The sequence below is a fragment of the Streptomyces sp. NPDC051576 genome (assembly GCF_040681835.1).
Classification (GTDB): Bacteria; Actinomycetota; Actinomycetes; order Streptomycetales; family Streptomycetaceae; genus Streptomyces.
In genome coordinates, this window is record NZ_JBFAZO010000010.1 from 172,596 (window position 1) to 401,703 (window position 229,108).

The 229,108-nt window shown below is 70.2% G+C and carries 211 protein-coding genes, 2 pseudogenes and 1 riboswitch (2 of these 214 only partly in view); of the genes and pseudogenes, 123 read left to right on the forward strand and 90 right to left on the reverse strand.

Annotated features, from left to right (window positions below):
• Positions 1-240, forward strand: partial view of a DUF397 domain-containing protein gene (locus AB0M63_RS30360; RefSeq protein WP_355913104.1) — the 3' portion only. The gene continues 15 nt to the left of window position 1, outside the view; 240 of the gene's 255 nt are visible here — the last part of the coding sequence; its start codon lies beyond the left edge, outside the window; it ends in the stop codon at positions 238-240.
• A 242-nt stretch (positions 241-482) separates the two neighbouring features.
• On the opposite strand, the gene AB0M63_RS30365 is transcribed toward AB0M63_RS30360, so the two are convergent.
• Positions 483-1,979 (reverse strand): PLP-dependent aminotransferase family protein, encoded by a 1,497-nt coding sequence (locus tag AB0M63_RS30365; RefSeq protein WP_355913102.1) that lies wholly within the window; start codon positions 1,977-1,979, stop codon positions 483-485.
• A gap of 46 nt (positions 1,980-2,025) precedes the next feature.
• Between AB0M63_RS30365 and AB0M63_RS30370 the strand changes: the two genes are divergently transcribed.
• On the forward strand, positions 2,026-2,508 hold the full coding sequence (locus AB0M63_RS30370; RefSeq protein ID WP_355913099.1) for a carboxymuconolactone decarboxylase family protein: 483 nt from the start codon (positions 2,026-2,028) through the stop codon (positions 2,506-2,508).
• A 34-nt stretch (positions 2,509-2,542) separates the two neighbouring features.
• Here AB0M63_RS30370 and AB0M63_RS30375 read toward each other — a convergent pair whose 3' ends face one another.
• From AB0M63_RS30375 to AB0M63_RS30385, 3 genes are all read right to left on the reverse strand, one after another.
• A complete protein-coding gene (locus tag AB0M63_RS30375; protein WP_366021679.1) occupies positions 2,543-4,030 on the reverse strand; it encodes a glutamate synthase subunit beta in 1,488 nt (495 codons plus the stop codon).
• A gap of 156 nt (positions 4,031-4,186) precedes the next feature.
• Positions 4,187-4,666 (reverse strand): anthrone oxygenase family protein, encoded by a 480-nt coding sequence (locus AB0M63_RS30380; RefSeq protein ID WP_366021680.1) that lies wholly within the window; start codon positions 4,664-4,666, stop codon positions 4,187-4,189.
• 61 nt (positions 4,667-4,727) lie between these two features.
• Positions 4,728-5,492: a DUF2293 domain-containing protein gene (locus tag AB0M63_RS30385; RefSeq protein WP_366021681.1), complete on the reverse strand. Its 765-nt coding sequence runs from the start codon at positions 5,490-5,492 to the stop codon at positions 4,728-4,730.
• Positions 5,493-5,604: 112 nt separating this feature from the next.
• Between AB0M63_RS30385 and AB0M63_RS30390 the strand changes: the two genes are divergently transcribed.
• Both AB0M63_RS30390 and AB0M63_RS30395 read left to right on the forward strand, forming a co-directional pair.
• Complete coding sequence (locus tag AB0M63_RS30390; protein WP_355913087.1) at positions 5,605-6,258, forward strand: uridine kinase; 654 nt, start codon at positions 5,605-5,607, stop codon at positions 6,256-6,258.
• Positions 6,259-6,399: 141 nt separating this feature from the next.
• A complete protein-coding gene (locus AB0M63_RS30395) occupies positions 6,400-6,828 on the forward strand; it encodes a CBS domain-containing protein (protein WP_355913084.1) in 429 nt (142 codons plus the stop codon).
• Positions 6,829-6,837: 9 nt separating this feature from the next.
• On the opposite strand, the gene corA is transcribed toward AB0M63_RS30395, so the two are convergent.
• Complete coding sequence (corA, locus tag AB0M63_RS30400; protein WP_355913081.1) at positions 6,838-7,965, reverse strand: magnesium/cobalt transporter CorA; 1,128 nt, start codon at positions 7,963-7,965, stop codon at positions 6,838-6,840.
• A 212-nt stretch (positions 7,966-8,177) separates the two neighbouring features.
• On the opposite strand from corA, the gene AB0M63_RS30405 reads away from it, so the two are divergent.
• The gene (locus AB0M63_RS30405; RefSeq protein ID WP_355913078.1) at positions 8,178-8,972 is read left to right on the forward strand and encodes a methyltransferase domain-containing protein; all 795 of its coding nucleotides are present in this window, start codon (positions 8,178-8,180) and stop codon (positions 8,970-8,972) included.
• Positions 8,973-9,033: 61 nt separating this feature from the next.
• Here AB0M63_RS30405 and AB0M63_RS30410 read toward each other — a convergent pair whose 3' ends face one another.
• The 6 genes from AB0M63_RS30410 to AB0M63_RS30435 form a co-directional block, all read right to left on the reverse strand.
• On the reverse strand, positions 9,034-9,948 hold the full coding sequence (locus AB0M63_RS30410; protein WP_366021682.1) for a sugar kinase: 915 nt from the start codon (positions 9,946-9,948) through the stop codon (positions 9,034-9,036).
• Positions 9,945-10,853 (reverse strand): pseudouridine-5'-phosphate glycosidase, encoded by a 909-nt coding sequence (locus AB0M63_RS30415; protein ID WP_366021683.1) that lies wholly within the window; start codon positions 10,851-10,853, stop codon positions 9,945-9,947. Before AB0M63_RS30415 ends, AB0M63_RS30410 begins: the two co-directional genes overlap by 4 nt.
• Before the next feature lie 148 nt (positions 10,854-11,001).
• Complete coding sequence (gene fdhA, locus AB0M63_RS30420) at positions 11,002-12,234, reverse strand: formaldehyde dehydrogenase, glutathione-independent (RefSeq protein WP_366021684.1); 1,233 nt, start codon at positions 12,232-12,234, stop codon at positions 11,002-11,004.
• A 66-nt stretch (positions 12,235-12,300) separates the two neighbouring features.
• Positions 12,301-13,611 (reverse strand): MFS transporter, encoded by a 1,311-nt coding sequence (locus AB0M63_RS30425; RefSeq protein WP_366021685.1) that lies wholly within the window; start codon positions 13,609-13,611, stop codon positions 12,301-12,303.
• A 95-nt stretch (positions 13,612-13,706) separates the two neighbouring features.
• Complete coding sequence (locus tag AB0M63_RS30430; RefSeq protein WP_355913063.1) at positions 13,707-14,261, reverse strand: methylated-DNA--[protein]-cysteine S-methyltransferase; 555 nt, start codon at positions 14,259-14,261, stop codon at positions 13,707-13,709.
• Between the two features lie 45 nt (positions 14,262-14,306).
• Positions 14,307-15,182, reverse strand: a complete 876-nt coding sequence (locus AB0M63_RS30435) for a glycerophosphodiester phosphodiesterase family protein (protein WP_366021686.1) — start codon at positions 15,180-15,182, stop codon at positions 14,307-14,309.
• 278 nt (positions 15,183-15,460) lie between these two features.
• On the opposite strand from AB0M63_RS30435, the gene AB0M63_RS30440 reads away from it, so the two are divergent.
• The 7 genes from AB0M63_RS30440 (at position 15,461) to AB0M63_RS30470 (ending at position 24,140) form a co-directional block, all read left to right on the forward strand.
• Positions 15,461-16,324: an MHYT domain-containing protein gene (locus AB0M63_RS30440; protein WP_355913057.1), complete on the forward strand. Its 864-nt coding sequence runs from the start codon at positions 15,461-15,463 to the stop codon at positions 16,322-16,324.
• A gap of 40 nt (positions 16,325-16,364) precedes the next feature.
• Positions 16,365-18,503 (forward strand): excinuclease ABC subunit UvrB, encoded by a 2,139-nt coding sequence (gene uvrB / locus AB0M63_RS30445; RefSeq protein WP_355913054.1) that lies wholly within the window; start codon positions 16,365-16,367, stop codon positions 18,501-18,503.
• A gap of 159 nt (positions 18,504-18,662) precedes the next feature.
• Positions 18,663-19,241, forward strand: coding sequence for a TerD family protein (locus AB0M63_RS30450; protein WP_355913051.1), 579 nt, complete (start codon positions 18,663-18,665; stop codon positions 19,239-19,241).
• Positions 19,242-19,291: 50 nt separating this feature from the next.
• Complete coding sequence (locus AB0M63_RS30455) at positions 19,292-21,295, forward strand: TerD family protein (RefSeq protein WP_366021687.1); 2,004 nt, start codon at positions 19,292-19,294, stop codon at positions 21,293-21,295.
• A 235-nt stretch (positions 21,296-21,530) separates the two neighbouring features.
• The gene (locus AB0M63_RS30460; RefSeq protein WP_355913045.1) at positions 21,531-22,532 is read left to right on the forward strand and encodes a TerC family protein; all 1,002 of its coding nucleotides are present in this window, start codon (positions 21,531-21,533) and stop codon (positions 22,530-22,532) included.
• 128 nt (positions 22,533-22,660) lie between these two features.
• Positions 22,661-22,975 (forward strand): hypothetical protein, encoded by a 315-nt coding sequence (locus tag AB0M63_RS30465; RefSeq protein WP_355913042.1) that lies wholly within the window; start codon positions 22,661-22,663, stop codon positions 22,973-22,975.
• A 61-nt stretch (positions 22,976-23,036) separates the two neighbouring features.
• On the forward strand, positions 23,037-24,140 hold the full coding sequence (locus AB0M63_RS30470; RefSeq protein WP_366021688.1) for an ionic transporter y4hA: 1,104 nt from the start codon (positions 23,037-23,039) through the stop codon (positions 24,138-24,140).
• A 5-nt stretch (positions 24,141-24,145) separates the two neighbouring features.
• Here the strand turns inward: AB0M63_RS30470 and AB0M63_RS30475 are convergent, their stop codons facing one another.
• Positions 24,146-25,417 carry an MFS transporter gene (locus AB0M63_RS30475; RefSeq protein WP_355913036.1) on the reverse strand — a complete coding sequence of 424 codons (1,272 nt, stop codon included), beginning with the start codon at positions 25,415-25,417 and terminating at the stop codon, positions 24,146-24,148.
• Between the two features lie 173 nt (positions 25,418-25,590).
• Here AB0M63_RS30475 and aroQ point away from each other — a divergent pair, with 173 nt between their 5' ends.
• On the forward strand, positions 25,591-26,064 hold the full coding sequence (gene aroQ, locus AB0M63_RS30480) for a type II 3-dehydroquinate dehydratase (RefSeq protein WP_355913033.1): 474 nt from the start codon (positions 25,591-25,593) through the stop codon (positions 26,062-26,064).
• A 39-nt stretch (positions 26,065-26,103) separates the two neighbouring features.
• On the opposite strand, the gene AB0M63_RS30485 is transcribed toward aroQ, so the two are convergent.
• From AB0M63_RS30485 to AB0M63_RS30505, 5 genes are all read right to left on the reverse strand, one after another.
• Complete coding sequence (locus AB0M63_RS30485; protein WP_355913030.1) at positions 26,104-26,874, reverse strand: amino acid ABC transporter ATP-binding protein; 771 nt, start codon at positions 26,872-26,874, stop codon at positions 26,104-26,106.
• Complete coding sequence (locus tag AB0M63_RS30490; protein ID WP_355913027.1) at positions 26,871-27,788, reverse strand: amino acid ABC transporter permease; 918 nt, start codon at positions 27,786-27,788, stop codon at positions 26,871-26,873. Before AB0M63_RS30490 ends, AB0M63_RS30485 begins: the two co-directional genes overlap by 4 nt.
• The gene (locus AB0M63_RS30495) at positions 27,785-28,669 is read right to left on the reverse strand and encodes an ABC transporter substrate-binding protein (RefSeq protein ID WP_355913024.1); all 885 of its coding nucleotides are present in this window, start codon (positions 28,667-28,669) and stop codon (positions 27,785-27,787) included. The genes AB0M63_RS30490 and AB0M63_RS30495 overlap by 4 nt, the downstream gene beginning before the upstream one ends.
• A gap of 324 nt (positions 28,670-28,993) precedes the next feature.
• Complete coding sequence (locus AB0M63_RS30500) at positions 28,994-29,650, reverse strand: MBL fold metallo-hydrolase (RefSeq protein WP_366021689.1); 657 nt, start codon at positions 29,648-29,650, stop codon at positions 28,994-28,996.
• Positions 29,651-29,660: 10 nt separating this feature from the next.
• Positions 29,661-30,347, reverse strand: coding sequence for a maleylpyruvate isomerase family mycothiol-dependent enzyme (locus AB0M63_RS30505; protein WP_366021690.1), 687 nt, complete (start codon positions 30,345-30,347; stop codon positions 29,661-29,663).
• 225 nt (positions 30,348-30,572) lie between these two features.
• On the opposite strand from AB0M63_RS30505, the gene uvrA reads away from it, so the two are divergent.
• Entirely contained in the window at positions 30,573-33,551 is a 2,979-nt protein-coding gene (gene uvrA / locus AB0M63_RS30510; protein WP_366021691.1) for an excinuclease ABC subunit UvrA, read from the forward strand.
• 75 nt (positions 33,552-33,626) lie between these two features.
• Here uvrA and AB0M63_RS30515 read toward each other — a convergent pair whose 3' ends face one another.
• On the reverse strand, positions 33,627-34,538 hold the full coding sequence (locus tag AB0M63_RS30515; protein WP_366021692.1) for a carbohydrate kinase: 912 nt from the start codon (positions 34,536-34,538) through the stop codon (positions 33,627-33,629).
• On the reverse strand, positions 34,519-35,640 hold the full coding sequence (locus AB0M63_RS30520) for a LacI family DNA-binding transcriptional regulator (protein WP_366021693.1): 1,122 nt from the start codon (positions 35,638-35,640) through the stop codon (positions 34,519-34,521). The genes AB0M63_RS30515 and AB0M63_RS30520 overlap by 20 nt, the downstream gene beginning before the upstream one ends.
• 220 nt (positions 35,641-35,860) lie before the next feature.
• Here AB0M63_RS30520 and AB0M63_RS30525 point away from each other — a divergent pair, with 220 nt between their 5' ends.
• The gene (locus tag AB0M63_RS30525; protein ID WP_366021694.1) at positions 35,861-36,283 is read left to right on the forward strand and encodes a Rieske 2Fe-2S domain-containing protein; all 423 of its coding nucleotides are present in this window, start codon (positions 35,861-35,863) and stop codon (positions 36,281-36,283) included.
• A gap of 23 nt (positions 36,284-36,306) precedes the next feature.
• Here the strand turns inward: AB0M63_RS30525 and AB0M63_RS30530 are convergent, their stop codons facing one another.
• Together AB0M63_RS30530 and AB0M63_RS30535 are read right to left on the reverse strand one after the other, a co-directional pair.
• A complete protein-coding gene (locus AB0M63_RS30530) occupies positions 36,307-37,254 on the reverse strand; it encodes a hypothetical protein (RefSeq protein ID WP_366021695.1) in 948 nt (315 codons plus the stop codon).
• A gap of 213 nt (positions 37,255-37,467) precedes the next feature.
• Positions 37,468-37,839 (reverse strand): response regulator, encoded by a 372-nt coding sequence (locus AB0M63_RS30535; RefSeq protein ID WP_355913000.1) that lies wholly within the window; start codon positions 37,837-37,839, stop codon positions 37,468-37,470.
• 173 nt (positions 37,840-38,012) lie between these two features.
• Between AB0M63_RS30535 and AB0M63_RS30540 the strand changes: the two genes are divergently transcribed.
• From AB0M63_RS30540 to pgi, 15 genes are all read left to right on the forward strand, one after another.
• Entirely contained in the window at positions 38,013-39,416 is a 1,404-nt protein-coding gene (locus tag AB0M63_RS30540) for a sugar ABC transporter substrate-binding protein (protein ID WP_366021696.1), read from the forward strand.
• A gap of 276 nt (positions 39,417-39,692) precedes the next feature.
• The gene (locus AB0M63_RS30545; protein WP_366021807.1) at positions 39,693-42,323 is read left to right on the forward strand and encodes a PAS domain S-box protein; all 2,631 of its coding nucleotides are present in this window, start codon (positions 39,693-39,695) and stop codon (positions 42,321-42,323) included.
• 491 nt (positions 42,324-42,814) lie between these two features.
• Positions 42,815-43,486 carry a response regulator transcription factor gene (locus AB0M63_RS30550; protein WP_355912994.1) on the forward strand — a complete coding sequence of 224 codons (672 nt, stop codon included), beginning with the start codon at positions 42,815-42,817 and terminating at the stop codon, positions 43,484-43,486.
• A 74-nt stretch (positions 43,487-43,560) separates the two neighbouring features.
• The gene (gene uvrC, locus AB0M63_RS30555; protein ID WP_366021697.1) at positions 43,561-45,612 is read left to right on the forward strand and encodes an excinuclease ABC subunit UvrC; all 2,052 of its coding nucleotides are present in this window, start codon (positions 43,561-43,563) and stop codon (positions 45,610-45,612) included.
• A complete protein-coding gene (rapZ, locus tag AB0M63_RS30560) occupies positions 45,609-46,616 on the forward strand; it encodes an RNase adapter RapZ (RefSeq protein ID WP_355912988.1) in 1,008 nt (335 codons plus the stop codon). The genes uvrC and rapZ overlap by 4 nt, the downstream gene beginning before the upstream one ends.
• Entirely contained in the window at positions 46,613-47,680 is a 1,068-nt protein-coding gene (gene yvcK / locus AB0M63_RS30565; protein WP_355912985.1) for a uridine diphosphate-N-acetylglucosamine-binding protein YvcK, read from the forward strand. The genes rapZ and yvcK overlap by 4 nt, the downstream gene beginning before the upstream one ends.
• The gene (gene whiA / locus AB0M63_RS30570) at positions 47,671-48,660 is read left to right on the forward strand and encodes a DNA-binding protein WhiA (protein ID WP_329555556.1); all 990 of its coding nucleotides are present in this window, start codon (positions 47,671-47,673) and stop codon (positions 48,658-48,660) included. Before yvcK ends, whiA begins: the two co-directional genes overlap by 10 nt.
• Positions 48,661-48,823: 163 nt before the next feature.
• Positions 48,824-51,781 carry a M14 family zinc carboxypeptidase gene (locus tag AB0M63_RS30575; protein WP_366021698.1) on the forward strand — a complete coding sequence of 986 codons (2,958 nt, stop codon included), beginning with the start codon at positions 48,824-48,826 and terminating at the stop codon, positions 51,779-51,781.
• Positions 51,782-51,994: 213 nt separating this feature from the next.
• On the forward strand, positions 51,995-53,005 hold the full coding sequence (gap, locus tag AB0M63_RS30580; RefSeq protein ID WP_355912978.1) for a type I glyceraldehyde-3-phosphate dehydrogenase: 1,011 nt from the start codon (positions 51,995-51,997) through the stop codon (positions 53,003-53,005).
• A 128-nt stretch (positions 53,006-53,133) separates the two neighbouring features.
• Complete coding sequence (locus tag AB0M63_RS30585; protein WP_355912975.1) at positions 53,134-54,345, forward strand: phosphoglycerate kinase; 1,212 nt, start codon at positions 53,134-53,136, stop codon at positions 54,343-54,345.
• A gap of 5 nt (positions 54,346-54,350) precedes the next feature.
• Positions 54,351-55,127 carry a triose-phosphate isomerase gene (tpiA, locus tag AB0M63_RS30590; protein WP_366021699.1) on the forward strand — a complete coding sequence of 259 codons (777 nt, stop codon included), beginning with the start codon at positions 54,351-54,353 and terminating at the stop codon, positions 55,125-55,127.
• 104 nt (positions 55,128-55,231) lie between these two features.
• The gene (secG, locus tag AB0M63_RS30595; RefSeq protein ID WP_355912969.1) at positions 55,232-55,465 is read left to right on the forward strand and encodes a preprotein translocase subunit SecG; all 234 of its coding nucleotides are present in this window, start codon (positions 55,232-55,234) and stop codon (positions 55,463-55,465) included.
• A gap of 207 nt (positions 55,466-55,672) precedes the next feature.
• Positions 55,673-56,008, forward strand: coding sequence for an RNA polymerase-binding protein RbpA (locus AB0M63_RS30600; protein ID WP_003957010.1), 336 nt, complete (start codon positions 55,673-55,675; stop codon positions 56,006-56,008).
• Positions 56,009-56,140: 132 nt separating this feature from the next.
• Complete coding sequence (locus AB0M63_RS30605) at positions 56,141-57,409, forward strand: MFS transporter (protein WP_366021700.1); 1,269 nt, start codon at positions 56,141-56,143, stop codon at positions 57,407-57,409.
• 53 nt (positions 57,410-57,462) lie between these two features.
• Entirely contained in the window at positions 57,463-59,115 is a 1,653-nt protein-coding gene (gene pgi, locus AB0M63_RS30610; protein WP_366021701.1) for a glucose-6-phosphate isomerase, read from the forward strand.
• Positions 59,116-59,172: 57 nt separating this feature from the next.
• On the opposite strand, the gene pgl is transcribed toward pgi, so the two are convergent.
• The 5 genes from pgl to tkt are packed head-to-tail and all read right to left on the reverse strand — an operon-like array spanning position 59,173 to position 65,820.
• Positions 59,173-59,955 carry a 6-phosphogluconolactonase gene (pgl, locus tag AB0M63_RS30615; protein WP_355912960.1) on the reverse strand — a complete coding sequence of 261 codons (783 nt, stop codon included), beginning with the start codon at positions 59,953-59,955 and terminating at the stop codon, positions 59,173-59,175.
• On the reverse strand, positions 59,952-61,055 hold the full coding sequence (opcA, locus tag AB0M63_RS30620) for a glucose-6-phosphate dehydrogenase assembly protein OpcA (RefSeq protein WP_355912957.1): 1,104 nt from the start codon (positions 61,053-61,055) through the stop codon (positions 59,952-59,954). The genes pgl and opcA overlap by 4 nt, the downstream gene beginning before the upstream one ends.
• Positions 61,052-62,575: a glucose-6-phosphate dehydrogenase gene (gene zwf, locus AB0M63_RS30625; RefSeq protein WP_355912954.1), complete on the reverse strand. Its 1,524-nt coding sequence runs from the start codon at positions 62,573-62,575 to the stop codon at positions 61,052-61,054. Before zwf ends, opcA begins: the two co-directional genes overlap by 4 nt.
• A 4-nt stretch (positions 62,576-62,579) precedes the next feature.
• On the reverse strand, positions 62,580-63,698 hold the full coding sequence (tal, locus tag AB0M63_RS30630) for a transaldolase (RefSeq protein WP_355912951.1): 1,119 nt from the start codon (positions 63,696-63,698) through the stop codon (positions 62,580-62,582).
• A gap of 34 nt (positions 63,699-63,732) precedes the next feature.
• A complete protein-coding gene (gene tkt / locus AB0M63_RS30635) occupies positions 63,733-65,820 on the reverse strand; it encodes a transketolase (RefSeq protein WP_355912948.1) in 2,088 nt (695 codons plus the stop codon).
• A 341-nt stretch (positions 65,821-66,161) separates the two neighbouring features.
• Here tkt and AB0M63_RS30640 point away from each other — a divergent pair, with 341 nt between their 5' ends.
• From AB0M63_RS30640 to AB0M63_RS30655, 4 genes are all read left to right on the forward strand, one after another.
• Complete coding sequence (locus tag AB0M63_RS30640; RefSeq protein ID WP_355912945.1) at positions 66,162-67,130, forward strand: heme o synthase; 969 nt, start codon at positions 66,162-66,164, stop codon at positions 67,128-67,130.
• Between the two features lie 91 nt (positions 67,131-67,221).
• A complete protein-coding gene (locus AB0M63_RS30645; RefSeq protein ID WP_355912942.1) occupies positions 67,222-67,554 on the forward strand; it encodes a hypothetical protein in 333 nt (110 codons plus the stop codon).
• Positions 67,555-67,657: 103 nt separating this feature from the next.
• Positions 67,658-68,764, forward strand: a complete 1,107-nt coding sequence (locus AB0M63_RS30650) for an amidohydrolase family protein (protein ID WP_366021702.1) — start codon at positions 67,658-67,660, stop codon at positions 68,762-68,764.
• A gap of 18 nt (positions 68,765-68,782) precedes the next feature.
• On the forward strand, positions 68,783-69,523 hold the full coding sequence (locus tag AB0M63_RS30655; RefSeq protein WP_355912936.1) for a nucleotidyltransferase domain-containing protein: 741 nt from the start codon (positions 68,783-68,785) through the stop codon (positions 69,521-69,523).
• A gap of 22 nt (positions 69,524-69,545) precedes the next feature.
• Here the strand turns inward: AB0M63_RS30655 and AB0M63_RS30660 are convergent, their stop codons facing one another.
• Both AB0M63_RS30660 and AB0M63_RS30665 read right to left on the reverse strand, forming a co-directional pair.
• A complete protein-coding gene (locus AB0M63_RS30660; protein ID WP_366021703.1) occupies positions 69,546-70,556 on the reverse strand; it encodes a COX15/CtaA family protein in 1,011 nt (336 codons plus the stop codon).
• A 96-nt stretch (positions 70,557-70,652) separates the two neighbouring features.
• Positions 70,653-73,361 (reverse strand): tetratricopeptide repeat protein, encoded by a 2,709-nt coding sequence (locus AB0M63_RS30665; RefSeq protein WP_366021704.1) that lies wholly within the window; start codon positions 73,359-73,361, stop codon positions 70,653-70,655.
• Between the two features lie 257 nt (positions 73,362-73,618).
• On the opposite strand from AB0M63_RS30665, the gene AB0M63_RS30670 reads away from it, so the two are divergent.
• Positions 73,619-74,758 carry a glycosyltransferase family 4 protein gene (locus AB0M63_RS30670; RefSeq protein WP_366021705.1) on the forward strand — a complete coding sequence of 380 codons (1,140 nt, stop codon included), beginning with the start codon at positions 73,619-73,621 and terminating at the stop codon, positions 74,756-74,758.
• Here AB0M63_RS30670 and AB0M63_RS30675 read toward each other — a convergent pair.
• The 5 genes from AB0M63_RS30675 to AB0M63_RS30695 all read right to left on the reverse strand — a co-directional run bounded on the left by AB0M63_RS30675 (position 74,719) and on the right by AB0M63_RS30695 (position 80,222).
• A complete protein-coding gene (locus AB0M63_RS30675) occupies positions 74,719-75,495 on the reverse strand; it encodes a hypothetical protein (RefSeq protein WP_366021706.1) in 777 nt (258 codons plus the stop codon). The two genes, AB0M63_RS30670 and AB0M63_RS30675, sit on opposite strands and share 40 nt — an antisense overlap.
• 4 nt (positions 75,496-75,499) lie before the next feature.
• Entirely contained in the window at positions 75,500-77,617 is a 2,118-nt protein-coding gene (locus AB0M63_RS30680) for a glycogen debranching N-terminal domain-containing protein (protein ID WP_366021707.1), read from the reverse strand.
• Between the two features lie 74 nt (positions 77,618-77,691).
• Positions 77,692-78,408 carry an ABC transporter permease gene (locus AB0M63_RS30685; RefSeq protein WP_366021808.1) on the reverse strand — a complete coding sequence of 239 codons (717 nt, stop codon included), beginning with the start codon at positions 78,406-78,408 and terminating at the stop codon, positions 77,692-77,694.
• 47 nt (positions 78,409-78,455) lie between these two features.
• Positions 78,456-79,379 carry an ABC transporter ATP-binding protein gene (locus AB0M63_RS30690; protein WP_366021708.1) on the reverse strand — a complete coding sequence of 308 codons (924 nt, stop codon included), beginning with the start codon at positions 79,377-79,379 and terminating at the stop codon, positions 78,456-78,458.
• A 30-nt stretch (positions 79,380-79,409) separates the two neighbouring features.
• Positions 79,410-80,222 (reverse strand): AAC(3) family N-acetyltransferase, encoded by an 813-nt coding sequence (locus AB0M63_RS30695; RefSeq protein ID WP_366021709.1) that lies wholly within the window; start codon positions 80,220-80,222, stop codon positions 79,410-79,412.
• Between the two features lie 161 nt (positions 80,223-80,383).
• On the opposite strand from AB0M63_RS30695, the gene AB0M63_RS30700 reads away from it, so the two are divergent.
• From AB0M63_RS30700 to AB0M63_RS30735, 8 genes are read left to right on the forward strand one after another with little or no spacing between them, the layout of a single operon-like run.
• Positions 80,384-81,097: a metalloregulator ArsR/SmtB family transcription factor gene (locus tag AB0M63_RS30700; protein WP_355912924.1), complete on the forward strand. Its 714-nt coding sequence runs from the start codon at positions 80,384-80,386 to the stop codon at positions 81,095-81,097.
• On the forward strand, positions 81,094-82,518 hold the full coding sequence (gene sufB / locus AB0M63_RS30705) for a Fe-S cluster assembly protein SufB (RefSeq protein WP_355912921.1): 1,425 nt from the start codon (positions 81,094-81,096) through the stop codon (positions 82,516-82,518). Before AB0M63_RS30700 ends, sufB begins: the two co-directional genes overlap by 4 nt.
• 58 nt (positions 82,519-82,576) lie before the next feature.
• Positions 82,577-83,758 carry a Fe-S cluster assembly protein SufD gene (sufD, locus tag AB0M63_RS30710; RefSeq protein WP_366021710.1) on the forward strand — a complete coding sequence of 394 codons (1,182 nt, stop codon included), beginning with the start codon at positions 82,577-82,579 and terminating at the stop codon, positions 83,756-83,758.
• Positions 83,758-84,078 (forward strand): non-heme iron oxygenase ferredoxin subunit, encoded by a 321-nt coding sequence (locus AB0M63_RS30715; RefSeq protein WP_033283136.1) that lies wholly within the window; start codon positions 83,758-83,760, stop codon positions 84,076-84,078. Before sufD ends, AB0M63_RS30715 begins: the two co-directional genes overlap by 1 nt.
• Before the next feature lie 7 nt (positions 84,079-84,085).
• On the forward strand, positions 84,086-84,853 hold the full coding sequence (gene sufC, locus AB0M63_RS30720; RefSeq protein ID WP_355912915.1) for a Fe-S cluster assembly ATPase SufC: 768 nt from the start codon (positions 84,086-84,088) through the stop codon (positions 84,851-84,853).
• Entirely contained in the window at positions 84,850-86,106 is a 1,257-nt protein-coding gene (locus AB0M63_RS30725) for a cysteine desulfurase (protein WP_355912912.1), read from the forward strand. The genes sufC and AB0M63_RS30725 overlap by 4 nt, the downstream gene beginning before the upstream one ends.
• 15 nt (positions 86,107-86,121) lie before the next feature.
• Entirely contained in the window at positions 86,122-86,589 is a 468-nt protein-coding gene (gene sufU / locus AB0M63_RS30730; protein WP_366021711.1) for a Fe-S cluster assembly sulfur transfer protein SufU, read from the forward strand.
• Positions 86,586-86,918 (forward strand): metal-sulfur cluster assembly factor, encoded by a 333-nt coding sequence (locus tag AB0M63_RS30735; protein WP_355912906.1) that lies wholly within the window; start codon positions 86,586-86,588, stop codon positions 86,916-86,918. The genes sufU and AB0M63_RS30735 overlap by 4 nt, the downstream gene beginning before the upstream one ends.
• 75 nt (positions 86,919-86,993) lie before the next feature.
• Here the strand turns inward: AB0M63_RS30735 and AB0M63_RS30740 are convergent, their stop codons facing one another.
• Positions 86,994-87,845, reverse strand: a complete 852-nt coding sequence (locus AB0M63_RS30740; RefSeq protein ID WP_366021712.1) for an AbfB domain-containing protein — start codon at positions 87,843-87,845, stop codon at positions 86,994-86,996.
• A 235-nt stretch (positions 87,846-88,080) separates the two neighbouring features.
• Here AB0M63_RS30740 and AB0M63_RS30745 point away from each other — a divergent pair, with 235 nt between their 5' ends.
• The 4 genes from AB0M63_RS30745 (at position 88,081) to dapD (ending at position 91,084) form a co-directional block, all read left to right on the forward strand.
• Complete coding sequence (locus tag AB0M63_RS30745; protein WP_366021713.1) at positions 88,081-89,082, forward strand: sulfotransferase; 1,002 nt, start codon at positions 88,081-88,083, stop codon at positions 89,080-89,082.
• 36 nt (positions 89,083-89,118) lie between these two features.
• Positions 89,119-89,469: a multidrug efflux SMR transporter gene (locus tag AB0M63_RS30750; protein WP_366021714.1), complete on the forward strand. Its 351-nt coding sequence runs from the start codon at positions 89,119-89,121 to the stop codon at positions 89,467-89,469.
• The gene (locus AB0M63_RS30755; protein WP_355912888.1) at positions 89,469-90,005 is read left to right on the forward strand and encodes a TetR family transcriptional regulator; all 537 of its coding nucleotides are present in this window, start codon (positions 89,469-89,471) and stop codon (positions 90,003-90,005) included. The genes AB0M63_RS30750 and AB0M63_RS30755 overlap by 1 nt, the downstream gene beginning before the upstream one ends.
• A gap of 89 nt (positions 90,006-90,094) precedes the next feature.
• Entirely contained in the window at positions 90,095-91,084 is a 990-nt protein-coding gene (gene dapD / locus AB0M63_RS30760; RefSeq protein WP_355912885.1) for a 2,3,4,5-tetrahydropyridine-2,6-dicarboxylate N-succinyltransferase, read from the forward strand.
• 51 nt (positions 91,085-91,135) lie between these two features.
• Here dapD and AB0M63_RS30765 read toward each other — a convergent pair whose 3' ends face one another.
• Positions 91,136-91,642, reverse strand: coding sequence for a hypothetical protein (locus AB0M63_RS30765; protein ID WP_366021715.1), 507 nt, complete (start codon positions 91,640-91,642; stop codon positions 91,136-91,138).
• Positions 91,643-91,785: 143 nt separating this feature from the next.
• Here AB0M63_RS30765 and AB0M63_RS30770 point away from each other — a divergent pair, with 143 nt between their 5' ends.
• Positions 91,786-92,343 (forward strand): SigE family RNA polymerase sigma factor, encoded by a 558-nt coding sequence (locus tag AB0M63_RS30770; protein ID WP_366021716.1) that lies wholly within the window; start codon positions 91,786-91,788, stop codon positions 92,341-92,343.
• A complete protein-coding gene (locus AB0M63_RS30775; protein ID WP_366021717.1) occupies positions 92,340-93,575 on the forward strand; it encodes a WD40 repeat domain-containing protein in 1,236 nt (411 codons plus the stop codon). Before AB0M63_RS30770 ends, AB0M63_RS30775 begins: the two co-directional genes overlap by 4 nt.
• Before the next feature lie 19 nt (positions 93,576-93,594).
• Here AB0M63_RS30775 and dapA read toward each other — a convergent pair whose 3' ends face one another.
• Complete coding sequence (gene dapA / locus AB0M63_RS30780) at positions 93,595-94,500, reverse strand: 4-hydroxy-tetrahydrodipicolinate synthase (protein WP_366021718.1); 906 nt, start codon at positions 94,498-94,500, stop codon at positions 93,595-93,597.
• 75 nt (positions 94,501-94,575) lie between these two features.
• Here dapA and AB0M63_RS30785 point away from each other — a divergent pair, with 75 nt between their 5' ends.
• Positions 94,576-95,178, forward strand: a complete 603-nt coding sequence (locus AB0M63_RS30785) for a hypothetical protein (protein ID WP_366021719.1) — start codon at positions 94,576-94,578, stop codon at positions 95,176-95,178.
• 6 nt (positions 95,179-95,184) lie between these two features.
• Here the strand turns inward: AB0M63_RS30785 and AB0M63_RS30790 are convergent, their stop codons facing one another.
• A complete protein-coding gene (locus tag AB0M63_RS30790; protein ID WP_355912867.1) occupies positions 95,185-95,427 on the reverse strand; it encodes a hypothetical protein in 243 nt (80 codons plus the stop codon).
• Between the two features lie 175 nt (positions 95,428-95,602).
• Here AB0M63_RS30790 and AB0M63_RS30795 point away from each other — a divergent pair, with 175 nt between their 5' ends.
• The 5 genes from AB0M63_RS30795 (at position 95,603) to AB0M63_RS30815 (ending at position 98,626) form a co-directional block, all read left to right on the forward strand.
• Positions 95,603-95,731: a hypothetical protein gene (locus AB0M63_RS30795; RefSeq protein WP_355912864.1), complete on the forward strand. Its 129-nt coding sequence runs from the start codon at positions 95,603-95,605 to the stop codon at positions 95,729-95,731.
• Positions 95,728-96,420, forward strand: coding sequence for a hypothetical protein (locus tag AB0M63_RS30800; protein ID WP_366021720.1), 693 nt, complete (start codon positions 95,728-95,730; stop codon positions 96,418-96,420). Before AB0M63_RS30795 ends, AB0M63_RS30800 begins: the two co-directional genes overlap by 4 nt.
• A 66-nt stretch (positions 96,421-96,486) precedes the next feature.
• A complete protein-coding gene (locus tag AB0M63_RS30805; protein WP_366021721.1) occupies positions 96,487-97,197 on the forward strand; it encodes an antibiotic biosynthesis monooxygenase in 711 nt (236 codons plus the stop codon).
• Positions 97,198-97,275: 78 nt separating this feature from the next.
• Positions 97,276-97,884, forward strand: a complete 609-nt coding sequence (locus AB0M63_RS30810) for a winged helix-turn-helix domain-containing protein (RefSeq protein ID WP_355912856.1) — start codon at positions 97,276-97,278, stop codon at positions 97,882-97,884.
• Positions 97,885-97,900: 16 nt separating this feature from the next.
• Complete coding sequence (locus AB0M63_RS30815) at positions 97,901-98,626, forward strand: SRPBCC domain-containing protein (RefSeq protein WP_366021722.1); 726 nt, start codon at positions 97,901-97,903, stop codon at positions 98,624-98,626.
• Positions 98,627-98,752: 126 nt separating this feature from the next.
• Here the strand turns inward: AB0M63_RS30815 and AB0M63_RS30820 are convergent, their stop codons facing one another.
• Positions 98,753-100,576 carry an endonuclease/exonuclease/phosphatase family protein gene (locus AB0M63_RS30820; protein ID WP_366021723.1) on the reverse strand — a complete coding sequence of 608 codons (1,824 nt, stop codon included), beginning with the start codon at positions 100,574-100,576 and terminating at the stop codon, positions 98,753-98,755.
• Positions 100,577-100,898: 322 nt separating this feature from the next.
• On the opposite strand from AB0M63_RS30820, the gene AB0M63_RS30825 reads away from it, so the two are divergent.
• The 5 genes from AB0M63_RS30825 to AB0M63_RS30845 all read left to right on the forward strand — a co-directional run bounded on the left by AB0M63_RS30825 (position 100,899) and on the right by AB0M63_RS30845 (position 107,656).
• Entirely contained in the window at positions 100,899-102,335 is a 1,437-nt protein-coding gene (locus AB0M63_RS30825) for a hypothetical protein (RefSeq protein ID WP_366021724.1), read from the forward strand.
• 174 nt (positions 102,336-102,509) lie between these two features.
• On the forward strand, positions 102,510-103,967 hold the full coding sequence (locus AB0M63_RS30830; protein ID WP_366021725.1) for an alkaline phosphatase PhoX: 1,458 nt from the start codon (positions 102,510-102,512) through the stop codon (positions 103,965-103,967).
• Between the two features lie 340 nt (positions 103,968-104,307).
• Positions 104,308-105,903, forward strand: a complete 1,596-nt coding sequence (locus AB0M63_RS30835; RefSeq protein ID WP_366021726.1) for a TROVE domain-containing protein — start codon at positions 104,308-104,310, stop codon at positions 105,901-105,903.
• Between the two features lie 58 nt (positions 105,904-105,961).
• Positions 105,962-106,609: a GntR family transcriptional regulator gene (locus tag AB0M63_RS30840; protein WP_355912840.1), complete on the forward strand. Its 648-nt coding sequence runs from the start codon at positions 105,962-105,964 to the stop codon at positions 106,607-106,609.
• A gap of 30 nt (positions 106,610-106,639) precedes the next feature.
• On the forward strand, positions 106,640-107,656 hold the full coding sequence (locus AB0M63_RS30845) for a 1-aminocyclopropane-1-carboxylate deaminase (protein ID WP_366021727.1): 1,017 nt from the start codon (positions 106,640-106,642) through the stop codon (positions 107,654-107,656).
• Here AB0M63_RS30845 and AB0M63_RS30850 read toward each other — a convergent pair.
• Entirely contained in the window at positions 107,653-109,086 is a 1,434-nt protein-coding gene (locus tag AB0M63_RS30850) for an MFS transporter (protein WP_366021728.1), read from the reverse strand. The genes AB0M63_RS30845 and AB0M63_RS30850 overlap by 4 nt on opposite strands.
• Before the next feature lie 137 nt (positions 109,087-109,223).
• On the opposite strand from AB0M63_RS30850, the gene AB0M63_RS30855 reads away from it, so the two are divergent.
• Entirely contained in the window at positions 109,224-109,790 is a 567-nt protein-coding gene (locus AB0M63_RS30855) for a helix-turn-helix domain-containing protein (RefSeq protein WP_355912831.1), read from the forward strand.
• A 70-nt stretch (positions 109,791-109,860) separates the two neighbouring features.
• Here the strand turns inward: AB0M63_RS30855 and AB0M63_RS30860 are convergent, their stop codons facing one another.
• From AB0M63_RS30860 to AB0M63_RS30890, 7 genes are all read right to left on the reverse strand, one after another.
• The gene (locus tag AB0M63_RS30860; protein WP_355913137.1) at positions 109,861-111,030 is read right to left on the reverse strand and encodes a TerD family protein; all 1,170 of its coding nucleotides are present in this window, start codon (positions 111,028-111,030) and stop codon (positions 109,861-109,863) included.
• A gap of 71 nt (positions 111,031-111,101) precedes the next feature.
• Positions 111,102-112,091 (reverse strand): zinc-dependent alcohol dehydrogenase family protein, encoded by a 990-nt coding sequence (locus AB0M63_RS30865; RefSeq protein WP_355912829.1) that lies wholly within the window; start codon positions 112,089-112,091, stop codon positions 111,102-111,104.
• On the reverse strand, positions 112,088-112,936 hold the full coding sequence (locus AB0M63_RS30870) for a carbohydrate ABC transporter permease (RefSeq protein ID WP_355912827.1): 849 nt from the start codon (positions 112,934-112,936) through the stop codon (positions 112,088-112,090). Before AB0M63_RS30870 ends, AB0M63_RS30865 begins: the two co-directional genes overlap by 4 nt.
• On the reverse strand, positions 112,933-113,871 hold the full coding sequence (locus AB0M63_RS30875) for a sugar ABC transporter permease (RefSeq protein WP_355912825.1): 939 nt from the start codon (positions 113,869-113,871) through the stop codon (positions 112,933-112,935). The genes AB0M63_RS30870 and AB0M63_RS30875 overlap by 4 nt, the downstream gene beginning before the upstream one ends.
• Positions 113,868-115,238, reverse strand: coding sequence for a sugar ABC transporter substrate-binding protein (locus tag AB0M63_RS30880; RefSeq protein ID WP_356059012.1), 1,371 nt, complete (start codon positions 115,236-115,238; stop codon positions 113,868-113,870). The genes AB0M63_RS30875 and AB0M63_RS30880 overlap by 4 nt, the downstream gene beginning before the upstream one ends.
• 87 nt (positions 115,239-115,325) lie before the next feature.
• Positions 115,326-116,096, reverse strand: a complete 771-nt coding sequence (locus AB0M63_RS30885) for a DeoR/GlpR family DNA-binding transcription regulator (RefSeq protein WP_355912819.1) — start codon at positions 116,094-116,096, stop codon at positions 115,326-115,328.
• A 268-nt stretch (positions 116,097-116,364) separates the two neighbouring features.
• Positions 116,365-117,186: an NAD(P)-dependent oxidoreductase gene (locus AB0M63_RS30890; RefSeq protein ID WP_366021729.1), complete on the reverse strand. Its 822-nt coding sequence runs from the start codon at positions 117,184-117,186 to the stop codon at positions 116,365-116,367.
• Positions 117,187-117,409: 223 nt separating this feature from the next.
• Between AB0M63_RS30890 and AB0M63_RS30895 the strand changes: the two genes are divergently transcribed.
• Together AB0M63_RS30895 and AB0M63_RS30900 are read left to right on the forward strand one after the other, a co-directional pair.
• Complete coding sequence (locus AB0M63_RS30895) at positions 117,410-118,375, forward strand: 5-dehydro-4-deoxyglucarate dehydratase (protein ID WP_366021730.1); 966 nt, start codon at positions 117,410-117,412, stop codon at positions 118,373-118,375.
• Complete coding sequence (locus AB0M63_RS30900) at positions 118,372-119,535, forward strand: hypothetical protein (protein WP_366021731.1); 1,164 nt, start codon at positions 118,372-118,374, stop codon at positions 119,533-119,535. Before AB0M63_RS30895 ends, AB0M63_RS30900 begins: the two co-directional genes overlap by 4 nt.
• On the opposite strand, the gene AB0M63_RS30905 is transcribed toward AB0M63_RS30900, so the two are convergent.
• On the reverse strand, positions 119,472-120,710 hold the full coding sequence (locus AB0M63_RS30905; protein ID WP_366021732.1) for an MFS transporter: 1,239 nt from the start codon (positions 120,708-120,710) through the stop codon (positions 119,472-119,474). The genes AB0M63_RS30900 and AB0M63_RS30905 overlap by 64 nt on opposite strands.
• Before the next feature lie 154 nt (positions 120,711-120,864).
• Here AB0M63_RS30905 and AB0M63_RS30910 point away from each other — a divergent pair, with 154 nt between their 5' ends.
• Positions 120,865-121,452, forward strand: coding sequence for a TIGR03086 family metal-binding protein (locus AB0M63_RS30910; protein ID WP_355912804.1), 588 nt, complete (start codon positions 120,865-120,867; stop codon positions 121,450-121,452).
• A 22-nt stretch (positions 121,453-121,474) separates the two neighbouring features.
• Here AB0M63_RS30910 and AB0M63_RS30915 read toward each other — a convergent pair whose 3' ends face one another.
• Positions 121,475-122,068: an HD domain-containing protein gene (locus AB0M63_RS30915; protein WP_366021733.1), complete on the reverse strand. Its 594-nt coding sequence runs from the start codon at positions 122,066-122,068 to the stop codon at positions 121,475-121,477.
• A 102-nt stretch (positions 122,069-122,170) separates the two neighbouring features.
• Between AB0M63_RS30915 and AB0M63_RS30920 the strand changes: the two genes are divergently transcribed.
• From AB0M63_RS30920 to AB0M63_RS31000, 17 genes are all read left to right on the forward strand, one after another.
• On the forward strand, positions 122,171-122,920 hold the full coding sequence (locus AB0M63_RS30920; protein WP_366021734.1) for an MBL fold metallo-hydrolase: 750 nt from the start codon (positions 122,171-122,173) through the stop codon (positions 122,918-122,920).
• Positions 122,921-123,081: 161 nt separating this feature from the next.
• The gene (locus tag AB0M63_RS30925; RefSeq protein WP_355912795.1) at positions 123,082-123,750 is read left to right on the forward strand and encodes a GntR family transcriptional regulator; all 669 of its coding nucleotides are present in this window, start codon (positions 123,082-123,084) and stop codon (positions 123,748-123,750) included.
• Positions 123,747-124,655 (forward strand): dihydrodipicolinate synthase family protein, encoded by a 909-nt coding sequence (locus tag AB0M63_RS30930; protein WP_355912792.1) that lies wholly within the window; start codon positions 123,747-123,749, stop codon positions 124,653-124,655. Before AB0M63_RS30925 ends, AB0M63_RS30930 begins: the two co-directional genes overlap by 4 nt.
• Positions 124,643-126,373: an L-arabinonate dehydratase gene (gene araD, locus AB0M63_RS30935; RefSeq protein WP_366021735.1), complete on the forward strand. Its 1,731-nt coding sequence runs from the start codon at positions 124,643-124,645 to the stop codon at positions 126,371-126,373. Before AB0M63_RS30930 ends, araD begins: the two co-directional genes overlap by 13 nt.
• Before the next feature lie 110 nt (positions 126,374-126,483).
• Positions 126,484-127,419, forward strand: coding sequence for a sugar ABC transporter permease (locus tag AB0M63_RS30940; protein WP_355912786.1), 936 nt, complete (start codon positions 126,484-126,486; stop codon positions 127,417-127,419).
• Positions 127,416-128,300: a carbohydrate ABC transporter permease gene (locus AB0M63_RS30945; RefSeq protein ID WP_366021736.1), complete on the forward strand. Its 885-nt coding sequence runs from the start codon at positions 127,416-127,418 to the stop codon at positions 128,298-128,300. The genes AB0M63_RS30940 and AB0M63_RS30945 overlap by 4 nt, the downstream gene beginning before the upstream one ends.
• A gap of 127 nt (positions 128,301-128,427) precedes the next feature.
• Complete coding sequence (locus AB0M63_RS30950; RefSeq protein WP_366021809.1) at positions 128,428-129,576, forward strand: Gfo/Idh/MocA family oxidoreductase; 1,149 nt, start codon at positions 128,428-128,430, stop codon at positions 129,574-129,576.
• Positions 129,576-130,421: a PmoA family protein gene (locus AB0M63_RS30955; RefSeq protein WP_366021737.1), complete on the forward strand. Its 846-nt coding sequence runs from the start codon at positions 129,576-129,578 to the stop codon at positions 130,419-130,421. The genes AB0M63_RS30950 and AB0M63_RS30955 overlap by 1 nt, the downstream gene beginning before the upstream one ends.
• On the forward strand, positions 130,418-131,926 hold the full coding sequence (locus AB0M63_RS30960) for a family 43 glycosylhydrolase (RefSeq protein WP_366021738.1): 1,509 nt from the start codon (positions 130,418-130,420) through the stop codon (positions 131,924-131,926). Before AB0M63_RS30955 ends, AB0M63_RS30960 begins: the two co-directional genes overlap by 4 nt.
• A gap of 114 nt (positions 131,927-132,040) precedes the next feature.
• The gene (locus AB0M63_RS30965; protein WP_366021739.1) at positions 132,041-133,378 is read left to right on the forward strand and encodes a sugar ABC transporter substrate-binding protein; all 1,338 of its coding nucleotides are present in this window, start codon (positions 132,041-132,043) and stop codon (positions 133,376-133,378) included.
• Between the two features lie 85 nt (positions 133,379-133,463).
• Complete coding sequence (locus AB0M63_RS30970) at positions 133,464-134,249, forward strand: rhamnogalacturonan acetylesterase (protein WP_366021740.1); 786 nt, start codon at positions 133,464-133,466, stop codon at positions 134,247-134,249.
• Positions 134,250-134,302: 53 nt separating this feature from the next.
• A complete protein-coding gene (locus tag AB0M63_RS30975; protein ID WP_366021810.1) occupies positions 134,303-135,577 on the forward strand; it encodes a pectate lyase in 1,275 nt (424 codons plus the stop codon).
• 154 nt (positions 135,578-135,731) lie between these two features.
• Complete coding sequence (locus AB0M63_RS30980) at positions 135,732-136,844, forward strand: pectinesterase family protein (RefSeq protein ID WP_366021741.1); 1,113 nt, start codon at positions 135,732-135,734, stop codon at positions 136,842-136,844.
• A 7-nt stretch (positions 136,845-136,851) separates the two neighbouring features.
• Positions 136,852-137,886 (forward strand): pectinesterase family protein, encoded by a 1,035-nt coding sequence (locus tag AB0M63_RS30985; protein WP_366021811.1) that lies wholly within the window; start codon positions 136,852-136,854, stop codon positions 137,884-137,886.
• Positions 137,887-137,980: 94 nt separating this feature from the next.
• Positions 137,981-139,093: a chondroitinase-B domain-containing protein gene (locus AB0M63_RS30990; protein WP_355912765.1), complete on the forward strand. Its 1,113-nt coding sequence runs from the start codon at positions 137,981-137,983 to the stop codon at positions 139,091-139,093.
• 168 nt (positions 139,094-139,261) lie between these two features.
• Positions 139,262-140,053 (forward strand): HAD family acid phosphatase, encoded by a 792-nt coding sequence (locus tag AB0M63_RS30995; RefSeq protein ID WP_355912762.1) that lies wholly within the window; start codon positions 139,262-139,264, stop codon positions 140,051-140,053.
• A gap of 184 nt (positions 140,054-140,237) precedes the next feature.
• Positions 140,238-141,392 (forward strand): right-handed parallel beta-helix repeat-containing protein, encoded by a 1,155-nt coding sequence (locus AB0M63_RS31000; protein WP_355912759.1) that lies wholly within the window; start codon positions 140,238-140,240, stop codon positions 141,390-141,392.
• A 140-nt stretch (positions 141,393-141,532) separates the two neighbouring features.
• On the opposite strand, the gene AB0M63_RS31005 is transcribed toward AB0M63_RS31000, so the two are convergent.
• A complete protein-coding gene (locus tag AB0M63_RS31005; protein ID WP_366021742.1) occupies positions 141,533-141,955 on the reverse strand; it encodes an ATP-binding protein in 423 nt (140 codons plus the stop codon).
• 158 nt (positions 141,956-142,113) lie between these two features.
• Here AB0M63_RS31005 and AB0M63_RS31010 point away from each other — a divergent pair, with 158 nt between their 5' ends.
• Positions 142,114-143,370: a helix-turn-helix transcriptional regulator gene (locus AB0M63_RS31010; protein ID WP_366021743.1), complete on the forward strand. Its 1,257-nt coding sequence runs from the start codon at positions 142,114-142,116 to the stop codon at positions 143,368-143,370.
• Positions 143,370-143,888, forward strand: coding sequence for a GNAT family N-acetyltransferase (locus AB0M63_RS31015; protein WP_366021744.1), 519 nt, complete (start codon positions 143,370-143,372; stop codon positions 143,886-143,888). Before AB0M63_RS31010 ends, AB0M63_RS31015 begins: the two co-directional genes overlap by 1 nt.
• A 98-nt stretch (positions 143,889-143,986) precedes the next feature.
• On the opposite strand, the pseudogene AB0M63_RS31020 reads toward AB0M63_RS31015, so the two are convergent.
• A pseudogene (locus AB0M63_RS31020) lies at positions 143,987-144,261 on the reverse strand (helix-turn-helix domain-containing protein); the annotation flags it as partial.
• A gap of 482 nt (positions 144,262-144,743) precedes the next feature.
• Here AB0M63_RS31020 and AB0M63_RS31025 point away from each other — a divergent pair.
• The 4 genes from AB0M63_RS31025 (at position 144,744) to AB0M63_RS31040 (ending at position 148,551) form a co-directional block, all read left to right on the forward strand.
• Positions 144,744-145,328 carry a DinB family protein gene (locus AB0M63_RS31025; protein WP_366021745.1) on the forward strand — a complete coding sequence of 195 codons (585 nt, stop codon included), beginning with the start codon at positions 144,744-144,746 and terminating at the stop codon, positions 145,326-145,328.
• A gap of 37 nt (positions 145,329-145,365) precedes the next feature.
• Positions 145,366-146,192 (forward strand): IS5 family transposase gene (locus AB0M63_RS31030; RefSeq protein ID WP_366021812.1). Its coding sequence is split into 2 segments (ribosomal slippage): positions 145,366-145,722 and positions 145,725-146,192, totalling 825 coding nucleotides; the frame shifts between segments, so codons are not numbered across the junction.
• Positions 146,193-146,576: 384 nt separating this feature from the next.
• Positions 146,577-147,506: a hypothetical protein gene (locus AB0M63_RS31035; RefSeq protein WP_366021746.1), complete on the forward strand. Its 930-nt coding sequence runs from the start codon at positions 146,577-146,579 to the stop codon at positions 147,504-147,506.
• Positions 147,507-147,768: 262 nt separating this feature from the next.
• Positions 147,769-148,551, forward strand: a complete 783-nt coding sequence (locus AB0M63_RS31040) for an NUDIX hydrolase (protein WP_366021747.1) — start codon at positions 147,769-147,771, stop codon at positions 148,549-148,551.
• 2,898 nt (positions 148,552-151,449) lie between these two features.
• Here the strand turns inward: AB0M63_RS31040 and AB0M63_RS31045 are convergent.
• From AB0M63_RS31045 to AB0M63_RS31055, 3 genes are all read right to left on the reverse strand, one after another.
• Complete coding sequence (locus AB0M63_RS31045) at positions 151,450-153,132, reverse strand: rhamnogalacturonan lyase B N-terminal domain-containing protein (RefSeq protein ID WP_366021748.1); 1,683 nt, start codon at positions 153,130-153,132, stop codon at positions 151,450-151,452.
• A 94-nt stretch (positions 153,133-153,226) separates the two neighbouring features.
• Positions 153,227-154,093: a hypothetical protein gene (locus AB0M63_RS31050; protein WP_366021749.1), complete on the reverse strand. Its 867-nt coding sequence runs from the start codon at positions 154,091-154,093 to the stop codon at positions 153,227-153,229.
• A complete protein-coding gene (locus AB0M63_RS31055; protein WP_355912744.1) occupies positions 154,090-154,656 on the reverse strand; it encodes a SigE family RNA polymerase sigma factor in 567 nt (188 codons plus the stop codon). The genes AB0M63_RS31050 and AB0M63_RS31055 overlap by 4 nt, the downstream gene beginning before the upstream one ends.
• Before the next feature lie 244 nt (positions 154,657-154,900).
• On the opposite strand from AB0M63_RS31055, the gene AB0M63_RS31060 reads away from it, so the two are divergent.
• A complete protein-coding gene (locus AB0M63_RS31060; protein WP_355912741.1) occupies positions 154,901-156,352 on the forward strand; it encodes an NCS2 family permease in 1,452 nt (483 codons plus the stop codon).
• A 10-nt stretch (positions 156,353-156,362) separates the two neighbouring features.
• Here the strand turns inward: AB0M63_RS31060 and AB0M63_RS31065 are convergent, their stop codons facing one another.
• From AB0M63_RS31065 to AB0M63_RS31075, 3 genes are all read right to left on the reverse strand, one after another.
• The gene (locus AB0M63_RS31065; RefSeq protein ID WP_355912738.1) at positions 156,363-157,823 is read right to left on the reverse strand and encodes a penicillin-binding transpeptidase domain-containing protein; all 1,461 of its coding nucleotides are present in this window, start codon (positions 157,821-157,823) and stop codon (positions 156,363-156,365) included.
• 114 nt (positions 157,824-157,937) lie between these two features.
• Entirely contained in the window at positions 157,938-158,429 is a 492-nt protein-coding gene (locus AB0M63_RS31070; protein ID WP_355912735.1) for a GNAT family N-acetyltransferase, read from the reverse strand.
• 3 nt (positions 158,430-158,432) lie between these two features.
• Positions 158,433-159,206 (reverse strand): IclR family transcriptional regulator, encoded by a 774-nt coding sequence (locus tag AB0M63_RS31075; RefSeq protein WP_019067473.1) that lies wholly within the window; start codon positions 159,204-159,206, stop codon positions 158,433-158,435.
• Positions 159,207-159,346: 140 nt separating this feature from the next.
• Between AB0M63_RS31075 and AB0M63_RS31080 the strand changes: the two genes are divergently transcribed.
• Together AB0M63_RS31080 and AB0M63_RS31085 are read left to right on the forward strand one after the other, a co-directional pair.
• On the forward strand, positions 159,347-160,876 hold the full coding sequence (locus AB0M63_RS31080) for an aldehyde dehydrogenase (NADP(+)) (RefSeq protein WP_366021750.1): 1,530 nt from the start codon (positions 159,347-159,349) through the stop codon (positions 160,874-160,876).
• 34 nt (positions 160,877-160,910) lie between these two features.
• The gene (locus tag AB0M63_RS31085) at positions 160,911-161,519 is read left to right on the forward strand and encodes a DUF1349 domain-containing protein (protein WP_355912728.1); all 609 of its coding nucleotides are present in this window, start codon (positions 160,911-160,913) and stop codon (positions 161,517-161,519) included.
• On the opposite strand, the gene AB0M63_RS31090 is transcribed toward AB0M63_RS31085, so the two are convergent.
• Complete coding sequence (locus tag AB0M63_RS31090) at positions 161,479-162,849, reverse strand: MFS transporter (protein ID WP_366021751.1); 1,371 nt, start codon at positions 162,847-162,849, stop codon at positions 161,479-161,481. The two genes, AB0M63_RS31085 and AB0M63_RS31090, sit on opposite strands and share 41 nt — an antisense overlap.
• Positions 162,850-162,919: 70 nt before the next feature.
• Between AB0M63_RS31090 and AB0M63_RS31095 the strand changes: the two genes are divergently transcribed.
• From AB0M63_RS31095 to AB0M63_RS31120, 6 genes are all read left to right on the forward strand, one after another.
• Complete coding sequence (locus tag AB0M63_RS31095) at positions 162,920-163,906, forward strand: helix-turn-helix domain-containing protein (RefSeq protein WP_366021752.1); 987 nt, start codon at positions 162,920-162,922, stop codon at positions 163,904-163,906.
• Positions 163,903-164,394: a GNAT family N-acetyltransferase gene (locus AB0M63_RS31100; RefSeq protein WP_366021753.1), complete on the forward strand. Its 492-nt coding sequence runs from the start codon at positions 163,903-163,905 to the stop codon at positions 164,392-164,394. The genes AB0M63_RS31095 and AB0M63_RS31100 overlap by 4 nt, the downstream gene beginning before the upstream one ends.
• Positions 164,395-164,471: 77 nt before the next feature.
• Complete coding sequence (locus tag AB0M63_RS31105; RefSeq protein WP_355912716.1) at positions 164,472-165,194, forward strand: DsbA family oxidoreductase; 723 nt, start codon at positions 164,472-164,474, stop codon at positions 165,192-165,194.
• Between the two features lie 97 nt (positions 165,195-165,291).
• Positions 165,292-166,341 (forward strand): aminotransferase class V-fold PLP-dependent enzyme, encoded by a 1,050-nt coding sequence (locus tag AB0M63_RS31110; RefSeq protein ID WP_366021754.1) that lies wholly within the window; start codon positions 165,292-165,294, stop codon positions 166,339-166,341.
• A gap of 23 nt (positions 166,342-166,364) precedes the next feature.
• Positions 166,365-166,985 (forward strand): sigma-70 family RNA polymerase sigma factor, encoded by a 621-nt coding sequence (locus AB0M63_RS31115; protein WP_366021813.1) that lies wholly within the window; start codon positions 166,365-166,367, stop codon positions 166,983-166,985.
• A gap of 25 nt (positions 166,986-167,010) precedes the next feature.
• Positions 167,011-168,012, forward strand: a complete 1,002-nt coding sequence (locus AB0M63_RS31120) for a zf-HC2 domain-containing protein (protein ID WP_366021755.1) — start codon at positions 167,011-167,013, stop codon at positions 168,010-168,012.
• A 21-nt stretch (positions 168,013-168,033) separates the two neighbouring features.
• Here AB0M63_RS31120 and thpD read toward each other — a convergent pair whose 3' ends face one another.
• The 6 genes and pseudogenes from thpD to AB0M63_RS31150 all read right to left on the reverse strand — a co-directional run bounded on the left by thpD (position 168,034) and on the right by AB0M63_RS31150 (position 172,920).
• Positions 168,034-168,921: an ectoine hydroxylase gene (gene thpD, locus AB0M63_RS31125; protein WP_355912707.1), complete on the reverse strand. Its 888-nt coding sequence runs from the start codon at positions 168,919-168,921 to the stop codon at positions 168,034-168,036.
• A 5-nt stretch (positions 168,922-168,926) separates the two neighbouring features.
• Entirely contained in the window at positions 168,927-169,331 is a 405-nt protein-coding gene (locus tag AB0M63_RS31130) for an ectoine synthase (RefSeq protein WP_355912704.1), read from the reverse strand.
• 28 nt (positions 169,332-169,359) lie between these two features.
• Positions 169,360-170,631, reverse strand: a complete 1,272-nt coding sequence (gene ectB, locus AB0M63_RS31135; RefSeq protein WP_358849565.1) for a diaminobutyrate--2-oxoglutarate transaminase — start codon at positions 170,629-170,631, stop codon at positions 169,360-169,362.
• A 46-nt stretch (positions 170,632-170,677) separates the two neighbouring features.
• Positions 170,678-171,184, reverse strand: coding sequence for a diaminobutyrate acetyltransferase (gene ectA, locus AB0M63_RS31140; RefSeq protein ID WP_366021756.1), 507 nt, complete (start codon positions 171,182-171,184; stop codon positions 170,678-170,680).
• A gap of 243 nt (positions 171,185-171,427) precedes the next feature.
• Positions 171,428-171,781 (reverse strand): annotated as a pseudogene (locus AB0M63_RS31145) (DUF664 domain-containing protein).
• A gap of 38 nt (positions 171,782-171,819) precedes the next feature.
• Positions 171,820-172,920: an aminotransferase class V-fold PLP-dependent enzyme gene (locus tag AB0M63_RS31150; RefSeq protein ID WP_366021757.1), complete on the reverse strand. Its 1,101-nt coding sequence runs from the start codon at positions 172,918-172,920 to the stop codon at positions 171,820-171,822.
• A 205-nt stretch (positions 172,921-173,125) separates the two neighbouring features.
• On the opposite strand from AB0M63_RS31150, the gene AB0M63_RS31155 reads away from it, so the two are divergent.
• From AB0M63_RS31155 to AB0M63_RS31175, 5 genes are all read left to right on the forward strand, one after another.
• Positions 173,126-173,977 (forward strand): transporter substrate-binding domain-containing protein, encoded by an 852-nt coding sequence (locus AB0M63_RS31155; protein ID WP_355924936.1) that lies wholly within the window; start codon positions 173,126-173,128, stop codon positions 173,975-173,977.
• Positions 173,974-174,801 carry an amino acid ABC transporter permease gene (locus AB0M63_RS31160; protein ID WP_366021758.1) on the forward strand — a complete coding sequence of 276 codons (828 nt, stop codon included), beginning with the start codon at positions 173,974-173,976 and terminating at the stop codon, positions 174,799-174,801. Before AB0M63_RS31155 ends, AB0M63_RS31160 begins: the two co-directional genes overlap by 4 nt.
• Entirely contained in the window at positions 174,798-175,589 is a 792-nt protein-coding gene (locus tag AB0M63_RS31165; RefSeq protein WP_366021759.1) for an amino acid ABC transporter ATP-binding protein, read from the forward strand. Before AB0M63_RS31160 ends, AB0M63_RS31165 begins: the two co-directional genes overlap by 4 nt.
• 10 nt (positions 175,590-175,599) lie before the next feature.
• Complete coding sequence (locus tag AB0M63_RS31170; protein WP_366021760.1) at positions 175,600-176,697, forward strand: amidohydrolase family protein; 1,098 nt, start codon at positions 175,600-175,602, stop codon at positions 176,695-176,697.
• 131 nt (positions 176,698-176,828) lie between these two features.
• The gene (locus tag AB0M63_RS31175) at positions 176,829-177,728 is read left to right on the forward strand and encodes an SCO1860 family LAETG-anchored protein (RefSeq protein WP_366021761.1); all 900 of its coding nucleotides are present in this window, start codon (positions 176,829-176,831) and stop codon (positions 177,726-177,728) included.
• Between the two features lie 27 nt (positions 177,729-177,755).
• Here the strand turns inward: AB0M63_RS31175 and cobC are convergent, their stop codons facing one another.
• Genes cobC through cobM form a run of 6 tightly spaced genes read right to left on the reverse strand, consistent with a single transcriptional unit; the run spans position 177,756 to position 184,088 of the window.
• The gene (gene cobC / locus AB0M63_RS31180; RefSeq protein WP_366021762.1) at positions 177,756-178,820 is read right to left on the reverse strand and encodes an Rv2231c family pyridoxal phosphate-dependent protein CobC; all 1,065 of its coding nucleotides are present in this window, start codon (positions 178,818-178,820) and stop codon (positions 177,756-177,758) included.
• Positions 178,810-179,742 (reverse strand): sirohydrochlorin chelatase, encoded by a 933-nt coding sequence (locus AB0M63_RS31185; protein ID WP_366021763.1) that lies wholly within the window; start codon positions 179,740-179,742, stop codon positions 178,810-178,812. Before AB0M63_RS31185 ends, cobC begins: the two co-directional genes overlap by 11 nt.
• On the reverse strand, positions 179,739-180,329 hold the full coding sequence (locus AB0M63_RS31190) for a precorrin-8X methylmutase (protein WP_366021814.1): 591 nt from the start codon (positions 180,327-180,329) through the stop codon (positions 179,739-179,741). Before AB0M63_RS31190 ends, AB0M63_RS31185 begins: the two co-directional genes overlap by 4 nt.
• A gap of 5 nt (positions 180,330-180,334) precedes the next feature.
• A complete protein-coding gene (gene cobJ / locus AB0M63_RS31195) occupies positions 180,335-182,026 on the reverse strand; it encodes a precorrin-3B C(17)-methyltransferase (RefSeq protein WP_366021764.1) in 1,692 nt (563 codons plus the stop codon).
• Positions 182,023-183,261: a precorrin-6y C5,15-methyltransferase (decarboxylating) subunit CbiE gene (gene cbiE, locus AB0M63_RS31200; protein ID WP_366021765.1), complete on the reverse strand. Its 1,239-nt coding sequence runs from the start codon at positions 183,259-183,261 to the stop codon at positions 182,023-182,025. Before cbiE ends, cobJ begins: the two co-directional genes overlap by 4 nt.
• Positions 183,258-184,088, reverse strand: coding sequence for a precorrin-4 C(11)-methyltransferase (cobM, locus tag AB0M63_RS31205; RefSeq protein WP_355924917.1), 831 nt, complete (start codon positions 184,086-184,088; stop codon positions 183,258-183,260). Before cobM ends, cbiE begins: the two co-directional genes overlap by 4 nt.
• A gap of 123 nt (positions 184,089-184,211) precedes the next feature.
• On the opposite strand from cobM, the gene AB0M63_RS31210 reads away from it, so the two are divergent.
• Positions 184,212-184,940, forward strand: coding sequence for a ZIP family metal transporter (locus AB0M63_RS31210; protein WP_355924915.1), 729 nt, complete (start codon positions 184,212-184,214; stop codon positions 184,938-184,940).
• A gap of 14 nt (positions 184,941-184,954) precedes the next feature.
• Here the strand turns inward: AB0M63_RS31210 and cobI are convergent, their stop codons facing one another.
• From cobI to AB0M63_RS31260, 10 genes are all read right to left on the reverse strand, one after another.
• The gene (gene cobI / locus AB0M63_RS31215; protein ID WP_355924913.1) at positions 184,955-185,707 is read right to left on the reverse strand and encodes a precorrin-2 C(20)-methyltransferase; all 753 of its coding nucleotides are present in this window, start codon (positions 185,705-185,707) and stop codon (positions 184,955-184,957) included.
• Positions 185,704-187,071 carry a cobyrinate a,c-diamide synthase gene (locus tag AB0M63_RS31220; RefSeq protein ID WP_366021766.1) on the reverse strand — a complete coding sequence of 456 codons (1,368 nt, stop codon included), beginning with the start codon at positions 187,069-187,071 and terminating at the stop codon, positions 185,704-185,706. Before AB0M63_RS31220 ends, cobI begins: the two co-directional genes overlap by 4 nt.
• 7 nt (positions 187,072-187,078) lie before the next feature.
• Entirely contained in the window at positions 187,079-187,678 is a 600-nt protein-coding gene (gene cobO, locus AB0M63_RS31225; RefSeq protein WP_355924909.1) for a cob(I)yrinic acid a,c-diamide adenosyltransferase, read from the reverse strand.
• Positions 187,678-189,681, reverse strand: coding sequence for a putative cobaltochelatase (locus AB0M63_RS31230; RefSeq protein ID WP_366021767.1), 2,004 nt, complete (start codon positions 189,679-189,681; stop codon positions 187,678-187,680). The genes cobO and AB0M63_RS31230 overlap by 1 nt, the downstream gene beginning before the upstream one ends.
• Positions 189,678-193,331 carry a cobaltochelatase subunit CobN gene (cobN, locus tag AB0M63_RS31235; protein ID WP_366021768.1) on the reverse strand — a complete coding sequence of 1,218 codons (3,654 nt, stop codon included), beginning with the start codon at positions 193,329-193,331 and terminating at the stop codon, positions 189,678-189,680. The genes AB0M63_RS31230 and cobN overlap by 4 nt, the downstream gene beginning before the upstream one ends.
• Positions 193,328-194,839, reverse strand: coding sequence for a cobyric acid synthase (locus AB0M63_RS31240; protein ID WP_366021769.1), 1,512 nt, complete (start codon positions 194,837-194,839; stop codon positions 193,328-193,330). The genes cobN and AB0M63_RS31240 overlap by 4 nt, the downstream gene beginning before the upstream one ends.
• A complete protein-coding gene (locus AB0M63_RS31245; protein ID WP_366021770.1) occupies positions 194,836-195,777 on the reverse strand; it encodes a cobalamin biosynthesis protein in 942 nt (313 codons plus the stop codon). The genes AB0M63_RS31240 and AB0M63_RS31245 overlap by 4 nt, the downstream gene beginning before the upstream one ends.
• A 99-nt stretch (positions 195,778-195,876) precedes the next feature.
• Positions 195,877-196,019, reverse strand: a riboswitch (cobalamin riboswitch).
• 134 nt (positions 196,020-196,153) lie between these two features.
• Positions 196,154-196,375: a hypothetical protein gene (locus tag AB0M63_RS31250; protein WP_355922630.1), complete on the reverse strand. Its 222-nt coding sequence runs from the start codon at positions 196,373-196,375 to the stop codon at positions 196,154-196,156.
• Positions 196,376-196,417: 42 nt separating this feature from the next.
• Positions 196,418-197,674 carry an inorganic phosphate transporter gene (locus AB0M63_RS31255; RefSeq protein ID WP_355922627.1) on the reverse strand — a complete coding sequence of 419 codons (1,257 nt, stop codon included), beginning with the start codon at positions 197,672-197,674 and terminating at the stop codon, positions 196,418-196,420.
• 99 nt (positions 197,675-197,773) lie between these two features.
• Positions 197,774-198,529 carry a lysozyme gene (locus AB0M63_RS31260; protein ID WP_366021771.1) on the reverse strand — a complete coding sequence of 252 codons (756 nt, stop codon included), beginning with the start codon at positions 198,527-198,529 and terminating at the stop codon, positions 197,774-197,776.
• A gap of 196 nt (positions 198,530-198,725) precedes the next feature.
• On the opposite strand from AB0M63_RS31260, the gene AB0M63_RS31265 reads away from it, so the two are divergent.
• The 3 genes from AB0M63_RS31265 to AB0M63_RS31275 all read left to right on the forward strand — a co-directional run bounded on the left by AB0M63_RS31265 (position 198,726) and on the right by AB0M63_RS31275 (position 202,688).
• Positions 198,726-199,448, forward strand: a complete 723-nt coding sequence (locus tag AB0M63_RS31265) for a class II aldolase/adducin family protein (protein ID WP_366021772.1) — start codon at positions 198,726-198,728, stop codon at positions 199,446-199,448.
• A gap of 191 nt (positions 199,449-199,639) precedes the next feature.
• Positions 199,640-200,767: an alpha/beta fold hydrolase gene (locus AB0M63_RS31270; protein ID WP_366021773.1), complete on the forward strand. Its 1,128-nt coding sequence runs from the start codon at positions 199,640-199,642 to the stop codon at positions 200,765-200,767.
• 520 nt (positions 200,768-201,287) lie between these two features.
• Entirely contained in the window at positions 201,288-202,688 is a 1,401-nt protein-coding gene (locus AB0M63_RS31275; RefSeq protein ID WP_355922615.1) for a hypothetical protein, read from the forward strand.
• Between the two features lie 8 nt (positions 202,689-202,696).
• Here the strand turns inward: AB0M63_RS31275 and AB0M63_RS31280 are convergent, their stop codons facing one another.
• Together AB0M63_RS31280 and AB0M63_RS31285 are read right to left on the reverse strand one after the other, a co-directional pair.
• A complete protein-coding gene (locus AB0M63_RS31280; RefSeq protein ID WP_366021774.1) occupies positions 202,697-203,128 on the reverse strand; it encodes a VOC family protein in 432 nt (143 codons plus the stop codon).
• A gap of 112 nt (positions 203,129-203,240) precedes the next feature.
• Positions 203,241-204,131 carry a neutral zinc metallopeptidase gene (locus tag AB0M63_RS31285; RefSeq protein ID WP_366021775.1) on the reverse strand — a complete coding sequence of 297 codons (891 nt, stop codon included), beginning with the start codon at positions 204,129-204,131 and terminating at the stop codon, positions 203,241-203,243.
• A gap of 354 nt (positions 204,132-204,485) precedes the next feature.
• Between AB0M63_RS31285 and AB0M63_RS31290 the strand changes: the two genes are divergently transcribed.
• The 3 genes from AB0M63_RS31290 to AB0M63_RS31300 all read left to right on the forward strand — a co-directional run bounded on the left by AB0M63_RS31290 (position 204,486) and on the right by AB0M63_RS31300 (position 207,568).
• Positions 204,486-206,084 (forward strand): ABC-F family ATP-binding cassette domain-containing protein, encoded by a 1,599-nt coding sequence (locus AB0M63_RS31290; RefSeq protein WP_355922606.1) that lies wholly within the window; start codon positions 204,486-204,488, stop codon positions 206,082-206,084.
• Positions 206,085-206,419: 335 nt separating this feature from the next.
• Complete coding sequence (locus AB0M63_RS31295) at positions 206,420-206,638, forward strand: helix-turn-helix domain-containing protein (protein WP_019060653.1); 219 nt, start codon at positions 206,420-206,422, stop codon at positions 206,636-206,638.
• 117 nt (positions 206,639-206,755) lie between these two features.
• Positions 206,756-207,568 carry an enoyl-CoA hydratase/isomerase family protein gene (locus AB0M63_RS31300; RefSeq protein ID WP_355922603.1) on the forward strand — a complete coding sequence of 271 codons (813 nt, stop codon included), beginning with the start codon at positions 206,756-206,758 and terminating at the stop codon, positions 207,566-207,568.
• Between the two features lie 35 nt (positions 207,569-207,603).
• Here the strand turns inward: AB0M63_RS31300 and AB0M63_RS31305 are convergent, their stop codons facing one another.
• Entirely contained in the window at positions 207,604-208,377 is a 774-nt protein-coding gene (locus AB0M63_RS31305; protein ID WP_366021776.1) for a nucleopolyhedrovirus P10 family protein, read from the reverse strand.
• A gap of 87 nt (positions 208,378-208,464) precedes the next feature.
• Between AB0M63_RS31305 and AB0M63_RS31310 the strand changes: the two genes are divergently transcribed.
• Genes AB0M63_RS31310 through amaP form a run of 5 tightly spaced genes read left to right on the forward strand, consistent with a single transcriptional unit; the run spans position 208,465 to position 210,820 of the window.
• Positions 208,465-208,950: an Asp23/Gls24 family envelope stress response protein gene (locus AB0M63_RS31310; RefSeq protein ID WP_355922597.1), complete on the forward strand. Its 486-nt coding sequence runs from the start codon at positions 208,465-208,467 to the stop codon at positions 208,948-208,950.
• Positions 208,951-208,993: 43 nt separating this feature from the next.
• Positions 208,994-209,179 (forward strand): hypothetical protein, encoded by a 186-nt coding sequence (locus tag AB0M63_RS31315; protein WP_019060657.1) that lies wholly within the window; start codon positions 208,994-208,996, stop codon positions 209,177-209,179.
• Positions 209,176-209,568 carry a hypothetical protein gene (locus tag AB0M63_RS31320; protein ID WP_366021777.1) on the forward strand — a complete coding sequence of 131 codons (393 nt, stop codon included), beginning with the start codon at positions 209,176-209,178 and terminating at the stop codon, positions 209,566-209,568. Before AB0M63_RS31315 ends, AB0M63_RS31320 begins: the two co-directional genes overlap by 4 nt.
• Positions 209,565-210,236, forward strand: coding sequence for a DUF6286 domain-containing protein (locus AB0M63_RS31325; RefSeq protein WP_366021778.1), 672 nt, complete (start codon positions 209,565-209,567; stop codon positions 210,234-210,236). The genes AB0M63_RS31320 and AB0M63_RS31325 overlap by 4 nt, the downstream gene beginning before the upstream one ends.
• A gap of 5 nt (positions 210,237-210,241) precedes the next feature.
• Positions 210,242-210,820: an alkaline shock response membrane anchor protein AmaP gene (gene amaP, locus AB0M63_RS31330; RefSeq protein ID WP_366021779.1), complete on the forward strand. Its 579-nt coding sequence runs from the start codon at positions 210,242-210,244 to the stop codon at positions 210,818-210,820.
• A 23-nt stretch (positions 210,821-210,843) separates the two neighbouring features.
• Here amaP and AB0M63_RS31335 read toward each other — a convergent pair whose 3' ends face one another.
• The 5 genes from AB0M63_RS31335 to AB0M63_RS31355 all read right to left on the reverse strand — a co-directional run bounded on the left by AB0M63_RS31335 (position 210,844) and on the right by AB0M63_RS31355 (position 215,617).
• Complete coding sequence (locus tag AB0M63_RS31335) at positions 210,844-211,599, reverse strand: SDR family oxidoreductase (protein WP_366021780.1); 756 nt, start codon at positions 211,597-211,599, stop codon at positions 210,844-210,846.
• A 5-nt stretch (positions 211,600-211,604) separates the two neighbouring features.
• Positions 211,605-213,392, reverse strand: coding sequence for a glycoside hydrolase family 15 protein (locus AB0M63_RS31340; RefSeq protein ID WP_355922581.1), 1,788 nt, complete (start codon positions 213,390-213,392; stop codon positions 211,605-211,607).
• A gap of 67 nt (positions 213,393-213,459) precedes the next feature.
• Complete coding sequence (locus tag AB0M63_RS31345; protein WP_355922578.1) at positions 213,460-214,287, reverse strand: SURF1 family protein; 828 nt, start codon at positions 214,285-214,287, stop codon at positions 213,460-213,462.
• A gap of 27 nt (positions 214,288-214,314) precedes the next feature.
• Positions 214,315-214,548 (reverse strand): hypothetical protein, encoded by a 234-nt coding sequence (locus tag AB0M63_RS31350; RefSeq protein ID WP_078532401.1) that lies wholly within the window; start codon positions 214,546-214,548, stop codon positions 214,315-214,317.
• 79 nt (positions 214,549-214,627) lie between these two features.
• Positions 214,628-215,617 (reverse strand): DEDDh family exonuclease, encoded by a 990-nt coding sequence (locus AB0M63_RS31355; protein WP_366021781.1) that lies wholly within the window; start codon positions 215,615-215,617, stop codon positions 214,628-214,630.
• Positions 215,618-215,801: 184 nt separating this feature from the next.
• Here AB0M63_RS31355 and AB0M63_RS31360 point away from each other — a divergent pair, with 184 nt between their 5' ends.
• From AB0M63_RS31360 to AB0M63_RS31395, 8 genes are all read left to right on the forward strand, one after another.
• Positions 215,802-216,599 (forward strand): acetoacetate decarboxylase family protein, encoded by a 798-nt coding sequence (locus tag AB0M63_RS31360; protein ID WP_366021782.1) that lies wholly within the window; start codon positions 215,802-215,804, stop codon positions 216,597-216,599.
• Complete coding sequence (locus AB0M63_RS31365) at positions 216,599-217,483, forward strand: SDR family NAD(P)-dependent oxidoreductase (RefSeq protein ID WP_366021783.1); 885 nt, start codon at positions 216,599-216,601, stop codon at positions 217,481-217,483. Before AB0M63_RS31360 ends, AB0M63_RS31365 begins: the two co-directional genes overlap by 1 nt.
• A gap of 43 nt (positions 217,484-217,526) precedes the next feature.
• Positions 217,527-218,810, forward strand: a complete 1,284-nt coding sequence (locus AB0M63_RS31370) for an amidohydrolase family protein (protein ID WP_366021784.1) — start codon at positions 217,527-217,529, stop codon at positions 218,808-218,810.
• Entirely contained in the window at positions 218,807-220,054 is a 1,248-nt protein-coding gene (locus tag AB0M63_RS31375; protein WP_366021785.1) for an amidohydrolase family protein, read from the forward strand. The genes AB0M63_RS31370 and AB0M63_RS31375 overlap by 4 nt, the downstream gene beginning before the upstream one ends.
• A 25-nt stretch (positions 220,055-220,079) precedes the next feature.
• Positions 220,080-220,802: a VIT family protein gene (locus AB0M63_RS31380; RefSeq protein WP_355922559.1), complete on the forward strand. Its 723-nt coding sequence runs from the start codon at positions 220,080-220,082 to the stop codon at positions 220,800-220,802.
• A 100-nt stretch (positions 220,803-220,902) separates the two neighbouring features.
• On the forward strand, positions 220,903-221,769 hold the full coding sequence (locus AB0M63_RS31385) for a sterol desaturase family protein (protein WP_366021786.1): 867 nt from the start codon (positions 220,903-220,905) through the stop codon (positions 221,767-221,769).
• Complete coding sequence (locus AB0M63_RS31390; protein WP_366021787.1) at positions 221,766-222,431, forward strand: lysoplasmalogenase; 666 nt, start codon at positions 221,766-221,768, stop codon at positions 222,429-222,431. The genes AB0M63_RS31385 and AB0M63_RS31390 overlap by 4 nt, the downstream gene beginning before the upstream one ends.
• Positions 222,432-222,473: 42 nt before the next feature.
• The gene (locus AB0M63_RS31395) at positions 222,474-223,520 is read left to right on the forward strand and encodes a zinc-dependent alcohol dehydrogenase family protein (RefSeq protein ID WP_366021788.1); all 1,047 of its coding nucleotides are present in this window, start codon (positions 222,474-222,476) and stop codon (positions 223,518-223,520) included.
• Between the two features lie 32 nt (positions 223,521-223,552).
• Here AB0M63_RS31395 and AB0M63_RS31400 read toward each other — a convergent pair whose 3' ends face one another.
• From AB0M63_RS31400 to AB0M63_RS31410, 3 genes are all read right to left on the reverse strand, one after another.
• Positions 223,553-224,563, reverse strand: coding sequence for a CopD family protein (locus AB0M63_RS31400; protein WP_366021789.1), 1,011 nt, complete (start codon positions 224,561-224,563; stop codon positions 223,553-223,555).
• A gap of 100 nt (positions 224,564-224,663) precedes the next feature.
• Positions 224,664-226,070 carry a CoA transferase gene (locus AB0M63_RS31405; protein WP_366021790.1) on the reverse strand — a complete coding sequence of 469 codons (1,407 nt, stop codon included), beginning with the start codon at positions 226,068-226,070 and terminating at the stop codon, positions 224,664-224,666.
• A 100-nt stretch (positions 226,071-226,170) separates the two neighbouring features.
• Positions 226,171-227,703, reverse strand: coding sequence for a S8 family serine peptidase (locus tag AB0M63_RS31410; RefSeq protein ID WP_366021791.1), 1,533 nt, complete (start codon positions 227,701-227,703; stop codon positions 226,171-226,173).
• A gap of 313 nt (positions 227,704-228,016) precedes the next feature.
• Here AB0M63_RS31410 and AB0M63_RS31415 point away from each other — a divergent pair, with 313 nt between their 5' ends.
• The gene (locus AB0M63_RS31415; protein ID WP_355922538.1) at positions 228,017-228,373 is read left to right on the forward strand and encodes a DUF485 domain-containing protein; all 357 of its coding nucleotides are present in this window, start codon (positions 228,017-228,019) and stop codon (positions 228,371-228,373) included.
• Positions 228,370-229,108, forward strand: the 5' end (the start) of a protein-coding gene (locus AB0M63_RS31420) for a cation acetate symporter (RefSeq protein WP_355922535.1). Its footprint extends 881 nt past the window's final position; only the first 739 of its 1,620 coding nucleotides appear in the window; its start codon is at positions 228,370-228,372; the stop codon falls past the right edge of the window. Before AB0M63_RS31415 ends, AB0M63_RS31420 begins: the two co-directional genes overlap by 4 nt.

Consider the following 229,108-nt stretch of genomic DNA (forward strand, 5'->3'; position numbering starts at 1 on the left):
CCGCGTATGAGCGTCTACAACGGTATGCCCGCGCGGGACTTGGGAAGCGAAGGCTGGCACAAGCCGTGGAGCGGCGGCAACGGCGGCAACTGTCTGGAGGCGATGAAGCTCGCCGACGGCAGGATCGCCGTCCGTCAGTCCACCGACCCGGACGGGCCGGCCCTGATCTACACCACCGACGAGATGACGGCCTTCATCCAGGGGGCGAAAGCGGGCGAGGCGGATTTCCTGCTCTCCTGACCTGACCCGTGCTGAATGCTTTCTCCCTCCCCAACCTCCTTATTTTGGTACTCACTTGAACACACATCGCCACATCGCCACCCAATGGATCCTCCGTAGATCAGATCCGGCCCGGTTTCTCCGTACGACTTGCACGTGTCAGTCGTGCACACCGGGTGTCAGAAGCTGAGCACACCGGACGACTCGTACCGGCGCCGTACGCCCCGCCTCCTCCGCAGGAGCGAGCCGGGGCGTACGGCTGCTCATCCGGCAGCGGGGGCACCCGTCGGCCCGTCGGGCGGGAGCACCTCGCACAGCGCCTCCAGCGCGGCCCCGAACGCGGCCTCCGAGGGGGTCGCGTAGCCCACGACGAGACCGTCCTGAGTCGCTGTTGTCGTCATGCCTGTTGTTGTCGCGCTCGTCGGCGCCGCTTCCGGGTGCCGGTACGCGGCGAGCCCGTCCAGTGCGACGCCCTGCCAGGCCGCGGCCTTCAGCGCGGAGCGCTCCGTGCCGGGCGGCAGCCGCAGCACCGCGTGCAGGCCCGCGGCGACCCCGGTGACCTCGACGTGCGGGGCCTGTGCGGCGAGCGCCGCGACCAGGCGGTCACGGCGGTGCCGGTACCGCTGTCGCATCCGCCGCACATGACGGTCGTAGGATCCCGACGAGATGAAGTCGGCGAGGCTCAGTTGGTCGAGGACGCTCACCCAGGCCTCGCGCTCGCCCTTGGCCGCGAGCGCGCCCTCGACGTAGCGCTCCGGCAGCACCATCCATCCCAGGCGCAGCGCGGGCGACAGGCTCTTGCTGACCGAGCCGAGGAAGATCACCCGCTCCGGGTCGAGGCCCTGGACGGCGCCGACGGGCTTGCGGTCGTAGCGGAACTCCCCGTCGTAGTCGTCCTCCAGGACCAGCCCGTCACGCGCGCGTGCCCAGTCGATCACGGTGGCCCGGCGCTCGGCGTGCAGCGGGCCGCCGGTCGGGAACTGGTGCGCGGGCGTGAGCAGTACGGCCCGCTCCTTCGCCAACTCCTCTACGCGCGCGCCGTGTTCGTCGATCGGCAGCGGTACGGTCCGGACGCCGGCCGTCCGCAGCAACTCCCGGTGGAAGCCGAGTCCGTACGCCTCCACGGCGAGCGGCCCGCGCAGCATTCCGCCGCCGCCCTGGCCGAAGAGCAGCCGCAGCCCGTGCGCGAAGCCGGAGCAGATCACGATCCGGTCCGGTGTCGTCCGTACGCCACGCGCGCGTGCCAGGTACTCCGTGAGCGCCTCCCGCAACTCGATCCGGCCGGCCGGATCGCCAGGTCCGAACACCTCGTCGGGCGCCTGCTGGAGCGCCCGCCGGTAGGACGCCAGCCAGGCCGCGCGCGGGAACGAGGACGCGTCGGGCGTGCCCTGCCGCAGGTCGTGCCGGGGCGCACGCGCGCGTGGAGGTGCCGTAACCGGGCCGTGCCCGGCGTGGCGCGCCGGCTGCGCCCGCAGCGGCCGGGCACGCTCGGCGACCAGGGTGCCCGAGCCCTGGCGCGCGGTCAGCCAGCCCTCCGCGACGAGTTCCGCGTACGCGGCCGCGACCGTGTTGCGGGCGACCCCGAGATCCGCGGCGAGCGAGCGGTACGGCGGCAGCCGGGTGCCCGGGGCGAGCCGCCCGTCGCGCACGGCCGCCCGCAGCGCGTCGCTGAGGACGGCCCGCCGACCGCCCGATCCGGACAGCTCCAGATACAGGTCGGCGCCGATCCGCTCCGCCGAATTGACCCATGACCTCGCCATGAGAATGCACCTTACCGTGGGCCTTTTCGGCTCGTAGATTCATCACATGACGACGAACACGACCGACATCACCGGTACGGCGACCCGCATCGACCTCGCGAAGTCCGCCCCGAAGGTCTTCCGCGCCCTCATCGGCTTCGACGCCGCCGCCCGCGAGGGCCTCGACCCCTCGCTGATCGAGCTGATCCAGATCCGCGCCTCGCACCTCAACCACTGCGCGTACTGCCTCCACATGCACACCAACGACGCCCGCAAGGCAGGCGAGAGCGAGGACCGGCTGCACATGGTCGCCGTCTGGCGCGAGGCCCGGCACTTCTTCACGGACCGCGAACAGGCCGCGCTCGCCCTCACGGAGGCGGTGACCCTGGTGGCCGACGGCGGCGTCCCGGACGATGTCTACGCCCAGGCGGCCGCCCAGTTCGACGAACAGGAACTGGCCCACGTCCTCGCCCTGGTCCTGACCATCAACACCTGGAACCGGGTCGCCCTGTCGACGGCGAAACTCGCGGGCACGGACGGCCGCCGCTGAGCCGGCGGTGCCTTCAGTGGAGGCCCGTCCGGCCTCACACCACCATCGGCCGGTCGTACGGCCCGATGGGCGCCGGGAGTTGTGAACTTCCGGTCAGATAGCGGTCGACGGCCGCCGCCACGGCCCGCCCTTCCGCGATCGCCCAGACGATCAGCGACTGGCCGCGCGCGGCGTCGCCCGCGACGAACACTCCTCGCGCGCTCGTCGCGAAGTCCGCGTCCCGGGTGATCGTGCCGCGGGGTGCCATCGCCAGCCCCAGTTGATCGATGAGGCCGTCCTTGCGGTCGGGCCCGGAGAACCCGAGGGCGAGCAGCACCAGATCGGCGGGGAGGCTGCGGTCGGAACCGTCCAACGGGCGGCGCCCCGCGTCCACTTCGACCAGGTGCAGCGACCGCACCCGGCCGTCCGCGTCGCCCTCGAAGTGGAGGGTCGAGGCCGCGAACAGCCGGGCGTCCGCGTGCGCCGCGGGCGCGGTCTCCAGATCGCGCGCCTCCTCGTGCGCGGCCGAGAGCCGGTAGATCTTCGGATACGTCGGCCAGGGCTCCGCGTCCTCGTCGCGCTCGGCGTCCGGCTGGGCGTAGATGTCCAACTGCGTGACGGACGCGGCTCCTTCACGCACCGCCGTACCCAGGCAGTCCGCCCCGGTGTCACCGCCGCCCACGATCACGACATGCTTCCCGGCGGCCGACAGGGGAGAGGCCGACAGGTCTCCCTCGCACACCCGGTTGGCCAACGGCAGGTACTCCATCGCCTGATGGACGCCGGTCAACTCTCGTCCCGGCACAGGGAGTTCACGCCAGGCCGTCGCTCCTGTGGCGATCACCACCGCGTCGTAGCGCGCTCGCAGGTCGGCCGCCCCGACGTCCTGGCCGACCGTCGTCGACGTACGGAACTTCGTGCCCTCGGCCCGCATCTGCTCAAGCCGCCGTTCCAGATGCCGCTTCTCCATCTTGAACTCGGGGATGCCGTACCGCATCAGCCCGCCGAGCCGGTCGTCCCGCTCGTACACGGCGACCGTGTGCCCGGCCCGCGTCAACTGCTGTGCCGCGGCAAGGCCGGTGGGCCCGGAACCGATCACCGCGACGGTCCGCCCCGACAAGCGGTCCGGTGGCCGAGGCGGCGCGAAACCGTCGCTCCAGGCACGGTCGGCGATGGCCACCTCGACGTTCTTGATGGTCACCGCGGGCTGGTTGATGGCGAGCACACACCCCGCCTCGCACGGCGCCGGGCACAACCGCCCGGTGAATTCGGGGAAGTTGTTGGTGGCGTGCAGCCGGTCGGCCGCCGCCCGCCAGTCGTCCCGGCTGACCAGATCGTTCCACTCGGGGATCAGGTTGCCGAGCGGACAGGCCTCGTGGCAGAACGGGACACCGCAGTCCATGCACCGGTCGGCCTGCCGGTTGACGATCGGCAGCAGCGCGCCCGGGACGTACACCTCGTCCCAGTCCCGCACCCGCTCCTCGACGGGCCTGCGGGGCCACTCCTCGCGCGGAGTGGTCATAAAACCCTTGGGATCGGCCATGGCCGTCTTCCTCGCGTCCGCATGCGACAGGCCGTGCGTCATCGGGCGGCACTCTTTCAGCCACGATAAGGCCGTACGGCAGGACATGCAGAGCGGGAAGACCGCCTTGTTGCGGGGCGCCGCCCGGTCCTCACTCAGTTGATCTTGAGGTTTCCCTCAGGTGAGGGCCAGCATGTACACCAGCGCGGCGGCGGCCGAGGCGGCCGCGCGGACGTGATTCCACATCGTCCACTCGCGTATGTACGACGGCCAGTACGCGGCGGCCTCCGGTGTCCCCGGGTCCAGCTTCAGCAGTGCCTCGTTGCGCGGCACGTTGGCCACGAGGGTCAGCCCGAACGACCCGACCAGATACAGCGCGCTGCCCAGCAGCAACTCGGTGGTCCCCCGGTCGGGCAGCAGCACGAACGTCACCACCGCGATCACCGCGCACACCACCGCCGAACCGGCGAACAGCAGCATGAAGACGGGGGTCGTCGCCGCCCTGTTGATCGCGTTCATCGCGGCGACCGCCTGCGCGGGCGGCAACTCGGCCAGCCCCCGCATGACCAGCACGGAGAAGGCGCAGAACACACCGGCCATCACCCCGGTCGTGAGCACCCCCAGAACCGTCAGGGTCACATACGGTTCACCGATCATGCCGACACCAACTCCCGCCCGTAGAGCCGAGATCCTGCCCACCGCCACCCACCAGGACAAGTCAGGGCCGGCCTCGCTCCGGTAACCATGGCCGAGAATCGCCGGACCGCACGCGAACGTCCACTGCTGCCTCCGGCATACGCGCCCGACTCTCCCGCCACCCCCGCAGCACCCCCTCCACCCGCACCGAGATCCGCCGTCGCGCCTCATGCCGGGGCACCCCGCTCATCAGCAACTGGTCGTAGGGCGTGTCCACATGCCGTACGGACGCCACCACCGCCGAGATCACCGCGCCCTCGGACAACGCCCGCCCCGCCGCGCTCCGCCCCACCCGCCCGCTGCCCCGCACCGAGGCATGCGCGGCGATCGTCCGCGCCCGCTCCTGTGGACAGCCGGGGAACAGCCGTCGTATCTCCGCCGCGAACGCCGCCGTGAACCGCACGTCCTCCGCGGCCCGCCGCCCCGCGTCCCGTACCCGGCGCCGCCGTCGCGCCTCCGCGTCCGCCAGACACCGCTCCTCGGCGCGCGCGAGCCCCGCCTCCTCGACGAGGACACCCTGCCGCTCGTACCGGCCCCGACGCCGCTCGAACCGCACCACCACCGCCGACAGCGCACTCTCCTCCCGCGCCCGGCGCGTCAACGCCGTGTCCCCGCGCGGCAGGAACACCAGATGCCCGAGGTCGCCGCAGTCAAGACACCGAGGCACCCCACCCTCGACCACCACCAGCGGCAACGGCCCACACCGGCACTCGGCACAGTGCCGCTTCCTGAGCGGCTGAACGACCATCGGCCCACCACGGGGCGGCGGAGCCGCGAACGATGCCATACGGGATGCATTCCCTTCCGCCATACCCCTCTCCCCTCTTCCCCTTCCCGTACCTGCTCGCCGCCCGCCGAAGCCACCACCCCGACGCGCCCTGACCGGAACCTGCCGCATCATGGGCCCTGTGCGACTGGAAGCGATCACCTGGGACCGGCTCGGCGACCTCCTCGCCGAGCGTCTGCTCGATCTGAAGCCGGCCGACGGCGGCCCCTGGCCGCGTATCGCCTTCGACGGTGCCCCGGCGGCCCGGCCGGGCGATCTCGCCGAGCGGGTCTCGGAGGCGCTGCGCATACGCGGCCGCTCCTCGCTCGTGGTCGGCACCGAGGGCTTTCTGCGCCCCGCCTCGCTGCGTCTGGAGTACGGGCACCAGGACGTCGAGGCGTACTACGACGGCTGGTTCGACACCCGTGCCCTGTGGCGCGAGGTCTTCGGTCCGCTCGAACCGGACGGTGAGGGCCGGGTCCTGCCCGACCTGTGGGACCCGGCCGCCGACCGGGCCACCCGCAGTCCCTACGTCCAACTCCCGCCCGGTGCGGTCCTGTTGCTGCACGGTCCCTTCCTCCTTCGGCACTGGTTCCCCTTCGACCTGACCGTTCACGTCCTCCTCTCACCCGGTGCCCTGCGCCGCCGTACCCCCGAGACCGAGCACTGGACCCTCCCCGCCTTCGAGCGCTACGAGGACGAGACCGACCCGGCCGGGACGGCGGACGTCCTGGTGCGCGCCGACGATCCGCGTCATCCGGCGTGGGGCGGGTGGCCCGAGGACTGAGCCGTATCCGCTCGACGGCAGGCGCGCCGGAAGTCGCGACCGCCCGGGTGCGTTCACCCGGCAGCGCGGCGAGAATGTAGGGCGCCGGGACTAGCGGAACGTTCTGTGCCGCGCCGGCCGTCCGGCACCGGGAGGTACTTCATGACCACCGCCGGAGACATCATGCACCGGGGCGCCCAGTGGATCCCCGCCCATGAAACCCTGGACCGCGCCGCCCAGCTGATGCGGGAACTGGGCGTCGGAGCCCTGCCCATCAGCGACGAGAACGAACGGCTCTGCGGCATCCTCACCGACCGGGACATCGTCGTCGGCTGTGTGGCCATGGGCCACGACCCGGCGAGGATCACCGCGGGCGAGATGGCCCAGGGCACACCCCGCTGGATCGACTCCGGCGCCGATGTCGGCGAGGTGCTCCAGGAGATGCAGGGACACCAGATCCGCCGGCTCCCCGTCATCGAGAACAAGCGCCTCGTCGGCATGATCAGCGAGGCCGACCTCGCCCAGCACCTGACGGAGGACCAGCTCGCCACCTGGGTCGAGAGCGTCTACGCCCGGAGCGCCATGCGCTGAACTCCCCGTTCAGAGCCAGCCGTTGCGCCGGAAGCCCCGGTACAGCACCAGACAGGACACGGATATCACGCCGAGGACCAGGGGATAGCCGAACCGCCAGTGCAGCTCCGGCATGTGGTCGAAGTTCATGCCGTACACACCGCACACCATCGTCGGTACGGCGATCACCGCGGCCCAGGCCGTGATCTTCCGCATGTCCTCGTTCTGCGCGACCGTCACCTGGGCGAGGTGCGCCTGAAGAATCGAGTTGAGCAGTTCGTCGAAGGACGCGATCTGCTCCTTCGCCCGCAGCAGATGGTCGGAGACATCACGGAAGTAGGCCTGTATCTCGGGGCCGACCACCCGCATCGGCCGGGTGGCCAGCTCCTCCAGCGGGCGGCTGAGGGGGACGACCGCCCGCTTCAGCTCCAGGAGTTCACGCTTGAGCTGGTAGATACGGCCCGGGTCCGCCCGCGCGCCGTTCTCCGCGAACACGTCCGTCTCCACCTGGTCGATGTCCGCCTGCACCGAGTCCGTGACGCTCAGATAGTCGTCGACCACATGGTCCGCGATCGCGTGCAGCACCGCGGCCGGACCCTTGGCGAGCTGCCGCGGGTTCGACTCCAACTCCTCGCGCAGCGGTCCCAGTGAGCCGTGCCGCCCGTGCCGCACGGTGATGACGAAGTCGGCGCCGACGAACACCATGATCTCGCCGGTGTCCACGACCTCGCTCGTCGCCGTCAGCTTCTCGTGCTCGACGTAGCAGACCGTCTTGAACACCGCGAACAGCGTCTCGCCGTAGCGCTCCACCTTCGGACGCTGATGCGCCTCGACCGCGTCCTCGACCGCCAGCGGGTGCAGGTCGAAGAGCTCGGCGATGCCCGCGAACTCGTCGTTCGTCGGCTCGTGCAGACCGAGCCAGACGAAGCCGTCCTCCTTCTTGCGCACCCGCTCGACGGTGTCCACCAGATCACCGGCGACCGGAACACGGTCACCGTCCTGATACGTGACGCACTTGACCACCGAGGAGCCCAGCGGTGACCGGGCGTGGTGGCTCAGGTCGACCCGCGGGCGCCGCCGGGCCAGCCGTGCCACCTTACGGAGGCCGCCGACCCTGCCCAGGCCCGTGACCTTCCGAAGATTCCCTGCCATGGACATCCGGATCTCCTCGCGTGGATCCCCTCGCATCGCATTTCTGCGCCTGGCGTGCCAGTTTGCCAGGCCGACGTGAGCGGCGGGTAAGCCTGTGGGAACGGAATCCTCCGCTTTGTTCCCGGCTGTGGATGAACCGGTGCACGGCCGTGGCAAGGGGGTGCGGAACCGGAGCGTCGCCCCCTCCCGACAAGCGGAGCAACTGGGATGATCGCGGCATGACGCGATCCGACGGGTATCTCCTCGACAACCGGCGTTCCGAGGCGGGACAGCGCTTCGACGCCTTCGCCACGCTCTTCGACCCCACGACGTTCCGGCACCTGGAAGGGTTCGGCATCGGACCCGGCTGGCGCGTCTGGGAGGTCGGCGCCGGCGGTACCTCGGTGGTGTCCTGGCTGGCCAAGAAGGTCGGACCGACCGGGAAGGTCGTCGCGACCGACATCGACACCTCGCAGGTCGCCTCGGCCGCCCGTCCGCCGATCGAGGTGCGCGTCCATGACGTGGGCGCCCAGGAACCGCCGGGGGAGGGCTTCGACCTCGTGCACGCCCGACTCGTCCTCGTCCATGTCCCGGACCGGGAACGGGCGTTGCGCTCGATGATCAAGTCCCTGCGCTCCGGCGGCCGCCTCCTGATCGAGGACGCCGACCCCGCCCTCCAGCCCCTGCTCTGCCCCGACGAACACGGCCCCGAGCAGCAACTCGCGAACCGTCTCCGCCACGGCTTCCGCGAACTCCTCGCCGACCGAGGCGCCGACCTCTCCTACGGCCGCAGGCTCCCGCGCCTGCTCCGCGAGGCCGGTCTGCGCCGCGTGGAGGCCGACGCGTACTTCCCGGTCACCTCACCGGCCTGCGCCGCCCTGGAATCCGCCACGGTCCGCCAGATCCGCGACCAGCTCGTCACCGCGGGCCTGGCCACCGACGAGGACATCGAACGCCACCTGGCCAACGTCGCCTCCGGCACGATGGACCTGGCGACGGCGCCGATGATCTCGGCCTGGGGGCGTAAGGCGTAGGCGGGGAGCGGGAGTTGACACCGGGTGGGAGGGTGACAGCCGGTTCAGGATGTCGACAGTTTCAGCCCTCGACCGGCGGTCGCCCTCCCACCCGTTCCACCGCCCGCGCCCCCGCCCGGCACCCCTCCCGCGCGGCCTCCTCCGGCTCGGCGCCCGTCAGCAGGGCCGCGAGGAACGCGCCCGTGAAGGCGTCGCCCGCGCCCGTGGTGTCCAAGGGGGTGGCGGGCTCGGCCGGTACGCGTGCGTGGACCGTGCCGGAGTGGGCCACGAGGGCTCCCTCGGCGCCCTGCTTGGTCACCACCAGGGGGACATGACGGCTCAGCTTGGCCGCCGCGTCCGCCGGATCGGGCAACCCCGTGAGCAGACACGCCTCGTCACGGCTGGGCAGCAGGACGTCCACCCCCTCGACGAGCGCCAGGAAACGGTCCACACCCAGCTCCACCAGGAACCCCGCCGACGCGGGATCCAGACTCACCGGCACCCCACGCGCGCGTGCCGACTTCACCGCTTTGGCCACCAGCGCCCGGCTCGGCTCGGAGAACAGCAGATAGCCCGACAGATGCAGCCGTACGACACCGTCGAGCAGCGCGTCCGACCAGTCGCCGGGGTCGAACCGCAGGGCCGCGCCACTGTCGGTGAGGAACGTCCGCTCGGCCGCCGCCCCAGTGTCGACCAGGCAGATCACCGTCCCGGTAGCCGCCTCCGGATCGACGACGAGACGGGGCCGTACCCCGGCAGCGACCAGCTCCCGCTCGTGCCACGCCGCCGCGTCCGCACCCACCCGACCGAGCAGCCGTACGTCCGCACAGCCCCAATGGGCCGCCCAGCACGCCACGTTGGCGCCCGCGCCACCCGGCACGGTGCGGATCGCGGCGGCGGTGTCGGTGCCCGGGGCGAGCGGCCCCCGGTGCCGGGCGACGACGTCGGTCACGACGTCCCCGACGACCAGGAGCGCGCCGTTCGGCTCCGTCGTCACGCTCCGGCCCAGGCCGCCGCGATCCGGCCCGCCAGCCGCACGTTGCCGCGCACGGCCGCCAGGTTGGCGCTGAGCGAGGCACCGTCGGTGTGGTCCACGAGGTAGCCGAGCAGGAACGGCGTGACGGCCTGCCCGGTGATGCCCTCGGCCTCGCACGCGTGCAGCGCGTCGGCGAGCACACGCGCGTGCAGCTCGGGATCCAACTGCTCGTCCTCAGGAACCGGGTTGGCGACGATCAGGGCCGACTCCGGGGCGTCGAGCGCGTCCTGCGCCCGCATCACGGCCGCGACCTGTGCGGGGGTCTCCAGCGTCCAGTCCACCGGGTGTCCCGAGTCGGAGAGGTAGAAGCCGGGGAAGCGGTCAGTGCCGTATCCGGCGACCGCCACGCCCAGCGTCTCCAGGCGCTGCAAGGTCGCCGGCACGTCCAGGATCGACTTCACGCCCGCGCACACCACCGTGATCCTGGTGGACGCCAGCAGCCCCAGGTCGGCGGACTCGTCCTGCGTCACCGTCCACTCCCGGTGCACCCCGCCGAGCCCGCCGGTCGCGAAGACCCGTACGCCCGCCCGTGCCGCGAGCAGTGCCGTCGCCGACACCGTGGTCGCTCCGCTCGCGCCCGCCGCCACCGCGAGCGGCAGGTCGCGGTGGCCCAGCTTGCGGATCCCCTCCTCGTTGGCGACCCGCTCCAACTGGTCCTTGTCCAGGCCGACATGGGGCCGCCCGTCCAGCACGGCGATCGTCGCCGGTACGGCCCCCTCCTGCCGTACCGCCGTCTCCAGTTCCAGCGCGACCTGCAGATTGCGCGGGCGCGGCAGCCCGTGCGCGATGATCGTCGACTCCAGGGCCACCACGGGTCGACGCGCGTCGATCGCCTCGCGTACTTCCTCGGACACCACCAGCACCACGCGCCTCCTGTCGTTCGGTCTTCCCTCATCCCTGGCGGGACTCGTGCCCCGTCAAACCCTCGCGGGCTGTGGGAGACACCACCAGCCCCAGGCGTGGCGCGAGAAAGGGGGGCCACACCCGCGTGGTCCCCCTTCCGGTCCGGAGGCGTCAGACCGGGCTCACGCCCGCCAGCGTCCCGTGCGGATCGAGCACGTACTTGCGGCTGGCGCCCTGGTCGAACTCGGCGTAGCCGCGCGGTGCCTCCTCCAGCGCGATCGGGGTCGCGTTGACCGCCTTCGCGATGTGCACGCGCCCGTGCAGGATCGCCATCATCAGACTCCGGTGGTACGTCATCACCGGGCACTGACCGGTCGTGAAGTGGTGGCTCTTGGCCCAGCCGAGGCCGAGCCGCACCTTCAGGGTGCCGCTCTTCGCGTCCTCGTCGACCCCACCGGGGTCGGCCGTGACATACAGCCCGGGGATGCCCAGCGCACCGCCCGCGCGCGTGATGCCCATCAGCGAGTTGAGGACGGTCGCCGGCGCCTCCGGGGCGTTCGGGCCGTGCGCCCGTGCCTCGAAGCCGACCGCGTCGACCGCGGCGTCCACCTCGGGCTCGCCGACGATCTCGGCGATCTGCTCGCCGATGTCGCCGCGCGAGACGTCGACGGTCTCGCAGCCGAAACTCCTTGCCTGGCCCAGGCGTTCGGCGTTGAGATCGCCGACGATGACGACCGCGGCGCCCAGGAGCTGGGCGGACGCGGCGGCCGCCAGACCGACCGGACCGGCCCCGGCGACGTACACCGTGGACCCGACCCCGGCGCCCGCGGTGACCGCGCCGTGGAACCCGGTCGGGAAGATGTCCGACAGCATGGTCAGATCGAGCAGCTTCTCGCGTGCCTCGTCCCGGTCCGGGAACTTCAGCAGGTTGAAGTCCGCGTACGGGACCATCGCGTACTCGGCCTGACCGCCGACCCAGCCGCCCATGTCGACATAGCCGTAAGCCGCCCCCGGACGGGCCGGGTTGACGTTCAGGCAGATGCCGGTCTTGCGTTCCTTGCAGTTGCGGCACCGCCCGCAGGCGATGTTGAACGGTACGGAGACGATGTCGCCCACGTCGATGAACTCGACGTCCGGACCCCGTTCGACGACCTCTCCGGTGATCTCGTGTCCGAGGACCAGCCCCTCGGGCGCGGTCGTCCGACCGCGCACCATGTGCTGGTCACTTCCGCAGATGTTGCTGGCGAGCACCTTCAGGATCACACCGTGCCGGCACTTGCGGCCGACGTTCTCGCGTGCGACTCCCGGCCCGTCCTGCAGTTCAAGCGTCGGGTGGTCGATGGTCCTGACCTCCACCGCTCCCGGCTTGAGATACGCGACTGCCCTGTTTCCGCTTCCACTCATCCGTGATCGCCGTCCCTTCGGCTCGGAGCCCTCGGACGCCAGTGGCTGTGCGCATGGCGGAGTCTGCTACCGGCTCGGCCTCCCGGCCACCCTTCGCGGGGCATCGGAAACCGGGCTTTTCCGGGAGCGGGTGATCAACGCCAGCGCGGCCAGGGGTATCAGCAGGCAGGCGGCGGTGAGGTTCAGCCAGCCGTAACTCCCCTCCGCGACCACCAGACCGGCCACCGCTCCGCCGATCCCGGCCGAGGTGTTCATGGTGAGGTCGGACAGGCCCTGCGCGGCGGCGCGCGCGGGCTGCGGCACCGAGTCCGTGAGCAGCGCCGAGCCGGAGACGAGCCCCGCCGACCAGCCCAGGCCCAGCACGAACAGCCCCAGCGCGATCTGCCCGTGGCTTCCGCCCGCCGTACCGGCGAGGAACACGGCGAAGGCCAGCAACCCCACTGCCAGCCCTATCCCTGACAGCCGCCCGACCCGGTCGCACAACCGGCCCATCAGCGGCGAGAACGCGTACATCCCCGCGATGTGCCCGCTGATCACCAGCCCGACCAGATCGATGCTCGCCCCGTGATGGCCCAGCTCGACCGGGGTCATCGCCATCACCGACACCATCGCGGTGTGCACCACGGCCACCGTCACCAGCGCGAGCCGCGCCCGCGGCGAGGCGGCCACCGCGGCGAACCCCGCCCGCAGCGACCGCGCGGCCGGCGATCGGCCCTCGTCCGACGCGAGCGCACGGGCCGTCAACAACGGGTCGGGCCGCAGGAGTACGGCGACCACGACCGCGGCGATCAGGAAGATCCCGCCCGCCCAGAGGAAGGGGCCGGCCGCCGCGGGTATCCCGAGCCCGGCGACGCTACGTCCCGCGGGCGCGGCGATATTGGGTCCGAGGACCGCTCCTATGGTCGTCGCCCACACGACCCGGGAGATGGCCCGCGCCCGCTGCTCCGGCTCGGCCAGATCGGCGGCGGCGAACCGGGACTGCAGATTCGCCGACGAGGCCGACCCGAACGCGGCCATGCCGCACAGCAGCAGCGGAAAGCTCCCGATGCTCGCCGCGAGCACCACGACACCGGCTCCCAGTGCCCCGACCAGATAGCCGAGGACCAGGCCGGGACGCCGGCCGCGTGCCGTCATCAGTGCCGCGAACGGCATCGACAGCAGCGCGGTGCCCGTGACGGTCGCGGTCGGCGCCAGCCCGGACAGCGACTCGGTCCCGCTGACCTGCTTGGCCAGTACGGCGGCCAGCGCGATCCCGGTGGCCACCCCCAGCCCGCCCAGGATCTGGGTCGCGACCAGCACACCGGACACCCGGCGCCGCAGCGCGGGCAGCCGGTCGGCCGTGACGGGCGCCGCGCCCCGCCCCTCGACGGCGGTCACAGCGCGCACCCGCTGCCGCCGTCGCCGCACGCGCACGTGAAACCGGTCCTCGCCAGCACAGCGTCCCCCCGATCGCTTCCTGTCCGCCCGACCCCTCAGAACAACGGCTCGGGCAGCACGCCCTCCAGAGCCAGCAGTTGCCGCTTCGTCTCCAGGCCACCCCCGAACCCGCCTATGCCGCCGTCGCTCTCGACGACCCGGTGGCAGGGCACGACGACCGGCAGCGGATTGGACCCCATCGCCACCCCCACCGCCTGCGCCGCGCGCGGCTGACCGACGCGCCCGGCCAGATCGCCGTAGCCGACGACCGAGCCGTACGGGACGCCGGAGGCCAGCTCGCGCAGCACCTGTCGGTTGAAGCCGGAGATCAGGGACCAGTCGAGCGGCAGCTCGAAGTCGCGCCGCGTGCCGGCGAAGTAGGCCTCGATCTGACGTATCGCCTCGGCCAGCAGGGGGGAGCCGGGCGACTCGACCGGTTCGGTGCCGAGTCGGGACGCCAGCCGGTCGAGCGTCCTGTCACGCACCGCGTCCGTGGCGTGGAACACGACGTTGACCAGGCCGTCCTGTGTCGCGGCCAGCAGCAGCGGACCGATGTCGGTGCCGACGACGGTCCACACGACCCGCTGCTCGTTCTGCCCATGGCTGTCCATGCGCCCACCGTACGACCCGGCACTGACAACGCCCCGCGAGCGGCCTCAGAACCCGTTCAGCGCGGCCCGCACCACGTCCGGTCTGTTGGTGATGAGGCCGTCGACGCCGTACCCGGCGACCTTCCAGGCGGTGGGCGGGTCGTCGACGGTCCAGGCGTACACCTCCATCGGGGTGCCGTGCGGGCCCGTGAACCCGTGCACCGCGGAGACGTAGGCGGCGGAGATCGAGCCGTACGACGGGTTGATCAAGTCGGTGTAGACGGCGTACTCGTGCAGGGCGGACAGGGGAGGCGTGCCGAGGAAACCGGTCCTGATGCCGGGCCTGAGGTCGTGCACGATCCGGATGCTGTCCGCGCTGAAGCTCTGCACGATGAGCCGGCTGTCGAGGTGCGACTGGTCCAGCCAGCCCTCGTTGCCCAGGAGCTTGAGGGTCTGCTGCTCGATGCCGGGGTACAGCTCCGGGTTCTTGATCTCCAGGAGCAGGCTCTGGTGGTTGTGCTCCACCTCGCGCATGTACTGCGTGAGGGTGGGCACGCGTGTGCCCGTGTACGTGGGGCTGAACCAGCTCCCCGCGTCGAGGCGCGCGATCTCGGCGGCGGTGAAGTCCTTCACCTTCCAGGGGGCCCGATGGGGGAACACCTCTTCGACATCGGTGGTGCGTTGGAGGCTGTCGTCGTGGATGACGACGAGTTCGCCGTCCTTGGTGCGCTGGACGTCGTTCTCGACCCACTGGAAGCCGAGCCGGGCCGCCTTGTCGATGGAGGCCAGGGTGTTCTCGGGGGCGTACGCGGACGCACCGCGATGGGCGACGACCACGGGCCACTGGGCGGCGTCACCGGCCCGGGCGGAGGGGGAGGGGAGCAGAAGGGCGGCGGCCCCCAGGAGCGCGGTGGTCGAGGCGGCAACGGCGCGCAGGTGCATGCGTACTCCTCGCATCAGGCGATCACATACAGCTCAAGAGTGACAGCGGAACGTCACTACCTGTGGGGTACAGGATGGACACAGAATGAATGGAGTTGCCGAAGTCCGCTCACCGATGCCGCACATGTGGGGCAGGGCCGTGTTTCTTTGCCGGAAAATCGTTCGACCATTCCGGTGCGGGTCATACTCTCTGCGTCGACCCTGACCGTTCCCGCGGTCCTGGGGCTGGGCGCGTTTCAGGAATTCCGGGACGGAACAGGGCGGAAGGGTAACTGCGCATGCAGGGCACGGTCGACGGATTCAGCTACGGACTCGTCACACCGCTGGTGGCCTACCTCATGGCCTGCCTCGGCGGTGCCCTCGGCCTGCGCTGCACCACCAGATCGATGCTCGTGGCCCAGTCCTGGCGCCCCGGATGGCTCGCCCTGGGATCGGCGGCGATCGGTTCCGGCATATGGACGATGCACTTCATCGCGATGATGGGCTTCTCTGTCCGGCAGACACCGATCCACTACGACAAACCGATGACCTTCGCGAGCCTCGCCGTCGCCATCGTCATGGTGGGCGTCGGGATCTTCATCGTCGGCTACCGGGGAGCCAAGGGGGCGGCGCTGTTCACCGGCGGCACCCTCACCGGCCTGGGCATCGCCTCGATGCACTACCTGGGCATGGCCGGGATGCGCCTCAACGGAAAGCTCGAATACAACACCTTCACCGTCGGCGCCTCCGTCGTCATAGCGGTCGTGGCCGCGATCAGCGCCCTGTGGGCGGCCGGACAGGTCCGCGGCATCCTGTGGAGCGTGGGCGCGAGCCTCGTCATGGGGCTTGCCGTCACCGGCATGCACTACACCGGCATGGCCGCCCTCACCGTCCACGTCCACGGCACGGCCGAGACCACCGACGGCGTGTCCGCCGCCTCACTGCTCGCGCCCATGCTGATCGGCCCGCTCGCCTTCCTCTGCCTGGCCGGCGTCGTCGTGCTCTTCGACCCGATGATGGTCATGGGTAAGCCCGCCGTGCCCCCCGTCGAGCACAAGCCCGGCGTCCCGGCCGGCGCTGTCGTCCCGCACCCCCGGCGCGTCCAGGTCCGCCCCGGCCGCGAGCTGGGACACCGCCGCTCCCGCACCCCGCAGAACCGCTGATCCGACCCCGTTGTCAGTGGCGGGTCGTACGGTTGGTTCCATGCGGCCCGTTTCCCACATCGAACGCACGGTGGCGCCCTTCGAGGTCGTCAGCCCCTACCAGCCCAGCGGCGACCAGCCGGCGGCCATCGCCGAGCTGGCCCGACGCGTCGAGGCAGGTGAGAAGGACGTCGTCCTGCTGGGCGCGACCGGCACCGGCAAGTCCGCGACCACGGCGTGGATGATCGAGAAGCTTCAGCGCCCCACCCTGGTGATGGCGCCGAACAAGACCCTGGCCGCCCAGTTGGCCAACGAGTTCCGCGAGCTCCTGCCGAACAACGCGGTCGAGTACTTCGTCTCGTACTACGACTACTACCAGCCCGAGGCCTACGTCCCGCAGTCGGACACCTACATCGAGAAGGACTCCTCGGTCAACGAGGAGGTCGAGCGCCTGCGCCACTCCGCGACCAACTCGCTGCTCACCCGCCGCGACGTCATCGTGGTCGCCTCGGTCTCCTGCATCTACGGCCTCGGTACTCCCCAGGAGTACGTGGACCGCATGGTCCCCCTCAAGGTCGGCGACGAGATCGACCGCGACCAACTGCTGCGCCGCTTCGTGGACATCCAGTACACGCGCAACGACCTGGCCTTCACCCGCGGCACCTTCCGCGTCCGCGGCGACACCATCGAGATCTTCCCGGTCTACGAGGAACTGGCCGTCCGCATCGAGATGTTCGGCGACGAGATCGAGGCCCTCTCCACCCTCCACCCGCTCACCGGCGAGATCATCAGCGAGGACGAGCACCTCTACGTCTTCCCGGCCTCCCACTACATCGCGGGCCCCGAACGCATGGAGCGGGCGGTCAACGACATCGAGAAGGAACTCGGCGAGCGACTGGCCGAGATGGAGAAGCAGGGCAAGCTCCTGGAGGCCCAGCGCCTGCGGATGCGGACCACGTACGACCTGGAGATGCTCCGCCAGATCGGCTCCTGCTCCGGCGTGGAGAACTACTCGATGCACTTCGACGGCCGCGAGCCCGGCTCCGCGCCGAACACCCTGATCGACTACTTCCCCGAGGACTTCCTGCTCGTCATCGACGAGTCGCACAACACGGTCCCGCAGATCGGCGCGATGTACGAGGGCGACGCCTCCCGCAAGCGCACCCTCGTCGACCACGGCTTCCGGCTGCCCTCCGCCCTGGACAACCGCCCGCTGAAGTGGGAGGAGTTCCAGAAGCGCATCGGACAGACGGTCTACCTGTCGGCGACCCCGGGCAAGTACGAGCTGTCGCGCGCGGACGGCGCCGTCGAGCAGATCATCCGCCCCACCGGCCTCATCGACCCCGAGGTCGTCGTCAAGCCCACCGAGGGCCAGATCGACGACCTGGTGCACGAGATCCGCAAGCGCACCGAGAAGGACGAGCGGGTCCTGGTCACCACGCTCACCAAGAAGATGGCCGAGGACCTCACGGACTACTTCCTGGAACTCGGCATCCAGGTCCGCTATCTGCATAGCGACGTCGACACCCTGCGCCGCATCGAGCTGCTGCGCGAGCTGCGCTCCGGCGAGTTCGACGTCCTGGTCGGCATCAACCTCCTCCGCGAGGGCCTCGACCTGCCCGAGGTGTCCCTGGTCGCCATCCTGGACGCCGACAAGGAGGGGTTCCTGCGCTCCGGCACCTCCCTGATCCAGACCATCGGCCGCGCGGCGCGCAATGTCTCCGGCCAGGTCCACATGTACGCCGACAAGATCACCCCGGCGATGGAGAAGGCCATCGAGGAGACCAACCGCCGTAGGGAGAAGCAGGTCGCGTACAACACGGCGAACGGCATCGACCCCCAGCCCCTCCGCAAGAAGATCAACGACATCGTCGCGCAGATCGCCCGCGAGGACGTCGACACGGAGCAACTGCTCGGCTCCGGCTACCGCAAGGCCAAGGACGGCAAGGGTGCCAAGGCCCCCGTGCCCGCACTCGGCGGCAAGGCCGCGAAGGGCGCCAAGTCCGCCAAGGGGAAGGCCGGCGACGGAGTGCCGACCGACCGCCCCGCGGCCGAACTCGCCGAGCAGATCGAGGAGATGACGGAGCGCATGCGCGCCGCCGCCGCGGACCTGCAGTTCGAGGTCGCGGCCCGGCTGCGCGACGAGGTCCATGAGATGAAGAAGGAACTGCGGCAGATGAAGGAGGCAGGCCTGGCCTGACCGGCCCGGATGGACCGCCGGACCTCGGGGTATGCGCTCTGTGTTGCAAGACCGACACAAAGTCCGATGCGGGGTTCGGCACTGTCAGTGCCGCTGCGTAGGGTTCTGGACATCCGCGGATTCCGCGGCAACAGGGGACAGTCCGAGAGGGGAACAGCCGTGACCGTCAACATGACCAAGGGTCAGGCCATCAGTCTGCAGAAGAACGACGGGGCCAGCCTGACCGCGGTGCGCATGGGTCTCGGTTGGCAGGCGGCTCCCCGGCGCGGACTGTTCGGCTCGCGCACCCGGGAGATCGACCTCGACGCGTCCGCCGTGCTGTTCGCCGACAAGCAGCCGGTCGACGTGGTGTTCTTCCGCCACCTGGTGAGTGACGACGGCTCGGTGCGCCACACCGGCGACAACCTCGTCGGCGGTGTCGGCCAGGGCGGGGACGACGAGGCCATCCTCGTCGACCTCGCGCGCGTGCCGGTCCACATCGACCAGATCGTCTTCACCGTGAACTCCTTCACGGGCCAGACCTTCCAGGAAGTGCAGAACGCGTTCTGCCGCCTGGTCGACGAGACCAACGGCCAGGAGCTGGCCCGTTACACGCTGGCGGGCGGCGGCCAGTACACGGCCCAGATCATGGCGAAGGTGCACCGCTCCGGCCCCGGCTGGACGCTGACGGCCCTCGGTACTCCGACCAACGGCCGCACCTTCCAGGACCTGATGCCGGCGATCCTGCCGCACCTCTAGGGCAGCCCGGCGCACACGACACGACACGGCTGAGCAGGGGGACGAGAGCGATGGCGGCCGAGCTGGTGCGAGGGCAGAACCACCCGCTCTCCCAGGTGCGTCTGGAGATCCGGGTCGCGGCCGGCCGGCCGGTCGTGGCCGCCGCCGCACTCGGCGACGAGCAGGGCAGGATCCACGGCGTCGAGTGGGTGGCCCACCCGGGCACGCCCACCCTGCCCGGCCTGGAGGTCTCCAAGCAGGCCGCCGCCGACCACCGCCTCGCCGTGGACCTGGACGCCATGCCCGAGGCCGTGCACCGCGTCAGCGTGCTGCTCGCCCTGCCCCTCGGCGCCGACGGCCCCGCCCGCTTCGGCGCCGTGGCCGCGCCCTTCGTGGCGGTCACCGGCCTCGACGGCAGCGAGATCGCCAGCTACACGATCACCGGCCTCGACGCCGAATCGGCGGTCGTGGCACTGGAGTTGTACCGCAGGCAGGGCGCCTGGAAAGTGCGCGCCGTGGGCCAGGGCTACGCGGGCGGTCTCGCCGAACTCCTCACCGACCAGGGCCTGCCCCAGGCCCCGCACCTCGCGGGCCGTATCAACGAAGCGGTGGCCCAGGGCCTGGCCCGCTCCGTGGCGGCACCCCCACCGCGCACCCCGGACGGCGACCGCACCCGTCAGACGGCCACACCGGCCCTCGGGCCCGACGCGAGCGGCCCTACGACACAGGGCGCCGCCGGCGCCGTAGCGCCGCAGCCGACATCTCCGTACGGAGCGCAGCCGCAGTCCGGATATCCCGGTTCCGCCGCGCCCGCGGACCCCGCCGCCACCCAGCCCACCGCTCCTGCCACCGCCGGTCCGATCGACTACAGCCACCCCCGCCGGCAGAGCGGGGCGCCTCCGTCGCCGCCGCCGACCGCGCCCCCGGCTCCGCCCGGAGAGCCCGCGCGGCCCGTCGCCGGTGACGCCACCGGGTGGTCGATGGAGGAGCGGCTCTACAACCAGGTGTGGGGCATGTTCGAGGACCTGGCCCGCACCATGGCCGCGTACCGCAGCGCGGTCGACTTCGCCGACTCGCGCATGGAGAAGGAGCTCGACCAGGCGCTGTCCGACCCGCGCAGCCGGATCGGCGGCCAGGGTGACGCGGCCCGCGAGGCGGCCCAGGCCAAGCACGCCCAACTCGTCGACCAGGCACGGGCGGCCCTCGACCGGGACCTCGCCCAGCTCGCCGCCGAGTCCGAGGTGGTGGAGCCCGCGCTCCCACCGGCGTTCGCCGGCTGGGACAACCCCGTCTGGCACGGCTACCGCGTCCCGATGGAGATCCCGATGGCCCTGCGCCTCGGCGACCTCCATCTCCCGGAGAGCCCCGAGCTGCGCATCCCGATGCTGGTCCGGCTGCCGTTGGAGCGCGGCCTGTGGATCGACAGCGGTGGCGGGGAGTCCCTCGACGGCTCGTTCGCCGACTCCCATGAGCTGCGGCGCCTCGCGCTGGACACGGCCGTGGCGCACGCGGCCCGGCTGCTCGCCGTCTATCCGGTGGGTGAGTTCACCGTGCACGTCATCGACCCGGCGGGTTCGGCGGCGCAGGCACTGGTCCCGCTGGTGCACACGGGGGTGCTCGCGGCGCCGCCCGCCATGGGAGCCGCCGGTGTGGCGGATGTGCTGGCCCGGCTCACCCAGCGGGTGGACCTGGTGCAGATGGCGGTGCGCGGCGGAGCCGCCGACTCACTGCCGCCCGGCCTCGACACCGCCGAGCAACTGCTGATCGTCAACGACTTCCCGCACGGGTTCGACGACCGGGCCGTGACCCAGCTCCGCTATCTCGCGGACGAGGGCCCGGCCGTCGGCGTCCATCTGATGATGGTCGCGGACCGTGAGGACGCCGCGGGCTACGGCCCGTTGCTCGACCCGCTGTGGCGTTCGCTGATGCGACTCACCCCGCTGCCCGACGACCACCTCGCCGACCCCTGGGTCGGACACGCCTGGACCTACGAGCCCTCGCTCGTGCCACCCGGCAGCCAGGTGCTGCGGCAGGTGCTGACCGAGGTCGCGACCGCTCGCACCAGGTATCGGTAAAGCCCTCCCCACCTGGGCTTTTGCCTTTCTTTTGCCCATCTCTTTACCTTTCCTTGGTGATTGAGGTAGGCTTTTCCGTACGGAGGGGAGTACTCCCTATCTGCTGCGGCGTACCCGTCAATACGGATCAGGCCAGATCCCGGGGCGTCGGCCCTGGGCGCCCGTCCAAGGTGGAAGAGACCTCCGGTAGCGACGACGCTGACCATTTGCCGTTAATACCGCCGGAGGAGCAGTAGTGGATGTTTCCGTGACCCTGTGGGTCCTGACCATCGTGGGGCTGGCCGCCCTCATCGCCGTCGACTTCTTCATCGGCCGCAAGCCGCATGACGTGTCGATCAAGGAAGCCGGAATCTGGACGATCGTCTGGATCGCCCTGGCCGGACTCTTCGGACTCGGCCTGCTCGTCTTCGGCGGCGGCCAGGCCGGCGGCGAGTTCTTCGCCGGCTTCATCACCGAGAAGTCCCTGAGCGTCGACAACCTCTTCGTCTTCGTCCTGATCATGGCGAAGTTCGCCGTGCCCTCGCAGTACCAACAGCGGGTGCTGCTCGTCGGCGTCCTCATAGCCCTGGTCCTGCGGGCCATCTTCATCGCGGCGGGCGCGGCCGTCCTCGCCAACTTCGCGTGGGTCTTCTACATCTTCGGCGCCTTCCTCATCTGGACCGCCTGGAAGCTCATCCAGGAGGCCCGGGCCGACGAGGAGGACGAGGAGTTCGAGGAGAACAAACTCCTCAAGGCCGCCGAGCGCCGCTTCGGCGTGGCCGACCGGTACCACGGCACCAAGCTGTGGATCCGGGAGAACGGCAAGCGGGTCATGACCCCGATGCTCGTCGTGATGCTCGCCATCGGTACGACGGACGTCCTGTTCGCCCTCGACTCCATCCCCGCGATCTTCGGCCTCACCCAGGATCCGTACATCGTGTTCACGGCCAACGCCTTCGCCCTGATGGGCCTGCGCCAGCTCTACTTCCTCATCGGCGGCCTGCTGAAGAAGCTGGTCCACCTCAGCTACGGCCTCTCGGTCATCCTCGGCTTCATCGGCGTCAAGCTCGTGTTGCACGCACTGCACGAGTCCGGGGTCCATGTCCCGGAGATCTCCATCCCGGTCTCGCTGGGCGTGATCTGCGGGGTCCTGATCGTCACCACGATCACCAGCCTGATGGCCAACAAGAAGCAGGCGGCGGCCGAGGCGGCGCGGACGGGGACCGAAGGCGCTCCGAAGGACAGCATCGACGCCTGACCACGCCGGACGTAGGAACAACGAACACCGGGAGCACCGCACGATGAATTGCCGACCACCGCTCCCGGTGCTTCGTTGGATACCGGGCGCGCCCGGCCGGGGAGCGCCGAGGCCGGCTGGAGGCATCCATGGACGTATCGAAGAAGTTCGTGCAGATCGTCGACTTCGAGACCGATCGCTTCGACGAGATGCGAGCGGTGGCGGACGAGGCGGACAAGCGCATGACCGGCCGGACCGGCGGGCCGACCCACCGGCTCGTCCTGCGGGACCGGAGCAATCCGGGTCATGTCCTCGTCGTGATCGAGTTCGACTCGTACGAGGACGCCATGCGCAACAGCCAGGACCCCGAGACCACCAAAATGGCCGAGCAGATGGCCGCGTTGTGCACCAGGCCGCCGTCCTTCACCGACTGCGACGTACTGGACATGACCGAGTTCAAGTAGCGCGCGACGGGCTCCGCGGCGCCGGAATGCGGGGCCCGTACGCCTCTGCGAGGATCGCTTCATGATCACTCGGCTCAGGTCGCTCACCACCCGGTGGACGACCCTCGTACCGGTGATCGCGGCGATCCTGCTGATCTTCACCTGGGGGCGGAAGGATCTGCCCGGCGTGGTCGTCGCCCTGGTGACCATGGTCCTCGCCGGCGCCGTGCTGGCCGCGGTGCACCACGCGGAGGTGATCGCCCACCGCGTCGGAGAACCCTTCGGCTCCCTGGTCCTCGCCGTCGCCGTCACGATCATCGAGGTCGCCCTGATCGTCACCCTGATGGCCGACGGTGGCGACAAGAGCTCGACGCTCGCCAGGGACACCGTCTTCGCCGCCGTCATGATCACCTGCAACGGCATCGTCGGCCTGTCCCTCCTCGTCGCCTCGCTGCGCCACGGCACAGCGGTCTTCAACCCCGAGGGCACCGGCGCCGCCCTCGCCACTGTGGCGACCCTGGCCACCCTCAGCCTGGTCCTGCCGACCTTCACCACCAGCAAGCCCGGCCCGGAGTTCTCCGGCGCGCAACTCACCTTCGCCGCACTGTCCTCACTCGCCCTGTACGGCCTCTTCGTGGCCACCCAGACCGTGCGGCACCGCGACTACTTCCTGCCGGTCTCCCGGCAGGGCGAGGCGATCACCAAGGACCACCACGCGGACGTGCCGTCCGCCCGCACGGCGCTCATCAGCCTGGGTCTGCTCGGCCTCGCCCTGATCGGCGTGGTCGGGCTGGCCAAGGGGGTGTCGCCGACCATCGAGTCCGGCGTCGAGGCCGCCGGGCTGCACCATGCCGTCGTCGGTGTGATCATCGCGCTGCTCGTCCTGCTCCCCGAGACCATCGCCGCCCTGCGCTCCGCCCGCCGCGACCGGGTGCAGACCAGCCTCAACCTCGCGCTCGGCTCGGCCATGGCCAGCATCGGCCTCACCATCCCCGCGGTCGCCCTGGCGTCCATCTGGCTCTCCGGGCCGCTCGTCCTGGGCCTCGGCTCCACCCACATGGTGCTGCTCGCCCTGACCGTGGTGGTCAGCTCGCTGACGGTGGTGCCGGGACGGGCGACACCGCTCCAGGGCGGGGTCCATCTGGTGCTCTTCGCGGCGTACTTGGAGCTTGCGATCAACCCGTAGCGGAGTCACCCGGCGACCGGCTCGGGGACCGCCACCCGCACCGGCCGCGTCTCGGGCAGCAGCGCGAAGCAGCCCAGGCTGCACAGCGAGACCCCCATCAGATAGACGCCCACACCCCAGGGAACCCGTCCGCCGTGCTCGGCGAGCGCGGTCGCCACGATCGGGGTGAGCGCGCCGCCGAGGACCCCGCCGAGGTTGTAGCCGACGGCGGCGCCCGTGCAGCGCACCCGCGGCGCGTACAGTTCCGGCAGATACGCGCCCACCACGGCGAACATCGTCACGAACGCGAGCAGCGCCCCGAGGAATCCGAGGAACATCAGCAGCGGTTCGCCCGTCGCGAGCAGCGCGACCATCGGGACCATCCACAGCGCGGCGGCCGTGCACCCCAGCATGCACAGTGGCCGCCGCCCGTAGCGGTCGCTCAGCAGCGCCACCACCGGGGTGAGCGAACCCTTCACCACCACGGCCGCCATGATGCAGATCAGCATGTCGGTACGGCCGACGCCGAGCCGCTCGGTTCCGTAGGCGAGGGACCAGGTCGTCACCGCGTAGAAGATGGCGTATCCCGCCGACAGCGCTCCGGCGGTCAGCAGCACCAGCCGCCAGTGCTCGCGGACGACTTCGGCGAGGGGCACACGCGCGTGGTCGTCGATTTCGAGGAACCGGGGGCTCTCGGCGAGCGACGAGCGCAGCCACAGCCCCGCCAGGGCCAGCACCCCGGCGACCCAGAACGGCACCCGCCACCCCCACTGGGCGAACTGCGCGTCGGTCAGGGTCGCCGACAGCGCCAGCATCACACCGTTGGCCAGCAGGAACCCCACCGCGGGCCCGATCTGCGGAAAGCTCGACCACAGTCCGCGTCGCCCGGCGGGCGCGTGCTCGGCGGTCAGGAGCACCGCCCCGCCCCACTCCCCGCCGAGCCCGAGCCCCTGCAGAAAGCGCAGCAGCAGGAGGAGCAGGGGAGCGGCCACACCGATCGAGCCGTACGACGGGACGCAGCCGACCGCGACGGTCGAGGCGCCGGTCAGCAGCAGTGAGGCGACGAGGACCGGCCGCCGCCCGCGCCGGTCCCCGAAGTGCCCGAACAGCACCGAGCCCAACGGCCGCGCCACGAAGCCCACGCCGAAGGTCCCGAAGGCGGCGAGCGTCCCCGCCACCGGCGAGAACGTCGGGAAGAACAGCGGGCCGAGGACCAGGGCCGCCGCCGTGCCGTAGACGAAGAAGTCGTAGAACTCGATCGCTGTCCCGGCGAGCGAGGCGGTCGCGAGGCGGAGCATGGACGGTGTGCTTACGGTGCGTGCATCGTGCATGCCGCGTCAACTACCCACGGTGAGCAACGGTTACGGGGGCGCGCGGTGGTGCGGAGACGGCGTGATAGACCGGAGCCGAGCAGCGGCCGTCGACCGACGGTCCCACCTCGAACGACATGTCCGAACGGACCGGAGGAACCGTGCCCCGCACCCTGGCCAACGCCCCGATCATGATCCTCAACGGCCCCAACCTGAACCTCCTGGGACAGCGCCAGCCGGAGATCTACGGCTCCGACACACTCGCCGACGTCGAGGCCCTGTGCGTCAAGGCCGCGGCCGCGCACGGCGGCACGGTGGACTTCCGGCAGTCCAACCACGAGGGCGAGCTGGTCGACTGGATCCACGAGGCACGCTCGAACCACTGCGGCATCGTGATCAATCCGGCCGCCTACTCGCACACCTCCGTCGCGATCCTGGATGCCCTCAACACTTGTGACGGGCTGCCGGTGGTGGAGGTCCACATCTCCAACATCCATCAGCGCGAGACGTTCCGGCACCACTCGTACGTGTCGCTGCGCGCCGACGGCGTGATCGCGGGGTGCGGTGTGCAGGGGTACGTGTTCGGCGTGGAGCGGGTCGCCGCGCTGGCGGGGGCGGGGAAGGCCGACGCGTAAGCACCGGCCTCCAGGCGTACGCCACTTACAGACGGCCGGTTACAGGCGGCCCGCCTCCACGATCCGTCGCAGGAAGCGTTGCGTGCGCTCCTGCTGCGGGTCGCCGAAGATCTGCCGGGCGGTGCCGCGCTCCAGGACGACCCCGCCGTCCAGGAAACAGACCTGGTCGGCGACGTCCCGGGCGAAGCCCATCTCGTGCGTGGCCAGCACCATGGTCATGCCCTCGTCCTTCAAGTCCCGGACCACGGCGAGTACTTCACCGACCAGCTCGGGGTCGAGCGCGGCGGTGATCTCGTCGAAGAGCAGCAGCCGGGGGCGGACTGCCAGCGCGCGCACGATCGCGACCCGCTGCTGCTGCCCGCCACTCAGCCGGTCCGGATACGCGCCCGCCTTGTCCCCGAGCCCGAGCCGCTCCAGCAGCTCACGCGCGTGTGCCTCGGCCTCCGCGCGGGAGACGCCGTGCACCCGGCGCGGGGCGAGGGTGATGTTCTCCAGGACCGTCATGTGCGGAAACAGGTTGTAGGCCTGGAAGACCACGCCGATACGGCGCCGTATCGCGTCCTGGTCGACGCGCGGGTCGGTGATCTCCTCGCCGTCCAGCCAGATCGCGCCGTCGTCGATGTCCTCCAGGAGGTTGGCGCACCGCAGCAGCGTGGACTTGCCGGAGCCGGAGGCGCCGATCAGCGCCGTCACCGTGTGCTGAGGGACCTCCAGGTCGACGTCCCGCAGGACGACGGACGTACCGAAGGTCTTGCGGACGGACTCCATGCGCAGCACAGGAGAGGTGGCGGGGATGTCGGCGGTGCTCATGTCGTGCCTCCCTGGGCGCGCTGCCGGTCCATCCTGGCCGTCACCCAGTCCGTGAAGCGGGTCATCGGGATGGTCAGCGCCACGAAGACGAGCCCCGCGACGATGTACGGGGTGTAGTTCAGGGCGCGCTGGGCGATGATGTCGGACGCCCGTACGGCGTCGATCGCGCCGCCGATCGAGACAAGGCCGGTGTCCTTCTGGAGGGACACCAGATCGTTCAACAAGGGCGGCACCTGCCGGCGTACGGCCTGAGGGAGCACCACGTGCCGCAGCGCCTGCCGGTTGGTCAGGCCGAGCGAACGGGCCGCCGCGCGCTGCGAGGGGTGCACGGACTCGATGCCGGCGCGGAACACCTCGGCGACGTAGGCCGAGTACGTGAGCGTCAGCGCCGCGCCGCCGAGCAGCACGGGGTCGACGGTCACGCCCTGGAGGCGCAGTGCGGGCACTCCGAAGACCACGATCATCAGGTTGATGATGAGCGGCAGCCCGCGGAAGAAGTCCGTGTACGCCGCCGCCAGCACCCGCAGCGGGAAGAACACCGGTCCGCGCAGGGTGCGCGCGATGGCGATCAGCATGCCGAGCACGAGCACCAGCACGCCGCAGATCAGCAGCAGCCGGACGTTGAGCCACAGCCCTTCGAGGACCTTGGGGAACGCCTCGCGCGCGTACTGCCCGTCGAAGAACGTCTCCTTGGTGCGCTCCCAGCCAGGTGCGCTGACCACGACCAGGTACAGGACGACGGCGGTGACGAGGGTCGACGCAGCGGCGATGGCGGTCGCGCGACGGGCACGCAGGCGCCGGTGACGCTCGCGGTCCAGACGCCGCTGCGAGGGGACGTAGGCGTCGTCCCTGCCGGGCATGTCGCCCTTGTCGTCCGCGCCCTCCCGGCCCGACTCGTCCTTCACCACGGTCACTTGAGGACCGGGGCGTCGACGGCGTCGGACAGCCACTGCTTCTCCAGCGCGGCCAGGGTGCCGTCCTTGCGGAGGGCGTCCACGGCCGAGGTCACGCACGAGGTGAGGTCGCTGCCCTTGTCGAGGACGAGCCCGAACTGCTCGGGCGTGCCGCCCTGGTTCTCGAACTGGCCGACGATCTTGGCGTTGGTCACCTCGGCGGAAGTGACGTAGAAGGCGGTCGGCAGGTCGACGACGATCGCGTCGACCTGGCCGTTCTTGAGCGCGGACACGGCCTGGTCGTTCTTGGAGAACGCGGCCTCGTCCTGCGTCGGCTTCACCACGTCGCTGATGTAGTTGAGGCTCGTGGTGCCCACCTGGGCGCCCAGCTTGAGGCCCTTCAGGTCCGCGATGCTCGTCGCCTTGGCGGCCTTGCTGCCCTTGAGCGCGATGACGGCCTGCCGCACGTCGTAGTAGCCGGACGAGAAGTCGACGGCCTTCTTGCGCTCGGTACTGATCGACACCTGGTTGATGTCGAAGTCGAAGGTCTTCACACCGGGCGCGAAGGCCTTGTTGAAGGGGACGCTCTGCCAGACGACGGCGCTCTTGTCGTAGCCGAGCTGCTTGGCCACGGCGTACGCGACCGCCGACTCGAAGCCCTTGCCGTTGGTGGGCTTGTCGTCCTCGAACCAGGGCTCGTACGCCGGCTGGTCCGTAGCGATCGTCAGCTTGCCGGAGGTCTGGGTGGCCAACTTGCCCTTGGCGCAGGTGGTTCCGGTCGATGTGGAGGCCTGGTCCGAGGCCTTGTCGTCCGGTTGCGGAGCACAGCCGACAGCGGTGGAGAGCAGGGCTATGGTGACGGCGGCTATCGCGCGACGCGGTACGCGAGGGGCAAGGTGCATGGCGGGAGAGTGACAGTCGGACGTCGTGATTGTCCAGGTCACAGCCGTGATTGTCCGCATAGTGGGAACCGGTGTTGCGCTCTTGTGAACAGCGCCTGTGCGGTGGTGATTCCACGGCGTTCGCCGGGGCCGCCGGTCGAGGGCGGGGAAAGTCGGACCGGCGGCCCATCCGCGCAGGAGCCGTCATCCTGTGCGGGGCTGCTTCCAGTTGACCGCGCAACCAGGTGCGCGGGGAGCGCGCGCGGGACACCGGCGTGTGCGAAGCGTTCACACGGGGCGCGCACGACGCGGTTCACGCCGTGCGCGCACTGTTCCGGCGGAATCTCACCACCCGCGCGCGTGCCACTCCGGCAGGTGCGGGCGCTCGGCGCCGAGGGTGGTGTCGTTGCCGTGTCCCGGGTACACCCAGGTCTCGTCCGGGAGGACGTCGAAGATCTTCGTCTCGACGTCGTGGATCAGACTGGCGAACGCCTTCGGGTCCTTCCAGGTGTTGCCCACGCCGCCGGGGAACAGGCAGTCCCCGGTGAACACATGAGGGTGCCCGTGCGGGTCGTCGTAGACGAGGGCGATCGAGCCCGGGGTGTGACCCACGAGGTGACGCGCGGTCAGCTCCACCTGGCCCACCCGGATCGTGTCGCCGTCGTCGACCAGGACGTCGGTCGCCACGGGGATGCCGTCGGCGTCCTCCCGCCCCGCGTACGTACGCGCGCGCGTGGCCGCCACGACGCCGGCGAGCGCCTGCCAGTGGTCGCCGTGCTGATGGGTGGTCACCACGGCCGCGATGCCGTCGTCACCGATCGTGCCGAGCAGGGTCTCCGCGTCGTTCGCCGCGTCGATCAGCAACTGCTCGTCCGTGGCCCGGCAGCGCAGCAGATAGGCGTTGTTGTTCATGGGCCCGACCGCGATCTTGGTGATCATCAGGTCCGGCAGCTCGTGCACGTCCGCCGGACCACCGACAGTCACCGCTCCGCTGTACGTCATGGTGGTCAGCCTATAGCGGGGGAAGCGTCGGCAAGGGGCCCCCGTCGACCGTCAGACCGCCCCCGTCACGGCGTCCGCAGAGCCAGCCGAGGAGGTCGGTGGGGCTTCCGGTGACGGTGAGTTCGGGTTTCTCGGCGGGGCGGCCCGTGGTCCACGCGTGCGTGCCGTCGGTGAGGTGGGTCGACGGTACGTCGGGGTGACCGGTGAAGCGCTCCGCCAGGAAGTCGGTCTCCCGCCGGGTGAACTCCTCCGGCAGGTCCTCCAGCTCGTACCCGATCCCCAGGTCCACGTGATGCAGCTCGACCTCGACCCAGCGCCGGAACGGCACCCGTGACGCGGTGTCGACGACCCCGTTGCGCAGCTCCACCCGGCGCGACCAGTCCGCGGGGGCGGCGCCCGTCGCCTGGAAGCGGGCCGCGCTGTCGCGCACGTCGGCGAGCTGGACGTCGAGGGGACGCGGGGCGTCGCGCTCGATGTCCGCGTCCCGGGTGCCCGCCGAGGCGTACATGGGGCGCCCCTCCAGGACGTTCACAAGGGCGTCCGCGTTGCGGGCGAGGTGGGCGAGGAGATGGTTGCGGCTCCAGCCGGGGAGCCGTGACGGCTCGGCGGCCGAGGCGTTGTCCAGCGCGGCGGCTGCGGTGAGCACCCGCTCGGTCGCTTCATGTACAGAGGCCAGGTCATGAGCGTGATCAATCATGCTGCTGACCCTAGTCCCGCCACACCTTTGGGTGAAGGTGGTGAAGCGGTGCCGTAAATCGAATGCGCGTGCTATATCGTCGGGTGCGGCGTCGGGCATGCTGGAAGGCCGGAGGTTGTTATGCCTCGGCCGGGATTCCGACCGGCGTTGTCAGTGGCTCCCCCTAGTCTGGGAACGACGGGGGCCCCGCCCCTGTCACTTCTCTCAAGAAAGGTGCGGACCGGCGTGGCCGACCGTCTCATCGTCCGTGGCGCGCGCGAGCACAATCTGAAGAATGTCTCGCTCGACCTTCCACGCGACTCGCTCATCGTGTTCACGGGCCTGTCCGGGTCGGGCAAGTCCTCCCTGGCCTTCGACACGATCTTCGCCGAGGGCCAGCGGCGCTACGTGGAATCGCTCTCCTCGTACGCCCGCCAGTTCCTCGGCCAGATGGACAAGCCGGACGTCGACTTCATCGAGGGTCTCTCCCCGGCCGTCTCCATCGACCAGAAGTCGACCTCGCGCAACCCGCGCTCGACGGTCGGCACCATCACCGAGGTCTACGACTATCTGCGCCTGCTCTTCGCGCGCATCGGCAAGCCGCACTGCCCGGAGTGCGGCCGCCCGATCACGCGCCAGTCGCCGCAGGCCGTCGTCGACAAGGTCCTGGCGCTCCCGGAGGGGAGCCGCTTCCAGGTCCTGTCGCCGCTGGTGCGCGAGCGCAAGGGCGAGTTCGTCGACCTCTTCGCGGACCTCCAGACCAAGGGCTACAGCCGCGCGCGTGTGGACGGCGAGACCATCCAGCTCTCCGAGCCGCCCATCCTGAAGAAGCAGGAGAAGCACACCATCGAGGTGGTCATCGACCGCCTCACGGTGAAGGACTCCGCCAAGCGCCGTCTCACCGACTCCGTGGAGACCGCCCTCGGTCTGTCCGGCGGCATGGTCGTGCTCGACTTCGTCGACCTCCCCGAGGACGACCCCGAGCGCGAGCGCATGTTCTCGGAGCACCTGTACTGCCCGTACGACGACCTGTCCTTCGAGGAGCTGGAGCCCCGCTCCTTCTCCTTCAACTCACCCTTCGGCGCCTGCCCCGAGTGCTCCGGCATCGGCACGCGCATGGAGGTCGACGCCGAGCTGATCGTCCCGGACGAGGACAAGTCCCTCGACGAGGGCGCCGTCCACCCGTGGTCGCACGGCCACACCAAGGACTACTTCGGGCGTCTCATCGGCGCTCTCGCGGACGCGCTGGGATTCCGCACCGACATCCCCTTCGCGGGCCTCCCGCAGCGCGCCAAGAAGGCCCTGCTCTACGGCCACAAGACACAGATCGAGGTCCGCTACCGCAACAGGTACGGCCGTGAGCGGGTCTACACGACGCCCTTCGAAGGCGCCGTCTCCTTCGTCAAGCGCCGGCACGGCGAGGCGGAGAGCGACGCCAGCAGGGAGCGCTTCGAGGGCTATATGCGCGAGGTGCCCTGCCCCACCTGTCACGGCACACGCCTGAAGCCCGTCGTCCTCGCGGTCACGATCATGGACAAGTCGATCGCCGAGATCTCGGGCATGTCCATCAGCGACTGCGCGGAGTTCCTGGGCGGGATGAAGCTCGACGCCCGCGACAAGAAGATCGCCGAGCGGGTGCTGAAGGAGTGCAACGAGAGGCTGCGCTTCCTGGTCGACGTCGGCCTCGACTACCTCTCGCTGAACCGCGCGGCCGGCACCCTCTCCGGCGGCGAGGCCCAGCGCATCCGGCTGGCCACCCAGATCGGCTCCGGACTCGTCGGCGTCCTCTACGTCCTCGACGAGCCGTCCATCGGCCTGCACCAGCGCGACAACCACCGGCTGATCGAGACCCTGGTCCGGCTGCGCGACATGGGCAACACGCTCATCGTCGTCGAGCACGACGAGGACACCATCAAGGTCGCCGACTGGATCGTCGACATCGGCCCCGGCGCGGGCGAGCACGGCGGCAAGGTCGTGCACAGCGGCTCCCTGAAGGAGCTGCTGGCCAACGACGAGTCGATGACCGGTCAGTACCTGTCCGGCAAGAAGGCCATCCCGCTGCCCGACATCCGGCGCCCGCGCGACCCCTCCCGGCAGCTCACGGTGCACGGCGCCCGGGAGAACAACCTCCAGGACATCGACGTCTCGTTCCCCCTGGGCGTGTTCACCGCGGTCACCGGTGTCTCCGGCTCCGGCAAATCGACCCTGGTCAACGACATCCTGTACACACACCTGGCCCGCGAGCTGAACGGCGCGAGGAACGTACCGGGACGGCACACGCGCGTGGACGGCGACGATCTCGTCGACAAGGTCGTGCACGTCGACCAGTCGCCCATCGGCCGCACCCCCCGGTCCAACCCGGCGACGTACACCGGAGTCTTCGACCACGTCCGCAAGCTGTTCGCGGAGACGACCGAGGCGAAGGTGCGGGGCTATCTGCCCGGCCGCTTCTCCTTCAACGTCAAGGGCGGCCGCTGCGAGAACTGCGCGGGCGACGGCACCATCAAGATCGAGATGAACTTCCTGCCGGACGTGTACGTCCCGTGCGAGGTGTGCCACGGCGCCCGTTACAACCGGGAGACGCTGGACGTCCACTACAAGGGCAAGTCCATCGCCGACGTCCTGAACATGCCGATCGAGGAGGCCACCTCGTTCTTCGAGGCGGTCCCCGGGATCGCCCGCCACCTCAACACCCTCAAGGACGTCGGCCTCGGCTACGTCCGGCTCGGCCAGTCCGCGACCACCCTGTCCGGCGGTGAGGCCCAGCGCGTCAAGCTCGCCAGCGAGCTGCAGCGCCGCTCCACCGGCCGTACGGTCTACGTCCTGGACGAGCCGACCACCGGCCTGCACTTCGAGGACATCAGCAAGCTCCTCACCGTGCTCGGCGGCCTGGTCGACAAGGGCAACACGGTCATCGTCATCGAGCACAACCTCGACGTGATCAAGGTCGCCGACTGGGTCGTCGACATGGGCCCCGAGGGCGGCGCGGGCGGCGGTCTGGTCATCGCCGAGGGCACACCGGAGCAGGTCGCCGCGGTACCGGCCAGCCACACCGGCAAGTTCCTGCGCGAGATCCTCGACGCAGACCGGATCAGCGACGGGGCTCCGGTGAAGGCCCCGCGCAAGACGGCCGCCAAGAAGACCGCGGCGGTCGCGAAGAAGACCGCCGCACCCGCCAAGAAGGCCGTCCCCGCGAAGAAGACGACGCGAGCCCGCAAGGCCTGACCGGAACAGCGGAGCATACGGATACGGCGCCCCGCGGGAACTCCTCGCGGGGCGCCGTATCCGTATCAACGACCGTTACAGACCGCCCAGTTCGGAGGCGTACGGCGGCTCCGCCCCCGCCCGTGAACAGGTGATCGCCGCCGCCCGCGCCGCGAACCGCAGCAGCTCGACCCAGCCCTCACGGCCCAGGCCGGCCATCCCCTCGGCCGACAACGCGCCCCGCGTGGACAGCCCGTGCAGTAGTGCCGCGTTGACGGTGTCACCGGCGCCGATCGTGTCCACGACGTCGACCTTTTCGCCCGGCACGGGATACACCGTGCCGTCCCGGGTGAACGCGGCGAGCCCGTCGCCGCCCTGGGTGATCACGACCGCCGAGGGACCGGCGTCGAGCAACTCGCGCGGGGTGCCGCCCAGCCACAGGGCGTCCTCCTCCGACAGCTTGAGGAGTGACACGCAGGGCAGCCAGCTCCTGAAGCGCTCCCGGTAGGCGTCCGCGTCCGGGATCAGGCCCGCCCGGATGTTCGGGTCGAGCAGGGTGAACACGCCCCGCGCCGACGCGCTCCGCATCAACTCCTCGTAGGCGCTCGCCCCCGGCTCCAGGACGAGCGAGCAGGTGCCGAAGGACACCGCCTCCGTCTCGGCGGGCAGGGCCGCGGGCATCGAGAAGAGCCGGTCTGCGGTGCCGTCGACGTAGAAGGAGTAGGTGGCCGAGCCGTTCGCGTCGAGGGTGGCGACCGCGAGCGTGGTCGGTTCCGGGCCGCGCTGCACGTCCAGGACGTCCACGTCGGCCTGCCGCAGCCCGGCGAGGAGGGCCTCGCCGAACGCGTCGTAGGAGACCCGGGAGGAGAAGGCGGTGGGGGAGCCGAGGCGACCGAGGGCGATCGCCGTGTTGTAGGGGCCGCCGCCGAGCGCCGGCTTGAGGGCCGCGAGGGCACCCGGGCCCTGCGGTACCAGATCGATCAGGGCCTCACCGGCGACGACGATCACGAGACGTTTCCCTTCCTGGACTGATGGAACTCATGGGATTTATCAGGCTGTTGGGGCTGTTCGGGCTTTCTTGCCGTTCGGGGCAGCCGCAGGACGTGCGGTGGACGAAGGCGCAGGGGAGCCGCAGGAGCTGGGCGGGCCGGTCCGGCGCCGCGAGCCGGTCCAGCAGGAGCCGTAAGGCCTCGGCGCCCATCTCCCTGCTGGGCTGGGCGATCGCGGTGAGCCGGGGCTCGAACAGGTCCGCCCAGGCGAAGTCGTCGAAGCAGCACAGCGCGAGGTCGCCCGGGACGGACAGGCCGCGCCCGCGCAGGGCGCGCAGGGCGCCGATGGTCATCGCGTTGTTGGCGGTGATCAGGGCGGTGGGTGGGGCGGCGAGGGACAGCAGGGTCGCGGTGGCCCGCTCGGCGGCGTCCGACTCGGAGTCGCCGTGCGCCAACAGCCGTTCGTCGTGGGGGAGTCCGGCGGCGGCCAGGCCGTGCCGGTATCCGGCGATCCGCTCGCGGGTGGTGCTGAGCCCGGGCAGCCCCGCCACGAGGCCGATCCGGCGGTGACCCAGTCCGGCGAGGTGCGTGACGAGCCGTGCCGTCGGCTCGATGTTCTCGGCGCACACCTGGTCGAAGGGGAGCGCGTCGCCCGATGCGTCGCCCACAGGCGCGTCCACCACCCGGTCGAGGAACACCGTCGGCACGGAGTGCCGCCCGAGGTAGGCGACGAGGGCGTCCGGATCCGCCGACGGCGCGACGATCATGCCGTCCACCCGGCGCTCGTGCAGGAGTTGGACGACCTTGCGCTCGTGTTCCGGGTCGTCGTGCGGATCGGCGATGAGCAGGCTGTAGCCGTGCTCCAGGGCGCCGGCCTCGACGCCCTGGAGGATCTCCGTGAAGTACGGGTTGCTGATCGCCGACACCGCGAGGCCGATGGAGCGGGTGCGGGACGTCACCAGGGAGCGGGCGAGGGTGTTGGGGGTGTAGCCCAGTTCCTCGATCGCGGTCAGTACGGCCTGGCGGGTGGCGGGCAGCACCGGACGGGTGTCGTTCAGGACGTGCGAGACGGTCGCGACGGACACACCGGCGCTCCGTGCGACGTCTGCCATGGTGGCCATCGCGGGTACCCCTCCCCGAGCCGTGGTGGGCCCTCCGGCCGGGAACGTATCCCATCCGCGGCCCCACGTAAACGCTTGCGCAAGCGTTTACGTACGGTGAGCGCCCCTCCGGTGAACCCACCTCAAAGTGGGTGGAACAGCGCGGGTAAGGTCGCCGTGCACCGACCTTCGAACGGTCGCGCACCGCCGCCTGAACAGCCCGAACAAGCTGGAGACCCCCATGCCCGGCCGCCCCGCCCCGAGCCGTCGTACCGTCCTGCGCGGAGCGGCCCTCACGCCCGTCGCCGGGCTCGGACTCACCGCCTGCTCGGGCGGCGGATCGGAGGCCGCCGCGACCCCGACCGCGCCCGTGGACCTCGGCGCGGAGAGCGAGATCGCCAAGGGGAGCGCCAAGCTCTACCGGGACAGCAATGTGGTGGTCAGCAGGGCGGCGAACGGCACCCTCAAGGCGTACAGCACGATCTGCACGCACGCGCAGTGCCCCATCAACAAGCTGGACGGCACGACTCTCATCTGCCCTTGCCACGGCAGCCAGTTCGACGCCACCACCGGCAAGGTGCTCCAGTCCCCGGCCACCGAGCCGCTCCAGGAGCTGAAGGCGACGGCCGAGAACGACAGGATCGTCGTGGGGCCCGGCGCCTGACGCTCAGGCGTCCCGGAGGCGGCTCACTCCCAGTCCCAGCCGATGCCCACGATCCCCGACCGCATCCGCGGCTCGACGAGGTGCACCGAGTGGTGCCCGCCGGTCAGGCGCAGCTCCTGACGGCCGCTGCGCGGGGCCGCCGCCGAGTGCTGGGTGAAGCGGTGGCAGCGGGCCGGCAGCGCGTTCTCGTCGAAGCGCACCTGGAGCGCGTACTGACCGCCCGCGATACCGAAGTCACGGACGTACTCACGGGAGATACCGGCGGTGCCGTCCTCCACGCCGTAGCGGAAGAGGAACGTATCTCCGGAGTGCAACCTGGTGTCGAAGAGGAGCTCGGCGACCAGCATGCCGGTCTCGTGGTGGCGGCGGACGCGGCCCGTGCGGCAGTTCTCCAGGGCGTGCACGGTCATGTGTTCCGGGGCGCAGTCCGGGTCGCCGTAGTGGACGGCCACGAAGCGGTCGATGCCGTCCCGGTGGGCACGGACGATGTGGTGCGACTCGCGGCTCGCCAGCTCGCGGCGCGGTCCCACCCGCACGCGTTCGTGGTGGCCGAGGGTGTGCAGGCCGCTGTCGAGTGAGCACTCCAGTTCGGCCAGCAGTTGTTCCAGGACGCCCGAGGCCTCGACGAAGGAGCGGTACGAGCGGGCGGCCGGGCGCTGGGCGACGGAGCGTTCCTCGGCCTCGGCGAGCAGCCGGATCAGTGACTCCTCCGGGAGTTGGAGGATCTCCTCCAGTGCCCGTACGGCCCGCAGCGACTCGGGGCGCTGCGGGCGGCGGGCGCCCTGCTGCCAGTAACTCAGGCTGGTGACGCCGACCTTGACCCCGTAGCGCGTCAGATGGTGCTGGACGCGCTGCAGCGGCAGTCCGCGGGCGGCTATGGCGGCGCGCAGCGCGACGTGGAAGGGGCCGCCGCGCAGGGCCGAGTCCAGTTCCGCGGTGGCGACGTCCGCCTGCTGTGTGGCGTGCGGCATGCAGGGGCCCTTTCTGTGAATGTTCACAACGGCTGGTCAGGCCGTTCACGCGGGTTGCTTCGGGGCCCCCGTCGGCACCGGAGAAGGGTCTTCACATCCGTACGCCGTCGTTCACGCCCCGAGTTCCCCCGCATTGAAGCGTGTTGACCAAGTCCCGACAACACCTGCCGCCCAACAGTCATATGTGACCTGGCCGAGTCACGACGGGTGTCCTCACGGCGGTGCGGCCGGCTCGTCGCCTCCCAGCACGTCCCTGATCGCCCGCGCGGACAGGGCCGACTTGTGCAGGAAGCCGTGCGCGGGACTGGCGGCGATGAGTTCCTGGAAGTCCTCCCGGGAGTGCGTCGAGATGAGGATCACCGCCGGTACGCTGCCCACCAGTCGGCCCGCGACGTCGAAACCGTTCTCGCCGTCGAGGTCGAGATCGACCAGGACGACGTCAGGAGCCGTCTCCCGGGCCCGGGAGACGGCGTCCGCGCCCGTCGAGGCCATGCCGACGACTTCCACGCCGCCACGTTCCAGCAGGGCGCGAGCCGCCTCCAGGAACCGGGCGCTGTCATCGACGAGGAGACAGCGCAGCGACATGTCCACAGCTTGCCAACGCGTGGTCGTGCGCGCCTTCCGGCTAGCCGGAAAGTGCTGAAGTCCCGTGCCACATCGGAAGGTTCTCGTGCACGCAGGGCGATGGGGGCGGGACGGGCGGTAGCATGACGGCGCCCTGGGGAGACCATGTCGTCCGGTCGGGTGGGGGTGTGCCGATGAACGGTGTGAGCGCCACGCGCGCGTGGCCTGCGGGCCGTCGGGTCCGTCGGCTCCGGGGAACACTGGTCCCCTGGACGCTGTGCGCGGCCCTGCTGCTGGCCGCGTGCGACAGCGGCGGCGGGAGCGACGCCAAGGGGGCGAGCGCGTCACCGAAGGACACCACCTGCGACGGGAAGATCAACGGCACCGCGCACATCACCGTGTGGTACCACGCGGGTCCCAGCGGCGAGTTCACCACGCTGCGGAACCAGGTCAAGGAGTTCAACAGGCAGCAGAAGCAGGTGCGGGTCGAGCTGGTCACCCTCCCCGAGGACCGCGCCTACACCGCCCTGGTGCTGTCCGCCGCCGCCAGCGGGGACCTGCCCGACCTCCTCGATTTCGACGGGCCCAATCTCTACAGCTACGCCTGGTCGGGCAAGCTCCGGCCGATCGACTCCTGTGTGCCCGCGAGCGTCCGCGCGGACCTGTTGCCGACGATCCGTCAACAGGGCACCTTCGCGGGCAGGTTGTGGGGCGTCGGCACCTTCGATTCGGGCATGGGCCTGTACGTGCGCAAGTCGGTCCTGAAAAAGGCCGGGGTACGCATCCCCTCCGGGCCCAAGGACGCCTGGACGGCCACCGAACTGACCGGCATCCTGCGCAAGCTCCGCAAGCAGGGCTACAAGGCGCCGCTCGACCTGCGGCTCGTCTACTCGCAGCCGGGCCAGGAGTGGAACACGTACGGCTTCGCACCCGCCGTGTGGTCGGCGGGCGGCGACCTCGTCGAGCCCGGCGACCACCGCACCGCCGACGGGTATGTGAACGGCCCCGGTGCGGTCAGGGCGCTCACCGACATGCAGAACTGGGCCAAGGCCGGGCTCATCGACATGGTCAAGGACGACAAGGCGTTCGTCAGCGGCCGCAGCGCGATCTCCTGGTGCGGGCACTGGACCTATCCGGAATTCAACAAGGCCTTCCCAGGGGACGTCGCGATCGTCCCGCTGCCCGACTTCGGCCGGGGGACCGTCACCGGCATGGGCTCCTTCCAGTGGGGCGTCCCTGCGGGCAACGCCGACGGCGACGCCGTGTGGCGCTTCCTGTCCTTCCTGCTCCAGCCCGCCCAGGTGCACCGGATGAGCGTGGCCAACGGGGCGATCCCGGCGACCGAGAGCGCGGTCAAGCTCTCGCCGCAGTACGCGCCCGGCGGCCCCGAGCACCTGTTCATCGAGCAGCTCCGTGACGGAGTGGCCCGCCCCAGGCCGCAGACGCCCGCGTATCCGGCGATCACCGACGCCTTCTCCCGCGCCTTCGCGAAGATCATCTTCGATCGGGCGCCGGTGCAGGCCGCCCTGGACGAGGCCGCGAAGAAGATCGACAAGGACCTCGCGGCGCACGACGGCTATCCGGTGAACACGCCCTGAAAACGGGCTCCACGCGTGCGTGCCCGACGCCGATGTTCCCGGGACCTCGTCAACACCCTGACGATCATGGCCGGTTCGCGGCAGGCTGGGCACGTGAGCCACCACCGTCGCTCCTTCCCGCCCACCGGCCGCTGAGGGCCCGTCGTGCGCCGCCGCCCGTCCCCGGGCCAGCTCCGCAGGGTGCTCGCGGGGCTCCGCCCCCGGCCCGGCCGCTCAGCGCCCGCCACCGCCCTCCGCGTCCCCCTGCTCGCGCGGCTGCGCGTCGGACACAAGCTGATGCTCCTGGTGCTGCTTCCGGTGACCGGCATGATGGCCTTCACCGTGTTCGGCACCGTCTCCCAGTGGCGCGACGCGCAGACGATGCGGGACTTCCGTACGGCGACCGAGCTGTCGTTCCGGACCACCGCGCTGACCGACGCCCTCGCCGGGGAACGGATCGCCGCCGTGAAGGCCCGGCTCCGCCCGGGACCGGCGACCCTGAAGGAACGCTCCGGGGCCCAGCGCGCCACCGACCGCGCCCTGAACGCGGCCCTCCGCGACACGGCCGACTGGACCGGGTCGCCCGACGTGCGGGGCCGGCTCGACGCGCGGAACCGTCAACTGCACGCCCTGCGGCTCCAGACGGGCACCGGCTCGCTCACCGCGCCCCAACTCGCCGACCAGTACGACACGATCGAGAACGACCTCCTGGAGCTGGCCGCTACCCTGGAGTCCGGCCGTCCGACCCGCACCTCGGGGCAGGCGGCCGACGCGCACATCGCGCTCCTGAAAGCCATCGAGGCCGCCGAACGCGAACGCACCGAACTCGCCGTGCTCTTCGACACCCCCGAGGCCCCGCACGCCACCGCCACGGACCGCTGGTCGGCCCTGGAGAAGGCGCTCCTGGACGACTTCGGCCAGACCGCGCCCGCCGGCCTCAAGGGCAGCCTGTACGTCGTCCTCCTCCAGCATCCCGGCCTCGTCGTCCGCCAGACCCGCGAGACCCTCGCCGACCCGCACGCCGACCGGAACGCCTGGCCGTCGTACGGCACTTGGCTGACCGCGTCGACCCGGCGCATCGACGCCCTGCGCGGCATCCAGCACCGGGCCGCCGCCGAACTGGGCCGGGACGCCCTGCGCGACCTCGACACCGCGCGGTCCCGGGAGACGCGCGACCTGACCGTGTCGCTCGCCGTGCTGGCCGCCGTCACCGTCCTCGCGCTGACCCTGCGCCTGTCGATCACCCGGCCGCTCAGCGAGGTGTCCGCGGGCGCCCGGGCGCTGTCCGAGGGCGATCTGTCGTACGACATCCGGTACGCCGGCCGGGACGAACTCGGCGCCGTCGCCGACACGTTCCGCGAACTGACGGTGACCACCGAACGGCTCGCCGCCGAGATCGACACCATGAACACGGCGATCGACGACAACCGGCTCGGCCACCGCGCGGACGTCGCCTCGTTCGAGGGAACCTGGGCGCAATTGCTCGGCGGCATGAACGGCACCATGGCCTCCTTCGCCGCGGCCCACGGGCGGCGCGACCAGGCCGAGCAGGAACTGGCGAGCATCTTCCACCTCTCCCTCGACCTGTTGTGCATCGCCGGACTCGACGGCTACTTCAAGCGCGTGAACCCCGCCTTCGAGCGGACCCTCGGCCACTCCGCCGAGACCCTGCTGGGCAGACCGTGGCTGGAGTTCGTCCACCCGGAGGACCGGGCACGCACGCGTGCCGTCCTCGACAAGCTGGCCGACGGCGCCGAACTGGGCGAGTTCGAGAACCGCTTCCTCCGGGACGACGGCACCGAACGCTGGCTCCAGTGGAGCGCCCGCCCGGTCACCGGGGAGGGCCTCATCTACGGCGCCGCCCGCGATGTCACCGAGAGCCGCCGCACCGCCCGCGAACAGACCGCGCTGCGCCGGGTCGCCACCCTCGTCGCACGCGGGGTGCCACCGCACGAGGTGTTCTCCGAAGTCGCCCACCAGGTGGGCACGGTCCTGAGCAGCGGCCCCGCCGCGGTCCTGCGCTACGGCACCGACGGCGCCACCACCGTCCTCGGTTCTGCCCACGGCCCCGCCGTCGCTGCCGACACGGCCGTGGCCGCGGAGGTGGCGCGAACCGCGCGCCCCGCGCGCGTGGGCGGCTCGGTGGGCGCCCCCATCGTCGTGGACGACCGGCTGTGGGGTGCCGTCGTCGCGAGCGCCGCAGGACCCGAACCGCTGCCCCCGGGCACCGAGTCCCGGCTCGCCGACTTCACCGAGCTTGTCGCCACCGCCCTGGCCAACGCCGACAGCCGGGACCAGCTCACCGCGTCACGCGCGCGCGTGGTCGCCGCCGGGGACGCCTCCAGACGCCGTATCGAACGCGATCTGCATGACGGCGTCCAGCAGCGGATCGTCTCCCTCCAACTCGACCTGAGAATGGCCCAGTCGATGCTGGAGGAGCAGCCGGAGGAACTCGCCGAGCAGCTGGACCACATCGCCAAGGGCCTGGACGACACCTTCGCCGACCTGCTCCAGGTCGCGCGCGGCATCCACCCCGCGATCCTCTCCAAGGGCGGCCTGGGCCCGGCCCTGCGCGCGCTGGCCCGCCGCTCCGCCGTCCCCGTGGAACTCGATCTGCGCCTGCCCGCCGACCGCCTCCCGGAACAGATTGAGGTCGCCGTCTACTACGTGACCTCCGAGTGCCTCACCAACGCGGCCAAGCACGCGCGCGCGAGCTTCGTGCAGGTGTCGGCGTTCGTCGAGGACGACGTCCTGGAGGTGACGATCGCGGACGACGGAGTGGGCGGCGCCGACCTCGGGCACGGTTCCGGGCTCATCGGACTCGTCGACCGCGTCGAGGCGATCGGCGGCAAGCTGCGCGTCGGCAGCCCACCGGGGAAGGGCACGACCCTCACCGTACGACTGCCGCTGCCCCGGACAGGGGTGTGACCGCCCGACGCGTACGCGGTGGGGTCCAGGCCGGGGGAGCCGTGGACTCGGTGACGTCGCGTACGCGTCGGGCGGTCTTCTCGGACGGAGAGGCAGCCGTCCGCTTCAGGGGTGGTGGATTCCACCGTGCCGGGTCAGGGCCGGTCCCGGACGCTTGGCGCGGACCACGTCGGGGTCCCTCGGGTCGAGGGCCTCCCTCAGGGAACGGGTGTCGTCCTCGTACCGGCGGCCACGGACCGACCGCCGTCGTCCGACTGCCCGTGTCCGCCGCATCTCCCGCAGCCCTTCCGACCCGGGGCCCGTCACCTCTCGCCCGAGGCGACCGGTCCGCTCACGTCTGCTCTGCTCTGTTCCGCTACGAGAATCGCCCGGACGCGGCCCCATGTCGTCACGGGCACCCCCCAATTCCCGTACCCGCTAGCCGTACCCGACCAGGTCCGGCAGGCTGTCCGTGGCGCACGGCAGCGGGTCGGGCAAGGGGGGCCGGGACGATGGACGCATCGCAGCAGACCGCGCGGGGACGGGTCGTCCTCGCCGACGACGACGTCCTGCTCAGGGAGGGCCTGGCGAGCCTCTGCGCCCGCCTGGGCTACGAGGTGGCGGGTCAGGCCGGTGACGCGGTGGGGCTCCTGGAACTGGTCGACACCGAGCGGCCCGACCTCGCGATCGTCGACATCAGGATGCCACCCGACCACTCCACCGAGGGCCTGAAGGCGGCCCGCACGATCCGTGAGCGCCACCCCGGCACCGGCATCCTCGTCCTCTCGGCGTACGTCGAGGTCGAGGAGGCCCTGGAGCTGCTGGCCGGCGGCCACAAGGTCGGGTATCTCCTCAAGAGCCGGGTCACCGTCGTCGACGACTTCATCGAGGCCCTCGACCGCATCCACAAGGGCGGCTCGGTCGTCGACCCCTCCCTGGTGCACGAGCTGTTCTCGGCGCGGCGCAGGGACGACCCGCTGTCCGTCCTCAGCAACCGGGAACGCGAGGTCCTGGCGCTGATGGCGGAGGGCCGCTCCAACGCCGGCATCGGCCGCAGGCTGTGGGTCACCGAGGGCACCATCGAGAAGCACGTCCGCAGCATCCTGGGCAAACTCCGCCTTCCGGAGGCCGCCGACGACCATCGCCGTGTGCTGGCGGTTCTCACGTTTCTGGAGTCGCGGTAGGAGTTCCGCGAGGCATGCCCGGCGTTGTCCACAGCCCCGCCGCGCTGTCACCCCGCGCCAGTAGGGTGTGAAACATGGCCGACCCCTCCAGCTACCGCCCCAGGCCGGGAGAGATCCCGGACTCGCCCGGGGTCTACAAGTTCCGCGACGAGCACCGCCGGGTGATCTACGTCGGGAAGGCGAAGAGCCTGCGCCAGCGCCTGGCGAACTACTTCCAGGACCTGGCCGGACTCCACCCGCGCACGCGCACCATGGTCACCACGGCCGCGTCGGTGGAGTGGACGGTGGTGTCCACGGAGGTCGAGGCACTCCAGTTGGAGTACTCCTGGATCAAGGAGTACGACCCCCGGTTCAACGTCAAGTACCGCGACGACAAGAGCTACCCGTATCTCGCGGTGACGATGAACGAGCAGTACCCGCGCGTGCAGGTGATGCGCGGTCACAAGAAGAAGGGCGTCCGCTACTTCGGGCCGTACGGCCACGCGTGGGCGATCCGCGACACCGTGGACCTCCTGCTCCGCGTGTTCCCCGTGCGCACCTGCTCGGCCGGCGTCTTCAAGAACGCCACCCGCACCGGCCGCCCCTGTCTGCTCGGCTACATCGGCAAGTGCTCCGCGCCCTGCGTCGACCGCGTCTCCGAGGATGAACACCGCGAACTGGCCGAGGAGTTCTGCGACTTCATGGCGGGCCGCACCGGCACGTACATCCGCCGGCTGGAGCAGCGGATGACGGACGCGGCCGAGGAGATGGAGTACGAGCGGGCGGCCCGCCTGCGCGACGACATCGAGGCCCTGCGCAAGGCCATGGAGAAGAGCGCGGTCGTCCTCGCCGACGCCACCGACGCCGACCTGATCGCGGTCGCCGAGGACGAGCTGGAGGCGGCCGTCCAGATCTTCCACGTCCGCGGCGGACGCGTGCGCGGCCAGCGCGGCTGGGTCACCGACAAGGTCGAGGACGTCACCACCGGAGCCCTCGTCGAACACGCCCTCCAGCAGCTCTACGGCGAGGAGACCGGGGACTCCGTCCCCAAGGAGGTCCTCGTCCCGGCCCTGCCCGACCCGGTGGAGCCGGTCCAGCAGTGGCTCACGGACCGGCGCGGGGCGAACGTGTCGCTGCGCATCCCGCAGCGCGGCGACAAGAAGTCCCTCATGGAGACCGTCGCGCGCAACGCCCAGCAGTCCCTCGTCCTCCACAAGACCAAGCGCGCCTCCGACCTCACCACCCGCTCGCGCGCCCTGGAGGAGATCTCCGAGGCCCTCGACCTGGAGAGCGCCCCCCTGCGGATCGAGTGCTACGACATCTCGCACCTCCAGGGCGACGACGTCGTGGCGTCGATGGTCGTCTTCGAGGACGGCCTGTCGCGCAAGAGCGAGTACCGCCGCTTCCAGATCAAGGGCTTCGAGGGCCAGGACGACGTCCGCTCCATGCACGAGGTGATCACCCGCCGCTTCCGGCGCTATCTCGCCGAGAAGGAGAAGACGGGGGAGTGGGTGGACGGCGACGAGCCGGCAGACCTCAAGGATGAGGAGGGGCGCCCCAAGCGGTTCGCCTATCCGCCGCAGCTCGTCGTCGTCGACGGCGGGCAGCCGCAGGTCGCCGCCGCCAAGCGGGCCCTCGACGAGCTGGGCATCGACGACATCGCCGTGTGCGGCCTCGCCAAGCGCCTGGAGGAGGTCTGGCTCCCCGGAGAGGACGACCCCGTGGTCCTGCCCCGCACCAGTGAAGGCCTCTACCTCCTCCAGCGCGTCCGCGACGAGGCCCACCGCTTCGCGATCACCTATCAGCGTGCCAAACGCGCCAAGCGCTTCCGGGCGAGCCCCCTGGACGACGTGCCCGGCCTCGGCGAGACACGCAAGCAGGCGCTGATCAAGCACTTCGGGTCGGTGAAGAAGCTGCGGTCCGCGACAATCGACCAGATCTGCGAGGTTCCCGGCATAGGTCGCAAGACCGCCGAGACCATCGCGGTGGCCCTCGCCCAGGCGGCCCCGGCCGCACCCGCCGTGAACACGGCGACTGGAGAGATCATGGAAGACACGGAAGACGGGACACCCGATACGACGGCGGGTGCCCCAGGGGAACCCGTACCCGCGGGCGCCCCGGACGAGCGACGGGGGCAGGAGACATGACGGAACAAGAGAAGCAGCCCACAGCGGACCGAGATCGGACGCACAAGGAACCGGGCGAGGATCAGGCTCCGCAGCCAGCGGTCCAGAACGACGGAGCACAGGTGAGTACGGACAGCGCGACAGCCGGCGGGGTGCCGGAGACGGCCATCCCCGAGCTGGTGATCATCTCCGGCATGTCCGGAGCCGGGCGGTCCACGGCCGCCAAGTGCCTGGAGGACCTCGGCTGGTTCGTCGTCGACAACCTCCCGCCCGCCCTGATCCCCACCATGGTGGAACTGGGCGCCCGCTCCCAGGGCAACGTGGCGCGGATCGCGGTCGTCGTCGACGTACGCGGCCGGCGCTTCTTCGACAACCTCCGCGACTCCCTCGCCGACCTGGCGTCCAAGCACGTCACCCGGCGGATCGTCTTCCTGGAGTCCTCCGACGACGCCCTGGTGCGCCGCTTCGAGTCGGTGCGCCGCCCGCACCCCCTCCAGGGCGACGGCCGCATCGTCGACGGCATCGACGCCGAACGCGAACTGCTGCGCGAACTGCGCGGGGACGCCGACCTCGTCATCGACACCTCCAGCCTCAACGTCCACGAACTGCGCGCCAAGATGGACGCCCAGTTCGCCGGCGAGGAGGAGCCCGAACTGCGCGCCACCGTCATGTCCTTCGGCTTCAAGTACGGCCTCCCGGTCGACGCCGACCTGGTCGCCGACATGCGCTTCCTGCCCAACCCGCACTGGATCCCGGAGCTGCGCCCCTTCAACGGCCTCAACGAGGAGGTCTCGGCGTACGTCTTCAACCAGCCCGGCGCCAAGGAGTTCCTCGACCGGTACGCCGAGCTGCTGCGCCTGATCGCGGCCGGCTACCGGCGTGAGGGCAAGCGGTACGTGACGATCGCGATCGGCTGCACCGGCGGCAAGCACCGCTCGGTCGCAACGGCGGAGAAGCTCGCCGCGCGGCTCGTCGCCGAAGGTGTGGAGACGGTGGTCGTACACCGGGACATGGGACGGGAATGACAGGACGTAGCCCACGGCTGGGCAGGCTGCGCCGAGTGGTGCCCGAGGGACGGACGACCAGGCCGGTGGAGGCCCGCGGCGGCAAGCCGCGCCGACGCGGCACCCAGCCCAAGGTGGTCGCCCTCGGCGGCGGCATGGGCCTGTCCGCCTCGCTCACCGCACTGCGCCGGATCACCGGCGACCTCACCGCCGTCGTCACCGTCGCCGACGACGGCGGCTCCAGCGGACGCCTGCGGGACGAACTGGGCGTGCTGCCCCCGGGCGACCTGCGCAAGGCCCTCGCCGCGCTGTGCGGCGACGACGACTGGGGCCAGACCTGGGCCCGCGTCATCCAGCACCGCTTCCAGTCCAAGGGCGACCTGCACGAGCACGCGGTCGGCAATCTGCTGATCGTCGCCCTGTGGGAGCAGCTCGGGGACCATGTCCAGGCCCTCGACCTGGTCGGCAAGCTGCTCGGCGCGCACGGGCGCGTGCTGCCCATGTCCGCCGTACCGCTGGAGTTGCAGGCCCTGGTCAAGGGGCACGATCCGGCGCGGCCCGACGACATCGACACCGTCCGGGGACAGGCGACCGTGGCGCTCACGCCCGGCGAGGTGCAGTCCGTGCACCTGGTGCCGCACGACCCGCCGGCCGTGCCCGAGGCCGTCGCCGCCGTGCTCGACGCGGACTGGGTGGTGCTCGGTCCCGGCTCCTGGTTCTCGTCGGTCATCCCGCACCTGCTGGTGCCGGAACTGCTCGACGCGCTCACCGAGACGAAGGCGCGCCGGGTACTCTCCCTGAACCTCGCTCCGCAGCCCGGAGAAACCGATGGCTTCTCCCCGCAGCGTCATTTGGAGGTTTTGGGACGACACGCCCCTAAACTCGCCCTGGACGTGGTGCTGGCCGACGAGGCCGCCGTGCCCGACCGAGCGTCGCTCACCGAAGCCGCCAAGCGGCTGGACGCCGCGGTCGAGCTGGCGCCGGTGGCCCGGCCGGACGGAACTCCAAGGCACGACCCGGAGCTGTTGGCCGCCGCGTACGACCGTATTTTTCGGATGCATGGAAGGATCGGCCCATGGCGATGACGGCAGCGGTGAAGGATGAGATCTCCCGGCTCCCCGTCACCCGGACCTGCTGCAGGAAGGCGGAGGTCTCCGCCATTCTGCGGTTCGCCGGAGGCCTCCACCTGGTGAGCGGGCGCATCGTGATCGAGGCGGAGCTGGACACCGCTATGGCGGCGCGCCGGCTCAAGCGGGACATCCTGGAGATCTTCGGCCACAGTTCCGAACTGATCGTGATGGCGCCCGGCGGACTGCGCCGCGGCTCCCGTTACGTCGTCCGGGTGGTCGCGGGCGGCGATCAGCTGGCCCGGCAGACGGGGCTGGTGGACGGCCGCGGGCGCCCGATCCGGGGCCTGCCGCCGCAGGTGGTGTCGGGGGCCACGTGTGACGCGGAGGCGGCCTGGCGCGGCGCGTTCCTGGCCCACGGCTCGCTGACCGAGCCCGGCCGGTCCTCCTCCCTGGAGGTGACCTGCCCGGGTCCCGAGGCCGCGCTCGCGCTGGTCGGCGCCGCCCGCCGGCTGTCGATCGCGGCGAAGGCCCGTGAGGTGCGCGGGGTCGACCGGGTGGTCGTCCGCGACGGCGACGCGATCGGCGCCCTGCTCACCCGGCTCGGCGCGCACGAGTCGGTGCTGGCCTGGGAGGAGCGCCGGATGCGCCGCGAGGTGCGCGCCACGGCGAACCGCCTCGCCAACTTCGACGACGCCAACCTGCGCCGCTCGGCCCGCGCGGCCGTCGCCGCGGGCGCGCGCGTGCAGCGTGCGCTGGAGATCCTCGCCGACGAGGTCCCCGAGCACCTCGCCGCCGCGGGGCGCCTGCGCATGGACCACAAGCAGGCCTCCCTGGAGGAGTTGGGCGCCCTCGCCGACCCGCCCCTCACCAAGGACGCGGTGGCCGGCCGTATCCGCCGCCTGCTGGCGATGGCCGACAAGCGGGCCCAGGACCTCGGCATCCCGGGCACGGAATCCAGCATCACCGAGGAGATGGCCGACAACCTGGTCGGCTGATGATCTCTGTCGGCTGACGGCTCCTCAACACGCCGGTGTGGACGGCCCCTTGGGCAATCCACACCGGCGTTTGTATTTCGTTGAGGCGCCCTTGACTCGATCATGAAGTGTCATGAGCCTGGCAACTGTTCGCTGCTGTGGCGGACAACCGCTAGGGGGGTTCATGAGACACAGAGTGAGATCGATCCTCGCTGTCGGCGCGCTCCTGATCGCTGGAGCGAGCATCGCGCCCATCGCCCAGGCGCAGGGCCAAGTCTCCGCGAAGCCGGACCCGGACGAGGTCAAGGTCTTCCACGCCGACGTCACCCAGAAGCAGATACCCCTGCTCCTGAAGGCCGGCCAGGACGCGCACGAACTCGGCGACAACCAGTTCTCCGCCTCCGGAAAGACCGCCGTCGAGGTCTACCTCACCGACCAGCAGGCCCAGAAGCTGGAGAAGCAGGGCGTCGACCTCACCGAGCACACCCTGTCGGCCAAGGCCGAGACCCGCGTCGAGGACGCGGCGCAGGGCGTGTTCCGGCCGTACAGCGGAAGCGGCGGGCTGGAGGAGGAGATCGTCAGGACGGGGCAGGCCAACCCGGGTCTCGCCAAGGTCGAGTCGATCGGCAAGACGATCGACGGCCAGGACATCCTCGCGCTCAAACTGACCAAGAACGCGAAGACGGCCAAGGACGGTTCCAAGCCCTCGGTGCTGTACGTGTCCAACCAGCACGCGCGCGAGTGGATCACGCCGGAGATGACCCGCCGGCTGATGCACTACTACCTGGACAACTACAAGACCGACCAGCGCGTCAAGAAGATCGTCGACTCCACCGAGTTGTGGTTCGTGCTGTCCGCCAACCCGGACGGCTACGACTACACCTTCCAGAACTCCGACACCCGCCTGTGGCGCAAGAACCTGCGGGACGTCAACGGCGACGGCACCATCTCCACCGGCGACGGCGTCGACCTCAACCGCAACTTCGCCTACAAGTGGGGCTACGACGACGAGGGTTCGTCCCCCAACCCCACCAGCGAGACCTACCGGGGCACGGCCCCCGCCTCCGAGCCCGAGACCCAGGCACTGGACAACTTCGAGAAGCGGATCGGCTTCACCTACGGCATCAACTACCACTCCGCCGCCGAACTCCTCCTCTACGGAGTCGGCTGGCAGGTGGCGACGCCGACCCCGGACGACGTGCTCTACAAGGCGCTCGCCGGCACCCCGGACAACCCGGCGATCCCCGGCTACCGCTCGCAGGTCTCCTCGGAGCTGTACACGACCAACGGCGAGGCGGACGGCCACGCGTCGAACGTCAACGGCATGTCGATGTTCACCCCGGAGATGTCGACCTGCCAGACCGCGTCGAACATCGACCCGAACGACGCCTGGAACGCGGCCGACTGCCAGTCCGTCTTCAACTACCCCGACGACGAGAAGCTGATCCAGGACGAGTTCGCGAAGAACATCCCCTTCGCGCTCTCCGTCGCGGAGACCGCCGCCCACCCCGACCAGCCGAAGTCGTCGGTCGGCCTCAGCGCCGCCGACTTCACCCCGGCCGCCTTCCCGACGTCGTACTCGCGCGGCGCCGACCAGGAGGTCTCCGTCGTCGTACGGAAGTCCGTGCGCGACAAGGAACTCAAGTACCGCGTCAACGGCGGCCGTACGCAGGACATGGCGCTCAAGCCCTGGAAGGGCGGCCAGACCTACGGCGGTGACGACAACCTGTACTTCGACGAGTACCGGGCCAAGGTCAAGGACGGCGATCAGGGCGACAAGGTCGAGGTGTGGTTCACCGGCGAGACGAAGGCCGGGAAGCCCACCTCCAGCGCCCACTTCACCTACACGGTGGCCAAGAGGCCGGTCGCGGACACTCTTGTGGTCGCCGAAGAAGGTGCCGCCGCCACCCAGACGCAGGCCTACGTCGACGCGCTGAAGGCGAACGGCCGTAGAGCGGTCGTCTGGGACGTCGCCACCCAGGGCGCGCCCGACGCGCTCGGCGTGCTCGACCACTTCAGGACCGTCGTCCACTACTCGGGCCCCGGTGGCCCCAAGAACGACACCCAACTCCAACTGCGCGCCTTCCTCAACGAGGGCGGCAAGCTGATCGAGGCCGGTGAACAGGCCGGCGGCAGCGTCGACCTCGGCGACGGCACCCCTTCGAACGACTTCAGCCAGTACTACCTGGGCGCCTACTCCCGTACGTCCCTCCCCGGGGCCACCGGATTCACCGGCTCCGGCAAGCTCGACGGATTCAGCGGCGCGCTCGGCGACGCGCCCGGCAACCCGCTGGACCGGGCCGGGAGTTACAGCGTCACCTCCGACTCGCTGTCCCCGGCCACCTACCCGCAGTTCGCGAGCGCCGGAGCGGGCCAGTTCGCCGGGACCGTCAACCCGTACGGGCCCTACTCGGGCTCCTACATGGCCGCCGCCGTCCACACCGACGACGCCTACAAGCGCCTCACCCGCACCATCGACCTCACCGGCGTGACCGCGGCCGACAAGCCCACGCTCCGCAGCGAACTGCTGTGGGACACCGAGCCCGGCTACGACCACGCCGTGGTCGAGATCCACACCACCGGGGCCGACGACTGGACCACGCTCCCGGAGGCCGGCGGTGCCACCAGTACCGCGCTGCCCTCGGAGTGCGAGGCCGGATTCCTGGTCGCCGAGCACCCCTGGCTCAAGCACTACCTGACCTTCGCCACCAGCGGCTGCACCGCGACCGGCTCCACCGGCTCGTGGAACAGCCTCACCGGCGCCTCCAACGGCTGGCAGCAGGTCAACTTCGACCTGAGCGCCTACGCCGGCAAGTCGGTCGAGGTGTCGCTGAGCTACATCACCGACCCGGGCACCGGCGGTCACGGCGTCCTCGCCGACGACGCCTCGCTCGTCGTCGGCGGCACGGCGACCCAGACCGAGGGCTTCGAGACCTCCCTCGGCGCCTGGAGCGTCACCGGACCGCCCCCGGGCAGCCCGGCGGTCCTGAAGGACTGGACCCGCACCGGAGCCCTGTTCCAGACCTACGGCGCGGTCACCACCGACCGCACCGTGCTGCTGGGCTTCGGCCTGGAACAGGTCACCTCGGCCGCCGACCGGGCGGCCCTGCTCAAGAAGGCGCTGGCGGCTCTCCAGAGCTGACCCGGACCTGATTCCGAGCCGACTCGGTATGACGATGTCATGAACATCAAGGGCGGTCCGTACCCCTACTGGCGGGTACGGACCGCCCTGCCGTGTATGGGGCGTCTCGATGTCACCACGGAGGGCTCAGGGAGGTAGGGTCGTAGCCGGTCGGGGACATCCCATACAGCTCGCCGGATTCGAACCCGGCGTACCAACGAGGAGATCGGTTTCGTGACGATCCGCGTAGGCATCAACGGCTTTGGCCGCATCGGTCGTAACTACTTCCGCGCGCTGCTGGAGCAGGGTGCTGACATCGAGATCGTGGCTGTCAACGACCTGGGTGACACCGCGACCACCGCGCACCTGCTCAAGTACGACACCATCCTGGGCCGCCTCAAGGCCGAGGTGTCGCACACCGCCGACACCATCACCGTCGACGGCCACACCATCAAGGTGCTGTCCGAGCGCAACCCCGCCGACATCCCGTGGGGCGACCTCGGCGTCGACATCGTCATCGAGTCGACCGGCATCTTCACGAAGAAGGCCGACGCCGAGAAGCACATCGCCGGCGGCGCCAAGAAGGTCCTCATCTCGGCTCCGGCCAAGGACGAGGACATCACCATCGTGATGGGCGTCAACCAGGACAAGTACGACGCGGCCAACCACCACGTCATCTCGAACGCCTCCTGCACCACCAACTGCGTGGCGCCGATGGCCAAGGTTCTCGACGAGAACTTCGGCATCGTCAAGGGCCTGATGACGACGGTCCACGCGTACACCAACGACCAGCGCATCCTGGACTTCCCGCACAAGGACCTGCGCCGCGCCCGCGCCGCCGCCGAGAACATCATCCCGACGACGACCGGTGCCGCCAAGGCGACCGCCCTGGTGCTCCCGCAGCTCAAGGGCAAGCTCGACGGCATCGCGATGCGCGTCCCGGTCCCGACCGGCTCGGCCACCGACCTGGTCGTGACGCTGGCCCGCGAGACCACCAAGGACGAGGTCAACGCCGCGTTCAAGAAGGCCGCCGAGGACGGCGACCTCAAGGGCTACCTGGTGTACACCGAGGACGAGATCGTCTCCTCGGACATCGTCAGCGACCCGGCGTCCTGCACCTTCGACTCGTCCCTGACCATGGTCCAGGACGGCAACACGGTGAAGATCCTCGGCTGGTACGACAACGAGTGGGGCTACTCCAACCGCCTCGTCGACCTCACGGTCTTCGTCGGCGGCCAGCTCTAACTCCCAGAGCAGGCAACTCGATGTGAGCCAGGGCTCGGACAGCGCACGCCGCGCTGCCCGAGCCCTGCGCTACGTAGTGATCGATCAGCCCTCTCGGACCTGAAGAGCCCTCTCTAGGAGCCCCATTCATGAAGACGATCGACGAACTTCTCGCCGAAGGCGTGGACGGCAAGCGGGTCTTCGTCCGCGCCGACCTCAACGTCCCGCTGGCCGACGGCCTCATCACAGACGACGGCCGTATCCGCGCCGTACTGCCCACCGTCAAGGCCCTCGCCGAGGCGGGCGCCAAGGTGGTCGTCGCCTCACACCTCGGCCGCCCCAAGGGCGCCCCGGACCCGGCCTTCTCCCTGCTCCAGCCCGCCGAGCGCCTGGCCGAACTCCTCGGCGCGCCGGTCGCGTTCGCCCAGGACACCGTCGGCCCCGCCGCCCACGACGCGGTGAACGGCCTCGAACCCGGCCAGGTCGCGGTCATCGAGAACCTGCGCTTCAACGCGGGAGAGACCTCCAAGGACGACGTCGAGCGCGGCGAGTTCGCCGACCAGCTCGCCGCCCTGGCGGACATCTACGTAGGCGACGGTTTCGGCGCCGTGCACCGCAAGCACGCCTCCGTGTACGACCTCCCGGCCCGCCTGCCGCACTACGCCGGCTACCTCATCGCCACCGAGGTCGGCGTCCTGAAGAAGCTCACCGAGGACGTCCGGCGGCCCTACGTCGTCGCCCTCGGCGGCTCCAAGGTCTCCGACAAGCTCGCCGTCATCGACCAGCTCCTCGGCAAGGCCGACCGCATCCTCATCGGCGGCGGCATGGCCTTCACCTTCCTCAAGGCCAAGGGCTACGAGGTCGGCACCTCCCTCCTTCAGGAGGACCAGATCCCGGCCGTCACCGAGTACATGGAGCGCGCCAACAAGCAGGGCGTCGAGCTGGTGCTCCCGGTCGACGTCGTGGTGTCCCCGGGCTTCCCGGACCTGAAGGCCAAGGCGTCCACCGAGCACACCGTCGTCGACGCGGAGAAGATGCCCGAGGGCCAGCTCGGCCTGGACATCGGCCCGAAGACCGGTGAGCTGTACGCGAGCAAGCTCGCCGACGCCGAGACCGTGTTCTGGAACGGCCCCATGGGCGTCTTCGAACACCCCGACTACGCCGAGGGCACCAAGGCGGTCGCCCAGGCCCTCGTCGAAACGAACGGCTTCACCGTCGTCGGCGGCGGAGACTCCGCCGCTGCCGTGCGCACGCTCGGCTTCGACGAGAAGGCATTCGGCCACATCTCGACCGGCGGCGGCGCCTCCCTCGAATACCTAGAGGGCAAGACGCTCCCCGGCCTCGCCGCACTGGAGGACTGACCCTGATGAGCACGCGCACGCCGATCATGGCGGGCAACTGGAAGATGAACCTCAACCACCTCGAGGCCATCGCCCACGTCCAGAAGCTCGCCTTCGCCCTCGCGGACAAGGACTACGAGGCCGTCGAGGTCGCCGTCCTGCCGCCCTTCACCGACCTGCGCTCCGTGCAGACCCTGGTCGACGGCGACAAGCTCAAGATCAAGTACGGCGCCCAGGACATCTCGGCGCACGACTCCGGCGCCTACACCGGCGAGATCTCCGGTGCGATGCTGGCCAAGCTGAAGTGCACGTACGTGGCCGTCGGCCACTCCGAGCGCCGCCAGTACCACGCGGAGACCGACGACGTCGTCAACGCCAAGGTCAAGGCCGCCTACAAGCACGGCCTCACCCCGATCCTGTGCGTCGGCGAGGAACTGGAGATCCGCGAGGCGGGCAACCACGTCGCCCACACGCTCGCGCAGATCGAGGGCGGCCTCAAGGACGTTCCCGCCGAGCAGGCCGAGTCGGTCGTCATCGCCTACGAGCCCGTCTGGGCCATCGGCACCGGCAAGGTCTGCGGCGCCGAGGACGCCCAGGAGGTCTGCCAGGCCATCCGCGGCAAGCTCGCCGAGCTGTACACCCAGGAGCTGGCCGATCAGGTCCGCATCCAGTACGGCGGCTCCGTGAAGTCCGGCAACGTCGCCGAGATCATGGCCCAGCCCGACGTCGACGGCGCCCTGGTCGGCGGTGCCTCGCTGGACGCCGACGAGTTCGTCAAGATCGTGCGTTTCCGTGACCAGTGAGGCCGTGAGTAGGCCGTAGCGACGATCCGTCGTACCCTTGCGGGGACATGGCTCCACAGCCATGTCCCCGTCGTCCGTCCGAATCCGAGGAAGTTGGTCCAGCCGTGGTTTTGGGGTTCTCGATCGCCCTGATCGTCTTCAGCCTGCTGCTGATGCTGCTGGTGCTGATGCACAAGGGGAAGGGCGGCGGTCTCTCCGACATGTTCGGTGGCGGCATGTCGTCGTCCGTCGGTGGTTCTTCGGTCGCCGAGCGCAACCTCGACCGCATCACCGTGGCGCTCGGTCTGCTGTGGTTCGCCTGCATCGTCGTACTCGGCCTGCTGATGAAGACGAGCTGACCGCACGTTCCTTCGCACATTCCGCACGTAAGGCCCCATGTTCGGTACGCGCAGCTTAGCGCGGCCTATCATGGGGCTTGCGTCTAGGTGTGGGGGCTGTAACTCCAACCACTGGACGCGCGTTGGGCCTTACGTAGACTGAGGCGCTCGCAACGGAGCGACAACGCCGACTCGCTTCGCGGCACCATCACGCAGGGAGTTACGACCGTGGCAAGTGGCAACGCGATCCGAGGAAGCCGGGTCGGGGCGGGGCCGATGGGTGAGGCCGAGCGCGGCGAGTCCGCGCCCCGGCTGCGCATCTCCTTCTGGTGCTCCAACGGGCACGAGACGCAGCCCAGCTTCGCCAGCGACGCGCAGGTCCCCGACACCTGGGACTGCCCGCGCTGCGGCTTTCCCGCCGGACAGGACCGGGACAACCCGCCGGACCCGCCGCGCACCGAGCCCTACAAGACGCACCTCGCGTATGTACGGGAGCGGCGCAGCGACGCGGACGGCGAGGCGATCCTCGCCGAGGCGCTCGCCAAACTGCGGGGAGAAATCTAGGAGTTGAACCGGCCGGACGCCCACAAGGTGTCTGGCCGGAGCTGTTTCGCGCCCCGGCGGCCGACCGCCTCCGGACCGATTGTCAGTGGCGCCCTCTACGGTTTGTGAACAGGCGAATCGTGAGGGGGAGTTGTGACGACGGTCGATGCGACGGGCGGGCATGCGCCCGCGTGGCGCGGGGGATTCGGGCGGCTGTGGGGCGCCGCCGTGATCTCGCGGTTCGGGGATGCGCTGCGTACGGCCGCGCTGCCGCTGCTCGCCGTGCGGCTCACCGACGACCCACTCGTCATCGCCTCCGTCACCGCCTGCGGATACCTCCCCTGGCTGCTCTTCGGACTGCTCGGCGGGGCCGTCGCGGACCGGGTCGACCAGCGGCGCGCGATGTGGGCGGTGGACTCGGTGCGGGGGCTGCTCGTCGCCTGCTTCGGGCTCGCCGTCGGGCTCGGTCACGCCTCGATCGCGCTGCCGCTCGCCCTCGCCTTCTGTCTGACCACGCTCCAGACCCTCTTCGACAACGCGTCCACGGCCCTGCTGCCGTCTCTGGTGGACCGCGAGGCGCTGGGCAGCGCCAACGCACGGCTGATGACCGGGCAGAAGATCGCGGGCGGCCTGATGGGGACGCCCGCGGTGCCGGTGCTGATCGCCGCCGGTGCCGCCATGCCCTTCGTGGCGGACGCCGGGACCTTCCTGGTGGCCGCCGCGCTGGTCGCCTCGCTGCGGACCACGGCGCCCGACCGTGGCCCGAGACCGGCGGGCGGCACGCTGCGCGGAGAGATCGCGGACGGGCTGCGCACTCTGTGGCGCGACCGGCCCCTGCGCGGGCTGTGTGGCGCGACGGCCCTGTGCAACATCGGCATGGGCGCGCTGATCGCCACCCTGGTGATCCTGGTGACCGGCTGGCTGGACGCGGGCACCGCCGGATACGCGGCGGCGACCACCGCATTCACCGTCGGCGGCCTGGCCGGGGGAGTGGTGAACCGGCGGATCGCCGCTCGGCTCGGCGCGCTGCGGAGCGTGCTGCTCGCGGGCCTCGTGCAGATCGGCGCCCTCGTCGTCATGGGCTCCGTGCGCAGCCTGACCGCCGTCGTGGCGGCCCTCGCGGTCTTCGGCGTCATGAGCATGGTGTGGAACGTCAACACCACCACGCTGATGCAGCAGCGCACCCCCGCCGACATGCTGGGCCGGGTCAGCTCGGCCTTCCGCACGCTGGCCGCTGCCGGAGCGCCGCTGGGCGCACTCCTCGGCGGTGCCGCGGCCGGCGCCTGGGGACCGAACACGCCCGCCCTGCTCACCGCCGCCTTCTTCGTCCTGTCGGTCATCGCGCTGATACCCGCGGTCAAGCCGGACGTACCTGTTGTTGCCCCGGAGGACCACGGGACCACCGCCCGCTCCGCGAGTTGATCAATTAGGTTGGGACAGGCCCCAGGTCGGTAGGAAAGAAGGCTGAAGTCGCAATGAACGCAGACGGCCGTACCAGGCTCAACCAGACGCCCGAGTGGACCGCCTTGGCCAAGCACCGTGAGGAGCTCGGTGAGGTCCGGTTGCGGGAGCTGTTCGCCGCCGATCCCGGACGCGGCACCGGCTACACGCTCCGCGTCGGTGACCTCCACCTCGACTACTCGAAGCACCTCGTCACCGACGAGACCCTGCGGCTGCTGCACGCGCTGGCCGCCGCCACGGACGTGTTCGGGTTGCGGGACGCCATGTTCCGCGGCGAGAAGATCAACGTCACCGAGGACCGCGCGGTCCTGCACACCGCGCTGCGCGCCCCCCGGGACGCGGTGGTCGAGGTCGACGGCGAGAACGTCGTGCCGCAGGTGCACGCCGTGCTCGACAAGATGGCCGGCTTCGCGGACCGCGTCCGCTCCGGCGAGTGGACCGGCCACACCGGCAAGCGCATCAAGAACATCGTCAACATCGGCATCGGCGGCTCCGACCTCGGTCCGGCGATGGCGTACGAGGTGCTGCGCAGCTTCACCGACCGCGATCTGACGGTCCGCTTCGTGTCGAACGTGGACGGCGCCGACCTCCACGAGGCGATCCGCGACCTCGACCCGGCCGAGACGCTGTTCATCATCGCGTCGAAGACGTTCACCACGATCGAGACGATCACCAACGCCACCTCGGCCCGTGACTGGCTGCTCACCGAGCTGAAGGCCGGTCAGGATGCGGTAGCCAAGCACTTCGTGGCGCTGTCGACGAACGCCGGGAAGGTGTCGGACTTCGGTATCGACACGGACAACATGTTCGAGTTCTGGGACTGGGTCGGGGGCCGTTACTCCTACGACTCGGCGATCGGCCTCTCCCTCATGATCGCCATCGGCCCGGACCGCTTCCGGGAGATGCTCGACGGTTTCCACACCGTCGACGAGCACTTCCGCACCGCGCCCGCCGAGTCCAACGCGCCGTTGCTCCTTGGCCTGTTGGGTGTCTGGTACGGCAACTTCCACGACGCCCAGTCGCACGCCGTGCTGCCCTACAGTCACTACCTGTCCAAGTTCACCGCGTATCTCCAGCAGTTGGACATGGAGTCGAACGGCAAGTACGTGGGCCGGGACGGCCAGGAGGTCGACTGGCAGACCGGCCCGGTGGTGTGGGGCACGCCCGGGACGAACGGGCAGCACGCCTACTACCAACTCATCCACCAGGGCACGAAGTTGATCCCGGCGGACTTTATCGGCTTCGCCAACCCGGTCGGTGAGCTGAGCGAGGGGCTGAAGGCGCAGCACGATCTACTGATGGCCAACTTCTTCGCGCAGACACAGGCGTTGGCGTTCGGCAAGACGCCCGACGAGGTGCGCGCGGAGGGGGTGGCGGAGGAGCTGGTGCCGCACAAGACGTTCAAGGGCAACCACCCCACCACCACGATCCTGGCCCGCGAGCTGACCCCCTCCGTCCTCGGCCAGCTCATCGCGCTCTACGAGCACAAGGTGTTCGTACAGGGCGCCATCTGGAACATCGACTCCTTCGACCAGTGGGGCGTCGAGCTCGGCAAGGTCCTCGCCAAGCGCGTCGAACCCGCCCTCACCGACGGCGCAGACGTGCCGGGCCTGGACGCGTCGACGACGGCCCTGGTCACCAAGTACCGCGAGCTGCGCGGGCGTTGATACAGCGAAGGGCCCGTACGACCGAAGTCGTACGGGCCCTTCGGCAGCACGCCGGTGTCAGGCTGAGGCCGGCGGATACAGCGAGCGCGGCAGTTGCGAGGCCGCCGCCGCGTCCAGCAGCCACAGGGTGCGGGAGCGGCCCTGGGCACCGGCCGCCGGTGCCTGGATCTCGCCCGCGCCCGACAGCGCGATCGCCGCGGCCTCCGCCTTGTCCTCGCCGGCCGCGAGCAGCCACACCTCACGGGCCGACCGGATCGCCGGCAGGGTCAGGGTGACCCGGATCGGCGGCGGCTTGGGCGCACCGTGCACACCGACCACCGTGCGCTCGGTCTCCCGTACGGCGGGCAACTCCGGGAAGAGCGACGCCACATGGGTGTCCGGGCCGACGCCCAGCATCAGGACGTCGAAGGTGGGGACGGCACCGTGGTTCTCCGGGCCGGCGGACCGGGCGAGTTCCTCGGCGTAGCCCGCCGCCGCCGCTTCCACGTCGGCGCCGTAGAGACCGTCCGACGCGGGCATGGCGTGCACGCGCTTCGGGTCCAGCGGCACCGCGTCGAGGAGCGCCTCGCGGGCCTGGGTGACATTGCGCTCCGGGTCGCCCTCGGGCAGGAACCGCTCGTCGCCCCACCACAGGTCGAGCCGGCTCCAGTCGATGGCGTCCCGGGCGGGCTGAGCCGCCAGGGCGGCCAGCAGACCGTTGCCGTTGCGACCGCCGGTGAGCACGATCGAGGCGTAGCCGCGCGAGGCCTGAGCGTCCACGATCTTCGTGATCAGCCGGGCCGCGGCGGCCTGGGCCATCAGTTCCTTGTCGCGGTGGACGACGAGTTGGGGAGTGCTCACTGCGGATCAGCCTTCTTGACCGGGGGCATCTTCGCCGGGGTGGGCCGGTCGGCGTCGCCCTGGTCCGAAACGGAAGCCAAGGCCGACGCAGGTGTCGCGTCCGGTACCCCGCGGACCGGCAGGGCCGGTACGGGCTGGTCGGCGGCGGCCTCGGCCCGTTCCGCGGCCGACTGGATGCCGCCCAGCCGGTCCACGCCGAACCGCAGCGCGGACGCATAGGTGTCGTCCGGGTCGAGCCTGCGCAGCTCCTCCGCGAGCAGCTCGGACGTCTCACGGCGCTTGAGCGCCACCGCGCGGTCCGGCTGACCGGGCAGGGCCAGCGTGGCCATCGCCCCGTCGGAGCGGTGCAGCGTGATGGGGCCGCCGGTCGTCTCCAGGCGGACCTGGGTCAGACCGGGCCCCGCGGAGACCGCCCGCCGGACATGCACATGGAGGCGGTCGGCGAGCCACATCGCGAGCAGTTCGACGCTCGGGTTGGACTCCTCGCCCGCCACCTCGACGGAGACGATCTCCGAGGAGACCTGGTCGAGCGCGGCGGCCAGCATCGAACGCCACGGGGTGATGCGGGCCCAGGCGAGGTCGGTGTCGCCCGGTTCGTAGCTCTCGGCGCGGGACCGCAGCTCGTCGACGGGCTTCTCCGCCGCGTAGCTGTCGGTGACCCGGCGCTGGCTCAGGGCGCCCAGCGGGTCGTTCGCCGGGTCGCGCGGCGCGTCCACCGACCACCAGACCACCACAGGCGCGTCCGGCAGCAGCAGCGGCAGCACCACGGACTGGGCGTGGTCGGAGACCTCGCCGTACAGCCTCAGGACGACCGTCTCGCCGGTGCCGGCGTCCGCGCCCACCCGTACCTCGGCGTCGAGGCGGGACTGGGTGCGGCCCCGGGGTGAGCGCGAGACGCGCTTGATGACCACGAGCGTGCGCGAGGGGTGCTCGTGCGAGGCGTCGCCCGCGGCCTTCAGGGCGTCGTAGGCGTTCTCCTCGTCCGTGACGACGACGAGGGTGAGCACCATGCCGACGGCCGGGGTGCCGATGGCGCGGCGGCCCTTGACGAGCGCCTTGTTGATCTTGCTGGCAGTGGTGTCGGTGAGGTCTATCTTCATGGCCGGCGCCAGCTCCGTCCCTCTCGTGCGAGCATTTCGTCAGCCTCGACCGGACCCCACGTCCCGGCCTGGTACTGCGCGGGCTTGCCGTGCTTGTCCCAGTACCGCTCGATCGGGTCGAGGATCTTCCAGGACAGCTCGACCTCCTCGGTGCGCGGGAAGAGGTTCGAGTCGCCCAGGAGGACGTCGAGGATGAGGCGCTCGTACGCCTCCGGGCTGGACTCCGTGAACGACTCGCCGTAGGCGAAGTCCATGGACACGTCCCGGATCTCCATCGAGGTGCCGGGCACCTTGGAGCCGAAGCGGACCGTCACGCCCTCGTCGGGCTGGACCCGGAAGACGATCGCGTTCTGGCCCAGCTCCTCCGTCGCCGTGTGGTCGAAGGGGGAGTGCGGAGCGCGCTGGAAGACCACCGCGATCTCGGTGACCCGGCGGCCGAGCCGCTTGCCGGTACGCAGGTAGAAGGGGACGCCCGCCCAGCGGCGGTTGTCGACCTCGACCTTGATGGCCGCGTAGGTGTCGGTCTTCGACTTGGGGTCGATGCCGTCTTCCTGGAGGTAGCCGACGGCCTTCTCGCCGCCCTGCCAGCCCTCTGCGTACTGCCCGCGGACCGCGCTCTTGCCGAGGTCCTTCGGCAGCCGCACCGCGCCGAGCACCTTCTCCTTCTCCGCCGCCAGCGCGTCCGCGGAGAAGGAGGCGGGCTCCTCCATCGCGGTCAGCGCCATCAACTGGAGCAGGTGGTTCTGGATGACGTCACGGGCGGCGCCGATGCCGTCGTAGTAACCGGCCCGGCCGCCGATGCCGATGTCCTCGGCCATGGTGATCTGCACATGGTCCACGAAGGACCGGTTCCAGATCGGCTCGAACATCGTGTTGGCGAAGCGGAGCGCCAGGATGTTCTGGACGGTCTCCTTGCCGAGGTAGTGGTCGATGCGGAAGACCTGGTCCGCGGCGAAGACCTCGTGGACGATCGCGTTGAGTTCCTCGGCCGACTTCAGATCGTGGCCGAAGGGCTTCTCGATGACCGCGCGTCGCCAGGAACCCCTCTCCTGGTCGGCGAGACCGTGCTTCTTCAACTGCTGGATGACGACCGGGAAGGACCGCGGCGGCACCGACAGATAGAAGGCGAAGTTGCCGCCCGTGCCCTGCGCCTTGTCCAGTTCCTCGATCGTGTCGCGCAGCCGCTCGAACGCGTCGTCGTCGTCGAAGGTGCCCTGGACGAAGCGCATCCCCTGGACGAGCTGCTGCCAGACCTCCTCACGGAACGGCGTACGGGCGTGCTCCTTGACGGCGTCGTGGACCTCCTGCGCGAAGTCCTCGTGGGCCCACTCGCGCCGGGCGAAGCCGACGAGCGAGAAACCCGGTGGCAGCAGACCCCGGTTCGCGAGGTCGTACACGGCGGGCATCAGCTTTTTGCGTGACAAATCGCCTGTGACGCCGAAGATGACCAGGCCCGACGGCCCCGCGATACGCGGGAGCCGTCGGTCGGCGGGGTCACGCAGCGGGTTGCTGCTCGACAAGGTTTCAGCCCTCCGAGGGGGCGAGGCGCGAAAGCTCCGCCTCGGTCGACTTGAGCAGGTCGTTCCAGGCCGCCTCGAACTTCTCGACGCCCTCGTCCTCCAGCAGCTGGACCACGTCGTCGTACGAGATACCGAGCGCCTCCACGGCGGCCAGCTCGGCGCGGGACTGCTCGTACGTGCCGGTGATCGTGTCGCCGGTGATCTGCCCGTGGTCCTCGGTGGCCTCAAGGGTGGCCTCCGGCATGGTGTTCACCGTGTTCGGCGCCACCAGGTCGTCGACGTACAGCGTGTCCTTGTAGGCCTTGTCCTTGACGCCGGTCGAGGCCCACAGCGGACGCTGCTTGTTGGCCTGCGCCTTGTCGAGGGCGGCCCAGCGGTCCGAGGAGAAGACCTCCTGGTACGCCTCGTAGGCGAGCCGCGCGTTGGCGAGACCGGCCTTGCCGCGGGCGGCCTTGGCCTCCTCGGTGCCCAGCGCGTCGATCCGCTTGTCGATCTCGGTGTCCACACGGGACACGAAGAAGGACGCCACGGAGTGGATCTTCGAGAGGTCCAGGCCGCGCTCCTTGGCCTTCTCCAGGCCGGTGATGAACGCGTCCATGACCTCGCGGTAGCGCGCCAGCGAGAAGATCAGCGTGACGTTGACGCTGATGCCCAGGCCGATGGTCTCGGCGATCGCCGGGAGACCCGCCTTGGTCGCCGGGATCTTGATCAGGGTGTTGGGACGGTCCACCAGCCAGGCGAGCTGCTTGGCCTCGGCGACGGTAGCCGTCGTGTTGTGGGCCAGCCGCGGGTCGACCTCGATCGACACACGGCCGTCCTGGCCGCCGGTGGCGTCGAAGACCGGGCGCAGGATGTCGGCGGCGTCACGGACGTCGGCCGTCGTGATCATGCGGATGGCTTCCTCGACGGTCACCTTGCGGGCCGCGAGATCGGCGAGCTGCTGGTCGTAGCCGTCGCCCTGCGAGATCGCCTTCTGGAAGATCGACGGGTTGGTGGTGACGCCCACGACGTGCTGCTGGTCGATCAGTTCGGCGAGGTTGCCGGACGTGATCCGCTTGCGCGACAGGTCGTCCAGCCAGATCGCGACGCCTTCCTCGGAGAGGCGCTTGAGTGCGTCTGTCATGGAAAATGCATCTCCTACGTGTCGTATGTCAGCGTCAGCTCTGGGCGGCGGCGATGGATTCCCGGGCCTTGGCGGCCACATTCTCGGCAGTGAAGCCGAACTCCTGGAAGAGGACCTTGCCGTCGGCGGAAGCCCCGAAGTGCTCCAGTGAAACGATGCGACCGGCGTCCCCGACGAACCGGTACCAGGTCAGACCGATCCCGGCCTCGACCGCGACCCGCGCCTTGACCGACGGCGGCAGCACGCTGTCCCGGTACCCCTGGTCCTGCGCGTCGAACCACTCCACACAGGGCATGGACACGACCCGCGTCGGCACCCCGGAGGCCTCAAGCTGCTCGCGGGCCTCGACGGCCACGTGCACCTCGGAACCGGTACCGATGAGGATCACCTCGGGCGTCCCGGTGGACGCCTCGAACAGGATGTAACCGCCCTTGGCGGTGTCCTCGTTGGCCTCGTACGTCGGCACACCCTGGCGGGTCAGCGCGAACCCGTGCGGGGCGCCCTCGCCGTAGACCTTGGTGTAGCGGCGCAGGACCTCGCGCCAGGCGATCGCGGTCTCGTTCGCGTCCGCAGGGCGTACGACGTTCAGGCCCGGGATCGCGCGCAGCGAGGCGAGGTGCTCGACCGGCTGGTGGGTCGGGCCGTCCTCGCCCAGGCCGACGGAGTCGTGCGTCCACACGTACGTCACCGGCAGGTGCATCAGCGCGGAGAGACGGACCGCGTTGCGCATGTAGTCGGAGAAGACGAGGAACGTGCCGCCGTAGGCGCGGGTGTTGCCGTGCAGGGTGATGCCGTTGAGCTCCGCGGCCATGGAGTGCTCGCGGATACCGAAGTGGATGGTGCGGCCGTAGGGGTTCGCCTCCGGGAGCGGGTTGTCCGCCGGGAGGAACGACGACGTCTTGTCGATCGTCGTGTTGTTCGAGCCCGCGAGGTCGGCCGAGCCGCCCCACAGTTCGGGGATGACCGCGCCGAGCGCCTGGAGCACCTTGCCGGACGCGGCACGGGTGGCGACACCCTTGCCCGCCTCGAACACCGGGAGCTTCTCCTCCCAGCCGGCCGGCAGCTCGCCCGCCGCGATGCGGTCGTACTCGGCCGCGCGCTCCGGGTTGTTGTCGCGCCACTGCTGGTAGGACGTGTGCCACTCGGCCTTGGCGTCGCGACCGCGCTCCAGGGCCTGGCGGGTGTGCTTGAGGACGTCGTCGGAGACGTCGAAGGACTTCTCCGGGTCGAAGCCCAGGACGCGCTTGGTGGCGGCGACCTCGTCGGCGCCCAGCGCCGAGCCGTGCGCGGCCTCGGTGTTCTGCGCGTTCGGCGCGGGCCAGGCGATGATCGAGCGCATCGCGATGAACGACGGCCTGTTCGTCACCTGCTTCGCGGCCTCGATGGCGTTGTAGAGGGCGTGCGGGTCCAGGTCGCCGTCCGGCTTCGGGGCGACGCGCTGGACGTGCCAGCCGTAGGCCTCGTAGCGCTTGACGGTGTCCTCGGAGACGGCCGTCTCGGTGTCGCCCTCGATCGAGATGTGGTTGTCGTCCCACAGCAGGATCAGGTTGCCGAGTTCCTGGTGGCCGGCCAGCGAGGACGCCTCCGCGGAGATGCCCTCCTGGAGGCAGCCGTCACCGGCGATGGCGAAGATGAAGTGGTCGAACGGCGACTCACCCTGGGGGGCGTCCGGGTCGAACAGGCCGCGCTCGTAGCGGGCGGCCATCGCCATGCCCACCGCGTTGGCGACACCCTGGCCCAGCGGCCCGGTGGTCGTCTCCACTCCGGTGGTGTGCCCGTACTCGGGGTGGCCCGGGGTCTTGGAGCCCCAGGTGCGGAAGGCCTCCAGGTCGGCCAGCTCCAGGCCGAAACCGGCCAGGTAGAGCTGCGTGTAGAGGGTCAGGGACGAGTGTCCGGCGGACAGCACGAACCGGTCGCGCCCCACCCAGTCCGCGTCCGCGGGGTCGTGCCGCATCACCTTCTGGAAGAGGGTGTAGGCGGCCGGGGCCAGGCTCATCGCCGTTCCCGGATGGCCGTTGCCGACCTTTTGTACGGCGTCGGCGGCCAGGACGCGGGCGGTGTCAACGGCCCGCTGGTCCAACTCGGTCCAGTCGAGGTCTGTGGTGGTCGGCTTGGTGCTCACCCTGGGTCAGGGCTCCTCTCCACATGTCACGCATGTCGAATACCGGTGCACTTTGCGCCCACCGGCCGATGTCGAGCCTACCCCCGTAAGAACGTGCATTTTTTCGAGTCATTCCAGACTGCCGGGACTCTCGGGGATCCGCCTCCCGACCGGTCCGTTCCGCATTCGGCAACTGAATACGGAGGTGCTCGTTCGAGTGCTCAATGGAGTGGCGATCAGCTCTTCCGGAGGGGCTGCCCAACACGACCCCACCCCCGCGAATGTCCGGGTCTGGGCAACGTCTACAGTGGCGTGGTACGCGCGAGCCTTTACGGGGAGTTCACACCCGGAGGCTTGCTGGGATGTCTCTGTCAGGGGTGTGCGTGACGGCCGTTGAATCCCGTCCAGCGGGGATTGTCGGGGCGAGCCAGAGCCCGGGCCGGCGGCCGATCGGGGCCCGGGTCATGGCGTTCGTGGCGCTGACCAAGCCGCGGATCATCGAGCTGCTGCTGATCACCACCGTTCCGGTGATGTTCCTGGCCCAGCAGGGAGTGCCGGACCTCGGGCTGGTGCTCCTCACCTGTGTCGGCGGCTACCTCTCCGCGGGTGGCGCGAACGCGCTCAACATGTACATCGACCGCGACATCGACGCGCTCATGGACCGCACCTCGCAGCGCCCTCTGGTCACCGGCATGGTCAGCCCCCGCGAGTGCCTCGCCTTCGGCATCACCCTCGCCGTCGTCTCGACCCTCCTCTTCGGCCTGACCGTCAACTGGCTGTCCGCCTGGCTCGCGCTCGGAGCGCTCCTCTTCTATGTCGTCGTTTACACGATGATCCTCAAACGCCGTACCTCGCAGAACATCGTGTGGGGCGGTATCGCCGGCTGTCTCCCGGTGCTCATCGGCTGGTCCGCGGTCAAGGACTCCATGTCCTGGGCGCCGGTCATCCTCTTCCTCGTCATGTTCTTCTGGACGCCGCCGCACTACTGGCCGCTGTCCATGAAGGTCAAGGACGACTACGCGCGCGTGGGCGTGCCGATGCTCCCGGTCGTCGCCTCCAACAAGGTCGTCGCCAAGCAGATCGTGATCTACAGCTGGGTCATGGTCGCGGTCTCGCTGCTGCTGACACCCCTCGGTTACACGGGCTGGTTCTACACCCTGGTCGCACTGCTGGCTGGTGGCTTCTGGCTCTGGGAGGCGCACGGTCTGCAGAACCGGGCCAAGGCCGAGGTGACGGGCGGCAAGCTCAAGGAGATGCGGCTGTTCCACTGGTCGATCACCTATGTGTCGCTCCTGTTCGTGGCGATCGCGGTGGACCCCTTCCTGCGATAGCCCCTTGTACGGCCCGACGGGCGGGGTGCGTGGTCAAGGCCACGCACCCCGCCCGTCGCCGTTCGATCTACCCGTCGGTAGCATCCTGGTCATGGCAGACACTCAGCAGGTTGACGCGAAGGCCGAGCGCCAGGTGGCCCGCCTCGTCAAGCAGATCGGCACCTTCTCCAAGGCGCACGGCGGGGCCGAGGGCCAGGTCGCGTACATCGGGGAGCGCGGTGCCCGCATCGTCCTCGTCGGCGAGGACGGCGGCTGGGGCGACCTGGTGGCCACCTCCTACGAGATCGCCCAGCAGGCCGTGGAGAAGTCCGGGATCACCGTCCACGAGGACTTCGACGGCGAGTTCGCGGCCAAGGTGACGACGGGCCCGTACGAGTGGAAGCGCATGGCGGGTATCCAGGTCGGCGGCCCGCGCAACGGCTGACGGGAGGGGCGCTCGCTCACACGGGGTGTGTGCGAGCAACACCTGACACCCGGTTCACCCGTTAGGACCTCAGGAAGGCACGGTCCAGCCACGGGGAGCCCGGATGATCGAAACGCCGTCCCTCGTGGACCAGTACTGCCACGGCGTACTGAGAACGGAGCTGGGCCTCGGCACCTTCGAGGCCCAACTCGCCCGCACCGAGGGCCCGCCCGCACCCGGCACCACCCTGTTCGACACTCAGACCGGATTCGCCGTACGCCGATGGTGCCCGCCCCTGCTAGGTCTGGAGCCGCACTGTCCGCCCGCCCGCTATCTCGCCCGGCGCCGTGAACTCGGCGTACTGGAAGCGGGCCGCCGGCTGCTGCGCGGCAGTGGCATCACGACGTATCTGATCGACACGGGTCTGCCCGGCGACCTCACCGGACCGGCCGAGATGGCGACGGCCGGCCGGGCGGACGCGCGGGAGATCGTCCGTCTCGAACTCCTCGCCGAACAGGTCGCCGACACCTCCGGCACCGTCGAGTCCTTCCTCGCCAACCTCGCCGAGTCGGTGCACGGCGCGGCGGGCAGCGCCGTCGCCTTCACCTCCGTCGCGGGCGTACGGCACGGTCTCGCGCTCGCGCCCGAACCGCCCGGCCCCGGTGAGGTGAGGGGCGCGGCCGGGCGCTGGCTGGCGGGTCGGCGGGTGGGCGGACCGCTCAGCGATCCAGTGCTCCTACGACACCTGCTGTGGATCGCCGTGGCCTCCGGACTGCCCCTCCAACTGCACGCGGGACTCGGCGAACCGGGCCTGCGCATCGACCGCACCGACCCCGTCCTGCTCACCGACTTCGTGCGTGCCACGGCCGGGCTCGGCACGGACCTGGTGCTGCTGCACAGCTACCCGTACCACCGGCACGCGGCCCATCTCGCGGGCGTCTTCCCACACGTCTACGCCGACTCGGGCGCCGCGCTGGTGCGCACCGGCGCCCGCGCCGCGACCGTGCTCGCCGAGATCCTGGAGCTGGCCCCCTTCGGCAAGATCCTCTTCTCCAGCGGGGCCCACGGGCTGCCCGAACTGCACGTCGTGGGCGCCCGGTTGTTCCGCGAGGCGCTCGGGCGGGTGCTCGGCAACTGGGTCGCAGAGGGAGCCTGGTCACTGGCCGACGCACAGCGGGTCGCGGGACTGATCGCGGTCGGCAACGCAAACAGGGTGTACGGGCTGGAGTGAGCTGTACAGACTGGACCAATGCCGACCGACGCCTTGCTCGACCGCTTCCTGAACGAACTGGCCCCCCTTGAGCCCGTTGCCGTGTGGGCCCACGGTTCGCTCGCCGGGGGCGACTATCAGGAGGGGCGCAGCGACCTTGACCTGATAGCCATCCTGGACCATCCCCTCAAGCCGAGCACCGCCCGACGGCTCGTCGCCCTGCACCGCGGGCTGCGCACCGATCCCCTCGCCGTGCGGCTGCACTGCAGCTACCTCGCCCCCGGTACGCAGGACGCCCCGAACCAGAGCCACCTGACCTGGGCGCACGACCACGTCATGCGCCGACCGGTCACCCCCGTCACCCGGCGTGAACTGCACGTCTTCGGGCGGGTGTTGCAGGGCGGCTCCCCGAAGGACCTGCTGCCGGCCGTCACCGACCAGGAGCTGGCCGAGTTCGTCGTACGCGACCAGCGGGAGTTCTGGCGGCCGTGCGTCGACAAGCCGCAGCTGTGGCGTGAGGACGGTTGGGTCGGCGTGGGCCTGACCACGTTCGCCCGGGCGACCGTGACCTTGCGGGACGGCCGACTGATCACCAAGCGCGAGGCACTCGACCTGCTGCCCGCCCTCGGCGCCCCCGTGGAGGTCGTCGAGGACGTCGTACGACGGCGTTACGACGATCCGGTACCGTCCTCCGACGCGGCGTGGCTGGACCGCCGGGGCGAGCTGACCCGGGCCTATCTCGGCCCGGCGATCGACGAGTTGGTCACCCGCTACGGATGAGTGATCCGTCGAGAGTGGTGCTTCACGCGCGCGTGGGCACCGACTGCTCGGCAGAGGGTCCCGGCAGATCCGCGAGGACGTCGGGCCGCTCGCGCAGCGACAGCAGCACCCGCAGCACCCCGATCCACACCAGGCAGGAGCCGAGCATGTGGAGGCCTACCAGGGCCTCGGGGAGGTTCGTGAAGTACTGGACGTAACCGATGACGCCCTGGGAGAGCAGGATCAGGAAGAGATCGCGGGTCCGGGCCAGGGGGCCGGGCGGGGCGTCGACCGCCTTGAGGACGAACCACAGGGCGAACGTCAGCGTGACCACGATCCAGGCGAGCACCGCGTGCAGCTTGGCGACCGTCTCCCAGTCGATCGGGATCCGCTCGACCTCCTTGGAGTCGCCCGCGTGCGGGCCCGCGCCGGTCACCACCGTGCCGACCGCGATCAGCAGCACGGAGGCGGTGACCAGGAACCACACCAGCTGCTGCACGGCCTTGCCGACCAGCGGCTTGGGTTCCGTGTCGCCCTCCCGGCTGCGCTGCCACATCAGCGTGGCGACCGCGATCAGCCCGGTGGAGAGCAGGAAGTGGGCCGCGACCGTGTACGGGTTGAGGCCGACCAGCACCACGATCCCGCCGAGGATCGCGTTGCTCATCACGATCCAGAACTGCGCCCAGCCCAGCCGGGTAAGAGAGCGCCGGTACGGCTTCTCCGAGCGCGCGGCGATGATCGCCCAGCCGACGGCAGCGCACAGCACGTACGTCAGCATGCGGTTGCCGAACTCGATGTAGCTGTGGAAGCCCGTCTCAGCGGTCGCGGTCAGCGACTGGTCGGTGCACTTGGGCCAGGTCGGGCAGCCGAGCCCCGATCCCGTCAGCCGCACGGCACCGCCGGTCACCACGATGACCACCGACATGACGAGCGCGGCGAGAGCCGCCCGCCGGACCGTCCGGGGATCCGGGGTCCAGCGCGCGGCGATGAAGGCGAGGGGGTTGCGCGCGGCGGCTACGACGTCGGCGCGGGTCACGTTTGGCACGGGGACCATCGTAGGGGGGTGCTTGTGCACGAATTCACTTGGGTGGGCGGATGCCGGGTGAGTCGTGCCTCACCGCGTCGGCGGGTGGCGCGACGCGGTGAGCGATCACGAGGGCGTCGGTCGGGGCACCGGGGACACCGCGCCAGGCAGTCGGACCTCGTCCCACAAGGCGGCGCTGATGTGCTGCGCGCGTGAGCGGAAGGAGGCGGCCTGGAGGGGATCGTGAGTGCAGGCGGCGAGCCGTTCGTAGACGGCGACGAGAGACGGGTGGCCTTCGCCGAGGCGGGTTCGGAAGATGCCCTCCGCTTCCCTGAGTACCGTTTCGGCCTGAGGCCTCCTGCCTGCGGTGATCAGGACAGGTCCGAGACGGGACAGCGTCTTGGCTCGGTAGTGGTAGTCGGACCCGTAACGCTGGATGTAAATGGTCTCGGCTTCACGCAGTGTGGTCAGCGCTTCCTGTGTACGGCCTTGAGCGTGCTGCAACGAGCCCAGTTTGTTGAGGCACGCGGCATATTTGTGGGCTTCGTCCCTGCGGCGTTGACGGTGCATCGCAAGCACAGGGTGCAGCAGCTCCTCGGCCGACCTCAGCTTGGCCCGTGCCGCACGGTTCAGCTCTCGCCGAAACATCGGACGCAGGGTCGCGTGGGCGTGGAGAAGTAGTTTCTCCCCCTGGCGGCGGCGTATGTCGGCCAGGAACTTGGCGACCTGCGAGGTCTCGAAGTCCTCTCGGCCGCGGAATGCGCGGAACACTTCGAGCGCTCCGTCCAACTCCCGCTCGGCGGTGGCCAGATCGCCCAGATCCTGGGCGACGATCCCCACGTCGCGCCTCAGCATCGCCCGGAACACCGTCTGATCGGCCGGTTCGTTGCTCCCACAGTCGGGTATACGGGTGGCGGCGCGTGCGTACGCGTCCAGCGCCGCCGACAGTCGTCCGGCGTTGCGATGGATCATCCCCACCTCCTGCTCGGCAACCGCCCACTCCAGACTCGCCCAGGCCGCCCCCTGCAACTCGTAGATCTTCACCGCTTCCATGGCGGTCTCCAGAGCTTCGTCGAAGCGGATGCGCTCGCGCAGGATGCCGCCGAACTGGCGTCGGCACTGGGCTTCGAGCTCCAGGAACACGGGGTCGCCGGCATGTTCCCGGCACGGGCCGAGCGCCTTGCGGCATTCGGACTCCGCCTTGTCCAGATCGGTCAGCAGATAGTGCTGCCGGGCTACGAAGAAAAGTGCGGTGGCGCGTCCGAGGGGGTCCGGGTCGGGAGACAGCTCGCGCAGTTGTGCTTCCCGCTCGAAGAAGGCCAGTGCACGCACCCAGCTACAGCGCTGTTCCTGGTATACGCCCAACCGGTGGAGCAGCCGGACCAGCGCGCCGGGGTCTTTCGCCGCGCCGTACTCGCCATCGCTGTCGACGGCCCAGACGGCCTCCGTGATCACGGTGTCCGCGTGCGGCATCAGCCGCTCGCAGTCGTACCGTGTGACCAGTAGTTCGGGGGAGGAAGGGAAAGCCGCCTCGACCAGGCGGACGGCGGCCTGTGACCATTCGAGCCGGGCTCGCTCGTCCATCCTGCTGCGGATGAATTGACGTACCCGCGGATGGATGCCGTATGTCTCATGCCCCGTGCGGTGGTCACCGCTGCGTGTGAGCAGGGAGTGGTCGACGAGCCTGAGGACCATGCGGTTGAAGAGGCGCTCGTTCTCCATGACCCGCCTCAACCGGGCGGGCAGCATCGGGCGGTGCTCGAAGAGCGTCGGGCGTGGTACGTCCTCGGGTGCGAGGAAGGAGCACAGGCGCAGGAGGTCCTCGGCCTCCGGAGCGGTCTGGGTGATCCGTTCGATCGCCATGAGCAGGGTCTCGAAGCCGCTTTCGGTCCGGTGTTCGGGGAGCAGGCTGAGATACTCCCCCACGGTGATTTCCTCCCGGTCGATATAGGCTCCCGCGGTCTCCAGATCCAGCGGAACCCATCCCAACTGCCTTCCCAACAGCGTCAGTTCCTCACTGTCGCTGTCCGTGGCGTCGATCCGCAGCCGTAGGAACTCCAGTCCGTCGGTGGGACCGAGCCCCTGGAGTTCGATCGGACTCGCGCACAACGGTGTCCAGCCCCCACGGAGTTGAGTGGTGATCAGGATCTCGCCATCGCCGTCGGGCGGAAGGAACGGCATCAGTTCCTGGGTGCCGTCGCCGTGTGCGCCAGGTCGGTCGCTTTCCCGCTGCACGTTGTCGTAGACGAGCAGCCAGCCCGGATTGTCCCGCAGCCAGCCCCACAGCCCGGACAGCACCACATTCTCGCTCTCGTGGCCCGGCACCCGCACAGAGGCCGCGAGTTCCAGCAGCATCACCCGCAGCCGCTCAGGGCTGGATGCGGGCAGCCACCAGGTCAGCGTGTGCGCGGAGAGCTGCTGTCGGGCGTAGGCGACCGCCAGCTGGGTCTTGCCCACTCCGCCCGTGCCGTGGACCACGCAGGAGCGAATCCCCGGCGTATCGTCCGAGGGTGCCAACAGCGTCTCGATCTGCTTCAGTTCTCCCGTCCGTCCTGTGAAGTACCGGGAAAGAGTAGGCAGGTTGGGCGGCGGCACATAGGGAAGGTCGGGTAACTCCGGTGACCGGCCGCGTCGTACGAGGGAGTGCCGGGTGACGAAGGCCGAGGCGCCACCGAGCAGACCGGTCACCGTGACGACTGCCCAGAACACGGGGCCCTGGGTGTGGTCCGCCATGATCGGCAGGACGACGGCGCCCGAACCTGTCGCGGTGTAGAGGGCGGCGAGCAGCTGCCTGCTCCGGATCGTGCGTTGTCGGTTGGTCCTGGATACGGTCATGGTGACGCCCCCGTCCCGCAATTCCCGCCCACCGTGCGACTGTTCGAATAGGTCGCGCACAGTATCGTGGATTCACCCATTGTCGCGGCGACGACCCTGGTCTTCCATATACGTGCACCGGAATGTGTGGCTACTATCCGCGCTTCCTGGATTCAGCATTCGGAGGCGGCGTGGACGGACGAGAATGCGATCGGCCGCCCGATGATCGGTTGCATGTCGGGCTGGTCCACTGGGCGTTTCCGCCCTGTGTGGGCGGTGTGGAGACGCATCTCTGGGACTACTCGCGACTGCTCGCGGCCCGTGGGATCGACGTGACTGTCTTCACCGGGACGCCAGAGGCCGTCGTTCCGCTTCAACCGGGAGTCACCGTCAGATACCACTCGGATCTGGACCTCTCGCCGTACAGTCGGCGCCCCGTCGGCGAGCCGCCGTTGTCGACGTGGTTCAGGAAGTGGCTCCGGGCGGACGTGGCGGCGGGCAGAAGCGGCATCAGGCTGGTGCATGGTCACAATCTGCATCATTTCTCCGACCGTCCGGCGCGCACACTCAACGAACTCCGGGACGAACTCGGCCTGCGGCTTGTGCACACGTATCACAGCGTCTGGCACGGGGAGTCGAGGAATCCGGCTGCCGATGCGTGCCGTGGCTGGGACCGCCACTTCGCGGTCTCCGAGTTCCTGAGTGCCTCCTGCGCCAGTGAGTTGTGTGTGGGCGCGGAACGTAGATATCTGGGCATCAACGTGGCCGCGTACCGGGACGTGCCGGTGTCCGGCGGCGGCCAGCAACCCGGTCTAGTCCTGCTGCCCGCACGGCTCATTCCCGACAAGGGGGCCGAGCTGGCGATCCGGGCCATGCACCAGATCATCGGGCACGAGATGAGCCAGGTACGTCCGCAACTCGTACTTATGGACACACAGAAAACCGTTGACTTCCGCGGCGAAAGGAAAGGGTTCCGCGAAATGTTGGAGGAAGAGATCGACAGGCTGAGGATCCGACCCTACGTGGAATTCGTCGAAGCCGGAGCCCAGCAGATGCGGAACCTTTACGAGGCCGCTTCGGTCGTCATCTATCCCTCGGTCTTCGCCGAACCCATGGGGCTGGCGCCGCTTGAGGCGATGTGCGCCGCCCGGCCCGTCGTGGTGACCCGCATAGGAGGGCTCGAGGAAGGGGTTGTGGACGACGGGGAGATCGGCTATTTGGTCCCGGACCGTAACGTGGACAAACTGGCCGACCGTATCGCACTGCTTCTGGATAGCCCTGAGCTCGCACGCAACGTGGGGCTACGGGCTCGGCGACACTCTCTCGACCACTTCGATCTCGAGCACTACGCGGGTCCGATGATCAATGAATACATGCGTCAGCTCGACGACGGCGACTGCGGAACGTCCCCACTGTAGGCGAGGTTGGTAATTGCGGCCATTCTCTCAGTGAGGCGCAGCCGGAAGATAGACGTCAGAATTCCCAGCCATGCTCCAGTGCATCCAATTGCTGCGAGAACTTCGACGATGACAGAGAATTCGCCGATCCATATCAGATCGACGGTGATGAAGGAGATGGGAAACAGGCATGAGGTCAGGACATTGATCTCTGCCTCGATGTTATCCACGGCGAGGGCGGGTGATTCCACACGCAGTCGGCGTTTGCAGTATTCGAAGGCGAGGAGTCCGCGATTCTCCCGGTGACCACCGCCGTACGGCGCGTCCTCCTCCTGTATTCCGGGAAGGGGGTTCCCGAGGTAGTAGGCGAGTTGTGGATGGCTGCGAAGACAGTTGTCGAGGGATCGTTGTCCGCAGACGATCTCAAGGCGTCTGCGCAGCTCAGGGGCGGCGAGTGGGGCGTACCGAGGGAGCTTCTCCAGCAGCCCGATCAGCCAGAAGGACAGTTCACGGAACATGTAGCCGGCGATGAAGCTGATGGCAAGGAAGTTCAGGCCGAGGACGACCGCTATCGGCGTGGAGAGATCCTTGGTCTCGGCGAGCACGAAACTCCATATGTGCTGTGGGTGTTGCAGATGCAGGAGCGCGATTGTGGCCGCGGTGACGAGGCAGAGTCCGGGAGCGAGCACACTGGCCGCGAGAACGGCCGAATAGAAGCTGAATTTCGATGTCAGGGTAGAGGCGGTTTCCGGTCCCATAGGCTCATACGCCTCCCGAGTCGTGGCTCCAACCAGCGGGCAGCCCACTTGCCGTGACCTCGCCCGAGGCACTCACCTCGACGTTCAGCCGGTGTCCGGCCAGTCGCATTCCGTCCACCCGTAGCGGGCCCAACGGAGCGGGCCGTATCCGCAGGACCTGGTGCCGGGCGTCCGGATAGAGACCGAGAAGGGCCGACAGGACTGCTACGCCCGACGCCGCGGACCAGCCCTGGGGACGGCAGGCGGCCGGATAGGCCAACGGGGCCGGTGAGTCCTCCGTGCGGGCGTCCCCGCCGTAGAGCTCGGGCATGCGGTACGCGAAGTGGGCCGCCGCGTCCAGCAGTCCTTCTGTCAGCACGGACGCCGCTTCGTGGCAGCCCGCGGCGCACAGCCCCTGGATGGCTATGGCCGTGTCGTGGGTCCAGACCGAACCGCCGTGGTAGCTCATCGGGTTGAAGCCGGGCAGGGCAGCGGAACGGCTGCGTAGCCCCCAGCCTGAATTCAGTTCGGGGGAGGCCAGCCAGGCGGCCACATCGCGGCAGCCGTCCAGGTCCAGGATGCCGGTGGAGAGTAACTGGCCCATGTTCGACGCCGGTCCGCTGACCGGCGTGAGACCGCGGCCCACCGCTATCGCCACATAACGTGGCGCCGCGCCATGCGGGGATGGCAGCCAGAACGCGTCCGCGAAGCGCTTGCGCAGCGATGCCGCCCAGGCGTGCAGACGCTCCGCCGGCTCGACGCGCCCACGGGCCGCCAGCAGGGCAGCCAGACCGGCGGCCGCCTGGTAGGCGTAACCCTGGACCTCGCACAAGGCCAGCGGCGGCTCGATCCGGCGCCCCAGCGCGTCGCGTACGGCGTCCTCGCTGTCCTTCCACGACTGATGGCGCAGGCCACCGGGGCGCGGGTAGTAGCGCAGCAGGCCGTCCTCGTCCTCCGTGCTCGTCTCGACGACCCACTCCATGGCCCGCTGCGCATACGGCAGCAGCGCGTCCACGTCCGCGTCCGGCAGACCCCAGTTCCAGGCTTCCACCAGCAGGATCACGAACAGTGGGGTCGCGTCGACCGAACCGTAGTAGTGAGACGGTAGACGCAGGCCGTGGCCGTGCTCGGCGGTGGCCGGGCGCAGCTCGTGCAGGATGCGCCCCGGTGCCTCGTCCCGGAACACGTCGTGTGCCGTGCCCTGGCGGCGGGCCAGCGCCCACAGCGTGCCGCGGGCCAGGTCCGTGCCGAGCGGCAGCATCATCCGCGCCGACCAGATCGAGTCCCGGCCGAAGAGGGTCAGGTACCAGGGGCAGCCGGCCGCGATGAACTGGTCCTCGGGACTCCCCGGACCGATGCGCTCCGGGTCCGCGAGGCGTAGCGCGCGAAGGTCGTCGAGCCCTCTCCGGACCAGCGCGATCAGACGGCGATCGCCGCGCACATCGGGCTCGTCCCAGGGGGCCGCAGAAGTCGGGGCGCCCGGGTGAGCAGGAGGCGAGGGCACCGCACCACCTGCGACGGATACTCGGATGCGTCTGCTCTCGCCGGGACGAAGCAGCATCCGCGGCCAAGTGAACGTACCGCCCTCCGGGCCGTCGGTGACCTCCGGCGCCGAACGGTCACCGACTGCCCGAACCTCGGCCCTGCCTGTGTGGGAACGCCAGTCGAGACCGGCTGGATCGGTCACGGCAGTGCACGGCACGGGGCGCCCGGCGCGGCCTCGTTTGACGTCGGCGATGCCCACCAGGTCGGTCGCCAGGGCGAGTTCGACATGTAATCGACGCAGGACGGTGCCGACATTGCGCAACAGGATGTCCTCGCCTCCGCCCGCCGTGCGCACCCGCTCGACGATCAGGGTGGGGTCGTCGGTGTGGTCCTGGGGATAACGGTGGACGGAGGTGAACCGCACCTGATCGGGACCCAGCGGCTGCACTCCGATCGGCTCGGGTTCGCGCCCGTCGATCAGCAGACAGGCGGTGTGCAGAAGTCTGCGATCGTGGCCGTAGAACCCCTCGGCGCGCAGACCCCGCAGTTGTCCGTCCCGTGGTGATGCGACGAACGCCGGGGCCGCGAGGCAGATCACGACGTCGTGCAGCAGCGGTTGGAGCTCACGCGCACCTGAGGAATCCGTGGACTCGAACACGGAGTCTCTTTGCCCGCTGCGCGTGAACATCACTCACCCGGCACGCCAATACCGGCCGGTGACCAATGAGGCAGTCATTCCCAGCGGAAGAACGTCCCCGCCGCCCCCAGCCCCACGACCGCCCAAGCCCCCAGAATCCCCAGGTCTCCCCACGGCATCCCGGCCCCGTGCTGCAGCACGTCCCGCAGCCCGTCGGAGAGTGCCGAGATCGGTAGCAGGCCCAGCACGTCCTGCACCCCCGACGGGTACTTGTCCATCGGCGCGATCACGCCGCCGCCGACCAGCAGCAGCAGGAACACCAGGTTCGCGGCGGCGAGCGTCGCCTCCGCCTTCAGGGTGCCCGCCATCAGGAGGCCGAGGCCGGAGAAGGCCGCCGTGCCGAGGATCAGGAGGAGCAGGACGGCGAGGGGGTTGCCGTGCGGTGACCAGCCCAGGGCGAAGGCGATCGCCGTCAGCAGGATGACCTGGAGGATCTCCGTCACCAGGACAGACGCGGTCTTCGCCGTCATCAGGCCCCAGCGGGGGAGCGGGGAGGACGCGAGGCGCTTGAGGACGCCGTAGCGGCGCTCGAAGCCGGTCGCGATGGCCTGGCCCGTGAACGCCGTCGACATCACGGCGAGGGCGAGGATGCCGGGGGCGAGGAAGTCGACGGACTTGCCCTTGCCGGTGTCGACGATGTCCACCGAGCTGAACAGGACCAGCAGGAGGGTCGGGATGACCACCGTGAGGAGAAGCTGCTCGCCGTTGCGCAGGAGCATCTTCGTTTCGAGGATCGCCTGCGCCGCGATCATGCGGGGGAGGGGCGCCGCCCCCGGGGCAGGCGTATAGGTCGCCGTGGTCACGAACGCAGCTCCTTGCCGGTCAGCTCCAAGAACACGTCCTCCAGGGTGTGCCGTTCCACCGAGATCTTCTCCGGCATCACCCCGTGCTGCGCACACCACGAGGTGACCGTGGCGAGCAGTTGCGGGTCGACCTTGCCGCCGACGCGGTAGGAGCCCGGGGTCAGTTCGGCGGCCGTGGAGTCGGCCGGGAGGGCCTTCAGCAGGGAGCCGACGTCGAGGCCCGGGCGGCCGGTGAAGCGGAGGGTGTTCTCGGCGCCGCCGCGGCACAGGTCCTCGGGGGAGCCCTGGGCGATGACCTTGCCGGCGTCGATGATGGCGACATCGTCGGCGAGCTGCTCGGCCTCGTCCATGTGGTGGGTGGTGAGGATGACGGAGACACCGTCCGTGCGCAGGTCGCGGACCAGGTCCCAGGTAGCGCGGCGGGCCTGCGGGTCGAGGCCCGCGGTCGGCTCGTCCAGGAAGACCAGCTCCGGGCGGCCCACCACGGCCATCGCGAGCGCGAGGCGCTGCTGCTGGCCGCCGGAGAGACGGCGGTACGTCGTACGGCCGCAACTGCCGAGCCCCAGGCGCTCGATGAGTGCGTCCACGTCCAGCGGGTGCGCGTGCAGCTTGGCGATGTGGCGGAGCATCTCGTCGGCGCGAGCGCCCGAGTAGACGCCGCCGGACTGGAGCATCACGCCGATTCTGGGGCGCAGCGCGGCGGACTGACGGACCGGGTCGAGGCCCAGGACGCGCACCGTGCCGGCATCCGGCCTCCGGTACCCCTCGCAGGTCTCGACCGTGGTCGTCTTGCCCGCCCCGTTGGGGCCGAGCACGGCGGTGACACCCGTCATGGCCACCAGGTCGAGGCCGTTCACCGCGGTCTTCGTGCCGTACCGCTTCACCAGGGCCTGGACCTGGAGCACGGGCTCACTTCGCATGCGCCCGAGTCTAGGTAGCCGTATCCGGTCTCAGACGGGCGGGTGCGGGATCTCCTCCTCGCGGGGGCGGTGCAGCGGCAGCCAGCGTTCCGCGTAGGCCACGGCCTCGGCCACCGGGAACAGGCGTACGTCGGCCGCGCCGACCTTTCCCCGTACGACGGGACGGTCCCGTTCGAAGTCGTGGCCAAGTTCGTCGAAGCGGTCGGAGGAGATCGACACCTCGGTCACCGTCTCCCAGCCGTCCGGGCCGGGGCGTCCGACCCGCACCAGCGGGGACGGGATGCGGTACTCGGCGAGATGGAAGCTCGTGCAGGAGTCGTAGCCCGCGCCGAGCAGCAGCACGCGCGCGTGGAGGGTCTCCAGACGGGCCAGCGGACTGCGCTCCCCGAGCCGGCAGTCGGGGGCATGGCCGTCCAGGATCTCGGCGGCCCGCGGACCGATCGCCGCGAAGGAGGTCTGCGGGTGCGCGGAGCGCCGGGCGCCGGGCCAGGTGCGGACGGTCTCCGGGACGACGCCCACCCCGCGCGAGGGCGTGACGAGGGGGTCGTAGGACGGCATGGAGGCGCGGATGGCGGCCCACCATTCGCGTGGGACCGGCGGGTTTCCCCAGTGGGCCGGGTCCGAGAGGTCGCCGGTCTGGGTGGGGACCACCAGGGTGCCGTCCGGGCCCAGCGCGTCGAGGATTCCCCGCACCACCGCCACGGTGCCTCCGCACACCCAGCCGAGTGAGCTGAGGGAGGTGTGCGCGAGGAGGGTCTCACCGGGGCGCACGCCCACTTCGCGCAGGTCCGCGGCGACTGTGTCCCGGGTGACAAGTGGGCCGGTGGGAGGGGGTGTGGGCATGGGTGTGGAGTGTTCCGGAAGGGAGCTCGCGGCGCCACCCCATTGATCGATCAAAGATCGTTTCCGCAGGTCAGATTAGGTATACCTAAGTGACGCAGCGCACCGCCCACCGGCCGGGACGCGGGTTGCCTGCCTCTGAGGAATTACGCAACAATGGCGTTGTGAAAAACGTTGGCGAGGCTCCGCAGGAGGAACTCGCGACCGGTGAGCGGTCCACCCGCAACCGTGTCGCGCGCTCCATCCTGGACCACGGCCCGTCGACCGTGGCCGACCTCGCCGGCCGGCTGGGGCTGACCCAGGCCGCCGTACGCCGTCATCTCGACGCGCTCGTCGCCGACGACGTCGTGGAAGCACGTGAGCAGCGGGTCTACGGAGCGCGCACGCGCGGCCGGCCCGCCAAGGTGTTCGCCCTGACCGACTGCGGTCGCGACGCCTTCGACCAGTCCTACGACAAGCTCGCCGCGGACGCGCTGCGCTGGATCGCCAAGCACAGTGGCGGGGACGAGGCCGTCGTGGCCTTCGCCCGTGACCGCATGGCCGCCCAGGCCGTCGCGTACCGCAAGGCCGTCGAGGCCGTGGCCCCCGAGGACCGCGCGGAAGCGCTGGCCAAGGCCCTGAGCACGGACGGGTACGCTGCTACGGCGCGTAGCGCACCGGTCGGTGAGCAGCTCTGCCAGCACCACTGCCCGGTCGCCCATGTCGCCGAGCAGTTCCCGCAACTGTGCGAGGCGGAGACCGAGCTCTTCTCCCAACTGCTCGGCACCCATGTCCAGCGACTGGCGACCATCGCCCACGGCGACGGCGTGTGCACCACGTTTATCCCGAAGACCACATCGAACGCATCCGCAAGTACCGCCGGGAGGAACCCAGCATGACGCTCCCCATCGAGGAGACCGCCCACCCCGAGCTTGACGGCCTGGGCAACTACGAATACGGCTGGGCCGACTCCGACGTGGCCGGTGCCTCCGCGAAGCGCGGCATCAACGAGGACGTCGTCCGGGACATCTCCGGCAAGAAGAACGAGCCGGAGTGGATGACCAAGCTCCGCCTCAAGGGCCTGCGCCTGTTCGAGAAGAAGCCCATGCCGAACTGGGGCTCCGACCTCTCCGGCATCGACTTCGACAACATCAAGTACTTCGTGCGCTCCACGGAGAAGCAGGCGGAGTCCTGGGAGGACCTGCCCGAGGACATCAAGAACACCTACGACAAGCTCGGCATCCCCGAGGCGGAGAAGCAGCGCCTCGTCGCCGGTGTCGCGGCCCAGTACGAGTCCGAGGTCGTCTACCACCAGATCCGCGAGGACCTGGAGGAGCAGGGCGTCATCTTCCTCGACACCGACACCGCGCTGAAGGAGCACCCGGAGCTCTTCAAGGAGTACTTCGGCACCGTCATCCCGGTCGGCGACAACAAGTTCGCGTCGCTCAACACGGCCGTGTGGTCCGGCGGTTCCTTCATCTACGTGCCGAAGGGCGTGCACGTCGAGATCCCGCTCCAGGCCTACTTCCGCATCAACACGGAGAACATGGGCCAGTTCGAGCGGACCCTGATCATCGTCGACGAGGGTGCCTATGTGCACTACGTCGAGGGTTGTACGGCGCCGATCTACAAGTCGGACTCGCTGCACAGCGCGGTCGTCGAGATCATCGTCAAGAAGAACGCCCGCTGCCGCTACACGACCATCCAGAACTGGTCGAACAACGTCTACAACCTGGTCACCAAGCGCGCCGTCGCCTACGAGGGCGCGACCATGGAGTGGATCGACGGCAACATCGGCTCCAAGGTGACGATGAAGTACCCGGCCGTCTACCTGATGGGCGAGCACGCCAAGGGCGAGACCCTCTCCATCGCCTTCGCGGGCGAGGGCCAGCACCAGGACGCCGGCTCCAAGATGGTCCACATGGCGCCGAACACCTCCTCCAACATCGTCTCCAAGTCGGTGGCGCGCGGTGGCGGTCGTACGTCCTACCGCGGTCTCGTCGAGATCGGCGAGGGCGCCCACGGCTCCAAGTCGAACGTGCTGTGCGACGCGCTGCTCGTCGACACCATCTCCCGCTCCGACACGTACCCGTACGTCGACGTCCGCGAGGACGACGTGTCCATGGGCCACGAGGCGACCGTCTCCAAGGTCTCCGAGGACCAGCTCTTCTACCTGATGAGCCGCGGTCTGACCGAGTTCGAGGCGATGGCGATGATCGTGCGCGGCTTCGTCGAGCCGATCGCGAAGGAGCTGCCCATGGAGTACGCCCTTGAGCTCAACCGGCTGATCGAGCTCCAGATGGAAGGCGCGGTCGGCTAACCGCCAACCGCTTTGTCCATCAAGCCACTTACGCAGGAAAGAGAGCAGACCGACAGCCATGGCTGAGGCTCAGAACATCCCGGTGGGATCCACCACCGCCGGCGCGGTGGCCGTTGCCGCCGAGTCGACCGTCGCCACGCGCATGAGCGCGCCCCCGTCCTTCGACGTGGCGGACTTCCCGGTCCCCCACGGCCGCGAGGAGGAGTGGCGGTTCACCCCGCTGGAGCGCCTGCGCGGGCTGCACGACGGCACCGCGGTCGCCACCGGCGACGGCGTGAAGGTCGCCATCGGCACCCCGGACGGGGTCACCGTGGAGACCGTCGGCCGTGACGACGCGCGACTCGGCAGGGCCGGCACCCCGGTGGACCGCGTGGCCGCGCAGGCCTACTCGTCCTTCGAGAAGGCCTCGGTGGTGACCGTCCCCAAGGAGACGGTCCTCACCGAGCCGATCCGCATCGTCGTGCACGGCGAGGGCGGGGTCGCCTACGGCCACCAGGTCGTCGAGCTGGGAGCCTTCGCCGAGGCCGTCGTCGTCATCGACCACACCGGTGACGCGGTCCTCGCCGCCAACGTCGACTACATGCTGGGCGACGGCGCCAAGCTGACCGTCGTCTCCGTCCAGGACTGGGACGACAAGGCCGTCCACATCGGCCAGCACAACGCGCTGATCGGCCGGGACGCCACCTTCAAGTCGTTCGTCGTCACCTTCGGCGGCGATGTCGTACGACTGCACCCGCGCGTGGCCTACGCCGGACCCGGCGGCGACGCCGAGCTGTTCGGGCTGTACTTCACGGACGCCGGCCAGCACCAGGAGCACCGTCTCCTGGTCGACCACAACACCCCGCACTGCAAGTCCAACGTCATGTACAAGGGCGCGCTGCAGGGCGAGGGCGCCCACGCGGTGTGGATCGGCGACGTCCTCATCGAGGCCAAGGCCGAGGGCACCGACACGTACGAGATGAACCGCAACCTCGTGCTGACCGACGGTGCCCGGGTCGACTCCGTGCCGAACCTGGAGATCGAGACCGGTGAGATCGTCGGCGCCGGACACGCCTCCGCGACCGGCCGCTTCGACGACGAGCAGCTCTTCTACCTGATGGCCCGCGGCATCCCCGCCGACGACGCCCGACGCCTGGTGGTCCGCGGCTTCTTCGCCGAACTGGTCCAGCAGATCGGTGTCGCCGACATCGAGGAGCGGCTGCTGGAGAAGATCGACGCGGAGCTGGAGGCGTCGGTCTGATGTCGGCCTTCGTCCGCGCCTGCGGCCTCGGTGAGCTGGAGGAGGACACCCCGAAGCGGGTGGAACTCGACGGCACACCGGTCTCGGTCGTGAAGACCGAGGGGGAGGTGTTCGCGATCAACGACATCTGCTCGCACGCGAACGTCTCGCTCTCCGAGGGCGAGGTGGAGGACTGCCAGATCGAGTGCTGGCTGCACGGCTCCGCGTTCGACCTGCGCACCGGCAAGCCGTCCGGCCTCCCCGCCACCCGCCCCGTACCCGTTTACCCCGTAAAGATCGAAGGGGACGACGTGCTCGTCTCCCTCACCCAGGAGTCCTGAGGAACCCATGGCAACGCTTGAAATCCACGACCTGCACGTCACCGTCGAGGCCGACAACGCCACGAAGGAGATCCTCAAGGGCGTCGACCTCACCGTGAAGCAGGGCGAGACCCACGCCATCATGGGCCCGAACGGCTCCGGCAAGTCGACCCTCGCCTACTCGCTCGCGGGCCACCCCAAGTACACGATCACCGGCGGCACCGTCACCCTCGACGGCGAGGACGTCCTGGAGATGTCCGTCGACGAGCGCGCCCGCGCCGGCCTGTTCCTCGCGATGCAGTACCCGGTCGAGGTCCCCGGTGTCTCGGTCTCCAACTTCCTCCGTACGTCCGCCACCGCCGTCCGCGGCGAGGCCCCCAAGCTGCGGACGTGGGTGAAGGAGGTCAAGGAGACCATGGAGCGCCTCTCCATGGACCCCTCCTTCGCCGAGCGCAACGTCAACGAGGGCTTCTCCGGCGGTGAGAAGAAGCGCCACGAGATCCTTCAGCTGGAGCTGCTCAAGCCGAAGATCGCGATCCTCGACGAGACCGACTCCGGCCTCGACGTCGACGCGCTCCGGGTCGTCTCCGAGGGCGTCAACCGCGTCCGCGAGACCGGCGAGGTCGGCACCCTGCTGATCACGCACTACACGCGCATCCTGCGCTACATCAAGCCCGACTTCGTGCACGTCTTCTCCGGCGGCAGGATCGTCGAGTCCGGCGGCGCCGAACTCGCCGACAAGCTGGAGAACGAGGGCTACGAGGCCTACACCACGAAGGGTGGCGTATCCGCGTGACACAGTTGCCGGGCCTCCTCGACACAGAGGCGATCCGCAAGGACTTCCCCATCCTGGACCGCCAGGTCCACGACGGCCGGAAGCTCGTGTACCTGGACAACGCGGCGACCTCGCAGAAGCCGCGCCAGGTGCTCGACGCCCTGAACGAGTACTACGAGCGCTACAACGCCAACGTCCACCGCGGTGTGCATGTGCTCGCCGAGGAGGCCACGGCGCTGTACGAGGGTGCGCGCGACAAGGTCGCCGCGTTCATCAACGCGCCCAGCCGCGACGAGGTGATCTTCACCAAGAACGCCTCCGAGTCGCTGAACCTCGTGGCGAACATGCTGGGTTGGGCCGACGAGCCCTACCGCGTGGACCACGAGACCGAGATCGTCATCACGGAGATGGAGCACCACTCCAACATCGTGCCGTGGCAGCTGCTCTCGCAGCGCACGGGCGCGAAGCTGAAGTGGTTCGGCCTCACGGACGACGGCCGGCTGGACCTGTCGAACATAGACGAGGTCATCACCGAGAAGACGAAGATCGTCTCCTTCGTGCTGGTCTCCAACATCCTCGGCACGGTCAACCCGGTCGAGAAGATCGTGCGCCGTGCGCAGGAGGTCGGGGCCCTGGTCCTGATCGACGCCTCGCAGGCGGCGCCGCACATGCCGCTGGACGTCCAGGCCCTCCAGGCCGACTTCGTGGCCTTCACCGGCCACAAGATGTGCGGCCCGACCGGCATCGGCGTCCTGTGGGGCCGGCAGGAGCTGCTGGAGGACCTCCCGCCGTTCCTCGGCGGTGGCGAGATGATCGAGACCGTGTCGATGCACTCGTCGACGTACGCTCCGGCCCCGCACAAGTTCGAGGCGGGCACCCCGCCGATCGCGCAGGCGGTCGGTCTCGGTGCGGCGATCGACTACCTCTCGGCCATCGGCATGGACAAGATCCTCGCCCATGAGCACGCGCTCACCGAGTACGCGGTGAAGCGGCTCGGCGAGGTCCCCGACCTGCGGATCATCGGCCCCACCACGGCCGAGGACCGGGGCGCGGCGATCTCCTTCACGCTCGGTGACATCCACCCGCACGACGTGGGCCAGGTCCTCGACGAGGAGGGCATCGCGGTGCGTGTCGGTCATCACTGCGCACGCCCTGTCTGCCTCCGCTACGGAATTCCTGCGACCACGCGAGCGTCGTTCTATCTGTACTCCACGCCGGCCGAGATCGACGCACTGGTCGACGGCCTGGAGCACGTACGGAACTTCTTCGGCTGAGGAGCTGGCTGAGACGTGAAGCTGGATTCGATGTACCAGGAAGTCATCCTGGACCACTACAAGCACCCGCACGGCCGGGGCTTGCGGGACGGCGATGCCGAGGTGCACCACGTCAACCCGACGTGCGGCGACGAGATCACCCTGCGCGTGAAGTACGACGGCGAGCAGATCACCGACATCTCCTACGAGGGCCAGGGCTGCTCCATCAGCCAGGCCTCGGCCTCCGTACTGAACGACCTCCTCGTCGGCAAGGAGCTGTCCCAGGCGCAGAAGATCCAGGAGACCTTCCTGGAGCTGATGCAGTCCAAGGGCAGGATCGAGCCCGACGATGCGATGGAGGAGGTGCTGGAGGACGCGGTCGCGTTCGCCGGTGTCTCCAAGTACCCGGCACGGGTGAAGTGCGCCCTCCTGAGCTGGATGGCGTGGAAGGACGCGACGGCCCAGGCCCTGGGCGGAGCCGACGCCGAAAGGAAGACGGCATGAGCGAGACCACAGAGATCAAGCCCGCCTCCGAGGAGGAGGTCCGCGAGGCCCTGCTGGACGTCGTCGACCCCGAACTGGGCATCGACGTCGTCAACCTCGGCCTCATCTACGGCGTGCACATCGACGACGCCAACATCGCCACCATCGACATGACCCTGACCTCGGCGGCCTGCCCGCTGACCGACGTCATCGAGGACCAGGCCAAGTCCGCCACGGACGGCCTCGTCAACGAGCTGCGCATCAACTGGGTCTGGATGCCGCCGTGGGGCCCGGACAAGATCACGGACGATGGGCGGGAGCAGTTGCGGGCGCTCGGCTTCAACGTCTGAGCCGACTCCGTACGAGGCCTGCGGAAGGGGGCGGCACCCGATGGGTGCCGCCCCCTTCTCTTCTTTCTCACGCTGCTACGACAGCCCGTCCACCAGCCGGAACGCCGAATCCGCGCGGTACTGGCCGCTGTTCTGGAACTGGTCCAGCTTGAGCTGGAAGTTCTGGTGGCGCAGGTAGCGGCCCGGGTAGTTGACCGACTCCAGCATCACCGCGCCCGAGTAGGACGACGTGCGGGGGCAGAAGGTGGCGTCCTGCTTGAAGAGGGACGAGCCGTCGTCGCGTTCCGCGCGGAGGATGAAGTTGCGGTGGCGGAGGTAGCTGCCGTCGGCCGTCGTGAAGGAGTAACAGGAGCTGTTGGCAAGGCCCTTGACCAGTTTGAAGGTGGCGGCGCGGCGGGCCGCGGCGGAGCTGATCGGGTTGAGCTTGACGTAGTCGCCGCTCACCTGCCAGTAGCGGTCCGGGTAGTTGACCGAGCGGACCGACCTCCAGGTGGCCGAGGAGCTGGACGAGCCGGATGACCCGGATGAACTCCCTTGGGACGCCGCCGACTTGGACGGCGCGGGTGCCTTTGCGGACGGTGTGGTGCTGTGTTTCGCGGCGGCGGCCGAAGGGGTGGTCGGCGCCGTCGCCGAGGCCGGTGTGTGCTCGTCCGGCGTGGGCGTGCTCTTCTTCGACGGTGAGGCGAAGGAGAGCAGGCCGGGACCGTCCGCGCCGATGGGTGAGGTGGGATCGGCCTGGTTCGCGGGTGCTGCCTCGTCCGACGACTTGTCCATCACGGCGATCGTGGCGACGCAGGTGAGGACGGTGGTCAGGGCGAGCGCCCCGGCCAGCCAGAGCCGCCGTGTTCCGGGGGCTCGGGAGCTGTCGGGGGTCCAGCCGTTCTCCCAGGGGGAGTTGGGGGAGGGTGGGGACGTACTGTCTGGCATGCGCTGTTCCTCCAGCGGCGCCCATGGCGACGGTCGTGACCGTAAGAGCCAGGTGTGTGAACGGTGAAACAGTAGTGGAGCGAGAGGACTCCGAGCAGCCGTTTCAGCGAGCGGTTTCTACGAGATTCCGGCACCGACGTGCGACGTAACGGCCCTCGTGTGACGTATGGGACTTCACATCCGCCTCTCAGTGCCCTCCCATGGTCGGCTCATCGACGGACGGCACCGTGGCGGAGTGGCTACCTCCGCTCTTACCCCCACCCGCCCCGTGTTCGTCCTCGGCTGCCCCCGTTCCGGCACCACGCTGCTGCAGCTGATGCTGCACGCGCACCCGAGAATCGCGCTCCCGCCCGAGACCCGCTTCGTGCTCCCCGCCTACGAGGACCGGCTCCGCTTCGGTGACCTGCGGGAACCGGACAACCGGGCCGGGCTCGCCCGGTGGATCACCGGGCGGAAGGAGACCCGCTTCCATGAACTGGGGCTCGACGCGGGCGCGGTGGCGCGGCAGATCGCGGGCGGCCCGCCCACCCTCGGCTCGGCCCTCGGGATCACGCTCAGGGCGTACGCGGAGAGCCACGGCAAGGCGCGCTGGGGCGACAAGCGTCCCGCGTACGCCCTGCATGTCGAGGAGATCCTGCGGCTCTTCCCGGACGCGCAGTTCGTGCACCTGGTCCGGGACGGCCGCGACTGCGTCGCCTCGCTGCTCGGCATGCCCTGGTGGCACCGCGGTTTCCACGAGGCCGTCGCCACCTGGGCGCAGGTGATGGACGTGACGCGGCGCTACGCGGGCAAGTTGGGGCCGGACAGCTGGCACGAGGTCCGCTTCGAGGACCTGTTGGCCGACCCCGAGCCCCGACTCAGGGAGATCTGCGCCTACTTGGGCGAGGAGTACGCCCCCGAGATGACCGAGCCGCGTCGGCTCGCCCGGCAGGCGGTGCCCGCCCGCAAGACCTGGCACCGGCGCACCCACGGTGCGCTGGACGCATCCCGGGCCGGCAGTTGGCAACTGCGCCTGACGCCCGATCAGATCCGGTTGTGCGACGCCGTGTTGGGCGACCGTCTGGTCCGGCACGGCTACGAACTGAGCGGCGCAGTCCGTCCCGACCCGGCCGAACTCCTGCGCTATCGACGGGTGTCGGCGCTGCGCTGCGCGGCCCACGCCAAGCGGCGACTGCTCGACCGTGTGGCGCGGATGCGCGAACCGGGGCCGGTCGCCGCATCGGAGTCCGGGGTCTGATCCGCGGGCGCCGGCCGGTCACTCTGTGGCCGGACTGTGCCACCCCCGTTATGTACACTCGTACACATGGGATTCCTGATGCTCCTCACGGCGATCGCCGGGGAGGTGGGCGGCACCACCGCCATGAAGTTCAGCCACGGCTTCAGCCGGCTGTGGCCCTCGGTCCTCACGGTCCTCGGATACGTGCTCTCCTTCGCGCTGCTCGCGCAGACGCTGAAGTCCATGTCGGTGGGTACGGCCTACGCGATCTGGGCCGGCCTCGGCACCGCGGCCGTCGTGGGCATCGGGACGGTATTCCTGGGCGAGGGGATGACCTTCGCGAAGGCCGCCGGCACCGCGCTGATCATCATCGGGGTCGTGGTCCTCAACCTGGGCGGCGCGCACTGATGGCCCGGCGCTACGACCCCGAGCGGCGCCGGCGGATCATCGACGCGGCGATCCGGGTCGTCGGGCAGAAGGGCATCGCCGGGCTGAGCCACCGCTCCGCCGCCGCCGAGGCCGACGTACCGCTCGGCTCGACGACGTACCACTTCAAGACCCTCGACGAACTGATGGTCGCCGCACTGCGCCAGGCCAACGAGGGCTTCGCCAAGGTGATCGCGGCGCGCGGCGGCCTGGAGGACCCGGGTACCGACCTGGCCGGGGAGCTGGCCGGCTGGATGGGGGAGTGGCTCGCGGGCGACCGCACGGGTGTGGAGCTGGAGTACGAGCTGTATCTGGCCGCCCTGCGCCGCCCCGCCCTGCGCCCCGTCGCCGACGAATGGGCCCGGGACCTCGCCGAGCGGCTGTCCCGGCGCACCGACCCGGTGACCGCGCGGGCGCTGGTCGCGCTGGTGGACGGGATCTGTCTCCAGGTGCTGCTGACGGACGCGCCGTACGACGAGGCGTACGCGCGGGAGGTGTTGGGACGGGTGATCCCCTGAGCGGGCCCGCGGGGCCCGTGTGTGTCGTTCCCTGAGACGCCCCGTGGACGAGTTGGTCCCCGTCGCCCCCGCCAGGTTAGGTTTCCCTCATGACCGACACGACCGCAGCTCGCACCACCGGCGCCGTTGCCGCCGGCCTCGCCACCGTCGCCGCCGACGGGACCGTCCTCGACACCTGGTTCCCCGCGCCCGGACTGTCCGCCGAACCCGGGCCCGCCGGTACGGAACGGCTCTCCGCCGAGCGTGCCGTGGAACTGCTCGGCGCGGGCGCGGCCAAGGCGATCGGCCCGGACGCCCGCCGGGGCGTCGAAGTGATCGCGGTCCGCACGGTCATCGCCTCCCTCGACGACAAGCCGCTCGACGCGCACGACGTGTACCTGCGCCTGCACCTCCTCTCGCACCGCCTGGTCCAGCCGCACGGCCAGAGCCTGGACGGCATGTTCGGCTTCCTCGCCAACGTCGCCTGGACCTCGCTCGGCCCGGTCGCCGTGGACGACGTGGAGAAGGTCCGGCTGAACGCGCGCGCCGAGGGCCTGCACCTCCAGGTGACGTCCATCGACAAGTTCCCGCGCATGACGGACTACGTCGCCCCCAAGGGCGTCCGCATCGCCGACGCCGACCGGGTCCGGCTCGGCGCGCACCTCGCCGAGGGCACCACCGTGATGCACGAGGGCTTCGTCAACTTCAACGCCGGCACGCTCGGCACGTCGATGGTCGAGGGCCGGATCTCCGCCGGTGTCGTGATCGGCGACGGCTCGGACATCGGCGGCGGCGCGTCCACCATGGGCACGCTGTCCGGCGGCGGCAACGTCCGCATCACCATCGGCGAGCGCTGCCTGGTCGGCGCCGAGGCGGGCGTCGGCATCGCGCTCGGCGACGAGTGCGTCGTCGAGGCCGGTCTCTACGTCACCGCCGGCACCCGCGTCACGATGCCCGACGGCCAGATCGTCAAGGCCCGTGAACTCTCCGGCGCCTCCAACATCCTCTTCCGCCGCAACTCGGTCACCGGCACGGTCGAGGCCCGCCCGAACAACGCGGTCTGGGGCGGCCTGAACGAGATCCTGCACAGCCACAACTAGCGGTGCGGTGACATGACTCGAGCGCCCTTCCGCCGCCGGGAGGGCGCTCACTCATGTCCGTACGGTCGCCGCGAAACCGGCCAGCGCCGTGAAGTCCCCCTCGCGCAGCCCGAGTCGGGGGTTCACGTGGTGCAGCAGCGCCGGGCCGGGATGATGGGCCGTCACGAACTCACCGTCCGGCGCGCTCTGTTCGTCGTCCACCCAGGCGAACGGACGGCCCTCGGCGTACGCCACGATCGCCTCCGTCTTCCAGTGGACCCCGTCGGGCCGCACGGCGAACAGGCTGGTGCCGAAGTCGACGTACGGCAGCTCGGGCAGCCCGACGACCGGACCGATCCAGCGGTTCGCGGTGTCCATCCACGTGGTCGCCCAGCACAGGTCGTAGCCGAGACCCAGGAGCGCCGGGCCGTGCGCCGGGTTCAGCCAGACCCGGAGCGGGCGGCCCGGCCGCACGGCGGCCCTGATCGTCGTATAGCCCTCGGGGCGGCGCTCCGGCTGCGCGGCGTACGGGTTGAGGGGGCCGTCGACGTCGAGGAACAGCAGGGGGCGGCGGCTCATGGGGTCACCGTACGGGAGCGGCCGCAGGGCGTGCGGGACAGCGGAAATTTCTCGCGCCGACAGGCATAGTGGCGCACCTCCGCGAGCGTCTCCAGGGACACGGAGGCGGCGCACGGGCGCCGCCGGGGGAAGAGAAGGTGACGATGGATGCCGAAGGGCTGGAGGGTTTCCGGGACTTCGTGGACAGCAGGTCCTCTGCCCTGCTGAAGACGGCCGTGCTGCTGTGCGGGGGAGACCGGCACGCCGGTGAGGACCTGCTCCAGAACGCCCTCGTCAAGGCGGCCGGGCGGTGGCAGCGGATCGACGAGCCCGAGGCCTACGTACGGCGGATCCTCTACCGGCAGCAGGTCAGCCGTTGGCGGCTGAAGTGGCGCAGACGCGAGGTCAGTGTCGCCGAACCGCCCGAGGCGGGCGCGGGCGTCGACGCCGCGTCGGCGGCCGAACTGCGCCTGGTGATGCGCGAGGCGCTGTCCCGGCTCACCGCCCGCCAGCGCACCGTGCTCGTGCTCCGCTACTTCGAGGACCTCCCCGAGGCCGACGTGGCCCGCCTCCTGGGCTGCTCGGTCGGCACCGTACGCTCCACCACCCACCGTTCCCTGGCCCGACTGCGCGCTCTCGCACCGGAGTTGGCCGCCCTCGGGCCGGCCTCGGCCGAGGACCGGCCGGCCCGTGACTTCTCACCCGTGGAGATGCGTCCATGAACATCGAGGAACTGGTGCGTGACTCCCTGCGCGAACAGGCCTCCCGGCAGACGCCGACGGCGGCGGGGTTCGCCGACCGGGTGCTGTTCGTCCGCCGCCGCCGGATGCGCAGGCTCGCGTCCGTCGCCGCCGCCGCGGCCGCCGTGGTCGCGGTGGCGGTGTCCGTGCCCCTGCTGGACTCCGGGAAGGACGACGTACGGCCCACGGGCGTGGTGGACCGGAACGGGATCACCTCCCACCCCGACCAGGCGCCACCGCGCGACCGGATCGCGGCCGGGCAGTCGGTGCTGGCCGCCTACTACACGGTGCGGACCGTGCCGCAGCAGGACGGCCGGGGGACCGCCACGCGGACGTACTGGCTGCTCGACCCGGACACCGGGAGGTACCAGAAGGACTCCCGGTGGAGTTTCGTCGCCATCGCTCCGGGTGCGCGGACCGCCGCCGTACTGGAGCGGAACCTGCCCGCCCGACGGATCGGCCTGCTCGACCTCGCGACCGGGAAGGTCGAGCGGTGGATCCTGGTCGACCACCGGGTCGGCGGGCTCGCGTTCTCCTACGACGGGAGCAGGCTCGTGGCGACGACGTACGGAGCCGATCCGGACGCGCGCGTCAAGGTGCAGGCCACCGACAGCTCCGACGGCAAGAGGGTGTGGGACTGGGGACCGGCCTTCGGCGAGACCAGCCGCTCCGGCTTCTACGACCTCGACGTGGCCTCTGGCGAGGGCCCCTGGACCCGGGTCGCGGCCGACCGTGACATCAACTCCCGCCAGGACTTCGCCTTCAGCCGCGCCGGCGACCGGGTGTACTCGCAGGTCATCGGCGGCCGGGACGGGATGCAGCAGTTCTACGACCTCAAGGGCGCGAAGGTCGCCGCCCCCGCGAACGAGAAGTACCTGCGGTCGGACGTCGACGCCCGGCTGTCCCCGAACGGCAGGCTCGCCGCCCTCGGCCTGACGAAGGAGGTCGGGGGATCTCCCGGGAAGTCGTACTCCTCGATCAGTGACCCCTACACCGGCAAGGAGATCACCAGGGTCCGCGGGGCCGAACTGCTCGCCTGGGCCGACGACAGGCGGCTCATCGCCTGGGAGCGGACCACGAGCCTGGAGGAGCCGTACCGGGCACGGCTCGTGCTGGTCACGATCGGCAGCGACAGGATCGTGCCGCTGAGCGGCGTCCGCGAGGACGAGTACGACGAGGGGCAGGCGTGGCAGCCCGTCTTCGCCCGCGGTTGACCACGCTTGCCGCGGTTGATCAGGCGGCCGTGAACTCCTCGTAGGCCGCCAGGAGTTCGTCGACCGCCCCGCGGTCGGCGGACCGCAGCGGCGCCCGGACCGGACCCCCGGGCAGGCCCAGCGTGTTGAGAAGGGCCTTCGTGGTGACGGTGCCGGGCAGCCCCGCCGCCATCATCAACTCGATGAGCGGCGTGGCGCGTTGCTGGAGGCGGGCGGACACGGGGGTGTCGCCCGCCTCGAACGCGTCCAGGATCGCCCGGAGTTGGGCGGGCACGACGTTCGCGACCGTGCTCACGTACCCCGTCGCGCCCACCGCGTACAGCGCGAGAATGTGCTCGTCGCACCCCGCGTAGTACGCCAAGTCGGTGCGGGCCAGCACCTTTTGGACGCCGAGGAGATCGTAGGAGCAGTCCTTGACCGCGACGATCCTGGGATGCTCGGCGAGCCGGATCATGGTCTCCGGTTCGATACGGGTGCCGGTGCGGCCCGGGATGTCGTAGAGCATGAGGGGCAGTCCGGAGGCGTCGGCGACCTCGCGGAAGTGTGCTTCCAGGGCGTCCTGCGGGGGCCTGCTGTAGTAGGGCGAGACCACCAACACCCCGTCCGCGCCCGCCTTTTCGGCCGCCAGGGCGAGTTCCACGGTGTGCCGGGTGTCGAAGGTGCCGACGCCCGAGACAAGGGGGACACGGTCGCCGACGGCCTCGCGGACCGCCGTGACGAGTGCCGACTTCTCCGCGTCCGTGGTGGTCGGCGACTCGCCGGTCGTCCCGGACAGCACGAGCCCGTCACAGCCCTCCGACACCAGCCGCTCGGCGAGGAGCTGGGCACCGTCGAGGTCGAGTGTTCCCGTCTCCGTGAAGGGCGTGACCATCGCGCACAGGGCGCGGCCGAAGGGTGGCGGGGCGGAGGGTGCGGTGTTCGTCATGGGAGTAGTCTCGGCGGAGCGACAGTGAAGCTCCACTTAATTCTTCTATAGGGTATCGATAAGGAATGCTGCGACATGGATGACGTGGACACCGGGGACTCCGCGCGCCACCGCGACGACGGCGTCCCGCTGGCCCGGTTCACCGGCCGCGTACTGGTGGTCTGCCCCGGCTGCGGTGGCCGCGCGGTCGTGGCCCCGCGACCCGGTCTGCCCGCGCCCAGGTACGCCATGGAACTCCTGTACCAGCCACGCCGGTTGGTGTGCGCCGGATGCGGTGCCGTCCGCGACTGGACGGCCGACCTGCGGGACAACGGCCTGGTCGGCGCCGAACCCGGCGGCACCGAGGACCCCTTCTTCCGGCGACCCCTCTGGCTCCAGACCCGGTGCGTCGGCCACGTCCTGTGGGCCTACGACGAGACGCATGTCGACGCCCTCTCGGCCTATGTCGGCGCGCGGTTGCGCGAACGCGACGTACTCTCGCCGACCCTGGCGATGTTCGCGCGAATGCCGGCGTGGATGAAGACCTCCGAACACCGCGCCGAGATCCTGACCGGCCTGAAGACCCTCCGAGCCCTGGCCGACCGCACGGCCCCCGCCGACCGCTCCGACGCGGCACACGAACACGGCGACCGGCCTCGCCGTCAGCGCAGCGTGTACTTCCGGGGCGGCCCGTACTGACCGGCATCAGTCCAGCGAGCACCACGACTTCTGGGCCGACGACCCACCGCACCCGTCGGCCGGAATGGCGAGCGCGAGCCGGTAGACCCCGAACGCCAGCGCCCCCAGGATCGCCACGGACACCACGACGTGTGCCGCCCGTGTCCATCGTGCGTTCCAGTAGGTGTGGCCGATGCCGAGGAGCAGCGCGGCGAGCAGCCAGACGAACAGGCCGACGACCACGATGATGACGACCCCGAACGTGTGCACAGGGCCACAATGCCCGTCGGCGCCCCCGGCCATGCGTACACCGCCGCCTGCCGCCCGCCCGCCGTCACAAGGCCCTATGTCCAATTAGCCCCTTCATGGGCCACCATGGCCAGGAAGGCCACAGGCGTAGGAAGTTGATCCACCCTTGGATCCACCCCTGGTCACGGGAGGCGTCATGAAGCTCGGCAAGGCACTGGCCACCGGAGTCGCCGAAGAGCGGCCGCAGGACCACGAAGAGGAACTTCAACCGGCTGAGCAGGCCGAGGAGTTGAAGGTGCCCGAAGAGGTCCCGGCCGCCCGATGAGGCTGCGGCTCCCCGAGGAACGACCGACGGAGCCGCCGACCGGATTCAAGATCGCCCACCCGGTGCTGTCCCAGGACGGCACCCGGGCCGGGTTCACCGGTGTGTCGCTGGGCGGCGCGCTGCCGTACGGAGTCGTGGCCGACGCGTCCTGCGTGTACGGCCGACGGCACCGGGCCCCCGCGCGACGCTGCGACTGCGGCTTCCACTGTGTGCACGAACGGGCGTCCGCGGAAGCCCTGTTGTGCACCGCCGAGCGCCGCGAGGCGGTCCTCCTCGACATCACCGTGCTCGGCGCCTACATCCGCTTCGAACTCGGCTTCCGCTACGCCCGCCAGCGCGTCCGCACCGCCACCGTCGGCCCCTGCGCCTGCGGCGCGCGAGCCGTCGCGCTCGCCGACGCCGGTTGGGGCAGGCCCGGTTGGCGCGCCCTGGCCGCCGCGTGCGCGGGCTGCGTCCGTGGCCGTACGTCCGTCTCGCTCGCCACGTTCGCCCGGCTGGCCGGGGACGGACTGCGGGTGGTGGCGGGGAGCGGCGGCGCGACGGTGACCGTCGACCCCGGGCTGCCCGAGGGGCTCGGTGTGCCCGAACTCGTCGCGGAGGCCGCCCTGTTGCAGGCCAGGCTCGACTGGTTCCAGAGCCGGCTGGCACGCCTGGAAGGGGGCGGGGCGCAGCGACAGGCCGAGCCTTGACCTCAAGGTTGGTCGAGGTTGAAGGCTGGTCGGTGCACACACCCGTACCGATCAGTGGAGGCCCGAATGAGCACGACCCGTCGCACCGACTCCCACCCCGACCTCTCCGACCCCCGCGTCGGCGCCCCCTTCTTCAGCACCTGGCGCGTGGGCACACCACTGCGCCAGCGGCAGACGGCCGAGGCGGTCGCCGGGGCCTGGGAGCGCCGGCCGTGGCCCAGCGACGACCTCCTCGGCTATCACGTCTACACCGGCCACGACGCCTCGACCCTGCTGCACTACTCGCAGTGGACGAGCGAGCAGGCGTACGAGGCCTTCGTCCGGACCCGCCGTCAGGAGCGCGTCGACGAGATCGACACCGCCGTACCCGGCATCGAACGACTGGGCCTCGGCCGCTACCGGCACTACCGCAGCGGTGGCCCGGCGGACCGGGGCGGCCGGGTGCCGGGATGCGTGGTGATCGTCGACATCGAGTTCGAGGGTCCCGACCCCGATCGCCAACGCGCCTGGGTGGACGCCGTGTTCGAGGCGCTGGAGCACGAACCGGCCCCGCACCCCGGTGGCATCTCCGCCCACTTCCACCTCTCCACCGACGGCACCCGCGTCCTCAACTACGCCGAGTGGGACAGCGCCCAGTCCCACATCGAGGCCCTCGCGGCCCCGGGCGACGGCATCGGCTCCGCCACCGCACTGTGGGAACGCGTCCAGACCTGGCCGGGCTTGAAGAGCACCACGGTCAGCCGCTACGACCACGCGCTCGGGCTGGTCCCCGACTGAGCGGAGGGCCCGCAGCCGGCTCTCACCGACAACCTCACTCCTCTGGACAAGAAAAGTTTTCGGTGAGACAGTGGACCCATGCTGGACGTCACCGTGATCGAGGACCCCGAGGCCGCAGCCGTCTCGCTGGACCCCATAAGGGCCCGGCTGCTCGCCGAGCTGGCGGCCGGACCCGCGTCCGCCACCATGCTGGGCGGCAAGGTCGGACTGCCCCGGCAGAAGGTGAACTACCACCTCAAGGCGCTGGAGCGGCACGGCCTGGTCGAGCTGGCGGGGGAGCGGCGCAAGGGCAATGTCACCGAGCGGCTGATGCGCGCGACCGCCGCGTCGTACGTCATCTCACCGCTCGCGCTCGCCGCCGTACAGCCGGACCCGGACCGTTTCCGCGACCAGCTCTCCGCGCGCTGGCTGCTGGCGCTCGGCGCCCGGCTGGTGCGGGACGTCGGCTCGCTGATCACCGGCGCGGCCAAGGCCCACCAGCGACTGGCGACCTACGCGCTGGACGGCGAGGTGCGCTTCGCGTCCGCCGCCGACCGGGCCGCGTTCATCCAGGAACTGACCGCAGGGGTGAGCGCCCTCATCCGCAAGTACGACGCGGGGGAGACGGAGGAGGGCCGCGACCACCGGATCGTGGTCGCCGTCCACCCCACGGTCAAGAAGCCACCCACCCCCGAACTGGACCAGTAGGACTCAGGAGTTGGTCATGTCCAAGGAATTCGAGATCGTCTACGAGTTTGAGGTCGACGCCACCCCCGAGGAGGTGTGGGCGGCGATCACCGACGGCACGGGCGGCTGGCTGTGGCCGATGGAGTTCGACGGCGAGAACCGCGTCGGCCCCTTCGGATCCACCCTCACCAACTTCGACCCGCCGCACCGGCTCACCGCCTTCAGCGAGGACGTCGGCTTCCCGACCCAGAGCCGCAACCAGATCGACGAGACCATCGAACCCCGCGACGACGGCCGCCGCGCCTGGGTGCGGTATGTGCACAGCGGGATCTTCACCGACGACTGGGACAACCAGTACGACGGCGCGAGCAAGCACAACGCCTTCTACCTGCACACCCTGCGGGAGTACGTCACCCACTTCGCGGGCCGGCCCGTCGCCTTCGCCACGCTGAACGGCCCCGGCGCCTCAACCGCCGCCGACGCCCTCGGAGTTGTCGGCCGGGCGCTCGGCCTCGCGGACGACATCGCCGAGGGGGCACGGGTCCAGGCGCGCGGGCCGGAGGGTCAACTCCTGGATGCCGTGGTCGACTTCCGGGACCCGTACTTCATCGGACTGCGCACCGACAGCGCGTTGATCCGCTTCTTCGGGCGCAACCACTGGGGTGCCCCGGTCGGCATCAGCGTCCACGACTTCGCGCCGGACGCCGACGCCAAGGCGAACGAACTCGCCTGGCAGAACTGGCTGGACGGGGCCTTCGCCTGACCTGGTGCGGACCCCGTCCAACCGGCCTTCGACCGCGTGGGTGCTAGGGCCTGTTGTGAAAGTCCCGTCGTCCGCCCGGAGGGCGGGCCGGGCGCCGCCAGGCAGGCGGGACTTTCGCAACATGCCCTACGGCTGGAAGCGCAGCACCTGCGGGTCGTGGTCGCTGATCTGGTCGTTGAACTCCGAGTTGACGTGGACGCTGTCGTACTCGAAGCAGTCCTTGCGGATCGACGGGCTGATCAGGATCTGGTCCAGGACCTGCTCGTTGCCCTGGTAGTCGTACGTGTAACGCTCGTTCTTCGGCAGGGACTTGATCGCCGAGTACAGCTCGCCCTTGCCTTCGAGGATCTTCGCGGTGTCGGAGAACTCGAAGTCGTTCATGTCGCCGAGCGTGATGACGTCCGCGTCCTTCTGTGCGGCGAGGATCTGCTGGACGAAGGCGTTGACCGCTGTCGCCTGCGCGTGCCGCTGGGTCTCCGAGCTGCGGGTGACCGGCTGGTACTGCGCGGTCAGCGGCTGGTCGCCGCCCTTCGAGATCAGGTGGTTGGAGATCACGAAGACCGTCTTGCCCTTGAAGACGAACTCGCCCGCGAGCGGCTTGCGGCTCGCGCTCCAGGCCGCGTTGGCCGGGTCGATCCGGCCCGGGGAGGCCGTCAGCTGGGCCTTGCCGTGCACCTTGGTGACACCGACGGCGGTCGTGGAGTCGCCGCCCGCGCGGTCGGTGAAGGAGACCCGCTGCGGGTTGAACAGGAACACCTGGCGGATGTTGCCGCCGGGCTCGCCGCCGTCCTGGTCGTTGACCGGGTCGATCGAGCGCCAGTCGTACTTCGGGCCGCCCGCCGCGACGATCGCGTCGATCAGCTTGTTCACCGTGACGCTCGCGTCGACCGTGCCGTCGTCCGTCGCGCCGTTGTTGTCCTGGATCTCCTCCAGGGACACGATGTCGGGCGACTGGAGGTTGTTCACGATCGCGGCGGCGTGCGCGGCGAAGGTGGCGTCCGACGGGTCGAGGTTCTCGACGTTGTACGTCGCCACCGCGAGCTGGTTCTTCGACTGCTTCTTCGTCGTCTCGCGCTGGAGGCCGCCGCTCTTCACGGCGCCGATCTCGCTGGCGACGAGGGTGTAGCCGCCGTACGCGTTGAAGTCCATCGGGCCGGCCGTGGTGCCCGTCAGCTTGTCGCCGACGTTGACGACCGGGAAGTCCGCGGTCGCGCCCAGGGACTGGATCTGGAGGCGGCCGGTGTTCTGCGAGGTGTACGAGCCGTAGACCGTGCCGCCGCGGCGACTGGCGTTCTCGTGCGGCTTGACCGTGACCCACAGCTCCGCGTACGGGTCGGTCGCGGTGACCACGCGCGCGTCGGAGACCTGGACGTTCATGCCCTCGAGGGACTCGTAGTAGTCCAGGGCGTACTTCTTCGGCTGGAGGGGCAGCCCGTTGATCGAACCGCTCGCGGCGGTGTCGCCGGCCGGGGTGTACGCGGCCGGCACCGACCTGGCGCTGATCACCACGGGGGCCGGTACGGTGTTGCCGCTGGAGACGACGGTGACCGTCGGCTTGCTGATCTCGGTCAGCGACTGGTTGCCCGTGGCGGCGCCGCCCGGCACGTACTCGGAGACCGTGCCGGAGACGGTGACCGAGTCGCCGACGGCGACCTTCGGGGTCGAGCTGGTGAAGACGAACACGCCCTCACTGGTGGCCGGGTCGGCGTCCGGGGTCGCGTCCTGGAACCAGAAGCCCTTGGACGAGCCGTACGTCCGCACGGCGGTGACGATGCCCGGTACGTCCGTGACCTTCTGGCCGGCGTACGGGGACACCCGGGTGGTGCCCTGGATGTCATGGATGCGGACGCCGTCGGCGTGCGCGGGCGAGGTGAGAGCGATCGTGGACGCCATCGAACAGACGGCGGCGACGGTCAGCGCGGCGAGACGCGCGGAGGACTTGCTCGGCAACGGGATCCCTCCGGGGACATGCATGAGTGCCGGGACGAGGGTGCGTAGAAAGGGTGGCGCGGGTACAGCGGCGGTGGGAGCCGCGACCGGTGGGGCGGTAGCGACGCGCGTAGAAGATACCTGGATCGGGTGTCCATGACATTTCTACGCGCGTCAATCTCATTGCGGGGCCGCCCAGTTGTCAAGGTTTCAGCCATGTACACCGTGTGGCCAGGACGTGAACCGGGCGGCATGGGGTGAAATCCGTCTAGGCTGAGCGGCTGAGTCGTGTGTCGTGAACGGCCGTCGTACGGCCATCGAGGCGCCCTAGGAGAACCCGCCGATGTCAGACAGCTCCCCCCTGCCGCCGGTGCGGCTGCACTCCGAAGCGGAGCTGGCGCGCGACGCGCTGTCCACCCCTCTGCTCGCCCGGGCGGCCCGGCTCGCCCGCTGGGCGGGGCCCGACACCCGGATCGACGCCGGTGGCGGCCTTGTCGACGAGCAGTTGCCCGCCGCGGCCGAGGTGCTCGGGCTGACCGGCGACGACGCCGCGGCCGACGCCAGCGAGGCCTGGCGGGTCGCCGTGGACACCGGGCTCGTCGAGGTCGTCGACGAGGAGGAGGGCACCGTCGCGGCGGGCGAAGAGCTGACCCTGCTCACCGCAGGCTCGCCGCACGACGTGCTCGCGGTCTGGCTCGGCGCCCTCGACACCCTCCTCGCGGACGCGAGCGTGCCCGATCTGGACGGTCTTGTCGACGCCATGGACGAGGGCGGCGAGGTCGATTTCTCGTCACTCGACTGGGACCCCGAGGCGGAGGCCGAGTTCCTCGACGGCGTCCTCGGCAACCTCTATCTGCTCACCGTCAACGAGGACGGCCCCGGCGACGGCCCCGTCCCGCTGCCCGCGCTGGCCGCGTCGATGATCGTGCCCAGCGACATGGGCGAGCCCACCAACGACGTACTGGAACAGGTCTCCGACGCGATGATGCGCCTCGACGACCAGTTCCGGCTGCTCGCACCGGTCGGGATCATCGAGTACCAGCCCGTCGACGAGGCCCTCATGGCCGACCTCGACGATCCGGCCGACGGGTCCTCGGTACCCGTCGACGAGACCGACGTCACCCGCTACGGCATGGTGCGGCTCACCCCGCTCGGCCTCTACGGCCTGCGCGCCCGGCTCCAGGAGGCCGGCTTCGCGGCGCCCGCCGTCGGCGACCTCGCCGACAAGGGCGCCGACGCGCTGCTCGACGGGACGTCGACCTTCCCGCAGGGAGCCGCGCGCGCCGAGACCGAACAGTGGCTGTCCCGCCGCGAACCCCTGGCCGCCGCACGGGAGTTGCTCGCCGCGGCCCGCGGTGGCGACCCCGGCGCACCACTGCGCCGACTCCTCTGCCAGCAGGCACTCTCGCTCGTCGGCCAGGAGGCCGAGCCCGCGCTGCGCGAGGTGCTGGACGACCCCGAACTGGGCGGCCTCGCCCGCGTATGGCTCAGCGAACACGGCGCGAGCGACGTTCCCGCGCCCTCCGAGGAACTCGTGTTCTGGCTGACCGTCGACACGGTCGCCGCGCAACTGGCCGCCGAGGGCAACTCCGAGGAGTTGCAGGCCCTGGTCGAGGGACTGGCCCAGCAGCACAACGGGTTCTTCGCGGCGGCCTGGCGGGTGGACCATCCGGCGACCGCGGACGTCCTGGAGGCGATGGGACGGCTGCACCCCGACAAGCGGATCGCCAAGGAAGCACGGAAGGCGGCCTTCAAGGCCCGCTCCCAGCAAGGGAGTTGAGCCAGTGAGCCACCCGTGACTTTTGAGTCCCATGGGTGAGCGCATACGGATTCATGGAAGAGAGCCCGGCGAAGTCGGCCGGTGTTCAACTCGTGTTCAGACATGGGCGGAAGCGTGGCGCCGACCGAGGTCCGCCACCCTCCACGGCACGCCCACCGTCACAGGAGACACACCATGTCGCTCACCCGCAGGGATTTCGCCGCCAGATCCGCGATCACCGGTGCCGGGGTCGCGCTGGCGGGCAGCGTCGGCGCCCTCGCCACCGCGCCCAACGCCCTCGCCTCCACCGACACCGACATCGACGCCGAGAGCACGGCCGAGAAATCGACGGCCGGACACGTCGGCGTCGGCTACGGCCCGCTGATCGCCGACCCCGACGGCCTCCTCGCCCTCCCTGCCGGCTTCAAGTACCGCGTCATCACCTACAGCGGCAAGACCCAGCTGGAGTCGGGCGAGTTCACCCCCTCCAACCACGACGGCACGTCCACCTTCGACGGCCCGCGCGGCGCCACCCTCCTAGTCAACAACCACGAGCTGGCCGGCCCCCGCGCCAACTGGCCCCACCCCGTCCCGCTCACCGAGGGCCTCGTCTACGACCCCGCCGCGGCCGGCGGCTGCACGGTCGTCGAGGTCCGCCGCGACCACGTCGCCGAATGGGTCGGCATCGCCGGCACCGCCACCAACTGCGCGGGCGGCAACACCCCTTGGGACACCTGGCTCACCTGCGAGGAGACCGAGGACAAGGCCGGCACCAACGGCTTCACCAAGGACCACGGCTACGTCTTCGAGGTCGACCCCGCCGACCGGCGCGCCAACCGAAACCCCAAGCCCATCAAGGCACTTGGCCGCTACGCCCACGAAGCGGTCGTCGTCGACCCCAAGCGCGGCCACCTCTACCTGACCGAGGACGCGGCGAACCCGAACGGCCTCCTCTACCGCTGGACCCCGCCGGAGCACTTCCACCACGGCCGCGGCAGACTGCGCACCCTCGCCGACGACGCGGGTGTCCTCCAGGCCTTCAAGTGCTTCGACTCCGGCGGCAAGTTCGTCGACGACCTCTCCCGCGCCACGAAGATCGGCACGGTCTACGGCGTCGACTGGGTCGACGTCCCCGACCGCGACGCGAAGTCGGTGTCCGTCCGCAAGCAGTTCGCCACCGGTGAGGTCACCCGCGCCCGCAAGCTGGAGGGCATGTGGTGGGGCGACGGCGGCACCTACATCGTCTCCTCGTTCGCCCGCACGGAGAGCCCCGTCCAGCACGACGGCGCCGTCTGGTTCTACGACCCCAAGCGCCGCACCCTGACCCTGAAGGTGCTGCTCGGCGTCAACCCGGACCCGTCCGTGGACGGCGCGTTCGACGGCCCCGACAACATCACCGTCTCTCCCTACGGCGGCCTCGTCATCGCCGAGGACGGCGAGGGCATCCAGCACCTCTTCGGCGCCACGGACAGCGGCCGTACATACCCGATCGCCCGCAACGAACTCAACATCGGCACCGAAGAGGAGCCGGAATACAGCGAGTTCACCGGCGTCACCTTCTCGCCCGACGGCAAGACGCTGTACGCGAACATCCAGACTCCGGGGATCATGCTGGCGATCACCGGGCCCTGGAAGCGGCAGAAGCGCGGCTAGTTAATCGTTCGCCCATCATCAGTTGCGCCTCCTACTCTGAGATCACAACAGCACGCACCTCCCGGTGCGCAGGCGGCGGTTACTTCGTTGAAACCGAATCAGACACCGCGGCCGTTCTTGATCTCGGGAGGCGCAGCTCATGGTGGGTGCCCGGTGCGCAGGCAACGGTTACTTCATTGGATCGGACGGTTGCGGGTTCGAGTCCCGTCATCGACTTCGGGTCGGTGTAGCTCAATTCGGTAGAGCATCTGGCTAAGTCCGTCGCCGCTTTCTGAACTCGGGCACCCACCTCTCGCTGCGCTCTCCCCCCGAAACACCAAGGAATTCGGGGGAATTCACCATGGCGCGATTCAACACCAAGGCGGCGAAGGCGCAGCCCACTCCGGGGCCCACTTCGCGAGTCACCTCCACGGGCCGAGTGCTCCGTACCTATCAGGGCGGCAAGGGCCGTGAGCGCGACGCGCGCTCCGAGCTCTTCCTGCTCTCGGTGGCCAACTTCGTCTCGCAGCAGACCTTCTACGAGACCGGCGCCGACCGCGACGACCGCTTCGCGACCCTCGTGCGCGAGCTCGCCGTCACCGACCCCGCCTGGACGGCCGGCCTCCTCGGCTGGCTGCGCGGCGAGGGCAACCTCCGTACCGCCTCGATCGTGGGCGCCGCCGAGTACGTGAAGGCCCGCCTCGACGTCGGCGCCACCGACGGCCCCTCGAACCGCCAGGTCGTCGACTCCGTCCTCCGGCGCCCGGACGAGCCCGGCGAGCTGCTCGCGTACTGGACCGCGATGTACGGCCGCAACATCCCCAAGCCCGTCAAGCGCGGAGTCGCCGACGCCGTACGACGCCTCTACGGCGGCCGGTCGCTGCTGAAGTACGACACCGCGTCCAAGGGGTACCGCTTCGGCGACATCCTCAACCTGGTGCACGCGGCGCCGGACCCGGACAAGGCCTGGCAGGGCGAGCTGTTCCGGTACGCCCTGGACCGCCGGCACCACCCGGACACCGCCGTACCGCCCGCGTCGAACGGTGTGCTGACCGCGCACCGCGAGCTGATGGCGCTGCCCGTCGCGCAGCGGCGCGCGGTCGTCACGGCGCCCGACGGTGCCGAGCGGCTCGCGGCGGCCGGGATGACCTGGGAGGCGCTGGCCGGCTGGCTCCAGGGCCCGATGGACAAGGCGGCCTGGGAGGCCGTCATCCCCTCCATGGGCTCGATGGCGCTGGTCCGCAACCTGCGGAACTTCGACGAGGCCGGGGTCTCGGACGAGGTCGCGGCCCGGGTCGCGGCGAAGATCAGCGACCCGGCGGAGGTCGCGCGCTCGCGGCAGTTCCCCTTCCGGTACCTCGCCGCGTACCAGCACGCGCCCTCGCTGCGCTGGTCTTACCCGCTGGAGCGGGCGCTCGGCCACTCGCTGGCCAACGTGCCCGCGCTGCCCGGCCGCACGCTGGTGCTGGTGGACCGCTCGGGTTCGATGTTCTACGCGCGGCTGTCCGACCGCTCGGAGCTGAACCGGGCCGACGCGGCGGCGATCTTCGGCACGGCGCTCGCGCTGCGGGCGGCGGACGCGGACCTCGTCGAGTTCGGCACCACGAGCAGGCGGCTGGACTTCGGCGCGCGCGACTCGGTGCTCAAGACCCTGGGCCGCTTCGGCGACCTGGGCGGCACCGACACCACCTCGGCGGTCCGCTCGCACTACCGGGGCCAGGACCGGGTGCTGATCATCACCGACGAGCAGGCCGCGTACAGCCGCCACGGAGACCCGACCGAGCAGGTCCCGGCCCACGTACCGGTCTACACCTGGAACCTCGCCGGGTACCGGGCGGGCCACGGCCCGTCCGGCAAGGCGAACCGGCACACCTTCGGCGGCCTCTCGGACGCGGCCTTCCGGATGGTGCCGCTGCTGGAGGCCGCCCGGGACGCGGACTGGCCCTGGGCCGCCTGAGATGTCAGTGCGTTCGGCAAGTATTGACATCTAACATTTCAGTTCTACGATTCGGTTCATGGAGGCTCTACGACCCGTCCGGCGCACCCTGCTCAGGGATCGTGCCTACGAAGCGATCCGCGACGCCATCGTCGCCGGGGAGATCGAACCCGGCGCGGTGGTGCGCGACGCCGAGCTGGCGGAGCGGCTCGGGCTGTCGCGGGCGCCGGTGCGGGAGGCGTTCTCGCGGCTCGTGGACGACGGGCTCCTGGAGAGCAAGCCGCAGAGCTACACGCGGGTGACCCCGGTCGTGGCCGCCGACGTACGGGACGCGGCGGCCGTGGTCGGGGCCCTGCACGAGTTGGTCACGCGGATCGCGGTACCGCTCCTGCGGGACACGGACGTCGACGTGATGCGCGTGGCCAACGACCGGTTCGCCGCCGCCGTGCGCGCCGGGGACGTGGACGCCGCGCTGCGCGCCGACGACGAACTGCACGACGTCCTGGTCCGGGTGAGCGGCAACCGCGCCGCGGCCGCCACCGTCGCCCGCTACACCCCGCTGATCCGCCGGCTGGAGCGACGACGCTTCGGCGAGGGCGGCAACTGCCGTTCGGCAGGACTGCACGAGCGGCTCATCGAAGCCTGTGCCGACGGCGACGTGGACGACGCGGTCCGCGTGACGGCGGAGATCTGGCGCGGCCTCGAAGGCCTCGCCGACCCCGACTGATCCGTGCCCCGACCGACCCGGGAGAACCTCATGTCCCTTTCCTCGTACGACCGTTACCCCCTCCTCTTCGGCCCCTCGCCCGTCCACCCGCTGGAGCGCCTCACCGCCCACCTCGGCGGCGCCGCCCTGTGGGCCAAGCGCGAGGACTGCAACTCCGGTGTGGCGTACGGCGGCAACAAGACGCGCAAGCTGGAGTACCTCGTTGCCGACGCCCTCGCGAAGGGCTGCGACACTCTCGTCTCGATCGGTGGTGTGCAGTCCAACCACACCCGCCAGGTCGCGGCCTGTGCCGCCCGCGCCGGGCTCAAGTGTGTGCTGATCCAGGAGAGTTGGGTGGAGTGGCCCGACTCCGTCTACGACAAGGTCGGCAACATCCTGATCAGCCGGCTCGCCGGAGCCGATGTGCGGTTGGTGAAGGCCGGGTTCGGTATCGGCTTCAAGGAGAGCTGGGAGCAGGCGTTGCGGGAGGTCGAGGAGGGCGGCGGCAAGCCGTACGCGATCCCGGCCGGTGCCTCCGACCACCCGCTCGGCGGCCTGGGCTTCGCCAACTGGGCCCATGAAGTCGCCGAGCAGGAGCGGGAGTCGGGTGTCTTCTTCGACACCGTGGTGGTGTGCTCGGTGACCGGTTCCACCCAGGCCGGCATGGTCGCCGGGTTCCGGGCGCTGGAGGAGGCGGGCGGGCGTGAGCGACGCGTGCTCGGCATCGACGCCTCGGCGAAGCCCGCCGAGACTCGCGAGCAGGTGGCCCGCATCGCGCACGGCACCGGCCAACTGATCGGAGTCAAGCGCGAGTTGACCGTCGTCGACGTCGAACTGGACGACCGCTACCACGCGGGCATCTACGGCATCCCGGACGAGACCACCCTGGAGGCGATGCGCCTCGCCGCCCGCACCGAGGGGATGGTCACCGATCCTGTGTACGAGGGCAAGTCGATGGCCGGGATGATCGACCTGGTCGAGCGCGGCGAGATCGCCCGGGACTCCACCGTGCTCTATGCCCACCTCGGCGGCCAGCCGGCGCTGAACGCGTACAGCGCCCTGTTCTAGGCCGCCTTCTTGGTCCTCCTGCCGGTGATCACGAAGGCCGACACCAGCAGCGCGGTCAGCGCGATCAGCGCTCCGACGCCGAAGGCGCGGGCCGCGCCGTGGACGAGGACGTCGGACGGCGATCCGGTCGCGTGCCGGGTCGCCGTGCCGTAGACCGTGACCAGGATGGACAGGCCGAGGGTGCCGCCGAGCCACTGGAGGGTCTGGAGCAGGCCGGACGCGGCGCCCGCCTCGCGGGGTTCGATGCCGGCGAGGATCGTCGCGTTGAGGGGCATGAAGCTGAGGCCTACGCCCACGCCCATCAGGAGGAGCGGGCCCAGGAGACCGGTCAAGTAGCCGTCGTCCGAGCGGAGTTGCCCGAGCCACCCGGCCGAAGTGGCAAGCAGGGTCATGCCGGTGAGCAGGACCGGCTTCGCGCCGACGCGGGCGAGCAGTCGCGGTACGAAGCGGACGACCGTGAACATCGCCAGGGTCATCGGCAGGAAGGCGAAGCCCGCGCGCAACGGGCTGTAGTCCAGGGCCCGTTGGCAGATCAGGGTGAGGAAGTAGAACGCACCGAACATGCCCGCCGGCAGCAGCAGGACGCCCGCGTAGCCGCCCGCCCGGTTGCGGCTCGCGAACAGGCGCAGCGGCATGATCGGCTGTTCGGCGCGGGACTCGACCAGGGTGAAGCCGGCCAGCAGGGCCGCCGCCGCGCTGAACCCCAACTGCGCCTGGAGATCGCCCCAGCCGTCCGAGGAGACCCGGATGAACGCGTACACCAGCGAGGTCATGCCGGCGGTGCCGGTGAGCGCGCCCGCCGCGTCGAACCGGCCCGCGTGGCGCGGGGTCTCACCGACGAAGCGGGGGAGGGCGAGGGCGACCGCGATGCCGATCGGCACGTTGATGAGCAGGGACCAGCGCCAGGACGCCCAGGAGGTGAGCATCCCGCCGATGACCAGGCCTACCGAGGCGCCGATACCGGCCATGGAGGTGTAGATGCCGAGCGCGTGGTGGCGGCGCGGGCCCTCCGGGAAGTTGGTGGTGATCAGGGCGAGGGTGTTGGGCGCGATGAGCGCGGCGCCCAGGCCCTGGAGCGCGCGGGCCGCGAGCAACCAGGCGCTGTCGGTGGCCAGTCCGCCCAGCAGGGAGGACGTGGCGAAGAGCAGGACGCCGATCGTGAGCGTACGGCGGCGGCCTACGATGTCCCCGACCCGGCTGCCCAGCAGGAGCAGCCCGCCGAAGGCGAGGGTGTAGGCGTTGAGGACCCAGGACAGTCCGGTGGGGCTGAAGTCGAGGTCCTTCTGGATGTCGGGCAGCGCGACGTTGACGACGGTGGAGTCGACGCCGACCATCAAGTAGGCGGTGACGACGACGAAGAGGACGGTGCCGAGCCTGACGGGTCGGGGTGGTGCGGAGAGAGCGTTGACGGTGGTGGACGGGGTGGACATGGAGTTCTCCCGGTCTGGTGTCCCCTGCTGAGAGGCGTGCGGGCAGCGCGGACTGCCCGCCGAAATAAGCGGGGACTGTCTCCGTTTAGTACTCGGTAAGATACGGAGAGAGTCCCCGGTTCGCAAGGAGTATCTGGATGACGCAGGTCAGGCCCATGCGCGCGGACGCTCGGCGCAACTACGAGCGCCTGCTGAAGGTGGCGGCCGAGGCGTTCGCCGAGCACGGGGAGAACGCGTCGCTCGACGACATCGCGAAGCGTGCCGGGGTCGGGTCCGGCACGCTCTACCGGCACTTCCCGACGCGGCAGGCGCTGCTGGAGGCGGCCTACGTCGAACGGATCGAGGCGCTAGGGACCCGCGCCGACGAACTCGCGAAGGAACTGCCGCCGGGTGAGGCGCTGGCCGAGTGGCTGTACGAGGTCTGTGTCGGCACCATCCAGGTGCGCGGGATGAAGGCCCTGCTGGGCTCGGCCGTCACGGACGGCAGCCAGGCGGCGCTCACGGCCTGCGCGACGTCGATGAAGGGCGCGGCAGAGCGGCTGGTCGAGGCGGCGCAGAGGGAGGGGACCCTGCGTGAGGACATCGAGCCGATCGAGGTCCTGCGACTGGCCCACGGGGTGTCCACGGCCTCGGAGTTGGCGAACGGACAGGGCAAGCACATCCGCCGCTATCTGTCCCTGCTGACGGACGGCCTGCGGCCCTGAACGCCGGGCGCCCCGTACCTGTCCGGCTCAGGGGCGCCCGCAGCGGTCGTAGGACTGTCGCTTGTGCTGTTTACAGGGACTGTGCCGCCGGCTTCACCATGCCCCGGACCGTGCGGGACTTCACGAAGTCGCCCATCCCGGTCATGTCCCACTCGCCGGAGAACTGCTTGATCAACTTGGCCATCATGACCCCGGTCTGGGCCTCGGCGTTGGTGAGGTCGAAGCGGACCAGCTCCTCGCCGGTCGCGGCGTCCAGGAGGCGGCAGTAGGCCTTGGCGACCTCGGTGAACTTCTGGCCGGAGAAGGAGTTGACCGTGAAGACCAGGCCGGTGACCTCCTGGGGGATGCGGCCGAGGTCGACCACGATCACCTCGTCGTCACCGCCGCCCTCGCCGGTGAGGTTGTCCCCGGAGTGCTTGATCGCGCCGTTCAGGATCGACAGCTTGCCGAAGTAGCAGCTGTCGATGTGGTTGCGCTGCGGGCCGTAGGCGATGACCGAGGCGTCCAGGTCGATGTCCTTGCCGCCGAACGCGGGCTCCCAGCCGAGGCCCATATGGACCAGGGAGAGCAGCGGACGGCCGCCCTTGACCAGGGACACCGTCTGGTTCTTCTGGAGGCTGACGCGGCCCTTGTCGAGGTTGATCTTCCCGGCGCCGAGCGGGGGCGCGGCGGGCGGCGGCGGGGGAGCCATGGAGGCTTGTACCGGCGGGGCGACCGGAGTGGGCGGGGCCACCGGAGCCGGAGCCGGTTCCTCCACCGAGACGCCGAAGTCCGTGGCGATGCCCGCCAGGCCGTTGGCGTATCCCTGGCCGACCGCGCGGGCCTTCCAGGCGCCGTTGCGGAGGTAGATCTCGACGACCACCAGGGCTGTCTCGGCGCCCAGTTGAGGCGGTGTGAAGGTGGCCAGCACCGAGCCGTCGTCCGCGTTGCGGATCGTCGCCGTCGGCTCGATGCCCTGGAAGGTCTGCCCCGCGGCGTCGGGGCTCGCCGTGACGACGATCTTCTCGATCCCGGGCGGCAGGGCGGCCGTGTCGACGGTGATCGCGTCCGGGGACGTACCGCCGCCGGAGCGGTACGCCACACCCGGGCCGTTCGGCTGGTTGTAGAAGATGAAGTCGTCGTCCGAGCGCACCTTGCCGTCGCCGGTGAGCAGCAGGCTCGACACGTCGAGCCGCACGGGGGCGGCGACATCCACCGCCACCCGGGAGACCGGAAGAGGGATGTTCGAGCCAGGGGTCATAGCTGTCATGGCCGGTGAACGAACGACACCGCTTTACCGTTCCCTTACCGTTTGACCGGCCCCCGTTCGGCTCAGGGAACCACCACGATCTTGCGCCCCACACCCGCCGCGAACTGCGCCAACGCCTCCGGATACCGCTCCAGCTCCATCCGGTCGCTGATGAAGACCGCCGGGTCGAGCACCCCGTTCGCGAACAGCTCCGCCGCCCGCTCGAAGCTGTGCAGCACGGCCATGGAGCCGGTGATGGTGATCTCCTGGTTGTAGATGCGGTACGGGTCGATGGTCACCCGGGTCGCGTAGTCGGCGACGCCGAACTGCAGGAACGTGCCCGCCTTCGCCACCCGGTCCAGGCCGTCCTGGATCGCCGCCGCGTTGCCGGTCGCGTCGACGACCAGGTCCCAGCCCTGCGGCCGGTCCAGCTCGTCCGCGTTCGCCGCCGACCCGGAGACGCCGAGCGTGCGGGCGGTCTCCAGGCGGGCCGGGTTCAGGTCCACGATGTCGACGCTTGCCGCGCCGGTCCGCTTGGCCAGCTCCAGCATCATCAGGCCCATGGTCCCGGAGCCGTAGATCAGGACGTGCGCGCCGAGGCGGGACTTGAGGACGTCGTAGCCGCGCACCGCGCACGACAGCGGTTCCACGAGGGCCGCGTCCTCGGTGCGTACGTGCTCGGGCAGCTTGACGCAGTTCGCCACCGGGGCCAGCGCGTACTGGGCCGCGCCACCCGCCGTGGTGACGCCGATCGCGGCCCAGCGTTCGCAGAGGTTGTTGTGGCCGTTGCGGCACTGCCGGCACTCGTAGCAGTACAGCGACGGGTCCACGGCCACCTGGTCGCCGACCGATACCTCGGTGACCTGGGTGCCGACCGCGACGATCTCGCCCGCGAACTCGTGGCCCGGCACGATCGGCAGCTTGGGCGCGAACTCGCCCTGGAGGATGTGCAGATCGGTGCCGCACAGCCCGCAGGCGGCGACCTCGACGACCACCTCGCGGGGGCCCGGCGTCGGATCGGGGACCTCGGTGACGACGGCGCGGCCCACGGACTCGATGACGGCGGCCTTCATTTCACGGCTCCCAGGGAGAGGCCCTGGACCAGCTTGTCCTGGGCGGCGAACCCCGCGGCGAGCACCGGCAGGGAGATGACGAGCGACGCGGCGCACACCTTCGCCAGGAACAGGCCCTGGCTGGTGATGAAGCCGGTCAGGAACACGGGCGCGGTCTCCGCGACGACACCCGTGAGAACACGGGCGAACAGCAGCTCGTTCCAGCTGAAGATGAAGCAGATCAGGGCGGTCGCCGCGATACCGGGGAGGGAGATCGGGGCCACCACGCGCGCGAGGATGGTCGGCAGCCGGGCGCCGTCGATCTGGGCCGCCTCGATGACGGCGACCGGGACCTCGGCGAGGAAGGACTGCATCATCCACACCGCGATCGGCAGGTTCATGGAGGTGTAGAGGATGACCAGGAGCCAGATGTTGTCCAGCATCCCGGCGTTCTTCGCGAACAGGTAGATCGGCAGCAGGCCCGCCACCACGGGGAGCATCTTCGTGGACAGGAAGAAGAACAGGACGTTGGTCCACTTCTTCACCGGGCGGATCGACAGCGCGTAGGCCGCCGGGAAGGCCAGCAGCAGCACGAAGAGCGTCGAAGCCACCGACGCGACCAGCGAGTTGACCAGTGCGGGCCAGGGGCTCGCGCCGCCGCCGGTGCCGAAGAACTCACGGTAGCCGTCCAGGGTGAGGGCGGCCCCGAAGGACGGCGGATTGGTCGCCGCGTCCGCCTCCGAGTGGAAGGACGTCAGCGCCATCCAGGCGATGGGCAGGAAGAACACGATGCCGAGCAGCCAGGCCACCAGGCCGAGGCCCGCTCCTTTGCGCCGGGCACGCGCGCGTACGGCGATACTGCTCATGCGTGGGACGCCTCCTCACGGAACAGGGACGACACCACGCGCAGGGCGAAGGTCGCGATGATGATCGAACCGATGACGACCAGGACGCCGGCCGCCGAGGCGAGGCCGTTCTCGTGGGCCTGGTAGAAGCTCTGGTAGACGGTGTAGGGCAGGTTGGCGGTGCCCAGTCCGCCGGACGTGATGGTGAAGACCGCGTCGAAGTTCTGGACGATGTAGATCGAGCCCAGCAGGGCGCCGAGTTCGAGATAGCGGCGCAGGTGCGGGAGCGTCAGATAGCGGAAGACCTGCCAGTCGCTGGCGCCGTCCACCTTGGCGGCCTCGATCTGCTGGTGGTCGCGGCTCTGCAGCCCGGCCAGCAGGATCAGCATCATGAACGGCGTCCACTGCCACACCAGGGAGGCCTCGACGGCGAGCAGCGGTGTGTTGGAGATCCAGTCCGGCTGCGGGCCGCCCACATAGTGCAACAGCCCATTGAGAAGGCCGTATTCAGGGTTGTAGAGCACATGCTTCCAGAGCAGGGCCGCGGCCACCGGCACCACCAGGAAGGGCGCGATCAGCAGGGTGCGGACGAAGCCCCGGCCGCGGAACTTGCGGTCCAGGAGCAGCGCGAGGAGCAGGCCCAGGACCAGGCTGGCCAGCACCACCGCCACGGTGAGGAGGATGGTCGTCCACACCGAGTGGCGCAGATCGGCGTCGGTCAGGACCTCGTGGTAGTTGTCGACGCCGGTGAAGTGACGGGCCTTCGGATAGAGGGCGTTCCAGTCGAAGAAGGAGATCACCAGCGTGGCCACAAACGGGAGTTGGGTCACGACGATCATGAAGACCAGGGCGGGGAGCAGCGGGGCGCGGGTGGCCCAGGCGCGCAGCTTGTCCGAGGGCTGTCGCGCGGTGCGGGTCGGAGTGGCGGCCAGAGGGGCCGTTGTCGTGGCGGTCATCGTCCCTCGTACTCCTTGGAGATCTTCTCGGCGAGTTTCTGGGACTTCTTCAGGGCCGAGTCGACGGACTGGCGTCCGGCGATGGCCGAACTGATCTCCTGGGAGACCTTCGTGCCGAGGTCGGTGAACTCGGGGATGTCGACGAACTGGATGCCGGGCGCGGGCCGTGGCTGCACGCCGGGGTCGTTGGGCTTGGCGCCCTCGATGGCCGCCTTGGTCATCTCCTGGAAGGCGGCGGCCTCCTTGACGTAGTCGGGGTTCGTGTACGTCGAGGCGCGTTTGCCGGCCGGCACGTTGGACCAGCCGTCGGTGTCGCCGACGAGCTGCTCGTACTGCTTGCTGGACGCCCAGGACACGAACTGCCAGGCCTTGTCGGAGTTGTGGGACGCCTTCTGGATGCCCCAGGCCCAGGTGTAGAGCCAGCCGGAGGAGTCGGTCTTCTCGACCGGGGCGGGGACGTAGCCGATCTTGCCCTTGACCGGGGAGCCCTTCGCCTCCAGGGATCCCGCCGCGGAGGTGGCGTCGTACCACATGGCGACCTTGCTCTGGGTGATGTTGTTGAGGCACTCGGCGAAGCCGGACTGAGCCGCTCCGGACTCGCCGTGCTTGCGGACGAGGTCGACATAGAACTTCGTCGCCTGTTCGAAGCCGGGGGAGTCGAGCTGCGCTTTCCAGTTCTTGTCGAACCAGGTGCCGCCGAAGGTGTTCACGACGGTGGTCAGGGGCGCCATCAACTCGCCCCAGCCGGGCAGCCCGCGCAGACAGATGCCCTTCATGCCCGGCTTCGCGCCGTCGACCTTGGCGGCCAGGTCGGCCACCTGGGTCCAGGTCGGGTGCGCGGGCATGGTGAGGCCCTTCGCGGCGAACACGTCCTTGCGGTACATCAGGAAGGACGACTCGCCGTAGAACGGCTGCCCGTAGAGCTTGCCGTCGTCGGCCGTCAGGGACTGCCGCATCGGCTTGAGGATGTCCTGCTCGTCGTAGGCGGTGTCCTTGGCGACGTACGAGTCCATCTCGTGCAGCCAGCCGTTGCGGGCGTAGATCGGGATCTCGTAGTTGGAGAGGGTCGCCACGTCGTACTGGCCGGCCTGGTTGGCGAAGTCCTGGCTGATCTTGTCGCGGACGTCGTTCTCCGGCAGCACCGTGAAGTTGACCTTGATGCCGGTCTCCTTCGTGAAGCGCGGGGCCAGTTTCTGGAGTTCGGTCATCTGGGGGTTGTTGACCATCAGGACGTTGATCGAGTTGCCGCCTGATCCGGCGCCGCCCGCTCCGACCCAGCAGCCGGAGAGCAGCGGGGCGAGCAGCGTCCCTACGGCGGCCAGGGCGAGCGTGGCTCGCGGCGGCCGTCGTCGGCTCTGGGTTCGCATGGATCGCTCCTGCACATATGGGGAGAAAAAGGGTGCGCACCGGAACGGCACACCCCTGGTGGGTGAGTTGGGATGTCGAACGGTGCGTCAGACGCGGATGACCTGTGGCCCCAGCAAGGAATAGCGGTGGGCCTCGGCCGACGGGAGCAGGGTGCTGGTGACGATCGTCTCCAGGGCGCCGATCTCGGCGAACCGGCAGAAACTGACCGCCCCGAACTTGGTGTGCACGCCCGCGAACACGGTGCGCCGGGAGGCGCGGATGGCCTGTGCCTTGACCTCGCTGACCGCGGGGTCGGGGGTGGTCAGGCCGTGTTCGCGGGAGATGCCGTTGGCGCCGATGAAGGCGAGGTCGAGGACGAAGCCGGCGAGCATCTTCGTCGTCCAGTGGTCGACGGTGGCGAGGGTGCCGTGCCGGACCCGGCCGCCGAGCAGCAGCACCGAGGTGTTCTCCGACTCGGCGAGCACGCCCGCGACCGGCAGGGACGCGGTGACCACGGTCAGCGGTCGGTCCCTGGGCAGGGCCTCGGCGATGAGCTGGGGGGTGAAGCCCTCGTCGACGAAGACCGTCTCGGCGTCCCCGAGCAGCTCGGCCGCCGCCAGGGCGATCCGGCGCTTCTCCGGGACATGGCTGGTGGCACGGAAGGCGAGCGTCGTCTCGAAACCGGCGCTCTCCACGGGGTAGGCGCCGCCATGGGTCCTGCGGATCAGCCCGTGGTCCTCCAGGGCCCGCAGATCCCGCCGTACGGTCTCCTTGGCCACGCCCAGCTCGGCGGCGAGCGCGGTGACGTCGACCGCGCCGGTGCGCCGCGCGGCGCGCACGATCTCCCGCTGACGCTCTTCCGCCGAACTCGTGCCCATGGCCGACACCGCCTTCCCGCTCACTGGAGTACTGCCCGTTCGGGCCCGGTGGGACCCTTGGGGGAAGTTCTACAGCGGGTGCGCGGCACTGACCAGGCCTGTTGCCCGCCCGATGCTGCCCGTGTGTGACCGTTTACCGCACGCCGTGCCCGTCGCGGACCTGCGCGGCTGTCCGCCGGCGCGTGAGATCGGGCAGTGTCCGTGCCCGAACATGCCGGCGGGCGGGCCCGTTCGGTGCCCGCCCGCCGCCACGAAGGTGGATTTCCCGTCAGTACGGCCAGATCGGCGGGTCGGTCACGAAGTGGCCGCCCAGATAGGCGTGCGCCTCGTTGTCCGGCTCCAGCTCACCCTGCTCGGCGATGAGCTTCTCGGCGTACGGCTCGGAGTCGTCCTGCGGCTCGTAACCGATGCCCCGCGCGGTCGAAAGGTCCCACCACAGACGCGTGTTGGCGGAGGAGCCGTAGACGACCGTGTGCTGTACGTCCTCGGCGGTCAGGGCCGCGTGGAAGAGGCGGGCGCCGTCGGCGGGGCTCATCCAGATCGACAGCATGCGCACGCTGCTGGGCTCCGGGAAGCAGGAGCCGATGCGGACGGAGACGGTCTCCAGGCCGTGCTTGTCCCAGTAGAGCTGCGCGAGATCCTCGCCGAAGGACTTGGACAGGCCGTAGAAGGTGTCGGGGCGGTGCGGGGTGTCGACCGGGATCAGCGGCTCGTTGTTCTGGGGCCTGGGGGTGTGGCCCACCGCGTGGTTGGAGGAGGCGAAGACGATGCGGGGGACGCCCTCCTCGCGGGCGGCCTCGTACAGGTTGTACGTGCCCTCGATGTTCGACCGGAGGATTTTCTCGAAGGAGGCTTCCAGGGAGATGCCGGCGAGATGGATGATCGCGTCGACGCCCCGGACGGCCTCGCGCAGCGCGGCCCGGTCGGAGAGGTCGGCGGTGATGGCGTCCGGCTCGCCCTCGATGGGGCGCAGGTCCAGCAGCCGCAGGTCGTAGCCGTAGGAGGGGAGCAGGTCCCGCATCAGGGTGCCGAGCCCGCCTGCTGCGCCGGTGAGCAGAATGGTGCGGGGAGCGGTGCGGGGAGCGGGCATCCTCGATCTCCTCATGTATGGCTGGCATTCACATTCATGGACAAGCTAGGGATTGCTCCTCGGGTGCGTCAAGTGTGGCGCGTCCCTGGTGAATCCGCTCCTCGCTTGCTTATGTGTGTGCTTGACCCGCCCTTATGGGGCTCCTTAGGGTGGGCATGTTCAGAAATGTAGACGCTGATCAGAAGAATGCACGCGCCTGTTCGCCTGTCCTAAGGGAGAGCCCGTGACGCCAGCCCCTCTCGCCGCCCGGCTCGGTATTCCCAGCGGGCCGCTGTTCTTCCCCGTCACCGCCTACGGCCCCGACGGCTCCCTGGACCTCGACGTCTACCGCGCGCATGTCCGCCGGGGCGTCGAGGCCGGTGCCGCCGCCGTGTTCGCGTGCTGCGGCACCGGGGAGTTCCACGCGCTGCTGCCCGAGGAGTTCGAGGCGTGTGTCCGGGCGGCCGTGGAGGCGACGGACGGCCGGGTGCCGGTGGTCGCGGGCGCCGGCTACGGCACCGCCCTCGCCGTACGGTACGCACGGCTCGCGGAGAGCGCCGGGGCGGACGGGCTGCTCGCCATGCCGCCGTATCTGGTGGTCGCCGGGCAGGAGGGGCTGCTGCGCCACTACCAAGAGGTGGCCGCGGCGACCGCGCTGCCCGTCATCGTCTACCAGCGCGACAACGCGGTGTTCACCCCCGCCACGGTGGTCGAACTCGCCCGCACCGAGGGCGTCATCGGCCTCAAGGACGGCCTCGGCGACCTCGACCTGATGCAGCGGATCGTGAGCACCGTACGCACCGAAGTCCCCGGCGACTTCCTGTACTTCAACGGACTGCCGACCGCCGAACAGACCCAGCTCGCCTACCGGGGCATCGGCATCACCCTCTACTCGTCCGCCGTGTTCTGCTTCGTCCCCGAGATCGCGCTCGCCTTCCACCGGGCGCTGGCGACCGGCGACGACACCACGGCGAACCTCCTCCTGGACGGCTTCTACCGGCCGTTCGTCGAACTCCGCGCCCAGGGACGGGGGTACGCGGTGTCGCTCGTCAAGGCGGGGGTACGCATGCGGGGACTGGACGTCGGCGAGGTCCGACCACCGCTGACCGAGCCGACCGAGGACCACGTCAAGCAACTCGCCCAACTCATCGAGCGCGGCTACACGTTGATCGAGTCGCGGGCGGACTCGCCGATCGAGGAGGACGCGTGAAGGCATCGGCTTTCGTCTACCCCTGGGACGTCAACGGCGACCCGGAGGCGGGCGCCAGGATCGCCGCACTCGGCGTCCGACAAGCCACCCTCGCCTCCGCCTACCACTCCACACGCGCGCTGACGCCCCGTCACCCGCGACACCGGGTCGTCACCGCCGAGCACGCCGCCGTCCTGTATCCGCCGGACACCCGTTGGGAGGGGCGGGAGTTGAGGCCGTATCCGGCCGGCGACTGGGCACCCGGCGACGCCTACGGCGAGGCCGCCGCCGCCCTCGCGGACGCGGGCCTGGAGGTGCACACCTGGGTCGTGCTCGCCCACAACTCCCGCCTGGGCGCGGAACATCCGGACACCTCGGTGGTCAACGCCTACGGCGACCGCTACCCCTGGGCACCCTGCATCGCGCAGCCCGCCACGCGCGCGTACCTCGTCGACCTGGCGGCCGAGGCGGCGGTACGCCCCGGCGCGCAGGGCACGGAACTCGAATCCCTCGGCTGGTACGGCTTCGCCCATCTGCACGCCCACGACAAGACCGCCGGCATCGGCCTCGGTGACGCCGGCCAGTACCTGATGGCCCTGTGCTTCTGCCCGACCTGCCGGGAGGGCTACGGCGAACAGGGCCTCGACGCCGGGGAGTTGGCGGTGGCGGTACGGGCCGCGCTGGAGCCGGTGTGGCGGGGGGCGCCCTCCGACGGCGGCTGGGCGGGCGTCGGGAAACTCCTCGGCGAGGCCAACGCGACGGCCACCCGCGCGTGGCGCGACGAGCGGGCCCGCACGCTCCAGGAGACGGCGGTCGCGGCGGTCCGAGCCGCCGCCCCGGCCGACTTCCAGGTCCTGCTTCACGCGGACCCGGAGTCCTACCACTGCGGCGCCAACGCGGGCGTGGACCCCGGCCACATCCTCTCGGTCGCCGACGGCGTGGTCGTCCCCTGCACGGGAGGCGCGGGCCTGCTGACCCCGTTCGCCGAACAGGCCCGGGCCGGGGCGGTGTTGGCCGCCAACTTCACGGTGGTCTCCGGGATGGGCGGCCGGCCCGGAGCGCTGGCACCGGACGCGGAACGGGCTCGCGGTCTCGGCGCGACCGAACTGCGGCTCTATCACGCGGGGTTGGCGTCGGAGGGGGATCTGGTGGCGGTGCGGGAGGGGTTGGCGGCGCTCTGAAGCAACGGCAACGCCGTCAGCAGCTCGGCCGTGCCCAGCACCGCCAACACGAGCCGGTAGTCGACCAGTTCGACCAGGCCCGCGCCCACGGCGAGCCCGAGCGCGTTCGGCACGAACATCAGGGTGTTGGCCGTGGCGGTGGTACGGCCGAGAAGGGCGTCCGGTGTCTCCTGCTGTACGGCCGTCAGCGCCGCGATCAGCACACAGGGCAGGCCCACACCGATCGCCGCGCTGCACGCCAGGGCGACCGAGTCGGACGGAATCGCCCGCAGGGCCGTCGCGCCCGCGGTGAGGGCGATCCCGCAGGCCGCGAACCGGCGCTCGCCCAGGCGCCGCAGGGCCGGCCCGGACAGCAGCCCGATCGCGACCGAGCCCGCGCCCTGGACGACGTACAGCACACCGGTGAACGCGGGCGAGTGGCCGAGGCCGGCCACGATCGCGTAGATCATCGCGCCGTTGAGACCCGCGCACAGCATCGTGGAGCCACCCGCCACGACCAGTGGGCGCAGCCGTGGGTGCGTCCGGATATGACGGACGCCCTCGGCGGTCTGTGTGCGCCAGTTGGTGACCTGACGCGGGGCCGGCGCGTTCTCGTGGACGCGGAGACGGGCGTAGAGGCCGGCGGCGAGCACGAACGTGGCCGCGTCCAGGAGCGCCACACGCGCGCCGCCGTACACCGCGTAGAGGCCCGCTCCGGCCAGCGGTGCCACCAGCTTCATGCCCTCGTTGGCGGCCATGCGCAGGCCGTTGAGGTCGCCGAGCAGGGAACTGTCGACGGCGGCGGAGACGAGTGCCGACCCGGCGGCGTCATGGACGACGTCCGCCGCGCCGTAGAGGAAGAGGACCGCGAAGAGGAGCCACAGGTCACGTCGGGAGTCGACGGTGAAGAGGGTGAGGAGGAGGGCCGCCAGGGCGAGGTCGAGAGTGATCATCAGGGGTTTGCGGCGGGTGCGGTCGGCGAGCGTGCCGAGGAGAGGGCCGACCAGGGTCGGCGCCCAGAGGGCGAACCGGCACAGCGCCGCCAGACCGTTCGATCCCGTCAGATCCTTGACCCAGATGCCGGACGCCAGCCACAGCGCGGAACTGCCGAAGCCGGACACCGTGATCCCCGCGAGTGAGAGCCCCGCGTTGCGATCCCGCACGACGCGGGTCACGGTCCAGTCTTTTGTCGTCATGCCTGGTCATCGTGGGCCTAAGGCGGGGGAAGCGGCATCGGGCAGGTGCCGTAGAAACTCGGGGCGGGGTGAGTCCGCCACGGGCGGGCGATGAGTTTCGGGGGCGCCGGCGGTCTACCTCATGAGTGAAGACCGATCCCCGGAAGGGAAGCGCATGAGCGACAGCATCTTCGACCTCGGCCCGCAGACACGTGTCGTCGCCCGCCTCGTGGAGGGCGTCACCGACGAGCAGCTCAAGGACGTGACCCCGTGCCCCGGCACCGCCGTACGCAACCTGCTGGGACACCTGCTCGGCCTGTCCGTCGCCTTCCGTGACGCCGCGCGCAAGGACCTGGGCGTCATGACCGACACCGCACCGGACAGCGCCGCCTCGGACATCGGCCCCGGCTGGCGCGAGGACTTCCCCAAGGTCCTCGACGCGCTCGCCGAGGCCTGGCGCGACCCGGCCGCCTGGACCGGCATGACCCGCGCGGGCGGAGTCGACCTCCCCGGCGCGGTCGCAGCAGCCGTCGCCGTCGACGAACTCGTCATCCACGGCTGGGACTTGGCCAAGTCCACCGGCCAGCCCTACGACCCCGACCCGGTCGCACTCCAGGCCTCGCACGCCTTCCTGCTCGCGGCAGCCGAGGACGCGACGAGAGGCGGCGGCATCTTCGGACCGGTGGTGCCGGTGGCGGCGGACGCGCCTCTGCTGGACCGGGCGGTCGGCCTCAGTGGTCGCGATCCGGGCTGGAAACCGTAGACAACAGGAGGAATCGTTGCCCTCAGACGTGGACCGGAAACGACGACTGGAACGCCAGACGCGCGTCCGCCCCGTCGCCGATCCCGGTAAGGACCTCGTCGAGCGCGAGGAACTCCTCCCACACCGCCCGGCCCGTCGCCTCGGCGAGCCGGGCCACGACGAGATCCTCCAGGTCGGGAACGCGCTTGTTCTTCCAGACCTTGTCGGCGAGGCTCACCAGGAGGTCCTCGAGGCCGACGGTCGACCGCGTCCAGGATGCGTGCGTCGCGGCGAAGCGGGCCAGTTCGGGGGGAACTCCGTGGCCGAGCAGGAGAGTTCGGCCCGCCTCCTCGTGCGCCGCGCCCGGTCCGGAGAGTTCGGAGACGTGCACCGTCTTGCCCACGTCGTGCGTCGCGGCCCCGAAGAGCACCGCCTCGCGGTCGAACGGCACGGCCGGACAGCGCCGTTCGACCCAGTCGACGAGCTGATGGGCGACGTCGTGGACCGCCCGCAGGTGGGCCGCGAGTCGCGGTGGGCTGCCGAGTCGCGGCAGCAGCTCGACGACACGGTCCGGCAGCGGCAGCAGGGGCGGGTCGACGGTGCCGCTCATCGCCCTCGACAGGAGATTGGTGGCCATCACCGCGCCAGGGTACTGACGGCAGGGCGTCCCCGGACCAGGCGCCGCGGAACGCCCTGAAATATGAGTACGGAGGGTCCCGGAACCGTACTCTTCCCCACCATGCCCCTCAGCCTGACCGTCCTCGGCACCGCCTCCCCGCATCCGCGCCCCGGCCGCCCCTGCTCCGGATACCTGCTGCGCGGCGGCGGCGCCGAGGTCTGGGTGGACGCGGGCACCGGCACGTTCGCGGAATTGCAGCGGCACACCGATCCGGCCCGGCTCACCGCGATCTGGGTCTCGCATCTGCACGCCGACCACAGCGCCGATCTCCTCGCGGCGGCCTATGCGTTCGCCTTCGGCGGGATGACCCCGGCCGCCCCGATCCCGCTCTACGCCCCGCAGGACTGCGCCGCCCGGCTCGCCGGCTTCTTCGGGCAGCCGGACGTACGGTTCCTGAGCGGCGTCTTCGACTTCCGCCCGCTCTACGACGGCCACGCCGTCCGGCACTGGAACCTCCGGCTCACGGCACGCGCCGTCGTCCACGACACCGAGGCGTACGGGCTGCGCGCCGAGTGCCAGGGGAGTGTGCTCGGCTACTCCGGGGACAGCGGACCGTGCGAGGCGCTGGCCGAACTCGCGGGCGGCGCCGACGTGTTCCTGTGCGAGGCCGACATCGACCGGCATCGCGAAGGCGAACGCCAGGTGCATCTCACGCCCGAGGACGCGGGGGCCTGCGCCAAGGGCGCGCGCGAACTCCTCATCACCCACGTAGGACCCACCCTCACCAGGGAAGCGGCCCTGGAACGCGCCGCCGCGATCTTCCCCGGCCGGACCTCCGCCGCTCTCGAAGGCGTCACCAAGACCATGTGAAGCGCTTTCTCGTTCTTCTGTCAGAAGCATTGACGAAACACGGGGCCGCTCCTACCTTCAACGCGTCGTACTTCGTACGTCATATATGAGACGCGATACGCGAGATCAGATACCTGAGATCGGATACGCGACCGCAGCCACGTGACATCCGAGAGGCGCGCATGACCTCTGTGCCCACGCCGATCCCGTCCCGCACGCAGTACGTGCTGGACGCGATCAAACACCGCATCCTCACCGGGCAGTTGACCCCTGGTCAGCCGCTGGTCGAGACCGAACTCGCCGCACAGTTCGGGGTGTCCAAGACCCCGGTGCGCGAGGCGCTCAAGACCCTGGCCGGTACCGGGCTCGTCGTGATGAACCAGTACAAGGGCGTCACGGTGCGCATGGTGGACGCGGACATGGCGCGCGAGGTGTACGACGTCCGGCTGCTCCTAGAACCCGAGGCCCTGAGGCGGGCCGTACGGCTGGGCTCCTCCCTGGACGCCGCGCGTGACGCCCTGACCCGCGCCGACGCGGCCACCGACACCGCCGAACGCTCCCTCGCCAACCGGGAGTTCCATCGCGCCCTGTACCTGCCCTGCGGCAACCCGCTGCTCGGCCGGATGCTCGACGAGGTCCGCGACCAGGCCGCCCTCGTCTCCGCCGTCGCCTGGGCCGCCTCGCCCTCCTGGGAACGGGAGGCCGGTGAACACCGCGAGATCCTGCGGCTCGCCCTCGACGGCGACGCGGACGCCGCGGCGACCGCACTGCACGCCCATATCGCGTCGTTCGTGCAACGGGCCTTCCCCGACGCCGAGTCGGCGGCCCAGGGAGAGGACGGTCAGGCATGACGGCGGCGTTCGAGACCGGGCGGGCCGCGCTGGCCGACGTGGTGGCGATCCCGGTGACCCCGTTCGCCGAGGACGGCAGCGTCGACCAGGACACCCACCGGGCCCTGCTGCGCCGGCTGCTCGACGGCGGGATCCGCATCCTCACTCCCAACGGGAACACTGGCGAGTTCTACGCCCTTACCCCTCAAGAGCGCCGACTGGTCACGGAGTTGACCGTCGACGAGGCCCGCGACCGCGCCGTCGTCCTCGTCGGTGTCGGACACGACGTGCCCACCGCCATCGCCTCCGCCCGGCATGCCCGCGACCTCGGCGCCCAGATGGTGATGGTCCATCAGCCCGTCCACCCCTATGTCTCGCAGGGCGGCTGGGTCGACTACCACCGCGCCATCGCCGAGGCCGTGCCCGACCTGGGCGTCGTGCCCTACATCCGCAACGCCCAACTGCTCGGTGCCCGGCTCGCGGAACTCGCCGACCACTGTCCGAACGTCATCGGCGTCAAGTACGCCGTCCCGGACGCGGCCCGCTTCGCCGCCTTCGCCCGGGACGCGGGGCTCGAACGCTTCGTGTGGGTGGCCGGGTTGGCGGAACCGTACGCGCCCTCCTACTTCTCGGCGGGCGCCACCGGCTTCACCTCGGGGCTCGTGAACGTTGCCCCTTCCGTCTCGCTGAACATGATCGAAGCGCTTCGATCCGGGGACTATCCCGGGGCGATGAAGGTGTGGGAGCAGATCCGCCGATTCGAGGAACTACGGGCGGCGAACGGCTCCGCGAACAACGTCACGATCGTGAAGGAAGCGCTTGCGTCCCTCGGCCTGTGCCGCCGCGAGGTCCGCCCGCCGAGCAAGCCCCTGCCCGAGAGCGAGCGCGACGAGGTCGCCGCGATAGCCGCCGGATGGTCCCTGTGAAGTCACCGGAAGAGCTCAGAAGCCACCAGTGGTACGGCACCGACGGACTGCGCTCCTTCAGTCACCGGGCCCGCACCCGCCAGCTCGGCTACCTCCCCGAGGAACACCTCGGCAAGCCCGTCATCGCGATCCTCAACACCTGGTCGGACATCAATCCCTGTCATGTGCACCTCCGTGATCGCGCCCAGGCGGTCAAGCGGGGCGTGTGGCAGGCGGGCGGCTTCCCCCTCGAATTCCCGGTCTCCACACTCAGCGAGACCTTCCAGAAGCCGACCCCGATGCTCTACCGCAACCTCCTCTCCATGGAGACCGAGGAACTGCTGCGGTCCTACCCGGTCGACGGGGCCGTCCTGATGGGCGGCTGCGACAAGTCGACACCCGCGCTGCTCATGGGCGCCGCGAGCGTCGACCTGCCGACCGTGTTCGTGCCGGCCGGGCCGATGCTCCCGGGGCACTGGCGCAACGAGGTCCTCGGCTCCGGCACCGACATGTGGAAGTACTGGGACGACAAGCGCGCCGGCCTCATCGGCGACTGCGAGATGACGGAACTGGAGAGCGGCCTCGCGCGCTCGCCCGGGCACTGCATGACCATGGGGACCGCGTCCACGCTCACGGCCGCCGCCGAGGCGCTGGGTGTGACCGTGCCGGGTGCGTCGAGCATTCCCGCCGTCGACTCGGGGCACGATCGGATGGCCGCGCAATCCGGCATGAGGATCGTTGAACAAGTCCACAAGGGGCGTGTCCTCTCGTCGATCCTCACTCAGGAAGCCTTCGAGGACGCGGTCACCACCGTCCTCGGCCTCGGCGGCTCCACGAATGCCGTGATCCACCTCATCGCCATGGCCGGCCGCGCGGGCGTCCGCCTCACGCTCGACGACTTCGACCGCATCGCCCGTACGGTCCCGGTCCTGGCGAACGTACGGCCCGGCGGCCGGACGTACCTCATGGAGGACTTCCACTTCGCCGGCGGCCTGCCCGGGTTCCTCTCCCGGATCACCGACCTGCTCCACCTGGACCGGCCGACCGTCTCCCACGACACCCTGCGCGAACAGCTCGCCGACGCACGTGTGCACAACGACGACGTCATACGGCCCCGCGACAACCCGGTCGCGGACGAGGGCGGGGTGGCCGTCCTGCGCGGCAACCTCTGCCCGGACGGCGCCGTCATCAAGCACATCGCCGCCGAACCGCGCCTGCTCAAGCACACCGGTCCCGCGGTCGTCTTCGACGACTACCGGACCATGCAACGCACCATCAACGACCCGGAGTTGGGCATCACCGCCGACAGCGTGCTGGTGCTGCGCAACGCGGGCCCCAAGGGCGGACCGGGCATGCCCGAATACGGCATGCTCCCGCTCCCCGACCACCTCCTCAAGCAGGGCGTCCGGGACATGCTCCGGATCTCCGACGCCCGGATGAGCGGGACGAGTTACGGCGCGTGCGTGCTGCACGTGGCGCCCGAGTCGTACGTCGGCGGACCGCTGGCGCTCGTGCGGACCGGGGACACCATCACCCTGGACGTCGAGGCGCGCACCCTTCAACTCAACGTGGACGACGAGGAGTTGGAGCGACGCAGGGCGGAGTGGACACCGCCGCCCGCACGGTACGAGCGCGGCTACGGCGCGCTCTACAACGAACAGATCACCCAGGCGGACACCGGCTGCGACTTCGAGTTCCTGGCCCGGCCGGGCAAGGTGCCGGACCCGTACGCCGGTTGAGCACCCGCTGCCTTCGCACGCCCGTCGAGCAAGCGCTTCCTGCACCCGCTGCACCCGCACCCGCTGCATCCGCACCTGCTGTACCCGCCCCACTGGAACGGAGAACAGTCATGGCCCAAGCCGCAGCCGTGGCGAAACCGCCTGCGCCACCCCGGCGGCGCCGTGGATCCGCGACCCCGCGCAGGCTCCCGTACCTGCTGATCGCCCCGGCCGGACTGCTCATGCTGGGCTTCATCGCCTATCCGGTCATCAGCGTCTTCTACTACAGCCTGCAGAACTACAACCCTACCAAACCGTGGCGCAACGGCTTCGCGGGCTTCGACAACTTCACCCAGGCCTTCACCAACGACCCGCAGTTCTGGGACACGTTGACCTTCAGCGCCAAGTGGGTCGTCGTAGAGGTGGGCCTCCAACTCCTCTTCGGACTGGCACTCGCGCTGATCGTCAACCAGACCTTCGTGGGGCGGTCCATCGGCCGGGCGCTGGTGTTCTCCCCCTGGGCCGTGTCGGGCGTCCTGACCTCCGCGATCTGGGTGCTGCTCTACAACTCCCAGACGGGCGTGACCCGTTACCTCGCTGACATGGGAATCGGCCAGTACGGCACGAGTTGGCTGTCGGACCCCTCAACCGTCTTCTCTGCGGCGGTAGTTGCGGACCTCTGGCGAGGCGTCCCCTTCTTCGCGATCCTCATCCTCGCCGACCTCCAGTCCGTCTCGAAGGACCTCTACGAGGCCGCCGAGGTCGACGGCGCCAGCCGCTTCAAGCAGTTCCTGCACATCACGCTCCCGCACCTCAAGGACGCGATCGTCCTGTCCACGCTGCTGCGCGCGGTCTGGGAGTTCAACAACGTCGACCTCCTCTACACCCTGACCGGCGGCGGCCCGGCCGGTGAGACGACCACGCTCCCGCTCTATGTCGCCAACACCAGCGTCGAGGCCCACAACTTCGGCTACGCCTCCGCCCTCACCACGGTCGCGTTCGTGATCCTGCTCTTCTTCTCGATCGTCTATCTGCGACTCAGCAAGTTCGGAGGTGGCGACAAGTGATCACCGAGATCGCCCCGGCCCGCGAGCAGGAGTCCGTCGCCCCGCGACAGCCGCGCAAGGTCCGCCGCGCCTGGGACGAGGTCCCGCGCTGGCAGATCTACCTCCCCCTGGGGATCTACCTCCTCTTCACCCTGATCCCCTTCTACTGGATCCTGCTCTTCGCCCTCCGCCCGGCCGGCTCGACCTCCCTTGTGCCCTGGCCGATGACCTTCGACCACTTCCAGAAGGTCTGGACCGAGCGAAGCTTCGGGGTCTACTTCCAGAACAGCGTCTACGTCGGCGTGGCCACCCTGATTCTCACCACGCTCGTCGCGCTGGCCGGCGGCTACGCGCTCGCCCGCTTCGAGTTCAGGATCAAGCGCACCTTCATGCTGGCCCTGCTCTGCTCCCAATTCGTGCCGGGCGCCCTACTGTTGGTCCCCCTGTTCCAGATCTTCGCCAAGCTCCAGATGATCAACTCGCTCGGCAGCGTCATCATCGCGGAGACCGTGTTCCAACTGCCGCTGTCGATGATCCTGATCAGCGGCTTCATCCGGAACGTCCCGCAGTCCCTGGAAGAGGCAGCCTGGGTCGACGGCTGCAACCGCCTCACCGCGTTCCGCATCGTCGTCCTCCCGTTGCTGCGGCCCGGGCTGATCGCCGTCGGCTCCTTCGCCTTCGTGCACGCCTGGAACCACTTCCTGTTCGCGCTGATGTTCCTGTCCGACCAGAGCAAGCAGACGATCCCGGTCGGCCTCAACACCCTGATGAGCGCGGACAGCGTCGACCTGGGCGCGCTCGCGGCCGGCGGCATCGTCGCGGCCGTACCGGTGGTGATCGTGTTCGCCTTCATCCAGAAGTGGCTGATCACCGGCTTCAGCGCGGGGGCGGTGAAGGGATGAGGCAACCGCTTACCCTGCTGGCGGAGATCGTCGACGCAGGGAGAATCCCATGACCCACGTGACACCCGAGACCGGTCCTACGACCGTCACCGCACCGGCCGCCGCGCCCGCCACCGAACCCGTCTCCATGCCTGTCTCCATGCCAGTCCCGGTCGTCCTCGCGGGCGCCCGCGGTCACGGCCGCTGGCACGTCGAGAACATCCGCCGGCTCCAGGACAAGGGCCTCGTACGCCTCGCCGGAATCTGCGAGCTGACCCCGCTCACCGAGGAGGAGTTCGGGGGCGAACTCCCGGCCCAGTCCCCGGACTTCGGCGCTCTCCTCGACTCCACCGGGGCCCGGGTCGCGGTGATCTGCACGCCGATCCCGACCCACACGGACCTCGCCCTGGCCGCCGCCGAGCGAGGCGTGCACCTGCTCCTTGAGAAGCCGCCCGCGCCGTCGTACGCCGAGTTCCGCCGGATGGCGGACGGAGTCGCCGCCGCCGGGGTGGTCTGCCAGATCGGGTTCCAGTCGCTCGGCTCGCACGCCGTACCCGCGATCCGCGCGCTGATCGAGGAGGGCGCCATCGGCACCCTGACCGGGGTCGGCGGAGCGGGCGCCTGGGCGCGCGACGAGGCGTACTACCGGCGCGCCCCCTGGGCCGGCAAGCGACGCCTGAACGGCGTCGACGTGATCGACGGCGCGCTCACCAACCCCCTCGCGCACGCCGTCGCCACCGCCCTCGCCCTCAACGGCACGACCCGCGCCGAGGACGTGACCCGGATCGAGACCGAACTCGTGCGCGCCAACGACATCGAGTCCGACGACACCTCCTGCGTCCGCGTCACCACCGTCCAGGGCCGCCCGGTCACCGTCGCGGTGACCCTGTGCGCCGAACACCCCGGTGAGCCCTACGTCCTGGTGCACGGCAGCCACGGCCGGATCACCTACTGGTACAAGCAGGACCGCGCCCTGCTCCAGCGCGCGGGCCACGGCCCGGAGGAGTTCGAGTACGGCTCCACCGACCTGCTGGAGAACCTGGTCGCCCATCTCGTCGACGGCGACGAGCTATTGGTCGAACCGGACTCGACAGGCGCCTTCATGAAAGTGGTCGAAGCGATCCGCCAGGCCTCCGACCCGGCCCAACTGCCTGCCAACGCCTGGCACTTGATCCCCACCGAGAACCGCCGGGTGGTCCCCGGCATCGACGCACTGGTCACGGCGGCGGCCGACACCCTCGCCCTCTACTCAGAGCTGGGCGCCCCCTGGGCCCCACCGAAAGAGGTGAGCACCTGATGATCACCCACGACACGCCGGTGCTGCGCGTCGCGGGCCGCCCGGTCGCCCGGTACGTCACCCGGCCCGAGCTGCCCGCCCGGCTCTCCCCGCGCCCGTATCTGCACCCCGTCACCACCCTGGCCGGGACCGCGGTCACCGAACTGAGTCCCGTCGACCACACCCACCACCTCGGCGTCGGTGTCGCCGTTCCCGACGTCGAGGGGCACAACTTCTGGGGCGGCCGCACCTACGTCCGCGACCAGGGGCCGGTGGAGCTGGACAACCACGGTGCCCAACGGCACTCCGCCTACCAGCTCCGCGACCCCGACGGCTTCGTCGAGGAACTGCGCTGGGTGGCGTCCGGTGCCGAGCTGCTGCGCGAACGCCGTACGGTCGCGGCCACCGAACTCACCGACACCGCCTGGGCGTTGGACTTCACCTTCTCGCTCACCAACGTGACGCCCGACCCCCTGTCGATCGGCAGCCCCGCCACCAACGGCCGGCCCGGAGCCGCGTACGGCGGCTTCTTCTGGCGGGCCCGCAAGGAGGCGGAGACCCCGCGCGTCTTCACCGCCGACCGCGAGGGCGAACCCGAGGTCCACGGCACCCGCGCCGACTGGCTCGCCCTCGCCGGCACCGGCTGGACCCTGGTCTTCGCCGGGGCCACGGACCGCACCCGCCAGGACCCGTGGTTCGTCCGCACCGCCGAATACCCGGGCGTGGGCTCGTCGTTGGCCCCGGCCGAGCGGTTGCCGGTCCCGCCCGGCGACACGGTCGTACGACGGATCGTCACCGTCGTCGCCGACGGCCTGCTCGACCCGGCCGAGGCGGCGGTGCTGGTGCGGAAGGCGGTCGGCCAGTGACGCAGGAGACGTACACCAACCCCGTCCTGAACGCCGACTGGTCCGACCCGGACGTCGTCCGCGTCGGCGACGACTTCTACCTCACCGCGTCCAGCTTCGGCCGCGCACCGGGCCTGCCGCTGCTGCACTCCCGCGACCTGGTCAACTGGACCCTGGTCGGCCACGCCCTCCGACACCTGGAGCCGAAGGCCGAGTTCAGGACCCCGCGCCACGACTGCGGCGTCTGGGCACCGGCGTTGAGGCATCACGACGAACGCTTCTGGATCTTCTGGGGCGACCCCGACCAGGGCATCTTCCAGATCAACGCCCCCGAGATACGCGGTCCTTGGACCCGCCCCCACCTCCTCAAGGAGGGCAAGGGCCTGATCGACCCGTGCCCCCTGTGGGACGACAACGACGAGGCCTACCTCGTCCACGCCTGGGCCAGGTCCCGCGCCGGCATCAAGAACCGCCTCACCGGCCACCGTATGCACCCCGACGGCACATCCCTGCTCGACGACGGCAAGGTGATCGTCGACGCGGACCGCCTCCCCGGCTGGTTCACCCTGGAGGGCCCCAAGGTCCACCGGCACGACGGCTGGTTCTGGATCCTCGCCCCCGCCGGGGGAGTCGAGACCGGCTGGCAGGGCGCCTTCCGCTCCCGCGGCTTCTTCGGGCCGTACGAGGAGAAGGTTGTCCTGGAACAAGGGGACACCGACGTCAACGGCCCCCACCAGGGCGCCTGGGTGCGCACCCCGTCCGGCGAGGACTGGTTCCTGCACTTCCAGCAGCGCGGCGCCTACGGCCGGGTCGTCCACCTCCAGCCGATGCGCTGGGGCGAGGAAGGCTGGCCGGTCATCGGCGACGAGGGCGCCCCCGTGGCCGTACACCGAAAGCCCGACCTGCCGCCGCAGCCGCCCGCCGCGCCCGCCACCGACGACGACTTCCCCGGCGGACGGTACGGCCGCCAGTGGCAGTGGACGGCGAACCCCCGGGACGGCTGGGCCACCCACCACTCGGGCGACGGACTCCGCCTGACCTGCGTCCGCTCGCCCGACGCACACGACCTGCGCAGGCTCCCGCACCTCCTCACCCAGCGGCTCCCCGGCACACCCGTCGCGGTCGAGGTCGAACTGCGGCTGCACAGCGAGGAGTTGGGCGCACGCGCCGGACTGGCCGTGCTCGGGGACGCGTACACCTGGATCGGACTCCAGCGCGGCGCGGACGGGCTGGTGCGGTTCGTGCACCGGTTCGCCGAGCCCGTCGCCGAGCGCGAGCGCGACGCGGGGGAGTCCTGCCTCGCACCCGAGGAGCGGGTCCGGCTCCGCATCGAGATCGGCGCCGGGGCACGCTGCCGTCTCTTCTACGACGTCGGGGACGGACCGCGCCCGAGCGGTCAGGTCTTCGCGGCCACCCCCTGGCGCTGGGTCGGTGCCCTGCTCGGGCTCTTCGCGCTCGCGCCCGTCGGCACGGGACATGCCGGCGCGGCCACGTTCACGCGGTTCCGGATCAGCCCGCTCCACTGACTCGCCCTGCCCGTACGCCTGTTGGGAGTCGCCATGACGCACCTCCGTAGCAAGCGCTTGCCAGCCCCCCATGACGTGCTCACCCCGTTGGACCCACAAGAAGAGAGCCGACCTATGAAGACCAGCATCCGCAGAAGCAGGCGTGCCGCGATGGCCGTCGCCCTGGGCTCCGTGCTCGCGCTGACCGCCACCGCCTGCGGCGACGACGGCAGCGGCGGCGCGGGGGACAAGGGCGACGAGGGGTCCGGCAAGGGCACGATCACCTTCTGGGACAACAACGGCGGGGTCCGCACCGACATCTGGAAGCAGATCATCGCGGACTTCGAGAAGAAGAACCCCGACATCAAGGTCAAGTACGTCGGGATACCGGCCGCCAGCGCCCAGTCCAAGTACGACACCGCCATCCAGGGCGGCGGGCTGCCCGACGTCGGCGGGGTGGGCACCGCGGTGCTCGCCGAGGTCGCGGTGCAGGGCGCGTTGGAGCCCTTGGACAGCCGCCTCAAGTCCAGTTCTCTGAACGGCAAGTTGAGCCAGAACCTGCTCGACGTCAGCAAGAGCGCGGGCGGCGGGGACACGCTGTACCAGATCCCGACCTCCGCCAACAACGGCACGCTCTGGTACCGCACCGACCTGTTCCAGGCGGCCGGTCTGGACGCGCCGACCACCTGGTCGAAGTTCTACGCCGCCGCAGACAAGCTCACCGACAAGGCCAAGAACAAGTTCGGCTTCACCATCCGGGGCGGAGAGGGCTCCATCGCGCCGGCCCTCGACGCGGTGTACGGGCAGACCGGGATCACCTCGTTCTGGAACGGCGACAAGACGACGGTCAACGACCCCAAGAACGTTGCCGCGTTGGAGAAGTACATCGCCCTGTACAAGAAGGACACCCCGTCCGCCGACCTCAACAACGACTTCACCAAGATGGTCGCGCAGTGGGACAGCGGCACGATCGGCATGCTGAGCCACAACCTCGGCTCGTACCAGGACCATGTGAAGGCGCTGGGCGCGGACAAGTTCAAGGGCATCCCCAATCCGACGCTGGACGACGGCACCCGGGTGCAGATCTCCAACCCGGTGGACGGGTTGAGCCTGTTCAAGTCCAGCAAGAACAAGGAAGCGGCCTGGAAGTTCATCGAGTTCGCCGCCTCCGCCGAGGAGAACTCGAAGTACAACGAGTCGGCCGGTCAGGTTCCTGCGAACACGGACGCCGCGGACGCCGCGTGGATCCAGAAGTCCGAGCCGACGAAATTGGCGGCCGAGGCGCTCAACGGGGCCGACACGAAGATCGTGCAACTGCCGTACTACCTGCCGGACTGGAACACCATCTCCAAGGCGGACAACGAGCCGAACTTCCAGAAGCTGCTGCTGGGGAAGATGACGGCGAAGCAGTTCCTGGACACGCTGGCCGACCAGTTGAACAAGGCGCAGGCGGATTGGAAGAACAACCACTGAGTCCGGTGGTTCCGGATTGCGGGGAACCGCGGGCCGATCGCGCGCAGTTCCCCGCACCCCCCAGAGGTCGGAAGGTGGACCAATCGTGTCCCTCACCCGTAGGCAAGTCTCGTTGGCTGCTCTCGCCGCCGTTCCCTTACGGGGCGCCGGTGTTCGACGGCGGACTCTCTATATCGCCGGTGATTCCACCGCCGCCCAGAAATACTCCACCGAAGCCCCGGAAACGGGATGGGGAATGGCCCTTCCCTTCTTCCTCCGGAAAAACGTCAAGGTCTCCAACCAGGCCGTGAACGGCCGGAGTTCTAAGAGCTTCGTCGACGAGGGGCGGCTGGACGCCATCCTCACGACGATCCGGCCCGGCGATCTCCTCCTCGTCCAGTTCGCGCACAACGACGAGAAGACCGCCGATCCCACCCGCTACACCGAGCCCTGGACCACGTACCAGGACTATCTGCGGCTCTACATCGAAGGGGCGCGGGCTCACGGCGCCCGTCCCGTGCTCGCCACCCCCGTCGAGCGCCGCAGGTTCGACGCCGACGGCAACGCCGTGCCGACGCACGGCGACTACCCGGCGGCGATGCGCGCGCTCGCCCAGCAGGAGCGGGTCGCGCTGCTCGACATCGAGGCGCTGTCGCTGGCGTTGTGGCAGCGGCTCGGGGTCGAGGAGACGAAGGTCTACTTCAACTGGACCGACACCGAGCAGGACAACACGCACTTCAATCCGCCCGGCGCGATCGCCGTGGCGCGGCTGGTGGCACGGGAGTCGCTCCGCACCAGGGTGCTCGCGCCGCGCGACGTCGTCCGGCTGCGCGACGACATCCCCACGTCCTGGATCACCTGGCCCGAGGCGACGGACGCCTCGGACCTCTGAGCAAGGAGACCCGCACAGTGCGCACACAGATATGTCATGCACGCGCCATAGCAATGCTGGTCGGCTGCACCGCCCTGGCCCTCACCGCCACCACGACCACCGCCTCGGCCCATCCGCACAGCCTCGTCCGCGAGACCCTCGGCGCCGGTGACGGCTGGGCCTCCTACGGCACCGGCACCAGCGGCGGCGCGGCGGCCACCCCCGACCACGTCTACACCGTCTCCACCTGGGCCGACTTCAAGGCCGCCCTCGCCGCCGGCGGCACCGCGCCGAAGATCATCAAGGTCAAGGGGGTGGTCGACGCCAACGCCGAGGGCTGCGACTCCTTCGCGGCGCCCGGCTACGACTTCGCCCAGTACCTCGCCACCTACGACCCCGCCGTCTGGGGCTACGACCAGAACCTGGACAACGAGCCCGCCGACAGCCCTGAGGGCCTGCGCAGAGCCTCGGCCGCCAACCAGAACGCCGTCATCAAGGCGTCCGTTCCCGCCAACACCACCATCATCGGCATCGGCAAGGACGCCGGCTTCAAGGGCGCCAGCCTCCAGATCACGGCCGTCGACAACGTCATCGTCCGCAACCTGTCCTTCGAGAGCCCGCTCGACTGCTTCCCGCAGTGGGACCCCACCGACGGCGACACCGGCAACTGGAACTCCGAGTACGACAGCGCCGTCATCTACGGCTCCACCCATGTGTGGCTGGACCACAACACCTTCAGCGACGGGGACCACCCGGACAGCACCCTGCCCACGTACTTCGGGCGGATCTTCGAACAGCACGACGGCGAACTCGACATCGTGAAGGGCGCCGACTACGTCACCGCCTCCTGGAACGTCTTCACCGACCACGACAAGACGATCCTCATCGGCAACAGCGACAGCGCCTCCACCGCCGCCGTCGACCGCGGCCACCTGAAGGTGACGCTCCATCACAACCTGTTCTCCAACCTGGTCGAGCGCGCACCCCGGGTCCGCTTCGGTCAAGTGGACTCCTACAACAACCACTTCGTCGCCGAGACCGGATACAGCTACAGCTACGGCATCGGCCTGGAGTCCCAACTCGTCGCCGAACACAACGCGTTCACGGTCCCGGCCGGCATGTCCGAGGCCACCATCCTCAAGAAGTGGTCGGAGGCGCCGCTCACCGCCGACGACAACTACGTCAACGGCGAGCTCACCGATCTGATCGCCGTCCACAACGCCGGTGTGCCCACCGAGATCCTCCAGTCCGGCGCGGGCTGGACCCCGACCCTGCGCACAAAGATCGATCCCGCGAAGGCCGTGCCGTTCCTCGTCGACCGGGGCGCGGGCTCCGGCCGTCTGCGCTGACACCACCACGCCGAAACCGGGCCGGTTCCTCCCGACCGGCCCGGCACCGGCGCACACCTCAAGAGCCGCACCGCGAAGGAGCACCCGCATGCCCTCGCACCACTCACTGCAACTCCCCTCGTCTCAACTGCCTTTGTCCAGAAGGGGATTCCTCATGGCGAGCGCCGGCGCGGGCGCCGCGCTCGGCCTCGCCGCGATCCCGGCCGTAGCGACGAGCAGGCCGCGCCCGTTCGGCCGCTACGGTTCACCGGCCGCGCGCCTCACCCCGCTCACCCTGTACGTCGACCAGCACGGCCGGGGCGACTTCACCACCGTCCAGGCCGCCGTCACCGCCGCGACCGGCGCCGGATACACCCTGGTCATCGCCCCCGGCGTCTACCGCGAGACGGTCACCGCCGGCGTCACCGACCCGGCGACCGGCCAACTGGGCACGGCCGCCTCCGAGATGACCTGGATCGGCGCGAGCGAGAACCCGCGCGATGTCGTCGTGGTGTACGACAACGCCAACGGCACCCAGAAACCGGACGGTTCGGGCACCTACGGCACCTCCGGCTCGGCCACCACCCTCATCCGCACCGACGGTTTCACCGCCCGCCGGATCACCTTCGCCAACGACTGGCTGCGCGCCGACCACCCCGACATCACCGGCACACAAGCCGTCGCAATCAAGGTGCAGGGCGACCGCTCGGCCTTCTTCGACTGCCACTTCCTGGGCCACCAGGACACGTTGTACGCCGACTCGCTCGCCCTCGGCGTCTTCGCCCGCCAGTACTACGCGCGCTGCTACATCGAGGGAGACGTCGACTTCGTCTTCGGCCGGGCCACGGCCGTCTACGACCACTGCCACTTCCGCACCCTGAACCGCACCGACCTGGCGACGGCACCGTACGGCTTCGTCTTCGCGCCCTCCACGGCGCTCGCGAACCCGCAGGGCTACCTGGTCACACACAGCCGGGTGAGCAGCCAAGCCCCGGACGGCTACTACAAGTTGGCCCGCCCCTGGGTGCCCGGCTCGGACACCACCGCCCACCCGATGCTCACCGTGCGGGACACGGTGCTGGGTGCCGGGATCGACGCGGTGGCGCCGTACACCAACATGTCGGACACCTATCCCTGGCAGAGCCAGCGGTTCGCCGAGTACCACAACACGGGCCCGGGAGCTGTGATCACCGCTCCGGAGAACCGCCCCCAACTCAGCACCGCACAAGCCGAGTCGGCGACCCGCGCGGCCTATCTCGGCGACTGGACACCCGGGCGGAGAAGCTGAAATGGCTCTGCGTAGACGCACATTCCTGACCGGGATCGCCGGGGGACTGGTGGCCGCCGGCGCCGGGCCCGCCGTAGCCATGGACCGTCGCCGTGCGCTGCACGTGCGGCCGGGTGATTCGCTCCAGGCGGCCGTGGACGCGGTGGAGGGCGCCGGCTGGACGATCGTCGTGCACCCGGGGACGTACCGCGAAGTCGTCAATGTTCCTACTGGGGCAGGGGAGTTGACCCTGCGCGGCGCTACCCGCGATCCGCGCGACACCGTCATCGTCTTCGACAACGCCAACGGGACGCAGAAACCAGACGGTTCGGGGACGTACGGTACGGCGGGCTCCGCGACCTTCACCTCGGCGGCGCCGGGGCTGATCGTCCGCGACCTCACGCTCGCCAACGACTGGCTGCGCGCCGACCACCCGGAGATCACCGGGACGCAGGCGGTGGCCGCGTATGTGACGGGCGACCGTTCGCTGTTCTCGAACGTCCGGCTGCTGGCCCACCAGGACACGCTCTTCGTGGACACGGCGGCGCTGAACTCCTTCGACCGGCAGTACTTCACCCACTGCTACATCGAGGGGGACGTCGACTTCGTCTTCGGGCGGGCCACCGCGGTCTTCGCGGACTGCCACTTCCACACCCTTCAGCGGGACGTGACCTTCACCCCCAAGGGCATGGTCTTCGCCCCGTCCACCGCTCGCGCCAACCCGCACGGCATCCTCGCGGTCCGCTCCCGGATCACTTCCGGCGCCGAGGACGCCGCCTACAAGCTGGCCCGCCCGTGGGTCCCGTCGTACGAGACGACGGCCTGGCCGTCCCTCGTCGTACGGGACACCCGGATCGGGCCCGGCATCGACCCGGTCGCGCCCTACGTCAACATGCGCGACGCCTACCCCTGGCAGTCGATGCGCTTCAACGAGTACCGCAACACGGGCCCGGGCTCCGTGATCACCGTCCCGGAGAACCGGCCCCAACTCACGCCCGTCGAGGCCGGGTTGCACACCCCCGCGACCTATCTCGGTGACTGGCGACCCGTCCGCTCACTCTGACCGACTCAATCCGACCGACTCATTCCGTCCGACGCAACCCCGTCCGACTCATTCCGTCCGACTCAGCTCTGATCGACGAAAGGACCCGCACGTCATGCGTCGTATCAGCACCTTCACCGCACTCGCCGTGACCACGGCATCCCTCGGACTCGCCGTGATCGCCACTCCGGCGCACGCCGCGACCGTCGTGGTCAGCAACTCCACCGACCTGTCCAACGCCATCAAGAACGCCACCGCCGGCACGGTCATCCAGGTCCGCGGCGGCACCTACTACCCGACCGCCACCCTCCAGTCGACGGCCAACGGCACCTCGTCCGCGCCGATCACGCTCACCGCGTACGGCTCGGAGACGGTCAAGATCGACGGCTCGTCGATGGCGGCGGGCTCCTGGATCTTCAAGCTGACCGCCGACTACTGGAACGTCTCCAACATCACGTTCCAGAACTCCCCGGACAGCGCGGTCGTCTGCCAGTCCTGCACCGGCACCAACTGGAACAACGTCAAGACCATCAACGGCGGCGACTCCGGCTTCACGCTCACCGGCGACGGCACCGTCAACAACACGGTCAAGAACCTTGACTCGTACGGCAATTACGACGCCGCGACGCACGGCGAGAACGCGGACGGCGTCGCCATCAAGTTCGGCTCCGGCAGCGGCAACCTCGTCACCGGCGCCCGTCTGTACAACAACTCCGACGACGGGATCGACTTCTGGTCCTTCTCCACGCCGGTCACCGTCGAGCACACCTGGTCCTTCGGCAACGGCGTCAACCGCTGGTCCGACTCGGCGTTCGCGGGCGACGGCAACGGCTACAAACTGGGCGGTGACGGCGAGGTCGTCGCGCACGTCGTCAACAACTCGGCCGCCTGGGGCAACGCGGGCAACGGCTTCACCGAGAACTCCAACACCGGCGCCCTCTACATCAACCGCACCACCGCGTACGCCAACGGCAACTGGGGCTACTACTTCGCCACCAGCTCCGCCAAGCTCGGCAAGAACCTCGCGGTGAGCAACGGCAGCGGCTCGGTCACCAAGGGCTCCGCGGTCACCTCGGCCGGAAACAACTGGGACTCCGGCATCTCCACGCCGTCGTTCATCTCCACGGACGCGTCGACGACGTACAACGCCCGTTCGTCGAGCGGAACGTTGCCCGCGACGACGTTCCTGACGACGGGGAGCACGACGATCGGCGCGACGATGAACTGACCCGAGCCGAGCCGGCCCGACCTGTTTGCCACTCAAGTGGAAGAGGGGCTTCCCATGAATCGGATACCAATTCGGTAACGGGGCTCGCGCGTTCGGTGCGTGATGCGCGTAGATGATCCCTGACCTGGTGCATCACTCATCAAGCAGATCCCCAGATCCGGAGATTCCATGCGGAAGTCCCTCAGAGCGGCAGCCGTCGGCGCCGCCTGCGTCGTCGCCGGTGCCGCCCTGTACGGAACGGGCGTCGCCACGGCCGGCCAGTCGACGGCCAACTCGACCCACGAGCCGTACAACATCGGCCTGTTGACGAAGGACATCGACACCTACTACGGCACCACGCTCGACAGCAGCGGCGTGTACCAGGCCTCGGCGACCAGCCCCTACGCCAAGGACCTGGCGCGCATCGACGCGTCCGCCAAGAAGTACATCGACGCGGCCGTCCGCAAGCACCACAAGGGCGTCAAGCCCGCGGTCGTCTTCGACATCGACGACACGCTGCTGCTCAGCCTCGACTACGAGAAGAAGAACAACTACGGCTACAGCTCGGCCACTTGGGCCGCGTACGTCGCCCAGGCCAACCGCCCTGAGGTCTTCGGCACCCCCGAGCTGGTCAAGTACGCCGCCTCCAAGGGCGTCACGGTCTTCTACAACTCGGGTCTCAGCGAGGCGCAGCGCACCTACGCGGTCGACAACCTGAAGAAGGTCGGCGCCGACGTCAACCTCGACGCCGACCACATGTTCCTCAAGAACACGGCCAACCCGCCGTCGTACCTGAGCGGTTGCGCCACGGCCGGCGCCTGGACCTGCACCACGGTGCAGTACAAGTCCGGCACCAGGAAGCACATCGAGTCCCTCGGGTACGACATCGTCGCCAACTTCGGCGACCAGTACTCGGACCTCGACGGGGGCTACGCCGACAAGACGTACAAGATCCCGAACCCGACGTACTTCGTGAGCTGATCTGTCCGCTTGATCGGTTCGCTTGATCGGTTCGCGTGATCTTTTTCCTTCCTTCCTCCGCCGCCACGGCAACCCTTTCCGGCCGTGGCGGCGACCAGGACTCAGAAACGGGCCGGGGCGGCCCCTCTGGCCCGTTTCGTGAGCGAAGCAGTCCAAGTGTTCATCCAGGAAAGGAACCAACGCCGTGCGCACCAGCACCGGACGCCACCGCAGGACCCGCACCCTCTCGATCGCCGCCGCGGTGGCCGTCGCCGCAGGGGCGGGCGGCGTCTACCTAGGCCTCAACAACGGCGGTGCCCAGGCCGCTTCGTCGACGGTCACCGTGTCCACCACCGCCCAACTGGAGACGGCCGTCGCGAACGCCACCGCCGGCACGGTCATCCAGGTCCGCGCGGGCACCTACACCCCGGCCGCGACCCTCAAGTCCACGGCGGACGGCACGAGTTCGGCCCGCATCACGCTGGAGGCGTACGGCACCGAGAAGGTGAAGATCGACGGCTCCAAGCTGCCCGCAGGACAGTGGCTGGCCGGGATCTACGGCGACTACTGGACCGTCCAGAACCTCACCTTCCAGAACTCCCCGGCCCAGGGCTTCGTCGCCACCTCCTCGGTCGGCGGGATCTTCAAGAACCTGGTGACCGCGAACAACGGCGACTCCGGCTTCACCCTGCGCGGCGACGGCACCACCAACAACCTCGTGCAGAACCTGGACAGTTACGGCAACTACGACGCCGCCGGACACGGCCAGAACGCCGACGGCATCGCCATCAAGTTCGGCTCCGGCACCGGCAACAAGGTCACCGGCGCCCGCCTCTACAACAACTCGGACGACGGCCTCGACCTGTGGCAGTTCTCCTCGCCGGTCACCATCGAGCACTCCTGGTCGTTCGGCAACGGCAAGAACCGCTGGAACGACTCCGCCTTCGAGGGCAACGGCAACGGCTTCAAGCTCGGCGGCGGAGGCGTCTCGGTCGCCCACGTCGTCAACGACAACGCGGCCTGGGACAACACCCTCAACGGCTTCACCGAGAACTCCAACACCGGCGCGATCATCCTCAACCGCAACACCGCCTACTCCAACGCCTCAGCCGGCTTCTACTTCGCCACCAGCAAGTCCCGCCTCGCCCGCAACCTCGCCGTCAGCAACGCGGGCGGCTTGGACAAGCTCGGTTCGTCGACGGTCTCCGCCGCCAACAACTGGGACAGCGGTGTGGCCACCCCGGCCTTCAAGTCGACGGATGCGACTACGGCTTACGGGGCGCGGTCGGCGAGTGGGGCGCTGCCGACGACCACCTTCCTGACGACGGGGTCGACGACCATTGGCGCGACGATGAACTGACGTGTCGCCGAAGCATCTGACGATCACGCCGGTCGTATCGGTGGATCGAAAGCGCGAGGTCTGCTTTTCGTGGGGTGACGCGCGGAGCTGATGCGCGAGGAGGCCCTGGTCCCTGCGGGTTGACCGGGGCCTCTTCGCGGTCATGCAGTCGACTCGCTCAGCAACTCGACCCAGACCTGCTTGCCCCAGCGATACATGTCCGTCCCCCAACGCTCGGCAAGAGCATCGATCAGCAGAAGCCCCCGGCCGCTGGTGAGCAGGTCGTTACCAGGCTTGACCATCTGCGGTAATGCGCGGGCCTTGTCGACCACACCGATCCGTACGAACCGCTCGCTCGGTCTTGAAACGACGACCCGGATGTTCCGGGTGTTCGTGTGCTTCACCGCGTTCGCCACCAACTCCGTGACGAGAAGAACTCCCGAGTCCGTCAGCTCATCCAGGTCCCAGGCGGCCAGTGCAGTCCTGACGAGCTTGCGGGCTGCCTCGGCGCTTTCCTCCCGGGCAGGAAGAGTCTCGGAGTATCCGGGGTGCCCGGTGGGGTGTGGCTGCGCTGACACGATCATCTGGACCTCAGAGGTGTCGGTGGACGAAGGCCTCGCTCAAGTCAACGGCTGCGCACCCGCGCCGAGTAGGAAAAGTCGGCCCGGTGCACATCGCGAACCACCGGAAATTTCCCGCCGCTCCCCCCTACTCACGGGGGCGAAGTGGCTACGGTGGGTGCGTGGAGGGGAACGAGAGCCTCATCAACGCCATGGTCGAGTCGGCGCTCAAACAGGCCGAGTTGGCCGAGGCCGTCAACGAATTCCTGCGCGCTCGCGGAGCTGAGGGAACGGTGAGCGACCGCACCGTCCGGAACTGGCTCACCGGAAAAACCCGCTGGCCCCACCCCCGTCGACGCGAAGCCTTAGAGGCAGTATTCGGTTGTACGGCCGAGGAGTTGGGCTTCAGCCCGCCGGCGCCACTACCCACCACCACCGAACCGGAGTCAGTCGTGAGGCGCAGAAACTTCCTCACCGGCACCGCTGTTGCCGTCGCGGCGCCCATCCTGGATTCGAGGCCGACCGCTGTCGGCACCTCTGATGTAATCCTCCTCCGTACAGGCCTGGACGCCCTGATGGCTCTGGACGCGTCCAGAGGCGGACACGAAGACCTGGAACGGTCGGCACTCGCCGGGGCTGACGAGGCACTCGGCAAGGTCGGGCAGGCCGCCTCCCAGCGCATCCGCCAACGGCTGTACTCCGTTGCCGCCAACTACCTTTCGACGGCTGCATGGGCTGCCATCGACGGCCGTCAACTCGACCACGCCCAGGCCCGCTTGGACCGCGCCCTGTACCTCGCTGGGATGGCCAAGGACCCCGTCGTAGAGCTGCGCGTCTGGAACTCGTACGCGATGCTCGCCCACCAGCGAGACAGATTCACCGATGCGGTGGACGCAGGGTACGCGGCCCAGGCAACGGCCACCGCCCGACGGGATCCCTTCTACGGCTCACTGGCCCACGCCCGTACGGCAGTTGCCCACGCCACCCTCGGCGACCGCCAGGCGACCATCAGGTCCCTCGGGTACGCGGAGGAGGCGTTGGACAAGGCGACCGACGACGAGACCCGCCCGAGCTGGGTGCGCTTCTACGGAGTGGCCGAGCTGACCGCGATGACGGCCATTGCCCGAGACAGGATCGGGGACTCAGCCGAGGCCGAAGCCGCTTCCCACAAGGCACTGAACGGCATCCCGAAACCCTTCAAGCGGAACCGCGCCCTGGCCACGGCTCGGCTCGCCCTGACACAGATCCACCAACGGGACGTAGACCCGGCATGCACGTCGGCCTCGGAGGTCTTCGAGCTGATGTCCGGCAACCCGATCCCAGGCCGTATGCGATCCCTCCTCGGCGACTTCTACCGGGACTTGATCACCCTTGCGCCGGACGCGTCGATCGCCCGAGAGTGGGGAGACCGCTACCGATCCGAATGGAGCCGAGCCTGATGCCCGACCTGGACGTCCGTCGCTACAGCCGTGAGGACCTGCCGGAAATCCGGCAAACAATCATCGACATCCACGCGGACGCCCAGGGCGATCGGACGGACGACTTCCGCAAGAAGTTCCCCTGGTTCGTCGACCAGTGGGGTTCGCGCGAGGGCTACTCCTGCGTGATCGCGTACGCCGGAGACACGGCCGTCGGATTCGCCTACGGCGCACCGGCTGTCGACGGCCGGGAGTGGTGGCGCGAATACCTCACCCTCGCCCCCGAGAAGACCCTGACCTTCGCCTACTCCGAACTGGCGATCCGCCAGACCCACCGAAAGCAGGGCATCGCCGACCTGCTCTCCCGGGCCCTGTTGGAGAACAGGACAGAGGACCTGGCTGTCCTCCTTGTGGACGTCACGCACCCCAGGGTGCAGGCGCTCTACGAGGACTGGGGCTTCAAGAAGGTGGGCGAACAACAGCCCTTCCCGGACTCCCCGGTCTTCGCTGTGATGCTGGCCGAACTTCCTCTGGCGTAGGGTCAGAACACGGGGAGCGTTCTCGTCAGACCGGGGCCAGGGGGCAGGTCGGCCCAGTTCGAGGGTTGTGGGGGTCGACCTGTCTAGGACTTCAAGCCTCCCGGTCCGACCAGACCGTTGCACATCAGGAACTGATAGACCGTCGCCCCCGAGGCACCGGCGCGATGCCCCGCCGTTCCAGCTCGTGCACCAGGCGGCGCGGGCCCCAGCCGGGATGCCGGCGCTGCAGTTCGCAGACCACCGCCTTCACCTCCCCGACGATCCGGTGCGGACACGAACCTGGCCGGTGCGACCGGTCCGCCAACCTCGAAAGACCCGAATGTTCGTACTTGCGCACCCAGGCATGCACCGATGGCCTCGACACCCCACGCCGACACCCTCATGAGCCGCAACAACCTCGCCCACGCACGCCAAACCGCTCAAGCTGTACAGCAGGGAAGTACAGCGCCCTCAACGACCGCAGCTGACTCTCAATAGCTGTTTACGTCCGACCCGCCATCATGGCTGACTGTCGCGAGCTGAAACTCATGCGTTCCAAGGTCTGGCCTCGCCGGGGCCGCTCGGCGGAGAGGCCGTGCCATTCGCGTGCCAGATCCAACGGGGAACCACGGGGAACAGCGGGGACTGGCCGCGGTGCAACCAGAGCTCCAACGCTACTTCGCCGCAGGTCACCCCGACAACCGCCGCCAAGAAACCCGAACTTCCCAAGCTTAGAGGTTGTCTCACGTGGCAAGTTCCGCGAGCTTCGTGAGTAGCTCAGGGCGGTGGCCATGGCCAGGCTTCGGCTCTGCCGGCCATTGCGGTCCACGTACGGGATCTTGAGGCCACGAGTAACCCATGGAAGGCTCATGCCGCATGATCGATGAATTCGCGAAGGACAGCCTGCACGGCAGACTGCGGCGGGACCGCGAGGCGCTGCTCTGGAAACTCGACGGCCTGTCCGAATACGACGCCCGCCGACCTTTGACAGTGACCGGGACCAACCTCCTCGGCCTGGTCAAACACGTGGCCAGCGTCGAGGCCAGGTACTTCGGCGAGGTCTTCGACCGGCCGTCCCCGGAACCGCTGCCCCGGTGGCAGGACCACGACGGCAGCGATCTGTGGGCGGCTGAGGACGAGGCGCGCGATCAGATCATCGAGTCCTATCGGCGCACGTGGGAACACTCAGACGCGACGATCGACGAGCTTGCCCTCGATGCCCCCGGCCACGTGCCGTGGTGGCCGGAGCCTTATTCCAACACGAACCTGTTCGCCATCCTGGTCCACGTCCTCGGCGAGACAAATCGGCATGCGGGGCACGCCGACATCCTGCGCGAAGGCGTCGACGGCCGAACCGGGATGCGCCCCCAACATGAGACGCAGATCGATGAGGACGCCCGCACCGCCTACTGCGCGAAGATCGAGCAGGCCGCCAGATCGGCTTCATCAGTCAAGGCGTAGAGGGCTGTCCCACGTGACTTGATGTTCGAGCGGCATGATGCCTGCCGTGAGTGCTGATCTGTCGAAGCGTCTGGTTCCTGATGAACTCTGGGAGCTGGTCGCCCCGTTGCTGCCGTCGTTCGCGGCTCGACCGCAAGGTGGCGGGACCGCTCCGCGTGACGAGCGGGCCGTGTTCACCGCAGTGGTGTACGTGCTGACCAGCGGCTGTGCCTGGCGGCATCTGCCGCCGACGTTCGGCACGTCCTCCGCCACCGCGCATCGCCGCTTCAGGGTATGGACCGAGGTCGGCCTGTGGCGTCGGGTGCATCGGGCGGTGCTGGACGAACTCGGGGTCCGGGGCGAGGTGGACTGGACCTCGGGGATCGTCGACGCGGCCTCCGTTCGCGTCAAAAGGGGGGATCGCTGACGGGGCCGAACCCGGTCGATCGGGGTAAGAAGGGCAGCAAGCTGCACGTGCTGTCCGATGCCCAGGGCATCCCGCTCGCCGTCGCCGTGTCAGGTGCGAACATGCACGACAGTCTCGCCCTCAAGCCGCTCATCCGCGGCATCCCCGCCGTCCGGTCCCGCCGGGGACCACGGCGGCGCCGGCCCGTCAAACTCCGTGCGGACAAGGCGTACTTCTCCGCCGAACACCTCAGATGGCTGCGCGAGCGTGGGCTCGTCGCGCGCATCGCGCGGCCAGGCATCGAGTCCGGCGAACGCCTTGGTCGGCACCTCTGGAAGATCGAGCGGTCGATCGCTTGGCTCTTCGGCTACCGCCGCCTGACCATCCGATACGAACGACAGGGCTCGCACTTCCTCGCCTTCCTCAGCCTGGCCGCTGCTCTGACCTGCTACAAGAAGCTCGCGAAACTTGCCACGTGAGACGCCCTCTTAGAGCGCGAGTTCGATTCTCGTCACCCGCTCCATATAGGACCCCCAGGTCGAAGACCCGGGGCTTCCTTTCTGGACCAGTGGACGAACAGGCGGACGTGAGGGTGATGGCGGCGAATTCCGCACCCGAGTCCGACGCAGGTGACGCCGACGTCGGCCACGGCGGTGCCCGCGGCCCATCTCTCAACGGTCCGGCGGTCCGGCTGGGGGACGGCTCCCGGCGGTCGGCACAGGAAAGCCTCGCCGCATCAGCGTCTCGGCGGTGACACCGGCGTTCACGGTCTCTTGATGGACCACCCGCGGGTCCTGTTGACTCCACTGGATCCACGCGGGTGGAGCGGACGGGTTGGCGGTCGAACGATCGGGGGATGGCTCATGGACGACACCGGGAGAAGTGACGGCCCGGCGGGCGTGAACACGAAGCTGTACCTCTCCTCGCTCGGTCTGGCCGCCGCGCTGCTGATCGTCATCAGGCTGTTCGCATTGCCGCACCTGGGCGGGGCGACGAAGGTGAGTCTCAGCGACATGATCATCTCGATCGTCGACTCGCTCACCGGGGCCGCGGTGGCCTCCTTGTGCGTCTCCCTGCTCGTGGTGTTCTTCTACGGCCTGAAGCGGCAGGGACCGATGGAGGTTCAGGTCACCGACCCCGGATCGATCTCCACCGAGCTGGACAAAGCAGCTGGCGCAACCAATGCCTGGGACTACCGGGGTCATACGGCTCGGTATTTCAGATCGGCGGTCCTGCCGACCCTTCTCCAGCGCGCCGAGAGGCAGGGACACTATCTCTTGGTGAACGTGCAGGTGCTCGATCCGGACAACGTCGAACTCATGGACTTCTTCGCCGAGTACCGGAGGAACGCGAACCCCGACCGGCGGGACTACTGGACCCGGCGGCGCGCGCAGGCGGAGATCGCCGCGACCATCATCAGGCTCCAGCTCCTGAGTTACCAGTTCTCCCGGCTCAACTGCCGGGTATACCTGGCGTCCACCGTTTCACCGTTCACGATCGACCTGTCCGACACCTGCGTGATCGTGACCCGTGAGAAGGCCGGCACGGCCGCGTTGAAATACCCGGTCGGCTCGTCCTTTTACGACTCGACCAAAGAGGACATGCGGCTGAGCAACCGCCAGAGCACGGAACTGACTCTCCCTCGGTCCGCCACCGAGCTGGATCCTGGTTCCATCGCGGACGTTAGGGAAGTCCTCTCCCTGCTAGACATACTCCAAGGGGCGGACGACGAACTCCTGAACCTGACGCTGGACGCGTACCGGAGGCCGGTGAACCCCTATGCCAACGCGTGAGGCGATCGGCTCGTGGATGACTCGTCAAGGGTGGCGGGACCTGCGGGCGTTCCTGGACGACTCGCCCCCCTACCTGCACCCCTACGGATTCCTCGTGTTCCGCCTGCCTTTGGACACGTTCCCGGAGTGGGGCATCCGCGTGCATCTGTGGCCGCCCGCCGGAAAGCGGATAACGGACTCCGACCCCTTCATCGTGCACAGCCACGGCTGGGACCTGCTGACACGTTCCGTCGTGGGCTGTGTCCGGCACGCGATATACGACGTGGACGACGGCGCGACGGCCGTCTGCTACGACTCGTTCACCGTCGAGAGCTCGCCCGGCGTCGGAGTCAGCGTTCTCTCGCCGGAAGGAAGGTCCACAACTGTCCGCATGGTCTCGGAATGGGACGCCACACCGCAGGGGAACCCGCTCCACATTCCTGCCGGGAGGTTCCACACCACGACAAGCCCGAATGAAGCCGTATGGGATTCCTGGTCCGTGACTCTGGTCGCCACCGAGCACGTGGCCGGCAACGAGTCGCGGGTGCTCGGCCCCTCCAAAAGCAGTGACGTGGTCAACGAACGAGCAGCGATCACGGATCCCGGTGTTCCGCTCTCCGCCGTGGACCACGCGTACGAGCAGCGGGTCAATGGATCCGACCTGTGGACGTCCTTCGTCTTCCTGATCGACTCGGGAAGAATCCTGCTCGCGCGGACTCTCCGCTATCCCGGGTACTGGCATCCCGTCGGGGGCCAGATGGAGTCCTCCGACGACACGCCCTTGGACACCGCTCGGCGCGAGGTGCGGGAAGAGCTGGGTATCGACCTCGACGCGAGGGGGATGATTTCACTCGGGTGCCTCCCCAGGGACGAAGGGCACGGGAAGATCCACGCATGGGTCTGCGTCGGAGACTTTCCCGCGCATCCCGACGTGCAGGAAGAGGAAATCCACGAGGTCCGGTGGACAACGCTGGAGGAGGCCCTTCGGGCCGACTCCCTGGCCGCGTCACAGAGCTTCCTCACCACCATCTCGGACCGGTGGCGCGAGTTCGGCCTGGAGATCTGACCTCGACCTCGACCCCGACCCCGACCCCGAAGACGGCGCCGGGCCCACGGAAACGCCCCAAGGACCCGGCGCCAGCCACCAATACTGCCCGTCAGCTAGCCGAGAGTGGCCCTGGTAGTCCCCTCGCACGTGCGGTGAGGACGACAAAGCCCTCGGTGCGGAGCTCAGGGCGTCCGACGGCCCATGGATCGCAGGACGCTGCGGGGCCCGCGGTCCACGCTCCTGGTCAGGAGTTGAGTTTGTTTGGTGTGGGTGACTTTGGGGGAGCGCAGGCCGGGTCCGATGGCGGTGGCGACCGCGACGATGGAGGCGGTGGAGGCAACGAAGGCGACGGGGAGGGTAGATCAGAAGTTGTCCGCCCCGAATCGGCTACCTGCCCCGACCGAAGTGCTGTCCCGCGGTCGCAGTAGGTTCCTTCTGTGCTGGGATTGGGGGGACAGATGACGCTGTACCAACTGGGTGAACGGCTAGGAGAGTGGACTGTCTGGATCGCCGTGGCTTTGGCGGCAGTCTGGATAGGAACGGGCAGATGGCGAGATTACCCACGACCTGACGGCAGGGACACAGAACAGCTCACCACCGTGGTGCGGCAGCGGACCCGACTGGTCAAACGTTCCGTTCTCGGTGTCGCAGCCCTGTGGGTCCTGACGATGGTTGTCATCGACGTCTGGGCCGTACACAGCGGTTACTACTAGCGGCTGTTCGAGCCTTCGCGGCTCAGGCATCCTTGAGGCCCCCAGCCCGGGGCTGCCGCCAGGTCGCTGGGGCCGTGAGTGTCTGGTTGCGTGGCAGCGCAGGCGAACAGCGGCGGACAAGCGCAGACGCCTGCGGCAGCTTCCCAAGCTGAGAGCGCGAGCACGATCCTTATCGCCCGCTCCCTGCGGATCCTCCAGGTCAGGGAGCCGGAGATTTGCTGGCGCTCCTTCTAGGAGGAGGCTCGCTGCCTGTACGCTCGCCGGCGCGTCCCCATACGGGTGAGGAGTCTCATGGAGCTGTCGCTGTCGAGGCTGAACCGTCTCGCGAACGGCAGTCTCGGGGCGATCCCAGCAGTTGGGGCCGTTGCCTACGCGGTACAGGCCGGTGACGGCCTTCCGCGATCCGCGGCTTGCCTCGTCTTGATCGGGTCGGCCGTCATCTCTGTCAGGGGATACCGGCTCGGCGTGACGTGTCAGCACACGACGATGGTGATCCGTGGATACCTGCGCACTCGGGTGATCGCGCGCGAGCACGTCACCCAGATCACGAGCTTTCCGGCGGTCCGATGGACGACCCGCAGGGGGCGTAAGCGATGGACCCCCATCATGGCGCTCGTGATGACCGCGAGGGAGTCCCCGGCAACCCGACTGCAGAAGGACCACGCCACCAGGAAGCTGCGGCGGTGGGCAGCATCGTAGGAACCGACCCAGCCACGGCGTTCGTGACCGCCATCGAGGGGCGCCCTGGATCCGGCGACAGGCCGCGCTGACAGGCTGCGCTGAAGAGCACGGCCGTCTCAGTTTCCGTCTCATTCACCACCGTTCACGGCCGTTCAGACGGGACTGAGGCCGATTGTCGCTCCCATGACCGGCCGCCCGTGAACGCAGGTGAACGCCCCTGCACGCGGCTCCGCGAGGCATCATCACAGTTGGAAAGCGTGCCTTCGCTCCCTGGAAGGTGCCATGTTCGGTGTGCGGTCGGCGCCGGCAGGTCTCTCCTTGGCCATCGACGAAGCCCGGCCGTCGGTTAGGTCCCGGGCCGTACCCGGGCCGCCCCCAGACAGAACCGGGGATGCAACTGCTCTACAGAGCTGAGCACCTCGGAAGCCGACCGCGCGTCAAAGACCCTAGCCGTGCCTACTGACAACACGTTCCACCAGCACTGCCTCTGACGCCTACGGTCTGCACCACAAGCGCACCAGATCGAGCGGGGAACAGCGGGGAACCACGGTGAAAGCCGCCCAGCCCAACGAGACCACGAGCCGGCCGTTTGCTCAGGCCAGTCCCCGAACCGCCCCCAAATGATCTCAGCTTCCCAAGCTGAGGGTGCCCGCCGTATGCGCAGGCTCCCCGAGGGGTCAGGGCAAGTCCTTCCAGAACCCGAGTTATGCGCAGGCTCCGTCTCAGTTTCCGTCTCATTCAGTCCCGTTCACGGCCGTTCCAGATCGGACCAGGTGCCAGGCTCGTCCTGCCGAGGCGGCTAGGTCGAGGGCGTGTACGAAGAACCACCATCAGGCTCACGCGTCGCCACGGTGTTGACGGCGACGTGCCGGACATACAGATCCGGGTCCTGTTTCTGCGGCGCGGGTGTTCATCGGCGAGTTCCTCGACACCGTGATCGGCGTCCTTGGCCACGCTCCCGCGTACGAGAGGGCATGTGCTCGATGCCACCCCCAGCTGCCCGACAACCCGGAGACGGAACAGGTCCAGGCGTGGTCGGAGTTGGCAGAACTGTCCCTGGACTCGGAATTCTGCTCCTCCGTACGGTGGTTGGCCGAGGAGCAGAACGCTGAGCAGGTCCAAAGCGGTACTACGGGTCCGCGCCGGGACATCGCCGCCGGCGTCCATGACCAGGCAGGCCCGGCCCTCACCGTCGGCATCGACGCGCCCCGCCCCAGGCCGATCCGTTCGTCACGGCCTTCACAGCGCCCTACGCCCACCTACTCGACCGCTCCGACCACGTCAGCGCGACTCGTCCGGAGAGCGTCAACGACCCCTGCAGCGAGTGCTATCCCCACCTGCTCGCCGCGGCGAAGGGCTGACCGTCTCCGGACAGTCATGCTCCGCTGCTCGACCGTTCCGTCCACACTCTGCGCATCCGACCCCGCGATGACGGCGGGGCACACAAGCCCCCGCACCCCACAACACGACACCCCCACCGATCGTCACCGGCAGGGGCGTCGCTCTGCTGACCGAGGGGGGCTCAGGTCAGCAGGTCCATGCAGTCGAACGACGTGCCCGGGCTGAGGTACGCCGAGCCTGTCGAACCACTGACCACGTTGATCTTCAGGACGTTGTACTTCGAGACGTCCGAACTCCACGCACTGGAAGGGACGTTGAAAACGAACGTGTGGTTGTTTCCGCGGTAGGAACCCGTGGTGAGATCGCGCGTGGAGGGCTGTGTGGGTGGGGTGGGGATCGCCGAGACCCAGTCGTTCACGGTGACCTGGGGGCGCGCGTTGATGTACGCCGTCGTCACTCCGACCCGCAGCGTGTGCGCCACGGCGGCCTGCGCCGCCGTCAGCTTGAAGTAGATGAGGACGCCGTCATTCACGTCCTTCCACATGTACGCCGGGAAGGACGCCGCCTCCGTCCCGCTCCCGATCGTCACGTTCCCCGTCCACTTCGCCGCCCGGGCGTCGGAGGGATGCGCGTACGTCATCAGCTCGGCGTTCTTGAACTCGCTGGGCGTCCCGTCCCAGTCCCCGAGCCGCCACACCGTCGAGGCGGTGGAGGGGTCGCCGGTGATGCTCAGGGTGTGCAGGGACGTCGTACCGCCTGCCGTCACCGTCACCGACCCTGTGTGCACGGCCAGTTCGCCCTTGAAGACGGTCAACGTGTACGTCCCCGGCAGCATCCCCTTGCAAGAGAACGCGCCGGTGCCGGCCGCGGCCTTCGTCCAGTACTGCGCGTCCGCGTTGGCGAAGCCCACCGTGTAGGGGTGCCCAGCGGCCATGTTCTTCAGGCCCACCCCCGCCACCTTGCCGCGGCCCGCCTTGCCGACCCAGCCGGTGATGCCCAGCGAGTCCGCCCAGGAGGTGTCCAGGTTCGCCGCGGAGAGTGAGGACGAGGGTGCCCCGCCGTCCGTGAAGGCCACCACGAACGGGCCCTGGAGGCCGAAGCGTTCGGGCTCTGTCTGGGCCTCGTTGTAGTGCAGGATCTCGTACAGCCCGGCGCCGCCTTCGTTCGAGTGGCGCAGCAGGGAGCGGTAGAAGGGGCCGCCGGACGCCTTCTCGTGGTTGGAACGGATCAGCCACAGGCCGACCGAGCCGGTGGTGAAGCCGACGTGGTCGTAGTCGATGGTCCGTTTGCCCGAGTAGTGCTTGGAGCGGGTCGTGCCGTCGGGGTGCTTCCAGACGTCGCCGGCCTCGATGATCGTGTCGGTTGTCGAATCCCACGCGTCCGAGCCGGAGTTGGGGAACATCCCCGGCTTCACCCGCACGATGTAGCGGGTCGCGGTGAAGGAGGCGTCCGCCTTGTTCGTCCACAGGTAGACGTTGTTCTCGCCGCTGCGGGCCGCGTACCACTGGGTGATCGCGCCGTGCGCGACCTTGACCAGGATCGTCGACCCGGACTGCAGAATCGTGACAGTGGAGGCGCCGAGGCCGGACTCGACGTGCGAGTGCTTGCCGCCGTAGCCCTCGTACTCCTTGCCCTTGTAGGCGAGGGACGTGATGTCGCCGGTCGACTTGGAGATTTTGAGGACGAGTGAAGCGCCTGTGGTGATCACGTAGTTGGCGCCGTCGTCGGTGTATCCGAAGGCGGCGGCCGAGGCGGAAGTGAGGAGGCCGGTGCCGCCCGCGACGGCCGCGCCGGTGGCGGCGACACCGATCGCGGAGGCCCCGAGCACCCGCCTGCGGGTGAGGTGTTTCTTGTGCGTGCTCAAGCGACTTGCTCCGTGTGACTCCGTGCGGGAGGAACCTTGCGCTTCCTTGTCGCCGCCGCTGGAGAAAGGGTTGCCGTCTGCCTGAGATTTCTGTCTACGACTTCTGCGCCGCGAAGTCGCCCTTCACCGCGAGCTGTTGGCCACCCGCCGTACCCGCCGCTCCTACCGTGCCCGCCGCCGAGTAGCTGTCGTCCTTGGCATCCCGGCCGCCGCGCTCATGGTCGTACTGCCCGGCGAAGACCCACTCGCCCGCCGCGACCGTACGGCCCTCCTTGAGCACCCATGTGTAGACCAGGAACCCGTCCTGCTCGGCCACCGTCAGCGTGAAGTCGTCCTCCGGCAGCGAGCGCCAGGCGCCCGTCGAGGTGACCCCGCCGGTCTGCTTGATCTTCAACTGGACGGTGAGCGCGGTGAGTTGCTTGGTCGTCTTCAGGGTGACATCGCTCTGCGCCCAGAAGTCGTTGCTGCCCGGGTCGATCGAGCCGTCCGACCACAGCGGGCCGTCCTCGGTGCCGGAAGCGGGCGGCACCACGGGAATGGAGGGCGTGGGGGTCGCGGAACTCGTCGTGGAGGCGCTCGCCTTCGGAGAGCTCTGCGAAGTGGCGTCGGAGTCCGAACTGGGCTTCGGGGCAACCGGTTTGACCGGGGCGTGGCTCGTCGCGGCCGGTGATTGCGAGGGTGTCGGGGAGACGGACACCGTCTGCTGGGCGGGGGAGTCGCTCTTCACCGCGGACGCCACCGCATAGCCGCCGATCGCGAGGACGCTCGCCACCGCGGCCGTGGCGCTGACGACCCGCACCCAGCCGAACACGGGCGGCCGGGTGGCCCGGTGATCGGGGCGGGACTGCGCGGCCATGCCGCGTTCGAGCCGCGCCAGGATGCGCGCCCGGTCGGGTTCGTGTCCCTCGGCCGCCTCGTGCAGCCGGGCGCTCAGCTCCTCGTGCACGTCCTGGTGTCTCATCGGTTCCTCCCTCCGGTCTCGCCGCCGCGTGCCATCGCCGCGTGCATCCGCAGCGGAGGGCTCTGCGGTCCGAGCAACCGCTGCAACTCCGCCATGCCCTTCGACGTCTGGCTCTTAACCGTACCGACGGATATGCCGAGGGCGAGCGCGGTGTCCTTCTCCGAGAGATCGAAGGCGTGCCGCAGCACCACACAGGCCCGCTTGCGGAACGGCAGTCTGCGCAGGGCCTCCTGGACGTCGACCGCGCCGGCCACGTCCGGGTTCTCGGTCTTCTCCTCGCGCTGCGACCAGAACAGGGCGACCCGACGGCGCTCGCGCACCGCGCTGCGGATCCGGGTGCGGGCCAGATTGGCGACCACCCCGCGGGCGTACGCCGCCGGATGGTCGGCGGCGCGCACCCGGTCCCAGCGGTGCCAGAGCGCGAGCAGCGCGTCGGCCGCGAGATCGTCGGCGGCGTCCGCCTCGCCCGTCAACAGATGGGCGAACCTGGACAGTTCGGCGTAGTGGCGTTCGAAGAAGGCATGGAACTCCACGGAGGCGGCGTCGTCGACGACTGTGCCCACGGGGGACCTCTCCTCGCTGCGGTTTGTGTGTGCCGTGTGGCTGACACGTGATCATCCGGGGGTGAGCCCGATGGGATCCGGAGCGTAGCAGTGATCAACTGGGCGGGTTGGTACAGGCCTTCGAACATCGTCTGGCGGGCCGACCTCCATTCCGTAACACGGGGAAAACCTGAAACAGGTTCAACGCGGGAACAATCCAGCCAGCATCCGCGCACCGATCATTGAGGCAACAAGGAGTACCCGCATGTCCGAGACACAGAAGGTGGCCGACCGGCCGAGCGCCGAACCACCGGCTTCGAACGGCGTCGACCGGTTCTTCAAGATCTCCGAACGGGGATCCACCTTCGGCCGTGAGATACGCGGCGGCTTCGCCACGTTCTTCACGATGGCCTACATCCTTGTCCTGAACCCGATCATCCTGGGCAGCGCCAAGGACAAGTTCGGGCACACGCTCGACACCGGCCAACTGGTCACCGCCACCGCCCTGGTGGCCTGTGTGATGACCGTCATCATGGGCGTCGGCGGCAATCTGCCGCTCGCCATCGCCGCGGGCCTCGGCCTGAACGCCGTCGTCGCCTTCCAGTTGGCCCCGCTGATGAGCTGGCCCGACGCGATGGGCCTCGTCGTCATCGAAGGTGTCCTGATCTGCGTGCTGGTCCTCACCGGGCTGCGCGAGGCGATCATGAACGCGATCCCGCAGCAGCTCAAGCAGGCCATCGGCGTCGGCATCGGCCTGTTCATCGCGTTCATCGGCTTCGTCGACGCCGGGTTCGTCAGTCGTATACCGGACGCCGCCGAGACCACGGTGCCCGTGCAGCTCGGCGCCGTGGGCCATCTGACCGGCTGGCCCGTGCTCGTGTTCTGTCTCGGGGTGCTGCTGACCATCGCGCTGTTCGCCCGCAAGGTGAAGGGCGCGATCCTGATCAGCATCGTCACCATGACCGTCGTCGCGATCATCATCAACTCGGCCGCCGACATCAAGAGTTGGGGCCTGATGACCCCCAAGGTGCCGGACAAGATCGTGGCCGCGCCCGACTTCGGACTCATCGGTCACTTCAGTCTGTTCGGGGCCTTCGGTGAGACCAGCGCGATCACCGTGATCCTGCTGATCTTCACGCTGATCCTGTCGGACTTCTTCGACGCCATGGGCACGATCGTCGGCATCAGCGCCGAGGCCGGACTGCTCGACGAGGAGGGGCAGGTGCCGAACATCGGCCGGGTCCTGTTCATCGACGGCGCCGCCGCGGTCGCCGGCGGCATCGGCTCCGCCTCCTCCAACACCGCCTACATCGAGTCCGCGTCCGGCGTCGGCGAGGGCTCCCGCACCGGCTTCTCCAACCTGATCACCGGCGGTCTCTTCGGCCTCGCGCTGTTCCTGACCCCGCTGCTGACGATCGTCCCGCTGCAGGCGGCGGCGCCCGCGCTGATCGCCGTCGGCTTCCTGATGATGACCCACGTCAAGCACATCGACTGGGACAGGTACGAGATCGCCATCCCGGCGTTCCTCACCATCGCCGCGATGCCGTTCACGTACTCGATCACCGACGGCATCGGGGCCGGGTTCATCTCGTACGTCGTGATCAAGGCGGTCCTCGGCAAGGCCAAGGAGGTCAACTGGCTGCTGTGGGGCGTCTCGGCGCTGTTCCTGGTGTACTTCGCGATCGACCCCGTGGAGCAGATCCTCGGCGTGAAGTAGCCGGCCGGTCTCAGTTCTTGAGGGCCGCCTCCATCATGGCCTTGGCCACGGGGGCGGCCAGGCCGTTGCCGCTGATCTCCGACCGCGCCGCGTCCGACTGCTCCACGACCACCGCCACCGCGACCTGCTTGCTCGACGAGTCGGACTTGCCGTACGCCGTGAACCAGGCGTACGGCGACTGGTCGTTGTTCACGCCGTGCTGGGCCGTGCCCGTCTTGCCGCCCACGGTGACGCCGGATATCTGGGCGTTCGTGCCGGTGCCCTTGGTGATGACCGTCTGCATCGCCGACTGGAGCTGTTGCGCGGTGCCGGAGCTGACGATCTGCTTCGTCGTCGTACTGTCGTCGTAGTTCTTCAGCACATCGCCGCCGCTGTCGGTGGTCTCCGACACCATGTGCGGCGAGACCAGCTTGCCGCCGTTGGCTATAGCGGCGGACACCATGGCCATCTGGAGCGGGGTGGCTGTCACGTCGTACTGGCCGATACCGGTCAGGGCCGTGGACGACTGGTCCATGTCCGACGGGTACACGCTCGGGTATGCCCGGACCGGGATGTCCAGCTTGTCGTCGTTGAAGCCGAACTTCTCGGCCATCGCCCTGACCTTGTCCTGCCCCAGGTCGACAGCCATCTTCGCGAACACCGTGTTGCACGAGTACTGGAGCGCGACCCGGATCGAGGCGTTCGTGCAGGGCGCGGACGAACTCTCGTTGCTCAGCGGGGTGACCGTGCCCGGCAGGGTGTACGGCGAGGGGCTGGTCGTCTTCTCGTCCACCGAGGAGTAGAGCCCGTCCTCCAGGGCGGCCGCCGCCACCACGAGCTTGAACGTGGAGCCCGGCGGCAGCGGCTGGCGCAGCGCGCGGTTGGTCAGGGGCTTGTCGGCGTCCGCGTTGAGCGTCTTCCAGGCCGAGCCGGCGGTGTTCGCGTCGGTCAGCGACGAGGGGTCGTAGGACGGGGTCGAGACGACGGCGAGGATCTTGCCGGTCGTCGGGTCGATCGCGACGGCGGCACCCTTCTTGTCGCCGAGCGCGCTGTACGCGGCCTTCTGCACGGCCGGGTCGATCGTCGTGACCACGTTGCCCGGGGCGGCCCGCTCGCCGGTGACCGTGTCCATGACGGTCTTCAGGCTGCTGTCCGTGCCGTCGAGGAGGTTCGCGTAGATCCCCTCCAACTGCGTCGGCGCATAGCTCTGCGAGGCATAGCCCGTCACCGCCGCGTACAGCTTGCCGTCCGTGTAGGTGCGCTTGTACGCGAGGTCGCTGCTGCTTCCCGTCCGCGCCGAGCCGGTGATCGCGTTCCCGGCCACGATGATGTTGCCGAGCGGGTCCGCGTACGTCTCGATCGCGTTGCGCCGGTTGTCCGTGTCGTCCGCCAGCGCCTTGGCGTCGTAGAACTGCACCCAGGTCGCTCTCACGAGGAGAGTCAGCACGAGGAGCAGAGCGAAAACGGAGGCGCGCCTGATCGTCTTGTTCATCCCGCTCTGAAGACGACCGGGCGGGAACGAATCGTTCCCTTACGGCGCTTTTCTCATCGAGCGCTCATGAACACGAGCGCTTGTGAAATCAGCGTTCGTGACATCAGCGCTCGTTCACGAGTCGTCGGCCGTGCGCGAACCCAGCGTCAGCACCAGCTCGTCGATCTCCTCGCCCCGCGCGTTCGCGAACCCCCGGTCCTGCCCGCTGACCCGGAACCCGCACTTCTCCAACACCCGCCGGGAGCCCGCGTTGTCGGCCGCCACGCGCGCGTAGAGCGGGCGTTCGGGCACCTCGGCCAGCAGGTCGCGCAGCGCGGCCGTCGCGATGCCCTTGCCCCAGTAGGCGCGGTCGATCCAGTACGTCACCTCGCGCTCGCCGGGCTCGCCGTACACCGCCGCGTTGCCCACGACGTCGCCGTCCACCAGGATCGTGCGCGGCACCACATCGGCCGAGGCGCGGATGCGCTTCCAGTGCTCGTCGAAGGCGTCCCGGTCGGCCGGGTCCTCGTGGGTGAAGGCGGCCATCCGGACGGACTCGGGGTCGTTCGTGTGCCGGAAGAAGACCGGCAGATCACTGTCGTGGATCGGGCGGAGCGCGACCTGCATCTGTCAGAGCCTCCGGGTGGCGAGGGTCAGCCGGTCACGGGCGTCGAACAGGGCGTCCTTCACCATCTGCTCGTGCGCGGGGGTCAGCCGGGCCACCGGCACCGAGCAACTGATCGCGTCCCGGGCCGGGGTGCGGTACGGGATCGCGACTCCGAAGCAGCGCAGGCCCAGCGTGTTCTCCTCGCGGTCCACGGCGAAGCCCTGCTCGCGGACCTGGTGCAGCTCCTCGATGAGCTTCTCCCGGTCGGTGATCGTGTGCTCGGTGAGCGCGGGCAGTGTCTCCGGGAGCATCTTGCGGACCTGTTCGTCCGAGTAGGTGCTCAGCAGCGCCTTGCCCAGCGAGGTCGAGTGCGCCGGGAGCCGGCGGCCGACCCGGGTGAAGGGGCGCAGATAGTGCTGCGACTGGCGGGTGGCCAGATAGACCACGTTGGTGCCGTCGAGCCGGGCGAGGTGGATGGTCTCCGTGGTGTCGTCGGAGAGCCGGTCCAGCGTCGGTCTGGCCGCCGCGACCACCTCGTCGCCGTCGATGTACGAGGTGCCGACCAGCAGCGCGCGCACCCCGATCCCGTACCGCGTGCCCGTGGCGTCCGTCTCCACCCAGCCCAGCTCCACCAGCGTGCGCAGCAGCATGTAGAGGCTGGACTTGGGATAGCCGACGGCCTCCTGCACCGCCGCGAGGGAGTGCATACCGGGCCGGCCGGCGAAGTATTCGAGCAGCTCCACCGTCCGCACCGCGGACTTGACCTGCGCCCCGCCGCCTGTCTCGCCTGCCGACATCGCCCTGCACCCCTTCGTTCGACGAGAACCAGAAGATATAGTCTCGGAGAGCATATTCATCATCAGAGACAGCGTTCAGCATATCGAACGACCCTGGTGAATGACCCAGATCTGCGGCATGACATGTGGAGGGACCCGCGGTGGCAGCAGCACCAGTCTGGAGTGTCGACCCCCGAACCGGGAAGCAGCGGGAACAGGTTGCGGTGGAGGCCACAGCCCAGGAGGTGGACGCCACCGTTCGCGCCGCCCACGCGGCACGCGCTTCCCTCGCCGACCGTACGGTCCGCGCGGCCTTCCTGCGCGGCGCCGCCGACCAACTCGAAGCGGCCAAGGACCACCTGGTCGAGGTCGCCGACGCGGAGACCGCGCTCGGCCCGGTCCGCCTGTCCGGCGAACTGGCCCGCACCTGCTACCAGTTGCGCGCCTTCGCGGACATCGTCGACGAGGGCGCCTTCCTGGACGTCGTCATCAACCACCCCGACGACACGGCCACCCCGCCGATCCCGGACCTGCGTCGCTACAAGGTGCCGCTGGGCGTGGTCGCGGTCTACTCGGCCTCCAACTTCCCCTTCGCCTTCTCGGTCCCCGGCGGTGACACCGCGAGCGCGCTGGCCGCCGGCTGCCCGGTCGTCGTCAAGGCCCACCCGGACCACCCGGGCCTGTCCGAACTGGTCGCGAAGGTAGTGCGCCGGGCCGCCGCCGAGCAGGGCATCCCGGACGGCGTCCTCGGCCTGGTGCACGGCTTCGAGGCGGGCGTGGAGCTGGTCGGGCACCCGCTGGTCTCGGCGGCCGGCTTCACCGGTTCGGTACGCGGCGGCCGCGCACTCTTCGACGCGGCGGCGGCCCGGCCGGTCCCGATCCCCTTCCACGGCGAACTGGGCTCCCTCAACCCCGTGGTGATCACCGAGGCGGCGGCGGCCGAGCGCGCCGAGGCGATCGGCACCGGGCTCGCCGGCTCGATGACGCTGGGCGTCGGCCAGTTCTGTGTGAAGCCCGGCCTGGTCCTGGTCCCGTCCGGCTCCGCCGGCGACGGACTGCTCAAGTCCCTCACCGACGCGGTCAGCAACACGGACTCCGGGGTCCTCCTCGACCACCGGATGCGCGACAACTTCCTCGCCGGAGTCACCGAGCGCGCCCAACTCCCCGACGTGGACTCGCCGGTGACCCCCGGCGCGGGCGGCGAGCACACCGTGAGCCCCGGATTCCTGACGGTGCCGGCCGAGAAGCTCACCGCCGAGGGGTCCTACGACCTCCTCCTGGAGGAGTGCTTCGGGCCGGTCACCGTGGTGGCCCGCTACGACGACGACACCCAGGCGAACGCGGTGCTGTCGCGACTGCCGGGCAACCTCACGGCGACGGTCCATCTGTCGGCACAGGAGGCGGCGGGCGAGGGCCGGGGTGCGGAGATCCTGGCCGAACTCACCCCGCTGGCCGGGCGGGTGCTGGTGAACGCGTGGCCCACGGGTGTCGCCGTCGCGGCGGCCCAGCACCACGGCGGCCCCTACCCGGCGACGACCTCGACCTCCACGTCCGTGGGCGGTACGGCGATCGAGCGCTGGCTGCGGCCGGTCGCCTACCAGAACACCCCTGAAGCGTTGCTGCCGCCCGAGCTGCGGGACGACAACCCGCTGGGTCTGCCCCGGCGTTACGACGGCCAACTGGAGCGGTAGGCCCGGAGATCTCCGGGCCTGGGATAGTGGGTGAATGGACTTGGAGATCTCCCAACTGCCCTTTCCCCTCCGTACGTACGGGCCCGACGGGCACTGGTCGTACGAGGACGGTGTGCTCACCGGATGGGCCGGTCCCCGCCAGGACCGGTTCGTCCCGCCCACCGACGAGGCGCTCGACCCCGCCTCCGACGCACCCCGGCTGCTCGGGGCGCCGCACGGCGACTTCCAGCTCATAGCGCGCGTCACCGTGGGGTTCGCGGGGTCGTTCGACGCCGGGGTGCTCTACGTCCATGTCGGTGAGCGGGCCTGGGCCAAGCTCTGCCTGGAGTACTCCCCGGATGTGCCGACCGTCTGCACGGTGGTCACCCGGGGACACTCCGACGACGCCAACTCCTTCACCGTGGAAGGGAGTTCGGTGTGGCTCCGGATCAGCCGCACCGGCCGCGCCTTCGCCTTCCACGCCTCCCTCGACGGCGACCACTGGACCTTCGTCCGCCTCTTCACCCTCGGCGACGAGAAGGAGACGGACGCGGCCCTGATCGGCTTCATGACCCAGTCGCCGATGGGCCAGGGGTGTGTCGTGACGTACGACCACCTCGAGTTCAGGCCGAGTTGGCCGGACGACCTGAGAGACGGAAGCTGAGCAGGGCCGTCACGGCGAAGAGGGCCGCACCGATCCCCAGGCTCTCCCGCAGGCCCGCGGTGAACCCGCCGGAGACCAGCGCCCCGAACACGGCGATCCCCAGACCCCCCGACACCTGCCGCGCGGCGTTGAGCACACCGGCCGCCAGGCCCGCCCGCTCTGCAGGTACCGCGTCCATCATCACGGCGGTCAGCGGCGGGACCGTCAGCGCGCAGCCGAGGGCCATCGGCACGAGGAGCACACCCACCAGAAGCGGGGGCGTGCCCGCGTCGACGTACAACAGGACGAGGGCGCCCACCGCGGCCAGCACCTGCCCGGCCAGCATCGGCAGCCGTGCCCCGTACCGCGCCGCCAGCTTGCCCGCCACGATGTTCGTCACGGGGATCACACCCGTCATCGGCAGGAACATCAGCCCGGCGTACAACGCCGAACGGCCCTGCACCTGCTGGAAGAAGAGCGAGAAGAGAAAGATCACGCCGTAGAAGGAGACACTGCACGCCGCACCCGCCGCGACCGCCACGGACACCGCAGGACTGCGGAAGAGACCGAGCGGCACCACCGGGTGGGCCTGGCGCAGCTCGATCCGGACGAAGGCCGCGCCCGCGACGAGCGCGACCAGCAGCGCCACCAACCCCGTCGCCCCGCCCTCGATCACCGCGAACGTCACCGCCGTGAGCGCCACCACCGCCGTCAGCTGGCCCGGCAGGTCCAGCGGCGCGCGGCGGCGCTCCGAACGCGGCGCCCGGACCAGCAGCACCAGTGCCACCGCTCCCAGCGGCAGGTTGATGAAGAAGATGCCCCGCCAGTCCCAGACCGTGGTCAGCGCACCCCCGGCCACCGGACCCAGGGCCACCGCCACCGAGCCGCCGGCCGCCCAGGTCGCCACCGTCCGCGCCCGCCTGACCGGGTCGGCGTAGGCCTGCCGTACGAGGGACAGTGAGGCGGGGAGGACGACCGCCGCGGCCACGCCCTGGAGCACGCGCGCGCCGATCAGCTCGGGCAGGTCCGGGGCCAGGCCGCAGGCCGCCGAGGCGAGGGTGAAGACCGCGATGCCGATCGCGTACGCCCGGCTCGCCCCGGCCCGGTCCGCGAAGGCGCCGGTGGACAGCATCAGGGCGGCGAAGGACAGCGTGTACGCGTCGACCACCCACTGGAGCCCCGACATCCCGCCGCCGAGCGCGGTGCCGATCGACGGCAGCGCCACGTTCACCACGGAGGCGTCGAGGGTGATGAGCGCGAAGCCGAGGAGAGCTGCGGTGAGCGTGAGGACGGGGGAGGAGGGGGTCAAACCGCCGGTGCGGGGCCCGAGTTGAGTGGTGGTCGTCGTCATGTGCCCATGCTGCGCAATCGCGACGGCGTACAGTAGTGGCCCGAACGCCATACGTCCGGAGGTTCTGGCCATGGCCCGGTCCAGCCGTCCCCGCAGGGTCGCCGTCGTCGCGGCGACCCCCGTCTCGATGTTCAACCTGGCCATCCCGGAGCTGCTGTTCGACCGGGTCGACATCGACGGGAAGCCGGGCTACGAGACCGTCATCTGCGCCCCGGAGCCGGGGCCCGTCCCCACCACGGGCGGCCTCGACCTGCATGTGCGGCACGGCCTCGACGTCGTGCGGGACGCGGACATGGTCCTCGTCGTCGGCACGGGCCACCGGTACACACCTGATCCGCGCACGGTGGCCGCGCTCCGCGAGGCCGCCGCCGAGGGCAAGCGCATCGCCTCCATCTGCAGTGGCGCGTTCGCCCTGGCCGAGGCGGGACTGCTGGACGGCCGGCGGGCCACGACGTACTGGAACCAGGCGGCGGAACTGCGCAGCCGCTATCCGCGGGTGGACCTCACCGGCGACGTCCTCTACGTCCAGGACGGACAGGTCCTGACCTCCTCCGGATACGCCGCCGGCATCGACCTCTGCCTGCACATCATCCGCACCGACCACGGCGCCGCCGTCGCCAACGAGGTCGCCCGCCTCGCCCCCGTACGGCCGGGCGGCCAGACCCAGTTCACCCAGACCCCGCTGCCGCCCGAGCGCGGCACCGCCTGCGCCGACACCCGGGGCTGGGCCATGCGCAACCTCGACAAGCCGCTCACCCTCACCGACCTGGCCCGGCACGCGGGCGTCAGCGTCCGCACCCTCACCCGCCGCTTCCACGCGGAAAGCGGGGTGAGCCCCCTGCAGTGGCTGCTCCACCAGCGCATCGAGCGCGCCAGGGAACTCCTGGAGACCACCACCCTCCCCATGGACCAGGTCGCCCGCGCCTGCGGCCTGGGCACGGCCGACTCCCTGCGCGCCCATCTGGTCCGCCGCACCGGCCTCACCCCCAGCGCCTACCGCGCCCAGTTCACCCGTCTCGGAACCGAAGCGACCGTCACCACGTCATCGCCTGCGTGATCAATGACCGTGTCAAGGGAACCCGGGTGATCCGCACTGCCCTGCCCGCCGAGGTGGAGGACATCGCCCGGCTGCACGCGCGGGCCCGGGCGACGTACTACCCCGAGGGCGTCCCGGACGACGGGACGGACTGGGTCGCCGCCTGGCGGCGGGTCGTCGCGCGGTCCGACGCCCAGGTGCTGTGCGCGGTCGAGCAGGGGCGCATCGTCGCGGTCGCCTCCTTCCGTACGCCGGAGGGCGGCCCCGCGGAAACGGTCAAGCTGTACCAGTTCCACGTCGACCCCGACCGGTGGCGCTCCGGCCTCGGCACGGTCCTGCACGCGGCCTGCGTCGAGCACTGGCGGGCCGAGGCCCGCCGGACCGCCTCACTCGACGTGCATGCCGACAACGAGCGGGCGCAGGCCTTCTACCGCCGCCAGGGGTGGGTCGCCGAGCCGTCCGACGGCGGCCACCATCTGGAGATGCGGCTGCTCCTGGCCGGGGAATGAAGCGCACTGCTTGAACGTTCACGGGGGAGGCGGAGGCAGTCTCCGTTCCGTGGTCACGTCCTGGAAAGAGCCGAAGAATGCGCGTCGAGATCTGGTCGGACATCGCCTGTCCCTGGTGCTACGTGGGCAAGGCCCGCTTCGAGAAGGCCCTGGACGCCTTCCCGCACCGCGACGGCGTCGAGGTCGTCCACCGGTCCTTCGAGCTGGACCCGAACCGCCCCAAGGGCGATGTCCAGCCCGTGCTCAGGATGCTCACCAAGAAGTACGGCATGAGCGAGGCGCAGGCGCAGGCCGGCGAGGACAACCTGGGCGCCCAGGCCGCCGCCGAGGGCCTCGACTACCGCACCCGCGACCGGGACCACGGCAACACCTTCGACATGCACCGCCTCCTCCACTTCGCCAAGGAGCAGGGCCGCCAGGACGAGCTGATCCAGGCGCTGTACAAGGCGAACTTCGCCGAGGAGCGCTCCGTCTTCGCCGACGACGAGCGCCTCGTCGAACTGGCGGCCGGCGTGGGCCTCGACGCGGACGCCGCCCGCAAGGTACTGGCCGACCCGGCCGCGTATGCCGACGACGTCCGCGCCGACGAGCGCGAGGCCGCCGAACTGGGTGCGAACGGCGTCCCCTTCTTCGTCCTCGACCGCAAGTACGGCGTCTCCGGCGCCCAGCCCGCCGAGGTCTTCGCCCAGGCACTGACCCAGGCCTGGGGCGAACACGCACCCCTCAAGCTGATCGATGCCGACAGCGACGGCGGCGCGGAGGCCTGCGGTCCCGACGGCTGCGCAGTACCGCAGTCCTGAAAAACCGCAGGTCAGCGCCGACCCATAAGCGTTCCTTAGAGGATTCCCGCAAATAAACGCAATGGACGAGGGCCGAGCGGCGCCGCAGAGTGGTGCCATGGAGACCTTCGAGAGCCTCGTCCGCGCCGAGTTCGCCCCGAAGAACACCTACCTCAACACCGCGAGCACCGGCCTCCTCCCGACCCGTACCGTCACCGCCATGCGCACCGCCATCGAGGCGGCCGCGATCGGCACGCCGACCGACATGTTCGACGACGTCGAGGCGTCCCGAGCCGCCTTCGCGCGCCTGGTGCGGGTACCGGTCGACCGGGTGGCGGCCGGGGCCTCGGTCGCGGTCTACAGCGGACTGATCGCCGCCGCGCTGCCGCCCGGCGCCGAAGTCCTCACCGCCGAGGCCGACTTCAGCTCCGTCGTGAACCCCTTCCACATGCGCGCCGACCTCAAGGTGCGCAGCGTCCCGCTGGAGCGCATCGCCGAGTCGGTACGCCCCGGCACCGCGCTCGTCGCGGTCAGCGCCGCCCAGTCCGCGGACGGCCGGATCGCCGACCTGCCCGCGCTCCGGGCGGCGGCGGCCGAACACGGCACCCGTACATACATCGACGCGTCCCAGGCCGCCGGCTGGCTCGACCTCGACGCGGACGCCTACGACTACGTCGCCTCCGTCGGCTTCAAGTGGCTCGTCTGCCCCCGAGGTGTGGCCTTCCTGGTCACTCCTGAGGACCTCGGCGGCCTCAACCCGATCTTCGCGGGCTGGGTCGCGGGCGAGGAGCCCTGGGACAGTTGCTACGGCCCGGTCGAGGAACTCGCCCACTCCGCCCGCCGGTTCGACGAGAGCCCGGCCCTCTTCTCCTACGCCGGAGCCCGCCACTCCCTCGCCCTGCTGGAGGAGTTGGGCCTGCCCGCCGTACGCGCCCACGACCTGGCCCTCGCCGACCGCTTCCGCACCGGCCTCGCCGCCCTCGGCCACGAACCCGTGCCGTCGCCCGGCGCGCCGATCGTCTCCGTCCCCGGACTCGGCCACCGCCAGGGCGAGTTGAGCGCGGCCGGAGTCCAGGTCTCCGACCGCGCCGGGAACCTGCGCGCCGCCTTCCACCTCTACAACACCCCCCAGGACGTCGACCGCCTGCTGGACGTCCTGTCCGGCTGACGCTAGGAAGGGCACCAGGGGTGGTGGTGCCGGTGGAGCCGTCCGTACCGTCCGCGACTTCGGTGTCCTCCGCCGCCGACACCGAGCTGCACCGGCGGCTCGTGTACGGCGACGAGTCCGCGCTGACCGAGGCCTACCAGGTCTACGGCGGCCTGGTGCGCCGGGTCGCCGCACGGGTCACACGCAGCCCGGCCGCCGCCGAGGACGTGGCACAGGAGGTCTTCGCCCACCTGTGGAGCAGGCCCTACGCCTTCGACGCGCGCCGCGGCTCGCTGCGCACCTGGCTGTCCTTGCTGGCCCACCGGCGGGCCGTGGACTGGGTGCGCGGCGAGGCCAGACACCGCAAGCACACCCACGCCGACGACTCGGTCCTGCACGCGATCGCCGACGCCGGACCGGGCCCGGACGAGACGGTCGTGGACCGCGAACGCGCCCTGCTCCTGCACACCGCGCTCGCCGAACTCCCGCAGCCCCAGCGGGAAGTGGTCCACCTCGCCTACTTCGCCGGCCGCACCTACCGCCAGGCCGCCGCCGAACTCGGCATCCCCGAAGGCACCGCCAAGACCCGCCTGCGCACGGCGTTGCGCACGTTGGCCGAGTCTTTGGCAGACCCGCCCGACCCGGCCGTGGAAAGAGGCGCATGATGGCGACACGGAGGGGAGGCGCTCGATGACCGATCACGACGGTGTACGGGACCTGCTGGCCGCCTGGGCCTTCGGCGCGCTCCCGCCCGCCGAGCGCAGAAGCGTCGCGCCGCACCTGGCCGCGTGTGAGAGCTGCTCCGCCGAGGCCGCCCGACTGCGCGCAACGGTACGGCTGTTGGACGGCCCGCCCCCGCACGACACCCCGGCCGAGCCCGCCGCCGATGTCCTCACCCGCGCCCTGCGCACCCGCCCCGCCGCACCCCGGGTCGCCCCGCACGCGGCCCCCTACGCCGCGGCGGTCGCCGGACTCCGGTCCCTGCTCCCCGAGTTGGCCGGCCGCTGGGAAACCCCGGTCGTCCACGACTGGGACGCGCACGCGACACTGGCCCATCTCCTCGCCGCCGACGAGCACTTGGCCCTACGGCTGGGCGTCGGCGCGCGCGTCCCCGCGTCCCGGATCGAGGCGGGCGCCGCCTGGGAGGACGCCTGGGACCGGCGCACCGCCGACGTGATCGCCCACGAGTACGGGCGGAGCCCCGACGAGACGGTCGCCTCCTGGTCCGCCCAGGCGACGGACCTGCTCGCGACCCCGGAGGCGCGTGACCCCGAACTCGCCTCCGGCGCAACCCTGTTGATGGGGATCAGGCTGCCGATCGCCGACCACTTCGTGGTGCGGGCCTTCGAGACCTGGATCCAAACCGACGACCTGGGCCACGCCCTCGGCCTGCACGTGCCACCGCCACCCGAGGAACACCTGGGTCGGCTGGTCCGCCTGGCCGTCCGCATCCTCGGCCTGGCGCTCGGCCCCACCGCGCCGCCGGTGCTCTTCGCGATCACCGGCGGGGGCGAGTGGGTGCTGGGCTCCGAGGACGAGCCGGTGCGGGCCGAACTCGTCCTGGATCCCGTCGACTTCTGCCTGCTGGTGGGCGGACGGCACACCCCCGACGCGGTACCGCGCGGGGCCACGGGCGACGAGGGGGCCGTACGGAACGTACTGGAGCAGGCCGCGGCCCTGGCCTGGCTCTGACCCCCTCGCCGCCCGCGAACCTCACTTCACCGGGGTGAAGTCCCGGGCGCCGATGAACTCGGGCCGCCGTACCGGCGCGGCGAACGGCTCGACGGCCTTGTTCTCCACGCTGTTGAACACGATGAAGACGTTGCTGCGCGGGAACGGCGTGATGTTGTCGCCGGAGCCGTGCATGCAGTTGCAGTCGAACCAGGTCGCCGAACCGGCCCTGCCCGTGAACAACTTGATGCCGTACTGCGAGGCCATGTCGGTCAGCGCCTCGTCGGACGGGGTGCCCGCGTCCTGCATCTGGAGCGACTGGCGGTAGTTGTCCTCGGGCGTCGCGCCCGCGCAGCCCAGGAACGTCCGGTGCGAGCCCGGCATGATCATGAGCCCGCCGTTGGTGTCGTGGTTCTCGGTGAGCGCGATCGACACGGACACGGTCCGCATGTTGGGCAGACCGTCCTCGGCGTGCCAGGTCTCGAAGTCCGAGTGCCAGTAGAAGCCGCTCGCCCCGAAACCCGGCTTCACGTTGATCCGGGACTGGTGGACGTACACGTCCGAGCCGAGGATCTGCCGGGCCCGCCCGACGACCCGCTCGTCGCGCACCAGCCGCGCGAACACCTCGCTGATCCGGTGCACCTCGAAGACCGACCGGATCTCCTTGGACTTCGGCTCGACGATCGACCGCTCGTCCGCCCGGATCGCGGGATCGGTGACGAGACGCTCCAACTCCCGCCGGTAGACGTCGACTTCGTCGTCCCCGAGCAGCTCCTGCATGGCGAGGAAGCCGTCGCGCTCGAAGGCCTGGAGGTCACCGGCCGGGATCGGGCCGGGGGTGCTGGGGGAGCCCCAGACGACGGGGTCCTGGCGCGGGACGGACACCTCGGTGGTGCCGCGGCTGGGGTACAGATCGGTGACGGTGGTCATGCTCGTCACACCTCCTCGGGCTCGGTGAGCAGCGGGTAGACGCCGTTCTCGTCGTGGTCCTCCCGTCCGGTGACGGGCGGGTTGAAGACACAGATGCAGCGGAAGTCCTCCTTGATCCGCATCGTGTGCCGCTCGTGTCCGTCGAGGAGGTACATGGTCCCGGGCGTGATCGTGTACGTGCGCCCGGTCTCGTTGTCTGTCAGCAGGGCCTCGCCCTCGACGCACACGACGGCCTCGACGTGGTTCGCGTACCACATGGACGTCTTCGTGCCCGCGTACAGGACGGTCTCGTGGAGCGAGAAGCCGACCCGCTCCTTGGCGAGGACGATGCGTTTGCTCTCCCAGGTACCGGAAGCGGCCTTGATGTGCCGGTCGGTGCCTTCGAGTTCCTTGAACGAACGAACAATCACGGTGGTGCACAGCCTCCTTGACGATATGTCAGACGGTTTCGCGTACGGCTCGGGCGAGGATGCTGAGCCCCTCGTCCAGCTCCTCGGGGGTGATGGTCAGCGCGGGCAGCAGCTTGACGACCTCGCCCTGCGGGCCCGACGTCTCGACGAGCAGGCCGAGTTCGAAGGCGCGGGCGCAGATCCGTCCGGCGCGCTCGGGGTCCTTGAACTCGATGCCCCAGACCAGTCCGCGGCCCCGGTACTCCTTGACGTCGGCGAGGTTCTCCTCGGTGATGGAGATCAGCCCCTGCTCGACCTGCTCACCGCGGGCGCGGGTCTGCTTCTCCATCGCGGACCCGTCCGCCCAGTACGTCTCCAGGGCGGCGGTCGCGGTGACGAACGCCGGGTTGTTGCCGCGGAACGTGCCGTTGTGCTCGCCCGGCTCCCAGATGTCCAGCTCGGGCTTGAACAGGCACAGGGACATCGGCAGGCCGTAGCCGCTGATGGACTTGGACACGGTCACGATGTCCGGCACGATCCCCGACTCCTCGAAGGAGAAGAACGCGCCGGTGCGCCCGCAGCCCATCTGGATGTCGTCGACGATCAGCAGCATGTCCTGGCGCTCGCACAACTCGGCCAGCGCGCGCAGCCATTCGGGCCGCGCGACGTTGATGCCGCCCTCGCCCTGCACGGACTCGACGATCACCGCGGCGGGCTTGTTGAGGCCGGAGCCCTGGTCCTCCAGCAGCCGCTCGAACCAGAGGAAGTCGGGGACCTTGCCGTCGAAGTAGTTGTCGAACGGCATCGGCGTGCCGTGCACCAGCGGGATACCGGCACCGGCCCGCTTGAAGGCGTTGCCGGTCACGGCCAGCGACCCCAGCGACATCCCGTGGAAGGCGTTGGTGAACGACACGATCGACTCGCGGCCCTTCACCTTCCGCGCCAACTTCAGTGCGGACTCGACGGCGTTGGTGCCGGTCGGGCCCGGGAACATCACCTTGTAGGGCAGATCGCGGGGCCGCAGCACCAGGTCCTGGAAGGTCTGCAGGAACGCGCGCTTCGCACTGGTCGACATGTCGAGCCCGTGGGTGACGCCGTCGCGCTCCAGGTAGTCGATCAACGCCCGTTTCAGGACAGGGTTGTTGTGGCCGTAGTTCAGCGAGCCGGCGCCCGCGAAGAAGTCGAGGTAGGCGTGGCCGTCCTCGTCGTACATACGGCTGTCCCGGGCCCGGTCGAAGACGGTGGGCCAGCCGCGGCAGTAGCTGCGGACCTCGGACTCCAGGGTCTCGAAGACGCTGAGATCGGGCTGGGTGATGGTCACGCGGAATCGCTCCTAGGTATGTGGGGGGTGGAGAGCGGGCGGGGTCTCAGAGACTCAACGGGCCGATCTGGTACAGCACTTCGGGATCGTGCGGCCCGTCGGGGAAGTCACCGGTCTCGAACAGCACCGTGCGCTCCACGGTGGCGCCGTGGCGTTCGGCGTACGAGGTGAAGAGGCGCTCGGAGGCGATGTTGCCGGGCGTGATCGTGGTCTCGATCCCGGTCACCCCGTACTCGGCCGAGACCCGCTCGGTGAGCCCGTCGAGCAGCCGGGCGGCCAGCCCGCGCCCACGCTGCGCGGCGTCGACGGCCACCTGCCACACGAGCAGGGTGCCGGGCCGGTCCGGCGGCACGTACCCGGTGACGAACCCGACCGGTTCCCCGCGCTCGTCCCGCACGACGGCGGACGTACCGGCGAAGTCCCGACACCACAGCAGATAGCTGTACGACGAGTTCAGGTCGAGGGCGTTCGAGTCCTTGGCAATACGCCACAACGCGGCGCCGTCGGCCACCGTGGGGCGGTCGATGTGCAGGTCTGCTTGGGTGGCAGTCATGCGAATTGAATTTACCGAGGGAAATTTAAAATTGCATGGAGGGGTGGGGTTACGTCTGCGGCGGCGCTGTGTTATCACGCGGGCGTGTGCGTAAAAGATGTGCCAGTTTGTCCGGTTAATAAGGCGCAAATCGGATGCCCTGTGTAACGGGTCACAGGGGTGTAACCCTCACGAGATCTACGCGAATTATTTGCGTTTAGGTCCGCGAAAACCGGGCAGAAGAAACTTGGAATTGCATCCGAATTACGCCCCGGTGATCCCGTCGATATTCTCCCGCAAGATATCGGCGTGACCGTTGTGCCGCGCATACTCCTCAACCATGTGAATAAGCACCCACCGCAGGCTGACTTCGGTCCCGGCCATGGGCCCGACCGGAATCCGCCCGAGAACGTCCAGTGCCAGCCCGGCGCAGCGTTCCTGCCCGCGCGCGATCTCCCGGCGCCACCCGCTGGAAGCAGTTCCGCACCTGTGTGTCATCCAGGCCGGCGCACTTCATCTCCAGCGTGGCGCGATGAAAGGCGAGCCAGCTTTCGAGCATGGGGCGCTCGGTGCCGGTCATGAGGGGGAGGGGCGGCCGTCGGGGAGAGTCGCGGTCATGCGGCCAGCGTAGGGAACCCCAGTCGGCCAGGGGTGAGTTACCGCCACGCTCCTTCTACGGCTTTCCGCGCACCTTCCCCATCCACCGACACCCCCTGCTCGGCCAGCGCCGCGCCCAGCGCGGCCAATGAGTTCCGCACCGTCTCCGCCGTCGCGTCCACCCCGTAGTGGTTGACCCGGATCATCTCCTTGGCCAGGGCTCCGCCGCCCGCGGCCAGGGGCAGGGTGGGGTTCGACTTCAGGGCCATGGTCACCAGGTCGGAGGCGACGATGCCCGGCGGGGTCCTGAGGGTCGTGGCGACGGGGGCGGCCTCGGTCGAGGAGTGGACGTACGGTTCCAGGCCGCCGCCGAGGGCCAGGGTGCCTGCGCGGGTTGCTGTCGCGGCCGTCGCGTGGCGGTGCATCAGGGTGGGCAGGCCCTCGGACTCGATGCGTTCGAGGCAGGCCTCCAGGGCCAGCATCTCCAGTTGGGCCGGGGCGTGCGGGAGGGTCGTGCGGCCCGGGGTGAGCCAGCGGTCCTGCCAGTCGAGGAGGGAGAGGTAGGAGCGGCGCGGGGCTCCGGGGTTGGCGGTCATCCGTGACCAGGCGCGTTCGCTCACCGATACCGCCGACACACCCGCCGGGCCGCCCATCGCCTTCTGCGCCCCGATCACGCACAGGTCGACACCCCACGCGTCCGGCAGCACCGGCTCCGCGCCGATGGAGGCCACGGCGTCGAGGTAGAAGAGGGCGCCCTGCGAGCGCACCACCTCGCCGATCTCCGCGACCGGGTTGGTGTTGCCGGTCGCCGCCTCCGCGTGCACCAGGGACACGAAGTCGATGTCCGGGCGCTCGGCGAAGGCCTCGCGGATCTGGTCCGCGGTGACCGCCGTGTGGAAGGGCACGGCGAGATCGATCACCTCCGCGCCGCAGTCCCGCAGCCAGTTCCCGAAGGTCTGCCCGTAGGGGCCGGTGATGACGTTCAGGGCGACCGTGCCAGGACCGGCCGTCGAACGGATCGCCCCCTCCAGCGGCAGCAGCGCCTCGCCCTGCATGATCACGACATCCTGCTCGGTGCCGAGCAGCCGGGCCACCCGGTCCTCGATCGAGGCGAAGTGCGCCGCGCTCAGCGGGGCCAGGTCGAGGAAGGGGTGCGTCACGGCGGTGCTCTTTCACTCACGGGGGCAAGAAGGTGTCCCAGGAATCGATGGGAACGAGCGTAACCGGCGGCCCCCGTTGCCCTCCGTACCCCTCCGACCGGCGACTTCTTAGCCCGTACGGCCCCGTGCCCGACACCTCCCCACGAGCGTGCCGCCCCGCCCCTCCGAATAATCGGAAGCCACAGTTCCGTCACAGGAGGCCTCCGTGAACACGCTCCTCGGCCGCCGGGCCCGCACCCTGGCCGCCACCACCGCGACGGCCGCACTCGTCCTCGTGGCCGGCTGCACGTCGAGCGACAGCGGCGGCAGCGGTTCGAAGACCGCCGCCGGTGGCGTCGAACTCGTCAAGGCGGGGCAGCTCACCACCTGCACCCACCTGCCCTACCCGCCCTTCCAGTCCGAGATCGACGGCAAGGTGCAGGGCTTCGACGTCTCCCTCATCGACCTGGTCGCCAAGGACCTTGGGGTGAAGCAGCAGATCCTGGACACCCCGTTCGAGAACTTCAAGACCGGCGCCTTCCTCAACGCCGGTGAGTGCGACCTCGCCGCCGCCGGCATGACCATCACCGCCGAGCGCAAGAAGAACGTCGACTTCTCCGACCCCTACTTCGACGCCACCCAGGCCGTCCTCGTCGACAGGAAGAGCGGCCTCACCTCGCTCGCCGACGTCAAGGCCAAGGGCAGGAAGCTCGGCGCCCAGGCGCAGACCACCGGCGAGGACTACGCGAAGAGCAAGGGCTTCGACCCCGTCTCCTTCGAGTCCTCCGACGCCGTCCTCAACGGCCTGCGCACCGGCCAGGTCCAGGCCGTCATCATCGACTACCCCGTCGTACAAGGGTGGTTGAAGACCAAGGCCAACGCCGACGCCTTCAAGGTCGTCGACAACCTCAACACCGGTGAGCAGTACGGCTTCACGGTCAAGAAGGGGAACACGAAACTCCTCGCGGCCATCAACAAGGCCATCAAGGACGCGAAGGCCGACGGCACGTACAAGAAGCTGTACGAGAAGTGGATCGGCCCGTACGACGCCACCGCCGCCTCGCCCTCCGCCTCATGACCGAGCTGGAACTCCAGCCGAAGGCAAAGGGCCTGACCCGCCGTCAACGGCGCAGGCTGTCCAGGGGAGTTCAGTACGCCGTGTTCCTCGGCGCGGTGATCGCCTTCGCGGTCACCGCCGACTGGGGCCGTCTGAAGAACCAGTTCGCGCAGTGGAGCATCGCCAAGCAGATGTTCCCCGACGTCATCACCCTGGCGTTGAAGAACACCGTGCTCTACACCCTGTCCGGCTTCGTCTTCGGACTGGTCCTCGGCATGGTCGTCGCGCTGATGCGGCTCTCGTCTGTCGGACCGTACCGCTGGCTCGCCGGGATCTACATCGAGATCTTCCGCGGCCTGCCCGCCCTGCTGATCTTCATCTTCGTCGGCGTCGCCGTTCCCCTCGCCTTCCCCGGCACGGAGATCGTCGGCGGCACGTACGGCAAGGTCGCCCTCGCCCTCGGCCTGGTGTCGGCCGCGTACATGGCGGAGACGATCCGCGCCGGCATCCAGGCGGTGCCCAAGGGGCAGTTGGAGGCGGCCCGTTCGCTCGGCTTCTCGCCGGCGCGGGCCATGGTGTCCATCGTCGTCCCGCAGGCGTTCCGGATCATCCTGCCGCCGCTGACCAACGAACTCGTCCTCCTCTTCAAGGACTCCTCCCTGGTCTTGTTCCTCGGCGTCACCCTGGAGGAGCGCGAACTCTCCAAGTACGGCCGGGACCTGGCCAGTACGACCGCCAACTCCACCCCGATCCTGGTCGCGGGCCTGTGCTACCTCCTCGTCACGATCCCGCTGAGCTTCGTGGTGCGCCGCATGGAGACGAAGACGGGGGAGGCCGTCCGATGAACGCGAGTCCCCGGCCCGAGATCCAAGTCCGCGGCCTGCACAAGTCGTTCGGCGACAACGAGGTGCTGCGCGGCATCGACCTGGAGATCGGACAGGGCGAGGTCGTCTGCGTCATCGGCCCCTCCGGCTCGGGCAAGTCGACCCTGCTGCGCTGTGTGAACCTGCTCGAAGTACCCACCGAGGGACGGGTGTTCGTCGGCGGCACCGAGGTCACCGACCCCGATGTCGACATCGACGCCGTACGCCGCCGTATCGGCATGGTCTTCCAGCAGTTCAACCTCTTCCCGCACCTGTCCGTCACCGAGAACCTCACCCTCCCGCAGCGCCGGGTCCTCGGCCGCGACAAGACCCGGGCCGCCAAGGTGGCCGCCGAGAACCTGCGCCGCGTCGGCCTGTCGGAGAAGGCCGACGCCTACCCCGCCTCCCTCTCCGGCGGACAGCAGCAACGCGTCGCGATCGCCAGGGCGTTGGCGATGGGTCCAGAGGTGATGCTCTTCGACGAACCGACCTCCGCGCTCGACCCGGAACTGGTGGGGGACGTCCTCGCCGTCATGCGGATGCTCGCGAACGAGGGCATGACCATGATGGTCGTCACCCACGAGATGACCTTCGCGCGCGAGGTCGCCGACCGCGTCGTCTTCATGGACGGCGGCGTGATCGTCGAGGACGGAACCCCAGCCCGGGTCATCGGCGCCCCGCAGCACGAACGCACCCGCCACTTCCTCTCCCGCCTCCTCGACCCCGCGATGGCGGAGGTGGAGGAGGAGCCCCCGGAGCAGCTTGACTAAGGTGCGGTGCATGAGCGACCAGCCCGTGCTGCACATGAAGGGACGGGTCCTCGCCGGCCCGGCCGAGGACGAGATCCGCGACGAACTCTGGGTGATCGACGGCCGCGTCTCCTACGACCGCCCGACCCACGTCCGCGACATCCGTACGGTCGAGGGCTGGGCGCTGCCCGGCCTCGTCGACGCCCACTGCCATGTGGGCCTGGGCACCCACGGCCCGGTCGACGCGGACACCGCCGAGAAGCAGGCCCTCACCGACCGCGGGGCCGGCGCCCTGCTGCTGCGCGACGCGGGCTCGCCGTCCGACACCCGCTGGATCGACGACCGCGAGGACCTCCCGAAGATCGTCCGGGCCGGTAGGCACATCGCCCGCACCCGCCGCTACATCCGCAACTTCGCCCACGAGATCGAGCCCGACGAACTCGTCGCGTACGTCGGGCAGGAGGCCGGGCGTGGCGACGGCTGGGTCAAGTTGGTCGGTGACTGGATCGACCGCGACCTCGGCGACCTGTCGGCCTGCTGGCCGCGCGAGGCGGTGGAGGCGGCCATCGCCGAGGCCCACCGGCTCGGCGCCCGCGTCACCGCGCACTGCTTCGCCGAGGCCGCGCTGCGCGACCTGGTCGAGGCGGGCATCGACTGCATCGAGCACGCGACCGGCCTCACGGAGGACCTGATCCCGCTGTTCGCCTCGCGGGGCGTGGCGATCGTCCCGACGCTCGTCAACATCGCCACCTTCCCGGCCCTCGCCGCCGGCGGCGAGGCCAAGTACCCGAGCTGGTCCGCCCATATGCTCCGGCTCCACGAGCGGCGCTACGACACCGTGCGCGCCGCCTACGACGCGGGGATCCCGGTGTACGTGGGCACCGACGCCGGGGGTTCGCTGGCCCACGGTCTTGTGGCGGCCGAGGTCGCCGAACTGGTCACCGCGGGCATCCCCGCCGTGGAGGCGCTGTCGGCCACCGCGTGGGGCGCGCGGCGGTGGCTCGGGCGCCCCGGTCTTGAGGAGGGCGCACCGGCGGACTTCGTCGTGTACGAGACGGACCCGCGCGCCGATGTGCGCGTTCTGGCATCACCGCGACGGGTGGTGCTGAACGGGCTGGTGGTCGAATAGTCGCCGCGCGATTCGAATACGTTCACGGAAAAACCACGATGGGGTGAAGTGACGCGGGATCGCTGACGGTTCACCCTTCGTGGGTAATTCTTACCGGGTCCCAAGCATGTCTCTTCTGGGGGTCCCACACCTTGAACGGCACCAACTTCCGCATGCCCGCACGCCGTTGGGCCACCGTCGCCGCGGCCACCGCCCTCGCCGCCGGACCTGCGACGCTGGCCGGCGCGGGCACCGCCCACGCGACCACCGACCAGGGCCGCGCGAGCGCCGTCGTCCTGCGCACCGGGCTCGACGTGTCCCTGCTCAACAAGACCGTGGACGTCCCGCTCACGGTCTCCCTCAACGAGGTCCAGGCACCGCAGAGTGCCGAAAAGACCGCGCTCACCGCCCGGTTGGACGGGGTGAACGGCGGGCAGCCCTTCAGCGTGCTCGGCGCGGACGTCGCCACGGCGAGAGCGACCGTCTCCGACACGAAGGCCGAGGGCTACACGAACCTCTCCCACGCCCGGCTGCACGTCCCCGGCCTGCCGCTGCTCTCGCTGATCGAGATCGACGCGGTCACCTCGAAGGCGACCTGCGAGGCGGGGAAGGCGCCGGTCGCCACCTCGCATCTGCCGGGGGCCGTGACGGTGCTCGGCAAGCGGATCACGGTGACCGCCAGTGGTCCCACGGAGGTCGTCGTACCGGGGGTCGGATCGGTCCGCCTCGACCTCTCCAAGACCACGACCACATCCCGTACGGCCGCCGCGACCGCGCTCCAACTCAAGGTCTCCGTCAACCCGTTGAAGCTGAACGTGGCCGACGTGGAAGGCACGATCACGCTCGCACAGGCGACCTGCGAGGCACCCGAGGCCGCCTCGGCACCGCCCTCCGCCGACCCCGCCCCCGATGTGAAGCCACAGGGCGCTCCGGCACAGGAGGGGCTGGCCGAGACCGGCGGCGGCTCCATGACGCCGTACATCGCGGGCGGGGCGGTGGCGTTGCTGGCGCTCGGCGGGGGAGCGGTCGTGGTGGCGCGCCGACGAGGCTGAGGCCCTCAAGGACGAAGTCCGGTCTCCTTACCGCCCCACCAACGTCACCGCCTGATCCAACGCCTGCAAGAACCGGTTGACCGTCGTCCGGTCCCGTACCGCCAGCCGCAGCCACTCCTCGTCCAGCCCCGGAAACGTGTCCCCGCGCCGGACGGCGAAGCCGAGGTCGCGCAGATGGCGGCGGACGGCGAGGGCGTGGGGGACGCGGACGAGGACGAAGGGGCCCTCGGCGGGCTCCATGACCCGGAGTCCGTCGGGGGCGAACTCGGTGAGCCCGGCGACGAGATGGGCGCGGTCGGCGGCGATGCGGTGGGCGGCATGGGCGGCCTCCGCGAGGGCTCGCGGTTCCATGCACGCCTCCGCCGCGGCGAGCGCGGGCGTGGACACCGGCCACAGGGGCTGGGCCCGTTCCAGTGCGCCGATCGTCTCCGGGTCGGCCAGGACGTAGCCGATCCGCAGCCCGGCCAGGCCCCAGGTCTTGGTGAGGCTGCGCAGGACCACGAGACCGGGGACGTCGGTACGGCCCGCCAGGGCCTCACGCTCGCCCGGTACCGCGTCCATGAACGCCTCGTCGACCACCAACGTCCGCCCGGGACGGGCGAGTCGGGCGATGGCCGCGGCGGGATGGAGGACAGACGTCGGGTTCGTGGGGTTGCCGATCAGCACCAGGTCGGCGTCCTCGGGTACGGCCTCGGGGGTCAGCCTGAAACCGTCCGCCTCCCGCAGCAGCACCCGCTCCACCGAGTGCCCCGCGTCCCGCAGCGCCGCCTCCGGCTCCGTGAACTGCGGGTGCACGACCACCGGCTGACGGGCCTTCAGGGCGCGGGCCAGCAGCACGAAGGCCTCGGCCGCACCCGCCGTCAGCAGGACCCGCTCCACCGGCAGCCCGTGCCGCGCCGCGACCGCCGCCCGCGCCGCCCGCCCGTCCGGGTAGGCGGCGAGACCGGTCAGCGACCCGGCTATCCGCTCGCGCAACCAGGCGGGCGGGGTGTCCGAGCGGACGTTCACCGCGAGGTCGGTCAACCGGGCGCCGTCGTCCCGGACTTCGGCGTCACCGTGGTGCCGCAGGTCGTGGGCTCTGTCAGTGTGCATGGGCGTGCCCACCGTGATGGTGATGCCCGTGGTGGTGACCGTCGTGGCCGTCGTCGTCCGGGTGGAAGTGCGGCTGCTGCGGCAGCCCCACCTTGTCCTCGAATCCGGGCAGCGCGATGCGGTACACGCACGAGTCGCAGTTCATCCGCAGATCACCCTTGACCGCCTCCCGGTAGCGCTCCATCACCAGGTCGAGCAACTCAGGCTCCGGCCCGATGACTTCGGCCGACCGTACCTCCGTCTCCGGATGCGCCGCCGCCCAGTCCTCCGTCTGCTGCCGCACCCGCTCCGGCAGGATGCCGGTGAACAGGAAGTACGGCAGCACGACGATCCGCCGCGCACCCAGCTTCACACACCGGTCCAGGCCGCTCGGCACGTCCGGCGCCGCCAGCGACACGAACGCCGGCTCCACACCCGCGTACCCACGCCCCTCCCACAGCAACCGCGCCGCCTTGTGCACCTCGGCGTTGGCGTCCGGGTCCGTCGACCCGCGCCCCACAAGGAGCACGGTCACGTCACTGCGGTCCTCGGGCGTCTGCGCCGAATCGCCGAGCGCCTCGTCGAGCCGCCGCTCCAGCACCTTCAGCAGCGACGGATGCGGGCCCAGCGGACGCCCGTACGTGTAGGAGATCCCCGGGTTCCGCTCCTTCTCCCGGGCCAGCGCCGCCGGGATGTCCCCCTTGGCGTGCCCGGCCGACACCAGCATCAGCGGTACGGCGGCGAACCGGCGCACCCCGCGCTCCACCAACTCGGTCACCGCCTCGCCCAGCGGCGGCGGCGACAGCTCGATGAACCCGCCCGCGACGGGCAGTTCGGGATGACGGCGGCCCAACTCCCGTACGAAGGACCGGAACGCCTCGGCTCCGGCCTCGTCCCGGGTGCCGTGTCCGGCGATGAGCAGGGCGGGCGGCGGGGTGGTCACGATGTCTCCTCGGACGGTGAAGTGGGGTGGTACAGCAGGGCGTTGAGGGCAGCGGCGGCGACCGCCGAACCGCCCTTCTCGGACACGTTGCTCACGGCGGGCAGCCCGCTCGCGCGCAACGCGGCCTTGGACTCGACCGCGCCGACGAAGCCGACGGGCAGCCCGATGACGAGCGCGGGGGAGGCGTCCAGCGTCAGCAACTCCTCCAGGGCGGTCGGCGCGTTGCCGATCACCCACAGGGCGCCGGGGCCGACCTCGTCGTAGGCGAGCCGGACGGCGTGTGCCGAACGGGTCAGTCCCGGCCCGGACTCGGCGTCCCTGAGCCGGCAGACGGTCTCGCGCCGGGTGATCCCGGCACCCACCATCGCTACGTCCACGACCACCGGAGCCCCGGCATGCAGCGCGGCGTGCGCCTTCGCCAACTCGCCCTCGTCCAGGACGAGATCGGTCGCGTACTCCAGATCGGCGGCGGAGTGGACGACCCGCTCCACGACGGCGCGGCTCAGCGGCGGGAGATGCGAGGTGTCCAGGCGGGCACGCATCCGCCGGTAGGACTCCACCTCGATGGGATGAACCACACGGTCCACAGAGGTCACTTCGCCCCCTCCTGCCAGCGGTAGCCGCGCGGTGTCACCATGCGCCCGGCGATGTCCCGGGTCGCCGTGTTGCCCACGGTCACGACCGTCATCATGTCGACCGTAGCCGGGTCGAGCGCGGCGAGGCTGGTCAGCCGGCTGGACCCGTCCGGGCGCGACGCGTTCCGTACGACACCGACCGGCGTCGTCGGCTCCCGGTGCTCGGCGAGGATCGCCAGGGCCTTCGGGAGCTGCCAGTCGCGGCCCCGGCTGCGCGGGTTGTAGAACGTCACCACGATGTCCGCCTCGGCCGCGGCCCGCACCCGCCGCTCGATGACCTCCCACGGAGTGTGCAGATCGGAGAGGCTGATCGACACATGGTCGTGGCCGAGCGGCGCCCCGAGGATCGCGGCGGCGGCCAACGCGGCCGTCACCCCCGGGACTCCGACCACGTCGATGTCGTCCGAGGCCTCCGCCAGCGCGGGCGAGGCCATCGCGTACACCCCGGCGTCACCGCTGCCGATCAGCGCGACGGACTGCCCCTTGCGCGCCTCGGCCACCGCCGTACGGGCCCGCTCCTCCTCGGCGCCGAGCCCCGACTCCAGGACCAGCGTTCCGGGCCGCAGCAGATCGCGGATCTGGTCGACGTACTGGTCGAGCCCCACCAGCACGGCCGCGCCCCGGAGTTCGGCCTTGGCACGCGGGGTGAGCAGATCCCGGGCGCCGGGCCCGAGCCCCACCACCGCGAGCCGCCCGCGCGCGAGCCGCCGTACGACGGCACAGGTCGCCATGGCGGCCTGACTGTCAGCGCGCTCCGACTTCCGCTTGGGGACCAGGAGTTCGCCGCCCCGCACCAGCGCGGCGGCCTCCGCGACGGACGGTGTGCCCACGGCCGCGAGGGGCGCGTCGGACGGGTTGGGCACCTCCACGGCCGCCAACTCCTCGGCGGAGTACGTGAGTAGCGGCACTCCGAGCCGTTGCGCCGCCTCGACGATGCCGGGCTCGTCCGACTTGGCGTCGACGGTGGCGAGTTCGGCGACGGAGGCGAGCGACAGTCCCGCGTCCCGTACCGCGCTCTCGACGAGCCCGAGCACCTCGTCCACCGGCGCCCCCTTGGACGCGCCCACCCCGACCACGAGGGACGGCGGCCGGAGCACGACCTCCCGCTCGCCGGGCTCGACCGCGCGATCGGTGACACGGATGACGTGGGCGCCACGGTCCGACACCTTCAGCGGCGGCAACGGCCACGCCAACTCGGCGTCCAGGGCGACCGGTTCACCGTCCAGCAGGGCCCGCGAGACCTCGGCGACATCGCCCTCCACGGGGAACCCGAGGGTGTCGAGACCGGGCACACCCACGGCGTCCGTGGCCGTGGTCACCACCGGCTCGGCCGCCAGCAACTCGCCCACCTCCACGGCGAGTTCATTGGCCCCGCCGCCGTGGCCGCCGACCAGCGACACGGCGAACCGGCCGCCCTCGTCGACGCACACGACCCCCGGGTCGGTCCGCTTGTCGTCCAGCAGCGGGGCGATGAGCCGTACGACGGCACCCGTGGCCAGGAAACACACGAGCTGCTCGCACTCCGCGAACGCGGCCCGGACGGCGTCCGCCACGGGACCCTCGTACACGCGCGTACGGTCCGGCCACGCGGCGGCCAGCCGGTCCCGCGCCGTCGCTCCCGCCGCGGTGGCGGAGATGAGGCCGATCACTGTGCAACTCCTTCAGCAGATGCCGGGGGACGGACGCCCCACAGCAGGAAAACGGGATTGGTCGCCGCCAGCCGGGTCACGTCCCCCGGCAGCGGCGCGAGCCGGGACGACTGCAACAGCACCCCGTCGACCGCGAACCCGGCACCGCCGAGCGCCTCACGGACCGCCGGCACCCGGTCCAGGGCGGCCATCGCGACCACCACGGTCCGCCGGGCCCGCCGGGCGCACGCGGTGACGATGGCGGGCAGTTCGCTCCCGCCGCCGCCCACGAACACGGCGTCGGGGTCGTCGAGATCGGACAGCACGGTCGGCGCCGCCCCGTGCACGGTGTGCACATCGACGCCGTGCGCCCCGGCGTTGGCGCGGATCCGCTCGACGCCGTCCCGGGTCTTCTCGACGGCCGTGACGGCGGCGCCGAGCCGGGCGCACTCGACGGCCACCGACCCGGAGCCCGAGCCGACGTCCCAGACCAGTTCGCCCAGGCGCGGCCCGAGCCGGGCCAGGGCCAGCGCCCGTACCTCGAACTTGGTGATCATCGAGTCCCGGTGCTCGAACTCCCGCTCGTCCAGCGCCCATTGGCCGGGTCCTACGGCGGCCCCGGCGACCGTGCGCACGGCACCCGGACCTCGCGACTCGTCGAGACACAGGACCACGCTCACCGCCGTACCCCAGTCCCGGGCGGCGGCCTCGGCGGGCGTGACCCGCTCGACCCGCTCCTGCCCGGAGCCCAGCGCGGACGCGACGACGAGGGTCCGCCCGCCGGTCCGGTGGGTGAGAGCGGCGCCCAGTTCGGCGGGTCCGGCACCCGGCCCGGTCAGCACGGCGACCTTCGGATGCGCTCGGCATACGTTGACCGCCGTACGCAACTCGCGTCCGTGCGCGCTGACCACGACCGCGTCGTCCCAGGTCACCCCGAGTCGCGCGAAGGCCGTGGCGACGGAGGAGACACCGGGCCGGACGGCCAGCGCGGCACTGCCGAACCGTTCCGCCAGCACCCGTACGATCCCGAAGAACCCGGGATCCCCGGAGGCCAGCACGACGACCGGTTCACCCTTGCCGACATACGTCTCGATGGTGTCCAGGGCGGGCGCGAGCGGACCGAGGACGACCTGCTCGGCGCCCTCCGGGACCGCGACGGCGGCCAGATGGCGCCGCCCGCCCACGACCAGGCGGGCACCGGCGAGCACGTCGTCCGTGACCGGCGCGCCCGTCCCCGTACCGACGACCGTGATCACGTGCTCGCACCCCGCGACCGCAGCGCCCTGCGGGCCTCCGGGTCGGCCTTGCGGTAGCCGTGGAAATGGCCCGGGTGGTAGAGGTGCGAGCGGGTGCCGTGCGCGTCCAGGGCCGGGCCGACCAGGAAGAGGGTGTGCTTCCAGAGCTTGTGCTCCTTGACCGTCTCCTCCAGCGTGCCGACCGTGCACCGCACGATCAGCTCCTCCGGCCAGGTCGCCTGGTAGGCCACGACGACCGGGGTGTCGGTCGGATAGCCGCCCTCCAGCAGTTCCCGCACCAACTGCCCGCTGCGGGCGGCCGACAGGAAGATCGCCATGGTCGTGCCGTGGCGCGCGAACTCCCGCACCTCCTCCCCGGGCGGCATCGGCGTCTTGCCGCCGCCGAGCCGGGTCAGCACGACGGACTGCGCGACCTCGGGGATCGTCAGCTCGCGCTGGGCGAGGGCGGCCACGGCGGAGAACGCGGAGACACCGGGCACGATCTCGGTCGCGATCCCGATCTCGGCACACCGGTCGACCTGCTCCTGGGTGCCGCCCCACAGGGCCGGATCGCCGGAGTGGATGCGCGCCACCCGCAGCCCCTCGCTCCGGGCCCGCCCGTACACGGCGACGACGTCCTCCAGGGACATCGTCGCCGAGTCCAGGATCTCGGCGCCCTCGCGCGCGTGGTCGAGGACCTCGGCCTGGACCAGGCTGGCCGCCCAGATCACGACATCGGCCTCGGCGATCGCGCGCGCGGCCCGGAACGTCAGCAGGTCGGCGGCGCCGGGACCGGCACCGACGAAGGTCACCTTGCCGGTGGGGGTGTCGGCATCGGTATCGGCCATGGGGTCGGATCCTCTCGAACAGAACATACGGAGCGTGGGGAGTCGTGGGGAACGTCAATGCGAATGGGGGCGAAGTGAGCCAGGATGTGCGCGAACAGGGGTTGATCGGATAGCAAGGGGACTATGGCGGTCTTCGTCGCGCTCGGCGCGTTTCTGATGACGCTGGCCGGCGGCTGGACGGCACAGCGCGTGACCGACCGCCGCCATCTCGTCCTGGGCCTGGCCGGCGGCCTGATGCTGGGCGTGGTCGGCCTCGACCTGCTGCCGGAGGCGCTGCGCGCGGCGGGCCACGAGGTCTTCGGCGTACCGGCCGCGCTGCTGCTCTTCGTGGCCGGTTTCCTCGTGGCCCATCTGGTCGAACGCCTGCTCGCCGCCCGCCAGGCCGCGCACGGAGCCGAGGAGAGCAACGGCCGGGCGCCCGAAGTGGGCCTCACGGCCGCCGCCGCGATGGTCGGCCACAGCTTCATGGACGGTGTCGCCATCGGCGCCGCCTTCCAGGTGGGCGGCGGCATGGGCACGGCGGTCGCGCTCGCGGTCATCGCCCACGACTTCGCGGACGGCTTCAACACGTACACGATCACCAGCCTGTACGGCAACGCCCGCCGCAAGGCCATCGCGATGCTGGTCGCGGACGCGGCGGCCCCGGTGGCAGGCGCCGCCTCGACGGCGTTCCTGACCATCCCCGAGGCGCTGCTCGGCGGCTATCTCGGCTTCTTCGGAGGCGTGCTCCTCTACCTCGCCGCCGCCGAGATCCTCCCCGAGGCCCACCACGAACACCCCGCGCCCGCGACGCTGCTCTGCACGGTCGCCGGAGCGGCGTTCATCTGGCTGGTGGTCGGCCTCGCGGCCTGATCTTCCGGGCGGCGTCACAGTTTCCCACCCCGCCCGCCCTCGCGCCGCGCGGGCGCGATGAGCGTCGACAGATACGGCAGCGGCTCCCCGTCCAGCTCGGCGGCCGGCCGGATCGACTCCTCGGCAAGACCGAGCGCCGACCCCCACACCGCGTCCCCGATCCGCCCGGTCTCCCGCAACGCCTCGGCTACCTCCGCCGCCTGCCGCCCGAACTTGTACGCCACGACCGTCCCCGGCCCGGCCAGCGCGTCCTTGAGCACCGCGGCCCCCGCGGTCACGGGCACGAGCGTCAACGGCTCGGTCCCCTCCGTGAGTACGGCCCCGGAACGCGCGGCGAGATCCTGCATCGCGGTGATCCCGGGCACGGTCTCGACGACGACCCCCGGCACCAACTCCCCGATGGTCAGGGCGAGATAGGTGAAGGTGGAGTAGACGTTCGGATCCCCGATGGTCGCGAAGGCGACGACCCGATGAGCCCCGAGCAGTTGGACCACCTTCGCCCCGGCGGCATCCCAGGCGGCCTCCCGGCGCGCCCGGTCGGTCCGCTCGTTCAGCGCGAACACCACCCGCAGCACCTTCTCCTCGGGCACGTAGTGCAGCACGGTGGCTTCGGCCCGCCCCCGCTCACCGCCATCTTTTCCATCAGCCGCAGCCATCACGGGTACGACCACGACATCGGCCTCCCGCAGAGCGTTGACGCCCTTGACGGTCACCAGCTCCGGATCCCCGGGACCCACCCCGACTCCGATCAACCTGCTGCTGCTCATGACGTCCGGCACCTCTCCACGAACCGACGGGCCACACCGGGCTCGGCCGCCCAGTGCGTGTGCAGATAACTCGCGTGCACACCCTGTTGTACGAAACCTTCGACCCGCCGGTCGGGGGCGCGAACCCCCCAGGCGGGAGCCGCCCCCGAGCCGGGCTCGACGACGGTCCGATGAAACTCGTGCCCCCGCATCCGCGTCCCCGCCACGGCCAGCACACTGTCGCTCAGCGCGACGGCGTCCCGATAGCCCAGAGTCAGCCGCTCACTCATCCGCGCACTGACATCCAGCACCCCGCACATCGGTCGCCCGTCCAACTCCCGGCACAGATACAGCAGCCCGGCACACTCGGCGGCCACGGGCGCGCCACTCTCCGCGAGCGTCGCGACGGCTTTGCGTAGTGGCTCGTTGGCGGACAACTCGGCGACGTACACCTCGGGGAACCCGCCCCCGATGACCAACCCCGTTGTTCCGTCCGGCAGTTGCTCATCCCGAAGCGGGTCGAACACGACGACTTCGGCGCCGGCGGCGGTGAGGAGCTCGGTGTGCTCGGCGTAGGAGAAGGTGAAGGCGGGGCCACCCGCGATGGCGACTTTTGGACGAGGCCCGGCGTTCTCAGCCCCCAGGACCTCACCCGCATCCCAAGCCACACACGACAACACCCCCGCACCGCGCGCCAGCGCGAGCAACCCCTCAAGATCACACCCGGCGTCGACCTGCGCGCCCATCGCCGCAACAGCCTCCACCGCCGCGGCCTGCCGCTCGGCAACCGGCACCAACCCAAGATGCCGAGAAGGCGTATCCACCTGCGGCGCCCGCCGCAGCGCACCCAGCACCGGCACCCCGGCAGCGTCCAACGCCTCCCGCAACAGCGCCTCATGCCGGTCGGACGCCACCTTGTTGAGGATCACGCCCCCGACCCGGACCTCCGGATCCCAGGACGCGAACCCGTGCACCAGCGCGGCGACGGACCGTGACTGCGAGGACGCGTCGACGACCAGCACGACCGGCGCCCGCAGCAACTTCGCCACATGGGCCGTGGACGCCAACTCCCCTTCCCCCGCGGCCCCGTCGTACATCCCCATCACACCCTCGACGACGGCGAGATCACACCCGCGCGCACCGTGCGCGAACAGCGGACCGACCAACTCCGGCCCGCACAGATACGCGTCGAGGTTCCGCCCCACGCGCCCGGTGGCGAGCGCGTGATACCCGGGGTCGATGTAGTCCGGCCCGACCTTGTGCGGAGACACGGCGAGCCCCCGCGCGGTGAACGCGGCCATCAACCCGGTGGCGACGGTGGTCTTGCCGCTGCCGGAGGCCGGCGCGGCGATGACCAGCCGGGGGACGGAGGACGAGGAGGTCATGACGGCTTCACCACTCGATACCCCGCTGACCCTTCTGGCCGGCGTCCATCGGGTGCTTGACCTTCGACATGTCGGTCACGAGGTCGGCGAAGTCGACGAGCTTCTCGGGCGCGTTCCGCCCCGTGATCACCACGTGCTGCGTCCCCGGCCGGTCCCGCAGCACGGACACGACCTCGTCCGTGTCGACCCACCCCCAGTGCATCGGATAGGCGAACTCGTCGAGCACATACAGCTTGTACGTCTCGGCGGCCAGGTCCCGCTTGACCTGCTCCCACCCTTCGCGCGCCTTCTCCTCGTTGTCCATCTGGGAGTCGCGCTGGACCCACGACCAGCCCTCGCCCATCTTGTGCCAGTCGACGGACCCGCCCTCGCCCGAAGCCCCCAGCACCCGGAGGGCGTTCTCCTCCCCGACCTTCCACTTCGCCGACTTGACGAACTGGAACACCCCGATCGGCCACCCCTGGTTCCAGGCGCGCAACGCCAGCCCGAAGGCGGCGGTGGACTTGCCCTTGCCCACGCCCGTGTGCACGACCACCAACGGCCGGTTACGACGCTGACGGGTCGTCAGTCCATCGTCCGGTACGACACTCGGCTGCCCCTGCGGCACTACGCGGCCCTCCTCTGTACGTCCTTGACCAGCCCGGCGATCGAGTCGGCCCGCAACTCGTCCAGCGTCACCGCCGTACCCTCCAGCTCACCGGCCAACTGCCCGGCCAGCCCCAGCCGTACGGGCCCCGACTCGCAGTCCACGACCACGGAGGCGACCCCGTCGGCCGCGAACAACCGCGCCGCCCGCCCGGCCAGCGCGACCGGCTCGGGACCACCGGTGGCCCGCCCGTCGGTCACCACGACCACCAGCGCCCGCCGCGCGGGATCCCGCATCCGCTCCACCCGCAGCACGTCATGCGCCTTGAGCAGCCCGGCCGCGAGCGGCGTCCGCCCACCGGTCGGCAAGGACTCCAGCCGTACGGCGGCGGCGTCCACGGAGGAGGTGGGCGGCAGGGCGACATCGGCGGCGGACCCCCGGAAGGTCACCAGCCCCACCTTGTCCCGCCGTTGATAGGCGTCGAGGAGCAGCGACAGCACCGCGCCCTTCACCGCGCTCATCCGCTGCCGGGCCGCCATCGACCCGGAGGCGTCCACGACGAACAGCACGAGGTTGCCCTCACGCCCCTCCCGCGTCGCCTGCCGCAGATCGTCCCGGCGCACCACCAGGCCACGCCCGGAACGGCCCCGGGCCCGCTGATGCGGCGCCGCCGCCTGCACGGTCGCCGCCAAGTGCAGCTTGGTGAGCGCCCCTTGGGGCCGCCGGGCCCCGGTCGTCCGCCCATGCTCGGTCCGCGCCCGCGAACGCCGCCCGGCGGCACCCTCACCGATCCCCGGCACACTCAGCACCTTGGCGCGGAAGGGCTCGGAGGCGCGTACGGGCTGCTGCTCACCGGATCCCGAGGGCTGAGGTTCGCCACTCTCCCCGGCCTCGGGCCGCGCACCGGTGTCCCCACCCTGAGGCCCGTCGGAATCCGACTCGGGCGGCTGCTGACCACCACCCCCACCGGGACCGTCGGGCCCTGGATCGTCGTCCTCGGGCCCCTGTTCCTGCTCCGCGAACTCCTCCAGGGTCTCGTCGAGCTTGTTCTCGTCAAGTCCCGGCGCGTCAAAGGGATTTCGGCGCCTGCGGTGCGGCAGCGCGAGCAGGGCGGCCTGCCGTACGTCCTCGGCGAGGACATCGGTCCGCCCGGCCCACGCGGCCAGCGCGGTCGCCGTACGGGCCATCACGATGTCGGCCCGCATACCGTCCACCTCGAAGGCGGCGCAGGTCGCGGCGATCTGCCGCAGCGCCCCGTCGCCCAGCCGCACGGACGGCAACAGCGCACGCGCGGCGATGATCCGGGCCCGTACGGCGGACTCCTCGTCCGCCCAGCGGGTGGCGAAACCGTCCGGATCGTCGTCGTAGGCGAGCCGTCGCCGCACCACCTCGACCCGCTGGTCGGGCTCCCGCGAGGCCGCGACCTCCACGGTCAGCCCGAACCGGTCGAGCAACTGCGGGCGCAGTTCGCCCTCTTCGGGGTTCATGGTGCCGACGAGCAGGAAGCGGGCGGCGTGCCGGACGGAGACGCCTTCGCGTTCGACGTAGGAGGCGCCCATCGCGGCGGCGTCCAACAAGAGGTCCACGAGGTGGTCGTGGAGAAGATTGACCTCGTCGACGTAGAGGATGCCCCGGTGCGCGTCGGCCAGCAGCCCCGGCTCGAAGGCCTTCACGCCCTCGGCGAGCGCCCGCTCGATGTCGAGCGCGCCGACGAGCCGGTCCTCCGAGGCACCGACCGGCAACTCGACCATACGGGCGGGGCGCCCGGCCCCGGGCCCGACCTCGTGCGGCCCGTCCGGGCAGGCCGGGTCGGGCGCGGCGGGATCACAGGAGAAACGGCACCCGGGCACCACGGCGACCTCCGGCAGCAGCGCCGAAAGAGCGCGCACGGCCGTCGACTTGGCGGTGCCCTTCTCGCCGCGCACCAGCACACCACCGACCGCCGGCGACACGGCGTTCAGCAGCAGCGCGAGCCGCAGGTCGTCCTGGCCGACAACGGCCGTGAACGGAAAGGGAGTTGTCACTGGTCGTCGCCCTCCAGGTCGCCTTCGAGCTCCAGATAGGTGGCCCGCAGTCGCTCCAGCGTGTCCGCGTCCGGCTCGGCCCACAGGCCGCGCTCGGCGGCTTCGAGGAGCCGTTCGGTGATGCCGCGCAGCGCCCACGGGTTGGACTTCTTCATGAAGTCCCGGTTCTCCGGGTCGAAGACGTACTCCGCGCTGAGCTTCTCGTACATCCAGTCGTCGACGACCCCGGCCGTCGCGTCGTACCCGAAGAGGTAGTCGACGGTCGCCGCCATCTCGAAGGCGCCCTTGTAGCCGTGCCGCCGCATCGCCGCCATCCAGCGCGGGTTGACCACCCGGGCGCGGAAGACGCGGTGCGTCTCCTCGCCCAGGGTGCGGGTCTTGACCTGGTCCGGGGTGGCGGAGTCACCGACGTACGCCTCGGGGGAGGCGCCGGTCAGGTGCCGCACCATGGCGACCATGCCGCCGTGGTACTGGAAGTAGTCGTCGGCGTCGACGAGATCGTGCTCGCGGGTGTCGACGTTCTTGGCGGCCACGGCAATTCGCTTGAACGCGGTCTCCATGTCCCCGCGCGCCGCCCGCCCGTCCAGCCCACGCCCATAGGCGTAACCGCCCCACACCGCGTACACCTCGGCGAGATCCGCGTCGCTGCGCCAGTTGCGCGCGTCGATCAGCGGCAGCAGACCCGCGCCGTACGCCCCCGGCTTGGAGCCGAAGATGCGGGCCGTGGCCCGGCGCCGGTCGCCGTGCTCGGCGGTGTCCTCGTCGGCGTGGGCGCGGACGTAGTTGGACTCGGGAGGCTCCACCAGCTCGGCAACCGTCCGCACAGCGTCGTCGATCAGGCCGACGACGTGCGGGAAGGCGTCCCGGAAGAAGCCGGAGATGCGCACCGTGACATCGATGCGCGGTCGGCCCAACTCTGTGACGGGCACGATCTCGAACCCGGTCACCCGGCGCGAGGCGTCGTCCCAGACCGGGCGGCAGCCCAGCAGCGCGAGGATCTCGGCGATGTCGTCGCCCTGGGTGCGCATCGCCGACGTACCCCAGACCGTGAGGCCCACGGACTTCGGGAACTCGCCGTTGTCCTGGAGGTACCGCTGCACAAGGGAGTCGGCCAGCGACTGCCCGACCTCCCAACTCAGCCTGGACGGAATGGCCTTGGGGTCGACCGAGTAGAAGTTCCGGCCGGTCGGCAGGACGTTGACCAGACCGCGGGTCGGGGAGCCCGACGGCCCCGCCGGGATGTAACCGCCGTCCAGCGCCTTGAGGATGTGGTCGATCTCGTCGGTGGTGCGGGCCAGCCGCGGCACGACCTCCTCGCAGGCGAACTCCAACACCGCGACCGCGCCCGGGAGTTCGGCGCCGACGACGGCACGCACGAGCGCCGGGACGGCCGTGACCTCCCACTCCTGGGACTCCATGCCCTCGGCGAACCGTCGGCAGAGCTGCTCCAGCAGATCGATCGCGTCGGCGGCCGTACGGGCCGGCCCCTCGACCAGGTCGCTCAACTCCACCGGCACCTTCACCGGCGCACCCGGCTCGGCCAGCAACTCCTTCTCGACAAGCCCGAAGTGCTCGGCCAGCGAAGCCCGCAGGCCCGGCAGCGCGTTGGCCTGCCCGCCCCACACCTGCGAGGCGCGCAGCACGGCGAGTACGAGGTTCACGCGTGCCTCGCCGACCGGTCCGCCGCCGAGGATGTGCAGACCGTCACGGATCTGCACGTCCTTGATCTCGCACAGATAGCCGTCGATGTGCATCACGAACTCGTCGAACGCCGCGTCGTCCGGCTGGTCGTCCACATGCAGGTCGTGGTGGAGCTCGGCAGCCTTCACCAGCGTCCAGATCTGCGCCCGCACGGCCGGGGCCTTCGTCGGGTCCAGGTCGGACACGAGGGCGTACTCGTCGAGGAGTTGCTCCAGCTTGGCCAGGTCGCCGTAGGTGTCGGCACGCGCCATCGGCGGCACCAGATGGTCGACGACCGTGGCGTGCCCGCGCCGCTTGGCCTGGGTGCCCTCGCCCGGGTCGTTCACGATGAACGGGTAGATGAGCGGGAGTTCACCGAGTACGGCGTCCGGTGCGCAGCCACCGCTCAGCCCAAGTCCCTTGCCGGGCAGCCATTCCATGGTGCCGTGCTTGCCCATGTGGACGATCGCGTCGGCACCGAACGAGTTGTCCAGCCAGCGGTAGGCCGCCATGTAGTGGTGCGACGGCGGCATGTCGGGGTCGTGGTAGATCGCGATCGGGTTCTCCCCGAAGCCGCGCGGCGGCTGGATCATCACGACGACGTTTCCGAACTGGAGCGAGGCGAGCACGATGTCGTCGCCGTCCACGTACAGGTTGCCCGGCGGCTCGCCCCACGCGTCGAGCATGCCTTGACGCAGCTCGGGGTCGAGCTTGTCGAACCAGGCCTGATAGTCGGCGAGGGGAACGCGGGCGGGCGCGGCGGCCAACTGGTCCTCGGTCAGCCACTCGACGTCATGGCCACCGGCCGCGATGAGCCGGTGGATCAACTCGTCGCCGTTGTCGGGGTGTTCGTCGACCGCGTACCCGGCGTCCCGCAGCGCGTCCAGCACCCGTACCGCCGAGGCGGGCGTGTCGAGCCCGACCGCGTTGCCGACCCGCGAGTGCTTCGTCGGATAGGCGGTGAACACGAGCGCGAGCCGCTTCTCGGCGTTCGGCTTGTGCCTCAACTTCGCGTGCCGTACGGCGATTCCGGCGACCCGCGCGGCCCGCTCGGGGTCGGCGACGTAGACCGCGACATCGTCCGGACCCTGCTCCTTGAAGGAGAAGGGGACGGTGATCAGCCGCCCGTCGAACTCGGGGATCGCTACCTGCATCGCCGCGTCCATGGGGGAGAGGGCGGCGTCCGACGCCTCCCACGCCGCCTGCGACGAGGTGAGGCAGAGCCCTTGCAGGACAGGGATGTCGAGGATGTTGAGCGCCTCGATGTCCCAGGCGTCCTCGTCGCCGCCCGCGGATGCCTCCGAGGCATGCGTGCCGCCGGCCGCGAGAACGGTGGTGATCAGCGCGTCCGCGCCGGACAGGAGCTCGTACACACCTGATTCCGCGCCGCGCAGTGAACCGCAGTACACGGCAAGGGCGTTGGCGCCCTTCGCCTCGATCGCGTTGCACAGCGTGTCCACGAAGGCGGTGTTGCCGCTCAGTTCGTGGGCGCGGTAGAAGAGCACGGCGACCGTCGGGCGGACCGTGTCGAGTTCGGGTTCGCCGTGGACGCCGTACTCGGGCATCTTCTGCGGCGCTTCGAAGCCCTCACCCGTGAGCAGCACCGTGTCGGAGAGGAAGCGGGACAGTTCGGCCAGGTTCTCCGGGCCGCCCTCGACGAGATATCTGAGCGCCTCGGCGACGACACCGGCCGGTACCGACGACTCGGCCATCAACTCCGCGTCGGGGACGGTCTCTCCGCCCAGCAGCACGGTCGGAATCCCGGACGCCTTCAGCGCGGCGAGCCCGTCCTCCCAGGCGCGCTTGCCGCCGAGCAGCCGTACGACGGCGATGTCCGCGCCCGCGAGAAGCGCGGGCAACTCGCCCGCGACGTCCACCCGGTTCGGGTTGCCGATCCGGTACCCGGCGCCGGAGGCACGCGCCGCCAGCAGATCCGTGTCGGCGGTCGACAACAACAACACTGTGCTCATGCGGGCGCTCCCGGTGGAATGAAAGGCAGTCCTTGCGGCGCGCCGGACTCGATGAGCCGCCACAGCGCGTCCGTGTCCGCGTGCTGTTCGATGAGGTCGCCGAGCCGGTCGAGCTGCTCCTCGCGCAGCGCGGCGAACGAGGTGTCGGCGGCCGGTACGAACCGGCGGCCCGCGGCGGCCGCCACCTCGCGCAGGAACGCCCGCCGAAAACTGTCCGACTCCAGCGAGCCGTGCCAGTGCGTACCCCAGGTCTGATCGACCCGGCAGCCGTCCAAGAAGGCTTCTCCACCGGTCAGTTGGGCGACCCCGTGGTGGATCTCGTATCCCTCGACCCGCTCGCCGAGGGCTTCGCCGACGGGCCGGGTGAGGGTCTTCTCGCGGGCGAACCGCACCCGAAGGGGCAGCACCCCGAGCCCGTCCACGTGTCCGCGCCGGCTCTCGACCTCGTCCTCGATGTGACCGCCGAGGATCTGGAAGCCGCCGCAGATACCGAGGATCGGGCGCTGCTCGGCCGCCCTGCGGACCAGGGCGTCCGCAAGTCCCCGCTCCCGCAGCCACTCCAGCGCCTTGACCGTGCCCCGGGTTCCGGGGATCACGACGAGATCGGCGTCGGCCAACTCCTCGGGCCGGTCCACGAATCGCACCACGACGCCCGGTTCGGCGGCGAGCGCGTCCACGTCGGTGAAGTTGGACATGAGGGGGATCGCGCAGACGGCGACCCGCAGCACGTCCTCGCCGACCGGCGGCGCGGTGTTCGACTCACGGACGGTCCCGCGCAGCGAGATCCGCAGCCCGTCCTCCTCGTCGATCCCGAGCCCGTGCTGGAACGGCAGCACGCCGTAGGTCCGCCGCCCGGTGAGTCCGCGCAGCATCTCCAACCCCGGCTCCAGCAGCGACACATCGCCCCGGAACTTGTTGACGAGGAACCCGGCGACGAGCGCCTGGTCCTCGGGCGACAGCAGCGCGACCGTGCCGAAGAAGGAGGCGAAGACGCCCCCGCGGTCGATGTCGCCGACCACGAGTACGGGCAGTCCGGCGTTCCGGGCGATGCCCATGTTCACGATGTCGGTCCGCCGCAGATTGATCTCGGCAGGACTGCCGGCCCCCTCACAGATCACCGCGTCATACGTGCCCCGCAACTCGGCGAGGCAGTCCAGCACGGTCCCGAGCAGCCGCTGTTGCCGCCCCCCGTGATAGCCCCGCGCGCTCATCTCACCCACGGGCTTCCCCATGAGCACGACCTGGCTGCTCTGCTCGCTACCAGGCTTCAGCAGCACGGGGTTCATCAGCGCGGTCGGCTCGATGCGGCACGCCTGCGCCTGCATGGCCTGCGCCCGCCCGATCTCGGCGCCCTCCCGGGTGACGAACGAATTCAGCGACATGTTCTGCGCCTTGAAGGGCGCGACCTTCACGCCCTGCCGCACCAGCCACCGGCAGATCCCGGCGGTCACGACACTCTTGCCGGCGTCCGAGGTGGTCCCGGCGACCAGCAGCCCGCCGCCGCTCATGACGTCCGTCCCTTCAGCAGCAGCCGCCCGGCGACACTGGCCCCGAGCGCGAGCCAACTCACGCGCCGGGACAGCCGTACGGCCCGTTCGATGTCCGTTACGGCGACGGCGCGCCCGGCGCCGTTGAGCACGGGCCGGTGCTCGACCCGGCCGCCGTAGGAGAGCGTGCCGCCCAGCCGCACGCCGAGGGCGCCGGCGAAGGAGGCCTCCACGGGGCCGGCGTTGGGGCTCGGGTGCTTGGAGGCGTCAGTGCGCCAGGCGCGTACCGCCCCGCGCGGGTCGCCGCCCGCGGCGGTCGCGAGGACGGCGGTGAGGCGGGCGCCGGGCCAGCCGGCGGCGTCGTCGAGGCGGGCCGAAGCCCAGCCGTAGCGGCGGTACTTGGCGGACTTGTGGCCGACCATGGCGTCGAGGGTGTTCACGGCCCGGAACCCGACGAGCCCCGGCACCCCGCCGACGGCGCCCCACACCAGGGCGCCCACCACCGCGTCGGAGGTGTTCTCGGCGACGGACTCGACGACGGCCCGGGCGATCCCGTCGGCGTCGAGGGCCTGGGGGTCCCGCCCGCAGAGGTGCGGCAGGCGCGCCCGCGCACCGTCGATGTCACCGGCCTCCAGGGCACGCCCGATCACCCCGGCCTCGCGGGCGAGCGAGGTCCCCCCTACGACGGCCCAGGTGGCGGCGGCGGTGAGGGCGGCAGAGGCCGTACGGGACGGTCGTAGGGCCGAAGTGGCCGCGGCGGCCAGGGAGACGGCGCCGCCCACGCACACGGCGGTGTGCAGGGCGCCCCACCCGCGGTGGTCGCGCCACAGCAGTCGTTCCACGGCGGCGGCGGCACGGCCGAACGCGGCGACCGGATGCCCGCGGCGAGGATCGCCGAGCAGGTGGTCGCCGAGAAGGCCGGCGGCGGCGCCGTACGCGAAGACGCGATCGGCACGCATCGGCTCAGCCGATCGCCGGGTCGGACACGGTACTGGTACGGGACCTCGAACGGCAGCCGAGCATGGCGGTATGTCCTCACTCAGGGTGTCCACGCCCTGGTTCGACGAGACCGGCGGTGAGAGTTCCTGGCTCCCGGGGTTGTCTACCCCGGTGACAGTGGCGGGACCGCGCCGGATTCGCACCGGCTTCCTCTCCTGCCGCCGTACATGGCTCCGGCAGTCCACCACGGGGTTGGAAGGGGCGTCAACTTGCTGTTGACCTGCGGGGGAGGAGTGTGCTGATGCCCACACAGGGGTCGTCGAGGACGTCACGAAGACGTGGGGTGCGGGACGGTGGTCCGTCCCGCACCCCACGTTCGGTCCAACTGGCGGCCGGTCAGGCCACGATGATGTAGATCCCGTACGCCACCGCCGCCGCACAGGCCGCGAAGCAGGCGTACGCGCCGGTCAGGGCGAGGGCCGCGGAGTCGCCCTGGGCGGTGGCCCGTTCACGGCGCGAGAGAGCGGTGATGCCGAGGGTGAAGACGGCCACCAGGGCCACGGTGGCCACGAGGCTGACGCCGAAGACGGAGCCGAGGGCTGCCCAGTCGATGTCCATGCTGATTCGTTCCTTCTCGTGCCTTTGTACCGGGGCGCGGGCTCAGACGGCGGCGGCCGGCGGGGTCGCCGGGGTCGCCGGGTCGGGCGTGGCGACGGCGGGCGGCGCGGGGATCGTCGCCGTGAGGCCCTCGGAGAGGGCGACCGACGGGGGCGGGGTGACGGCGGCGATCGCGGCGGTGACCACGCCGGCCGGCTCGTCGGACTCGTTGACGTTCGAGGCGTCGACCACCTGGCGGCGGGAGAGCACCCAGATGCCGGTGCTGGAGGCGACCAGGAAGACCGCCACCAGTGCGGTGCCCCAGTCGCCGAGGTCGGTCACGGACTCGGCGAGCGCGCCGACGAGCGCGGCGGCCGGCAGCGTCAGACCCCAGGCGACGAACATCCGGGTGGCGGTCGACCAGCGGACGACACCGCCCTTGCGGCCGAGCCCGGCACCCATCACCGAGCCGGAGACGGCGTGCGTGGTGGAGAGCGAGAAGCCGATGTGCGAGGAGGCCAGGATGACCGCGGCGGCGCTGGTCTGGGCGGCGAAGCCCTGCTGCGGCCGGAGGTCGGTCAGGCCCTTGCCCATGGTGCGGATGATGCGCCAGCCGCCGATGTAGGTGCCCATCGCGATGGCGAGGCCCGCGGAGAGGATGACCCAGGTGGGCGGGTCCGAGTCGGGGGCGATGGAGCCGCCGGCGATCAGGGCCAGGGTGATGATGCCCATCGTCTTCTGCGCGTCGTTGGTGCCGTGGGCCAGCGAGACCAGGCCGGCGGAGGCGATCTGGCCGACGCGGAAGCCCTTGTCGGCGGCCTTGCCGTCGGCGTTGCGGCTCAGGGCGTAGGAGAAGCGGGTGGCGACCATCGCCGCGACGCCCGCCACGATCGGAGCGGCGACCGCCGGCAGCAGCACCTTGGTGACCAGGACGTCGCCGTGCACCGCGCCGGTGCCGGCCGAGGCGATCGTCGCGCCGATCAGGCCGCCCATCAGGGCGTGCGAAGAACTGGACGGGAGTCCGACGAGCCAGGTCACCAGGTTCCAGAGGATCGCGCCGACCAGTGCGGCGAAGATGACCTCGGGACGGATGCCGCTCTCGTCGACAAGCCCCTTGGAGATCGTGTTGGCGACCTCCACGGAGAGAAAAGCGCCCACCAGGTTGAGGGTGGCCGACATGGCCACCGCGACCTTGGGCTTGAGTGCGCCGGTCGAGATGGTGGTGGCCATCGCGTTGGCGGTGTCGTGGAAACCGTTCGTGAAATCGAACGCGAGAGCGGTGACGACCACAATCGCGAGGATCAGCGAGAAGCTTTCCATTTACCCAGGCAATCTTTCGAGGTCATCGGTGCGTTGACCGTAGGCAACCTGAATGAACGGAAGATGAACTGAGAGGGTCTCTGCGGTGTCCAGGATGGGCTAGTGGCCGCGGGCGAACTTCTTCAGTTGGCCCAAGGACCCGTTGAAGAGATTCTGGTCGCCCGGCAGGCTGCCGCTGTTGTCGTACTGCCAGAAGGTCCAGTACGACCAGCCGGCGGGCAGCGAGCCCGCGTCCGCCGACTCGTGGCGGGCGATCCACAGCGCGTGGGTCGAGGCCAGGGCGGTGCTGCTGCCCGTGCAGGTGTTCCACCAGTGGGCCGTCGTGTAGATCACCGGACGGCGGCCGGTCTCCCGCCTGACCTCGGCGCTGAAGGCCTTGATCCAGGCGACCATCCTCGCCTTGCTCAGGCCGTAGCAGCCGTGCTTCTTGTCGTACGGGTTGTATTCGATGTCGAGCGCGGGCGGCAGCGTCCAGCCGTCCGCCTTCCAGCTGCCGCCGTGCGCCACGAAGTACGCGGCCTGGGCCGCGCCCGACGACTTGTCCGGCAGCGCGAAGTGGTAGGCGCCGCGGACGATTCCGGCGGCGCGGGCGCCGTTGTACTGCTGGGCGAAGTAGGGGCTGCGGTAGTCGGTGGACTCGGTCGCCTTGACGTAGGCGAACGTGGCGCCCTTCGCCTTCGCGCTCGACCAGTCGACGTTCTTCTGGTGCGAGGAGACGTCGTGCCCCTTCGCGGGGCTCGCGGCCGAGGCCGGGATCTCGACGAGCGCGACCGCTGTGACGGTGAGCGCGGCGACGGAGGCGGCGGCGAGGCGGGCGCGGTGACGGGCGCGGTGATGGTTGCGGCGACGGGCCATGTTTCCCCCGGGAATGGCGACGTGCACGACAAATCACCCAGAGGTTATTGGAAGATCTGTCGACTCGGGTCGGTCTCCGGCCAAGCGCCTTCGGCGGGTGATACGTGCCCCTATGTGCTCTTTCGGATGCGCGGCTTCCGGCCTAAAGTGCCGCCGCCCGAGCGCGCGTTGACGACTCGGCTGGCAGGATCGCGGCATGGCTGAGCGGCGGCGGGACCAGCGGGACGGGCGGGAGCCCGCACAGGATGTGGGGCAGGCGCGGGGGAGGAGTGTGCGTGCCGAGGAGGCGGACGCCTGGGGCGCGCTCATCGCGACGGCCCGCCGGACCGTGTCCGACGGCCTGGTCGTCGGCACCTCCGGGAACGTCTCCGTGCGCGTCGGCGACACCGTCCTGGTCACACCCTCGGGCGTCCCCTACGACCGGCTCGCGCCCGCCGACACGGTCGGTGTCGACCTCGACGGCCGCCAGGTGCTCGGCACCCTGCTCCCGACGAGCGAACTGCCCATGCATCTCGCCGTCTACCGCAGCACCGACGCCCGCGCCGTCGTCCACACCCACGCCGTGCACGCGACCGCCGTCTCGACCCTCGTTCCCGAACTCCCCCTGATCCACTACATGTCCGCCGCCCTCGGCGGCCCGGTCCGGGTTGCCCCGTATGCGACGTACGGCACCGAGGAGTTGGCCGAGAACATGCTCCACGCCCTAGCCGACCGCTCCGCCTGCCTCCTCCAGAACCACGGCACGATCGCCTACGGCACCTCGCTCGACCAGGCCTACGACCGCACGGCCCAGTTGGAGTGGATGTGCCGCCTGTGGCTGACGGCGTCGTCGGTACCGGGCCTGTCGCCGTCGCTGCTGACGGGGGAGCAGGTGGCGGAGGTCGGCGAGCGCTTGCGGGGGTATGGGCAGCGGGGCTGAGCGGATTTTCTTGGGCGGGGTTGATGCGGGAGAGCTGGTGTCGGCGGTGGGCCTTTCCGCGCCGGAGCCGAGTTCACCCGCACCGTCCCTCCGAGGCCACCGGGACGACCCTCGCCGGAGACAAGCCCCCGCCCATCACCCCGTGCGTCCTCCGGCTGGCCGCCGGGCGGGTCCGCCGGGACACTGGAGCGGTGCGCACAGTCAAAGCGACGGCCGCGGCCGTCTCCGTGGCCCTCGCGGCCGGTGCGGTGGGCGTCGCCGCCGGCCGGTACGCCAGCGACGCGGCGCTGAAGGCACCGCCCGGCCGCCCCCTGCCGACCGAACCCCGGCTCACGGTGCACTCCACCGCCGCCGGACAGGTCGCGCTCACCCGGGACCTGGCCGCCCTGCGCCCCGGCACCTACGGTCTCGCCGGCGACGGCTCCCACGCGGTCGTCGGCCCCGTCGTCGACACGGCGTCGGCTTCCGCCGACACCGTCGTGCGCCGACTGGAACGCGTCACCCACGGCACCCTGCGCCCCGGCGACAAGGTGTGGCTCACCCCGAACGTCCACATCGGCAACCCGAGCGCCGCCCTCGGCCTGGACCACGCCGACATCGACATCCCCGGCGAACTCGGCTCCCTGCCCGCGTGGTTCGTGCCCGGAGCGCGGAGCACCTGGGTGATCGCGGTGCACGGCCTGGGCGCCACCCGCGAACTCTCCCTGAACGTCATGGAGTTCCTGCACCGCAACCGCTTCCCGGTCCTCGCCCTCTCCTACCGCGGCGACCTGGGCGCACCCCGCAACCCCGACGGCCTGGGCCACCTCGGCGAGACCGAGTGGCGCGACCTGGACGCCGCGATCCGCTACGCCGTGCGCTACGGCGCCGAGCACGTGATCCTGCTCGGCTGGTCCACCGGCGCCACCATGGCCCTGCGCGCCGCCGCCCACTCCGCGATGCGCGACCGCGTCTCCGGCCTGGTCCTCGACTCGCCGGTGCTCGACTGGGAGCGGACGCTGCGCGCCCTCGCCGCGGCCCGGCACACCCCGGGCGCGCTGCTGCCGCTGGCGGTCCGCGCCGCACAGGGCCGCACCGGTCTGCACGGCGACCGCATCGCCGAGGCCGCCGACCCGGCCCGGCTCGAGGTGCCGACCCTGATCTTCCACGGCCCGGACGACAAGGTCGCCCCCTGGTCGCTCTCCCGCCGCTTCGCCGCCCGCCGCCCGGACCTGATCACCCTCCAGGCGGTCGCACGGGCCCCGCACGGCGCGATGTGGAATGCCGATCCGCGCGGCTACGAGGAGATCCTGCGCCGTTTTCTGACCCCGCTCATGTGATCTGGTCCCACTCACTGGGCGCCCCCATCGATCTTCCGTGGCTCGGACTGCACGGCGGCCCCATGGGCGTTCTCGCGCTGTTTGGCCGCCCGCCCCCGGACCTGATCACCCTCCGCCGACCCGGGTGGCTACGAGGAGATCCTGCGGCGCTTCCTGACTCTGCTCGTGTGATCCGGTCCCACTCACAGGGGCGCCTCCTATCGACCTTCCGTGGTCCGGGCGGCGAGGTGGCCCTGTGGTCGCTCTCCCGTCGCTTCGCCGCCCGCCGCCTGCCTCCCGGACCTGATCACCCTCCACCGAACCGGGTGGCCACGAGGAGATCCTGCGGCGCTTCCTGACTCCGCTCATGTGACTCGGTCCCATCCACCGGGACACCCCCCGCCGACCTTCCGTTTAGCCCTGTACCACTGGCCTGATCCCGGTCCCCAGCAGCCCGCGGGACCCCGTGCCTTGGCCCTCCCTGTCGCCCGCCGTGACATTCCGTTTGGGTTTTCGGACCGTCAACCGGAAGACTGCACCCGTGACGTCCCGTATCCCGCGCGACTCCAGGCTTCGACTCGTCCGCCCGCGACCCCTGGCCGCCGCCCCCCGAGCGATGAACCAGCGGCGCTCGCGCCGCCCCGCACCCCGCCCTCCGGAGGGCACACCGGCCCCCGCGGAACTGGCCAGAATGGCGCGCTCCGGCCTGGCCGGCGCGGCCCGTGTCGCCCACTGGGCCGACGCCGCACTACGCCCCGGCCGTGACAGCGCGAGCCCCGACGGCAAGGGCACCCTCTCCGACTCGACCGCCGAACTCGCGGCCGAAGACCTGGGCCTGACCCCGGCTCAGGTCCGCGCCGACTGGGACACCGCCCGCCTCGCCGGCCTCGTCGAGGTGCACGGCGACAGCGCCCGCCCCGGCTGGCGGCTGCGTGCCTGGGACCGCGACGACAGCGCCGTACTGCGCGGCTGGGTCGCCCTCTTCGACGCCTGGTCACTCGCTCACCCCGAACCCCGGGAGCACGAGCCCTCGGCCGTCGCCGAGGTCGTCTCGGCCATGCCTCAGGTGCTCTCCTTCCTCCAGCTCTCCGCCGGGCCCGTCCCCGTCGAGCAACTCCTCGACCTCCTCGGCCAACGCGTCACCGAACTGCGCACCGAGCGCTGCGAGATCCCCTACGGCCCGCAGCCCGATCCGGTCCAGCAGCCGCCGGCCGCGGACACACCCCTCGACCCCCTCCTCGACTGGGCCCTGCACGCCCTCGCCTCCGTCGGCGCCCTCACCTACGGCGATGCCCATGCCACCCTCACCCCGCTCGGGAGCTGGGCGGTCTGGGTCAAGCTGGAGCAGATCTGCGTGGCCGCGCAGAGCCCGGCCGGGAACATCGAGCAGTCCGCCGAGGACATGCTCCGCGGCTGCTCCCAGCTCCGCCCGAACGCCGCCCGGGCCGAGTACCGCGCGTGGCTCGCCGCCCGCACCGTGGGCAGCGCGGTCGGCGAGCTGATCGACGCCGCCCGCGGCGAGGACGCCCTGCTGCGCGGCCTCGCCTTCGAGGCGCTGCGCGTCGTCGGCGCCCCCGCCGAGCCCGATGTCCGCGCCGTCGCCGACGAGGCGACGCTGCGGCCGTACGCCCTGCTGTGGCTCGCCGAGCACGACGGGATAGACCCGGAGGACGCCCACGAGGTCCTCACCCGCGAGGAGGCGACCTGGCTGTGGGTCGACACCGCCGCCGCCGTCGCCGACCACGGTGAGGCCCCGCTGCTCGTGCGCCACCTGGAGTCCGCCATCCAGCCGACCGTGCCCATGCTCCTCGACGAGGTGCGCGCCGTCGGTCATCCCCGCACCGTGCAGGTCCTCGTCGCGCTCGCCGCGGCCCACCCCGACCCGGCGCTCGCCAAGGCCGTACGCCGGGCCGCCTTCCAAGTGCACACCGGGGGAAGCTAGTTCAGGCTCTAGGCGGGGCCGGGCCCCTGCCCCCGTATCTCCGGGGCGTAGGTACCGAAGCTCCAGATGTTGCCCTCGGCGTCCCGGGCCATGTAGTCCCGTGATCCGTAGTCCTGGTCCGTCGGGGGCATCAGGATCTCCGCGCCGTGCTGCACGGCTCGCCGGTGATGGGCGTCGACGTCGTCCACGACGATGTACACCCCGGCGGGGCCCGCGCTCTTCATCGCCTCGTCGAAACGCCCGCCGCGGCCCTTGGAGCCGAGCATCACCGCGCCGTTGCCCTGCACCAGCTCGGCGTGCGTCACCGAGCCGTCCTCGCCCTCGTACACCGCGAGTTCGGTGAAGCCGAAGGCCTCCGTGAGCTGGCGGATCGCCGCCTTCGCGTCCGCGTACAGCAGCGACGGGTAGATGCTGGGACGCCCGCTGTCCTTGGCTGCCATGCCGATCACTTCCTTGTGCATCGGGTGCTGTCGCTTTTTTCTGCCGCTTTGACCGCTTCGACGAGTCTTGCACCAGCCACTGACAACGCCCCGCGAACCGGCACCACGGCCGTCAGCGGAACGTGTCGCACCGCGCCATGTCCCCGGTCCGGAAGCCCTGCTGGAACCACTGCTGCCGCTGCGCCGCCGACCCGTGCGTCCAGGTCTCCGGCGTCACCCGGCCCTGGAACCGCTCCTGGATCCGGTCGTCGCCCACGGCCGCCGCGGCGTCAAGACCGTCCCGGATGTCGGCGTCCGTGAGGCTGGTGATCAACGGCCGCCCGGTCGACTCGTCCTTGGTGGTCGTCGCGTGATGCGCCCAGACCCCCGCGTAGCAGTCCGCCTGGAGTTCCACCCGCACCGCGTTGCTGTTCGCGCCGGTCCGCCCGTCCTGCGCCCGGCCCAGCGTGCCCATCAGGTCCTGCACGTGGTGCCCGTACTCGTGCGCCACCACGTACGCCTGCGCGAACGGGCCGCCGCTGGAGCCGAACTTCGTCCGCAGTTCGTCGAAGAAGCCCAGGTCCAGATAGACCTTCCGGTCGCCGGGGCAGTAGAACGGCCCCACCGCCGAGGTCGCCGTCCCGCACGCCGTGGCGACCTGCCCGCTGAAGAAGACCGTCGGCGACCGCGTGTACGTGCCGCCCCGCCGCCGGAACTCCTGCGCCCAGTAGTCCTGCACGCTGTTGACCACGGCCACGATGCGGCAGTCCTCCTTGGTGTTGGCGTCCCGCCCGGTACGGCAGGACGACTGCACCTGGGCCAGCGAGGACGCGGTCGCCACCGGTGAGTCGCTGTCCGACGACAACCCCAGGTTGTCCGGACCGACCCCGAGGAAGAGCCCCAGCAGCAGCGCGACCAGCCCCGCGAGACCACCGCCCACGGTCGCCCGGCCACCAGGAATCCGGCTGCCGCGCACGTCCTGCACCTCGGAGGTGTCCAGATCGGCATCGTCGTCGAACTGCATGGGCCCCGCTCTCCGCGCGTGTGGCCCCCCGGCGCCATCCTCGCCCGCCGTCCCCACCGGGGGCGCCGGACGAGCGTCCGAACGGGCGACGCCCACTACGCGCGCGTGCCGTTCGTCACGGCGCGGCGCCGCCCGTCGCCCGGCCGTGGTCGGGCGACGGCCCGGACCGCCCAGCTCACCGCCGTGGACCACGTGGGCCGGATCACGCGCCCCCGGCCGACGACCCGCCGTACACAGGAAAAGCGCTTGCACGGCCCCGTTAGACTTGGCCCATGGCCATTCTCCTCGCGCATTAGACGGCGGGAACGTCCTCAGCCGCCCCTTCCGCCTACGACCCCGCTCTGGAGTCTGACCGTGATCTCCGCCTCCGGTATCGAACTGCGCGCCGGTGCCCGCGTCCTCATCGAGTCCGCCACCTTCCGTGTCGCCAAGGGCGACCGCATCGGCCTGGTCGGGCGCAACGGCGCCGGCAAGACCACCCTGACCAAGGTCCTGGCCGGTGAGGGCCAGCCCGCCGGCGGCACCGTCACCCGCTCCGGTGAGGTCGGCTACCTCCCGCAGGACCCCCGCACCGGCGACCTGGACGTGCTCGCCGGCGACCGCGTCCTCTCCGCGCGCGGCCTGGACACCCTGATCCGCAAGATGCGGGAGAACGAACAGCGCATCGCCAACGGCAGCGGCGCCACCCGTGAGAAGGCCCTGCGGCAGTACGAGCGCCAGGAGACGGAGTTCCTCACCAAGGGCGGGTACTCCGCCGAGGCCGAGGCCGCCACCATCGCCGCCGCGCTGAACCTGCCCGACCGCGTGCTCGGTCAGCCGCTCCACACGCTCTCGGGTGGTCAGCGCCGCCGTATCGAGCTGGCCCGCATCCTGTTCTCCGACGCGGACACGCTCCTGCTCGACGAGCCCACCAACCACCTCGACGCCGACTCGATCGTCTGGCTGCGCGACTACCTGAAGACGTACCGCGGCGGCTTCCTCGTGATCTCCCACGACGCCGACCTCGTCGAGACCGTCGTCAACAAGGTGTTCTATCTGGACGCCAACCGCGCCCAGATCGACGTCTACAACATGGGCTGGAAGCTCTACCAGCAGCAGCGCGAGGCCGACGAGAAGCGCCGCAAGCGCGAGCGGCAGAACGCCGAGAAGAAGGCCGCGGCCCTGCACTCGCAGGCCGACAAGATGCGCGCCAAGGCGACCAAGACGGTCGCCGCGCAGAACATGGCCAGGCGCGCCGACCGGCTGCTCGCCGGGCTGGACGCGGTGCGTGTCTCCGACAAGGTCGCCAAGCTGCGCTTCCCGGAGCCCTCGCCCTGCGGCAAGACCCCGCTCATGGCGGAGGGCCTGTCGAAGTCGTACGGCTCCCTGGAGATCTTCACCGACGTCGACCTGGCCATCGACAAGGGCTCGCGCGTCGTCATCCTCGGTCTGAACGGCGCGGGCAAGACGACCCTGCTGCGCCTGCTCGGCGGCGCCGAGCAGCCGGATACCGGCGAGGTCATCGAGGGCCACGGCCTCAAGCTCGGCTACTACGCGCAGGAGCACGAGACCCTCGACCCGGAGCGCACGGTCCTGGAGAACATGCGCTCCGCCGCCCCCGACCTCGACCTCGTCGAGGTCCGCAAGACGCTCGGCTCGTTCCTGTTCTCGGGCGACGACGTCGACAAGCCGGCCGGGGTCCTCTCCGGCGGCGAGAAGACGCGCCTCGCGCTCGCCACCCTCGTCGTGTCGTCGGCGAACGTCCTGCTCCTGGACGAGCCGACGAACAACCTCGACCCGGCCAGCCGCGAGGAGATCCTCGGCGCGCTGCGCACCTACAAGGGCGCCGTCGTCCTCGTCACCCACGACGAGGGCGCCGTGGACGCGCTCCAGCCGGAGCGCATCATCCTGCTGCCCGACGGAGTCGAGGACCTGTGGGGCGCGGACTACGCGGATCTCGTCGCCCTGGCTTGATCGAATGCTTGATCCACGGCGTATGGATCATTCGGCCTACCGGTGATCCACCATCTGTGTGAGATCTCCTCGTACCGAGGTGTGTCCTACATCGATTTTCCGGCCGAGCCCTCTACCGACAAGGGCTCGGCCGTTTCGTGTCTCTGACCAGGTACTTCGCGGAACAACTCGTTCGGCCGTACGGACACGACAGTGTGGAATTCCATATTCCATTTGTGGGGACGCGCTCCTGTCGTCAAAACCTTGTCTTACGGACCTTGCCGAATGGGTGGCCATGAACGCCTGTAGGGGTGATCATGAGGAGACCAGAGCGCACTTCCCATGAGGAGGCACGGGTGGCCGAGACTCTGAAGAAGGGCAGCCGGGTAACCGGCGCCGCGCGCGACAAGCTCGCGGCAGACCTGAAGAAGAAGTACGACTCCGGTGCGAGCATTCGAGCGCTGGCCGAGGAGACCGGCCGTTCGTATGGCTTCGTTCACCGGATGCTCAGCGAGTCCGGCGTCACGCTCCGTGGGCGTGGCGGGGCGACCCGGGGCAAGAAGGCTTCGGCCTGACCCCCGGCGGCCCATCGGCTTCGATGGTGGCCACCCGGTAGGTCGGCTGATCGACCGGGTGGTTACTGTGCAGTCACTTAGCTCTGCTCTGTTGACCGCACACATCGGAGGCGTCCCATGGCTTCGCCCGCACAGGACGACAAGGACCTCGGTCCGGTACTCGACAAGGACGGCGTACGGCTCACCGTCGACGACGCGATCGCCACGGTGACGCTGACCAACCCGGCCAAGCGCAACGCCCAAAGTCCCGCTCTGTGGCGGGCGTTGGCGGAGGCCGGGCGGTCGCTGCCGGGCTCCGTCCGTGTCGTGGTGCTGCGGGCCGAGGGCAAGTCCTTCTCGGCCGGACTCGACCGGCAGGCGTTCACGCCCGAGGGCTTCGACGGCGAACCGTCGTTCATCGACCTCGCGCACAGCAGTGACGCCGTGCTGGACGGGACCATCGCCGAGTACCAGGAGGGCTTCACCTGGTGGCGGCGCAGCGACCTCGTGTCCATCGCCGCTGTCCAGGGGCATGCCATCGGGGCCGGGTTCCAACTCGCCCTCGCCTGTGACCTGCGCGTCGTCGCCGACGACGTGCAGTTCGCCATGCGCGAGACCAGCCTCGGGCTGGTACCCGACCTGACCGGTACCAATCCGCTGGTCGGTCTCGTCGGCTATGCCCGCGCGCTGGAGATCTGCGCGACCGGTCGCGCCGTCCTGGCCGAGGAGGCCGTCAGCACCGGCCTCGCCAACATCGCCGTGCCCGCGGACCAGGTCGAGGACGCCGTACGCGACCTGACGACCGCACTGCTGGCCGCACCGCGTGACGCCCTCATCGAGACCAAGGCGCTGCTCCAGGGCGCCCAGGGCCGCACCTACGACGACCAGCGCGCCGCCGAGCGTGCGGCCCAGGCGCGACGGCTGCGGGACCTGGCCGGCGTCGGCGAATAGGGCGCATCCGGCGAGGGTGCTGCGGTGAACGGGCGTCAGCCGATCCGCGTGACGAGCACGGCCACGGTCGGGTGACCGGGCAGCACCTCGCCGATCCTCGCGCGGACCTCCAGGGCCACATCCAGGGCCCGGTGGTCCGCGCGTACCGCGAGTTCCACGCGCGCGTGCAGACGCGGCAGCGCACCCTCGCCCCGCCGCTCCTCCAGGTGCACCGCCCGGCCCAGTCCGCCCAGCGTGCCGGTCAGCCGGGCCACACCCGGGGCGGCCAGTGCGGCCGCGATGACCAGGGACTCGCCGCCGTCGTCAAGATCGACCGCACGGTCAACGCCATCAACATCATCAACATGGTCAATGTCGGCGTGGTCCACATCGGCCATGTGGTCCATGTCGTCCACCTGGTCAACATCGTCCATATGGTCCAGCAGGGCGGTCACCTGTAGATCGACCTCCGCCACCACCAGGCCGAGCCGCTCCGTCGCGGCCGTCGCCAGGGCCGCGCGCAGACGGGATGCCGCGACCGGGAGCGGTTCGGTCGCCACGGCCGCGAAACCGGCGGTGATCCGCAGCGGACCGGGCGGCAGGGCCCCCGGCGGAGGCGGTACGGCGGGTTCGCGCACGTCCTCCGGATCGGCGAGCGCGATACGCATGCCGCCCAGCCGCACCCCGAGTACATGCCGCACGGCGTCCCGAAGGACCGCCTCGGCCGCCCGCTCGGCGATCCACGCGCCGTCGCGCCGGTCGCCCAGGGGCAGCAGCCTGCCGAGCCCCACCTGATGCCGTACCGCTCGCGTCCACGCGTCCGCCGTCATTCCTCCAGCCTGCCGCATCCCCGGCGCGAGAGACCGCAACCGCACTTACCGTGGTCGAAGGACGACGACCGAAAGGGACGTACGGCGATGACCGACATGACGGAGCGGAACCGGACACCGGACCCAGACGGCGAGAGGGAGCCGCTGCAGACGCGGAAGACCCCGACCAGACGCGGCGGGGGTGACCCGGCCTCCCGGGGGCGCACCACCATCGCCGACGGGGTCGTGGAGAAGATCGCCGGGCTGGCCGCCCGGGACGTCCTGGGCGTGCATGCCATGGGCAGCGGGCTGTCCCGCACCTTCGGGGCTGTACGCGACCGGGTGCCCGGCGGTTCGAAGTCGGTCTCCCGGGGCGTGAAGGCCGAGGTCGGCGAGGTGCAGACCGCGCTCGATCTGGAGATCGTCGTCGACTACGGCGTGTCGATCGCCGATGTGGCCCGGGCCGTACGGGAGAACGTCATCGCGGCCGTGGAGCGGATGACCGGACTCGAAGTCGTCGAGGTCAACATCGCGGTGAGCGATGTGAAGCTGCCTGACGAGGAGGACGAGGAACCGGAGCCCCGACTCCAGTGACCGATGCGACGGATGAGCCGACGAACGAGTTGAGGAGCGCAGGATGAGCAGGGCCGTGGTCGGCATGATCGCCGGAATGGCGCTGGGCTTCGCCGGGTACTTCGGCGGGTTCGGTGCCTTCCTGCTGGTGGCGGCCCTGGGCGCCATCGGGTTCGTCGTCGGCCGGTTCCTGGAGGGGGACCTGGAACTCGGCGACTTCTTCCGCTCGCGTGACGACCGGCGGCGATGACGCCCATGAGCGGCGGGGACGGCGCGGTCGACGAGCGCGGCAGACCCTCCGCGGTCGTCCCGCCCGGCGAGCGCGGCGCCACCCGGATCGCCGACCGGGTCGTCGCGAAGATCGCCGCGCAGGCGGCGCGTGAGGCGGTCGGACCGCTGCCCCCGGAGGCCGCGCCGCCGCATGCCAATGTCGTCGTGCACCACAACACCGCACGCGTGCGCGTGCACCTCGAACTCGGCTATCCCTGCGACATCGGCGACCGCTGTTTTCAGGTGCGTCGACAGGTCGTTCAGCGGGTACGCGCGTTGGTGGGCATGGAAGTGCCCGAGGTCGCCGTCCAGGTGGAGCGGCTGCATCCGGCACAGTCGCACGGCGCGGCACAGGGGAGGACGCGATGAGCGAGCCCCAGGGCTCCGAAGGCACGACCCAACGACTACCGGTCATCGAGAAGGAGACCGACCCCGGACACGGCGGGTACGTCCCGGCGGCGGACCACGATCCCCTGCCCGTGGTGGGGGACGGGAAGGACGGCCGCTTCTGGTCGGCGCGCCGCGTCCCCGCGGGCATCGTCGCCGTCCTGCTGCTCGTCGGCGCGGGCGCCCTGCTCTACGACGTCACCGCCGTGCGCGCGGAGCGGCCCGCCGCGCACTGGCGCCGGGAACTGGCCCGGCAACTCGCCGAACGACCCCTCGACGACACCTGGGTCCTCGTCGGCGCCGGTGTCGCCGCCGCCCTCGGCCTCTTGCTGATCGTCCTCGCCCTCACGCCCGGCCTGCGCCAGGTGCTGCCGATGCGCCGCACCCACGCCGACGTCCGGGCGGGACTGCAACGCGCCGCCGCCGCGATGGTGCTGCGGGACCGCGCCATGGAGGTCTCGGGCGTGCAGTCGGTACGGGTCCGCACCAGCCGCACGAAGGCCGACGTCCGCGCGGTGTCCCATTTCCGTGAACTCGACGACGTACGGGCCGACTTGGACGCCGTGCTCAACGACGCGATCACCGGGCTCGGGCTGGCCCGGCCGCCCGCGCTGTCGCTGCACGTCGGCCGTTCCGGACGGAAGGGGTGAAGGCGGTGCTCAGGGTCGTCAACCGTGTGGTGATCGGAGTCGTGGGCCTCGCGCTGGTCGTCGGCGGCGGCTCGGTGCTGGCCGTCGGGTTCGGTGCGAAACCGCCGTCGTGGTGGGTCCACGACGGACGGCACGACGTCCTGCTCAGCGACGCGCAGCGGACCCGCTGGCGGGGCGACGGCTGGTGGTGGCCGACGGTCCTTGCCGTGCTCGCGGTCCTCGTCCTGCTCGCTCTGTGGTGGCTCGTCGCGGTGCTACGGCGGCGCAGGCTCACCGAGGTCGCCGTCAGCACCGGCGACGGCGAGGGCGCGCTGCTGCGGGGCCGGGCCCTGGAGGGCGTGCTGGCCACCGACGCGGGCGACCTGGACGGCGTCGCCCACGCGCACGTGCGGCTGGTCGGCACCCGCACGGCACCCGAGGCCCGCGTCCAGCTCAGCCTCGAACCCCACGTGGACCCCGGAGTCGCCCTCGACCACCTGACGGCCAACGCCCTCGCCCACGCCCGCGATTCGGCCGGCCTGGCGGCACTGCCGACGGAGGTCTGGCTGAAGGCCGTCAAACACCGTGCGGAAAGGGTCAGTTGACGGGATGAGAGGGTGACGGCACGTCAGAACCCGTGCCGCATCCCGCCGTCGACCGGCACCATGATCCCCGTCAGATAGGACGCGGCCGGCGACAGCAGAAACGCCGCCACCCGCCCGAACTCCTCCGACGTCCCGTACCGCCGCAGCGGGATCCGCGACTCGTTGGCCCGCCGGGTGGCCTCCGGGTCGGCGGACAGACCGTCCAGTTCCCGCACGCGGTCCGTGTCGATGCGGGCGGGCAGGAGACCGAGGACGCGGATGCCGCGCGGTCCCAGCTCGTCGGCGAGGGACTTGGCGAAACCGGCCAGGCCGGGCCGCAGCGCGTTCGAGATCGTGAGCCCCGGGATCGGCTCGTGCACCGAGCCGGACAGCACGAACCCGATGACGCCGCCCTCCTCCAGCTCCTCGGCCGCCGCGCGCGCGAGCCGTACCGCGCCCAGGAACACCGACTCGAACGAGGCCTGCCACTGCTCGTCGGTGCTGTCGGCGACGAAGCCGGGCGGCGGTCCGCCGACGCTCACGAGGATGCCGTCGAAGCGCCCGAAGTGCTCACGCGCGGCGGCGATCAGCCGGGCGGGCGCCTCCGCATCGGCGTTGTCGACGGCCACGCCCACCGCGTTCGGGCCCAGTTCGGCCGCCGCGTCGGCGGTTCGCCGCTCGTCGCGCCCGGTGACGACCACCTTCGCGCCGTCGGCCACCAGCTCGCGCGCGGAGGCGTTGCCCAGTCCACGGGTGGCTCCGGTGACGACGTACACCCGGTCCTTCAGTCCAAGATCCATGGTCCCTATCCTGCCTCCTCGTCCCCGAACAGGGTGAGGGCGGTGTTCACCAGCCCGATGTGGCTGAAGGCCTGCGGGAAGTTGCCGAGCTGCCGGCCGGCCACCGGGTCGTACTCCTCGGCGAGCAGCCCCACGTCGTTCGCGAGCCCCACCAGACGCTCGAACAGGGTCCGGGCCTCCTTCTCGCGGCCGGTCATCTTCAACGCGTCCACTAGCCAGAACGAGCACGCCAGGAAGGCGCCCTCGTCGCCCGGGAGTCCGTCCACGGGGGTGTCGGCGGCGGTGTCGTAACGGCGTACGAAACCGTCGTGGCCGAGCGCCTCGCGGACCGCGTCGACCGTGCCGACGACCCGCGGATCGTCGGGCGGCAGGAAACCGCAGCGGGGGATGAGCAGCAGGGCCGCGTCGAGTTCCTGCGAGCCGTAGTACTGCGTGAACGTGTTGCGCACCGGGTCGTAGCCCTTCTCGCACACGTCCTTGTGCACCTCGTCCCGCAGTTCGCGCCAGCCCGACAGGTCCCCGGGAAGGTCGGCGTACTCCTCCAGGGTGCGTACGGCCCGGTCGGCGGCCACCCACACCATGACCTTGGAGTGCACGAAGTGCCGCCGGCCGCCGCGCACCTCCCACAGGCCCTCGTCGGGCTGCCGCCACTGCGCGCGCAGCCACTCCAGGAGGACGCTCTGGAGCGACCACATGTGCGGCTTGGGCGACAGACCCGCGCGCCGGGCCAGCCACAGGGAGTCCATGACCTCGCCGTAGACGTCGAGTTGGAGCTGGTTGACGGCGCCGTTGCCGATCCGTACGGGTGCCGAGGCGCCGAAGCCGGTCAGGTGCGGGAGCTCGAACTCGGGCAGCCGCCGCTCGCCCGCCACGCCGTACATGATCTGCAGGTCCGCGGGATCGCCCGCGACCGCGCGCAGCAGCCAGTCGCGCCAGGCCTCGGCCTCCTTGTGGTAGCCCGCGGCGACCAGGGCGCCGAGGGTGAGGGTGGAGTCGCGCAGCCAGCAGTAGCGGTAGTCCCAGTTGCGGACACCGCCCATCTCCTCGGGCAGCGAGGTGGTGGCCGCGGCGACGATGCCGCCGGTCGGGCGGTAGGTGAGGGCCTTCAGCGTGATCAGGGACCGCAGGACCGCGTCCCGGTAGGGGCCGTCGTAGCGGCAGCGGGCCGACCAGCGCTTCCAGTCCGCGACGCTGGTGTTCAGCGCCTCGTACGGGTCGACGAGCGGCGGGCGCGGTTCGTGCGAGGGATGCCAGGTGAGGACGAAGGCGACCTTCTCACCGGCCTCGACGGTGAACTCCGAGTGCGTGCCGAAGTCCTCGCCCCAGGTACGCACATGTGGTTCGCTGCGCAGCCACACCGAGTCGGGTCCCGCGACGGCCACCCGGTGTCCGTCGGACCTGCGCATCCACGGCACGACCGAGCCGTAGTCGAAGCGCAGCCGGAGCGTGCTGCGGACGGTGACCCTGCCGCTGAGGCCTTCCACGACGCGTACGACATCGGGGGAGACGTCGCGCTGGGGCATCAGGTCGGTGACGCGGACCGTGCCCTCGTCGGTCTCCCACTCCGTGTCCAGGACCAGGGTGCCGGGGCGGTAGGCGCGGCGGGCGCAGCGGTCCGCGCCCTTGGGGGCGATGCGCCAGTGGCCGTTCTCCTCGTCACCGAGCAGTCTGGCGAAGCAGGCCGCCGAGTCGAAGCGGGGCAGACACAGCCAGTCGACCGAGCCGTCCATGCCGATGAGGGCCGCGGTCTGTTCGTCGCCGATGAGGGCGTAGTCCTCGATACGTGGGTGCACGGGGTGCGGGTTCCCTGCCTACCGGTGGGGCAATCAAGGTCGCAGCCGCGCGGGTGACGACGGTGGGTCAGACCGACGCCGGTTCGACGGCCTCGGCCGTCTCCTCCTTGGCCGCCGCCTCCCGGCGGTCGCGGGCCTCACGGCGGGCCAGGACGACATATCCGACCGGGACGGCCGCCGCGAACAGCCACCACTGGATCATGTACGCGTAGTTCAGCGGAGCGTCTTCCTTGCCCGGGTCGGAGATCTGCTCCGGCGTGCCGCCCTTCGCCTCGGGCGCCGTCTGCTCGACATAGCCGCCGAGCACCTGGGCGTGCAGCCGCCGGGCCTGCTCCTCGCTGTTGATCAGCATGATCTGCCGGTCGGGCAGGCCCTTGATGTCCTTGATGCCGCTCGCCGCGGTCGTCTCGTCGGCCATCAGGCGCCCGGTGATGGTGGTCGTGCCGCTCGGCGGCGCGGGGATCTTCGGGAAGGCGGTCTGCGCGCCGTTCGCCGGGATCCAGCCGCGGTTGACCAGCACCACCTTGCCGTCCGTCAGCACGAACGGGGTCAGGACGTGGAAGCCGACCTCGTCGTCGTCATTGGTACGGCGCCGGACGACGACTTCCTTGGAGGTCTCGAAGGTGCCCGTCGCGGTGACGGTGCGGTACTTCTCCTTGCGGGTCACCGCGTGCCCCGGGGTGCTGATCCGCTCCACGGGGACCGGCTTGGCGTGCAGCGCGTTCGTCACCAGCTGGTTCCGGGCGCTGCGCATCTCGTAGCGGTGCATCTGCCAGATGCCCAGCCTGATCATCGTGGGGATCAGGAGGAGGGTGATCAACGCGAGGATCACCCACTGCCGGGACATCAGGAAGCGGTACACCCCACGACCGTACAACTCGGTCGTGGGGCGCATTCAGGGGGGTCTGTCCTCGGGCTGTCCTCACACCTTGTCGATGATCCCCACCTTCCCCTCCGCCCGCGCGCAGTGGCCGCCGCAGAACCAGTGGCCCTCGACCTCCACGCCCTGCCCGATGATCTGCACCCGGCAGTGTTCGCAGATCGGGGCCATGCGGTGGATCGCGCACGAGAAGCAGTCGAAGACGTGCACCGCGCCCTGCGCGTGCACCTCGAAGCTCATGCCGTAGTCATTGCCGCACACTTCACATCTCGCCATGCGCCACAGGGTGGGCCGTCCGCCCGGCACGGGCGAGCGGGCGCGGGGCGAGTCGTACGACAATCACCCGTCCGTACGGTCAGTCCGCCTGCTCGACGTCCCTGAGCAACTGTCCGAACGCCGCCTCGTCCACCACCGGCGTGCCGAACTGCCGGGCCTTGACCACCTTGGAGGTGCCCGAGTCCGGGTCGTTCGTGACGAGGAGGCTGGTCAGCCGGGACAGGCTCGTGGCGACATGCAGCCCGGCCTCCACGGCCCGGTCCTCCAGCAGCTCGCGCTCGATGGAGGTGTCCCCGGAGAACGCGATCCGCATGCCCTGCTTGAGCGGTCTGCCGTCCTGGAACCGCCCCGGGTTGGGGTAGGGGCACGCGGGCCGCTTGCGCGCGGGACGCCAACTCCCCGCGCCGTAACCGCTGTAGCCGCCCGCCTGCTGCCCGATGCGTGGCGTCGGCCGGTCCGCGGTCCACTCGGTCAGCGGCCGGCACTCGTGCAGCGGCAGCCGGACGCCGCCCCGCGCCGCCGCCCGCAGGCTCGGCCGGAACGCCTCGGCCAGCACGCGCGCGTCGTCCAGCGCGTGGTGCGCACGCTGCTGGACGACACCGAAGTGCGCGGCCAGGGACTCCAGCTTGTGGTTGGGCAGCGGAAGGGCCAGCTCCTTGGAGAGGGCGATGGTGCACAGCCGCTGACGGACCGGCGGCTCGATCGCCACGCGCGCGTACTCCCGCGCGATCATCTGCCAGTCGAAGACCGCGTTGTGCGCGACCAGCACCCGGCCCTCCAAGCGGGTCGCGAACTCCTCGGCGATGTCCTGGAAGAGGGGCGCGCCCTCCAGTACTTCACTCGTCAGCCCGTGGATCCACACCGGGCCGGGATCGCGCTCCGGGTTGACCATCGTGTACCAGTGGTCCTCGACCTCGCCGAGCGTGTCCAGGCGGTAGACGGCCGCGGAGATTATCCGGTCGTCCCGGGCCAGGCCGGTGGTCTCCACGTCAACTACCGCGTATCCCTGGGGATACGCGGCCGGCCACGGAGTGGCTGCGGACACTGCGGGCGAGTGGTCTTCGAGCATGGTCACTGAGGATACGGGCCGTCACTGACAGCCCGGTCCACGGCCTCGTCCGTCAGATGGCCCGTCCCGTCCGCCCGTTCGGGTCCGCCGAATGCGCGTGCGCGTGGCTATGGACCTTTTGCCCGCCCGGTGCAAGCGTGCTGCCCGCCTGACGGATGACGGCCTACGAAGGGCGGTACGGCGTATGGCACGCGTACGGTACGGCGCACGGACCGAGGCGGAGATCGCCGCCGCACGCACAGCGAGTTCAAAGCTTCCCGACATCTGGTCGACCGGTGTGGTGGCCGTCTGGGAGAGCGACCCGGACGCGGTCGCGGCGGTCCTGCCGCCGCCCCTGAAGCCCACCGGGCGGCCGTTGGTCCGGGTGAACATCAGCAAGGTCGAACTGCCCGGATACCCGCTGGGCGCGGGCTCGTTCGCGGTCGCCGCCGCGCACGACGGTGTCGAGGGCTGGTATCCGCTGGTGATGCCGATGACCCATGAGCGGGCCCTCACCGGCGGCCGTGAGGTCTTCGGCGAACCCAAGAAACTCGGCGAGGTGACGGTCGAACGCGTGGGCCTCGTCGTGCGTGCCTCCCTCGCCCGGCACGGCATCGCCTTCGTCGAGGTCCGCGGCGCGGTCAGCGAGGAGCTGCCCCTTCCCGGGCCGACGCAGAAGACCGACTTCTACTTCAAGTTCCTTCCCGCGGTGGACGGTTCGGGCTTCGACGCCGACCCGGCGCTCGTGCACTGCCTGCGCAACGAGAAGGTCCGCCGACTGGAACGCGTCACCGGGGACGTCGTCCTGCGCGAGTCCATGTACGACCCGGTCGCCGACCTCCCCGTACGCACTCTTGTCGACATCACCATCGGCGAGAAGACCAGCGACCAGCGCGGAAAAGTCGTCGAACGGGTCGACGCGCGGGCCCTGTTGCCATACGTCCACCAGCGCTACGACGACCCGCAGCAGGTCCATGACGGGCCCCCGGAAGGGAGCGTCTGATGGAGCTGAGGGAGGGGCAGGTCGCCGTCGTCACCGGGGCCGCGAGCGGGATCGGGCTCGCGATGGCGCGGCGGTTCGCCGCGGACGGGCTCAAGGTGGTCCTCGCCGACGTCGAGCGCGGCGCCCTCGACAAGGCCGCCGCCGATCTGCGCGCCGACGGTGCCGACGTGCACGCGTGCGTGGTCGACGTCGGCGAGCGCCAACAGGTCCTGGATCTGGCCGAGTCGGCGTACCAGGCGTACGGCGCCGTCCATGTCCTGTGCAACAACGCGGGGGTCGGCTCGGGCGCCGAGGGCCGGATGTGGGAGCACGAACCCAACGACTGGCGATGGGCGTTCGCCGTCAACGTGTGGGGCGTCTTCCACGGCATCCAGGCGTTCGTGCCGAGGATGATCAAGTCGGGTCAACCCGGTCATCTCGTCAACACGTCGTCCGGGGACGGCGGTATCGCCCCGCTGCCCACCGCCTCCGTGTACGCCGTCACCAAGGCGGCCGTCGTGACGATGACCGAGTCCCTGTACGCCCATCTGAAGGCGGAGCACGCGCGCGTGGGCGCCTCGGTGCTCTTCCCGGGACCGCACATGCTGCGCACGGGCCTGTGGGAGTCGCACCGCAACCGGCCCGACCGGTACACCAAGGAGCGCCCCCGGAAGACCCCTTACCGCAGCCTCGACCAGTGGGAGACCGCCATGAAGGAGGCGGGCAAGGAGGTCGCCTTCACGCCCGTCGAGGAGGTCGCCGACCTCGTCGTGGACGGCATCCGCGCGGACCGTTTCTGGCTGCTGCCGGAGAGCGAGCACAGCGACGGTCAGATCCGGGCCCGGGCGCAGTCGATGCTCGACCGGGCGAACCCGTCGTACCTCGAAAGCTTCATCCTGGACTGAATCCCGGACCGACTGGACCGAATCCTGGACCGAGGGGGCTGTTGTGACCGACCAGGAGCCGTACCTGATCATCTCCTCCGACTGCCATGCCGGGCTGCCCACCGAGGAGTACCGGCCCTATCTGGACGCCCGGTTCCACCGGGACTTCGACGAGTTCCTCGCCGGGCGCGACCGGCGCCGCGAGGAGATGACCCGGCTCGGCATCCGCAACGAGGCGTTCGCGACCAAGTGGTTCCACGACAACGAGGAGGGTCTGCGCGGGGGTTGGGACACCGCGCAGCGCCTCAAGGAGCTGGACGGGGACGGGGTGGCCGCCGAGGTGGTCTTCCCGGACGCGGATGCCGTGGACAGTCGGACCGCCGCGCCCTTCGGTGTCGGACTCGGCCTCTCCGGGGACCAGGACCCCGAGTTGGGGATGGCGGGCGCTCAGGCGCACAACCGCTGGCTCGCCGACTTCGTCTCCGAGCACCCCGAACGGCACTGCGGGGTGGCCCTGTTGCCGGTGACCGCCCCCACGGAGAAGGTTGTCGCGGAGATCCACCGCGCGAAGGAGTCCGGCCTCGGCGCCCTGATGATCCCCTCCATGTGGGTCGACAAGGAGCCCTACCACGACCGCCGTTACGACCCGGTGTGGGCGGCCGCCGCCGAGTGCTCGATGCCCGTACTGACCCATTCCGGGGCCGCACCCCGCCACGAGTACGGCGACCATCTGGGCATCTACGTCAGCGAGGTGACCTGGTGGCCCGCCCGGCCGCTGTGGTTCCTCCTCTGGTCCGGGGTCTTCGAACGCCACCCGGGTCTCAAGTTCGGTGTCGCGGAGTCGGGTTGCTGGTGGCTGCCGAACCAGCTGTGGTTCATGGACCGCCTCTACCTCGGCGCCCACGGTGGCAAGAAGCTGTCGCCGTTCGCGGAGTTGAAGCGCCCGCCGAGCGAGTACCTCGACCGGCAGGTCTTCATCTGCGCCACCAACACCAAGCGCCGTGAACTGGCCCAGCGCTACGAGATCGGCGTCGACAACATCCTCTGGGGCAGCGACTTCCCGCACCCGGAGGGCACCTGGCCCGACACGCGCGCGTGGCTGAAGCGCACCTTCCACGACATCCCGGTCGACGAGACCCGCCGCATGCTGGGCCTGGCGGCGGCGGACGCCTTCGGCTTCGACGTGGCGGCCCTGGAGCCGCTTGCCCGCCGGATCGGCCCGACCCCCGCCGAACTCGGCCAGCAGGACGACCAGGCGGCCGTGACGGCGTCCTGGGCGCGCTCGCGCGAGGTCGGGCGGCACTGGCTGACCGATCACGACTTCCCGGTGCTGGGGATGACGCCATGAGTCCGATGAGCCCCACGAGCGGGGACCGGTACACGGTCATCTCGGCGGACTGCCACGCGGGCGCCGATCTCCTCGACTACCGGCCCTACTTGGAGAAGCGGTACCACGACGAGTTCGACGCGTGGGCGGCCACGTACGTCAACCCGTACGAGGACCTGGTCGCCGACACGGCCGACAAGAACTGGAACTCCGAGCGGCGGATCGCGGAGCTGGAACAGGACGGGATCGTCGCCGAGGTCGTCTTCCCGAACACCATCCCGCCGTTCTTCCCGTCCGGTTCTCTCATGGCGCCCGCGCCCACGGCCGAGGAGTTCGAGCGCCGCTGGGCCGGTCTGCGCGCCCACAACCGCTGGCTGGCGGACTTCTGCGAGGCCGCGCCCGGCCGGCGGGCGGGCGTCTTCCAGATCCTCCTCAACGACGTCCAGGAGGCCGTCCAGGAGATCCGGTGGGCGGTCGCCGCGGGCCTCCGGGGCGGTCTGCTGCTGCCCGGCACCCCGCCGGGCTCGGGGCTGCCGGAGCTGTACTCGTCGACGTACGACCCGATCTGGGCCGTGTGCGCGGAACTCGGCGTCCCGGTGAACCACCACGCGGGCTCCGCAGCCCCGCCGCTCGGCGACGAACCGGCCGCCCGCGCGGTGTTCATGGTCGAGACGACCTGGTTCTCGCACCGCGCCCTGTGGCACCTGATCTTCGGCGGCGCCTTCCGCAGGCACCCGGACCTCAAGCTGGTGCTGACCGAGCAGGGCTCCGGCTGGATACCCGGGGTGCTCGACATGCTGGACTACTACCACGGGCGCCTGGTCGCGGCGGCCACGAAGGCGTCCACGGCGGAGTCCAAGTTCGGCGCAGGTCTTGCCGCGTCGATGGGCAGGGGTCCGTCGGAGGTCTGGCGTGACAACTGCTTCGTGGGCGCCAGTTTCATGCGCCCCCATGAGGTGCCGCTGCGCGACCGCATCGGCATCGAGAAGATCATGTGGGGGAGCGACTACCCGCACGACGAGGGCACTTATCCGTACTCCAGGGAGGGCCTGCGTTTCGCGTACGCGCGCGTGCCGCGTGACGAGGTCGCCGCGATGGTCGGCGGCAACGCGGCCCGTGTGTACGGCTTCGACCTCGACACCCTGGACCCGATCGCGGCGAAGGTCGGCCCCACGGTGAGCGAGATCGCGGAGCCGCTCGCCGAACCGCCGGCGGACGCCACCAGCCCGGTGTTCGCGCGGGGAGCGTCGGTACGGGTGTGGTGACGCCGGGGGTGGGATCCTCCACCCTGTGACGGAACCAACGAAGGGCGAGTCCCACGCCGAGCCCCACGGCGGCAGCCTCGGCTCCCGGCTGAACTGGCTGCGGGCCGCGGTCCTCGGCGCGAACGACGGCATCCTGTCCACCGCCGGTCTCGTCGTCGGCGTGGCCGGCGCCACCGACGACCGTTCGGCGCTGCTGACGGCCGGCCTCGCGGGACTCCTCGCCGGTTCCATGTCGATGGCGGCGGGGGAGTACGTGTCCGTCTCCACCCAGCGCGACTCGGAGAAGGCCGCCCTGGCCCTGGAGAAGCGCGAGCTGAGGGAGCAACCGGAGGCCGAACTGGAGGAGTTGACCGAACTCCTCCAGGACCGCGGCCTGTCCCGTGCCGTGGCCATGGAGGCGGCGGCCCAGCTCACGGAGCGCGATGCCCTGCGCGCCCACGCGCGCGTGGAGCTCAACATCGACCCCGACGACCTCACCAATCCCTGGCACGCGGCCTGGGCGAGCTTCCTGTCCTTCACGGCCGGCGCCCTGCTGCCCCTCCTGGCGATCGTCCTGCCTCCGCCCGACTGGCGCCTGGGCGTCACCGTCGTCTCGTCCCTGGCCGCCCTCGTCCTCACCGGCTGGAGCAGCGCGCGGCTCGGCGCGGCCGAGCCGAAGCCGGCGATGCTGCGGAACGTGGTCGGGGGCGCGCTGGCGATGGCGGTGACGTATGCGGCGGGGACGGTGCTGGGGGCGGCGGGGGTCTGACCGGTTGGCCGAGATCGCCAACAAGCAAGCGCGTACCCCCGGTAATACTTGTGGGTAACAACGTCTAGCCGTGGCCGACCTGCGGTCCTACGGTTCACCCATGCCGAACCTGCCCGATGCCGTGCTCTGGTCGATACCCGCCTTCGTGCTGCTCACCGTGATCGAGATGATCAGCGTGCGTGTCCATCCCGACGAGGACGCGGCGGGCTACGAGGTGAAAGACGCCGCGACGAGTGTCGGCATGGGGCTCGGGAGCCTCGTCTTCGACTTCCTCTGGAAGATCCCCATCGTCGCGGTCTACACGGCGATCTACGAACTCACACCGCTGCGCGTCCCCGTCCTGTGGTGGACGATCCCGCTGATGCTGCTCGGGCAGGACTTCTTCTACTACTGGTCCCACCGCGGCCACCACGTCATCCGCATCCTGTGGGCCTGTCACGTCGTCCACCACTCCAGCCGCAGGTTCAACCTCACCACGGCCCTGCGCCAGCCCTGGACGACCCTCACGGTGTGGCCCTTCTACGTCCCGCTCGTCGCCCTGGGGGTGCATCCCGCCGCGCTGGCGTTCTGCTCCTCAGTGAACCTGGTCTACCAGTTCTGGATCCACACCGAGCGGATCGACCGCATGCCCCGCTGGTTTGAGTTCGTCTTCAACACGCCGTCCCACCACCGGGTCCACCACGCCTCCCAGGGCGGCTATCTGGACCGCAACTTCGGCGGCATCCTGATCGTCTGGGACCGGCTCTTCGGGTCCTTCGTCCCGGAGGTTGAGCGGCCCGTCTATGGGTTGACGAAGAACATCAACACGTTCAACCCGGTCAAGGTCGCCACCCATGAGTACGTCGCCATCGCCAAGGACCTCAAGACGGCGACCAGTTGGCGCGAGCGGGCGGGGCGGGTGTTCCGGGGTCCGGGCTGGCAGCCGGCGGCCGCGGCGGAACCGGCCGAGGAGTCCGTGGCCGCGTGAGAGCGTCCCGGGTGCTGCTCGGTGCCTTCGTCCTCGCCACGGTCCTGGACCTCGTCTGTCTCGCCGTCGGCTTCCGCGCCGGGCATCTGGTCGCCAAGCCGCTGCTCATGCCGCTGCTCGCCGCGTTCGCCGCTCGTGCGGGCGGCCCGCGGATCCTGGTCGCCGCCCTGCTGTGCGGCTGGGGCGGCGACGTCCTGCTGCTGTCGGACGCCGACCCCGCCTTCATGGCCGGGATGGCCTCCTTCGCCGCCGGTCACATCTGCTATCTCGTCCTGTTCCGGCGCCAGGGCCCGCCACGCGCGCGTGCCGGTCTGCTCGCCGTCGGCTATGCCGTCGCCCTCGGCACCCTGGTCGTCCTGCTGTGGCCCGACCTGCCGGCCGGTCTCCGCGTCCCGGTCGCCGGCTACAGCACCCTCCTGACCGCCATGGCCTACGCCGCCGCCACCCGGCTGGGTCCGGTCGCCGGGCTCGGCGGCGCGCTCTTCATGCTCTCCGACACCCTCATCGCGACCGGCGTCGCCGACTGGCCGCAGCCGTCCGCACCCGATTTCTGGATCATGCTGACCTATGCGGCGGCACAGTTCCTGCTGGTCCGGGGCGCCCTCGATGCGCGGCCCGCACCGGCGGCGGCGTACCGTGAAGTGCGCTCGACCACCCCCTGAGCGCACCGCACCAGCAGACCAGAGACGAGAAGGATCCTCGCCATGCGCGCCACCACCATCCACGGCCCGTTCGACATGCGCGTGGAGGACGTGCCCGAGCCCTTGGTGCAGCTGCCCACCGACGCCGTGGTCCGGGTGCTGCGCGCCTGCATCTGCGGCAGCGACCTGTGGGCGTACCGCGGCGAGGCGGCCCGGCAGCCGGGGCAGCGGATCGGCCACGAGTTCCTCGGGATCGTCGAGGAGACCGGCTCCGAGGTGAACGGCGTCGGGACCGGTGACCTCGTGGTCGCGCCCTTCATGTGGTCCGACGGTGTCTGCGACTACTGCCGCGAGGGCCTCACCACGTCCTGCGTGCACGGTGGCTTCTGGGGCGCCGTGGGCCACGACGGCGGCCAGGGCGAGGCGGTCCGTGTGCCCTTCGCCGACGGCACGCTCGTACCGTTGCCGAAGGACGCGGCCTCCGACGAGCACCTGCTGTCCGCGCTGCTGACCCTGTCGGACGTCATGGGCACCGGCCACCACGCGGCCCTCGGCGCGGGCGCCCGCAAGGGTGCCACCGTCGCCGTCGTGGGCGACGGAGCGGTCGGCCTGTGCGCCGTGCTCGCCGCCAAACGCCTCGGCGCGGAGCGGATCATCGCGCTCGGCCGCCATGCCGCCCGCACGGACATCGCGCGCCGCTTCGGCGCCACCGACGTCGTCGCCGAACGCGGCGAGGCCGCCGTCGAGGCCGTCCGTGAACTCACCCGCGGCCAGGGCGCGCATTCCGTCGTCGAGGCCGTCGGCACCGAGCAGTCCATGCGGACGGCCGTCGACATCACGCGCGACGGCGGCGCGATCGGCTTCGTCGGCGTGCCGCACGGCAGCGGCACCGGCCTCGACCTCGGGATCATGTTCGACCGGAACATCGCGCTGCGCGGCGGAGTCGCGCCGGTCCGCGCGTACATCCCGGAGCTGCTGCCCGACATCCTGGACGGCACCATCGACCCCTCGCCCGTCTTCGACCTGACGGTCGGCCTGGAGGGCGTACCCGACGGCTACAAGGCGATGGACGAGCGCACCGCTCTGAAGGTGCTGGTCGTCAACGGTTGATCAATACCGGGGTCGATCAATACTGGAGTGGATCAATGCCAGCGGATCGGCACCGGCAGGGCCGTCAACAGTCCGGAGAGCACGACCACCACCCCCAGGGCGACGACCTCGGCCCGCGCGGGTGAGCAGGCGGCCAGCGGATCGGTGGCCCGCCGCAGCCGGTACCGCGCCCACAGCGCGAGTACGGCGACGGCGGCGACGAGGAGCACCTTGGCGAGCAGGGTGCGCCCGTACGCCGTCGTCGTGAGCTGGTCCAGGATCGTGCCCACCGGCATCCGGCGCAGCGAACTCCACACCCCCGTGGTGGTGATCGCGGCGAGCAGTACGGCGGCCACGCGCGCGTAGAGCCCCAACAGCGCGGCCCCCGCCTCCGTACCCCGCCACCGCACCAACGTCCGCAGCACATGCAGCAGTCCGCCCACCCACAGCGCCGCGCACGTCAGATGGACCAGGGTCAGCTCGGAGCCGACCAGCGCGCTGTGTTCGCCCGCAGGGTGCGCGCGCAACGCCTCCGCGACGACCACGGCCGCGAGGGGCCACACCTGGAGGCCGGGCCGGCGCGACCGGGCACACAGGGCCGCCACGGCGAACGCGTTGACCTCCAGGAGCGCCAACTTGCCGTCGCGGGACTGATAGAGGCCGCCGACGTCGATCTGGTCGAGACTGTGCGGCACCAGATTGCCCGTCGCCACGACCGACGCGAGACCCAGCGCGGCGACGAAACCGGCACCGGCCGCGTACAGGGCCCAGCTACGGGGGCCGTTCGGGGGAGCGCCGGGCACGGTACGCGCCAGCCGGTTCACGAACAGCTCGCCCAGCGGGATACACAGCGCCCCGAACAGCACCGCCCGCAGCAGCGCGATGCCGCCGACACCGGGCGCGGCGGCCTCCCCGGTGCCGTGCAGCGCGGCGGACGGGCCGAGCAGCGGGATCAACGCGGCGAGCACCACCAGGGCCAGCACGGCGACGGCCCGGCGCGGACCGGGGCGCCGCCCGGAGCCGCTGGTGCCGGCCGCTTCGACAGTCGGTCGTATCAAGGTCACCCCAAGATCTTCACCAGCCGTAACATAACCGGGCAAGTGCAGCAAAACAACTGGCGGAACGGCATTCCGCTCATAGGTACGTTTCCGGCCGACCCCCGCATCAAGCCCAACGAGCCGGGTCCGTGCCCCAACGACCCGGCGGGCGCGCCCAGTTCGCGGGGCCGCCGACGAAGGAGACCGGCGACAGGGCGTGCCGCAGCCGCCCGACACCGCTGTCCGTCTCACCCAGCCAGGCATCCGGCCGGTTGTACGCCGTCCCGCTCCGCTCACTCCCGTACGCCGCTCCGCCCGTCGCTCCCCGCTCGGCCCCGCCCGCCGTCAGCCAGGCCGCGGTCCGCGCGAGCGCCAACCGCAGGACGAGGCCGCCACCCCGCTCCGCCTGTTCCGTCAGCGCGCGCAGCACCGCGGCCGCCAGCAGATACCCGGTTCCGTGGTCGAGGGCCTGCGCGGGCAGCGCGCCGGGCCGCTCCGGCGTCCCTTCGACCGCCGCGATCCCGGTGGCGACCTGCACCAGACTGTCGAACCCGCGCCGGTCGCCCCACGGCCCGTACGCGCCCCACGCCGACAACTGCGCCACGACCAGCCCGGACCGGCGGCCGATCAGCGCCTCGGGGGAGAGGCCGAACCGGTCCAGTGCGCCCGGCCGGTACCCGGTGACGACCACGTCCGCCCGCGCGAGCAACTCCTCGAAGCTCCGCCGGTCCGCGGCCAGGCCGAGGTCCAGCCGGGTCGACCGCTTCCCGAAACCGGTGTCCGCGTGCGCGTCCGGGTCCTCCGGCAACCGCGGCGCGTCCACCCGCAGCACGTCCGCGCCCAGCAGTGCGAGCGTGCGGGTGGCGACCGGGCCCGCGATGACCCGGGTCAGATCGAGCACCCGCAGCCCGGCGGCGGGCAGCAACGGACCGCCGTCGAGCGGCGGCAGCACACGCGCGCGTGCGCCGTCGAGCCACTCCCGCTCGACCAACGGCCGCCCGGCCACCGCGATCCCTTGCGCATGCGCCGCCCACTCCCGCGCCGACCGCAGCGCGACCGCGAGACCCCCGGCGCCGTACACCGTGCTCTCGACATCCAGGGCGGACCGCTCGGCGAGCACGCCCGCCACGTCCTCCACGGAGGCGTCCCCCGGCAGCCTCAGCGCGCCCAGCAGCCGCTCCCGGTGGTGCGGGTAGTTCGCGTGCGTGCGGACCCAGCCGTCGGCCGTCCGCCAGAACCGTGACAGCGGTGCGAAGCTGACCGGCGCTCGCCCGTCGATCAACAGATGCCGCTCGCTGACGAACGCCGTAGCGACGGCTCCGTCGTCCACCCGCACCCCGGGCACCTCCGCCGGCCCGGCTCGCCGGGCCCCCAACTCGGCGGCGGCCAGCGCGCACACTCCCACGCAGGCCCGGGCCAACTCCCTTACGGGAAGCCGCGCTTCGAGCGCCCCCTGGCGCGCGACGGTCGAGACCCGCGAGACCAGGGCGGGATCGCCGCCCAGTGCGGCCCATGCGATGTTGATGTCAGTCATGACTGCACTATGCAGTATTGATTCAATCAATATTGTGGGGGTGGCGATGCGGACATGAACGGGCCGGGCGGAGTTCCGCCCGGCCCGGAGCAGGTGTCCGCTACTTGACCGCCCGCAGCGCGTTGACGATGCCGAACCCGTAGAAACCGTTGACGCGTTTGCCGCCGACGCAGGTCGCGTCCACGATGCCGTCGCCGTTGGTGTCGTACGGGGCGGTCGGGCAGCCCGGGTTGTCCGCCTCGGCCTTCAGCAGCGCCTGCAACTGGGCCGGACCGGCATGCGGGTGCGTGGACTTGAGGAGCGCGGCCACGGCGGCGACGTGCGGGGTCGCCATCGAGGTGCCCTGGAGGAAGCCGTACGTGTTGTTCGGCAGCGTGGACAGGATGCGGCCGTTCTTCGACGGGGTCTCCGGGATCTGCAGGGAGTCACCGCCCGGCGCCGACACGTCGATCACGCCGTTGCCGTAGCTGGAGAAGTACGACTTGGCCTTCTGGACGCCGACCGAGCTGACCGTGACGACACCGGGCAACTGGGTCGGTACGTCGAAGCACTCGTGCGGGTCGACCGTCCGGGGCACCGGCTTCGAGTCGTCGGGACTGGAGACGTCGGCCAGGGCGTGCGAGTCGAGGTCGTCGTTGGAGTTGCCGGCCGCGGCGACATTGAGCGTGCCCCTGCTCTGGGCGTACAACTGGGCCCTGTTGACCGCATCGACGATGGCACGTTGATCGGGGTCGTCCATGCAGTTGTACAGCCAAGGATCAACGTAGTAGCTGTTGTTGGTGATCTCCACGCCGTGATCCGCGGCGAACACGAAGGCGCAGACCACGCTCTCCGGGTAGAAGAGCTGGGTCGAATCCGGCTCGGCCACCGTGATCCCGGCGACCTTCACACCCGGCGCGACGCCCGCCACACCGATGCCGTTGCGGGCGGCGGCGATCTCACCCGCGACATGCGTGCCGTGGAGGTGAGTGGAGTCCACGGGACGCCAGGAGCCGTACGTCGTGTCCGCCTTGCCGCCCACGCAGTTCGCGGACTGCGAGGGGGAGAAGTTCGGGGCGATGTCCGGGTGGGTGTCGTCGACGCCGACGTCGATGACGGCGACCGTCACGCTCTTGCTGCCCGGGTTGATCTTCGAGGCCTTGTCCGCGCCGATCGCGGGCAGGTCCCACTGGTCGGCTTCGAGCGGCTCGCTGTCACCGGCGGACGCGGAGGCCTTCGCCGTCCGCGCGGCCTGCTCCTTGGACAGGTACTGCACCGCACCCTCTTTCGTCGTCGAGGCGAGGCTCAGCGGCGCCGTACGCGTGGCGCCCGCCGACTGGACCCCGTGCACCGCGCGGATCTGTGCGCCGAAGGCCGGGTTCGCCGAGTGCACGACGATCACGCCGATCTTCTCGTACGTCACCACGATGGTGCCGCCGGCCGCATTGATCGCCTTCTTGACCGAGTTGATCGTCCGGTGGTCCAGTCGAGTGTTGACCACATAAGCAAGGTTGGGCGCGTCGGCGGCCTGCGCGGTGGTCTCCGTGGAGGGGACCGCCGAGGCCGCCGACGGGAGGAAACCGAGCGAGGCGGTCAGCGACAGCACGACCGGTACGGCGAGGGCGAGCCGGCGTCTGGGGCGCAGATGAGCCATGGGATCTCCACATCATCCGGAAACGAAACGGCCCGAGACGTGGTGCGTTCGGGCAGGTACATGACGAGTGGTGCAGGCCGAAGTTATCTCCCGCGACGGTCGCCCAGCAATGACTTCCCCAAGGCGAGTCCTGAAAGAAGTCAAAGGAGTTGAACCGGTTCACGCGTGGCGCCGTGACCTTGGGCAGGAAGCGCCAGCAGGATCGGGGACCCCCGTCGATTGTCGCGCAGGGGATTCGGTCGATCACTCCTGGTGGCGTGATCCGTAGGTCTGTGAGGTCGCAACCAGCATGTCCGCAACGCGAGGAGACACCGTGGCCACCGAGACACCACCCCCCTCGAAAGCCGAACGCACACTCCCCAGTACCGAGGAGTTCGAACAGGTCCAGGAGAGCGCGGAGTTCGCCGAACTGCGGCACGCACACCGCTCCTTCGCCTTCCCGCTGACCGTCGCCTTCATCGTCTGGTACCTGCTGTACGTCCTGCTGTCGAACTACGCGGACGGCTTCATGGACACCAAGGTCGTCGGCAACATCAACGTCGCCCTGGTGCTGGGCCTCGCCCAGTTCCTCACCACGTTCCTCATCGCCTGGTGGTACGCGCGGTACTCCGCCGCGAAGCTCGACCCCAAGGCCGAGGCCATCAAGTCCCGGATGGAGGGCGGCGCATGAGCCCCGCGATCACCCTGGCCGCCGGCGAGGCGAGCCAGCACCGCCCGCTGATCATCACCCTGTTCGCGGTCTTCGTCGCCGCGACGCTCGTCATCACCGTCTGGGCCGGCCGCCAGACCAAGGACGCCGCCGACTTCTACGCGGGCGGCCGCCAGTTCACCGCCTTCCAGAACGGCCTCGCCGTCTCCGGCGACTACATGTCCGCCGCGTCCTTCCTCGGCATCGCGGGCGCCATCGCCCTCTTCGGCTACGACGGCTTCCTGTACTCCATCGGCTTCCTGGTCGCCTGGCTGGTCGCCCTGCTCCTGGTGGCGGAACCGCTGCGCAACTCGGGCCGCTACACGATGGGCGACGTCCTCGCGTACCGCATGCGCCAGCGCCCGGTCCGTACCGCGGCCGGCACCTCCACCATCGTGGTGTCGATCTTCTACCTGCTGGCCCAGATGGCCGGCGCGGGAGTCCTGGTCTCCCTGCTCCTCGGCATCACCAGCGACGCCGGCAAGATCGGCATCGTCGCCCTGGTCGGCGTCCTGATGATCGTGTACGTCACCATCGGCGGCATGAAGGGCACCACCTGGGTCCAGATGGTCAAGGCCTGCCTGCTCATCGCCGGCGCCCTGCTGCTGACCTTCCTGGTGCTGCTGAAGTTCGACTTCAACATCTCCGACCTGCTCGGCAAGGCCGCCGACAACAGCGGCAAGGGCTCCGCCTTCCTGGAACCCGGCCTCAAGTACG

Coding starts and splice junctions, on each gene's coding strand:
- cobI (WP_355924913.1), bottom strand. CDS start 185,707: ATGAGCAGCAGCAGGTTGATCGGAGTCGGGGTGGGTCCCGGGGATCCG.
- cobM (WP_355924917.1), bottom strand. CDS start 184,088: ATGGCCGATACCGATGCCGACACCCCCACCGGCAAGGTGACCTTCGTC.
- AB0M63_RS30430 (WP_355913063.1), bottom strand. CDS start 14,261: ATGGACAGCCATGGGCAGAACGAGCAGCGGGTCGTGTGGACCGTCGTC.
- AB0M63_RS30950 (WP_366021809.1), top strand. CDS start 128,428: ATGCCTGTCTCCATGCCAGTCCCGGTCGTCCTCGCGGGCGCCCGCGGT.
- AB0M63_RS30845 (WP_366021727.1), top strand. CDS start 106,640: ATGTCCCTTTCCTCGTACGACCGTTACCCCCTCCTCTTCGGCCCCTCG.
- thpD (WP_355912707.1), bottom strand. CDS start 168,921: ATGACCACCGTCACCGATCTGTACCCCAGCCGCGGCACCACCGAGGTG.
- AB0M63_RS30475 (WP_355913036.1), bottom strand. CDS start 25,417: ATGCTCCGCCTCGCGACCGCCTCGCTCGCCGGGACAGCGATCGAGTTC.
- AB0M63_RS31005 (WP_366021742.1), bottom strand. CDS start 141,955: ATGATCGTGTCAGCGCAGCCACACCCCACCGGGCACCCCGGATACTCC.
- AB0M63_RS31085 (WP_355912728.1), top strand. CDS start 160,911: ATGGACTTGGAGATCTCCCAACTGCCCTTTCCCCTCCGTACGTACGGG.
- AB0M63_RS31220 (WP_366021766.1), bottom strand. CDS start 187,071: ATGACCTCCTCGTCCTCCGTCCCCCGGCTGGTCATCGCCGCGCCGGCC.
- AB0M63_RS30660 (WP_366021703.1), bottom strand. CDS start 70,556: ATGGTCCCCGTGCCAAACGTGACCCGCGCCGACGTCGTAGCCGCCGCG.
- AB0M63_RS31285 (WP_366021775.1), bottom strand. CDS start 204,131: ATGCAGTTCGACGACGATGCCGATCTGGACACCTCCGAGGTGCAGGAC.
- AB0M63_RS30690 (WP_366021708.1), bottom strand. CDS start 79,379: ATGCGAAGTGAGCCCGTGCTCCAGGTCCAGGCCCTGGTGAAGCGGTAC.
- AB0M63_RS30380 (WP_366021680.1), bottom strand. CDS start 4,666: ATGATCGGTGAACCGTATGTGACCCTGACGGTTCTGGGGGTGCTCACG.
- AB0M63_RS30955 (WP_366021737.1), top strand. CDS start 129,576: ATGATCACCCACGACACGCCGGTGCTGCGCGTCGCGGGCCGCCCGGTC.
- AB0M63_RS31060 (WP_355912741.1), top strand. CDS start 154,901: ATGTCCGAGACACAGAAGGTGGCCGACCGGCCGAGCGCCGAACCACCG.
- AB0M63_RS30585 (WP_355912975.1), top strand. CDS start 53,134: ATGAAGACGATCGACGAACTTCTCGCCGAAGGCGTGGACGGCAAGCGG.
- AB0M63_RS31395 (WP_366021788.1), top strand. CDS start 222,474: ATGCGCGCCACCACCATCCACGGCCCGTTCGACATGCGCGTGGAGGAC.
- AB0M63_RS30975 (WP_366021810.1), top strand. CDS start 134,303: ATGCTGGTCGGCTGCACCGCCCTGGCCCTCACCGCCACCACGACCACC.
- AB0M63_RS30990 (WP_355912765.1), top strand. CDS start 137,981: ATGCGTCGTATCAGCACCTTCACCGCACTCGCCGTGACCACGGCATCC.
- AB0M63_RS31070 (WP_355912735.1), bottom strand. CDS start 158,429: ATGCAGGTCGCGCTCCGCCCGATCCACGACAGTGATCTGCCGGTCTTC.
- AB0M63_RS31240 (WP_366021769.1), bottom strand. CDS start 194,839: ATGAGCGGCGGCGGGCTGCTGGTCGCCGGGACCACCTCGGACGCCGGC.
- AB0M63_RS31210 (WP_355924915.1), top strand. CDS start 184,212: ATGGCGGTCTTCGTCGCGCTCGGCGCGTTTCTGATGACGCTGGCCGGC.
- corA (WP_355913081.1), bottom strand. CDS start 7,965: ATGTCCATGGCAGGGAATCTTCGGAAGGTCACGGGCCTGGGCAGGGTC.
- AB0M63_RS30675 (WP_366021706.1), bottom strand. CDS start 75,495: ATGGGACCGGAAACCGCCTCTACCCTGACATCGAAATTCAGCTTCTAT.
- AB0M63_RS30765 (WP_366021715.1), bottom strand. CDS start 91,642: ATGAGCCGCCGCCCCCTGCTGTTCCTCGACGTCGACGGCCCCCTCAAC.
- sufC (WP_355912915.1), top strand. CDS start 84,086: ATGGCAACGCTTGAAATCCACGACCTGCACGTCACCGTCGAGGCCGAC.
- AB0M63_RS30840 (WP_355912840.1), top strand. CDS start 105,962: ATGGAGGCTCTACGACCCGTCCGGCGCACCCTGCTCAGGGATCGTGCC.
- AB0M63_RS30905 (WP_366021732.1), bottom strand. CDS start 120,710: ATGACGACAAAAGACTGGACCGTGACCCGCGTCGTGCGGGATCGCAAC.
- tal (WP_355912951.1), bottom strand. CDS start 63,698: ATGACAGACGCACTCAAGCGCCTCTCCGAGGAAGGCGTCGCGATCTGG.
- whiA (WP_329555556.1), top strand. CDS start 47,671: ATGGCGATGACGGCAGCGGTGAAGGATGAGATCTCCCGGCTCCCCGTC.
- AB0M63_RS30375 (WP_366021679.1), bottom strand. CDS start 4,030: ATGGCCGATCCCAAGGGTTTTATGACCACTCCGCGCGAGGAGTGGCCC.
- AB0M63_RS30550 (WP_355912994.1), top strand. CDS start 42,815: ATGGACGCATCGCAGCAGACCGCGCGGGGACGGGTCGTCCTCGCCGAC.
- AB0M63_RS31310 (WP_355922597.1), top strand. CDS start 208,465: ATGACCGACATGACGGAGCGGAACCGGACACCGGACCCAGACGGCGAG.
- rapZ (WP_355912988.1), top strand. CDS start 45,609: ATGACGGAACAAGAGAAGCAGCCCACAGCGGACCGAGATCGGACGCAC.
- AB0M63_RS30825 (WP_366021724.1), top strand. CDS start 100,899: ATGTCAGACAGCTCCCCCCTGCCGCCGGTGCGGCTGCACTCCGAAGCG.
- AB0M63_RS30390 (WP_355913087.1), top strand. CDS start 5,605: ATGGGCCCTGTGCGACTGGAAGCGATCACCTGGGACCGGCTCGGCGAC.
- AB0M63_RS31385 (WP_366021786.1), top strand. CDS start 220,903: ATGCCGAACCTGCCCGATGCCGTGCTCTGGTCGATACCCGCCTTCGTG.
- dapA (WP_366021718.1), bottom strand. CDS start 94,500: ATGACGAACACCGCACCCTCCGCCCCGCCACCCTTCGGCCGCGCCCTG.
- AB0M63_RS30850 (WP_366021728.1), bottom strand. CDS start 109,086: ATGTCCACCCCGTCCACCACCGTCAACGCTCTCTCCGCACCACCCCGA.
- AB0M63_RS31305 (WP_366021776.1), bottom strand. CDS start 208,377: ATGACGGCGGACGCGTGGACGCGAGCGGTACGGCATCAGGTGGGGCTC.
- AB0M63_RS30800 (WP_366021720.1), top strand. CDS start 95,728: ATGAGGCTGCGGCTCCCCGAGGAACGACCGACGGAGCCGCCGACCGGA.
- dapD (WP_355912885.1), top strand. CDS start 90,095: ATGACCGACACGACCGCAGCTCGCACCACCGGCGCCGTTGCCGCCGGC.
- AB0M63_RS31360 (WP_366021782.1), top strand. CDS start 215,802: ATGGCACGCGTACGGTACGGCGCACGGACCGAGGCGGAGATCGCCGCC.
- AB0M63_RS31350 (WP_078532401.1), bottom strand. CDS start 214,548: ATGGCGAGATGTGAAGTGTGCGGCAATGACTACGGCATGAGCTTCGAG.
- AB0M63_RS30940 (WP_355912786.1), top strand. CDS start 126,484: ATGGCCCAAGCCGCAGCCGTGGCGAAACCGCCTGCGCCACCCCGGCGG.
- uvrC (WP_366021697.1), top strand. CDS start 43,561: ATGGCCGACCCCTCCAGCTACCGCCCCAGGCCGGGAGAGATCCCGGAC.
- AB0M63_RS31325 (WP_366021778.1), top strand. CDS start 209,565: ATGAGCGAGCCCCAGGGCTCCGAAGGCACGACCCAACGACTACCGGTC.
- AB0M63_RS30865 (WP_355912829.1), bottom strand. CDS start 112,091: ATGAAGGCCGCCGTCATCGAGTCCGTGGGCCGCGCCGTCGTCACCGAG.
- sufB (WP_355912921.1), top strand. CDS start 81,094: ATGACGCTCCCCATCGAGGAGACCGCCCACCCCGAGCTTGACGGCCTG.
- AB0M63_RS30855 (WP_355912831.1), top strand. CDS start 109,224: ATGACGCAGGTCAGGCCCATGCGCGCGGACGCTCGGCGCAACTACGAG.
- AB0M63_RS30435 (WP_366021686.1), bottom strand. CDS start 15,182: ATGCACCTGCGCGCCGTTGCCGCCTCGACCACCGCGCTCCTGGGGGCC.
- AB0M63_RS31260 (WP_366021771.1), bottom strand. CDS start 198,529: ATGGCCCGTCGCCGCAACCATCACCGCGCCCGTCACCGCGCCCGCCTC.
- opcA (WP_355912957.1), bottom strand. CDS start 61,055: ATGAAGATAGACCTCACCGACACCACTGCCAGCAAGATCAACAAGGCG.
- AB0M63_RS30835 (WP_366021726.1), top strand. CDS start 104,308: ATGGCGCGATTCAACACCAAGGCGGCGAAGGCGCAGCCCACTCCGGGG.
- AB0M63_RS31120 (WP_366021755.1), top strand. CDS start 167,011: ATGACCGATCACGACGGTGTACGGGACCTGCTGGCCGCCTGGGCCTTC.
- sufD (WP_366021710.1), top strand. CDS start 82,577: ATGGCTGAGGCTCAGAACATCCCGGTGGGATCCACCACCGCCGGCGCG.
- AB0M63_RS31355 (WP_366021781.1), bottom strand. CDS start 215,617: ATGCTCGAAGACCACTCGCCCGCAGTGTCCGCAGCCACTCCGTGGCCG.
- AB0M63_RS31160 (WP_366021758.1), top strand. CDS start 173,974: ATGACCGAGCTGGAACTCCAGCCGAAGGCAAAGGGCCTGACCCGCCGT.
- AB0M63_RS30455 (WP_366021687.1), top strand. CDS start 19,292: ATGGCGGCCGAGCTGGTGCGAGGGCAGAACCACCCGCTCTCCCAGGTG.
- AB0M63_RS31015 (WP_366021744.1), top strand. CDS start 143,370: ATGCCCGACCTGGACGTCCGTCGCTACAGCCGTGAGGACCTGCCGGAA.
- AB0M63_RS30370 (WP_355913099.1), top strand. CDS start 2,026: ATGACGACGAACACGACCGACATCACCGGTACGGCGACCCGCATCGAC.
- AB0M63_RS30465 (WP_355913042.1), top strand. CDS start 22,661: ATGGACGTATCGAAGAAGTTCGTGCAGATCGTCGACTTCGAGACCGAT.
- AB0M63_RS31410 (WP_366021791.1), bottom strand. CDS start 227,703: ATGGCTCATCTGCGCCCCAGACGCCGGCTCGCCCTCGCCGTACCGGTC.
- AB0M63_RS31105 (WP_355912716.1), top strand. CDS start 164,472: ATGCGCGTCGAGATCTGGTCGGACATCGCCTGTCCCTGGTGCTACGTG.
- AB0M63_RS30915 (WP_366021733.1), bottom strand. CDS start 122,068: ATGGCCACCAATCTCCTGTCGAGGGCGATGAGCGGCACCGTCGACCCG.
- AB0M63_RS31280 (WP_366021774.1), bottom strand. CDS start 203,128: ATGGCAGCCAAGGACAGCGGGCGTCCCAGCATCTACCCGTCGCTGCTG.
- AB0M63_RS31300 (WP_355922603.1), top strand. CDS start 206,756: ATGGCTTCGCCCGCACAGGACGACAAGGACCTCGGTCCGGTACTCGAC.
- fdhA (WP_366021684.1), bottom strand. CDS start 12,234: ATGAGTGGAAGCGGAAACAGGGCAGTCGCGTATCTCAAGCCGGGAGCG.
- AB0M63_RS30495 (WP_355913024.1), bottom strand. CDS start 28,669: ATGCACCTTGCCCCTCGCGTACCGCGTCGCGCGATAGCCGCCGTCACC.
- cobN (WP_366021768.1), bottom strand. CDS start 193,331: ATGAGCACAGTGTTGTTGTTGTCGACCGCCGACACGGATCTGCTGGCG.
- AB0M63_RS30405 (WP_355913078.1), top strand. CDS start 8,178: ATGACGCGATCCGACGGGTATCTCCTCGACAACCGGCGTTCCGAGGCG.
- AB0M63_RS30735 (WP_355912906.1), top strand. CDS start 86,586: ATGAGCGAGACCACAGAGATCAAGCCCGCCTCCGAGGAGGAGGTCCGC.
- AB0M63_RS30470 (WP_366021688.1), top strand. CDS start 23,037: ATGATCACTCGGCTCAGGTCGCTCACCACCCGGTGGACGACCCTCGTA.
- AB0M63_RS31335 (WP_366021780.1), bottom strand. CDS start 211,599: ATGGATCTTGGACTGAAGGACCGGGTGTACGTCGTCACCGGAGCCACC.
- AB0M63_RS30505 (WP_366021690.1), bottom strand. CDS start 30,347: ATGATTGATCACGCTCATGACCTGGCCTCTGTACATGAAGCGACCGAG.
- AB0M63_RS31405 (WP_366021790.1), bottom strand. CDS start 226,070: ATGACTGACATCAACATCGCATGGGCCGCACTGGGCGGCGATCCCGCC.
- AB0M63_RS30575 (WP_366021698.1), top strand. CDS start 48,824: ATGAGACACAGAGTGAGATCGATCCTCGCTGTCGGCGCGCTCCTGATC.
- AB0M63_RS30685 (WP_366021808.1), bottom strand. CDS start 78,408: ATGATCGCGGCGCAGGCGATCCTCGAAACGAAGATGCTCCTGCGCAAC.
- AB0M63_RS30395 (WP_355913084.1), top strand. CDS start 6,400: ATGACCACCGCCGGAGACATCATGCACCGGGGCGCCCAGTGGATCCCC.
- AB0M63_RS30965 (WP_366021739.1), top strand. CDS start 132,041: ATGAAGACCAGCATCCGCAGAAGCAGGCGTGCCGCGATGGCCGTCGCC.
- AB0M63_RS31035 (WP_366021746.1), top strand. CDS start 146,577: ATGGACGACACCGGGAGAAGTGACGGCCCGGCGGGCGTGAACACGAAG.
- AB0M63_RS31245 (WP_366021770.1), bottom strand. CDS start 195,777: ATGCGTGCCGATCGCGTCTTCGCGTACGGCGCCGCCGCCGGCCTTCTC.
- AB0M63_RS30995 (WP_355912762.1), top strand. CDS start 139,262: ATGCGGAAGTCCCTCAGAGCGGCAGCCGTCGGCGCCGCCTGCGTCGTC.
- cobC (WP_366021762.1), bottom strand. CDS start 178,820: ATGCACACTGACAGAGCCCACGACCTGCGGCACCACGGTGACGCCGAA.
- AB0M63_RS30860 (WP_355913137.1), bottom strand. CDS start 111,030: ATGACCCCTGGCTCGAACATCCCTCTTCCGGTCTCCCGGGTGGCGGTG.
- AB0M63_RS31365 (WP_366021783.1), top strand. CDS start 216,599: ATGGAGCTGAGGGAGGGGCAGGTCGCCGTCGTCACCGGGGCCGCGAGC.
- AB0M63_RS31065 (WP_355912738.1), bottom strand. CDS start 157,823: ATGAACAAGACGATCAGGCGCGCCTCCGTTTTCGCTCTGCTCCTCGTG.
- AB0M63_RS30650 (WP_366021702.1), top strand. CDS start 67,658: ATGATCGAAACGCCGTCCCTCGTGGACCAGTACTGCCACGGCGTACTG.
- AB0M63_RS30980 (WP_366021741.1), top strand. CDS start 135,732: ATGGCGAGCGCCGGCGCGGGCGCCGCGCTCGGCCTCGCCGCGATCCCG.
- AB0M63_RS30665 (WP_366021704.1), bottom strand. CDS start 73,361: ATGACCGTATCCAGGACCAACCGACAACGCACGATCCGGAGCAGGCAG.
- AB0M63_RS30525 (WP_366021694.1), top strand. CDS start 35,861: ATGCCCGGCCGCCCCGCCCCGAGCCGTCGTACCGTCCTGCGCGGAGCG.
- pgi (WP_366021701.1), top strand. CDS start 57,463: ATGAACGCAGACGGCCGTACCAGGCTCAACCAGACGCCCGAGTGGACC.
- AB0M63_RS30770 (WP_366021716.1), top strand. CDS start 91,786: ATGGATGCCGAAGGGCTGGAGGGTTTCCGGGACTTCGTGGACAGCAGG.
- AB0M63_RS30740 (WP_366021712.1), bottom strand. CDS start 87,845: ATGCCAGACAGTACGTCCCCACCCTCCCCCAACTCCCCCTGGGAGAAC.
- AB0M63_RS30545 (WP_366021807.1), top strand. CDS start 39,693: ATGCTCCTGGTGCTGCTTCCGGTGACCGGCATGATGGCCTTCACCGTG.
- tpiA (WP_366021699.1), top strand. CDS start 54,351: ATGAGCACGCGCACGCCGATCATGGCGGGCAACTGGAAGATGAACCTC.
- AB0M63_RS31375 (WP_366021785.1), top strand. CDS start 218,807: ATGAGTCCGATGAGCCCCACGAGCGGGGACCGGTACACGGTCATCTCG.
- AB0M63_RS30715 (WP_033283136.1), top strand. CDS start 83,758: ATGTCGGCCTTCGTCCGCGCCTGCGGCCTCGGTGAGCTGGAGGAGGAC.
- AB0M63_RS30870 (WP_355912827.1), bottom strand. CDS start 112,936: ATGAGCAGTATCGCCGTACGCGCGCGTGCCCGGCGCAAAGGAGCGGGC.
- yvcK (WP_355912985.1), top strand. CDS start 46,613: ATGACAGGACGTAGCCCACGGCTGGGCAGGCTGCGCCGAGTGGTGCCC.
- AB0M63_RS30655 (WP_355912936.1), top strand. CDS start 68,783: ATGCCGACCGACGCCTTGCTCGACCGCTTCCTGAACGAACTGGCCCCC.
- AB0M63_RS30535 (WP_355913000.1), bottom strand. CDS start 37,839: ATGTCGCTGCGCTGTCTCCTCGTCGATGACAGCGCCCGGTTCCTGGAG.
- uvrB (WP_355913054.1), top strand. CDS start 16,365: ATGCGGCCCGTTTCCCACATCGAACGCACGGTGGCGCCCTTCGAGGTC.
- AB0M63_RS30530 (WP_366021695.1), bottom strand. CDS start 37,254: ATGCCGCACGCCACACAGCAGGCGGACGTCGCCACCGCGGAACTGGAC.
- AB0M63_RS30885 (WP_355912819.1), bottom strand. CDS start 116,096: ATGGGCACGAGTTCGGCGGAAGAGCGTCAGCGGGAGATCGTGCGCGCC.
- AB0M63_RS31320 (WP_366021777.1), top strand. CDS start 209,176: ATGACGCCCATGAGCGGCGGGGACGGCGCGGTCGACGAGCGCGGCAGA.
- AB0M63_RS31345 (WP_355922578.1), bottom strand. CDS start 214,287: ATGCGCCCCACGACCGAGTTGTACGGTCGTGGGGTGTACCGCTTCCTG.
- AB0M63_RS31110 (WP_366021754.1), top strand. CDS start 165,292: ATGGAGACCTTCGAGAGCCTCGTCCGCGCCGAGTTCGCCCCGAAGAAC.
- AB0M63_RS30695 (WP_366021709.1), bottom strand. CDS start 80,222: ATGCCCACACCCCCTCCCACCGGCCCACTTGTCACCCGGGACACAGTC.
- AB0M63_RS30805 (WP_366021721.1), top strand. CDS start 96,487: ATGAGCACGACCCGTCGCACCGACTCCCACCCCGACCTCTCCGACCCC.
- AB0M63_RS31050 (WP_366021749.1), bottom strand. CDS start 154,093: ATGAGACACCAGGACGTGCACGAGGAGCTGAGCGCCCGGCTGCACGAG.
- AB0M63_RS30500 (WP_366021689.1), bottom strand. CDS start 29,650: ATGACGTACAGCGGAGCGGTGACTGTCGGTGGTCCGGCGGACGTGCAC.
- AB0M63_RS30930 (WP_355912792.1), top strand. CDS start 123,747: ATGACGGCGGCGTTCGAGACCGGGCGGGCCGCGCTGGCCGACGTGGTG.
- AB0M63_RS30485 (WP_355913030.1), bottom strand. CDS start 26,874: ATGAGCACCGCCGACATCCCCGCCACCTCTCCTGTGCTGCGCATGGAG.
- AB0M63_RS30385 (WP_366021681.1), bottom strand. CDS start 5,492: ATGGCATCGTTCGCGGCTCCGCCGCCCCGTGGTGGGCCGATGGTCGTT.
- AB0M63_RS30775 (WP_366021717.1), top strand. CDS start 92,340: ATGAACATCGAGGAACTGGTGCGTGACTCCCTGCGCGAACAGGCCTCC.
- AB0M63_RS31170 (WP_366021760.1), top strand. CDS start 175,600: ATGAGCGACCAGCCCGTGCTGCACATGAAGGGACGGGTCCTCGCCGGC.
- AB0M63_RS30890 (WP_366021729.1), bottom strand. CDS start 117,186: ATGCCCGCTCCCCGCACCGCTCCCCGCACCATTCTGCTCACCGGCGCA.
- AB0M63_RS30875 (WP_355912825.1), bottom strand. CDS start 113,871: ATGACCGCCACGACAACGGCCCCTCTGGCCGCCACTCCGACCCGCACC.
- AB0M63_RS30810 (WP_355912856.1), top strand. CDS start 97,276: ATGCTGGACGTCACCGTGATCGAGGACCCCGAGGCCGCAGCCGTCTCG.
- AB0M63_RS31025 (WP_366021745.1), top strand. CDS start 144,744: ATGATCGATGAATTCGCGAAGGACAGCCTGCACGGCAGACTGCGGCGG.
- AB0M63_RS31255 (WP_355922627.1), bottom strand. CDS start 197,674: ATGGAAAGCTTCTCGCTGATCCTCGCGATTGTGGTCGTCACCGCTCTC.
- araD (WP_366021735.1), top strand. CDS start 124,643: ATGGTCCCTGTGAAGTCACCGGAAGAGCTCAGAAGCCACCAGTGGTAC.
- AB0M63_RS30440 (WP_355913057.1), top strand. CDS start 15,461: ATGCAGGGCACGGTCGACGGATTCAGCTACGGACTCGTCACACCGCTG.
- AB0M63_RS30815 (WP_366021722.1), top strand. CDS start 97,901: ATGTCCAAGGAATTCGAGATCGTCTACGAGTTTGAGGTCGACGCCACC.
- AB0M63_RS30540 (WP_366021696.1), top strand. CDS start 38,013: ATGAACGGTGTGAGCGCCACGCGCGCGTGGCCTGCGGGCCGTCGGGTC.
- ectA (WP_366021756.1), bottom strand. CDS start 171,184: ATGACTGCCACCCAAGCAGACCTGCACATCGACCGCCCCACGGTGGCC.
- AB0M63_RS30785 (WP_366021719.1), top strand. CDS start 94,576: ATGGATGACGTGGACACCGGGGACTCCGCGCGCCACCGCGACGACGGC.
- AB0M63_RS30920 (WP_366021734.1), top strand. CDS start 122,171: ATGCCCCTCAGCCTGACCGTCCTCGGCACCGCCTCCCCGCATCCGCGC.
- AB0M63_RS31090 (WP_366021751.1), bottom strand. CDS start 162,849: ATGACGACGACCACCACTCAACTCGGGCCCCGCACCGGCGGTTTGACC.
- AB0M63_RS31265 (WP_366021772.1), top strand. CDS start 198,726: ATGGCTGAGCGGCGGCGGGACCAGCGGGACGGGCGGGAGCCCGCACAG.
- AB0M63_RS30925 (WP_355912795.1), top strand. CDS start 123,082: ATGACCTCTGTGCCCACGCCGATCCCGTCCCGCACGCAGTACGTGCTG.
- AB0M63_RS30795 (WP_355912864.1), top strand. CDS start 95,603: ATGAAGCTCGGCAAGGCACTGGCCACCGGAGTCGCCGAAGAGCGGCCG.
- AB0M63_RS30755 (WP_355912888.1), top strand. CDS start 89,469: ATGGCCCGGCGCTACGACCCCGAGCGGCGCCGGCGGATCATCGACGCG.
- AB0M63_RS30830 (WP_366021725.1), top strand. CDS start 102,510: ATGTCGCTCACCCGCAGGGATTTCGCCGCCAGATCCGCGATCACCGGT.
- AB0M63_RS30365 (WP_355913102.1), bottom strand. CDS start 1,979: ATGGCGAGGTCATGGGTCAATTCGGCGGAGCGGATCGGCGCCGACCTG.
- AB0M63_RS31075 (WP_019067473.1), bottom strand. CDS start 159,206: ATGTCGGCAGGCGAGACAGGCGGCGGGGCGCAGGTCAAGTCCGCGGTG.
- AB0M63_RS31250 (WP_355922630.1), bottom strand. CDS start 196,375: ATGGACATCGACTGGGCAGCCCTCGGCTCCGTCTTCGGCGTCAGCCTC.
- AB0M63_RS30910 (WP_355912804.1), top strand. CDS start 120,865: ATGAGCGACAGCATCTTCGACCTCGGCCCGCAGACACGTGTCGTCGCC.
- AB0M63_RS30640 (WP_355912945.1), top strand. CDS start 66,162: ATGTCTCTGTCAGGGGTGTGCGTGACGGCCGTTGAATCCCGTCCAGCG.
- AB0M63_RS30645 (WP_355912942.1), top strand. CDS start 67,222: ATGGCAGACACTCAGCAGGTTGACGCGAAGGCCGAGCGCCAGGTGGCC.
- AB0M63_RS31315 (WP_019060657.1), top strand. CDS start 208,994: ATGAGCAGGGCCGTGGTCGGCATGATCGCCGGAATGGCGCTGGGCTTC.
- AB0M63_RS30520 (WP_366021693.1), bottom strand. CDS start 35,640: ATGGCCACCATGGCAGACGTCGCACGGAGCGCCGGTGTGTCCGTCGCG.
- AB0M63_RS31095 (WP_366021752.1), top strand. CDS start 162,920: ATGGCCCGGTCCAGCCGTCCCCGCAGGGTCGCCGTCGTCGCGGCGACC.
- AB0M63_RS30880 (WP_356059012.1), bottom strand. CDS start 115,238: ATGCGAACCCAGAGCCGACGACGGCCGCCGCGAGCCACGCTCGCCCTG.
- AB0M63_RS31165 (WP_366021759.1), top strand. CDS start 174,798: ATGAACGCGAGTCCCCGGCCCGAGATCCAAGTCCGCGGCCTGCACAAG.